General features: G+C 38.7%; 219 protein-coding genes, 3 tRNA genes, 8 pseudogenes and 1 other annotated feature (2 of these 231 cut by a window edge). Of the genes and pseudogenes, 183 read left to right on the plus strand and 47 right to left on the minus strand.

Features of this window, described 5'->3' with window-relative positions; all coding sequences use genetic code 11:
- The 3 genes and pseudogenes from SNAG_RS03670 to SNAG_RS03680 form a co-directional block, all read left to right on the plus strand.
- Positions 1-581, plus strand: the 3' portion of a protein-coding gene (locus SNAG_RS03670) for a LicD family protein (RefSeq protein WP_096406660.1). Its footprint begins 1573 nt before the window's first position; only the last 581 of its 2154 coding nucleotides appear in the window; the start codon falls outside the window, past its left edge; the stop codon is at positions 579-581.
- Positions 582-584: 3 nt separating this feature from the next.
- Complete coding sequence (locus SNAG_RS03675; RefSeq protein ID WP_096406663.1) at positions 585-1301, plus strand: LicD family protein; 717 nt, start codon at positions 585-587, stop codon at positions 1299-1301.
- Positions 1302-1490: 189 nt separating this feature from the next.
- Positions 1491-1811: pseudogene (locus SNAG_RS03680) on the plus strand (MBL fold metallo-hydrolase); the annotation flags it as partial.
- A gap of 49 nt (positions 1812-1860) precedes the next feature.
- Here SNAG_RS03680 and SNAG_RS03685 read toward each other — a convergent pair.
- On the minus strand, positions 1861-3339 hold the full coding sequence (locus SNAG_RS03685; RefSeq protein ID WP_096406665.1) for an oligosaccharide flippase family protein: 1479 nt from the start codon (positions 3337-3339) through the stop codon (positions 1861-1863).
- Between the two features lie 122 nt (positions 3340-3461).
- Here SNAG_RS03685 and mecA point away from each other — a divergent pair, with 122 nt between their 5' ends.
- The 28 genes from mecA (at position 3462) to SNAG_RS03835 (ending at position 31239) form a co-directional block, all read left to right on the plus strand.
- Positions 3462-4202 carry an adaptor protein MecA gene (gene mecA, locus SNAG_RS03690; RefSeq protein WP_096406668.1) on the plus strand — a complete coding sequence of 247 codons (741 nt, stop codon included), beginning with the start codon at positions 3462-3464 and terminating at the stop codon, positions 4200-4202.
- 147 nt (positions 4203-4349) lie between these two features.
- The gene (locus tag SNAG_RS03695; protein WP_096406670.1) at positions 4350-5636 is read left to right on the plus strand and encodes a homoserine dehydrogenase; all 1287 of its coding nucleotides are present in this window, start codon (positions 4350-4352) and stop codon (positions 5634-5636) included.
- Between the two features lies 1 nt (position 5637).
- Complete coding sequence (thrB, locus tag SNAG_RS03700; RefSeq protein WP_096406672.1) at positions 5638-6507, plus strand: homoserine kinase; 870 nt, start codon at positions 5638-5640, stop codon at positions 6505-6507.
- Between the two features lie 303 nt (positions 6508-6810).
- Positions 6811-7749 carry a peptide-methionine (R)-S-oxide reductase MsrB gene (gene msrB, locus SNAG_RS03710; RefSeq protein WP_096406677.1) on the plus strand — a complete coding sequence of 313 codons (939 nt, stop codon included), beginning with the start codon at positions 6811-6813 and terminating at the stop codon, positions 7747-7749.
- 59 nt (positions 7750-7808) lie between these two features.
- Positions 7809-9533 carry an ABC transporter ATP-binding protein gene (locus SNAG_RS03715; protein WP_096406680.1) on the plus strand — a complete coding sequence of 575 codons (1725 nt, stop codon included), beginning with the start codon at positions 7809-7811 and terminating at the stop codon, positions 9531-9533.
- A 1-nt stretch (position 9534) separates the two neighbouring features.
- Positions 9535-11283: an ABC transporter ATP-binding protein gene (locus SNAG_RS03720; RefSeq protein WP_096406684.1), complete on the plus strand. Its 1749-nt coding sequence runs from the start codon at positions 9535-9537 to the stop codon at positions 11281-11283.
- Positions 11284-11389: 106 nt separating this feature from the next.
- Positions 11390-12649: a TRZ/ATZ family protein gene (locus SNAG_RS03725; protein ID WP_096406687.1), complete on the plus strand. Its 1260-nt coding sequence runs from the start codon at positions 11390-11392 to the stop codon at positions 12647-12649.
- A gap of 64 nt (positions 12650-12713) precedes the next feature.
- Positions 12714-12849: a sequence feature (ribosomal protein L10 leader region), on the plus strand.
- Positions 12850-12887: 38 nt separating this feature from the next.
- On the plus strand, positions 12888-13388 hold the full coding sequence (rplJ, locus tag SNAG_RS03735; protein WP_001287274.1) for a 50S ribosomal protein L10: 501 nt from the start codon (positions 12888-12890) through the stop codon (positions 13386-13388).
- Between the two features lie 76 nt (positions 13389-13464).
- Positions 13465-13830: a 50S ribosomal protein L7/L12 gene (gene rplL / locus SNAG_RS03740; RefSeq protein WP_001196967.1), complete on the plus strand. Its 366-nt coding sequence runs from the start codon at positions 13465-13467 to the stop codon at positions 13828-13830.
- Between the two features lie 201 nt (positions 13831-14031).
- Positions 14032-14205 carry a hypothetical protein gene (locus SNAG_RS03745; protein WP_000159606.1) on the plus strand — a complete coding sequence of 58 codons (174 nt, stop codon included), beginning with the start codon at positions 14032-14034 and terminating at the stop codon, positions 14203-14205.
- A complete protein-coding gene (locus SNAG_RS03750; protein WP_096406689.1) occupies positions 14202-14981 on the plus strand; it encodes a replication initiator protein A in 780 nt (259 codons plus the stop codon). The genes SNAG_RS03745 and SNAG_RS03750 overlap by 4 nt, the downstream gene beginning before the upstream one ends.
- 98 nt (positions 14982-15079) lie before the next feature.
- On the plus strand, positions 15080-16438 hold the full coding sequence (gene dcm, locus SNAG_RS03755; protein WP_096406692.1) for a DNA (cytosine-5-)-methyltransferase: 1359 nt from the start codon (positions 15080-15082) through the stop codon (positions 16436-16438).
- A complete protein-coding gene (locus SNAG_RS03760; RefSeq protein WP_003042047.1) occupies positions 16422-16871 on the plus strand; it encodes a hypothetical protein in 450 nt (149 codons plus the stop codon). Before dcm ends, SNAG_RS03760 begins: the two co-directional genes overlap by 17 nt.
- Positions 16864-17244 (plus strand): arsenate reductase family protein, encoded by a 381-nt coding sequence (locus tag SNAG_RS03765; RefSeq protein ID WP_096406695.1) that lies wholly within the window; start codon positions 16864-16866, stop codon positions 17242-17244. Before SNAG_RS03760 ends, SNAG_RS03765 begins: the two co-directional genes overlap by 8 nt.
- Before the next feature lie 12 nt (positions 17245-17256).
- The gene (locus SNAG_RS03770) at positions 17257-17490 is read left to right on the plus strand and encodes a hypothetical protein (RefSeq protein WP_000840776.1); all 234 of its coding nucleotides are present in this window, start codon (positions 17257-17259) and stop codon (positions 17488-17490) included.
- A gap of 2 nt (positions 17491-17492) precedes the next feature.
- On the plus strand, positions 17493-18080 hold the full coding sequence (locus SNAG_RS03775; protein WP_096406697.1) for a CPBP family intramembrane glutamic endopeptidase: 588 nt from the start codon (positions 17493-17495) through the stop codon (positions 18078-18080).
- Between the two features lie 333 nt (positions 18081-18413).
- Positions 18414-18713 (plus strand): hypothetical protein, encoded by a 300-nt coding sequence (locus SNAG_RS03780; RefSeq protein WP_096406700.1) that lies wholly within the window; start codon positions 18414-18416, stop codon positions 18711-18713.
- A complete protein-coding gene (locus SNAG_RS03785; RefSeq protein ID WP_096406703.1) occupies positions 18703-19191 on the plus strand; it encodes a hypothetical protein in 489 nt (162 codons plus the stop codon). Before SNAG_RS03780 ends, SNAG_RS03785 begins: the two co-directional genes overlap by 11 nt.
- The gene (locus tag SNAG_RS03790; RefSeq protein ID WP_096408834.1) at positions 19191-21068 is read left to right on the plus strand and encodes a VirD4-like conjugal transfer protein, CD1115 family; all 1878 of its coding nucleotides are present in this window, start codon (positions 19191-19193) and stop codon (positions 21066-21068) included. The genes SNAG_RS03785 and SNAG_RS03790 overlap by 1 nt, the downstream gene beginning before the upstream one ends.
- A 20-nt stretch (positions 21069-21088) precedes the next feature.
- The gene (locus SNAG_RS03795) at positions 21089-21331 is read left to right on the plus strand and encodes a hypothetical protein (RefSeq protein ID WP_096406705.1); all 243 of its coding nucleotides are present in this window, start codon (positions 21089-21091) and stop codon (positions 21329-21331) included.
- Positions 21332-21347: 16 nt separating this feature from the next.
- Positions 21348-22202, plus strand: a complete 855-nt coding sequence (locus SNAG_RS03800) for a conjugal transfer protein TrbL (protein WP_001054256.1) — start codon at positions 21348-21350, stop codon at positions 22200-22202.
- Between the two features lie 53 nt (positions 22203-22255).
- The gene (locus tag SNAG_RS03805) at positions 22256-22615 is read left to right on the plus strand and encodes a PrgI family protein (RefSeq protein WP_001097589.1); all 360 of its coding nucleotides are present in this window, start codon (positions 22256-22258) and stop codon (positions 22613-22615) included.
- The gene (locus SNAG_RS03810; protein ID WP_172842386.1) at positions 22566-24923 is read left to right on the plus strand and encodes a VirB4-like conjugal transfer ATPase, CD1110 family; all 2358 of its coding nucleotides are present in this window, start codon (positions 22566-22568) and stop codon (positions 24921-24923) included. The genes SNAG_RS03805 and SNAG_RS03810 overlap by 50 nt, the downstream gene beginning before the upstream one ends.
- 11 nt (positions 24924-24934) lie before the next feature.
- Positions 24935-27748 (plus strand): phage tail tip lysozyme, encoded by a 2814-nt coding sequence (locus SNAG_RS03815; RefSeq protein ID WP_096406708.1) that lies wholly within the window; start codon positions 24935-24937, stop codon positions 27746-27748.
- Positions 27749-27912: 164 nt separating this feature from the next.
- Positions 27913-29229: an ISL3 family transposase gene (locus SNAG_RS03820; RefSeq protein WP_001059646.1), complete on the plus strand. Its 1317-nt coding sequence runs from the start codon at positions 27913-27915 to the stop codon at positions 29227-29229.
- 261 nt (positions 29230-29490) lie between these two features.
- Positions 29491-30069 carry a DUF4230 domain-containing protein gene (locus tag SNAG_RS03825; protein WP_000493216.1) on the plus strand — a complete coding sequence of 193 codons (579 nt, stop codon included), beginning with the start codon at positions 29491-29493 and terminating at the stop codon, positions 30067-30069.
- A gap of 166 nt (positions 30070-30235) precedes the next feature.
- On the plus strand, positions 30236-30481 hold the full coding sequence (locus SNAG_RS03830; RefSeq protein WP_004238875.1) for a hypothetical protein: 246 nt from the start codon (positions 30236-30238) through the stop codon (positions 30479-30481).
- Between the two features lie 362 nt (positions 30482-30843).
- Positions 30844-31239: a leucine-rich repeat domain-containing protein gene (locus SNAG_RS03835; protein WP_075230488.1), complete on the plus strand. Its 396-nt coding sequence runs from the start codon at positions 30844-30846 to the stop codon at positions 31237-31239.
- 83 nt (positions 31240-31322) lie between these two features.
- Here the strand turns inward: SNAG_RS03835 and SNAG_RS10020 are convergent, their stop codons facing one another.
- From SNAG_RS10020 to SNAG_RS09815, 3 genes are all read right to left on the minus strand, one after another.
- The gene (locus SNAG_RS10020) at positions 31323-31412 is read right to left on the minus strand and encodes an IS3 family transposase (RefSeq protein ID WP_367400507.1); all 90 of its coding nucleotides are present in this window, start codon (positions 31410-31412) and stop codon (positions 31323-31325) included.
- A gap of 97 nt (positions 31413-31509) precedes the next feature.
- Positions 31510-31887, minus strand: coding sequence for a hypothetical protein (locus SNAG_RS09895; RefSeq protein ID WP_231906653.1), 378 nt, complete (start codon positions 31885-31887; stop codon positions 31510-31512).
- A 139-nt stretch (positions 31888-32026) separates the two neighbouring features.
- Positions 32027-32191 carry a hypothetical protein gene (locus SNAG_RS09815; protein ID WP_172842387.1) on the minus strand — a complete coding sequence of 55 codons (165 nt, stop codon included), beginning with the start codon at positions 32189-32191 and terminating at the stop codon, positions 32027-32029.
- Positions 32192-32651: 460 nt separating this feature from the next.
- On the opposite strand from SNAG_RS09815, the gene SNAG_RS03850 reads away from it, so the two are divergent.
- The 4 genes from SNAG_RS03850 (at position 32652) to SNAG_RS03865 (ending at position 40003) form a co-directional block, all read left to right on the plus strand.
- On the plus strand, positions 32652-33062 hold the full coding sequence (locus SNAG_RS03850) for a thrombospondin type 3 repeat-containing protein (RefSeq protein ID WP_096406713.1): 411 nt from the start codon (positions 32652-32654) through the stop codon (positions 33060-33062).
- A gap of 47 nt (positions 33063-33109) precedes the next feature.
- The gene (locus tag SNAG_RS03855; protein WP_172842388.1) at positions 33110-39334 is read left to right on the plus strand and encodes a DEAD/DEAH box helicase family protein; all 6225 of its coding nucleotides are present in this window, start codon (positions 33110-33112) and stop codon (positions 39332-39334) included.
- 74 nt (positions 39335-39408) lie between these two features.
- A complete protein-coding gene (locus SNAG_RS03860) occupies positions 39409-39693 on the plus strand; it encodes a DUF5962 family protein (RefSeq protein ID WP_007520203.1) in 285 nt (94 codons plus the stop codon).
- A 13-nt stretch (positions 39694-39706) separates the two neighbouring features.
- Complete coding sequence (locus tag SNAG_RS03865; protein ID WP_096406718.1) at positions 39707-40003, plus strand: DUF5966 family protein; 297 nt, start codon at positions 39707-39709, stop codon at positions 40001-40003.
- Between the two features lie 13 nt (positions 40004-40016).
- On the opposite strand, the gene SNAG_RS03870 is transcribed toward SNAG_RS03865, so the two are convergent.
- Positions 40017-40214, minus strand: coding sequence for a hypothetical protein (locus SNAG_RS03870; RefSeq protein ID WP_004249782.1), 198 nt, complete (start codon positions 40212-40214; stop codon positions 40017-40019).
- A gap of 159 nt (positions 40215-40373) precedes the next feature.
- Here SNAG_RS03870 and SNAG_RS03875 point away from each other — a divergent pair, with 159 nt between their 5' ends.
- The 7 genes from SNAG_RS03875 to pezT all read left to right on the plus strand — a co-directional run bounded on the left by SNAG_RS03875 (position 40374) and on the right by pezT (position 44398).
- Complete coding sequence (locus SNAG_RS03875; RefSeq protein WP_037619220.1) at positions 40374-41015, plus strand: hypothetical protein; 642 nt, start codon at positions 40374-40376, stop codon at positions 41013-41015.
- A 9-nt stretch (positions 41016-41024) separates the two neighbouring features.
- The gene (locus SNAG_RS03880) at positions 41025-42110 is read left to right on the plus strand and encodes a toprim domain-containing protein (protein WP_096406720.1); all 1086 of its coding nucleotides are present in this window, start codon (positions 41025-41027) and stop codon (positions 42108-42110) included.
- A gap of 50 nt (positions 42111-42160) precedes the next feature.
- On the plus strand, positions 42161-42394 hold the full coding sequence (locus SNAG_RS03885; protein ID WP_000152419.1) for a DUF5965 family protein: 234 nt from the start codon (positions 42161-42163) through the stop codon (positions 42392-42394).
- On the plus strand, positions 42391-42774 hold the full coding sequence (locus tag SNAG_RS03890; RefSeq protein WP_000159223.1) for a DUF5945 family protein: 384 nt from the start codon (positions 42391-42393) through the stop codon (positions 42772-42774). The genes SNAG_RS03885 and SNAG_RS03890 overlap by 4 nt, the downstream gene beginning before the upstream one ends.
- A 37-nt stretch (positions 42775-42811) precedes the next feature.
- A complete protein-coding gene (locus SNAG_RS03895) occupies positions 42812-43084 on the plus strand; it encodes a hypothetical protein (protein WP_096406723.1) in 273 nt (90 codons plus the stop codon).
- Positions 43085-43151: 67 nt separating this feature from the next.
- Positions 43152-43628 (plus strand): type II toxin-antitoxin system antitoxin PezA, encoded by a 477-nt coding sequence (pezA, locus tag SNAG_RS03900; RefSeq protein WP_096406725.1) that lies wholly within the window; start codon positions 43152-43154, stop codon positions 43626-43628.
- Positions 43628-44398, plus strand: a complete 771-nt coding sequence (pezT, locus tag SNAG_RS03905; protein WP_096406728.1) for a type II toxin-antitoxin system toxin PezT — start codon at positions 43628-43630, stop codon at positions 44396-44398. Before pezA ends, pezT begins: the two co-directional genes overlap by 1 nt.
- 326 nt (positions 44399-44724) lie before the next feature.
- Here pezT and SNAG_RS10025 read toward each other — a convergent pair whose 3' ends face one another.
- Entirely contained in the window at positions 44725-44919 is a 195-nt protein-coding gene (locus SNAG_RS10025; protein WP_096406730.1) for an Rgg family transcriptional regulator, read from the minus strand.
- A gap of 104 nt (positions 44920-45023) precedes the next feature.
- Positions 45024-45866: a helix-turn-helix domain-containing protein gene (locus SNAG_RS03915; protein ID WP_096406733.1), complete on the minus strand. Its 843-nt coding sequence runs from the start codon at positions 45864-45866 to the stop codon at positions 45024-45026.
- Between the two features lie 390 nt (positions 45867-46256).
- Between SNAG_RS03915 and SNAG_RS03920 the strand changes: the two genes are divergently transcribed.
- Positions 46257-47468, plus strand: coding sequence for an MFS transporter (locus SNAG_RS03920; protein ID WP_096406736.1), 1212 nt, complete (start codon positions 46257-46259; stop codon positions 47466-47468).
- On the opposite strand, the pseudogene SNAG_RS09900 reads toward SNAG_RS03920, so the two are convergent.
- Both SNAG_RS09900 and SNAG_RS03930 read right to left on the minus strand, forming a co-directional pair.
- A pseudogene (locus SNAG_RS09900) lies at positions 47465-48091 on the minus strand (winged helix-turn-helix domain-containing protein); the annotation flags it as partial. The gene SNAG_RS03920 and the pseudogene SNAG_RS09900 sit on opposite strands and share 4 nt — an antisense overlap.
- A 247-nt stretch (positions 48092-48338) precedes the next feature.
- Complete coding sequence (locus SNAG_RS03930) at positions 48339-49235, minus strand: tyrosine-type recombinase/integrase (RefSeq protein ID WP_096406741.1); 897 nt, start codon at positions 49233-49235, stop codon at positions 48339-48341.
- A gap of 92 nt (positions 49236-49327) precedes the next feature.
- On the opposite strand from SNAG_RS03930, the gene SNAG_RS03935 reads away from it, so the two are divergent.
- Complete coding sequence (locus SNAG_RS03935) at positions 49328-50050, plus strand: toll/interleukin-1 receptor domain-containing protein (protein WP_157740111.1); 723 nt, start codon at positions 49328-49330, stop codon at positions 50048-50050.
- Between the two features lie 131 nt (positions 50051-50181).
- On the opposite strand, the gene SNAG_RS03940 is transcribed toward SNAG_RS03935, so the two are convergent.
- The gene (locus SNAG_RS03940) at positions 50182-51564 is read right to left on the minus strand and encodes an SIR2 family protein (protein ID WP_157740112.1); all 1383 of its coding nucleotides are present in this window, start codon (positions 51562-51564) and stop codon (positions 50182-50184) included.
- 685 nt (positions 51565-52249) lie between these two features.
- Here SNAG_RS03940 and cbpJ point away from each other — a divergent pair.
- From cbpJ to SNAG_RS04025, 12 genes are all read left to right on the plus strand, one after another.
- Entirely contained in the window at positions 52250-53242 is a 993-nt protein-coding gene (gene cbpJ, locus SNAG_RS03950) for a choline-binding protein CbpJ (RefSeq protein WP_096406748.1), read from the plus strand.
- Positions 53243-54030: 788 nt separating this feature from the next.
- Complete coding sequence (locus SNAG_RS03965; protein ID WP_096406750.1) at positions 54031-55620, plus strand: ATP-dependent nuclease; 1590 nt, start codon at positions 54031-54033, stop codon at positions 55618-55620.
- Positions 55602-56648, plus strand: coding sequence for an RNA helicase (locus tag SNAG_RS03970; RefSeq protein WP_096406753.1), 1047 nt, complete (start codon positions 55602-55604; stop codon positions 56646-56648). The genes SNAG_RS03965 and SNAG_RS03970 overlap by 19 nt, the downstream gene beginning before the upstream one ends.
- Positions 56649-56673: 25 nt before the next feature.
- Positions 56674-58230: a hypothetical protein gene (locus SNAG_RS09905; RefSeq protein WP_231906654.1), complete on the plus strand. Its 1557-nt coding sequence runs from the start codon at positions 56674-56676 to the stop codon at positions 58228-58230.
- Positions 58231-58584: 354 nt separating this feature from the next.
- Positions 58585-58941, plus strand: a complete 357-nt coding sequence (locus tag SNAG_RS03995) for an SAG1252 family conjugative relaxosome accessory protein (protein WP_096406758.1) — start codon at positions 58585-58587, stop codon at positions 58939-58941.
- 4 nt (positions 58942-58945) lie between these two features.
- Positions 58946-59311 carry a MobC family plasmid mobilization relaxosome protein gene (locus SNAG_RS04000; protein WP_048789085.1) on the plus strand — a complete coding sequence of 122 codons (366 nt, stop codon included), beginning with the start codon at positions 58946-58948 and terminating at the stop codon, positions 59309-59311.
- Complete coding sequence (locus SNAG_RS04005) at positions 59298-61121, plus strand: SAG1250 family conjugative relaxase (RefSeq protein ID WP_096406760.1); 1824 nt, start codon at positions 59298-59300, stop codon at positions 61119-61121. Before SNAG_RS04000 ends, SNAG_RS04005 begins: the two co-directional genes overlap by 14 nt.
- Positions 61122-61235: 114 nt before the next feature.
- On the plus strand, positions 61236-62102 hold the full coding sequence (locus SNAG_RS04010) for a helix-turn-helix domain-containing protein (protein WP_096406763.1): 867 nt from the start codon (positions 61236-61238) through the stop codon (positions 62100-62102).
- A 150-nt stretch (positions 62103-62252) separates the two neighbouring features.
- Entirely contained in the window at positions 62253-62402 is a 150-nt protein-coding gene (locus SNAG_RS09755) for a hypothetical protein (RefSeq protein ID WP_157740113.1), read from the plus strand.
- Between the two features lie 782 nt (positions 62403-63184).
- A complete protein-coding gene (locus SNAG_RS04015; protein ID WP_096406765.1) occupies positions 63185-63625 on the plus strand; it encodes a hypothetical protein in 441 nt (146 codons plus the stop codon).
- A gap of 32 nt (positions 63626-63657) precedes the next feature.
- Positions 63658-63996, plus strand: coding sequence for a hypothetical protein (locus tag SNAG_RS04020; RefSeq protein WP_096406768.1), 339 nt, complete (start codon positions 63658-63660; stop codon positions 63994-63996).
- A 267-nt stretch (positions 63997-64263) separates the two neighbouring features.
- Positions 64264-66402, plus strand: coding sequence for an ABC transporter ATP-binding protein (locus SNAG_RS04025; protein ID WP_096406770.1), 2139 nt, complete (start codon positions 64264-64266; stop codon positions 66400-66402).
- A 275-nt stretch (positions 66403-66677) separates the two neighbouring features.
- Here the strand turns inward: SNAG_RS04025 and SNAG_RS04030 are convergent.
- Positions 66678-67402, minus strand: a pseudogene (locus tag SNAG_RS04030) (ISL3 family transposase); the annotation flags it as partial.
- Positions 67403-67404: 2 nt separating this feature from the next.
- On the opposite strand from SNAG_RS04030, the pseudogene SNAG_RS09760 reads away from it, so the two are divergent.
- Positions 67405-67845 (plus strand): annotated as a pseudogene (locus SNAG_RS09760) (helical hairpin domain-containing protein); the annotation flags it as partial.
- Positions 67846-67949: 104 nt separating this feature from the next.
- Here SNAG_RS09760 and SNAG_RS04040 read toward each other — a convergent pair.
- Complete coding sequence (locus SNAG_RS04040) at positions 67950-68813, minus strand: helix-turn-helix domain-containing protein (RefSeq protein ID WP_096406773.1); 864 nt, start codon at positions 68811-68813, stop codon at positions 67950-67952.
- Between the two features lie 195 nt (positions 68814-69008).
- Here SNAG_RS04040 and SNAG_RS09955 point away from each other — a divergent pair, with 195 nt between their 5' ends.
- The 11 genes from SNAG_RS09955 (at position 69009) to SNAG_RS04105 (ending at position 78425) form a co-directional block, all read left to right on the plus strand.
- A complete protein-coding gene (locus SNAG_RS09955) occupies positions 69009-69179 on the plus strand; it encodes a PhrA family quorum-sensing system peptide (RefSeq protein WP_001227862.1) in 171 nt (56 codons plus the stop codon).
- Between the two features lie 164 nt (positions 69180-69343).
- Entirely contained in the window at positions 69344-69637 is a 294-nt protein-coding gene (locus SNAG_RS04050; protein ID WP_096406776.1) for a hypothetical protein, read from the plus strand.
- 6 nt (positions 69638-69643) lie between these two features.
- Complete coding sequence (locus tag SNAG_RS04055) at positions 69644-71845, plus strand: FtsX-like permease family protein (protein WP_096406779.1); 2202 nt, start codon at positions 69644-69646, stop codon at positions 71843-71845.
- A 4-nt stretch (positions 71846-71849) separates the two neighbouring features.
- Entirely contained in the window at positions 71850-72506 is a 657-nt protein-coding gene (locus SNAG_RS04060; protein WP_033685029.1) for an ATP-binding cassette domain-containing protein, read from the plus strand.
- Positions 72507-72574: 68 nt separating this feature from the next.
- Entirely contained in the window at positions 72575-72853 is a 279-nt protein-coding gene (locus SNAG_RS04065; protein ID WP_096406781.1) for a competence protein ComA, read from the plus strand.
- A gap of 542 nt (positions 72854-73395) precedes the next feature.
- On the plus strand, positions 73396-73791 hold the full coding sequence (locus SNAG_RS04075; RefSeq protein WP_096406783.1) for a sigma-70 family RNA polymerase sigma factor: 396 nt from the start codon (positions 73396-73398) through the stop codon (positions 73789-73791).
- 1048 nt (positions 73792-74839) lie between these two features.
- Positions 74840-75061: a helix-turn-helix domain-containing protein gene (locus SNAG_RS04080; RefSeq protein WP_000286248.1), complete on the plus strand. Its 222-nt coding sequence runs from the start codon at positions 74840-74842 to the stop codon at positions 75059-75061.
- A gap of 305 nt (positions 75062-75366) precedes the next feature.
- Complete coding sequence (locus tag SNAG_RS04090) at positions 75367-75636, plus strand: DUF3173 family protein (protein WP_096406786.1); 270 nt, start codon at positions 75367-75369, stop codon at positions 75634-75636.
- On the plus strand, positions 75608-76795 hold the full coding sequence (locus tag SNAG_RS04095; protein WP_096406789.1) for a tyrosine-type recombinase/integrase: 1188 nt from the start codon (positions 75608-75610) through the stop codon (positions 76793-76795). Before SNAG_RS04090 ends, SNAG_RS04095 begins: the two co-directional genes overlap by 29 nt.
- Before the next feature lie 296 nt (positions 76796-77091).
- A complete protein-coding gene (locus tag SNAG_RS04100) occupies positions 77092-77994 on the plus strand; it encodes a DUF2268 domain-containing protein (RefSeq protein WP_096406791.1) in 903 nt (300 codons plus the stop codon).
- Between the two features lie 62 nt (positions 77995-78056).
- The gene (locus tag SNAG_RS04105; RefSeq protein ID WP_096406794.1) at positions 78057-78425 is read left to right on the plus strand and encodes an EXLDI protein; all 369 of its coding nucleotides are present in this window, start codon (positions 78057-78059) and stop codon (positions 78423-78425) included.
- Positions 78426-78526: 101 nt separating this feature from the next.
- On the opposite strand, the gene SNAG_RS04110 is transcribed toward SNAG_RS04105, so the two are convergent.
- On the minus strand, positions 78527-79012 hold the full coding sequence (locus SNAG_RS04110) for a GNAT family N-acetyltransferase (protein WP_096408842.1): 486 nt from the start codon (positions 79010-79012) through the stop codon (positions 78527-78529).
- A 31-nt stretch (positions 79013-79043) separates the two neighbouring features.
- Complete coding sequence (gene gdhA / locus SNAG_RS04115; protein WP_096406796.1) at positions 79044-80390, minus strand: NADP-specific glutamate dehydrogenase; 1347 nt, start codon at positions 80388-80390, stop codon at positions 79044-79046.
- A 206-nt stretch (positions 80391-80596) separates the two neighbouring features.
- Here gdhA and SNAG_RS04120 point away from each other — a divergent pair, with 206 nt between their 5' ends.
- The 7 genes from SNAG_RS04120 to SNAG_RS04150 all read left to right on the plus strand — a co-directional run bounded on the left by SNAG_RS04120 (position 80597) and on the right by SNAG_RS04150 (position 87098).
- Positions 80597-81532, plus strand: coding sequence for a dihydroorotate oxidase (locus SNAG_RS04120; protein ID WP_096406799.1), 936 nt, complete (start codon positions 80597-80599; stop codon positions 81530-81532).
- Positions 81533-81565: 33 nt separating this feature from the next.
- Entirely contained in the window at positions 81566-82603 is a 1038-nt protein-coding gene (holA, locus tag SNAG_RS04125) for a DNA polymerase III subunit delta (protein WP_096406802.1), read from the plus strand.
- A 69-nt stretch (positions 82604-82672) separates the two neighbouring features.
- The gene (gene sodA / locus SNAG_RS04130; RefSeq protein WP_000974733.1) at positions 82673-83278 is read left to right on the plus strand and encodes a superoxide dismutase SodA; all 606 of its coding nucleotides are present in this window, start codon (positions 82673-82675) and stop codon (positions 83276-83278) included.
- Between the two features lie 155 nt (positions 83279-83433).
- Positions 83434-83964, plus strand: coding sequence for a YutD family protein (locus SNAG_RS04135; RefSeq protein WP_096406804.1), 531 nt, complete (start codon positions 83434-83436; stop codon positions 83962-83964).
- A 20-nt stretch (positions 83965-83984) separates the two neighbouring features.
- Positions 83985-85070, plus strand: coding sequence for a 23S rRNA (adenine(2503)-C(2))-methyltransferase RlmN (gene rlmN / locus SNAG_RS04140; protein ID WP_096406807.1), 1086 nt, complete (start codon positions 83985-83987; stop codon positions 85068-85070).
- Between the two features lies 1 nt (position 85071).
- Positions 85072-85560: a VanZ family protein gene (locus SNAG_RS04145; RefSeq protein WP_096406810.1), complete on the plus strand. Its 489-nt coding sequence runs from the start codon at positions 85072-85074 to the stop codon at positions 85558-85560.
- Entirely contained in the window at positions 85557-87098 is a 1542-nt protein-coding gene (locus SNAG_RS04150) for an ABC-F family ATP-binding cassette domain-containing protein (RefSeq protein WP_096406812.1), read from the plus strand. Before SNAG_RS04145 ends, SNAG_RS04150 begins: the two co-directional genes overlap by 4 nt.
- Before the next feature lie 41 nt (positions 87099-87139).
- Here SNAG_RS04150 and SNAG_RS04155 read toward each other — a convergent pair whose 3' ends face one another.
- Entirely contained in the window at positions 87140-87379 is a 240-nt protein-coding gene (locus SNAG_RS04155; protein ID WP_096406815.1) for a zinc-ribbon domain-containing protein, read from the minus strand.
- Between the two features lie 27 nt (positions 87380-87406).
- Positions 87407-87847: pseudogene (locus tag SNAG_RS04160) on the minus strand (peptidylprolyl isomerase); the annotation flags it as partial.
- On the opposite strand from SNAG_RS04160, the pseudogene SNAG_RS10030 reads away from it, so the two are divergent.
- The 3 genes and pseudogenes from SNAG_RS10030 to SNAG_RS04180 form a co-directional block, all read left to right on the plus strand.
- Positions 87840-87995 (plus strand): annotated as a pseudogene (locus tag SNAG_RS10030) (YdbC family protein); the annotation flags it as partial. The pseudogenes SNAG_RS04160 and SNAG_RS10030 overlap by 8 nt on opposite strands.
- Positions 87996-88618: 623 nt before the next feature.
- On the plus strand, positions 88619-89110 hold the full coding sequence (locus SNAG_RS04175) for a G5 domain-containing protein (protein WP_096406820.1): 492 nt from the start codon (positions 88619-88621) through the stop codon (positions 89108-89110).
- Between the two features lie 11 nt (positions 89111-89121).
- A complete protein-coding gene (locus tag SNAG_RS04180) occupies positions 89122-95385 on the plus strand; it encodes a collagen-flanked surface repeat-containing protein (protein WP_096406824.1) in 6264 nt (2087 codons plus the stop codon).
- Between the two features lie 132 nt (positions 95386-95517).
- On the opposite strand, the gene SNAG_RS04185 is transcribed toward SNAG_RS04180, so the two are convergent.
- Positions 95518-96324 carry a peptidylprolyl isomerase gene (locus SNAG_RS04185; protein ID WP_096406826.1) on the minus strand — a complete coding sequence of 269 codons (807 nt, stop codon included), beginning with the start codon at positions 96322-96324 and terminating at the stop codon, positions 95518-95520.
- A 216-nt stretch (positions 96325-96540) separates the two neighbouring features.
- Between SNAG_RS04185 and rpsP the strand changes: the two genes are divergently transcribed.
- The 10 genes and pseudogenes from rpsP to SNAG_RS04235 all read left to right on the plus strand — a co-directional run bounded on the left by rpsP (position 96541) and on the right by SNAG_RS04235 (position 102620).
- A complete protein-coding gene (gene rpsP, locus SNAG_RS04190) occupies positions 96541-96813 on the plus strand; it encodes a 30S ribosomal protein S16 (protein WP_000268760.1) in 273 nt (90 codons plus the stop codon).
- 19 nt (positions 96814-96832) lie between these two features.
- Complete coding sequence (kphA, locus tag SNAG_RS04195) at positions 96833-97072, plus strand: RNA-binding protein KphA (protein WP_000379617.1); 240 nt, start codon at positions 96833-96835, stop codon at positions 97070-97072.
- Between the two features lie 42 nt (positions 97073-97114).
- Complete coding sequence (locus SNAG_RS04200; RefSeq protein WP_096406828.1) at positions 97115-97450, plus strand: MazG nucleotide pyrophosphohydrolase domain-containing protein; 336 nt, start codon at positions 97115-97117, stop codon at positions 97448-97450.
- 73 nt (positions 97451-97523) lie between these two features.
- A pseudogene (locus tag SNAG_RS04205) lies at positions 97524-98087 on the plus strand (putative immunity protein).
- A gap of 128 nt (positions 98088-98215) precedes the next feature.
- Positions 98216-99118 carry a DMT family transporter gene (locus SNAG_RS04210; RefSeq protein WP_096406830.1) on the plus strand — a complete coding sequence of 301 codons (903 nt, stop codon included), beginning with the start codon at positions 98216-98218 and terminating at the stop codon, positions 99116-99118.
- Positions 99119-99267: 149 nt separating this feature from the next.
- Complete coding sequence (locus tag SNAG_RS04215; RefSeq protein ID WP_096406833.1) at positions 99268-100125, plus strand: alpha/beta fold hydrolase; 858 nt, start codon at positions 99268-99270, stop codon at positions 100123-100125.
- A 98-nt stretch (positions 100126-100223) separates the two neighbouring features.
- Positions 100224-101012: an alpha/beta hydrolase gene (locus SNAG_RS04220; protein WP_096406835.1), complete on the plus strand. Its 789-nt coding sequence runs from the start codon at positions 100224-100226 to the stop codon at positions 101010-101012.
- A gap of 30 nt (positions 101013-101042) precedes the next feature.
- Entirely contained in the window at positions 101043-101561 is a 519-nt protein-coding gene (gene rimM, locus SNAG_RS04225) for a ribosome maturation factor RimM (RefSeq protein WP_084942732.1), read from the plus strand.
- A complete protein-coding gene (gene trmD / locus SNAG_RS04230; RefSeq protein ID WP_061588452.1) occupies positions 101551-102270 on the plus strand; it encodes a tRNA (guanosine(37)-N1)-methyltransferase TrmD in 720 nt (239 codons plus the stop codon). The genes rimM and trmD overlap by 11 nt, the downstream gene beginning before the upstream one ends.
- Positions 102271-102281: 11 nt before the next feature.
- Positions 102282-102620, plus strand: a complete 339-nt coding sequence (locus tag SNAG_RS04235) for an ATP cone domain-containing protein (protein WP_001196045.1) — start codon at positions 102282-102284, stop codon at positions 102618-102620.
- Between the two features lie 27 nt (positions 102621-102647).
- Here the strand turns inward: SNAG_RS04235 and SNAG_RS04240 are convergent, their stop codons facing one another.
- Positions 102648-102968: a hypothetical protein gene (locus SNAG_RS04240; protein ID WP_049477659.1), complete on the minus strand. Its 321-nt coding sequence runs from the start codon at positions 102966-102968 to the stop codon at positions 102648-102650.
- Positions 102969-103071: 103 nt separating this feature from the next.
- Between SNAG_RS04240 and SNAG_RS04245 the strand changes: the two genes are divergently transcribed.
- A complete protein-coding gene (locus SNAG_RS04245) occupies positions 103072-103290 on the plus strand; it encodes a YdbC family protein (RefSeq protein WP_000807419.1) in 219 nt (72 codons plus the stop codon).
- Between the two features lie 33 nt (positions 103291-103323).
- Here SNAG_RS04245 and SNAG_RS04250 read toward each other — a convergent pair whose 3' ends face one another.
- The 3 genes from SNAG_RS04250 to gor form a co-directional block, all read right to left on the minus strand.
- A complete protein-coding gene (locus SNAG_RS04250) occupies positions 103324-103881 on the minus strand; it encodes a TetR/AcrR family transcriptional regulator (protein WP_049477658.1) in 558 nt (185 codons plus the stop codon).
- Between the two features lie 391 nt (positions 103882-104272).
- Positions 104273-104809 carry a biotin transporter BioY gene (locus SNAG_RS04255; protein ID WP_049505579.1) on the minus strand — a complete coding sequence of 179 codons (537 nt, stop codon included), beginning with the start codon at positions 104807-104809 and terminating at the stop codon, positions 104273-104275.
- 143 nt (positions 104810-104952) lie between these two features.
- Complete coding sequence (gor, locus tag SNAG_RS04260; protein WP_096406838.1) at positions 104953-106299, minus strand: glutathione-disulfide reductase; 1347 nt, start codon at positions 106297-106299, stop codon at positions 104953-104955.
- A 267-nt stretch (positions 106300-106566) separates the two neighbouring features.
- On the opposite strand from gor, the gene SNAG_RS04265 reads away from it, so the two are divergent.
- From SNAG_RS04265 to metG, 4 genes are all read left to right on the plus strand, one after another.
- Positions 106567-107751, plus strand: a complete 1185-nt coding sequence (locus SNAG_RS04265) for an efflux RND transporter periplasmic adaptor subunit (protein WP_096406841.1) — start codon at positions 106567-106569, stop codon at positions 107749-107751.
- On the plus strand, positions 107735-108436 hold the full coding sequence (locus SNAG_RS04270; protein WP_096406843.1) for an ABC transporter ATP-binding protein: 702 nt from the start codon (positions 107735-107737) through the stop codon (positions 108434-108436). The genes SNAG_RS04265 and SNAG_RS04270 overlap by 17 nt, the downstream gene beginning before the upstream one ends.
- Position 108437: 1 nt before the next feature.
- Positions 108438-109697, plus strand: coding sequence for an ABC transporter permease (locus SNAG_RS04275; RefSeq protein WP_096406846.1), 1260 nt, complete (start codon positions 108438-108440; stop codon positions 109695-109697).
- Between the two features lie 135 nt (positions 109698-109832).
- Positions 109833-111830, plus strand: a complete 1998-nt coding sequence (gene metG / locus SNAG_RS04280) for a methionine--tRNA ligase (RefSeq protein WP_096406848.1) — start codon at positions 109833-109835, stop codon at positions 111828-111830.
- Between the two features lie 16 nt (positions 111831-111846).
- Here metG and SNAG_RS04285 read toward each other — a convergent pair whose 3' ends face one another.
- The 3 genes from SNAG_RS04285 to coaA all read right to left on the minus strand — a co-directional run bounded on the left by SNAG_RS04285 (position 111847) and on the right by coaA (position 113657).
- On the minus strand, positions 111847-112380 hold the full coding sequence (locus tag SNAG_RS04285; RefSeq protein WP_096406851.1) for a DNA topology modulation protein: 534 nt from the start codon (positions 112378-112380) through the stop codon (positions 111847-111849).
- A 52-nt stretch (positions 112381-112432) separates the two neighbouring features.
- Positions 112433-112669, minus strand: coding sequence for a 30S ribosomal protein S20 (rpsT, locus tag SNAG_RS04290; RefSeq protein WP_001274000.1), 237 nt, complete (start codon positions 112667-112669; stop codon positions 112433-112435).
- A 67-nt stretch (positions 112670-112736) separates the two neighbouring features.
- Positions 112737-113657: a type I pantothenate kinase gene (coaA, locus tag SNAG_RS04295; protein ID WP_096406853.1), complete on the minus strand. Its 921-nt coding sequence runs from the start codon at positions 113655-113657 to the stop codon at positions 112737-112739.
- Positions 113658-113890: 233 nt separating this feature from the next.
- Here coaA and SNAG_RS04300 point away from each other — a divergent pair, with 233 nt between their 5' ends.
- The 8 genes from SNAG_RS04300 to SNAG_RS04335 all read left to right on the plus strand — a co-directional run bounded on the left by SNAG_RS04300 (position 113891) and on the right by SNAG_RS04335 (position 121638).
- Positions 113891-114481, plus strand: a complete 591-nt coding sequence (locus SNAG_RS04300) for a class I SAM-dependent methyltransferase (protein WP_096406856.1) — start codon at positions 113891-113893, stop codon at positions 114479-114481.
- A complete protein-coding gene (locus tag SNAG_RS04305; protein WP_096406858.1) occupies positions 114478-115755 on the plus strand; it encodes a pyrimidine-nucleoside phosphorylase in 1278 nt (425 codons plus the stop codon). Before SNAG_RS04300 ends, SNAG_RS04305 begins: the two co-directional genes overlap by 4 nt.
- A 19-nt stretch (positions 115756-115774) precedes the next feature.
- Positions 115775-116437 carry a deoxyribose-phosphate aldolase gene (deoC, locus tag SNAG_RS04310; RefSeq protein ID WP_096406861.1) on the plus strand — a complete coding sequence of 221 codons (663 nt, stop codon included), beginning with the start codon at positions 115775-115777 and terminating at the stop codon, positions 116435-116437.
- A complete protein-coding gene (locus SNAG_RS04315; protein WP_000246106.1) occupies positions 116424-116813 on the plus strand; it encodes a cytidine deaminase in 390 nt (129 codons plus the stop codon). Before deoC ends, SNAG_RS04315 begins: the two co-directional genes overlap by 14 nt.
- A gap of 90 nt (positions 116814-116903) precedes the next feature.
- On the plus strand, positions 116904-117956 hold the full coding sequence (locus SNAG_RS04320) for a BMP family lipoprotein (protein ID WP_096406864.1): 1053 nt from the start codon (positions 116904-116906) through the stop codon (positions 117954-117956).
- A gap of 136 nt (positions 117957-118092) precedes the next feature.
- Positions 118093-119628, plus strand: coding sequence for an ABC transporter ATP-binding protein (locus SNAG_RS04325; protein WP_096406866.1), 1536 nt, complete (start codon positions 118093-118095; stop codon positions 119626-119628).
- The gene (locus SNAG_RS04330; RefSeq protein ID WP_049536349.1) at positions 119621-120679 is read left to right on the plus strand and encodes an ABC transporter permease; all 1059 of its coding nucleotides are present in this window, start codon (positions 119621-119623) and stop codon (positions 120677-120679) included. Before SNAG_RS04325 ends, SNAG_RS04330 begins: the two co-directional genes overlap by 8 nt.
- A 2-nt stretch (positions 120680-120681) precedes the next feature.
- Complete coding sequence (locus SNAG_RS04335) at positions 120682-121638, plus strand: ABC transporter permease (protein WP_096406869.1); 957 nt, start codon at positions 120682-120684, stop codon at positions 121636-121638.
- Positions 121639-121671: 33 nt separating this feature from the next.
- On the opposite strand, the gene plsY is transcribed toward SNAG_RS04335, so the two are convergent.
- Entirely contained in the window at positions 121672-122313 is a 642-nt protein-coding gene (gene plsY, locus SNAG_RS04340) for a glycerol-3-phosphate 1-O-acyltransferase PlsY (RefSeq protein WP_096406872.1), read from the minus strand.
- A gap of 135 nt (positions 122314-122448) precedes the next feature.
- Between plsY and parE the strand changes: the two genes are divergently transcribed.
- Positions 122449-124392, plus strand: coding sequence for a DNA topoisomerase IV subunit B (gene parE / locus SNAG_RS04345; protein WP_096406875.1), 1944 nt, complete (start codon positions 122449-122451; stop codon positions 124390-124392).
- Positions 124393-125020: 628 nt separating this feature from the next.
- Here parE and SNAG_RS10035 read toward each other — a convergent pair.
- On the minus strand, positions 125021-125206 hold the full coding sequence (locus tag SNAG_RS10035; protein WP_157740115.1) for a potassium transporter TrkA: 186 nt from the start codon (positions 125204-125206) through the stop codon (positions 125021-125023).
- 75 nt (positions 125207-125281) lie between these two features.
- Between SNAG_RS10035 and SNAG_RS04360 the strand changes: the two genes are divergently transcribed.
- The 18 genes from SNAG_RS04360 (at position 125282) to SNAG_RS04445 (ending at position 142377) form a co-directional block, all read left to right on the plus strand.
- On the plus strand, positions 125282-125794 hold the full coding sequence (locus SNAG_RS04360; protein WP_096406880.1) for a hypothetical protein: 513 nt from the start codon (positions 125282-125284) through the stop codon (positions 125792-125794).
- Complete coding sequence (locus tag SNAG_RS04365; protein ID WP_096406882.1) at positions 125784-126638, plus strand: aminoglycoside 6-adenylyltransferase; 855 nt, start codon at positions 125784-125786, stop codon at positions 126636-126638. Before SNAG_RS04360 ends, SNAG_RS04365 begins: the two co-directional genes overlap by 11 nt.
- Positions 126639-126843: 205 nt before the next feature.
- Positions 126844-129324, plus strand: coding sequence for a DNA topoisomerase IV subunit A (gene parC, locus SNAG_RS04370; protein ID WP_096406885.1), 2481 nt, complete (start codon positions 126844-126846; stop codon positions 129322-129324).
- Positions 129325-129437: 113 nt separating this feature from the next.
- Positions 129438-130475 (plus strand): branched-chain amino acid aminotransferase, encoded by a 1038-nt coding sequence (locus SNAG_RS04375; RefSeq protein WP_331712108.1) that lies wholly within the window; start codon positions 129438-129440, stop codon positions 130473-130475.
- Positions 130476-130586: 111 nt separating this feature from the next.
- Positions 130587-130817 carry a DUF2969 domain-containing protein gene (locus SNAG_RS04380; RefSeq protein ID WP_000037105.1) on the plus strand — a complete coding sequence of 77 codons (231 nt, stop codon included), beginning with the start codon at positions 130587-130589 and terminating at the stop codon, positions 130815-130817.
- Between the two features lie 49 nt (positions 130818-130866).
- A tRNA-Tyr gene (locus SNAG_RS04385) sits at positions 130867-130947 on the plus strand.
- An 8-nt stretch (positions 130948-130955) separates the two neighbouring features.
- Positions 130956-131027 (plus strand) — tRNA-Gln (locus SNAG_RS04390).
- Positions 131028-131189: 162 nt separating this feature from the next.
- On the plus strand, positions 131190-132392 hold the full coding sequence (gene rpsA / locus SNAG_RS04395; protein WP_001001616.1) for a 30S ribosomal protein S1: 1203 nt from the start codon (positions 131190-131192) through the stop codon (positions 132390-132392).
- Positions 132393-132474: 82 nt separating this feature from the next.
- Positions 132475-132972 (plus strand): GAF domain-containing protein, encoded by a 498-nt coding sequence (locus tag SNAG_RS04400; RefSeq protein ID WP_096406890.1) that lies wholly within the window; start codon positions 132475-132477, stop codon positions 132970-132972.
- Positions 132972-134630 carry a DNA polymerase III subunit gamma/tau gene (gene dnaX, locus SNAG_RS04405; protein WP_096406892.1) on the plus strand — a complete coding sequence of 553 codons (1659 nt, stop codon included), beginning with the start codon at positions 132972-132974 and terminating at the stop codon, positions 134628-134630. The genes SNAG_RS04400 and dnaX overlap by 1 nt, the downstream gene beginning before the upstream one ends.
- Before the next feature lie 27 nt (positions 134631-134657).
- Positions 134658-134852 (plus strand): DUF3272 family protein, encoded by a 195-nt coding sequence (locus tag SNAG_RS04410; protein ID WP_096406895.1) that lies wholly within the window; start codon positions 134658-134660, stop codon positions 134850-134852.
- A gap of 150 nt (positions 134853-135002) precedes the next feature.
- Positions 135003-135773 carry a Fe-S cluster assembly ATPase SufC gene (gene sufC, locus SNAG_RS04415; RefSeq protein WP_000114489.1) on the plus strand — a complete coding sequence of 257 codons (771 nt, stop codon included), beginning with the start codon at positions 135003-135005 and terminating at the stop codon, positions 135771-135773.
- Positions 135774-135800: 27 nt separating this feature from the next.
- Positions 135801-137063, plus strand: coding sequence for a Fe-S cluster assembly protein SufD (gene sufD, locus SNAG_RS04420; protein WP_096406897.1), 1263 nt, complete (start codon positions 135801-135803; stop codon positions 137061-137063).
- A gap of 10 nt (positions 137064-137073) precedes the next feature.
- Positions 137074-138300, plus strand: coding sequence for a cysteine desulfurase (locus tag SNAG_RS04425; protein ID WP_096406899.1), 1227 nt, complete (start codon positions 137074-137076; stop codon positions 138298-138300).
- Complete coding sequence (gene sufU / locus SNAG_RS04430) at positions 138287-138727, plus strand: Fe-S cluster assembly sulfur transfer protein SufU (protein ID WP_096406902.1); 441 nt, start codon at positions 138287-138289, stop codon at positions 138725-138727. The genes SNAG_RS04425 and sufU overlap by 14 nt, the downstream gene beginning before the upstream one ends.
- A gap of 35 nt (positions 138728-138762) precedes the next feature.
- Positions 138763-140175, plus strand: coding sequence for a Fe-S cluster assembly protein SufB (gene sufB / locus SNAG_RS04435; protein WP_096406905.1), 1413 nt, complete (start codon positions 138763-138765; stop codon positions 140173-140175).
- Positions 140176-140193: 18 nt separating this feature from the next.
- Positions 140194-140763: a hypothetical protein gene (locus tag SNAG_RS04440; protein WP_096406907.1), complete on the plus strand. Its 570-nt coding sequence runs from the start codon at positions 140194-140196 to the stop codon at positions 140761-140763.
- 216 nt (positions 140764-140979) lie between these two features.
- Complete coding sequence (locus SNAG_RS04445) at positions 140980-142377, plus strand: APC family permease (protein WP_096406910.1); 1398 nt, start codon at positions 140980-140982, stop codon at positions 142375-142377.
- A gap of 27 nt (positions 142378-142404) precedes the next feature.
- Here SNAG_RS04445 and SNAG_RS04450 read toward each other — a convergent pair whose 3' ends face one another.
- On the minus strand, positions 142405-143253 hold the full coding sequence (locus tag SNAG_RS04450; protein WP_096406913.1) for a YitT family protein: 849 nt from the start codon (positions 143251-143253) through the stop codon (positions 142405-142407).
- 144 nt (positions 143254-143397) lie between these two features.
- Between SNAG_RS04450 and SNAG_RS04455 the strand changes: the two genes are divergently transcribed.
- Both SNAG_RS04455 and SNAG_RS04460 read left to right on the plus strand, forming a co-directional pair.
- Positions 143398-144234: a DegV family protein gene (locus SNAG_RS04455; RefSeq protein ID WP_061406999.1), complete on the plus strand. Its 837-nt coding sequence runs from the start codon at positions 143398-143400 to the stop codon at positions 144232-144234.
- 107 nt (positions 144235-144341) lie between these two features.
- Entirely contained in the window at positions 144342-144617 is a 276-nt protein-coding gene (locus SNAG_RS04460) for an HU family DNA-binding protein (RefSeq protein WP_001284636.1), read from the plus strand.
- A 128-nt stretch (positions 144618-144745) separates the two neighbouring features.
- Here the strand turns inward: SNAG_RS04460 and SNAG_RS04465 are convergent, their stop codons facing one another.
- Positions 144746-145732 (minus strand): L-lactate dehydrogenase, encoded by a 987-nt coding sequence (locus SNAG_RS04465; protein ID WP_000204734.1) that lies wholly within the window; start codon positions 145730-145732, stop codon positions 144746-144748.
- Positions 145733-145925: 193 nt separating this feature from the next.
- On the opposite strand from SNAG_RS04465, the gene gyrA reads away from it, so the two are divergent.
- From gyrA to SNAG_RS04645, 36 genes are all read left to right on the plus strand, one after another.
- Positions 145926-148394 carry a DNA gyrase subunit A gene (gyrA, locus tag SNAG_RS04470; RefSeq protein WP_096406915.1) on the plus strand — a complete coding sequence of 823 codons (2469 nt, stop codon included), beginning with the start codon at positions 145926-145928 and terminating at the stop codon, positions 148392-148394.
- Positions 148394-149140, plus strand: a complete 747-nt coding sequence (locus tag SNAG_RS04475; protein ID WP_096406918.1) for a class A sortase — start codon at positions 148394-148396, stop codon at positions 149138-149140. The genes gyrA and SNAG_RS04475 overlap by 1 nt, the downstream gene beginning before the upstream one ends.
- Before the next feature lie 199 nt (positions 149141-149339).
- Positions 149340-150137, plus strand: coding sequence for a formate/nitrite transporter family protein (locus tag SNAG_RS04480; protein WP_049478154.1), 798 nt, complete (start codon positions 149340-149342; stop codon positions 150135-150137).
- A 147-nt stretch (positions 150138-150284) separates the two neighbouring features.
- On the plus strand, positions 150285-151565 hold the full coding sequence (locus SNAG_RS04485) for an O-acetylhomoserine aminocarboxypropyltransferase/cysteine synthase family protein (RefSeq protein ID WP_096406920.1): 1281 nt from the start codon (positions 150285-150287) through the stop codon (positions 151563-151565).
- Positions 151566-151659: 94 nt separating this feature from the next.
- The gene (locus SNAG_RS04490; RefSeq protein ID WP_096406923.1) at positions 151660-152934 is read left to right on the plus strand and encodes a DUF2130 domain-containing protein; all 1275 of its coding nucleotides are present in this window, start codon (positions 151660-151662) and stop codon (positions 152932-152934) included.
- Positions 152935-152944: 10 nt separating this feature from the next.
- The gene (gene truB / locus SNAG_RS04495; protein ID WP_096406925.1) at positions 152945-153823 is read left to right on the plus strand and encodes a tRNA pseudouridine(55) synthase TruB; all 879 of its coding nucleotides are present in this window, start codon (positions 152945-152947) and stop codon (positions 153821-153823) included.
- Between the two features lie 111 nt (positions 153824-153934).
- A complete protein-coding gene (gene udk / locus SNAG_RS04500; protein WP_001181363.1) occupies positions 153935-154573 on the plus strand; it encodes a uridine kinase in 639 nt (212 codons plus the stop codon).
- A 128-nt stretch (positions 154574-154701) separates the two neighbouring features.
- On the plus strand, positions 154702-156042 hold the full coding sequence (gene xseA / locus SNAG_RS04505; protein ID WP_096406928.1) for an exodeoxyribonuclease VII large subunit: 1341 nt from the start codon (positions 154702-154704) through the stop codon (positions 156040-156042).
- The gene (locus tag SNAG_RS04510; RefSeq protein ID WP_000043227.1) at positions 156020-156232 is read left to right on the plus strand and encodes an exodeoxyribonuclease VII small subunit; all 213 of its coding nucleotides are present in this window, start codon (positions 156020-156022) and stop codon (positions 156230-156232) included. Before xseA ends, SNAG_RS04510 begins: the two co-directional genes overlap by 23 nt.
- Entirely contained in the window at positions 156229-157104 is an 876-nt protein-coding gene (locus SNAG_RS04515) for a polyprenyl synthetase family protein (RefSeq protein WP_000743833.1), read from the plus strand. The genes SNAG_RS04510 and SNAG_RS04515 overlap by 4 nt, the downstream gene beginning before the upstream one ends.
- The gene (locus tag SNAG_RS04520) at positions 157097-157912 is read left to right on the plus strand and encodes a TlyA family RNA methyltransferase (RefSeq protein WP_001041066.1); all 816 of its coding nucleotides are present in this window, start codon (positions 157097-157099) and stop codon (positions 157910-157912) included. Before SNAG_RS04515 ends, SNAG_RS04520 begins: the two co-directional genes overlap by 8 nt.
- The gene (locus SNAG_RS04525) at positions 157905-158336 is read left to right on the plus strand and encodes an arginine repressor (protein WP_001034393.1); all 432 of its coding nucleotides are present in this window, start codon (positions 157905-157907) and stop codon (positions 158334-158336) included. Before SNAG_RS04520 ends, SNAG_RS04525 begins: the two co-directional genes overlap by 8 nt.
- A gap of 6 nt (positions 158337-158342) precedes the next feature.
- A complete protein-coding gene (gene recN, locus SNAG_RS04530; RefSeq protein WP_000923561.1) occupies positions 158343-160010 on the plus strand; it encodes a DNA repair protein RecN in 1668 nt (555 codons plus the stop codon).
- Positions 160011-160739 carry a metallophosphoesterase gene (locus tag SNAG_RS04535; protein WP_096406931.1) on the plus strand — a complete coding sequence of 243 codons (729 nt, stop codon included), beginning with the start codon at positions 160011-160013 and terminating at the stop codon, positions 160737-160739.
- A 78-nt stretch (positions 160740-160817) separates the two neighbouring features.
- Positions 160818-162641 carry a translation elongation factor 4 gene (lepA, locus tag SNAG_RS04540; protein WP_001047195.1) on the plus strand — a complete coding sequence of 608 codons (1824 nt, stop codon included), beginning with the start codon at positions 160818-160820 and terminating at the stop codon, positions 162639-162641.
- Positions 162642-162808: 167 nt separating this feature from the next.
- Positions 162809-163657 carry a DNA-processing protein DprA gene (gene dprA / locus SNAG_RS04545; protein ID WP_096406933.1) on the plus strand — a complete coding sequence of 283 codons (849 nt, stop codon included), beginning with the start codon at positions 162809-162811 and terminating at the stop codon, positions 163655-163657.
- 116 nt (positions 163658-163773) lie between these two features.
- Positions 163774-165861 (plus strand): type I DNA topoisomerase, encoded by a 2088-nt coding sequence (gene topA / locus SNAG_RS04550; RefSeq protein WP_096406936.1) that lies wholly within the window; start codon positions 163774-163776, stop codon positions 165859-165861.
- Positions 165862-165967: 106 nt separating this feature from the next.
- The gene (locus tag SNAG_RS04555; RefSeq protein WP_096406939.1) at positions 165968-166327 is read left to right on the plus strand and encodes a YbaN family protein; all 360 of its coding nucleotides are present in this window, start codon (positions 165968-165970) and stop codon (positions 166325-166327) included.
- 92 nt (positions 166328-166419) lie between these two features.
- Positions 166420-167052 (plus strand): copper homeostasis protein CutC, encoded by a 633-nt coding sequence (locus tag SNAG_RS04560; protein ID WP_096406941.1) that lies wholly within the window; start codon positions 166420-166422, stop codon positions 167050-167052.
- A 43-nt stretch (positions 167053-167095) separates the two neighbouring features.
- Positions 167096-167752, plus strand: coding sequence for an MmcQ/YjbR family DNA-binding protein (locus tag SNAG_RS04565; RefSeq protein ID WP_096406944.1), 657 nt, complete (start codon positions 167096-167098; stop codon positions 167750-167752).
- Between the two features lie 314 nt (positions 167753-168066).
- Positions 168067-169629: a 2-isopropylmalate synthase gene (locus SNAG_RS04570; RefSeq protein WP_096406947.1), complete on the plus strand. Its 1563-nt coding sequence runs from the start codon at positions 168067-168069 to the stop codon at positions 169627-169629.
- A gap of 11 nt (positions 169630-169640) precedes the next feature.
- Positions 169641-170678, plus strand: coding sequence for a 3-isopropylmalate dehydrogenase (leuB, locus tag SNAG_RS04575; RefSeq protein WP_096406949.1), 1038 nt, complete (start codon positions 169641-169643; stop codon positions 170676-170678).
- Positions 170675-170944 carry a DUF1294 domain-containing protein gene (locus tag SNAG_RS04580; RefSeq protein ID WP_096406952.1) on the plus strand — a complete coding sequence of 90 codons (270 nt, stop codon included), beginning with the start codon at positions 170675-170677 and terminating at the stop codon, positions 170942-170944. Before leuB ends, SNAG_RS04580 begins: the two co-directional genes overlap by 4 nt.
- A 3-nt stretch (positions 170945-170947) precedes the next feature.
- Positions 170948-172330 carry a 3-isopropylmalate dehydratase large subunit gene (leuC, locus tag SNAG_RS04585; protein ID WP_096406954.1) on the plus strand — a complete coding sequence of 461 codons (1383 nt, stop codon included), beginning with the start codon at positions 170948-170950 and terminating at the stop codon, positions 172328-172330.
- Between the two features lie 9 nt (positions 172331-172339).
- Positions 172340-172933, plus strand: a complete 594-nt coding sequence (gene leuD, locus SNAG_RS04590; RefSeq protein ID WP_096406957.1) for a 3-isopropylmalate dehydratase small subunit — start codon at positions 172340-172342, stop codon at positions 172931-172933.
- A gap of 29 nt (positions 172934-172962) precedes the next feature.
- On the plus strand, positions 172963-173742 hold the full coding sequence (locus tag SNAG_RS04595; RefSeq protein ID WP_084849756.1) for an L-threonylcarbamoyladenylate synthase: 780 nt from the start codon (positions 172963-172965) through the stop codon (positions 173740-173742).
- A gap of 151 nt (positions 173743-173893) precedes the next feature.
- The gene (locus SNAG_RS04600; RefSeq protein ID WP_172842389.1) at positions 173894-175804 is read left to right on the plus strand and encodes an McrB family protein; all 1911 of its coding nucleotides are present in this window, start codon (positions 173894-173896) and stop codon (positions 175802-175804) included.
- On the plus strand, positions 175791-177107 hold the full coding sequence (locus tag SNAG_RS04605) for an McrC family protein (protein ID WP_096406962.1): 1317 nt from the start codon (positions 175791-175793) through the stop codon (positions 177105-177107). Before SNAG_RS04600 ends, SNAG_RS04605 begins: the two co-directional genes overlap by 14 nt.
- 169 nt (positions 177108-177276) lie before the next feature.
- Positions 177277-178263 carry a GMP reductase gene (locus tag SNAG_RS04610; protein ID WP_096406965.1) on the plus strand — a complete coding sequence of 329 codons (987 nt, stop codon included), beginning with the start codon at positions 177277-177279 and terminating at the stop codon, positions 178261-178263.
- Positions 178264-178329: 66 nt separating this feature from the next.
- Positions 178330-178401 (plus strand) — tRNA-Arg (locus SNAG_RS04615).
- Positions 178402-178574: 173 nt separating this feature from the next.
- Positions 178575-179273, plus strand: a complete 699-nt coding sequence (rnc, locus tag SNAG_RS04620) for a ribonuclease III (RefSeq protein WP_096406967.1) — start codon at positions 178575-178577, stop codon at positions 179271-179273.
- The gene (gene smc / locus SNAG_RS04625; RefSeq protein ID WP_096406970.1) at positions 179264-182803 is read left to right on the plus strand and encodes a chromosome segregation protein SMC; all 3540 of its coding nucleotides are present in this window, start codon (positions 179264-179266) and stop codon (positions 182801-182803) included. The genes rnc and smc overlap by 10 nt, the downstream gene beginning before the upstream one ends.
- 143 nt (positions 182804-182946) lie before the next feature.
- Positions 182947-183897, plus strand: a complete 951-nt coding sequence (locus tag SNAG_RS04630) for a bifunctional riboflavin kinase/FAD synthetase (RefSeq protein WP_096406972.1) — start codon at positions 182947-182949, stop codon at positions 183895-183897.
- Positions 183898-184033: 136 nt separating this feature from the next.
- The gene (locus SNAG_RS04635; protein ID WP_096406975.1) at positions 184034-184807 is read left to right on the plus strand and encodes a nucleotidyltransferase domain-containing protein; all 774 of its coding nucleotides are present in this window, start codon (positions 184034-184036) and stop codon (positions 184805-184807) included.
- A gap of 8 nt (positions 184808-184815) precedes the next feature.
- Positions 184816-185865 (plus strand): hypothetical protein, encoded by a 1050-nt coding sequence (locus tag SNAG_RS04640; protein WP_096406977.1) that lies wholly within the window; start codon positions 184816-184818, stop codon positions 185863-185865.
- 17 nt (positions 185866-185882) lie between these two features.
- On the plus strand, positions 185883-186494 hold the full coding sequence (locus SNAG_RS04645; protein WP_096406980.1) for a tetratricopeptide repeat protein: 612 nt from the start codon (positions 185883-185885) through the stop codon (positions 186492-186494).
- A gap of 20 nt (positions 186495-186514) precedes the next feature.
- Here the strand turns inward: SNAG_RS04645 and SNAG_RS04650 are convergent, their stop codons facing one another.
- Genes SNAG_RS04650 through SNAG_RS09960 form a run of 3 tightly spaced genes read right to left on the minus strand, consistent with a single transcriptional unit; the run spans position 186515 to position 188364 of the window.
- Positions 186515-187330 (minus strand): TIGR03943 family putative permease subunit, encoded by an 816-nt coding sequence (locus tag SNAG_RS04650; protein WP_096406982.1) that lies wholly within the window; start codon positions 187328-187330, stop codon positions 186515-186517.
- Positions 187327-188232 (minus strand): permease, encoded by a 906-nt coding sequence (locus SNAG_RS04655; protein WP_096406985.1) that lies wholly within the window; start codon positions 188230-188232, stop codon positions 187327-187329. The genes SNAG_RS04650 and SNAG_RS04655 overlap by 4 nt, the downstream gene beginning before the upstream one ends.
- Positions 188233-188364, minus strand: a complete 132-nt coding sequence (locus SNAG_RS09960; protein WP_000268696.1) for an SPJ_0845 family protein — start codon at positions 188362-188364, stop codon at positions 188233-188235.
- 1036 nt (positions 188365-189400) lie between these two features.
- Here SNAG_RS09960 and SNAG_RS04670 point away from each other — a divergent pair.
- From SNAG_RS04670 to SNAG_RS04705, 8 genes are all read left to right on the plus strand, one after another.
- A complete protein-coding gene (locus SNAG_RS04670; protein ID WP_000806988.1) occupies positions 189401-191392 on the plus strand; it encodes a DNA methyltransferase in 1992 nt (663 codons plus the stop codon).
- A gap of 3 nt (positions 191393-191395) precedes the next feature.
- Entirely contained in the window at positions 191396-194005 is a 2610-nt protein-coding gene (locus tag SNAG_RS04675; RefSeq protein WP_096406987.1) for a DEAD/DEAH box helicase family protein, read from the plus strand.
- 27 nt (positions 194006-194032) lie between these two features.
- On the plus strand, positions 194033-195514 hold the full coding sequence (locus tag SNAG_RS04680; RefSeq protein WP_000275945.1) for an AAA family ATPase: 1482 nt from the start codon (positions 194033-194035) through the stop codon (positions 195512-195514).
- A gap of 93 nt (positions 195515-195607) precedes the next feature.
- Positions 195608-197737 carry a Tex family protein gene (locus SNAG_RS04685; protein WP_096406989.1) on the plus strand — a complete coding sequence of 710 codons (2130 nt, stop codon included), beginning with the start codon at positions 195608-195610 and terminating at the stop codon, positions 197735-197737.
- A complete protein-coding gene (locus SNAG_RS04690; protein WP_096406992.1) occupies positions 197724-198167 on the plus strand; it encodes a SprT family protein in 444 nt (147 codons plus the stop codon). The genes SNAG_RS04685 and SNAG_RS04690 overlap by 14 nt, the downstream gene beginning before the upstream one ends.
- Before the next feature lie 59 nt (positions 198168-198226).
- A complete protein-coding gene (locus SNAG_RS04695) occupies positions 198227-198499 on the plus strand; it encodes a PspC domain-containing protein (protein ID WP_001060204.1) in 273 nt (90 codons plus the stop codon).
- A 381-nt stretch (positions 198500-198880) separates the two neighbouring features.
- Positions 198881-199639, plus strand: coding sequence for an ABC transporter ATP-binding protein (locus SNAG_RS04700; RefSeq protein WP_000173369.1), 759 nt, complete (start codon positions 198881-198883; stop codon positions 199637-199639).
- Position 199640: 1 nt separating this feature from the next.
- The gene (locus SNAG_RS04705) at positions 199641-201629 is read left to right on the plus strand and encodes an ABC transporter permease (RefSeq protein WP_096406994.1); all 1989 of its coding nucleotides are present in this window, start codon (positions 199641-199643) and stop codon (positions 201627-201629) included.
- A 40-nt stretch (positions 201630-201669) separates the two neighbouring features.
- Here the strand turns inward: SNAG_RS04705 and SNAG_RS04710 are convergent, their stop codons facing one another.
- Complete coding sequence (locus tag SNAG_RS04710; RefSeq protein WP_096406997.1) at positions 201670-202365, minus strand: VIT1/CCC1 transporter family protein; 696 nt, start codon at positions 202363-202365, stop codon at positions 201670-201672.
- Between the two features lie 205 nt (positions 202366-202570).
- Here SNAG_RS04710 and SNAG_RS04715 point away from each other — a divergent pair, with 205 nt between their 5' ends.
- The 3 genes from SNAG_RS04715 to ftsY are packed head-to-tail and all read left to right on the plus strand — an operon-like array spanning position 202571 to position 205470.
- Positions 202571-203362: a Cof-type HAD-IIB family hydrolase gene (locus SNAG_RS04715; RefSeq protein ID WP_096408846.1), complete on the plus strand. Its 792-nt coding sequence runs from the start codon at positions 202571-202573 to the stop codon at positions 203360-203362.
- Positions 203362-204180, plus strand: coding sequence for a Cof-type HAD-IIB family hydrolase (locus tag SNAG_RS04720; RefSeq protein ID WP_096407000.1), 819 nt, complete (start codon positions 203362-203364; stop codon positions 204178-204180). The genes SNAG_RS04715 and SNAG_RS04720 overlap by 1 nt, the downstream gene beginning before the upstream one ends.
- A 3-nt stretch (positions 204181-204183) precedes the next feature.
- A complete protein-coding gene (gene ftsY / locus SNAG_RS04725; RefSeq protein WP_096407002.1) occupies positions 204184-205470 on the plus strand; it encodes a signal recognition particle-docking protein FtsY in 1287 nt (428 codons plus the stop codon).
- Positions 205471-205514: 44 nt separating this feature from the next.
- On the opposite strand, the gene zwf is transcribed toward ftsY, so the two are convergent.
- From zwf to SNAG_RS04740, 3 genes are all read right to left on the minus strand, one after another.
- Positions 205515-207002, minus strand: a complete 1488-nt coding sequence (gene zwf / locus SNAG_RS04730) for a glucose-6-phosphate dehydrogenase (protein ID WP_096407005.1) — start codon at positions 207000-207002, stop codon at positions 205515-205517.
- Positions 207003-207151: 149 nt separating this feature from the next.
- Complete coding sequence (locus SNAG_RS04735; protein WP_096407008.1) at positions 207152-207892, minus strand: amino acid ABC transporter ATP-binding protein; 741 nt, start codon at positions 207890-207892, stop codon at positions 207152-207154.
- The gene (locus SNAG_RS04740; protein WP_096407012.1) at positions 207892-210057 is read right to left on the minus strand and encodes an ABC transporter substrate-binding protein/permease; all 2166 of its coding nucleotides are present in this window, start codon (positions 210055-210057) and stop codon (positions 207892-207894) included. Before SNAG_RS04740 ends, SNAG_RS04735 begins: the two co-directional genes overlap by 1 nt.
- Positions 210058-210237: 180 nt before the next feature.
- Here SNAG_RS04740 and uvrB point away from each other — a divergent pair, with 180 nt between their 5' ends.
- From uvrB to SNAG_RS04785, 8 genes and pseudogenes are all read left to right on the plus strand, one after another.
- Positions 210238-212226 (plus strand): excinuclease ABC subunit UvrB, encoded by a 1989-nt coding sequence (gene uvrB / locus SNAG_RS04745; RefSeq protein ID WP_096407014.1) that lies wholly within the window; start codon positions 210238-210240, stop codon positions 212224-212226.
- A gap of 16 nt (positions 212227-212242) precedes the next feature.
- A complete protein-coding gene (locus SNAG_RS04750) occupies positions 212243-212746 on the plus strand; it encodes a GNAT family N-acetyltransferase (protein WP_096407017.1) in 504 nt (167 codons plus the stop codon).
- An 88-nt stretch (positions 212747-212834) separates the two neighbouring features.
- Positions 212835-213338 carry a hypothetical protein gene (locus tag SNAG_RS04755; RefSeq protein ID WP_096407020.1) on the plus strand — a complete coding sequence of 168 codons (504 nt, stop codon included), beginning with the start codon at positions 212835-212837 and terminating at the stop codon, positions 213336-213338.
- Between the two features lie 496 nt (positions 213339-213834).
- Positions 213835-214392, plus strand: a complete 558-nt coding sequence (locus SNAG_RS04765; protein WP_096407023.1) for a hypothetical protein — start codon at positions 213835-213837, stop codon at positions 214390-214392.
- Positions 214370-214810 carry a hypothetical protein gene (locus SNAG_RS04770; RefSeq protein ID WP_096407025.1) on the plus strand — a complete coding sequence of 147 codons (441 nt, stop codon included), beginning with the start codon at positions 214370-214372 and terminating at the stop codon, positions 214808-214810. Before SNAG_RS04765 ends, SNAG_RS04770 begins: the two co-directional genes overlap by 23 nt.
- Before the next feature lie 23 nt (positions 214811-214833).
- Entirely contained in the window at positions 214834-215301 is a 468-nt protein-coding gene (locus SNAG_RS04775; protein ID WP_096407028.1) for an 8-oxo-dGTP diphosphatase, read from the plus strand.
- Between the two features lie 206 nt (positions 215302-215507).
- Complete coding sequence (locus SNAG_RS04780) at positions 215508-216275, plus strand: class I SAM-dependent methyltransferase (protein ID WP_000342212.1); 768 nt, start codon at positions 215508-215510, stop codon at positions 216273-216275.
- A 123-nt stretch (positions 216276-216398) separates the two neighbouring features.
- Positions 216399-216548: pseudogene (locus tag SNAG_RS04785) on the plus strand (8-oxo-dGTP diphosphatase); the annotation flags it as partial.
- Here the strand turns inward: SNAG_RS04785 and SNAG_RS04790 are convergent.
- Positions 216545-217060: a transcription repressor NadR gene (locus tag SNAG_RS04790; RefSeq protein ID WP_096407030.1), complete on the minus strand. Its 516-nt coding sequence runs from the start codon at positions 217058-217060 to the stop codon at positions 216545-216547. The pseudogene SNAG_RS04785 and the gene SNAG_RS04790 overlap by 4 nt on opposite strands.
- A gap of 11 nt (positions 217061-217071) precedes the next feature.
- Positions 217072-217599 carry an ECF transporter S component gene (locus SNAG_RS04795; RefSeq protein ID WP_096407033.1) on the minus strand — a complete coding sequence of 176 codons (528 nt, stop codon included), beginning with the start codon at positions 217597-217599 and terminating at the stop codon, positions 217072-217074.
- 135 nt (positions 217600-217734) lie between these two features.
- On the opposite strand from SNAG_RS04795, the gene SNAG_RS04800 reads away from it, so the two are divergent.
- On the plus strand, positions 217735-218103 hold the full coding sequence (locus SNAG_RS04800; protein ID WP_096407036.1) for a hypothetical protein: 369 nt from the start codon (positions 217735-217737) through the stop codon (positions 218101-218103).
- A gap of 39 nt (positions 218104-218142) precedes the next feature.
- On the opposite strand, the gene SNAG_RS04805 is transcribed toward SNAG_RS04800, so the two are convergent.
- The 3 genes from SNAG_RS04805 to coaB are packed head-to-tail and all read right to left on the minus strand — an operon-like array spanning position 218143 to position 219942.
- Positions 218143-218706, minus strand: a complete 564-nt coding sequence (locus SNAG_RS04805) for an ECF transporter S component (protein WP_096407038.1) — start codon at positions 218704-218706, stop codon at positions 218143-218145.
- Positions 218690-219241 carry a phosphopantothenoylcysteine decarboxylase gene (gene coaC, locus SNAG_RS04810; RefSeq protein ID WP_096407041.1) on the minus strand — a complete coding sequence of 184 codons (552 nt, stop codon included), beginning with the start codon at positions 219239-219241 and terminating at the stop codon, positions 218690-218692. The genes SNAG_RS04805 and coaC overlap by 17 nt, the downstream gene beginning before the upstream one ends.
- Positions 219242-219252: 11 nt before the next feature.
- The gene (gene coaB, locus SNAG_RS04815) at positions 219253-219942 is read right to left on the minus strand and encodes a phosphopantothenate--cysteine ligase (RefSeq protein ID WP_096407044.1); all 690 of its coding nucleotides are present in this window, start codon (positions 219940-219942) and stop codon (positions 219253-219255) included.
- Between the two features lie 231 nt (positions 219943-220173).
- On the opposite strand from coaB, the gene SNAG_RS04820 reads away from it, so the two are divergent.
- The 3 genes from SNAG_RS04820 to radC all read left to right on the plus strand — a co-directional run bounded on the left by SNAG_RS04820 (position 220174) and on the right by radC (position 225058).
- The gene (locus SNAG_RS04820) at positions 220174-221844 is read left to right on the plus strand and encodes a formate--tetrahydrofolate ligase (RefSeq protein ID WP_096407047.1); all 1671 of its coding nucleotides are present in this window, start codon (positions 220174-220176) and stop codon (positions 221842-221844) included.
- Between the two features lie 202 nt (positions 221845-222046).
- Complete coding sequence (gene pcrA / locus SNAG_RS04825; protein ID WP_096407049.1) at positions 222047-224335, plus strand: DNA helicase PcrA; 2289 nt, start codon at positions 222047-222049, stop codon at positions 224333-224335.
- A 42-nt stretch (positions 224336-224377) separates the two neighbouring features.
- Positions 224378-225058 carry a RadC family protein gene (radC, locus tag SNAG_RS04830; protein WP_096407052.1) on the plus strand — a complete coding sequence of 227 codons (681 nt, stop codon included), beginning with the start codon at positions 224378-224380 and terminating at the stop codon, positions 225056-225058.
- Here radC and SNAG_RS04835 read toward each other — a convergent pair.
- The 7 genes from SNAG_RS04835 to SNAG_RS04865 all read right to left on the minus strand — a co-directional run bounded on the left by SNAG_RS04835 (position 225055) and on the right by SNAG_RS04865 (position 229823).
- Positions 225055-225744 (minus strand): gamma-glutamyl-gamma-aminobutyrate hydrolase family protein, encoded by a 690-nt coding sequence (locus SNAG_RS04835; RefSeq protein ID WP_096407054.1) that lies wholly within the window; start codon positions 225742-225744, stop codon positions 225055-225057. The two genes, radC and SNAG_RS04835, sit on opposite strands and share 4 nt — an antisense overlap.
- A 15-nt stretch (positions 225745-225759) precedes the next feature.
- Positions 225760-226401: a redox-sensing transcriptional repressor Rex gene (locus tag SNAG_RS04840; RefSeq protein WP_000660646.1), complete on the minus strand. Its 642-nt coding sequence runs from the start codon at positions 226399-226401 to the stop codon at positions 225760-225762.
- A gap of 82 nt (positions 226402-226483) precedes the next feature.
- Entirely contained in the window at positions 226484-226699 is a 216-nt protein-coding gene (locus tag SNAG_RS04845; protein WP_096407057.1) for a DUF4649 family protein, read from the minus strand.
- Between the two features lie 6 nt (positions 226700-226705).
- Positions 226706-227053 (minus strand): DUF1831 domain-containing protein, encoded by a 348-nt coding sequence (locus tag SNAG_RS04850; protein WP_096407060.1) that lies wholly within the window; start codon positions 227051-227053, stop codon positions 226706-226708.
- 4 nt (positions 227054-227057) lie between these two features.
- A complete protein-coding gene (locus tag SNAG_RS04855) occupies positions 227058-228173 on the minus strand; it encodes a cysteine desulfurase family protein (RefSeq protein ID WP_096407062.1) in 1116 nt (371 codons plus the stop codon).
- Positions 228174-228182: 9 nt separating this feature from the next.
- Positions 228183-229142, minus strand: coding sequence for a ribose-phosphate diphosphokinase (locus SNAG_RS04860; protein WP_001283848.1), 960 nt, complete (start codon positions 229140-229142; stop codon positions 228183-228185).
- 111 nt (positions 229143-229253) lie between these two features.
- On the minus strand, positions 229254-229823 hold the full coding sequence (locus tag SNAG_RS04865) for a CYTH domain-containing protein (protein ID WP_096407065.1): 570 nt from the start codon (positions 229821-229823) through the stop codon (positions 229254-229256).
- Between the two features lie 129 nt (positions 229824-229952).
- Here SNAG_RS04865 and SNAG_RS04870 point away from each other — a divergent pair, with 129 nt between their 5' ends.
- Together SNAG_RS04870 and SNAG_RS04875 are read left to right on the plus strand one after the other, a co-directional pair.
- Positions 229953-230624 (plus strand): GTP pyrophosphokinase, encoded by a 672-nt coding sequence (locus SNAG_RS04870; protein WP_000151560.1) that lies wholly within the window; start codon positions 229953-229955, stop codon positions 230622-230624.
- On the plus strand, positions 230608-230686 hold the beginning of the coding sequence (locus tag SNAG_RS04875; RefSeq protein WP_096407068.1) for an NAD kinase. The gene runs 740 nt beyond the window's last position; 79 of the gene's 819 nt are visible here — the first part of the coding sequence; its start codon is at positions 230608-230610; the stop codon falls past the right edge of the window. The genes SNAG_RS04870 and SNAG_RS04875 overlap by 17 nt, the downstream gene beginning before the upstream one ends.

The raw sequence follows: 230686 nt of genomic DNA on the forward strand, positions 1-230686 counted from the left end.
ACAATGACCCAGTCTACAAAGTGGTTTCTTGGGAAAATGACGCTCGGTACCCTTACCCATTTTACCGAGTTTATGATGCGCGAACAGTCTATGATAACAACTATATCGAAAATGATATCGATTTAGGAATTTGTGTGGATGTTTTCCCATTTGACTATTATGCTGATGTTAACAAAGACATGGTAAAACTAGATACTTACCGTCGTTTATCAGTCTATACTCTTTATGGCATCCATAATAAGAATGCAAAACTCAAGAATATCGTCCGATATCTACTTGTCCTTGTATTTCGTCTGACTCGTGTCAAAACTTGGAATCGAAAGATGAACATCCTATCTATGCAAGAAAAAGATGGAGACTTCATTGACTACCTCATGGAGAACAAAAGAGTTTCTACCAAGTTTGACAAGTCCTTCTTGGATACAACGATTGACAGTCCATTTGAAGATAGAGTTTACAAAATTCCTGCGGCCTATCAGCAAATCCTTTCTGCCATCTACGGAGATGACTTTATGGAAATTCCGCCTCTAGAAAAACGAGTGAAGCACGATGACTTCCTGGCATACATAAAGGAGGGATAGAAGGTGTTACAATGGTTAAAAAGAAGTTTAGCCAGCCTCTTAGGAGATAAGAAAGATCTGGTTAAAAACCTACCTATTATCAAGAGTTTAAATAAAAAAGCCAATATCGACTTGGATTCAAAGAGAAGCAATTTGCTCAAAGAAAACTTTGAAGATATTCTAAAGGCAATCTATCAATCTGAACTAAAATCCTACGATATCTGGTTAGATTTTGGAACTTTACTTGGATTCTACAGAGAAAATGATTTGATTACGCATGATTTAGATATGGACTTTGGGATTATTATCCCAGACTACGAAGCCTTTTTAAAGGATGAGAAAGTTCTTTTGGAGAAAGGCTTTGTTAGAACTAAAGAGTTCTATTACAATGATAAACTTGTAGAATTATCCTATAGTTACAAGGGCCTCAATGTGGATTTTATTGTCTATGATAAAAAGGAAGGTACCATCTCCTCAGATACTATTTTCTACATGACAAATGCCTTGGGAAATCCTACAAGATATGAAGTCTACCACTATGAATTGCCTTTTACAGCACTAAGTGAATGCAGTTTTAAAGAAATTCTAGTAAAAGTTCCAGAAAATACAAGAGAATACATTAGTTACTTGTATGGGGAGGATTTTGAAATTCCTAACACTCATTACAACTGGAAAGAAAATCCAATTTACAAACAAAGAGATGCTAACTTGGCTAAGGTCCTTTTAGGAAAATCTCTTTAGTAATATAGAAAAGAGGGGATAGTGAAGTTCTTCCTTGTTAACTCTAGTCCCTATTCTAGTGTGACAATCAGGCTTCTCCTTCCCTCTTTTTGTTTTATTATGACGGAAAGAAGCTAGAAAAGTTGCTACCAGGATGAATATCCCATCCTAGCTTCCGCTATCAAAGAAAGAAGTGGTTTATATGAAAAAGAAAGTGGAACCATGTTGGTCGGTCTTCATACGGTGAATGCTCAGACCTACTATTTTGGTCCGAACGGAGCTATGCAAACAGGTTGGAAACAGCTTGATGGCAATTGGTACTATTTCCAAGCTGATGGTTCTTTGTTAAAGAACGCAACAACACCTGATGGCTACAAGGTAAACGAAGAAGGTATCTGGAAACAGGCTGTTGCTGTTGTAAATAGCGAGGCAGTCAAGCCAGAACAGAAACAAGAAGCAAATTCTAATCTTGTTGAACATGAAAAACAAGATTCAAATCTAGAAGCCAATGCTTCTGATAAGCAAGAGTAAAGAAGAAAACACCCTGCTGATAGACATTATCTATCAGTAGGGTGTTCTTTTAATTTCTTTTAAGCTTAGCAAGTACTAAGTCTAGAGCATAGTGGAGTGTTTTATCTTTGGCGATAAAGAGGGTCAAGAGGTAATAAATACCACAAGCTGCAACAGTCGAGAGAACCATGAGAATCATGTTGAAGTTGACTGTATAAGAGTTGACTTGGAAAAGGAATTTAAACACAAAATAAATTGGGATGAAACCAAGGGATACAATAGTATAGCGTGTTAGAGTAGCAAAGATTTCTTTCAAATCAATCAGTTGGTGTTTCTGGATAAAGCGAATTTCCAAGAGAACGACGATAGTCTCCGCAAGAATGGTCGTAGCGATATAGTACTCTGGTGCGAAAATATTATTGAAATACAAGAGGCAGTTGAAGAGGATATTGGCTCCGCCACCAAGGAAGTAAAAGGCAGTCAAGCGATTTTCGTGGTCATTGATAAAGATAATTTGTTTACCAAGGATCAACTCGATGGCCCAGATGATGGTACGAAAGGCAAAGACACTTGTCACAATACCTGCTTCGAGGTATTTTTCAGAAGAGTAGATAACTGCCGCGTAGTTCCCTAATACCATAATCCCAATGCTGGTTGGAACGATGAGGAAGTAAAAGAGGGCAGCCCCTTGATTCAGAAGACTTTTATAAGAGGTGTAATCTTTCTTACCGAGATAGTAGCCGAGACGTGGGATACTCACATTGAGAGCCCCACTTAAGACACTGGCTATCAGCATGACAATACTGGAAGCAATAGTGTAGTAAGAAATGTAGTTTTCATCGGGTCCCTTGGTGATAAACATTCTATCAAGCAAGGTATAGAGCATGTTGGCGTTCGCTAAGAGAAGCATAGTCAAGAGCGGTTTAGATGCTTTGATTAATTCCACAAGACCAATTTTGACAAAGGAAACTTCTCTCTTGATCCAAAGAAAACTGAGCAGGTAGTTGAGGATGGTGGTTGCACTCATGACGATGGCATAAGGAACGATATCATCTGCAGTTTTAACAAAGGTAAAGATAGCAACCAGCATGGCAATCCGAATAATCAATGTCTTGTAGAGGATGAAGGCATAGTTTTCATAAGCCTCGTTCATCCATTCGATATTGAGGAATTGGAAGAGTGCCTGAGCTCCTAGGATATAGTAAAGGACTTTCAGGTTCACAATGCTGGTATCAAAGAAGATAAAGAGGAAGTAGATACCAGTCGTCAGTAGAGAAGTGAAAACCGAAATATAAAACAACTTAGAAAAGACATAGTTGATTTTATTCTTGTCGTCCTTAACCTTACTGATAGCACGAATCCCGTAGTTGTATATTCCAAAGGCTGCTAGTGGAATGACAAAGCTGGCCCAGGTATTGGCGGTATTGAAGTAACCGTAGTTGGATTTGCTGAGAATCCGCGTCAGATAAGGATTGGTTATCAGAGGAAAAACGATATTGAGAATATTGACCAGCAAGCTGGCCAAGGCATTTACTTTTATATTTTTCATTGAACTTTCTTTCTTAAATCTAAAATCATATCTAGTATTATATCACATTCTCGCTTCATTCTTTTGATAAAATCGTAAAAATCTAGTATAATAGATAGACTGAAAGTATGAGGTTACTAGATATGAAGATGAAACAAATTAGTGATACAACACTGAAAATCACGATGACTTTAGATGATTTGATGGATCGGGGGATGGAGATTGCAGACTTTCTCATTCCTCAGGAAAAAACAGAAGAGTTTTTCTATGCTATTTTAGATGAATTAGAGATGCCAGACAATTTCTTGGACAGTGGCATGCTGAGTTTTCGTGTAACACCAAAACCAGATAAGGTCGATGTCTTTGTGACCAAGTCTAAGATTGACCAAAACCTTGATTTTGAAGATTTGGCGGACCTACCTGATATGGAAGAGTTGGCCCAAATGTCGCCAGATGAATTTCTCAAGACGCTAGAAAAGAGTATCGCAGATAAGACCAAGGACGATATTGAGGCCATCCAATCTCTAGAACAGGTCGAAGCAAAGGAAGAAGAGCAAGAGCAGGTAGACAAGGAGACGGAGAGCAAGAAAGAACCTTATATCTACTATATCCTGCGCTTTTCAAGCCTTGGTGACTTAGTTGCTTTTGCAAAGACGGTTAACTATCAGATGGAAACATCTGAACTCTATAAGATGAATGGGCACTACTATTTGACAATCTTAGTCGATGTAGAAAATCATCCTAGTCCATATCCGGCCTGGCTCTTGGCTCGTATGCGTGAATTTGCAGACGATAGTGACATCAGTCGTTCAGTCTTGCAAGAGTATGGGCAAATATTGATTAACCATGATGCAGTTCTCGGTCTGCAAAAGATTCGTTCATAATTTTTAAAATCAATTTTCATTTATCAAGAAAGACGAATCATGGGATTCGTTTTTTCTTTTCTAGATCGAAATAGTGATTTACTATAATAGGAATTTTCACAAAATTCTGTTATAATGGCTATATCAGAAAATTTCTAGGAGACAAACATGACAGTTAAAATTGCTTTACTTGGATTTGGTACCGTTGCAAGTGGCGTACCATTCCTCCTAAAGGAAAATGGAGAAAAAATCGTTCAGTCAGCTCATTCAGAGATTGAAGTAGCCAAGGTATTGGTCAAGGATGAAGATGAAAAGAATCACTTGCTTGCTGCAGGGAATGACTTTAACTTTGTAACCAATGTAGATGATATTTTATCAGACAAAGATGTTACCATTGTAGTGGAATTGATGGGACGTATCGAACCTGCTAAGACCTTTATCACTCGTGCCTTGGAAGCTGGGAAACACGTTGTTACTGCTAACAAGGACCTTTTGGCTGTCCATGGCGCAGAATTGCTAGAAATCGCTAAAGAGCACAATGTAGCACTCTACTACGAAGCGGCAGTAGCTGGTGGGATTCCAATTCTTCGCACTCTAGCAAATTCATTGGCTTCTGATAAAATCACGCGCGTTCTTGGTGTCGTAAACGGAACTTCTAACTTCATGATGACTAAGATGGTGGAAGAAGGCTGGTCTTACGATGACGCTCTGGCCGAAGCTCAAAGACTAGGTTTTGCAGAAAGCGACCCTACAAATGATGTAGATGGGATTGATGCAGCCTATAAGATGGTGATTTTGAGCCAATTTGCCTTTGGGATGAAGGTTGCCTTTGACGATGTAGCCCACAAGGGAATCCGTAACATCACACCAGAAGATGTAGCTGTGGCTCAAGAGCTTGGTTATGTTGTGAAATTGGTTGGTTCTATCGAGGAAACTCCTTCAGGTATTGCGGCAGAAGTGACTCCAACCTTCCTTCCTAAAGCACATCCACTTGCTAGTGTGAATGGTGTAATGAACGCAGTCTTTGTGGAGTCTATCGGCATCGGTGAATCTATGTACTACGGACCAGGTGCTGGTCAAAAACCAACTGCAACAAGTGTTGTAGCGGACATTGTCCGTATCGTTCGTCGCTTGAATGATGGTACCATTGGTAAAGACTTCAACGAATATAGCCGTGACTTGGTCTTGGCAAATCCAGAAGATGTTAAAGCAAACTACTATTTCTCAATCTTGGCACCAGATTCAAAAGGTCAGGTCTTGAAATTGGCTGAAATCTTTAATGATCAAGATATTTCCTTCAAGCAAATCCTCCAAGATGGAAAAGAGGGGGACAAGGCGCGTGTAGTGATTATCACTCATAAGATTAATAAAGCACAACTTGAGAAGGTTTCCGCTGAGTTGGCCAAAGCTTCAGAATTTGACCTCTTGAATACCTTCAAGGTGTTAGGAGAATAGGATGAAGATTATTGTACCTGCAACCAGTGCCAATATCGGGCCAGGTTTTGACTCGGTCGGTGTAGCTGTTACCAAGTATCTTCAAATTGAGATCTGTGAAGAACGGGATGAGTGGTTGATTGAACACCAGATTGGCAAATGGATTCCACATGACGAGCGTAATCTCTTGCTTAAGATTGCTTTGCAAATTGTGCCAGACTTGCAACCGAGACGCTTGAAAATGACCAGTGATGTTCCCTTGGCGCGTGGCTTGGGTTCTTCTAGCTCGGTTATTGTTGCTGGGATTGAACTAGCTAACCAACTGGGCAAACTCAACTTATCTGACCATGACAAATTGCAGTTGGCGACCAAGATTGAAGGGCATCCTGACAATGTAGCTCCAGCTATCTATGGAAATCTCGTTGTTGCGAGCTCTGTTGACGGAGAAGTTTCTGCTATCGTAGCAGACTTCCCAGAATGTGATTTCCTAGCCTACATTCCAAACTATGAATTGCGTACCCGAGATAGCCGTGGTGTCTTGCCTAAGAAATTGTCTTACAAGGAAGCTGTTGCAGCAAGTTCGATTGCCAATGTTGCTGTTGCAGCCTTGTTGGCAGGAGACATGGTGACTGCTGGACAAGCAATCGAGGGAGACCTCTTCCACGAGCGCTATCGTCAGAACTTGGTGAGAGAATTTGCGACGATTAAGCAAGTAGCCAAAGAGAATGGTGCCTATGCAACCTATCTCTCTGGGGCTGGTCCGACGGTTATGGTTCTGGCTTCTCATGACAAGATGCCCAAGATTAAAGCTGAGTTGCAAAAGCAGTCTTTTAAAGGCAAACTTCATGATTTGAAGGTGGATACCCAAGGTGTTCGTGTCCAAGCAAAATAAAGAATAGAAGATAGGATGGGGAAAGTCTCGACTAGGGGGGTTCCTATCCTTTTTTTGAAAAGAAGTTTATACTCAATGAAAATCAAAGAGCAAACTAGGAAGCTAGCCGCAGGCTGCTCAAAACAGTGTTTTGAGGTTGTGGATAGAACTGACGAAGTTAGCTCAAAATACTGTTTTGAGGTTGTGGATAGAACTGACGAAGTTAGCTCAAAATACTGTTTTGAGGTTGCAGATGTAAGCTGACGTGGTTTGAAGAGTTTTTCGAAGAGTATTAGTTAAAAACTTGATAAAGGAGAAAAAAAGATGGCAGAAATTTATCTAGCAGGTGGTTGTTTTTGGGGTTTAGAGGAGTATTTTTCCAGAATTTCTGGAGTGCTAGCGACCAGTGTTGGCTACGCTAATGGGCAAGTCGAAACAACCAATTACCAGCTGCTCAAGGAAACAGACCATGCAGAAACAGTTCAAGTGATTTACGATGAGAAGGCAGTGTCACTCAGAGAGATTTTGCTCTATTTTTTCCGAGTCATCGATCCCTTATCTATCAACCAGCAAGGGAATGACCGTGGTCGTCAATATCGTACTGGGATTTATTATCAGGATGAAGCAGACCTGCCAGCTATCTACACAGTGATGCAGGAGCAGGAGCGTATGCTGGGTCGAAAGATTGCAGTAGAAGTGGAGAAACTTCGCCACTATATTCTGGCGGAAGACTACCACCAAGACTATCTTAAGAAGAATCCTTCCGGTTACTGTCATATCGATGTGACAGATGCTGAGAAGCCATTGATTGACGCCTCAAATTATGAAAAGCCTAGTCAAGAAGTGTTAAGGGAAAGTTTGTCAGCAGAGTCTTATCGTGTTACGCAAGAAGCTGCAACAGAGGCTCCATTTAGCAATGCTTATGACCAAATCTTTGAAGAGGGGATATATGTAGACATCACGACGGGTGAACCGCTTTTTTTCGCTAAGGATAAGTTTGCTTCAGGTTGTGGTTGGCCAAGTTTTAGTCGTCCGATTTCTAAGGAATTGATTCATTACTACAAGGACCTGAGCCATGGAATGGAGCGAATCGAGGTTCGTTCTCGCTCAGGCAATGCTCACTTGGGTCATGTTTTCACAGATGGACCTCAGGAGTTAGGTGGCCTGCGTTACTGTATTAATTCTGCCTCCTTGCGCTTTGTAGCAAAGGATGAGATGGAAAAAGCAGGATATGGCTATCTATTACCTTACTTAAACAAATAAAACTGAGAGGGCGGGGCTTCCCACTTTCTTCATTTCCAGAATAAGAATAGAAGGGATCTATGAAACACTTACTATCTTACTTCAAATCCTATATCAAAGAATCCATTTTAGCTCCCTTGTTCAAGCTACTTGAAGCTGTTTTTGAGCTCTTGGTTCCCATGGTGATTGCTGGGATTGTTGACCAATCCTTGCCCCAGAGAGATCAAGGACACCTCTGGATGCAGATTGGCCTACTCCTTATCTTTGCAGTGATTGGCGTTTTAGTAGCCTTGATTGCTCAATTTTATTCAGCAAAGGCAGCGGTAGGTTTTGCCAAGGAATTGACAAACGACCTCTATCGTCATATTCTTTCTTTACCAAAGGAAAGCAGAGACCGTTTGACAACTTCTAGCTTGGTCACTCGCTTGACCTCGGATACCTACCAGATTCAGACTGGTATTAATCAGTTTCTGCGTCTCTTTTTGAGAGCGCCTATTATCGTTTTTGGGGCAATCTTTATGGCCTATCGCATCTCAGCTGAGCTGACTTTCTGGTTTTTGGTCATGGTTGGTTTTTTGACAATCGTTATTGTTGGGCTCTCTCGTCTGGTCAATCCTCTCTACAGTGGTCTCAGAAAGAAAACGGACCAACTGGTTCAGGAAACGCGCCAGCAATTACAAGGGATGCGGGTGATTCGTGCTTTTGGGCAAGAAAAACGAGAGTTACAGATTTTTCAAACCCTTAACCAAGTTTATGCCAGATTACAAGAAAAAACAGGTTTCTGGTCTAGTTTACTAACACCTCTGACCTATCTGATTGTTAATGGAACTCTGCTTGTCATCATCTGGCAGGGATATATTTCTATACAAGGAGGTTTACTCAGCCAGGGTGCTCTCATTGCCCTTATCAACTATCTCTTACAGATTTTGGTGGAATTGGTCAAACTAGCTATGCTGATCAATTCTCTCAACCAATCCTATATCTCAGCCAAGCGAATCGAGGAAGTTTTTACCGAAGCTCCAGAAGATATCCATTCAGAATTAGATCAAAAGCAAGCTACTAGTAATCAGGTTTTACAAGTCCAAGAATTGACCTTTACCTATCCTGATGCAGCCCAGCCTTCTCTGAAAGGCATTTCCTTTGATATGACTCAAGGACAAATCCTTGGTATCATTGGAGGAACAGGTTCTGGTAAGTCAAGCTTGGTGCAAGTCTTACTTGGACTTTATCCAGCAGATAAGGGAAGCATTGACCTTTATCGAGATGGACGTAGTCCTCTTAATTTGGAGCAGTGGCGGTCTTGGATTGCCTATGTGCCTCAAAAAGTCGAGCTCTTTAAAGGAACTATTCGTTCCAACTTGACGGTGGGTTTCAATCAAGAAGTAACTGACCAAGAGCTCTGGCAGGCCTTGGAGATTGCGCAAGCAAAGGATTTTGTCAGTGATAAGGAAGGACTCTTAGATGCCCTAGTTGAGGCCGGAGGACGAAATTTCTCAGGTGGACAAAAACAAAGGTTGTCTATCGCCCGAGCAGTCTTGCGCCAAGCTCCGTTTCTCATCCTAGATGATGCAACCTCGGCCCTCGACACCATTACCGAGTCCAAGCTCTTGAGATCTATCCGAGAGAACTTACCTAACACGAGCTTAATCTTGATTTCTCAACGAACCTCAACTTTACAGATGGTTGACCAGATTCTCCTCTTGGAAAAAGGCGAGCTCCTAGCTATCGGCAAGCACGAGGACTTGATGAAGTCCAGTCAAGTCTATCGTGAAATCAATGCTTCCCAACATGGAAAGGAGGACTAGAATGAGACGACAATCTGCAAACCAGACGCTCACACGTTTGGCTAAAGACATTGCAAGTCACCCTTTCCTCCTTTTCCTAGCCTTCCTAGGAACTATTGCCCAAGTTGGCTTATCAATTTACCTACCTATTCTGATTGGGCAGGTCATTGACCAGGTCCTAGTGGCTGGTTCTTCACCAGTTTTTTGGCATATTTTCATTCAGATGATATTGGTAGTCATAGGAAATACTCTGGTACAATGGGCCAACCCTCTTCTTTATAATCGTCTAATCTTCTCTTATACCAGAGACTTGCGAGAGCGAATAATCTATAAGCTCCATCGTTTACCGATTGCCTTTGTAGATAGGCAAGGTAGTGGGGAGATGGTTAGTCGTGTAACCACAGACATAGAACAGTTGGCAGCAGGCTTGACCATGATTTTTAATCAATTTTTCATTGGTGTCTTGATGATTTTGGTTAGTATTCTAGCAATGCTCCAAATTCACCTCCTCATGACCCTTTTGGTCTTGCTGTTGACACCCCTATCCATGGTGATTTCACGCTTTATTGCCAAGAAATCTTATCATCTCTTCCAAAAGCAAACGGAGACAAGAGGGATTCAGACCCAGTTGATTGAAGAATCGCTTAGCCAGCAGACTATTATCCAGTCCATTAATGCTCAAGGAGAGTTTATTCAAAGATTGCATGAGGCTAATGATAACTACGCAAACTATTCTCAGTCAGCTATCTTTTATTCTTCAACGGTCAATCCTTCGACTCGATTTGTTAATGCGCTCATTTATGCTCTTCTAGCTGGAGTAGGAGCTTATCGTATCATGATGGGATCCACACTGACCATTGGGCGTTTAGTGACTTTTTTGAACTATGTCCAACAGTACACCAAGCCCTTTAATGATATTTCTTCAGTTCTAGCCGAGTTACAAAGTGCTCTCGCCTGCGCAGAGCGTGTCTATGCAGTCTTAGAAAGTCCTGAGATTGCTGAAACAGGTAAGGAAATCTTGACCAGCGACCAAGTCAAGGGAGCTATTTCCTTTAAACATGTCTCTTTTGGTTACCATCCTGAAAAGATTTTGATTAAGAATTTATCGATTGACATTCCAGCTGGTAGCAAGGTTGCTATTGTTGGTCCTACGGGTGCTGGAAAATCAACCCTCATCAATCTCCTCATGCGTTTTTATCCCATTAAATCGGGAGATATCTTGCTAGATGGTCGTTCCATTTATGACTATACCCGAGCATCATTGAGACAACAAATTGGCATGGTGCTACAGGAAACTTGGCTCAAGCAAGGGACCATTCATGACAATATTGCCTTTGGCAATCCTGAAGCCAGTCGGGAGCAGGTGATTGCTGCTGCCAAAGCAGCCAATGCAGACTTTTTCATCCAACAGTTGCCGCAGGGATACGATACTAAGTTGGAAAATGCAGGAGAATCTCTATCTGTCGGTCAAGCCCAGCTTTTGACCATCGCCCGAGTCTTTCTAGCTATTCCAAAGATTCTTATCTTAGACGAGGCAACTTCCTCCATCGATACTCGGACAGAAGTGCTAGTTCAGGATGCCTTTGCTAAACTCATGAAGGGACGAACAAGTTTTATCATTGCCCACCGCTTGTCTACTATTCAGGATGCGGATCTGATTCTAGTCTTGGTGGATGGTGACATCGTGGAGCATGGAAACCATCAGGATCTCATGGCTAGAAAGGGCAAGTATTACCAAATGCAAAAGGCTGCGACTTTTAACTCAGAGTAAGCCACTCCTATCCATTTTAAAATCTTAATGATACTAAAAGTTGCCTTCGGGTGACTTTTTTGTTACAATAGCTAGAAAAAATCAAGGCCTTAGAAGGAGAAAACCAATGAAAGTCTATCAGCATGTAAATATTGTGACTTGTGACCAAGATTTCCATGTCTATCTGGATGGTATCTTGGCTGTTAAGGATTCTCAAATCATCTATGTCGGTCAAGAGAAGCAAGAGATTTTAGATCAAGCTGAGCAGATTATAGACTATCAAGGGGCTTGGATCATGCCTGGATTGGTCAATTGCCATACCCATTCTGCTATGACAGGCTTGAGAGGAATCCGAGATGACAGCAATCTCCATGAATGGCTTAATGACTATATCTGGCCAGCAGAAGCAGATTTCACTCCCGACATGACTACCAAGGCGGTCAAAGAAGCTCTGACGGAGATGCTCCAGTCAGGAACAACAAGCTTCAACGATATGTATAATCCCAATGGTGTGGATATCCAGCAAATTTATCAGGCAGTCAAGGCTTCCAAGATGCGTTGTTATTTCTCACCGACCCTCTTTTCTTCAGAGACAGAAACAACTGCTGAGACCATAAGCAGAACACGTGCCATCATTGAGGAAATCTTAGGATATGAAAATCCAAATTTCAAGGTTATGGTAGCTCCACATTCTCCGTATAGCTGTAGTAGAGACTTGCTGAAAGCGAGCTTAGATATGGCAAAAGAGCTGGACATTCCTATCCATATCCATGTGGCGGAGACCAAAGAAGAGTTAGAAATTATCCTGAAACGATACGGCAAACGCCCCCTCGCCTTTCTAGACGAACTAGGTTACTTAGATCATCCGTCTGTCTTTGCACATGGGGTCGAGTTAAACGAACGAGAAATTGAACGCTTGGCAACTTCTCATGTGGCTATCGCCCACAACCCTATCAGTAACCTCAAACTAGCCTCAGGCATTGCTCCCATCATCCAACTCCAAAAAGCAGGAGTAGCAGTCGGAATTGCGACTGACTCGGTTGCTTCTAATAACAATCTTGATATGTTTGAGGAAGGACGGACTGCAGCCCTTCTTCAAAAGATGAAAAGTGGAGATGCCAGCCAGTTTCCAATCGAAACAGCTCTCAAAGCTCTGACGATAGAAGGTGCTAAGGTTCTTGGAATGGAAGAACACATAGGCAGTCTGGAAGTTGGCAAGCAAGCAGATTTTCTGGTCATTCAACCACAAGGGAAAATTCATCTCCAACCTCAGGAAAATATGCTCTCTCATCTCGTTTATGCAGTCAAATCCAGTGATGTCGATGATGTTTATATCGCTGGAGAACAGGTGGTTAAGCAAGGCAAAGTTTTGACAGTAGAGATTTAAAAAAATATTTCAAAAAAAGTCTGCAAAAATCTTGCATTCTTTTTTTGTCTATGCTATACTTATATACGGTTTGAAAAAACTGCCTAAGACAGTAGGGGAGCTCGACTCATAAGTATCCTACCGAGGACAAAACGTATCATGTAAAAAGAAGCGTATTGTACTTTCGTGTCTAGGTTTGGGCGCGTTTTTCTTTTGTAAAAATTCCCCAAGCAAAATAATTACGGAGGTGAACACACTAATGAGTGAAGCAATTATTGCTAAAAAAGCGGAACTAGTTGACGTAGTAGCTGAAAAAATGAAAGCTGCTGCATCTATCGTCGTTGTAGACGCTCGTGGTTTGACAGTTGAGCAAGATACAGTTCTTCGTCGTGAGCTTCGTGGAAGCGAAGTTGAGTATAAAGTTATTAAAAACTCAATCTTGCGTCGTGCAGCTGAAAAAGCTGGTCTTGAAGATCTTGCATCAGTATTTGTTGGACCATCTGCTGTAGCATTTTCTAACGAAGATGTTATCGCACCAGCGAAAATCTTGAACGATTTTGCTAAAAACGCTGAAGCACTTGAAATCAAAGGTGGTGCAATCGAAGGCGCTGTCGCATCTAAAGAAGAAATCGTTGCTCTTGCAACTCTTCCAAACCGCGAAGGACTTCTTTCTATGCTCCTTTCTGTACTTCAAGCGCCAGTGCGCAACGTTGCTCTTGCAGTCAAAGCGGTTGCAGACAACAAAGAAGACGCAGCTTAATCTTAAGCTACGCAGCGTAGCATAGCTACGAAAAAAACTATTATAAAATTTTAAAACTTATTTGGAGGAAATAACAATGGCATTGAACATTGAAAACATTATTGCTGAAATTAAAGAAGCTTCAATCCTTGAATTGAACGACCTTGTAAAAGCTATCGAAGAAGAATTTGGTGTAACTGCAGCTGCTCCTGTAGCTGTAGCTGCTGCTGGTGGTGCTGAAGAAGCTGCTAAAGATTCATTTGACGTTGAATTGACAGCTGCAGGCGACAAGAAAGTCGGCGTTATCAAAGTTGTACGTGAAATCACTGGTCTTGGACTTAAAGAAGCTAAAGAACTTGTTGATGGTGCACCAGCTCTTGTTAAAGAAGGTGTTGCAGCAGCAGAAGCTGAAGAAATCAAAGCTAAATTGGAAGAAGCTGGAGCTTCAGTTACTCTTAAATAAGAGGCATATACCAATTAGAATTCGGAATACTATAGTATCAGCCTTTTAGAATCGTGAACACATTTTAGAAACTGATAAATTAATTTAGTTTCCTGCCAAAAACCCTACCAAAAATTAATTTGGCAGGGTTTTTCTTTTTAATAAAAATATTTTGGAGAACAGTTGAATATTGTTCTCCTTTTTTTATTTTCTGGAGGGAAAATGACAAAAGAATTACAATCATCACGCTATATCGTCATTTCATTTTTAGTACGTGAAATGGGAATTGACATTGTTGAAGCCATCTCTCTTATGGCTGAATTAGAAAAAAGTGGCTTGGTTCGCTTGGAATCAAATGGCGATTTAATACTCAAAGAACTTGGAGGAGAGCTATGAAACGAATTACCGCAAATCAATACCAAACTTCAGAACGGTATTATAAATTACCTAAAATTCTTTTTGAGGATGAGAAATATATGGATATGAAACTAGAAGTAAAGGTGGCTTATTCTATTTTAAAAGATCGTTTAGAATTATCTCTCAGTCGTGGTTGGATAGATGAAGAAGGCGCGGTCTATTTAGTATTTTCTAATTCTAAACTGATGAGGCTGTTAGGTTGTTCGAAGTCAAAATTACTGTCCATCAAAAAAACTCTTAAAGAATATGACTTAATTGATGAAGTTCAACAGTCTTCAAGTGAGAAAGGAAGACTAGCTAATAAGATTTATTTAGGGGAATTATCTTCTACCCCAGTAGGTAATTCAAACAGGCCTAGTGTTAAAAAAAGACTAGGGCAGGTTGAAAATCAAACGGCCCCCGTCTCACATTCAGCCCCTAGTGAGACTGAAGTTAGTGAGACTAAATATAGTGAGACTGATTCTTTATTTATTGAGGATGAGGAGGATAGGAATACTCAACCTATCTTGAAAAGAAAAGTAGAAAAGGTCACAAAATATGATCGAGATTATATTTGGGGATTGGTACAAGATCAATTTAGACGAGAGGGTTTTTCTGAAACAGCCAGTGAAATTGCTATGAATGATTTTGAGAGAATCTATCAGTATGCTCTAGATAATGTCCGCTTTGTTAGACGTGCGGAAGTGCTTGCTGAATTTGTGTTTAACGGCTTGTATTCTGTTTGGAATAACCGTGTTAGAAAAGGAGGTGGTTAAATGTCGCCAATCGAGTGGATATTAGTTATGCTCATTTTCATTTCAAGTGGTTTGACTCTTTGGACATTAATAGTCGATCAGAAAGGGGTAATCAAGAAATGAAATTTATTGATTTATTTTCAGGTATCGGTGGTTTTCGACTAGGAATGGAAAGTGTCGGACACGAGTGTATTGGATTTTGTGAGATTGATAAATTTGCTAGAGAATCTTATAAATCCATTTTTCAAACGGAAGGAGAAATAGAATTTCATGACATACGAAATGTTTCAGATGATGAATTTAAAAAACTTAGAGGGAAAGTCGATATCATCTGTGGGGGATTCCCTTGTCAAGCATTTTCAATCGCAGGAAGACGATTGGGATTTGAAGATACTAGAGGAACTTTGTTCTTTGAAATTGCTCGGGCGGCCAAACAAATCCAACCACGTTTTCTTTTTCTTGAAAATGTTAAAGGCCTACTCAATCACGATAAGGGACGGACGTTCACCACAATCCTTACCACACTTGATGAGTTGGGGTTTGATGTTGAGTGGCAGGTGCTTAACAGTAAGGATTTTGGCGTTCCCCAAAACAGAGAGAGGGTGTTTATTATCGGACATTCTAGAAAGAAAGGTACCAGACTCTTATTTCCTTTCAGACGAGAAGGTCAAGCAACTAACTCTGAGATTTTAAAAACATTAGGAAATTTGAATCCATCAAAAAGTGGAATGAGCGGTAAAGTTTATTATTCAGAAGGTCTTGCGCCAACCTTAGTTCGTGGGAAAGGAGAAGGATTTAAGATTGCGATTCCTTGTATGACACCAGACAGATTAGATAAGAGACAAAATGGTAGACGCTTTAAGGAAAATCAAGAGCCGATGTTTACTTTAAATACTCAGGATCGTCATGGCATTGTCGTTGTTGGAGATTTACCCACTAGCTTTAAGGAGACCGGTCGCGTCTATGGAAGTGAGGGCTTATCTCCAACACTGACTACGATGCAAGGAGGAGATAAAATTCCCAAAATACTGATTCCAGAACCAATCCAATTTTTAAAAGTCAGGGAAGCAACTAAAAAAGGATACGCTCAAGCAGAGATTGGAGATTCAATCAATTTGGAAAGACCAAGTTCTCAGTATCGGCGTGGTAGAGTTGGAAAAGGTATAGCGAATACGTTAACAACTAGTGGTCAAATGGGAGTAGTAGTGGGTAGCTATGAAGGAGAAGATAAACAAGTTTATCATGTAGCTGGTGTCTTGATAGATGGACAATTTTACCGTCTGAGGATACGACGAATCACTCCTAAAGAGTGTTTTCGCTTGCAGGGCTTTCCTGATTGGGCTTTTGAAGCTGCGAGAAAAGTCTCTAGTAATAGTCAGCTCTATAAACAAGCTGGTAATAGTGTAACCGTTCCTGTGATTGCCGCGATCGCAAAGAAATTAAAAGAAATAGAGGAAAAAGATGAAAGCATTAAATAAAGAATCAATACTAGATTGTGATGAATTAGAAACAGAATTACATGATGCAGAAATCAAACAGCTGGATGAACAATTATTTCTGATGCCCAATTATCCATGTGAGTTTGAAGTAACATTTTTAGATGATTACCATAAAAAACACAACTACCCACTATTTTACGAGTCCTATCTTCAAAACGTTATGGAATTCCTTGAAAGTCAAGACATAAAGAATGGGGTTGATGCCTTTGTAGATGATCATCAAAATCTTGTTTTTGTTTTATATGGACAAGGCTATCGAGCCGAGGGAGAAGAGGGAATACTTACAACCCAAGTAACTGTAAAAGCTTATGATGAAGACAAGAAATCGATTAACTTCTCAAATTCATTAGATTCCTTAATCGTCTCAGAATATCAAATGGAACCGAATCTTTGGGAGGTCTCCCATGATTGATCTCTATCTAAGTAAAAATAGCCAAAGAAATCAACTTCTTTTGGATTTCTTTCAAAAGTATGGCATCGAGGTGTCTTGTCATTCGATTTCTGAAATGACAAAGGATAAATTAATTGAGATGATGAGCTATTCTTCAGATTGTTTTGAGTTTCTATCTCCCAATTTATTACGATTTAAGAACCGTGACAATCTAAGATTAACGGATTTCATTGAAATGATATTAAAAAATCCTGAACTATGCATCAGGCTTCCTCTTGCGGTTTCAAATAAGAGAGTTTATCCAAATCTGAATTTGGAAGAGGCTAGAGCTCTATTGCCAAGAGATACGAAACAATTGATTTACATGGAACAAACACATTATTTATCAAGTTAAAGGAGAAACAATATGGCTGAACGATTTTGGGAGAACTTGTCCATTATTTTGGCTGAAAGAAATATCAGCTGGATTGAGTTAACCAGAAAAATGTTTGCGGGAGAGTTTCACTATCCAAGTGAATTGAATCGTTTGTATCAAAAGATTCGCCACTATAAGATGGAACAACGAATGCCTCAAAGTCCATGGGTAGAAAGGATTGTGCAGGTATTAGATTTAGATTATGAAGATTTATTTCGGAGGTAACTATGAAAAGAATAATTCCAGTTTATATATTCCAACAAGTAAATGTCTTATTGGTATCCCTATACTTACTGAAATTGCTTTGTATTGGTGAGTTAACCATACTACAGATTCTCTATTGTGCGTCGCTCTTTTCTTTTTTATGGATGTATGGTCAACGAAAACAAGTGGTCAAGGTCAATATGAAAACTAGGATGAAATGGCTTGGTATTGGATTCGTTAGCCTACTGATTATAAGCCTATGTTTTAGTCTGATTCATGCTCAAGGAACCACGAATCAAGCAAACTTAATTGGCCTTCAACATCAGGTTCCTTGGTTTTCATTTTTATTGTTCTTAATCAATGCGAGTATGGTTGAAGAATTTCTGTATCGAGAAATTTTATGGAACTTGGTTAGAAAATTAGATATTCGAGTTGCTTTGACAAGTGTTTTATTTGCCTTAGCACATCATCCAGGAACCATTCTAGCTTGGTGTTTGTATGTATCGCTGGGGATGTTTTTAGGGCTTGTACGCTACAAATCGGACTTATGGGGCAGTATGGGGCTACATTTGGTGTGGAACCTACTAGTTTATAGTTTGCTGCTTTTTTAGACCAAATTAGCTTGTTTTAGGGAAATGAAATGCTAACGTTATGTAACAATGTTAGTCTTTTATTTCAAAATCTTTGTTTAGTAAGAATTTAGCTCTACAGGAAAATAAAAAATGTGATAAAAATTTCAACTACTCTTATCTATAATAAAGCTACCTGTTCTTTGAAAATTGAATCCACTCCGTCTTGATTAGCGTGCCTGTGTAAGTAGGGACTGAGAGTACTTCCCTGTGAAGGGCAACTGGCACAAGACGTGTGTGAGAATTTTCTAACAGACACGGAGTTTATCGTTTCCAGACTTAAACGATGCGACAAACTAGATAAAGGAGTTAATCATGAAGGTAGTAAACTTGTATGATTTGAAACAAATGGGAAATAAAGGTGGTTGTACCATCCAATTGATTCATCACTTTCCTTTTGGTATGGGCTTAGGACATCTCAAAAAAGACTACATTGAATTTAAACGTGTTGGTATCGTTGATGGGAAGGCAGTAGAAGTCACTCTTCGAGAACCTTATTCGAGAGATTTACTGCAGGTTGTCAAGTCGATTAAGCAACATAAGAAATTGATAGCTTATCGCTATAAAGAAGGAAAACTGCTATTTGTGAAGAAGGAGGCCTCAGATGTCCTCTGAACAACAGGAACGAATGGCAGTTCAATATGCAGAGCGTAGTCTTTTATTTACTGTAAGAAGTCTCTTAAAGATTCTAGAATGGTCTAGACGTCAGGCTTTAGCACAGGATTCCGCCTATAAGATAGGGGTGCAGAAATTAGAAGAATTGCTACAATCTCCCTATGCGATTGATACGATTAATCTGAAGAAAGATTTCTTAGACAAACCAATTGATATAGAGAAATTTAAGTCTTTTTTAGAAAAAGAAGAGATTCCTTTAGCCATCGCTTGGCAAGGGGATTCTCTGCATTTCTACACGAAAGACCGTTCGATTCTAGACAATCATTTAGACCATCTGTTAGAAAAGATGGTTAATGATCCAGAGAAATTAGCTGATTTTACCATGGATAAGTCATTAGACGATGCAATTGATGAGGCTAAATCCCAAATTACCTTTAGACAAGAAGGAGCCGTCAAACAGAAAGAGATGGTGAGATGATGTACAGTGGAAAGAAATTCCTACTATTCTCACTGTTAGGGATCTTACTAGGCTATCTTTTTCATCGTTTGACGCTTTTGTATGATTCCTATACTGGAAATAGCTTAGATAAATGGACTTATCTTCTAATGGAAGGTCAAGATGAAATTCTTCAGTCGCCATGGAATGTTTCCTTTACTGGAAAATCAAGTGCTTTTTTTCTACTAGGTTTTGTGATGATGTTGCTGGTTTATCTCTATTTAGAGACTGGTAAAAAACAATACCGAGAAGGGGTAGAATACGGGAGCGCCCGTTTTGGAACTCTAAAAGAAAAGAAGCTCTTTTACGGTAAGGAATTTTCTCATGATACGATCTTAGCACAAGATGTTCGTCTGACATTATTAGATAAAAAACCACCCCAATATGATAGAAATAAGAATATTGCGGTGATTGGAGGTTCAGGAAGTGGGAAGACATTTCGCTTTGTGAAACCTAATCTTATTCAGATGAATAGTTCTAATATTGTCGTGGATCCTAAAGATCATTTGGCCGAGAAAACAGGCAAACTCTTTTTAGAACATGGCTACCAAGTAAAGGTGTTAGATTTAGTCAATATGAAGAACTCAGATGGCTTCAATCCTTTTCGCTATATAGAGACAGAAAATGATTTGAATCGCATGCTGACGGTTTATTTCAATAACACCAAAGGCTCTGGCTCCCGTAGTGATCCATTTTGGGATGAAGCTTCTATGACTTTGGTACGAGCTTTAGCCTCTTACTTGGTCGATTTCTATAACCCACCTAAAACAAGAGAACAGCTCATAGAAGAAAGTCGTTTAAGTCAAAAGGAATATCAAAACTTGTTGAAACGTCAAAAAAAAGAAGTGGAAGAGCGAAAAAAACGAGGGCGTTATCCAAGTTTTGCTGAAATCTCAAAACTCATTAAACACTTATCCAAGGGTGAAAACCAAGAAAAAAGTGTCTTAGAAATTCTATTTGAAAATTATGCTAAAAAGTATGGGACTGAAAATTTTACCATGCGAAATTGGGCAGATTTTCAAAATTATAAGGATAAGACTCTGGATTCTGTTATAGCTGTAACCACTGCTAAATTTGCCCTCTTCAATATTCAAAGTGTCATGGATTTGACCAAAAGAGATACCCTTGATATGAAGACATGGGGCAAGGAAAAATCAATGGTTTACCTAGTTATCCCAGATAACGATAGTACCTTTCGCTTTCTTTCAGCCCTCTTTTTTTCAACCGTATTCCAAACTCTAACAAGACAAGCAGATATTGATTTTAAGGGTCAATTGCCTCTTCATGTGAGAGTTTACTTAGATGAGTTCGCAAATATCGGAGAAATTCCAGATTTTGCTGAACAAACCTCAACAGTCCGTTCTCGGAATATGAGTCTCGTTCCTATTCTTCAAAATATTGCCCAACTTCAAGGGCTCTATAAAGAAAAAGAAGCTTGGAAAACCATTCTTGGGAACTGTGATAGTTTAGTCTACTTAGGTGGTAATGATGAAGATACCTTTAAATTTATGAGTGGATTACTCGGTAAACAAACCATTGATGTTCGAAATACTAGTCGTTCCTTTGGCCAGACAGGTTCAGGATCCCTTTCTCATCAAAAGATTGCTCGTGATTTAATGACACCTGATGAGGTCGGAAACATGAAACGGCATGAATGCTTGGTTCGAATTGCCAATATGCCTGTCTTTAAAAGCAAAAAATACAATTCCACTAAGCATCCAAACTGGAAATACCTAGCCAATCAAGAAAGCGATGAACGGTGGTGGAACTATCAAATCAATCCTTTGAATCAAAGACAAGAAAATCATCTTGAAGGCCTTAGAATTCGTGATTTAACTTTTGAATCTAGTTTAAAATAAAAATAGAAAAGAGGAAATAGATGATTACGCATTTTAAAGGTTTTGTTTATGGAGTAGACGCAAGTGCTATGTTTGCACAAGCTATGTCTTTGTTACAGAAGGGATTGATTGCCGTTGGTGCCTTTCTTGTTATTGTAGGGATTGTAAACCTTGCAACCAACATTAAAGATGGTGGACCAGGTGTTCGAAATGCCATTCTTGAAATTGTCGGTGGTGTTATGGTAGGGGCTGCTGGAGCCTTTGTAACTCAAATTTCAATTTAGGAGGATAAACAATGACATGAATCTTAGTTTAGTCTCACCCTTTGTTTACCTTGCATCTGAAAAAATATCAGCTGAAAATTTATTTGAAGGATTTAATGTGGATTTACAATCTACGGTAGATCTGATTAAATCCCTATCTAGCTACAATCCAACCGTTTGGACTTATATGTCTAGTATTACTAAAAGTGTCATGCAGCCTCTTGGAGTTGCGATTTTATCAGTAGTTCTCATCTTAGAATTTTCAAAGATGGCAAAGAAAATTGCTAACTCAGGAGGAGCGATGACCTTTGAAGCATTAGCGCCGATGTTGATTAGTTATATCATGGTCGCAGTTGTAATTACCAACACTACCGTGATTGTAGAAGCCATCATCGGGATTGCGAGTCACGCCATTGAACAAGTGGCCTCGATTGTGGCTCACGGTGGGGCAAAGTATGATACCATCTCTGGATTAAAAGGTTCAGGCTTTATTGGTCGGATGATTGTAGGCTTTTTCGCCCTCCTCATTTGGCTTGTTCGGATAGTAAGTGCAGCCATGGTTAATCTTTTGGTATCTATTCGATTTATTCAACTCTACCTTATGATCCCATTTGCCCCTCTTACGATTCCAACATTTTTAAGTGATGAATGGAAGTCTATTGGTATTGGCTATTTAAAAAATATTATGGTCTATGCGGTACAAGGGGTTCTTATTTTTCTGATTGTTTCTCTTGTTCCTTTGTTTGAATCTGCTGGGAAAATAGCTGTTTCAAATGGTGCAGGAGTCCTGCAATCTCTTGCGATTATGTTTGGTAGTTTAATACAAGCTATCTTACTGATTATTGCCCTCGTTGGTTCTCAACGTACGGCTCGCTCAATCTTAGGTATGTAATTAGATAAAGGCTAGGAAGTGGTTGCTTCTTAGCCTTTTTAGAAAGGAAAGTCATGAATACACGTGTCTTTAAAGACATCTCAAAATACCAACACAGGGCTTGGTTAGGTTTCACCACAAGACAAATCATCTTTGTTTTACCAGCCTTTATTGTCACAATTATTGTTTTGGGCTTGAATCTCTTTTTCTGGCAATTTGGAGATTGGTTTGTTTACGGTTTTGTGTTTGCTTTTACCATCCCCCTAATGCTTTTTGGAGTCTATAAACCCAATGATTTATATTTTGAACATTATTTGAAATACCGTCTTCATTTTGAACTAACGGTTCCCCTACGCACAATTACAGGAAAGAAAGGACCTGAACATGAAAAGAAAATCAAATACATTAAAGAAACAAAAAACTTCAATGACTAAAAAAAAGGAAAAAGTTAAAGATAAAAAAGAGGAAGTTTTACCTTCTACGGCGAATACTCTTTCCTATCAAGCCCTGTATCAAAATGGTCTGATGCAGGTGAAAGAAGATTATTTCTCACAAAGCTATTTACTTGGTGATGTCAATTACCAGACCGTTGGTTTAGAAGATAAGGGCGCAATCATTGAGAAGTATTCTGATTTGATTAACTCTTTAGATGACCAAACCAACTTCCAATTGACCATCTTTAATAAAAGATTGAATTTAGAAAAGTTTAGACAAAGTGTTTTGTATGAGGAAAAAGAAGATGGATATGATACCTATCGTAAAGAATTGAATCGGATGATGAATCAGAATTTAGACAGTGGGGAAAATAACTTTTCGGCTGTGAAACTGATTAGCTTTGGAAGAAAGGACACTAATCCCAAACAAGCCTATCGTTCCTTGTCTCAAATTGGAGAATATTTCAAGAGTGGTTTCTCAGAAATTGATGCACGATTTGAATCCTTGGCTGGAGAAGAACGGGTGAACTTGTTGGCCGATATGCTTAGAGGAGAACACCATCTTCCTTTTTCTTACCGTGATTTAACGAAATCTGGTCAGACAACTCGTCACTTCATAGCGCCTAATCTCTTAGATTTCAAAAACAAGAATTACCTACAAATCAATGACCGCTTATTGCAGATTGTCTATGTGAGAGACTACGGCATGGAATTAGGGGATCAGTTTATTCGAGACCTCATGCAAGGAGATTTGGAATTGATTGTGAGCCTTCATGCTCAAAGTTCGACTAAGGCGGATGCGATGAAGAAACTACGAACAAAGAAGACCTTGATGGAATCCCAAAAGATTGGGGAACAACAAAAACTAGCTCGTACAGGTATCTATTTGGAAAAAGTAGGCCATGTTTTAGAAAGCAATATCGATGAAGCTGAAGAACTCTTAAAAACCATGACCGAGACAGGAGATAAACTATTTCAAACAGTCTTTTTGATTGGTGTTTTTGGTCAGGATGAAGAAGAACTCAAACAAGCCCTAGATACGATCCAACAAGTGGCCGGCTCAAATGACCTAATGATTGATAAACTTCCATATATGCAAGAAGCAGCCTTTAATAGTTTGCTGCCATTTGGTTGTGATTTTTTAGAGGGAGTATCACGGAGTTTATTAACATCCAATATAGCAGTGAACTCACCTTGGACTTCAGTAGATTTACAAGACCGTAGTGGGAAATATTACGGTATTAATCAAATCTCAAGCAATATTATTACCATTGATCGCAGCCTATTAAATACACCGTCTGGTCTGATTTTAGGAACATCTGGAGCTGGAAAAGGGATGGCAACCAAGCATGAAATTATCACTACCAAAATCAAGGAATCTGGTGAAAATACAGAAATTATCATCGTGGATCCAGAAGCAGAGTACAGTGTTATTGGACGGGCTTTTGGGGGAGAAATGATTGATATTGCGCCGGATTCCCAAACCTATCTCAATGTCCTTGACTTGTCTGAGGAAAATATGGATGAAGATCCTGTAAAGGTAAAATCAGAATTTCTTTTATCTTTTATCGGCAAGTTATTGGATAGAAAAATGGATGGAAGAGAAAAATCGATTATTGACCGAGTCACCAGACTCACTTATCAGTCTTTTAAAGAGCCTTCTTTGGAAGAATGGGTCTTTGTTTTGAGTCAACAACCAGAAGAAGAAGCGCAGAACTTGGCACTTGATATGGAACTTTATGTCGAAGGTTCTCTTGATATTTTTTCTCATAAGACCAATATTCAGACAGGATCTAATTTCTTGATTTATAACGTTAAGAAGTTAGGAGATGAGCTGAAACAAATCGCCCTTATGGTTGTTTTTGATCAGATATGGAATCGTGTCGTTCGGAACCAAAAATTAGGGAAGAAGACCTGGATTTATTTTGATGAAATGCAGCTTCTCTTACTAGATAAATATGCCAGTGATTTCTTCTTTAAATTGTGGAGTCGTGTCAGAAAATATGGAGCCAGTCCGACTGGAATAACTCAAAACGTCGAAACCTTATTGTTAGATCCAAATGGTAGACGGATTATTGCAAATAGTGAATTTATGATTCTCCTCAAGCAAGCAAAAAATGACCGAGAAGAACTGGTTCAACTCTTAGGCTTGTCAAAAGAACTCGAAAAATACCTTGTCAATCCAGAAAAAGGGGCAGGACTGATAAAAGCTGGTTCAGTTGTCGTACCCTTTAAAAATAAGATTCCTCAAGGTACTCAATTGTTTGATATCATGAGTACAGATCCTGATAAAATGGCTTCTAATTAAGGGGAAGGTAAATGAAGGATAAAAGAGAAATCATACGTGCCCGAAAGGCATTTAGAAGAAGTCTAAAAGATGAGAAGAAATTCTTGAAACAAGGAAAGAAGGAGGTGAAGAAACAGAAAAAAGATTCTGCTGTGCTGGATGAAAAAGCATGGAAAAAAGAGATAAAAGAAAAGCTAGAGGAGATGAGAGAAGCTTCAAAGGCTAGAGTAAAACAAGCAAATGAAGACTACAATCACATCCTTCAAAATACTTCTCCATCTCTTTTGAATCGGAAAGAATTAAGAGACAGACGATTGCCTCATGCTAGGAAACGATTGAAAATAGCCAAGAAGCAATTTAGAGAAGCCAAGGTACAAACAAAAGAAGAAAGAAAAGAGAGTCGTAAAGAAAGAAAAACCAATCAAAAATTTCTCTACGGTCAGGAAACAAAAGTAAAATCCAATTTTTTCTTTCAAGGGAAGAGTTTAGAAGAATTAAAAGCTAAGAAAGAAGTCAAGGCCGCAAAAGAAAATCTAAAATCTACTAAACAAGCCTATAAGTCCAAAAAAGTCAGTAGGAAAGCCAAAACTTTTCTTTATGTTCTTGGACGTGAAGAAGGAGAGTTAGCTTCAGAAAATGAAGATTTAGAAGGCTATCGCACGCTTCAAGAGACTATCAGAAAAGGGAAACGCTACAGTCGCCTTTCTTATAATCTCGGAAAAGCTAGTGTTAAAACAGGACAAGCAACAGGTCGTTTTACCAAGAAAAGACTGACCAACACAAAAGAGCGATACCATCATTTTAAGGATGGAAAAGGATGGAAACTAGCGAAAGATAACCCAAGTTCCTTTAAAAATCGGTTTCGAAAATTAAAGAAACAAGGTCTTACAAGCGTTCGAAATATCTATCAAAAACTAAAAGCAGCCTTTTCCTTCTTTACATTTGCGACTGGGAATCCTGTAACCTGGATAGTTGGAGGAATAGTCTTTCTTCTTTTACTTATAATGAGCTTCTTTTTAGGATTTTCATCTTCTAGTTTGATTCAACAAGATGAATTTGAATTAACAAAAGCTTATACCCACCTAACTTGGGAAGATGCAGAACATACTCGCACAAATGACAAAGGAATTACCTATTACACAAAAGTTGATGATGTGATGGGGTATATGAACTTTAAATTCCATGACTATGAGTTACACAAACCAGTTCACTTATTTAGTTCAGAAACTTACAAGGATTATCTATCTACTTTGTGGCATGATTTAAACGATGGGGAAGATTTGAAATCCATGCAAGACCTCTATGAAACTCCTAAGTATAAACTATCGAAAGACGATCAAGAGGAAATGAAGGAACTAAAAGAAGAAGGTGTGTATGCTTCCATGCAGGAATTGGACAATCCATTTGAGGGGAAAAGCAACGAAGATAGTCTAACCATGACTTATCGTTATGGATACTATGATTTAGACGGAAAACCTACCCTTCAGGAGTACATTCTACTAGAAGCAAAGGCTCACCAAACGATTGTCGCACCAATGGATGGAGTTGTATCTCTAGATGGCGACAATGTTATTCTCACTAACGGAAAAGGAGAGAATGAGAGTCGCTTAACCTTATATTCCATTCATAATGGCCGTGCGATTGAGGGGACAAGAGTCCTAACGGGTGATGTTGTTGGTGAAACACCAGACGATACAGGTTTGAAAGTTTCCTATCAAAAATATAAGAACAAGAAAGAAAAATTGGTGTATGTCAATCCGCAATTTTATTTTCCAAAAGTCATTCAACTTCAGACCACTATCTTACCTGCCATTGGTCAGTTTGGTGGAGATGAGTTTGAACGAGCGAAACATATTTATGAGTTTTTGAAATCTCAAGGGGCAAGCCCCCAAGCCATTGCGGCCATTTTAGGAAATTGGTCGGTAGAGTCTTCTATCAATCCTAAACGAGCTGAAGGGGATTATTTATCTCCTCCTGTTGGCGCTACCGATTCCTCATGGGATGATGAAACCTGGTTAGCGATAGGAGGGCCAGCCATTTATAGTGGTACTTATCCTAATATTCTTCATAGAGGTCTAGGTTTAGGTCAATGGACGGATACTGCAGATGGTTCAACACGTCATACAGCCTTATTGAATTATGCACATATCAAAAATAAGAAGTGGTATGATTTAGATCTCCAACTTGATTTTATGCTTCATGGGGATAGTCCTTACTATCAAAGTTGGTTAAAGGATTTCTTTGGAAATACGGGCAGTGCAGCCAATCTAGCCCAACTCTTCCTTACCTATTGGGAGGGAAATTCTGGTGACAAACTACTGGAAAGACAAACCAGAGCAACGGAATGGTATTACCAAATTGAAAAAGGCTTTAGCCAAACAAATGGAGGACAGGCAAAAAGTGACCCGCAATCCCTTGAAGGTGTTCGTGGAGACTTGTATGATTATTCTGTTCCTGGTGGTGGAGATGGTATGGCCTATGCCTATGGACAATGTACATGGGGTGTTGCGGCTCGTATGAACCAGTTAGGCTTAAAATTAAAAGGTAGAAATGGAGAAAAGATTTCAATCATTAATACCATGGGAAATGGTCAAGACTGGGTTTCGACAGCTTCAAGTCTTGGAGGGGAAACAGGTTCCACACCAAAAGCAGGTGCTATTGTTTCGTTTGTAGGAGGTACACATGGCACACCAGCTATCTACGGTCATGTGGCTTTTGTAGAGAAGGTCTATGATGATGGTTCTTTCCTTGTGTCTGAAACTAACTATGGTGGCAACCCTAACTATACCTTTAGAAAAATCTCCCAAGCAGATAGTGCAATAAGTTTTGCCTATACGACGAAATAAAAGAATCATGTCATCAGTTTAGGTGACATGATTCTTATTTTTTAGGTTCTATAATTTTTAGGGTTGATGGAAATTTTCCACCAACCCTATTTTAGTGTATACAAAAAGGCCAACATCCATTATATTAAAAGCGCTGAAACCTAAAACAAAAGGATGATGACCATATGAACAATATACTAGAAGCTACACTACAAATCAAAGATAAAAACATTATTTGGGATAATAAAGTTCAAGAGAAGATATTTAAAAAGAGAAAATCTTTATTTTATGCAGCTACTTATACGCATAAACCAGAATTTTGTACCGTTTGTGGGTGTGTTAGCCGAAATAATAATATCGTTAAAAACGGCACGAAAACATCTCGTATCACTCTCTGTTCTGTTTCAGGCCTAGCGGCCTACTTAAATCTACGCAAGCAGAGATTTCTCTGTAGAGAATGCGGCTCTTCATTTACCGCAGACACTAGTCGAATCGTAGAAAAACACTGTCATATCTCTAAACGCTTAAAAAACGAAATTAAATCAAAAATAAGTGAAACAGTATCTGAAACCTATATCGCAAAAGAAACAAATGTTTCAGTTCATACGGTAAGACGTATCATAGATGATACAACACGTTTACTAAAGATTAAACCATTACACGATTTACCTGAGCATTTGTGTTTTGATGAATTTAAATCCGTCAAATCTTCCGATAGTAATATGAGCTTCATTATTTGTGATAGCACTACACACAAGCTGGTCGATGTTGTACGAGATAGAAAATCTTACAGCTTGAAAAAGTATTTTCATCGTTTTGAGCCTAAGACTAGATTAAAGGTAAAAACTATCTCCATCGACATGTACTTACCGTACATTCAATTAATAAAAGAAATGTTTCCTAACGCTAAAATTATCATTGATCCTTTTCATATCGTACAAGCCTTAAATAGAGAATTAAATCGAACTCGGGTACGTGTCATGAATAAGCATCGCTATAAAGACTCTAAATTATATCGAAAGTTAAAACATTATTGGAAGTTAATTTTAAAGAACTCTAATGAACTTCAGAACTATAAATATAATCGTTATAAGCTTTTTGAAAGCTTCATAACAAGTAAAGGAATCGTAGATTATATCTTAGAAAAAAATCCATCTCTTAAAAATGATTATGAGGTTGTACATTCACTTCGTGAATGTATACAGGATAGAGATTATATAGAATTCAAGGAAACGATTGAAGCAGCTACGCAATTAGACCTATCTCCTGGTTTAAAAAGAGTATTAAAGACTCTTATGACTTACTTGCCATATATTCAAAATACTTGTGAGTATCCAACTAGAACAAATGGCCCTATTGAAGGAATAAACAATAAAATAAAAGTGCTTAAAAGAAATGCCTACGGCTTTAGAAACTATTACCATTTTAGAAATAGGATTATTTTAATAACAAAAATGTTTGGCCCAAAACAAAAAGGAATTAAGCAACAATTAGTTGCTTAATCCCTTCCTAAATTTCTTCATCAACACTATTTGACAAAGAGCCCTTTTTTAGTGCTCAAAATAGCACTCAATTTTAAATGGATTTGGTGTTCAAAAAATATAATCAAATGCAACAAACTAATTTCATTTTTAATAGGCACAATTAATTTTAGAAGATAGTACGAAAAAATATTGACTATTTTCTTTAGAATGTGTAAAATTTAGATAGATTATTTAAAGTGAGGTTTTTTTATCTTGTCTATATTAAAGAAGAAAGTTAATATGTTTAGTGTACTATTGAATGTGGTATTAATAGCTATTATAGCTATTGGAGTGCTATTTTTCTTACCTAAGGAACATAAATCAGAAGTCAAATCGTCAATTAATATCGAAAGTATTGAAAAAGTGAATGAAGTTGTATTTTTGAATGCGGGAATTAATGAAATTATTTCTGAAACAAAAACAACTCAAGTTTTTGGGTTTGATGTGCCGTTCTCTAAAAAAGCAGCATTAGTAATTTTAAATTATAAAGCTAAATTTGGAATTAAAAGTAGTGTAAAGGTTGAACAAATAAGCGAAAAAGAATATAAGGTTATTGTTCCAAAATTGGAAGTAATTGGTGTTGAACTTTCAAAAGATAATCCTTATGATTTATATGATAGTCATGGAGAGTTATTAAGTGGAACTACAGAAGATATTGATACTGGGAAATTGGTCGCTAACCAACTTTCTAGTGATAAACAAGCAGAGTATTTAGATAAATTTAAGAGTGAAATTAAAGAATCTGCAATCAATTATTATAAAACAATATTTTCTTCAATGGATTCTGAAGTAAAAGTAACTATAGAATTTACAGAATAATTTTTGAAATACAAAACCCTGGCCATCTCTGGTCAGGGTTTTGTGTGGTTCTATAATTTTTAGGGTTGATGGAAATTTTCCACCAACCCTATTTTAGTGTATACAAAAAGGCCAACATCCATTATATTAAAAGCGCTGAAACCTAAAACAAAAGAATGATGACCATATGAACAATATACTAGAAGCTACACTACAAATCAAAGATGCACACAATGAAGGTGTTACATTCCATTTCTTAGAGAATATTAAAGAAGTATTGCGTGATGAGAGTGGGAAAGTAACTGGTGTAAAGGTTATTACAATGGAACTTGGTGAATCAGATGAAAGTGGAAGAAGATCAACGCATGAAGTGGCAGGTAGTGAACATATTATTCCATGTGACCTTGTCGTTGCAGCAATTGAACAAAAGTAGACTTTAGTGTTCTAGATGAAAGGTAAAAATTTGACTTTCGGTCAACATCAGAATACAATAGAAATGAACTAATAACAGGGGATGCATATTTAGGTCCTCAATCTATCGCAACCGCAATTAAAGGCGGGTGAGAAGTTGCGACAGAAGTACATGAATCGTTTAAAGAAAACACATAAATAACTTGTGGTGCCTTTCGTTTTTTTACTGGGAAAATTAAGGAACTATAGTTATAAATCCTTAAATATATTAATATATTAACATGCGTATATTTATGGGAAGAAGGTTATGTCATCTATAGTTGTACTTCTGACGATAAGGTTGTTCGTGTACCAAAGGAAATTAAAGGTAAACCTGTTATCGCAATTGGAGAACGTGGTCTTGCGAACTTGAAACATTGTGAGGCAATCGTTTTACCAGATACAGTACGATATATTGGAAAAGGTGCGTTTACGATTGACAATAAGTTAAAGTATGTCCACTTTGGTAAGTCAATAGAAACAGTAGAAGATGATGTTTTCAACTCTGATAGTTCATTAGAATCAGTTGTATTCCCAGAAGGAACAAAGAGTATTGGAACATTAGTATTTTGGGGGACATCATCAATTAAATCTATTACAATTCCAGCAAGTGTAACAGAAATTACAGAATACTTCTATTTTGTGGATAACTGTAACCCAGATGTAGAAATCCATACACCTAAGGGATCAAAGGCAGAAGAAGTAGCTAAAGCAATGCAACTTAAAGTAGTAAATGACTAAAGGGGAATAGTATGAACAAAAAATTACTATCAGGCTTAGGGACTGACCCCAAAAAGTGAGAATTTAATAAAAACACCCTAGGGCTACCGTCTTCGGTATTCAACCGGAGACAGGTAGTCCAATTTTTGTTGGATTCTTTTTTCATTAGGTTCTTCATCAACACTATTTGACAAAGAGCCATTTTTTATAGAGTGACATATTTAATGCCATAGGCTGATAACTTACTTGATGATCGTCTTTAATCAATTGACTGTAAGCAACAAATCCGAACTATTCATATAATTGAATGACTTTAGGATGATTGATACTATCTAAAAATACCATCTGAGTTCCTACAATTGCTCGAAATTCTTCAATTTTTTGAATTACAATTTCAAATAACTCTTGTCCTGATAGTTTATTTAGCTTTGTGTTTTTGCCGAATTGACCGATAAGTAACACAGGGAGATAATCAATATTTTTGGGACTTTTCCCTTTTAGGACGAGTTTCTTTTTTAAGGATTTTTCTAAATCAGAAATATCAACAACTTTGAGAGATAAACTAAAGAATCCTATGATGTTATTTGTTTCAGTTTCTTCAACGATAAAATTACGAGAACGATGTTGTTTTTCAAAATTGGTAGCTTTATCAGATAGATAAGTCAACATCTCTTCATTACCGTTGAAATTAACATTTTCTAAAATGATAGTTTTAAATAGCTCCTGACCTTATTTCTCAGTTTTATCAGGAGCCAGCACTTGAATATTTTCAAGATATTGCTTAAGTAGTGTTACTTGAATTGTCATCTTACAGATACTTTGAAATGAGTTTATTTTTCGTTGGAGCGGTAGCGTCTTGTGATTCAATAGATTTCAAGATTGCTTGTAGCTTTTTAGATGGTTTATGATTAAGAATTTTTAGAGCATCTTCGTTTGTTAGTTTTATATCACGTGTTAAACTGATTATAGCCATTTGTTCTATCTCCTGTTTCTACTTAAATTCATTATAGCTTATTTTGAACAAAAGTTCACTCTAAAGATAGTGTATGTTTTCTATAGTGTATAAATCCAAAATAAGTTTTTCTCTTGCATTTGTAGCTCATATTCGTTAGAATAATTGTATAGATGAGTGGTCGGCTCATGGTCAATCTGATAGTAATCTTGGACATAAGGGCCAGGCGGTGGCGGTCACCAGAACAAAATCCGAAAGCAATCTTGGACGTAAGGGCCAAGCGGTGGCAGACACCAGAATAAACCGACTGACTAGGTGGCTTACAGGTTCTGTAAGTCATCTTTTTACTTTGATAATAATGTTTTATCATTTTAAGGAGAACGCAGTTTTGGCTCGTTCTCTTTTTTGTTGTGATACTTCTTTCAAGGAATATTTGGTAGGATTGGAGTGAAAAAAGATTAACTAGGAAAGAAGGAAGTATATGGAAGTCATTTATCAACGTGATTCGGATCAGGATGGACTGACTGATGCTCAAGAATTTGCGCTAGGAACCAATCCTCTTAGCGCAGATTCTGATGGTGATGGACGTTCAGATTTAGTAGAAATAGAAGAAGGAACTAATCCCTTAGAAAAGGATTTACAAGACATAGATCAAACAAGTATAACTGAACCGTCCTCAGTATTTATGGAAATGAAACAAAAGATTTCAGATATGATGGAGAGTCACTACAAGGAATTTATACAGGCTCTGATTAGTATTGAAACAGGGATTGAAAACGAACAAGACCTTGAAGACTTATATACTTACTACATGAGAACAGATGCTGTTTCTCTTTTGTCTAGTGATTTAGAAACCAGTCCTCAAGAGGTTGAAATGGAGATAGAGTTGTAGGGGAATCATGTGATTCTCCTATTTTCGTATAGATGAAAGGAGCGAGTATGGAAGTAATGCAATTATTGGCTATGTTTCGTGGAACAATTCCAAAAGATAGAGAGAAAATGGACCTATTTCTTCGTTATCAAGCGCAACATTTTGATGAGAAATGGCAGGACTTGGTAGAGAGTTTTTTGGCTGAAGAGGGCAAGATAGAAGAGATACCTCATGTGTATTCGTTTCATCAAGATATTGTTTCTTTCCTAGAGGCTAGTTCTGAAAATAATGACCAAGATTTAGAAAGTTACACAAGAAATTTTGGACAAGCAGGTCTAAGTAAATTATCTCAATTAAGTAATTTTGAGAAAAACTTGGTGCTAGAAGTCGCAACCTATAATCTTTTCACTCGATTTTACATCCAATCTGAAAAAGAGAAGCTAACACCATTAAGTGAGCTTGTATTTCATCAGAATCAGGATGTCAATTTAGTCAATGTCTATCGGGTTGCGAATAATCTATCTGGCCGCATTAGTAGAGATATAGAGGAGTTTCTTCTAATGGTTGATTCCAAAGAACTAAAAAAAGAAGTTCTTGAGATTCATTTTGAAGAAAAAGAAGGAGATGTTCTAGCCTATTTGGGTTCAGAATTGTTGGCTACTTTAGATATCGTTACGGATTTTGTCCATCATGAAGAAAACTACACACAACTCCCACTGACACAAAAGCTGAAGATTATTACTTATTTTGATGAAGTAAAGGCTATAAGAGAAAAGTCTAAGCAAGTAGAGGAAGCAGTCTTATCTTTAGATAATATTGACCAGGTAGAAGAAAATGTGGAAGTTCATTCCCTATCTAAAGTAGATAAAATTGTAGAAGAAGCTTTGAGGGAATATCCGATTGGTTCACAAGTAAGTTATAAAGGACAAGTATTTCAGTTGGTTTCAATTGAAAATGCACAGTTAAATGGCTTAGTTCGCCTAGAGCTATTCAATGATTCCAACCAGTTATTTGAAGAGAATCCTATCTTATACTTGAACAGTTTAGAAGAGATTGAACAAGTATTGTCTCATGTAGAACTTGAAAAAGAAGATTCAGAGATTGAGATGGATTCATCAAGTGAAAGTCAGGAAATAGATTTGTTTTCCTATCTGGAAGAAGAAAAGGAAAAGGATGATGAAACAGAATCAACACCACTTATTTCAAGTATAGAAGAGTTGGATACTCCTGTTCAAGATTTTGTTTTTCCAGATGATTTAGAGAACTTTTATCCTAAGACAAATCGAGAAAAAATTGAAACGAATATCGCCGCAATTGAACTTGTTAAAAGATTAGAAAAAGAGGGACGACAAGCGAATCCAGAAGAACAAGAGCTACTAGCTAAGTATGTCGGCTGGGGTGGTCTTGCCAATGAATTTTTCGATGAACTTAATCCAAAGTATGAAACAGAACGTTTAACTCTCAAGAGCTTAGTAAGTAAATCAGAATACTCGACCATGAAACAAAGTTCTCTCACAGCCTATTATACAGACCCAATGATTATTCGCCAGATTTGGCAAAAATTACTGGATGATGGTTTTGAGGGAGGAAGGATATTAGATCCTTCTATGGGGACTGGGAACTTCTTTGCGGCTATGCCTAGAAGTATACGAGAGAAATCAGAACTCTATGGAGTTGAATTAGACAGTGTGACTGGCGCAATCGCAAAACAACTTCACCCCAATACCCATATTGAAGTGCGAGGATTTGAAGAAGTTCCCTATCAAAATAATAGTTTTGATTTAGTCTTAACGAATGTTCCATTTGGAAATTTTCGCATTGCCGATAAAAACTATGATAAACCTTATATGATTCATGATTACTTTGTCAAACACTCACTTGATTTAGTAAGAGACGGAGGGCAAGTATCGATTATCTCTTCTATTGGCACAATGGATAAGCGGACAGATAATGTCTTACAAGAGATTAAAATCAACACTCATTTTTTAGGGGGAGTTCGGTTGCCGGATACGGCTTTTAAAACGATTGCAGGTACTCGAGTGACCACAGACCTCCTCTTCTTTCAAAAGGATCAAGCAAAGAATCTTCATGAGGAGGAGCTTGTCTTTAGTGGCTCTATTCCCTTTGAGGAGGATAAGCGTGTCTGGATCAATCCTTATTTTGATGGGAAATACAATACACAAGTTTTGGGTGAATATGAGGTACGTAATTTTAATGGAGGAACTCTCAATGTTAAGGGGGTATCAGAAACATTAGCTACTGACATAATGAAAGCATTCGAGAATGTGGAAGCACCTAAACCAATTGACAATTCTTTGAAAGCACCTGTTTTTATCAAAGAAGAAGTGGATAATTCTATCCCAAGTCGTATACGTGAGGACTTAGCGCTCTATTCTTTTGGATATGAGGGAAATCAAATTTATTACCGAGATACGCATGGCATTCGGAAAAGTTCAAAAGTAGACGAAATTAGTTATTATGTAGATGAGAAGGGAGAGTTTAAAGCTTGGGACAGTTCTTTGTCTGAACATAAAATAGATCGATTCGTGCAACTTCATTTGACAGATGAGGAAGCACTAGATGTTTACAAGTCAGAAGAAGCGAGTAAAAGGGGGAAATATAAGGGACTGTTCAAAAAAACTGTCTTTTATGAAAGTCCCTTATCGGATAAGGATATTAGTCGCATTAAGGGCATGGTTGATTTGAGAGAGACCTATCAATCCTTAATTGAAATTCAACGTCATCAAGATTATAGTCGGACAGATTTTCAGGTATTACTTAGTAAACTCAATCGTGACTATGACCGCTTTGTAAGTCAATTTGGATACTTGAATGCCTCCGTTAATCGGAACTTATTTGATAGTGACGATAAGTATTCTTTACTAGCAAGTTTAGAAGATGAATACATTGATTCTAAAGATCAGAAAGTAAAATATAAAAAATCTTTAGCCTTTGAGAAAGCATTGGTTAGGCCAGAGAGAGTGATTGCAAGAGTATCAACGGCTTTAGATGCCTTAAACTCTAGTTTATCGGATGGTAGAGGGGTTGATTTAGAATATATGGTATCAATTTATCCCGAACATAGCCAAGCTGCTATTTTAGATGAGTTAGGTGACCAGATTTTAATGGATCCAGAAAGCTATTTAAGAGGGGAAAGAAAATACCTTTCTAAGAACCAGTTTTTATCAGGAGATATTCTCAACAAGATAGAAGTAGTTCAACTATTAGTGGAGGAAAACAACCAAGAATATGATTGGAACCATGCTTTAGATTTGTTAGAATCTGTTCGCCCTCCAAGGATTCATCTGGCAGATATTGAATTTAAAATAGGGTCACGTTGGATTCCTCAATCCGTTTATGGTAAATTTGCCTTTGAATGTTTCACCAATCGTGAATTTGAATTGTCTTCGCCAGATGTTGAACAAGTCATTGAAGTGAATCCTGTTGATGGGCAGGTTCATTTAAGGACATCATTTGCTTATCGCTATCCAAGTGCCAAAGATAGTAGTCTTGGAGTTAGTGGGTCACGTTATGATACAGGAAGAAAGATTTTTGAGAATTTACTTAATTCGAACCAACCGACGATTACTATGACTATTACGGAAGGAGAAAAGAAAAAGACCATCACAGATTTGGAAAAAACCTCTGTTCTAAGAGCAAAAGAGCAGCATTTACAAGAGCTCTTTCAAGACTTTGTCTCACGGTATCCAGAAGTCCAACAAGTCATTGAAGAAAGTTATAATCGTCTTTATAATCGAACGGTTAGTCGAGAGTATGATGGTAGCCATCTAGTCATTGATGGCTTGGCACAAAACATCAGTCTTCGTCCTCATCAAGAGAATGCCATTCAAAGAATCGTAGAAGAAAAAAGAGCCTTATTAGCTCATGAGGTAGGTTCAGGAAAGACCTTGACCATGCTTGGTGCTGGCTTTAAATTAAAGGAGTTGGGGATGGTTCATAAGCCCTTGTATGTGGTGCCCTCTAGTTTATCTGCTCAATTTGGCCAAGAAATCATGAAATTTTTCCCTACTAAAAAGGTCTTTGTGACTACTAAGAAAGATTTTGTGAAGGCAAGAAGAAAACAATTTGTGTCACGTATTATTACAGGAGATTACGATGCCATTGTCATTGGAGATTCTCAATTTGAAAAAATCCCTGTCAGTAAAGAAAGACAGATGAATTATATTGAGGATAAACTCAATGAACTACGAGAGATTAAAACACATTCTGAAAATAAGTATACCGTTAAAGAAGCAGAACAATCAATAAGTGGCCTAGAGAAACAATTGGAAGAACTGCAACGCTTCAATCGTGATAGTTTTATTGATTTTGAGAACCTAGGGATTGATTTTCTCTTTGTAGATGAAGCACATCACTTTAAAAATATTCGTCCAATTACTGGACTTGGGAATGTAGCAGGAATTACCAATACAACTTCTAAGAAGAATGTGGATATGGAAATGAAGGTTCGACAGATTCAGGAAGAACATGATTTTAAAAATATTGTCTTTGCGACAGGGACACCCGTTTCCAATTCTATTAGTGAGTTATACACTATGATGAACTATATTCAACCAGATATCTTAAAACGCTATCAAGTTGATTATTTTGACTCTTGGGTAGGTGCTTTTGGAGAAATTCAAAACTCTATGGAATTAGCTCCTACAGGGGATAAGTATCAGCCTAAGAAACGATTTAAAAAGTTTGTCAATCTACCTGAATTGATGAAAATCTATAAAGAAACAGCCGACATTCAAACACAAGATATGTTGGATTTACCTGTTCCAGAAGCCCATATTATTCCTATTGAGAGTGAGTTAACTGAAAACCAGAAACTCTATTTAGAAGAATTAGTTATGAGGTCAGATGCGGTCAAATGTGGAACAGTCGATCCGAGTCAGGATAATATGTTAAAGATAACGGGTGAGGCAAGGAAACTAGCTATTGATATGCGTTTATTGGACTCTAGTTATAGTCTAGCAGACAATCATAAACTGCTTCAGGTAGTGGATAATGTTGAAAGAATTTATCGTGAGGGAATGGAAAATAAGGCTACTCAGATGATTTTTTCAGATATTGGAACACCTAAGAAAAAGGATAATGGCTTTGATGTCTATTCTGAAATAAAGGCTTTATTGGTTGATAGAGGAATCCCTAGTAAGGAAATTGCCTTTGTACATGATGCCAATAGTGATGAAAAAAAGAATAGTTTGTCTCGAAAGGTCAATGCAGGAGAGGTGCGGATTCTCCTTGCCTCAACTGAAAAAGGAGGAACAGGTTTAAATGTTCAGAGCAAGATGAAAGCAGTTCATCACCTGGATGTACCGTGGAGACCAAGTGACATTCAGCAACGCAATGGACGTATTATCCGACAGGGAAATGAAAACAAGGAAGTAGATATTTACCACTATATTACCAAAGGTTCGTTTGATAATTATCTATGGGCAACTCAGGAGAACAAACTCCGCTATATTAAGCAGATTATGACATCTAAGGAGCCGATTCGTGCTGCAGAAGACATTGATGAACAGACTATGACAGCTTCTGATTTTAAGGCGCTAGCAACAGGTAATCCTTATCTCAAATATAAGATGGAACTAGAGAATGATCTAACTCTATTAGAGAATCAGAGACGCGCCTTTCAACGCAGCAAGGATCACTATCGTAATACAATCTCTTACTGTGAAGAAAATATGCCCATTCTTGAGAAACGATTAAGTAAGTATGAAGGCGACATTCAACAGTCTGAAATGTCGAAAGACCAGGCATTTTCTATGACGGTAGGTAAGCAAGCTTTTGATCAACGAGCTGAAGCAGGGGAATCCCTACACCGTCTTATCCGTCATAATCAAGCTGACAGTATAGAATTTCGAACCTTAGCAAGCTATCGAGGATTTGACATTAAAATGCTTAGTCTTCCAACAAATCAACCTCTTCCTGAAACCTTCTCTGTTAAGATTGTAGGAGAAAATCAGTATTCTGTCGGTTTGGATTTGTATTCTCCTTTGGGAACGATTCAAAGACTCCAACATACGATTGATCACCTTAAGGAGGACCAAGTGAAAACTCAGAACTTATTGGATGAATTAAAGGATAAATGGACTACTGCTAAAGTAGAAATTGAGAAAAATTTTCCAAAGGAAGAGGATTATCAAACTAAAAAGGCCGAATACGATGTACTCGCGCCATTGATTGAAACAGAAACGGATTTAGATATTATTGATCAGGCCTTAAGACAATTCCACGAAAAAGGAAAAGAAAAGCAGGAACAACTTTCTTTTGAATTAGATTAAAAAATATATATAAATAGCGGACAAGAAAAGAAAAGCGCGGTAAAATAAAGATAGAAAGAAGCGAGGTAACGATTATGATGGAAGATACCTATTATCAATTAGAAGAGGCTTTGGTACAGGGATTTCAAACACCTGAAGAATACCAAGCCTACAAGGAGTTAAAGGAACATTATGAGGAAGTGACAGGGGATTACAGTTTTTCTAAACGAGAACTCACTAGTCAATTGGAAATCTCTCTTCAGAATCATCGAGGTGTGGACTTTGAAGAACATGAAAAAGAGGAGTATTTGGACTTAGTTCAAAAATTAGAAGAGTTTGATTCCTCTTTTGCCACCTATTATCGTCAATTGATTGACTAGAAAGGAGAAAGTCATGAATGATTTACTCCTTTTCCCAGTAATTTTTTTAGCAGTAGGAGGAATTCTCATTCTTTTATGGAGGCTCTTTCTTATTGCCAGTGGACTTTTCCTGATTGGTTTTGTCAGTTTTCTTATTTTCGTAGAAGTCTATGGAATTTATTTGTTCTTTACTGAACCTAGTTTATATTTTGATGATATCAGACAACATGGTTTAACTAGTTTTACGGCTGTGTACCTTTTCATCAATCTGATGTTGGTTATAGGATTCAGTTGGCGCTTCATTAACTCCATAAATAAGAAAAAAATGTGAACTTTTTAGATAGTTAAAAGACTTTATCTGAATCTAAATTCGGATAAGGTTTTTTATTTGCCTTGATTCTTTCATATACTTCATAGCTAAATTGGAGCAATAATTTATGAAAATCATTATCCTCACTATTATTACTTGTATTTATGGCTTGTTTATGTCGTTCAATATGAGAAAGAGCTCTTCTCAAATTTTCTTCTTTTAATTTGTTCATATTTATATTATAAACTGAAGACAGCTAGTTTTGATATTTTTCTCTGAACTGTATGATTTTGAGCCTGAAATGTAGGAATCACCTTTCGTTGTGGTGTGATAAAACTTACAAGTTCTTTTTGTTATTCTTGACCTAGTTTTTATAGAAAGAAGGTCTAAGATGTTAAATAAAGTCAAAACTAAAGCCTTAATTAGTGTTGGAGCAGTAGCCGCAACTAGCTTTATTCTCATGATGGGATATACTGCTGGTCAACATTCTACTGCTAAACAAAGTCGCAAAGAGATTGAATTGGCTGCAGCTAAACTTGTAGAGGATAAACAAGCAGAAGATAAAGCTACCATTTTGTCATCGGATACTGTAAAAGAATTTTTAACACAGTATTATACGAAAGAAAAACTCGGAGAAAATAATACACGTATTCAACCTTATATGACTGAATCAGCTTATTCTCAAGAATTGTCAAGTCAAAATGATGCCATGAACCAAGTGTATAAGGACTATATTTTGGATTATCATTTTGAAAAAGCTGATATCTTTGTCAATCAGACTACGAATCAAGCTATTGCCATGGTCTCTTATAATGTAACCTATGTATCTGATTTAAAGAATGCCAACCAATCAAAGACCAATCAGACAGAAACTAGAACGGTTAAGTTGTCTTATTCGAAAATACCAGGTAAGTTATTGGTCAACCAAGTACAGGTTTGGAAATCTGGGTTAGATGATTTAGATAAGGCCACTCCCAAAACTCTAGAAGAATCATCATCAATACCATCACTGCCAAATACTACGACAAAATGATGATATTGCATGGAAATAGAAGAATGTAAGCAAATTTCAATTCTTGATGTAGCAAGTCGTTTGGGTATCTCCTTTAAACAAGTTTCTAGCAGTGTCTATGAACATCCTGAACACGATTCATTCCGAATTTTTTCGAATACCAATACTTTTAAATGGTTTTCAAGAGATATTCAAGGTGATGTCATTGATTTTGTTCGACTTGTTAAGGGAACTTCCTTTAAAGAAGCTCTAACTTTTCTTTCTGAAGAACCTTTTCAAAAAGAAGCTGTTCAAGAAAATAGAGATAGTCCATTTTATTATCCTTTAAAGAGAATAGAAGATTCTAGCTGTAGTCTGGCTAGATATTATTTAACAGAACGTAGAGGAATCTCAGAAGAAATCGTACAAAAGATGATTCAACAAGGTTTGATAGCACAAGCCAGTTGGAAAACAAATGAAACTGTTGAACCTGTTATTGTTTTTAAAAGTTTTGATCATCGTCACAAACTGCAGGCAGCAAGCTTACAAGGAATTTATAAGAATCACTCTCTTCCTAGAGAAAGGTTAAAAACGATTCTAAAAGGAAGCCATGGATATGTTGGAATATCCTTTGACATTGGTAAACCAAATAGACTGGTCTTTTGTGAATCGTTCATCGACTTGATGAGCTATTACGAACTTCATAAACAAAGTCTAACTAATGTTCGTTTGGTATCTATGGAAGGATTAAAAAGGTCTGTTGTTGCTTATCAAACTTTACGACTAATAGCTGAAGAAAATCAGAAGTTGGAATTTTTAGATACAGTAACACCTTCAAAGTTATTGCATTTGATCAATACAATTCGTGATACCACCACCTATTTCGATAATCATCCTGATTTATTGACACTTGCGGTAGATTGTGATGATGCAGGAAAAGATTTTTCTGATAAGTTATCTCAATCAGGATTTCCTGTTTTACTGGATTTACCTAATAATGAATCTGGGAAAGAAAAAATAGACTGGAACGATATTCTTAGAGAAAAGAAATCAGATTTTCAATTTAAGCTTGAAACTGTAAAAGAGACATTTGGAAATCCACCAGTAAGACAATTATCTCAATGTTTAGAACTGTGATAACAAAATCAAGATGTTTTAGCTAATATTAGAATGAAGGAGGATCGTATATGACCATAATCGAGCGCTTAGAAGAAAAGGTCACTAGGCAAGAAAGCAAGGTAGCAAGAGAGACAGAAAAACTCGCTGCTTACAAAGAACAACTGGAGACAGCGATGTTTGCGACGTTCAAAAGGCGTCAAAGCATCAGTCACATGAGTTTTGAAGAAGCTCTTGACCATGCCTTTGGTAAAGAAAGACAATTCGATGATTCTGAATTTAGAAAGGATGAAATGAGTGAATGACAAAAGATTGGAATTTTAATCAACCATTAGAAAGTAAATCAGAAAATCAAGGGGATTCAGATAAAATTGCGGCCTTATTTGGAAATCATCAAGGAGGTAATGATGTAAATTATGAAGCAGCTTTTCAAAAGCGAAAACAAGCACCTGTGACGGAATCAAATTCTAGTTCTAAACCCAAAGTTACAGAGGTTAGAACAGGAAAAGAGACAGATATCACTACAAGTTATCAGCAACATCTTAAAAGACTTATTGCGGATAACAATAGCGATATTCAAAGTAGTCAAAAGAAAATTGAAGAGCTACATACGTTGATCGACACAAAGAATAAAGATAATAAGAAATTGCAGTCCATTTATGATGCGATTTCCGAATTACACTAAGCAGTCCTGATAGGCTGCTTTTTTTGAGAGGTTATAGATGTTTACAAAACTGTTTAAGAAAAACCAAGACAATAGAGATGTATTTAAGAAGCTAATTCATAGACTATCTGATATGTCTGTCCAAGATCTTGAAAAAATAGACCGACTGTTAGATATCATTTTCACTCCAGATCAAGGATCAGAACAACTAAAAACAGAAGCAACTTACAGAGAAGAAACTTTGGACGACACATTAAAGGAAGCTAAGAATCAACTTCATAAGGAACAATTGGAGAAGAATTTAGAGAGGTTTAGGAAAAATAGTCAATAATGCACCAAAATTGGTGCGTTATGCTTTTTTATGCTATAATTGAATTATAAAAATAAAGGAGTTTGCCATGATTGGAAAGAACATAAAATCCTTACGTAAAACACATGACTTAACACAACCCGAATTTGCCCGGATTGTAGGTATTTCTCGAAATAGTCTGAGTCGTTATGAAAATGGAACGAGTTCAGTCTCTACCGAATTAATAGACATCATTTGTCAGAAGTTTAATGTATCTTATGTCGATATTGTAGGAGAAGACAAAATGCTCAATCCTGTTGAAGATTATGAATTGACTTTAAAAATTGAAATTGTGAAAGAAAGAGGTGCTAATCTATTATCACGACTCTATCGTTATCAAGATAGTCAGGGAATTTGCATTGATGATGAATCTAATCCTTGGATTTTAATGAGTGATGATCTATCTGACTTGATTCATACGAATATCTATTTAGTAGAAACTTTTGATGAAATAGAGAGATATAGCGGCTATTTGGATGGAATTGAACGTATGTTAGAGATATCTGAAAAACGGATGGTAGCCTAGTGGAAATCCAAGATTATACTGATAGTGAATTCAAACATGCTCTAGCACGGAATCTTCGTTCACTGACAAGAGGAAAAAAGTCCAGTAAACAACCTATAGCGATTTTGCTTGGAGGGCAAAGTGGTGCCGGTAAGACTACAATTCATCGTATTAAACAGAAAGAATTTCAAGGAAATATTGTTATCATAGATGGTGATAGTTTTCGTTCTCAGCATCCACACTATTTAGAACTGCAGCAAGAATATGGCAAAGATAGTGTTGAATACACCAAAGATTTTGCAGGTAAAATGGTAGAGTCTTTAGTAACAGAATTGAGTCAATTGGGATACAATCTTTTGATCGAGGGAACTTTACGAACAGTTGATGTTCCAAAGAAAACCACACAACTCTTGAAAAATAAGGGATATGAAGTACAATTAGCCTTGATTGCGACAAAGCCAGAGTTATCCTATCTCAGTACCTTAATCCGATACGAAGAACTGTACGCTATCAATCCAAATCAAGCACGCGCAACTCCAAAAGAACATCATGATTTCATTGTATATCATCTAGTTGATAATACACGACAATTGGAAGAATTGGCTATCTTTGAAAGAATTCAAATTTATCAACGAGATAGAAGTTGTGTATATGATTCAGGAGAAGATATAATTTCAGCAGCAAAAGTGCTACAAGAATACCTCTTCGGAAAATGGAGCAAGGTAGAGGAAGAGATGTTGAAGGTGGGAGAAGAAAGATTGGAAGATTTAACTAATCGAAATGATTGTTAGAACACAAATTTTAAAGTAAAATCTACTGATAACTTTTGTTCATTTTTAAGGTGGTCGAAAAGTCTTTAGAATCAAAAAAGAAAAGGCGCTAGGACTGAGGAAACAGTTTTAACGCTAATCTTAAAAAAGTATAGCACAGGAAGTGATTTTTTGTGCTTTTTTACTGTCTTTTTTCAAATAAATAAAGCTGTTCAAGCCAATTTCTTCATAGGAGTTTAATTTTATTAGCTAAAAGTTATTTAATTTCAGTCATTATATTGATTTTTATCTACACTTAATAACAAACAATTAATAGCGAGTTGAGTAACTAATCTTTTATTTATTTCTTAAGTGATGAATAGATATAATCGCTCGGCCATTTCTTTTATTAATAGGAAAAATAAAGTGTACTTAGTAGTTATAGCATAATTTTTAAGTAGTATGAGTTTATAATAGCTTCCATTTTTGACTTTGAACAGATAATCCGTTAATTGAAGTATTTCATTATCTGTAAGTTGTATGCTGCTATCTAGTGTATCCATTTGTTCTATGCATCCACTCTTAAATAAAATTTTCAAAAGTCTCAAATTTTTAAAGTTTAGTTCTTTTAATGATGAATGTTCAGTAAATATAGTACTCACTTTTATTATTTATCAATAAGTGAGGAAAGATGATCCTCGTACTGTTTTTTTATTGAACTCTCGTTTAGAATATCAAAAATCTGTAATGCATCTCTCATTTTGGATATTCCAGATTGAGCTCCTTGTGCAAATTCGAGGTATCCTTGAGCATATAAGAATACAGTTTGTTCATAATAATTGAGTTCGTTATCTAGTAATCTAGATATTTCTTTGATTAAAAATCTACAATTGTTGTATTTCTTAACATCTATACTTGCAATTAAACAGTTAATAGCAAGTTGGGTTACTAATTTTTTATTTGTTTTATTTAAAGAGGAGTATATATAATTTTTCAACATTTCTTTAGTTAGTAAAAAATAAGAAGAATACTCTATGGTTCGGACACAGTTTCCTAGTAATATTATTTCGTAATAACCCCAATTTTCTATTTTGAAAAGATAATCTGTTAATTTTAATAATTCCTCGTCAGTAGGTTTATGAGAGCTATCAAGAGTATATATAATTGATTTTAACATTGTCCTATCAAAGTCTGTTAAATCGCTATTACAATATAGTGTATTCTTGAGTGATATAACACGATGTAGGGTATAATCTTCACGAATATGTTTTATAAGATTCATAAAGTTTTCACATTTTCCAAAATCGTTATTATGGATTATCAAAAATTCTTCTAATGATATATTAAGTTTATCAAGAATATTTATTAACCTACCACAAGATATCTCAGATTCCCCTCTCTCAAATCTAGAAATTTGTGATTTTGATAAATGTTCATCAGCGACAGAACTAATGCTAATTTGTTTTCCTTTACGAATTTTTCGAAGGGTTTTTCCTAAATTGAATTTCATATATTCCCACTTTCACAACAAAAACTATAATTTCTTTTCTTTATTGTACAATATAGAAAAGAAAAAAGGAGAAATAAGATGCTGAAGATTTCAAAATTTACTAAGTATTTACTAATATCGCTTTTATTTTTGGATATCATAATTATTGTAGGTGGATAGAGTGCTTAGGTGTACACTTAAGTCTTTGGGATTCCCCAAAGACTTACTACTACTAAAAATATAAAATGTACAATTAATTTTTAAGACATCTTAATGAAGTAACACGATGTAGGAGGGGGTGATACCAATGTATTATAGATAAGACGTTGCATGTTAACTATTAATTTAAAGAGTATTTAGTAAAATATTATGATTTTTCTAAACTAAATGAATATTTGAAAAAGGATAGTTGTGAGAACAGAAATAAAAAGTAATAAACTTAGTAAGTCATTTTTAAAGTTTCTAACAGCCCAAGTATTTATTATTCTTGCTGGAATATTGTTAGATATGGTTTTAATTCTCTTTGTATATCAAATGAGTCAATCGCTATTTGATACAAGTATGATTCTAGTTGTTGGATCTATTTCACGAATATTAGGAAGTATTCTACTTTCAAATATTTTTGACAAGATTTCAGCAAAGTGGATTATGCTAGGAGCATTGATAGCCAAAGTTTTTATTATTATACTACTCATATGTTCTTATAGATATATATATATTGTGTTAATATCAAAATTTTTATTGAGTTTATTAGATAGCGCTATTTCTCCTGCGCAAGGTGTATTGCTTGCAGATATAATTAAAGAGGATAGAATTCGTTTAAATGGTATTTTCTATACTGTCATTCAAGTATTTCAAACTGCTACTTGGACATTTGGAATACCTTTTGTTCTATTCCTTAATCCTTTTGCGGCATTTTGTGTGATTATTTTGATGATTACTATATCCTTGTGGCTCTTGAAGAAAATAGATACAAAAGATAGAGTGCAAACGAATTTACTCCCTTATTTTGAGAGATTGAAGCAGGGATGGTATGATTTGTTCCATATTACTGAATTGTGGAATATAACCATTATGGACACATGTGAATCAATTGCTAATGTGATTTGGACGCAAACTTTTCTATTATTTTTCACGACGAGTTTTTTGAACTTATCAGAGGAATGGTGGGGATTTCAAGGAGCTGCTTACTTTGTAGGTTCGATTGTAGGAGGAATTATAAGCATTAGATACTCTAAGTATATTTCTCAGTTTGGGGGAAAAGTTATCTTTTTTTCATCACTTGTGGTTGCTATTTTTACAGGTATATACGCTTTTAATAAAGTAGCTTTCTTGGCTCTTGTTATTAACTTTTTCATTGGAATTCCGTATCAAATTAGAGATTTGGTGCAACAATCATTAATACAAGAGAAGTCCCCTACTTATTCGATAGGACGTGTTTTTTCTCTAAGGCAATTAATATTAACGATTACTTCATCTGGCTCTTTGGCAATATTTAGCTATTTAAGTAGTCGGATTGGTATACAGGCTGTTTACCTGATTGCAACTATTATATACGCTATCGTAACTATTTGGATATTATTAAATAGAAAAATCATTAAATTTAAAATTGAGGAGCAATGAATATGAATGCTAGGTCGGACTCCTTTAGGAGCCCAACAAGAACTCATCTTACTGATTCTCACGAAACCAGCTTCATCTTGATACATCAAACGTACTTTGTTATAAGATCCCTCCTCTTTAAAGCGCTTACTTAAGGTATCGAATGTAGATTTTATTTTTAGACGTCTCAATTGTCTGAGCGTCTGCCTTCTTGGGATGTTCAGGTCGAGGAGTGACTGTTCGCCAACCATGGCGTTTCAGAAGATAATAGAAACCATCACGTGTGGAAATACGACCAATCTCTTTTTGATAGGCTTCAAATAACTGATTGACAGTTACAAATTCCCCAGCTTGAGCATCTTCTATATGGCGTTTTAGAAATGCTTTCTCTTCTTCATAAGTCATATATTCGCGATGGCGACAGCCACGGGTCTCTTGAAGAAGAGCATCCAAACCAAACTCCTTATATTTTTCAAATTCCTCCAAACAGTTGTTTTATTGCAATCTAGCAGATTCATGATTTCCGTATAACTCTTTTCTTTTGAGCGAAAATAAATAATCTGTAGTCGTTTGTGATATTTGGCGTACGATGAATCTCTTAGGAATTGTTCAATTTTTTGTATTTCCTCGTTTGTAAGTTTCATAACTACTATAATATGTTTTTTGATTTTAGGCTAGTATGAGTTTTTCCTCATCTATATTTAAGGATACTTGAAAGTTATATTTTAGAAAAACAATTATGGAGTTCTTAATACGGAATATAGTATAAATGCTGATTCAAAGTGGAGTTTTGTATGCTTTTTGCTTTTGTTGAGTATAAAATCTATTAACTAAAGTCGAACTACAAACATTAATTTAAGATGAAGTAAACTGTAACCTTCGAAATGTCTCTTACTCGATTTCAGAATGAATCACTGACATAGGATTGAAAGAACTAAGTATTTCTTTTTGTTTTGAATGAGATACGTGAGTATAGATTTGTGTGATTGATATAGAACTGTGTCCAAGAATTTGTTGAATATATCGAATATCTATATCATTATCTAGAAGCATTGTTGCAAAGCTATGTCTAAACATATGTGGTGTAATAGTTTTAGATAAGCTATTTTGTTCAACGATTCTCTTTAAAATTAAACGTACACTTTGCTCTGACAATGGTTTAGGCGAATGTTTCCCTGGGAACAAGAAATCATTGGATTCATTTCTTGTTTTATTTATATATGTTTCTAATAAATTGAATGTTTTTTGATCTCCTAAAAATAGGATACGTTCTTTCTTACCTTTTCCTATAATATGGAGTGTCTTATTGGACAGATTAATGTCTTTGAGATGAATGTGGCAAAGTTCAGAAATTCTGATGCCTGTTGAAAGTAAAAGTGAAATAATTAGTAGATTTCTTTCAGCGTGTTGTTTTTGATAGTCAGTTTTAGATACAATTACTTTCCGTTCTAAGTATATAAAAATGCTTTTCAGAATATCATACGGAATTGTTTTAGGCAATACTTTTTCAGTTCTAAATTGAAAGCGCAATTGATTGAAGGGATTCTCTTCAATTATGTTCTGGTATTTTAGATAGTTATAAAACACCTTCATACAAGCAATTTTTCTTCTTAATGTATTCGTTTTCATGTTAGATCGTGTCAACTCTTCGATATAGGATTCGACATTATCATAGTCTGAGTTATAAAATTGTATAAGATCATTCTTATAAGCACGAATCGTGTGTGAACTCAAACGCTTATGAGTTTTGCAATAATCTAAGTAAGTAGAAATAAGTTTATAATCCATAAAAATCTCCTTTATCAATAATCATGCTATTATAAACCTATTTGGGTGCTTTGTATAGTGATAATAAATTGTTATCGGTAGGAGGTTTAAATGTGATTTTTCTATGTTTCAGTATAAAGGATAGAGAGACAATTGCCGAAAAAATATTAAATCATCTATTAAGTTTTGGATTTGAGGTTTGGTATGACAGAAAAGACATTTTTTTAGGTGACAATAGATTCGATGTCAACTTAAAGAATGGAGCAGGTGGCAGTAACATTAAATATGCTGTTATAATTATAAGTGAAAGTTTCCAAAAAGGAGATTACTGCAACAGAGAATTAAATATTCTATGGCAACGTAAATTAAAGAATGAGGTATCTATATTCCCAATATTTTACAATATGCCTATTAATCAAATCCCCAAAAACTTTCAATTTCTTTTAGAATTTGTATGTAAATTTATTTCTAATAGTGATGAAAGCATATTTACTGCATATCACATTGTTTCAAAAATCACAGATGATTTATTGACGAAAACATACGATAAGACATTCCAATATTATGCAAATAATTGTCAAGACAACTATATAACCGAAATAATTATTCTATATTTATCTATGGATAGAAGTAATTACAATTCTAAAATGACAATACTATATTTACTTTATACGTATATTAAATCGACGAAGGATTTCTCTCAAATTCCTAGTTACTATTATTTTGGCTTTGAAAAATTATATTCATTCACAAAGTTAAATATCAATACAGATTTAAGGGAACTACAAATTTTAGAAAATTTATCTCTTTTACTGCTAAATTCATTTTATAAATAAGAGGCTGGGCAAAAAGTCAATTTTCGCAGACAATGAAGTAAATCCTCCCACAATAAAACGCATAGTATCAACGTTTTTCAAGGCTTGATATTATGCGTTTTTCTGGTTTTAAAGACTTTTGGCCCAACCCCTTAGGGTTTTCTATTTATTTCTTTAAGAATCTCAATAACAGTAGAAGTAATGTCTTCTATATCATTACTATTTAGTTTATTCTCATATCGTTCCAAATAATAGGGGAGATTATTTTCCTTTAAAGTAGTAAAAATTTTTTCAGCTGAGAAACCTGTTGATACTAATGGAATCACATTGAGTCCATTATCTTGCGAAACTTGAAATTCTGTAAGCACACCTTCACTATGAGTTCCCTCTTCAGATTGACCATATAAAAATATACTAGTTGAACAATTAGATATCATTTTTTCAATAAGGGATACTCTTTCCTCGTCTTTAGCAGGTTTATGTTTAAATGTGTGATCAATGTATGGCATAATGGTAAGTTTGTTATGAATATATTGTTCGCTCAATCCCATTAATTTTCTTGCAGAATTGGAAATAATATAGGAACCTAATCTCTTACCATCTCCACTATAAATATTATAACCATTATCAAGTAGTTTCTCAACAAGCGCCTTGCAAAGCTTATTAGCATAATTTTCTTCTTCAGTAGAAAAATCTCTAAAAGATCCTGAAATAAAAATATTTTTTTCTTTATAAAGCTGATGTAAATGGTGTAGAAAATCATCAATTTCATTGAAATCATCTACATATATAGTCTTTATATTATAACTGTTTTCAAAATATCTCTTTTCAATTTTCTCAAATTCAGGATGTTCAGTATCTTTAACAGCTACACGATAATGGAAATTATTCAAATGTGGAAGACTTCTTTTTATCTCAGATAAACAATTCAATACTAAGTTATCAGAAAAGCTATAACCTATAAAAATAAACGAATTTAGTATTAGTTCACGTTTTAGCTGTTCAAATAATACTTGTTGCTCAACTAAATACTTATTATAGTCATTTTCTGTAATAACCATGGATTTTGTATCTGTCAAAGATCCATTCATTTTAAAGACTTTGTATTTTTTATTTTCATTTATTTTTACTAAATTTTCACTATTGTAGATAACTGACGGAATCAACTGTGTCTCGTTTTCAATCATAGATTCGATGACGGTATCAAAATTGGTAGTCCAAAATTCAGTTATTGGTAATTGCAGTAATGCTTTAATATGTTTTGAATAATTTGTTGTTGTAACTTTTTTGGAGAAGGCGTTTGAAATATTGGTTTCTAAATAAGATCTACTCATATGGAGTTCGTAAAACTGGGCAAACTTATAAAAATTTGGTTCTTCTTTATCGTTAATTTCAAATTCTGATTCGAATAAATCTTTCCACGATTTACCTGTGAAATCATATGTGGCTCCTGCTCCACAAAATACAGCTATTTGATTTTTTCTTAATTTATCCACAATATTAGCTATTTCACTTTTATAGTCAGTAAAGTTCATTTTTTCTCCTACCGATAACAATTTATTATCACTAGTATACCATAAATTCATTTTTAGCAGCTTGATTTGTATAGTGATTTTTTAGTTAGAGTTAAATAGCAAACTATAGTATTGGCCAACAATGGCTTAAAACACTGTTTTAAAATTATATCTAATACTTTTGAGTTAATTACAAACTTACAACAATGATTATTTGTATATTTTAAAGGAAGTAAGTACAAATTTATTAGAAAATCGAGATTTTCTAAATGATTTATTCTGTTCAGATAGAAGATTTAGAAGCAGATTCTAATTTTGGAGTCGAGTATGAGGGTAATTTAGAAGTTTATTTTTATAAAAAAGTGGTGGCATATATAGTGGTAATTTTGAAAACGAGCTAGATATTTATTTCAATAACGAACTCTATGCAACTGTAATTTTGCAATAATAAAGTGAGTAAAAAATAAAAGGTAATATAAAGATTAAAAAGATATAAACCATTAAGAAGAAAAATAGTGATCAAAATTAATATAGAGTAAAGTAGATTCTGGAATGGTCTATTTTATATATTGAAGAAATTTGAAGTGTATTTTCCTGATAGATACAATAGTATACAAGACCAGTGAGAAGATACCTTAATCTTCTTAGTTAATATATTGAAAAAAATAGAATAGTATGCTATAATCCCATTAGGAGGAGTAGATAAATGAAACTTTTGAAAAAAACTATGCAAGTTGGACTAACAGCATTTTTCTTTGGTTTGCTAGCTACAAATACTGTATTTGCGGATACCACAGGTGGCCAATTTGTTGATAAGGATAATAGAAAATATTATGTAAAAGATGATCATAAAGCAATCTATTGGCATAAAATAGACGGTAAAACTTACTATTTTGGTGATAAAGGAAAAATGGTAGTTGGATGGCAATACTTAGAAATTCCTGGAACAGGTTATCGTGATAATTTATTAGATAACCAACCAGTTAATGAAATCGGCCTTCAACACAAGTGGTACTATTTTGGACAAGATGGGGTACTACAAGAATTTGTTGGCTGGAAAGCATTAGAGATTAAAACAAAAGACAGTGTTGGAAAAGAGTACGGGGAAAAACGTGAAGATTCAGAAGATAAAGAAGAGAAGCGTTATTACACGAACTATTACTTTAATCAGAATCATTCTTTAGAGACAGGTTGGCTTTATGATCAGTCTAACTGGTATTATCTAGCTAAAACAGAAGTTAATGGAGAAAACTATATTGGTGGTGAAAGACGTACAGGTTGGATAAATGATGGTTCAGCTTGGTACTATCTCGATACAACAACTGCTGCGATGCAAACAGGATGGCAATATCTAGGTAATAACTGGTACTATCTCCGTTCATCAGGTGCTATGGCAACTGGTTGGGTGAAAGATGGTTCAACTTGGTATTATCTAGATGCTCAAAATGGTGATATGAAGACCGGTTGGGCTTATGTTTCTAACAGTTGGTACTACCTTCGTTCATCAGGTGCAATGTCTACCGGTTGGGTGAAAGATGGTTCAACTTGGTACTACCTAAATGCAAGTAATGGAGATATGAAGACAGGCTGGTTCCAAGTCAATGGTAAATGGTACTATTCCTATGGTTCAGGTGCTTTAGCTGTTAATACTACAGTAGGTGGTTATTACGTAAACTACAATGGTGAATGGGTTAAGTAATGAAGGCTAATGTTAAACTGTAGTTGCTACTTAACATAGTAAAAGAGAGAGTCAGATTGATTCTCTCTTTTGTAATTCAAAATAATTTTAAGGAAGTTTTTATATGTGTTTGAAAAATTGTATAATCTATGTGATGGATTAAATTTCTACAAATTTTATAGAGTCAAAAAATAACACTATCATCAGATAATGTTATTTTTTTTGTTATCATTATAAAATTGTCTAGCTATTTCTTTAACATAATTTTCATATTTTACTGGAATTTCAGCATTAGAAATATAGTTTTGGTAATTGAAACTATCATCAATTGGATATTCACTATTTACTAGGCTCATAAAATTAAGGATTCTTCTCTTTTCAGTATCAGAATCTTATTTTTTTTTTAAGAGAGCTGAAGATAGGGGATCATAATCTTGTATACTGGTTCAAAATATGTTGTTGGACCATCAAGTGTTCTTGCAAGAGCAGAATGAGTTTTTTGATCTGGAACGGATTTACTACTTTACCACTTGTTGTATGAAGTTCTATTGATTTTTAATAGATTAGATAGCTCAGATTGGGAATAGTGTTTATCTATTCTGTGTTCTTTAAGACGAATACTAAAAAATATAAGCTAAAACTCCTATTGCCTTATTATGCAACAATTATGTCAAAATCTTTTTAAGATGCAAGAATAAAGCAATATTCATCTTATCTGTAATTACAATTTTGAAAAATTAACACCATTTATGTGATATAATATTAATAAATAACTATTCAAACTAATATGCGAGGTTTAGGTAGTCTGTATGATATCAAGAATAATATTACAAAACTTTAAACGTTATCAGAATGTTGATTTTACTTGTAATTCTGAAGTTAATATTTTTGTTGGGGAGAACGGTGCTGGGAAATCAACTCTATTATACGGGATTGGTTTAGTGCTGAGTGGTAGTCACAGTCAAATTGAAAGAAGTAGTTTGTCTAGTATCATTAATCAAGAAGCGATTTTAAAATTTATGGGTACAAGGGATATAAATCAGCTCCCTGAGGTCTTCATTGAGATTTATTTTGATGAATTAAGTACTGAAATTTCCTCTAACTTCAATATTGAAGGGAAACATAACTCTCAAAAAATCAAAGCTTTTGGACTTTCATTAAAAATAATTCCCAATCAAGATTATATAGCTGAAATTACTTCTGTCTTAAATGATAGTAAATGGACAGTCTTTCCATTTGAGTTTTATAGAGTTGAATTTTTGACATTTTCAGGGAAAACCTATTCCTCTTACAACAAACCATATAAGTTTCTACATTCAATGATAAATACAAGTCTTATTGATACACAACAAGAAATTCAAAAACGTATTCATGAGGTATATTTGGATAATATATCAGCTGAGAATAGAGCAAAAGTTAATCATCAATACAGGATAAATTCATTTAATTTTTTAAAGACTTTAAGGAAGGATGAACTGTTGAAGGAGAATGCTTCAGAATTCCAACTTCATTTTGAAGAATCAGAAAATTCATTTAGAAATTCAGTATCAGCTGTAAAAAATGGTGTAGATATAAAAAATTTAGGGCAAGGAGAAAAGGTATTATTAGGTGTTGAAAATGCATACAGTCATCTCAAGGAAACGGTTAAAATACTACTTATTGAGGAACCTGAGAATCATTTGAGCTTCCAAAACCTCCAGAAATTGGTTAGAATGCTAAGTTCAAATACAGGTGTTCAAGTTTTTATTGGGACTCATTCAAATATGATTGCTTCAAGATTGGGTGTAGACAATCTTCTTTTTTTAGATAATGGTCAGATATCTAAACTTAAAGGTTTGAAAAAAGATACTGTAAGATTTTTCAAAAAATCTACTAATCAAAATTTATTGAACTTCTCTCTAGGTAAGAAGATAATTCTTGTTGAGGGGAATGCTGAGTATATTTTAGTAGAGAAGTTTTTCGAAATACTCCACTCCAAAAAGCCTGAAGAATTTAATGTATCAATTATTTCTGTAGATGGATTAAGTTTTGAGAGGTATTTAGAAATTGCAACTAACTTTACTGATAAAAAAGTAGTAGTTATCACGGATAATGATGGTGATTACGAAAGTAAAGTACAGTCAAAATATAGTTCTTATCAACAATTCCAGAATATAAAAGTTTCTTCTGATTTAGATAATGATAATCGAACATTTGAGATATGCATTTATAATTGTAACTCGGATTTATTAGAGTCTTCAGGATTAACCAAATCTAATGATTTATTAGAATACATGCTCAGGGAAAAGGCTGAATTTGCACTGAGATTACTAGAACAAATGGAAACTGATAATATAAGGGGAAAATTTATTATACCCAATTATATTAAAGAGGCGATTGAATGGATAATAAAAGATTGATTCATGCTGTTGCTGGAAGTGGCAAAACAACTAAAATAATTGAAAGTATTGATCCTCAAAAAAGAAATCTTATCCTTACGTATACAGAGACGAACCAGAATACAATCAGAGCAAAGTTGATTGAAAAATTTGGCTATATTCCTGAGTCTACTTTTATTTTTGGTGTTTTTGAGTTTCTTTATAGTTTTTGCTTAGTGCCATATTTAGGGAAACGACCAAAAGGAATAAATTTTGATTATAAAACTCAAGGAAAATTTGATAAGACTGCTATAGATAATACTGGAAGAATTGTTCAGAATCAACTTTCTAAATCTCTATTAAGGGGTTCATTAATCTATAAGAGGAAAGAAATTAGATTTGATAATTCATATTTGGATAGAATTGATAAATTTTTTGATTGTATTTATGTAGATGAGTGTCAGGATTTTGAGTCAGATGATTTTGATTGGCTTTTAAGTTTAAGTAATCTTAATGCAGAAGTATTTTTATTTGGAGATTTTTATCAAAAAACCTTTAGTACTTCAAGGCGAGGTAATAAAGGAAAAGGGATCCATTCGAGTTTTGAGAATTGGTTAAAAGTTATTTCTGATTCAGGATATGAAATTGATTTATCGAGTTTGTCAAAAAGTTATCGTTGTCCCAAAATAGTTTGTGACTTTATTGTTGATAATTTAGCTATTGAAATTTTATCGCAGCGAGAAGAAAAGCTTTCTTCCCAAATTACTCTTATCGATTCACAGAAAAAAATAGAATCAATAATGACAGATGACAATATTATGAAACTTTTTTATCAAAAATCTTATGATTATGAATGCAAGAGTCAGAATTGGGGGGATAGTAAAGGCTCTGAATATGACAATGTTTGTGTAGTATTAAATCCAACATCATACAAATTATTCGCAGCTGATCGCTTGAATGAACTTTCTTCACAAACCAAAAGTAAATTTTATGTTGCGTGTACACGTACGAGGGGAAACCTATATTTTGTAAATCAATCCGATTTAGAAAAATATAGGAAGATGATGTAAGGGAAATATCGGATTAGGAGAAAATATGCGAATAGCTAAAAATTTATTTATAAAAAGACCAATGATGTGGCAGTATGTTCTATCACTTGTTTTGGAGATTCCAATTTTTATTTGGTTTATCAGAAATATTCCACAAGTCTTGTGGGAGTGGCTTGTAATGGTAGGTTATATAATAATTTCTTTTATATACTATATAATAAATCGTGGAGACATGAAATATTATTTTATTTCGATATATGATCAGTTAAATAAGAAATATTCTCCAACATTTTGGAAATATTTTTTAAGTTCGCTACTTACAAGTACTAAGTATATTTTTATGGGAATTGTTTTCCAAACAATGTTACAAAGTTTATTTGGGGAGTTAATTATACCTGGTATAGGAATTTCAGCTTATAGTTTTCCATTATTAGTAGCAATGTGTCTTATTCTATCGAAGATTTTATTCGATATAGCTAGGATGCCCCCTGTGTATCTTTTGATCTATATTACAATTCCTTTGTTTACTTTTTCTTTAGTAGGAATAGAAAAATCTTTGTTAAGTTGGACCTTTATATCTCTCATTTTGATAAGTATCGTTCCTCAATTTATAAGTGAAGATATAAAAAAAATATTATCAAATAATTTTTTAGAAAATTTGTTCGGAACTCAACAAGATATAAACTCCAATTTTGAAAAAGAATTTTTAAATTTAAAATATAAAATTTATATTTTTGTTCCTTTCTTTTATATTGCACTAATCGTATCTGAAAAGGTAATATATACAAATGGTTTTAATTATTTATTCAATTATATATTTGATAGACACGATGATATACAGAATATAAGTTATTTTTCTACACCTAATGTTATAATCACCTTAATAAAAGTGTTTCTTATTTTGTATCTTCTTATTCCTTATTTTGAATATAGTGACTTCATTATCAATAAAATAGCTAAGTTTTTGATAATGAAAATTGAAAGAAAAAGTGCTAATGTTGAATATAATGGTATCTATAATAGAGTAAGCTACACAAAAAAAGAATGGATAATTGATAAGTCAGATTTTTATAGTGGTTACAAGGGTTTATTTTTTAACAATAAAGAAAGGTGCTATTATTTATCTAAAAATGATATATTAATCTCAAACAAAAAGAAAAAGATAAGAATTAAACCTATGACTGAAGAAATTTTTAAAGTAGAAGATAATTATTATGTTAGTTATAAGTCGGATATCTTAAAAAAGCTTTCTAATAAGAAAAAAGTAGATGGTTTTAGACTACTAAATAAGCCTGATCATGCTGTATTACTTTTTCCTATAACGGTAATTATATTTGTTTTATTAGGTGCTTGGTTTTTTAAGCCACATTTTCATAATAGTTTTAGAGGTTATTACAGTAAAATAGACTGTGGTATCGCAATCCAGTCGACCGGACTACAAATTTGTGATGATACAGTTTTTGTAGACGGAGCAATATATAAATTGAATGAAGTTACAATGCAGATATTAGATAACGAAAAAAACGTGGTAGGTACATTTGATAAAAAAGGTATTGTCATAAAAAATAAGACAGGGAAAGATTCTTATTATATAAAATATTAGTTACTAATTTTTAACTACTCTGTAGTGTTTAAGTGGATTGTTATGAGAGCTTTTGCTCTCTTTTTTCATGTGATAACTTCTCCAATTATCCTCTGCTATACTTTTCTAAGCATGTAGAAATCTAGTTAAGATTTTTCAATGGGGGGGTTGGGGGCGAAGCCACCAAGTTATCTTATCGTTGGCTGTCAAAACTGGAAAGTTTTGGTCGGTTGGCGATATGATTTTTGGGATATTGTGGACACAATATCTGAGCTCGCAAAGCCTTACAAGATGATAGATTGTGTCTTTATGAGTTTCCCGTGGTTGACACGGGGGCGGGAATTATCCGACAATAGATAAAAGTGAGGAAGTAGTATGCCAGAACAATACAGAGACATTCGCAAAGAGGTTAATTTGACCACAAATGAATTAGAAATGATTGACATAATGATGAAAAATAAAGGATTTGAACACTTTTCTTCATTTGCCAGAAACAAGTTACTGGAAAACGAGTTAGAAATGACTGCTGAAAAGTGGTTCACTTTCTGGCAATCTCAAAAGCTAGAACAAATCAGTCTTGATGTTTATGAGATTTTAATCTTATCAAGGGCAGAACATCAAGTCACCCAAGAACATGTATCCATTCTCTTAACCTGCGTTCAGGAATTGATTCAAGAAATAGGGAACTCCATTCCTCTTAGTCAAGACTTCCGTAAAAAATACATGAGGTAGGCGCATGGAAAATCGTTACCGAACCAATCTAAAGAAAGTTTTTCTGTCTGATAGCGAATTGGGTCAGTTGAAACATTGTATCGACCAAAGCGGTTGTCAATCTTTTTCAGAATATGCTCGACGAACCCTACTTGATCCTGGTATGAATTTCATCACCATTGATACAACTGGTTATCAAGATTTGGTGTTTGAGTTGAAGAGGATTGGCAACAATATTAACCAGATTGCCCGAAGTGTAAACCAATCTCAGTTAATTTCAAATGATGAATTGCAGAACTTGAAAAAAGGAATCTCCGAATTGATAAGAGAGGTAGAGAAAGAGTTTAGTATTCAAGCTAAAAAGTTGAGGGAGTTTCATGGTCATCACTAAACATTTTGCCGTTCACGGAAAGAGTTATCGCAAAAAAATCATCAAGTATATTCTCAATCCTGAGAAGACCAAGAATCTTGCATTGGTATCGGACTATGGTATGAGGAATTTTCTGGATTTTCCTAGCTATGAGGAGATGGTGCAGATGTATCATGAAAATTTTATCAGTAATGATACGCTTTACGATTTTCGCCACAAAAGGCATGAGGAAAATCAACGACTAATTCATGCTCATCATATCATTCAGTCCTTTTCACCCGAAGATCATCTCACTCTTGAACAAATCAATCAGATTGGCTATGAGACAATGAAGGAGTTAACTGGTGGTAAATTTCGTTTTATCGTTGCGACTCACGTTGATAAAAATCACCTCCATAATCATATCATTGTTAATTCGGTTGATAACAATTCGGACAAAAAACTAAAGTGGAATTATAAAGTGGAACGAACTCTTCGCATGATTTCAGATAGATTTTCTAAAATTGCAGGGGCGAGAATTATCGAGAATCGCTATTCTTACCAGCAGTATAAAGTTTATCGTAAGACTAATCACAAGTATGAACTTAAGCAACGACTCTTTTTTTTGATGGAAAATTCTACCGATTTTGAGGATTTCAAAAAGAACGCCCCATTACTACATGTGGAGATGGATTTCAGTCACAAGCATGCTACCTTTTTTATGACGGACTCAACTATGAGACAAGTGGTGCGTGGTAATAAACTCAATCGCAAGCAAGCTTACACAGAAGAATTTTTCAAGAATTACTTTGCCAAAAGGAAAATGGAAGAGCTTATGGAATTTCTTTTACTCAAAGTTGATAGCTTAGAAGATCTGGTTAAAAAAGCAAAACTATTTGGATTAAATATCAAACCTAAGCAAAAGCATGTTTCTTTTCAATTTGCAGGAGTAGAAGTGAAAGAGACAGAACTAGACCAGAAAAACTTATATGATGTAGAGTTTTTCAAAGATTATTTTGAGAAGAGAAAAGATTTGAAAGCTCCAGAAGTTAAGGATTTAGTTCAAGTTTATCAAGAAGAGAGATTCTCCAAAGAAAAAGAACTCCCAAACAAGGAGAAGTTTTGGGAGTCTTATCAAGAGTTCAGGAGAAACAGAGATGCTGTTCATGAATTTGAGGTAGAGTTGTCACTCAATCAAATCGAAACAGTAGTGGATGATGGTATTTACATCAAGGTCAAGTTTGGTATTCGTCAGGAAGGGCTTATCTTTTTGCCTAACATGGAGCTCGATATGGAGGAGGAAAAGGTGAAGGTTTTTATCAGAGAAACAAGTTCCTACTATGTCTATTACAAAGATGATGCCGAGAAAAATCGGTATATGAAAGGTAGAACGTTGATTCGTCAATTCAGCTCTGAAAATCTAACAATTCCGTTCCATAGGGAAACAACTGTGGAGATGATAAAGGAGAAGATTGAGGAAGTGTATACTTTACTTGAGCTGGATATGGATAAGCACTCTTATATTACAATTAAAGATGATTTAATTCATGAATTAGCAGCTTCAGAATTGAGAATCAATGCTTTGCAAGAACGAGTGACAACCTTAAATCAAGTAGCAGAATATTTACTAGCTTCAGTTGAGAATAAGCAAAAAATGAAATTGAATCTTTCAAAATTGAATATAACTGATAAAATTGGCATTGATGTTGTTGAGAAGGAATTGAATGAGTTAGGTATCCAGATAGAATTAGAGAGTGATAGATATGAAAACATCGTATTTAAAGTGAATAAGTTTATCAATCGTTTGAGTAAGAAAATTTCAAAAGAAGAAGGGATATGTTTTCAAAAATAACCTATCTAGTCATTCTTTATATATAATTTGTATCTTTTGGTATAATAATTTGTATTTAAAATTTAATCATGTTACAATTAACATTGAAATCAAATAGAAAAGGAAGATGCAAATGTGGGTACACTATTAGCAACCAGATTAAAAAATAGACGAAAAGAATTAAAAATGTCTCAGCGAGAACTAGCTGAAGGGATTTGTAAACAGGGGCAAATTAGTCGATTAGAGAGTGGAGAGTTTACCCCTGGAGCGGATTTTCTGCATTCCCTTGCTAAGAAGTTAAAAGTTAGTATGGACTACTTTTTTGATGAGCAAATTGTAGAGGAGATTGATGAGTTATCAGAGTTTAAAAAATTAGCACAAACATTTATCACAAACCGAAATTATGAATCATTGAAATATATATATGAATTGGAGCGTGTAAAAGCTCATCGCTTATCTCTGGCAGATAAAATCTACATGGAATGGGTAAAGTCTCTGATAGATTATTATTTTTATGGTCACAAAGAAGATGCGATTACACGATTAGAGGAGGTAATGTCACAGTTAAGTGTCTCTGATTTGAATTACCTTCAAGTTTCAAATACTCTATTTAATTTTTATTATGATATTGAAAATTTAGAGCGTTTTAATGAAATTCGAGAAAAGTTAGAGTATCAAGTAAACCAACTAAATTTAAACACAATCAAAGAATTAGAGCTATTTATTAAGTTCAACTATAACGTTTGTCGTTACCTATGGTTACAGAAAAATATTGAAGAAGCTATTACGAAAATCACAGCTACTATAAAGCAATGTAAGGAGTACAGGACAACTTATCTATTAGCTGATTTATATTTATTAATGGGAAATGTAAGTAAGAATTTTTCTTCAAAAAGTTCAGTAAAAGAATATTTTGAGACTGCCCATCTCCTCTACAAACTTGGGGAAAACATGTCAATGGCTTTGAAAGTTGAGCATTACCTTGCAGATATAACAGAATAAGGAATACGGTGTTCTAGTGAGCATCGTTTTTTAAATCCAAATAAGATACAAAAAAGTATCAAATAAAAAAAAATAAAAAAATATTATAAAAAACTTGACAATATAAAATCGAAGTGCTAAAATAAGTACAAAAAATGAGAGGAGAGACATATGAAAAATTTGTTTAGGAAAGCGGTTACATCTCTAGTTTTGGGACTTACCCTTGTAGGGATAGGTGTAACTCTAAATAGCCAGTTAGTAGTTCAAAATCAATATGTTGCTTCTGAAGATATTGATCCTGGAGCTGCAAATTTATTTTAAAGTAATAGCCAAGCTGTTATTCGTACAAGATTTGTTCTACCTTTGTTGGTTTTGAATAAGCATATGATGTTGTTAAATAAGAATCTATTACCATAATATTTTATATTTATAATATGAATTAAAAATTTCAAAAATTAGGAGGGTATCTAATGTCTAATGTTGTTAAAATATACAATGATTTATCTGATGTAGGGAACCATGAGAATCATATCAAAAAAATTGGTATTTTCACAAAAAAATGTGGTAAAAGGGAAAAACTTCTGAAGTGTTTCTATGGCTGAAAACCTAACTTAGTTGCAATATCGGACTGATTAAAACTTTCTTCAAGATATGCTTATATCTGTAGGGAATAAATTATGGTAATATGTAAGTGGCTCATAGAATCTCCTCATGTCTGTTTGTGTTGTTTTGTACAGTTTTAACGATTTGTGAATCAATGGTTTTTTGTTGAACTTTTTATTGCAATTTATCGTACAAAATAAAACAAAAACATAAAAAATAGGAACAACGTAAGTGTATACAAATTAAAAATAAGAGAGTATAATAATAAATGAAAATATGATTTTTAAACAGGTCTAACCAAAACAAAAAAGGAAGGAGGAAGATGTTTAAATAAAAGATTATTATACCTTCATTCATTGAGAGTAATAATTTTAGTTTTTAGAAGGGGAAAGAATTTATAGAATTTAGCAAGCTCTCGCTAATGAATGAAATTAGCTAATGTGTTGTAAAGGAAACTATAAACTAGATTCTCCTCAATAAGATTGGAATGTGAGTAAGCTATGGTTAGAAAAAAAACTCTATTAATAATTATTGGGATTATTTTGCTATTTGGGGGTTATTATAGCTGGAAAGTATATCAAGACAGTACAAGAGTAATTATACCACTAGAGTCTTTACAAGTAAAAGTAATAAAAACTGATAAAGATTATTCTATATCTGCTAAAGCGGATCTAGATAATTTTGAACAAATCTCAAATTATCAAGCGATACAAATAGGTAATGATGTCTATTTATATTTTATGAAAACGAAGGCAATTTTTACAAAAACCACAGTAGATACAGATTTATCAAATATCCTGGTAGGTGATACAACGCAAGCCATTAACAACATATATGTCGTTAGTGGCGATGATATTGTCGTTAGATTCAATGATAGTAGGTATAATCACATCGATGTTTTGAAGTATACTGATAAAAAGTTGTTGCTTCGTTTAAATTAAAAAATACATTGCCTAAAAAGAAAGGAAAAAATATGTTAAAGAAATTTAAGTCATTAATATTCCTGTCTCTTACCTCGTTATCCCTTATTTCTGGGACTACTGCATTTGCCGCACATGGCTCATGGTTTTCTAATTTCCAATTTGATGCAAACGGTGTTTCAGAAGTAGGGACCTCTAATTCTTTTAATGAGGTAGGTCACTTTACTTTTAGGGTTGTTCGAGCAAATGGTGATTGGATTGGGTATAGTAATCACACATTAGGACCTGAACAATCGGCGTCTAATAATTACTGGGGGCAACCTGCTTTAGATAGACAGGGGCAGGTTATTATAAACGGTAGATATTGGCATTCACCTTGGTTTGATTCATAAAAACTTGTTGTCTGAATATTAGTGCTTTTTAAGCTAATGTCTAACCCTTCAAAATAGCAAAAATCTATCAGTTGAGTTACATTAGTATTATTCTAAATAACTCAACTTTTATTTTTTGGAAAATATACTATATATCCGGGGCGCTTAGTCATTTAATAAAAGTAAAATTATACTGATATAAATTTGATCTATTTTTAAATTTACTAGTACAACGATTTTACAACAGGTTCTCATATTATTTTTAGATGACACTGGAGAGTAAAAGGTATGTTGAAAATTTCAAATCTTAACAAAAAATACAAAGAAAAAATAGTTTTGGATTCAGTTTCACTTAATGTAGAAGACCCAAATAAAATTTATTCATTAATAGGTGAGAGTGGAACAGGTAAATCAACATTGTTTAATATTCTGTTTGGTTTAGATCAGGAATATGAAGGAGAGTATACTTTATTCAATCAAAACGCAAAAGAATATAGTTTAGATACATGGGCTAGGTTAAGAGAATCAAAGATAGGGTTAGTTTTTCAAGATTATAAACTTTTGGAAGACTTTACTGTTTTTGAAAATTTAAAATTAGCAAGTAATGCATCGGATTCAGATATCGAAAGTATCATGAAAGAATTAGATATTTTTGATTTGAAATCTAATTTTTGCTTTGAGTTAAGCGGAGGGCAGAAGCAGAGAGTAGCTCTTGCACGTGCAGCTATAAAAAACCCAAAGATTTTACTATTAGATGAACCTACAGGAAACTTAGATGGTTTAACTAGCCAATTAGTTTTTAAATATCTACAAAAACTTCGAAATCGTGGAATTCTTATTTTCTATATCACTCATGATAGAGAGTTGGCTAATTTGGCAGATGTTGTATATGAGATAAAAGATAAAACAATTAAAGAAATCAGAAGAATAGAGGAAAATGTAAAGTTATCTGATAATTTAAACGAAAATAATCGGGAAATTCCCTTTAACTTTACTATAGATTATGTAAAATTAAAGGGAATTCGAAATATTAAGAGGCAATTACTTTTGATAGTTCCTATGACTTTAATAATATCTATTTTTATACTAGGCTTTACTGCGTATCGTTCAGCTTCTTTACTTAGTTTTGAGCGTTTTTTTACAGGAATAAGTGAAAGAGTCATATTGGTATCTACTCAGCAACTCAATACCGATACAATAAAAGATTATAACGAAAATAATATACAAAGCCCTTATGATGGTAAGAGGATAGGCTTTTCAGAGAAAGATAAAAAACAAGTTGAATCTATTGATGGAATTGAGAAGGTAATTTTATTTAATTATGGTGTAAAATCTAACTATAACAATGCTTATAATAGTTTAAATTTAAGTTTTTCTGAAAAAGATTTTTCTAGTAAAATAGGAAAGTTTAACTATGGCTGGAATAAAATTTCTTCACTTTCATTCTATCTCCAAAAACTCAATGTTCCTAAATACTTTATTCCAGATTATAATTCGGAGAATATAATCCTGTTATCAGGTGACTATCCAAAGGATGATAGTAACGAAGTTTTAGTCCCAGATACTTTTGTTTTGCAACATTTCAATACTGAAGACTATCAAAAAGTTCTTGGGAAAGAGAGTGAGCTGGAAACAACGAATATATACACTAATGAAAAAAAGAATGATAAAGTAATAATTAGTGGTGTTTATCAAACATATTATCAAAATAGTTTGAAATCAGATTATCCAATCTACTCTTCTTATTTTGAAGAATCTAATCTTGAATATTTTTTAAGTCAACAATCATATGAGCATCACAAATATATATTATCGTTGACTCCTGAAACTTCAAAGGCTAGTAAAGAAATTATAGATAGTTATGATAATTATGTAAATGCTGTAGGGACAAGTAAAGATGGAATGTTAATAAAAATAACTGGCGATGTAGAGACTATTTCTAAAAATCTGCAAAAACTATTTCCTAAGTATAGATTAGCTTCCAGATATGATATGAGGTCGGGAACTTTTAGTGATATTTATGGTGGCTTAGTGAGAATATTGTTAGTTGGTTCGATTGTAATTTCACTGGTCATAGGAGCAGTAATTGCATTTTTAAATAAAGGGTATATAGTCAATAGATCAAAAGAGCTAGCTATTTTATATAGCTTGGGGTATAAGAAAAAGTATATTTTTTCAATAATATTTTTTGACAATATATTTATTTTTCTTTTATCTTTCTTTAGTGCGATGCTAATAACTACAGTATTAAATTTAGTTTATTTCAGTAAGACGGTGTACTTCTCTTATTTTTCATCATTATTATCATTATCAAATGTGGGATATATTTTTATGCTTGTTGTGTTGATGATGTTAGTATCAGATGTATGGGGATTGAGTACTGTTAAACAAAGGCAACTCCGAAAATTTTTGAACAATCAATTTTAACGATGTTAATCAAGAGTTTATTATACCAAGGTTTGCGAACACTCTTTAGTCTTAGTTAGAATGACTCATCATCAGCTTTTCTTGGGAAGGCAGAGAAGAAAATGGGCTCAACACCCGACTAACTTGGTTGCATAGTTTCTCAATGAAGCCAGCGGTTCACAGTTTCCCAATCTTGAAGTACGTGAATTAACAAAACTAGTCTTTCGATTTGTACTGACCCCCAAAAGTTGGACATTTTATTGGCTTTTTGTCAACTGTAGTGGGTTGAAGAAAAGCTAAGATCGAGAAAGGACGAATTTCGTCCTTTCTTTTTTGATGTTGAGAACGATGAAAATCCGTTTTTTGAAGTTTTCAAAGTTCCGAAAACCAAAAGCATTTCGTTTGATAAGTTTGATGAGATTATTAGTCGCTTCTAATTTTGCGTTAGAATAGGGTAACTGAAGGGCGTTGACGATTTTCTCTTTGTCCTTGAGGAAGGTTTTAAGACCGCCTGAAAAAGAGGATGAAGCAGCTTTAGATTGTCCTCAATGAGTCCGAAAAATTTCTCGGGATCCTTATTCTGAAAGTGAAAAAGCAAGATCTGATAGAGATTATAGTGGTGTTTCAAGTCTTCTGAATAGCTCAAAAGCTTGTCTAGAATTTTTCTATTCGTTAAGTGCATACGAAAAGCAGGGCGATAAAATCTCTTATGGCTGAGTTTACAACTATCCTGTTGAATGAGCTTCCAGTAGCGCTTGATAGCTTTGTATTCATGGGATTTTCTATCGAATTGATTCATGATTTGAACACGGACACAACTCATAGCACGGCTGAGATGTTGGATAATATGGAAACGATCCAGAACGATTTTAGCACATGGAAAAAGCTGTTTAGCTAAGGCATAGTAGGGACTAAACATATCCATCGTAATGACCTTCACCTGGTAACGAACGGCTCTATCGTATCGCAGAAAGTGATTCCGGATAACAGCTTGTGTTCTTCCCTCAAGAACAGTGATGATAACGTAGGCGGCCAACCATTGCCAACCTCAAAGAGAAAATCGCAGAGGTGAATCTTCTTATCGAATTAGACCTTAACAATCAGTCTTACTAGGAAATCAAAGATGAGTTAATCAAGGAAATCGCCCAGCTGAATTTGACCATTACAGATTTGCAGGATAAGGTTGCTCATCTAAACAAGATAGCAGAGGTCTTAATCAATCTCAACAACTCAGACCCAGAAAATAGAAGACTGGCAAAATATGACTATGCCAAGATGAACCTGACTTTAGCTATCAAACTGGAGCAGGTGGAGAAAGAAATCGAAGAAAATCAAAGATTTATGACTAAATTGATAGATGATTATGAATATAAGGTTAGGAGATTAGAGAATTTTATCAATATACTTGATAACACAAGAAATCAAAATGTTACTAAATTAGAACGGGAAACAAAATCAGTATAGTTATTTGAGATACCATGGAAAAATTATAAGGCTGATAGTATTAATTTCACTATCAGCCTTACAGGTTATTTAACGTTTCAGAAAAACTATAATGTCAAGATTAACTAAACAGTATCTAATTCTTTCAAATAATTTTCTATCTTCATCAACATTAAAGGATTGTTATAAATCTTACATAACTCTTTTGCTTCTATATAATAATTTTTGACTTCTTCTTTATCTAGAAATTTGGCTCCAGCATTTCCTACAAGAATAAGTAGAGGAGCCAGTTGGTAACTTGTCTGTCTTTGTTTACAGAGTTCAATCGTCTCAAGAGCTTCTTGGATGGCTTCGTTATATTTTTCCTTTGACACTAGGTAGTGAGCGTAGTTGTAACGAACTCTGATGTAGCCAAATAAAAACTCTTGATGCTCAAAATTTTTTGTCTGATATAACTCCATTAAATGAGAGTAGTTTGCCTCATATTCTTGTTCACGACCCACTAAGGAATAGAAATTAGATAGAGTATTCAATACCTTTAAATAAATCAGAGTATTTGAGGAGACTTTTAATAATATATTTTCCAATGAAGAAATAGCCTCACACTTACTGTGATATTGATAGAAGTCAATAATAGCTTTAATCCATTCAAGGTAAGTTCGGTCTTCTAGTGTTAGAAAAGTACTTCGTTCAATCTCTATTCTATAGATATATTCCAAATCGTCATAATTTCTGTCATCTAATAGTCGAGCAGATAATTGCTTGAAATTAGAGAGGTTAGATTTAATTTCAATTTGTTCATTAAAAAAATAATCTAATGGTACTTCAAGTCGTTGTGAGAGTTTGAACAAAAGGTCTGCGGAGGGAATGAAATGCCCTCTCTCAATTTTACTAATCTGGCTTTGTTCACAAATTCCTTCTGCAAGAGTTTGTTGGGAGAGTCTCAACTCTTTTCTTTTCAATCTGAATTTCTCTGCGAGTGTATTCATTAAAGATAATAAACCTTCCTATTTGTTTGCTTAATTTCATTATAAAATTTTTAGTTCAAAATAGCAAGTTAAAGGAATGAATAATTCTTTATGGTAATAAAAAAAAAAAAAAGTTCAAAATGCAATAAAAATGATTGACTAAATAATATATATGTGTTAGAATAAAAACAAGGAAACAGAAAGGGGTTTCATTGCGTGAGAAAAAAACGTGGAATTAAAAAATTAGTTACATTTGCATTACTAGGTGTTTTTATGTTTAGTAATACAATTCCTTACCAACAGTTTATTCAGAAGAATAAACAATTGGAGATTCGAGTGCAATCACAAAAGAAGTCCAATGGTCTTGATGTTGGGAAGGCTGATTAGTTGATTAAATGATGAAAATACTATTAACTATATAGTATTTCTGTTTTATCTAATTTTTAATTAGAAAGAAGGGATTCCAATGTACTAGGGTGTGATTTGTTGATACTTCTAAATGCAGTCATTGTTATAGTTAGATTTTAAGTGAAAGAAATGAGGGCTTTACGATGAAGAAAAGCATAAAAAAAATAATTACAACATCTTTACTTGCACTGACTTTAGCTGGTGCAGGTGGTTCGATTGTTTCAGCCGCAACAGTTTGGTATAAAGGTACTGCAGTTTATTGGAATTATGGTCGCACTGCTGGTCTTTGGAGCTATTCAAATGTTCAGTCTGGTGTTTACGAACACTCAGCATCTGCTAACGGGGCATTCTCAGGCTGGCGATCCCCTGGAGTAGAAGCACGTGCTTCTAGATTCATCGGAACTGGTACAGCTCAATGTTACTGGAATTGTAGGTAAGTACCTATGACATACAAAAACATGTTATTAGGTAAAATGAAATACTTAATCCTGTTTTTGATTGCCATCCAGAGTATCTTACTTGCTCTGGTGGCAATTTTTTTAGCAGGTTTACAGTATCAACAGTCATGGCAGAGTTATAATCATCATTCCGGGACCGTAACAGTTTATCTTCAGAAGTTAACAGAAGAGCAATCACAAGATGTATTTAATTATTTTTTAGAACAGAGTGACTTGTCCATATGGACAAAACGTTCTGAAAGTAGTGATACAGGAGAAGGTCCAAATAGGATTTATATAGACATCCTTGGTAGCTCTGCTGGTTTTTCAGATTTTGAAAGTACGGGTAAAATAGTTGTCTCACAACAACAATTTGCAAATTTATTATCTCATAGTGATAATAGTATGACTATTGGACTTGACAAAGGCTCAAATAATATGCTTTACGAGCTTCCAGATTTATTATTTAGCACACCTGTAGTCATTGAACGATTAGATTATACTTTCCAAAACACTAATACGATTAATGGGATATACCATATTAATGGTCTCCACGATGCTGTCTCAAGAGATAACTTTTTGCTACATCTTTCAAAGGTGTCAGGTATTTCTGTTGAGGATTTGACAAAAGAAAGTTTTGGAAGTAGTACTGATCAGGGAATTTGGGGAATAATACTTGCTATCAGCATCTTAGTAAATGCCTTCATTTTACTGATCCTATTCTTAATCTGTGTTCTTCAATCCTTTAAACATTTCGGAACATTGATTCTTTTAGGATGGGATAGAAAAGAATTATGGTCTGCTTTTTTCAAAAATTCTCTACTATTTTCAATCTACACTATTCCAATTATCTCTTTATGTAGTTGGTTGTTGTCAGGCTGGTCTAGTTTTGGTTTATCATCGTTTACTCTAGTTTTTGCTGGAGTCAGCCTCTCAGTCTTGTTGCTACTATTTATATTCATTATTCCAACGATTATTGTTTATTCGGTTTCTCCATTAGCCGCAATTCATAAACGATTACCAATGAAGCCTTTAATGGTAACCTGCTTGTTATTCTATACCTTGGTAGCTGGTTTGTTAATCGCAGTCAGTTACTCTTTAGATGCTCCAATGAATCAGTTTATTGATAATATGAAAGTATCTAGGGAGTGGAAGAATGTTGAAGATATGTACGTTATATCCAGCTTTGTTGAGGGAGATGATGTAGGTACATATGCAGGAACTACAAATTCCCTTGAGCGTAGTATGTATAACTTTTACCAGCGTATATCTAAGCTTCCAGGTGTCTATATTGCCCAAGGACAATTTCTTAATCAGGAGTCCCTTGATGCAGTCTATGGGACATACCAGCATGTCCCTAAAAAACCATTTTGGTATTTGAAATTCTCCTATAATTACCTGCAAGACCTAGGTATTCCCCTAAGTGATGAAGAGTTGCTAGAGATGAGGAATGGTACTCGACTTTATCTTCTACCTAACACGCTCAATACAGAAGAACTTGAGGTGATGAAGGCGTATTTACAGGAAAGTGTCACTGTAAAACCGGGAGATTTACAAACTAATTTCACAGAAAATCAGAAATTTATGTTCAAGGTTTATCAACCGTCTCGACCAATATTTACTTGGTCAGATTCTATTTCTTATGGTACAACTAGTGAGAATCCAGTTATTTTTGTCTCAACACCAGAGAATTTATATTTCATGGAGTCGGCAAACTTAGTTGTCAGTGGCTATAATGGTCTTTTGAAGATTCGTGATAGGGAAACGATGGAACAGGTAGTGTCCGTTTTAGAAACAGAATTTCCAGATTTAACGGATAATCGGTTGAGTTTTACAACTGTCAAGAACTTTATCAATGGTCTTCAAAAAGATCTGAGTTATACATTTTATCTTTTTGGCACGATCATAGCGATTATCATAATTACGATGATGGCTATTTTCTGGAGTTTTGTCTTAATGTACCGCTTGTTATTTGAGGAAAAATTGTATGTTCAATACTTTATGGGATTCTCACCATGGAAAAGATATATTGGTGTGCTTTCTCTCATTATTAGTTTTTCTGTGGTGGAATTAATCGTTTCTATCTTAGTGGGTTCTAAGTTGGGAATAGTCATGACACTAGCTACATTTGCTTTTCAGATAATGCTTCTTTACTTCAGCTTGTTCCGTAAAGAAGGAGAGAGTATCATACAATTATTTAAGGAGTAATCTCATGTCTAGAATTTCAGTACAAAATGTATCAAAACAATTTGGTTCAAGAGAAATTTTCAAAGACTTAAGCTTTGATATTGAGGAAAATGAATTTGTAGCTTTAGTAGGACCTTCTGGTTCTGGAAAATCGACTATCCTCAATATGATTGGACTATTGGATACTGTTGACAGTGGTAAAATCCTAATTAACGGAAAAGTTTTGCCTAAGGTAAATTCGCAATCAGCAGTTCATTACCGAAGGAATGTCATCAACTATCTTTTTCAATCCAATGCACTCATTTCTACATCTAGTGTGAAAGATAACCTGATGCTTGCCATGACTTTTTCGAATTTCTCTAGACAGGAGAAGGAGCAGAGAATCAAGGAAACGCTAGAATTTGTTGGTCTACAAAATCGGTTAAATAGTAAAATCAATGAATTATCGGGAGGTGAACAGCAGAGAATTGCGATTGTGAGAGCTATTTTAAAGCCCGGAGATATTGTCCTAGCAGATGAACCAACCGGATCGTTAGATCCTGAAATGTCTCAAAAAGCATTCGATTTGATTCGAACTTTGAGAGATCAATTTGGTAAAACAATTTTGGTTGTTACGCATAACATGGAGCAAGCACGGCAATGTGATAGGATCATTTCACTGGAGTCGGTTCTTGTAAATTAACTCAACCATTATTAGCACTTGATACGGTTACTTTTGATTATGGAATATCGAAGGTGGAGAGTTCAAACATGAAAAAATTTACATATGATATTATAAAACAGCCAAGTTTTTCTAATCGTTTGGAGTTAAAAACACATGTACTGGTTGAAAATCATATTGATGATGTCATTTGTCTGCATATCATTGCTAGTAATAAATTATTAGATATGGTTATTTTGAACCCATTTCAAAAGAAAACTATCTTTATTCCATGTTATTTTGAGGAAGATATTGTGAAAGTCAAAGATGATTATGAAGTTGAGTGGGATTTGTTAGGATTTCAAAAATTTAGAGCATTTTTGGTTTAGTAATATGTGTTGTAGGCTCAAAATATATGGTAAAAAGTAGCTTTGAAAATGAATTACCTCCAAAGATTTAGTTAAATAATGATTTAACACAAAAAGAAATTATTGAAGTTCTGGAAAGATGTTGTTTCAGTAGAAAAATAAGTCTTGAAAAACTGGATTTGAAGAATTATTTTGATTATATTGTTTCGGATGACAATTGCTATTGAAGATTCGTACTCAGGGATCAATTAGTGCTGGTATTGCTACTATTGGATATTACGATAACCGATTGCCTTTATTTAATGCTAAGGCAAATTGTAAGGCAAGAAGTATTGAACGTAATTCAATCACAACATGAGTTTTAAAATGTCTAGACGCACTTAGAAAAATAAAAAAAGTGATAGAGCAATTTTGCTCTATCACTTTTTTTATTTTTCTAAAAACAGCGGTAAAAATACATGATTTTTCACTCTTAATAGTGAAGTCTAAAAATTGAGAGAGTTTTATGAAAAATCGTTCACCGCCATTTCCTACCTTATCAAATCTATATAAGGAGGAATAAAATGGTGTATTTTATCTATGTGAATGGGTTAAAAGTCCCTGTTTCCAGAGAGGTTTACCGTGAGTATTGGAAGTTGACAAATAGGGAAAATTATCTTAATCGATTAGAAGTTCAACATCATGTTAGACCGTTTTCGGATTATACTGATTGTCAACTAACTGGTGTTAAGGCTGATGAGAAAATGGATATTCAAAAGATTATTGAGACTAAGGAAATCTTGCAACTATTGTGTGAAGCTCTGCTTACGCTTAATGATGATGAATTTAAACTTGTCAAGGATTTGTTTTTTGAGGACAAAACATTGAATGAAATTTCTCAGTCCTCGAAAGTCTCAATCACAACTGTCGCAAGACGAAGAGATAAAATTTTAAGTTATCTCAAAAAAATGTTGCAATGAAGCGGTAAAAATTGTCAAATTTTCACTCTATATAGTGAGGGAAAAATAATAGTTTTCTCCAATGACCCTTGACAACTGAATAGACCAAGGTGGGACGTTAATCATTTGTGGAGCAATTTAGCCAGACACGCTGTGATATGAGCGGGAACTGTCAGCTATAAAATAGAGTGGTACTCTATCTGCCATGACACAAGTGAGGATAATGATACTTCTAACCGTTTAGGCTGCCATCGTAAAAAGATAGCGGGTGAAACTCCCATGAGTAGTGATATCACCAATCATTCCCACTGAGATCAACTTAGAGTAACTTGTTATTAGGAGGGAATGTTTCGGAATAATCAGTAGTAAAATATAGTGTGCAACTTTTAATGCTTAATTTTTTATACTCCTGAAATATGCTGACTAATAGTCACATAATCAAAATGTTGGAATTTATAAGTGTGAATAAAAGTTTTCATACTATGCCCCCTTGTTTTTTCTTTTTTCACTTATGTGAAATCTGTCAGAAAGTCAGGCTAAATCTTATTTAGTTTCAAGTAATAGCTACCTTCTATAGAATGATAATGAAAATTCTAGATTGGATTTGCATAATACTGTTATCAGTAGATCTTCTATCATTGATTTGTTTCACCGGTATTACAGAATCTCGATTAGTTTTACAAGTAAAAATAGAATGTTTTCTATCCTAACGACGAGCAGTATAAGCAGTTTTTCCTTTGTTTAAATAAAACTAAAATTTAGTATTGTTCAGCTTCAGAGAAGTGCTTGTATGATTGATTTGTGAACATTTTTCTATAATTTTGCAATATTTTTGAGACTATAATATATTAGATAAACATGTCTTTTGTGTTTCACTTTATTTTACAATAAGACTAATTTTTGAAAGTCAGTAATTTTAAATAGTTGATAAAATCTTTGCTCTCAGACGGTTAATAGATATGCTTATGAGAAGTGTTTAATAAATTAATTTTAGTTCAAAATGTCCAGTTTGGACACTTTGAAAGATTTCTTAGTTTTATATATTATACTTTTCTCAGGAGAAAGCTAGATGTACAGACGTTTGAGAGATTTGAGGGAAGATCACGATTTGACCCAAAAACAAATAGCTAAAATACTTTCATTTACAAACTCAGCTTATGCTAAAATTGAACGGGGTGAGCATGCCTTGACTGCAGATGTATTGGTAACTCTCTCAAACTTTTACGATGTCAGTACAGACTATCTATTGGGATTGACAGATTTTCCTGATAAAATTCGCTTTAGAAAATAATCTCCTCAATTTCATAGAGTGTGAAAATGAGGAGATTTTTTATTTGTTCTTTGACAATTGAATAGTCCAAAATGGTACTTTCCTCATTTGTGGAGCAGATTTGAATGGCTCGCCATGATAAGAGCGATTTTAAAACCATCAATAAAATAGAGCGATACTTTATATGCCATGATACAAATGATATACAATGATACTTCTGACCGTTCAGGCTGCCACCGTAAAAGAGCAGCAAGTGAAATTCTTATGATGACTTCATCAGTCATGCCATGGAGGTGAAAAAATCTAAGAAAGGAAGTAGTAAAATCATGGAAACAGTAAACTATAAAGATTTAGTTGCGATTGGTTTTCCAGAGCACACATCGAGGAATATTATTAGACAAGCAAAAAAAATTGCTGTAAAAAAGTTTGAAGAAGCTAGAAAAAATGATAAGAATGCGGTACAATTAGGATGTTCACCTTTCGATAATAAAAGGTTAGGCATTGCTCCTAAAAATATTGTAGAAAATTTAATTGGTATTTCTTTTTCAGATATAGAAGGTGAGAAAGATGGTTATATCAAAGACAAAGAAATATAAAGGTGTATACAAAGATTCAAAAGGAAAAATTTACTTTCAAATTGAATTAGGAGTTGATCCAATAACTGGGAAAAGAATCCAAAAGAAAGGAAGGAAAAATCAACAGGGACTACCGTTTAATTCTTTTAAGGAAGCATATGAAGAGATACTTCGTTTAAAACATGAATTTGTGAACTCTACTATTAATAATAGTTTTCTAACTTTTAGAGAGTTTATGGAAGAGATATATTTAAAATATTATCAACAAAAAGTTCAATTTGTAACTTATCAGACTGCTTTACCACATCATCAGTTATTTATTAAGCAATTTGGTAGTAAAAAATTATCAGATATTAGTACTATTGACTGTGAAAGATTTCGCTTAGCTATTATAGACAAGTATTCTAGTAACTATGCTAAAAATATGTGGTCTAGATTTAAAGCATGTCTGGGCTATGCAGAAAGATTGGGTTATATTGATAGAGTTCCTTTTAAAGGATTAGATAATCCTAGAGGAAAGCACCCTGATACAAAATTTTGGACATTTGATGAATTTAAGAAGGTAATAAACTCTTTTGATATTAGTGAGTATGAGGGACTCCATAATTACATGACGATCTGGTTATATTTTATGACTGGTTTAAGAGTTAGTGAGGGTATTGCTCTTAAATGGGAAGATATTGATTTTGAACGTAAATGGATCCATGTTCATTCGACGATTGAGAAAGATAAAAACGGTGTATGGTATGCTAAACAACAAACAAAGACAGTAGCAGGGAATCGTAAAATTGATTTAGATGATTTTACAATTACAATACTTAAAAGATGGCGAGAAGTTCAAATCAAGAATGATGATAAAGATTATGTAATATCACGTTTTGGTGAGCCCTTGTGTAAGTCTACAATCTCTAGGATAATAAAAAGGCATGCTAGGGTTACTGGTGTACCAGAAATTACAGGGAAAGGATTAAGACATAGTCATGCATCCTATCTTATAAATGTATTGCATAAGGATACCTTATATGTTTCATATCGATTAGGACATGCTGATAAATCAACAACGTTGAATACATATAGTCACTGGTATTATTCAGGTGATTCAACAATTTCAGAAGAGATTACAAACAGTTTAGATAATCTTGGATTATCAATTTACCTACCAAATTCCTGCCAAAGTTGAAACTTGAGGAATTAACCCACTAATACTGGGAGAAAATAAGATTAGCAAATTGTTACTCTTAAATAATAGAGCAACTACATTAGTAGCTTAAAAAACTTATAAAACTGCTATTCCTAAGAATAGCAGTTTTTTCTTTTTAGAATGGTAAATCTACCTCTAAATTATAGTCTGATACGAAAGTTCTAGGGTGCTTTTTTCTAACAGTTACTAGAATCTTGATAGAAATTCGATTTTCTTCTTGACTCTGACCTCAGGTAAGGGATTATACTAATAGTAGATAAGAAAGGGGATTTATTATGCAAATCAATATGATTCGTTCAGATAAAGTTTACCAAGAGATGCTCGAGCTTCCTTTGGAAAAGAGAGAGGGCTGTTTTCGAGCTAAAATATTAGCACCTTTTGCTACGAAATACCAAACTCAACATATTCCTCTGAAAGCCAAGTATCCCGGAGGATTTGATGCTTTGTTCCTACTTGGTTTTATGAATCAGCTACCCGGAACTCTGTCAGAGAAGGATAGACCAGCTATCGACGCTCTGAGCTCTGATCAACTCTGGCAAGACTGCCAGAATACCATCAAGAGGAGTATTGGTCTTTTTGAGCAGGCTGGCTATGACTTAGAGGTTGAGGATTACCATTTTACTATTTTATTGGGCAACCCTGAAAAGCCCATGTTACAGCTCAATAAGGGTTATAGTGGAGATGGTGGAATTCCAGGCTACCTCATGCTTAGTCTGCTACCAAATGACTATACTTTGCCACGTGTGCAGGCAGCTCTGGCCCACGAGTGCAACCATAACGTTCGTTTCCAATTTATCAAATGGAACCAGCAGACGACATTAGCAGACTGGGTAGTTAGTGAGGGGTTGGCAGAGTCTTTTGCTGCTGAGCTCTATGGTAAAGATCTCATTGGGCCTTGGGTCACTTCAACTAGTTCCGAGCAGCTAGAAGAGATTAAGCATGTTATCTCAAGTCAGCTTCAGCTAACAGGAATGGCGGAAATGGCTCCTTATCTTTACGGTGATGAAATAGCTGAGATTCAAGGTCAACTACCAGTTGGAATGCCTTATGCTGCGGGCTATGCTTATGGCTATCATCTGATACAAGCTTATCTGAAAAAGACTGGCAAGAGCATTATTGAGGCTACTGTGACATCAACGGAAGAGATTCTAGAGGCGACGAAAGACTTTTGGAAATGACACTTTTGCTTGCAAATCTGCCAGAGTTTGATATAATGTAGGTAATTTTTGGAGGTAACTATATGCACTATAAAAGAGTTGAATTAAAAGTCACAAATCAGGGTATCCATGAGCGCAAGATTTTTCAAGGTGTTAAGATTTTCAGTCGTAGTAAGTTGTCCAAAGATCAGAAAAGCATTCTAACACAGAAGCTTTACCTGACTCCGAAGCAGAATATCGTTTACTATCAGCGAACAGATGTCAACTATGACCAGAACTGGCATCATCATAAGGACTATTATGAATTAGCTTATGGTCAGATGGATAGAGAGACGGTTTTTAAGGTTTGCCAAGATTTTGACGAACTAAGCCCTTTTCTGGAAAATGAGCTGCTGGAGAAGCTAAAAGAAAAGCAAATAGCAGGCAAATTTTTTGAAAAATTAGATATATAAAAATCCGGCTGCTTTGATAAGCAGTCGGATTTCTTCTAGTTTGATAGTGCTTAAACAATACCTTTACTATCATGGCATTGGCTACATTAGTATACTGCCATCTATTCATCTGATGAGAGGGATTTTATCATCCAGATATTCATAGCTGGGTGGCCGGCGGCGTTAGAAAGTGGTTCTTGCAGTGATGTGAAACCATAGTGTTGATAGATGGCTACAGCAGTAGCCAGTTCAGTAGAAGTTTCTAGATAAAGCTGTTCATAACCAGCTAGACGGGCCTCATGGAATATCCGCTTTATCAACCTACTGGAATAACCTTTGCCACGGCTATTTTTAGTGACATACAGTTTTTGTAATTCAGCAATCTTATCAGACACAGGTGCAAAGCCACCACAGCCAACCAGCTGACCTTCATCTTCCAGAATAAAGTAAGCTGCTCTCTCTTGCTGTTGATAATAGTCGGACAAATGATCTAGATGAGAATCAAAGTAGACAGTTCCAGGTTTGTCAAGCCCGAATTCTTCAAGACTAGCTCGAATGAGCTGCGCTACAGCTGGATTATCTCTTACTTCCATTGGCCGTAAGTTCATCATTTGTCCTCCGATAGGATGTATCGACTAATTAAACAATACCTTGTGCAATCATAGCGTTTGTTACGTTTTCGAAGGCAGCGATATTTGCTCCTGCAAGGTAGTCAGTACCAAGTCCGTATGTTTCAGCAGTTGTTTTAGCTGTATTGAAGATGTTTGTCATGATGTCTTTGAGGCGTCCATCAACTTCTTCACGGGTCCATGAAAGGCGAAGGCTGTTTTGGCTCATTTCAAGCGCTGATACAGCTACACCACCAGCGTTGGCAGCTTTGGCAGGTCCGTAAAGGATTCCGTTTTCTTTGTAGACTTTAATCGCATCAAGGTCACTAGGCATGTTAGCACCTTCAGATACACAGATAACGCCTTGAGCAACCAAACGTTTAGCTGCTTCACCGTTGATTTCGTTTTGAGTCGCACATGGAAGAGCGATGTCGTAGTTACCAGCGTAAGTCCATACAGAACCTTCATGGTAAGTAGCAGTTGCTTTCTCAGCTGCATACTCAGTCAAACGAGCACGGCGTTTTTCTTTAACATCAACCAAAAGATCGAAGTCAATACCATTTTCGTCGATGACATAACCATTTGAGTCAGATACAGAGATAACAGTTGCACCAAGTTCAGTCGCTTTTTGAAGAGCATATTGAGCTACGTTACCAGAACCTGAAATTACCACTTTCTTACCAGCAAAACTGTTACCATTAGCTTTGAGCATTTCTTCAGTGTAGTAAACCAATCCATAACCAGTTGCTTCTGGACGAATCAAGCTACCACCAAATCCAAGAGGTTTACCAGTCAAGACACCCGCATCAAATTGGTTAAGACGTTTGTATTGCCCGTAAAGGTAACCAATTTCGCGTCCACCAACACCGATATCACCAGCAGGTACGTCAAGTGATGGTCCGATGTATTTTTGCAATTCAGTCATGAAGCTTTGGCAGAAGCGCATCACTTCAGCATCAGTCTTCCCTTTAGGATCGAAGTCTGATCCACCTTTACCTCCACCGATTGGAAGTCCAGTCAAAACGTTTTTAAAGATTTGTTCGAAGCCGAGGAATTTCAAAATCCCTTGGTTTACAGTTGGGTGGAAACGAAGTCCGCCTTTATATGGTCCAACAGCTGAGTTGAATTGAACACGGTAACCACGGTTGACTTGGATTTTTCCATCACGGTCAATCCAAGGAACTCGGAAAGAAATTACGCGCTCAGGCTCAGTGATACGTGCCAAGATGTTTTCTTCGATATACTCGGGATGTTTTTCAAATACAGGTTCCAAAGTGCTGAAGAATTCTTCAACCGCCTGGAGAAATTCAGCCTCATGCCCGTTACGAGCTTTCACAGTTGCAAACACGCTTTGGATATAGTCTTTAGCAGATGTCATATCGTTCTCCTTTATTCTTGTCCTATTTTATTACGTGAGACATTATAGCAGAATTTTTTTTCAGTGTAAAGAAAAAAACGGAAATTTTCTAAAAATTCTCTCAATTTACAAAACCGAACGTTTTATATTGAAATTAGTTTCTCAAAGAGAAAATCTGAAAGTATGGTATAATATTAGAAATAAAAGGAATCTGGAGGATTAGAATCATGGTATCAACAAAAACTCAAATTGCTGGTTTTGAGTTTGACAATTGCTTGATGAATGCGGCGGGTGTTGCTTGTATGACGATAGAAGAGCTTGAAGGGGTTAAAAACTCAGCAGCAGGTACTTTTGTCACGAAGACAGCGACCTTGGACTTTCGTCAGGGCAATCCTGAACCTCGTTATCAAGATGTTCCACTTGGTTCCATCAACTCTATGGGCTTGCCAAATAATGGTTTAGACTATTATCTGGACTATCTTTTGGACCTGCAGGAAAAAGAACCAAACCGTACTTTCTTCCTTTCCCTAGTCGGTATGTCTCCAGAGGAAACGCATACCATCTTGAAAAAAGTCCAAGAGAGTGAGTTTAAAGGATTGACTGAGCTCAATCTCTCTTGTCCAAATGTTCCAGGGAAGCCTCAGATTGCTTATGATTTCGAGACAACAGACCGTATCTTGTCTGAAGTATTTGCCTACTTTACCAAACCTCTTGGAATCAAGCTCCCACCTTATTTTGATATTGTGCACTTTGACCAAGCAGCAGCTATTTTCAACAAGTATCCACTCAAGTTTGTCAACTGTGTCAACTCTATCGGAAATGGCCTTTATATTGAAGAAGAGTCGGTCGTGATTCGTCCTAAAAATGGTTTCGGTGGAATTGGTGGAGAATATATCAAACCAACCGCTCTTGCTAATGTGCACGCCTTCTACCAACGTCTCAATCCTCAAATCCAAATCATCGGAACAGGTGGCGTTCTGAACGGTCGTGATGCCTTTGAACACATCCTCTGTGGAGCCAGTATGGTACAGGTGGGAACCACCCTTCACAAGGAAGGCGTTGGTGCTTTTGAGCGCATTACCAATGAACTAAAAGCAATCATGATGGAAAAAGGGTACGAAAACCTAGAAGATTTCCGCGGGAAATTGCGCTATATTGATTAAATGAAATAGAAAAACAAGAAGAAAGGAGAGAAGATGCTAGCCATAGAAGAAAGTCAAAATTTGTCTTTATCAAACTTATCTAGCCTGACCTTATTTACAGGTTCGGACCAAGGTCAGTTTGAAGTTATGAAAGATCAGGTGCTGAGACAGATTGGCTATGATCCAGCCGACCTCAATTTTGCCTACTTTGACATGAAAGAAGTAGCCTATAAGGATTTAGAGCTGGAGCTGGTCAGTCTCCCTTTCTTTGCAGATGAGAAAATCGTGATATTAGACCATTTTGTCGATATTACAACAGCCAAGAAACGGTTTTTAACAGATGATGAACTCAAGTCATTTGAGGAATACCTTGACAATCCTTCACCGACAACCAAGTTATTAATTTTTGCAGAAGGAAAACTGGATAGCAAGAGACGATTGGTCAAACTGCTCAAGCGTGATGCCAAGGTTTTTGATGCAGTAGAAGCCAAAGAACAAGAATTGCGCCAGTATTTCCAAAAATGGAGCCAGACACACGGTCTGCAGTTTGTGGGGCAATCTTTTGAAAATCTACTTATCAAATCTGGTTTTCAGTTTAGCGAAATCCAGAAAAACCTCCTTTTTTTACAGTCTTATAAATCTGACGGGGTGATTGAGGAGAAGGACATTGTCGAAGCTATTCCAAAGACCCTGCAGGACAATATTTTTGATTTGACTCAGTTTATATTAGCTAAGAAGATTGATCAGGCCCGTGACTTAGTTAGAGACTTGACCCTGCAAGGGGAAGACGAAATCAAACTCATAGCTGTCATGTTAGGACAATTTCGGACTTTTACTCAAGTGAAAATCTTATCAGAGGCTGGTCAAACTGAATCGCAGATTGTAAGCAGTCTGGGTACTTATTTGGGACGCAATCCTAATCCTTATCAAATCAAGTTCGCATTAAGAGATTCGAGAGGGATTTCCTTGGCTTTTCTCAAGCGAGCGATTTCTTATTTGATTGAAACAGACTACCAGATTAAGACAGGTGTCTATGAAAAAAGTTACTTGTTTGAAAAGGCACTCTTGCGGATTGCGACAGAGGCAAATTGAGCAAAAAACTTGAAAAAAGAGGATGATTGCGTTATCATTTTCTTATAGAAAGAAAAAGAGGTATTACAGATGGCTATTATCTTACCAGATCTTCCATACGCTTACGATGCATTGGAACCATATATTGATGCTGAAACAATGCACTTGCACCATGACAAGCACCATCAAACTTATGTCAACAATGCCAATGCTGCTCTTGAAAAACACCCTGAAATCGGTGAAGACCTTGAAGCTTTGCTTGCTGATGTAGAATCTATCCCAGCTGATATCCGCCAAGCACTTATCAACAATGGTGGTGGACACTTGAACCACGCTCTTTTCTGGGAATTGATGACTCCTGAGAAAACTGCTCCATCAGCAGAACTTGCAGCAGCAATTGATGCAACATTTGGTTCATTTGAAGAGTTCCAAGCAGCCTTTACAGCAGCAGCTACAACTCGATTTGGTTCTGGCTGGGCATGGTTGGTTGTCAACAAAGAAGGGAAGCTTGAAGTGACTTCAACAGCAAACCAAGACACCCCAATCTCAGAAGGCAAAAAACCAATCTTGGGCTTGGATGTTTGGGAACATGCTTACTACGTGAAATACCGCAACGTGCGTCCTGACTACATCAAAGCTTTCTTCTCAGTGATTAACTGGAACAAAGTAGACGAGCTTTACGCAGCAGCTAAATAATAAAATATGGAGGGAAGAATTGTTCTTCTCTTTTTAAGGTTATAAAGCAGAAGTCTGACAGAATCGTCAGACTTTTTTCATTTTCAGGATATTCGTGCCAACTTGTAGAAAATATGGTAAAATAGAGTGTTAAGTAATCGTGGAAAAGGAAGACTATGCGTAAAGAAATTGCACCTGAATTATACAATTATAACAAGTTTCCTGGCCCAGAATTTCAGGTAAATGGGGATAAGGTTGAGACTGAAGGGATTGCTTTTACCTTGGTTGAAAATATCAAGGAGGCTTTCGATGTGACCGTCTTTAATCAGCGCTTTTCAGAAGTGTTGACCAAATTTGATTATGTCGTGGGGGACTGGAGCAATGAACAGCTTCGCCTTCGCGGTTTTTACAAAGACGAACGTACTGAGGAAAAAATTGAAAAAATCAGTCGCTTACAAGATTATCTTTTGGAGTACTGTAGTTATGGTTGTGCTTATTTTGTCTTAGAAAATCAAGCACCTAAGCGTGCGTCATTTGACAAGAAAATGCGTAAAAAGGAAGAGGAAAACCTTCCTAGAAGAGGAAAGAAACCTTCGCAAAACAAGAGAAAGCCAAATGCGGATAAGAGAAATAGACGTCGTCATAAGGACCAAAAGTCTCAGAAAGAGGACAAGGGACAGCGCCATTTTGTCATTCGTCAGAAATAGATAGAGAATAAGGAGAAGAGATGAAACCGTCTATTTATAGTTTAACACGTCAAGCCATGCAAGAATGGGTATTAGAACAAGGAGAAAAGAAATTCCGAGCAGATCAGATCTGGGAATGGCTCTACCGTAAACGTGTCCAGTCATTTGAAGAAATGACCAACCTTTCCAAGGGTTTGATTGCCAAGCTCAATGAGCAGTTTGTCGTAAATCCTTTGAAACAACGAATTGTACAAGAGTCAGCTGACGGTACTGTTAAGTATCTTTTTGAGTTGCCAGATGGCATGTTGATTGAGACTGTGTTGATGCGTCAACACTACGGTTTGTCAGTCTGTGTGACCACTCAGGTCGGTTGTAATATCGGTTGTACCTTCTGTGCATCAGGTTTGATTAAGAAGCAACGTGACCTTAATAACGGTGAAATCGTAGCGCAGATCATGCTGGTTCAGAAATACTTTGATGAGCGTGGTCAGGACGAGCGTGTCAGTCATATCGTAGTCATGGGAATTGGAGAACCATTTGATAACTACAACAATGTGTTGAATTTCGTCCGTACCATCAATGATGACAAGGGGATGGCAATCGGTGCTCGTCACATCACGGTTTCAACCTCAGGTTTGGCCCATAAAATTCGTGACTTTGCTAATGAAGGCGTACAGGTTAATCTCGCTGTTTCCCTTCACGCACCAAACAATGATCTTCGTTCAAGCATCATGAAAATTAACCGTGCCTTTCCGATTGAAAAACTCTTTGCTGCTATTGAGTACTATATCGAAACAACCAATCGCCGTGTGACCTTTGAGTATATCATGCTCAATGAAGTCAACGACGGTGTTGAACAAGCCTTGGAGCTGGCGGAATTGCTCAAGAACATCAAGAAATTGTCTTATGTAAACTTGATTCCCTATAACCCAGTTAGTGAACATGACCAATATAGCCGTAGTCCTAAAGAGCGCGTAATGGCCTTCTACGATACCCTCAAGAAAAAAGGTGTCAACTGTGTTGTTCGTCAGGAACATGGTACAGATATTGATGCAGCTTGTGGACAATTGCGCTCCAATACAATGAAACGTGACCGCCAGAAGGCAGTTGCAGCGGTAAATCCATAAAATGACTAAAAAAAGAGAATTAATCTTAAGGTTGGGAGTGGCTATTTACAGTCTTTGCATTGTCTGTTTTTGTTTTACCCCCCAGCCTCAACTTCCTACAGGAGTGGAAACTCCAGGTATTCAAACTTTTGGACGCCTGGTTTTTCTTTTAACTCCCTTAAACTCCCTTTGGAATCTGGGTGAAGTGACTAGTTTGGGACAAGTCCTTTGGATCTTTTTGCAGAACATTTTAAATGTCTTCTTGCTCTTCCCGCTGGTATTTCAACTGCTCTACCTCTATCCAAACTTGCGGCAAACTAAAAAAATCATCCTTCTCAGTTTTTTACTGAGTCTAGGAATTGAGTGTACGCAACTAGTCTTAGACTTTTTCTTTGATTTTAATCGGGTCTTTGAGATTGATGATTTGTGGACCAATACCTTGGGTGGCTATCTAGCTTGGGTTCTCTACAGAAAATTAAATGTAACTAAACTTACAAAGGAATTAAAATGAGTATTTTAGAAGTTAAAAATTTAAGTCACGGTTTTGGTGACCGTGCAATTTTTGAAGATGTCTCCTTCCGTCTCCTCAAGGGAGAACACATCGGTCTTGTCGGTGCCAACGGTGAAGGAAAATCAACCTTTATGAGTATCGTGACTGGTAAGATGTTACCAGATGAAGGAAAGGTGGAGTGGTCTAAGTATGTGACTGCTGGCTATCTAGACCAGCACGCTGTGCTAAAAGAAGGTCAAACTGTGCGCGATGTTTTGCGGACAGCCTTTGATGAGCTTTTTAAAGCAGAAGTTCGTATCAATGAACTCTATATGGAGATGGCAGAAGAGGGCGCAGATATCGATGCGCTGATGGAAGAAGTTGGCGAACTCCAAGACCGTTTGGAGAGTCGTGATTTTTATACTTTAGATGCCAAGATTGATGAAGTGGCGCGTGCCCTCGGTGTCATGGACTATGGTATGGATACAGACGTAACAGCCTTGTCAGGTGGACAAAGAACCAAGGTGCTTTTGGCTAAACTCCTCCTTGAAAAACCAGATATTTTGTTGCTTGACGAGCCAACCAACTACTTGGATGCTGAGCATATTGACTGGCTCAAGCGTTATCTCCAAAACTATGAGAATGCCTTTGTCTTGATTTCTCACGATATTCCTTTCCTGAATGATGTTATCAATATCGTATATCACGTTGAAAATCAACAGCTAACGCGCTACTCTGGAGATTACTACCAATTCCAAGAAGTTTATGCTATGAAGAAATCTCAACTGGAGGCAGCCTACGAACGCCAACAGAAAGAAATTGCAGACCTCAAGGATTTCGTGGCTCGAAACAAAGCCCGTGTTGCAACACGAAACATGGCCATGTCTCGTCAGAAGAAATTGGATAAGATGGATATTATCGAGTTGCAAAGTGAGAAGCCAAAACCATCCTTTGATTTCAAACCAGCTCGTACACCTGGGCGCTTTATCTTCCAAGCCAAGGACTTGCAGATTGGTTATGACCGTCCACTTACCAAGCCATTAAACCTCACCTTTGAACGCAATCAAAAGGTTGCCATTATTGGGGCAAATGGTATCGGGAAAACAACCCTCTTGAAGTCTCTCTTGGGCATTATCCCCCCCATTGCTGGAGAAGTTGAACGCGGTGATTACCTAGAACTTGGTTATTTTGAGCAAGAAGTAGAAGGTGGCAATCGCCAGACTCCTCTAGAAGCGGTCTGGAACGCCTTTCCAGCACTCAATCAAGCAGAAGTTCGTGCGGCACTTGCTCGTTGTGGTTTGACGACCAAGCACATTGAAAGTCAGATTCAGGTCTTGTCAGGTGGGGAACAGGCCAAGGTGCGTTTCTGTCTCTTGATGAACCGTGAAAACAACGTTTTAGTATTGGACGAGCCGACCAACCACTTGGATGTAGATGCCAAGGATGAACTCAAACGGGCGCTTAAAGAATACAAAGGAAGCATTCTTATGGTTTGCCACGAACCAGACTTTTATGAAGGCTGGATGGACCAAATATGGGACTTTAACAAGCTAACTTAAAGGCGCTAAAAAGCCAAGTCGAAATGACTTGGCTTTTTTGACTAGTAATTTAAAAAGCTTTCAACTTCAGATTTCTCAATTTCTTTACCGTAGTGGCAAATCGGACAAGAAACGAAATAACTTTTACCATAAGGGAAAAGTGGAATCCAGTAGAGGGTGAACTTGCGTCCAGTTTCTACAATCTCCCAAGTGTCAACATTGTTACAGTGACCACATTCGATCGCAGTTTGCGTATGTCCCAATTCTTTCTGATAACCTTTAGAACCCCAAAATAAAATCATATCATCGTCTCCTTATCTGTTGATGGCTTATTTTTTGCTGAAGTCGTAGTCCTTGACCACTTCGATACTGTCAATGGTGATAGCAGTAGTTGGTTTATCTTTTTCATCTTTTTCAGCCTTAGCAATCTTGTCGACAACATCCATGCCATCGATGACTTGACCAAAAACAGGGTGTTTGCCATCTAGGCTAGGATTTCCACCCTCTTTATAGGCTTCGATGATTTTCTTTGGATACTTGCTGGTAGGGAGTTTAGCAGAAATATCTGTTGAGTTTTGGTTGATGAAGAACTGGCTACCGTTGGTGTTTGGTTGACCTGTGTTAGCCATAGCAAGGGCTCCTCGGATATTGTATAGGTAAGGAGAGATTTCATTTTTGAAACCAGTTCCCTTGTCCTTCGTTTTGTCCTTATCATGCCAGATGGATTGGCCACCTGTACCATCTCCCTTAGGATCTCCAGTTTGGACCAAAGAAATCTATCGTGTCAGCTTTAATGGTGCACCGGCGAAGTTTGACATTCGTAGCGGGAGTCCTGACCACACCAAGATGGGGAAAGGATTTACCCTCTTAAATGAAGAATTTCAAATCATGGTGGATGCTTTTAAGGGAGATAAGTAAACAATAAGGAGTGGGATTATCCCACTTCTTTTTTTCATCAAAATTGAAACTATAATTACACCGAAAAAGCTAATTTGAAATAATTTAGTATAGAATTTCCACAATATTTTACAAAGGAGTTTTAAGAAAATGTGTGTTAAAATCAAAATAATTAGATAAATTTTGTTTTTAAAAATCAATTGCTTGATAAATCAAAGAAAAACGAATATAATAATATAAATTAGTTTAGTAAAATTAGTTAAGTAATGCACAAAGTTTTAAATCTGTTTTTAGAAGATTAAGATTAAAGTGTAATATTTATATAGATAAAATTAACCTTTAGGAGGAGTTTTATATGGGAGGACTTAAGAAATCCCTGTTTTTGGGTTATTCTCAGTCGTCTGTTTATGAGGTAGTGAATGAACTCAAGTCTCAAGTAAATGAGTTGGAAATCCGTAATTCACAGTTGCTTAAACCATTGAGGAACTTAAAGATAAAGAACTGTTTGTTTCGGAGGCTATTGTTGAGGCTAAACGTTTATCTATTGATATAATTTCAGAAGCTGAGGTTCAGTCTGAACAGTTAGTTAATGAGATGAAAACTCGCATCGAGCAATCAGTAGAAGAGCTCAAGCAGTTAAAGATTTGACTGCTGCAATTACTGCAGTCGAGTCAACAAAATCTAAGCTTATAGAGAAACCAAAACCGATTGTTGTTGAAAAAGATGAGACCAAGGTAGAAGTTAAAGCATATAATACTATTCATCGCGATAATGCAGACCTTGACAAAGGAACTGAAAAGATTGTTCAAGAAGGTAAAGATGGTAGTATCACTACGGTTGAACACATTGTCTTAGTTAATGGTGTGGAAACTGAACGCAAAGTTGTTTCAACTAATAAAATTGATGCAGTTAATCAAATTATTGAAGTAGGAACAAAAGAAGTAGTCACTCCAGTTAAACCGGTAGATCCAGTTAAACCAGCTGATAAAACTATTAATAATTTGGAAGTTTCTGAAAAAGTACAATTACCAAAGACTGGTACTGAATCAAATATTTGCTCAGCCCTAGGGATTTCACTTATGGCTGTTACAGTTCTTGGTTTATTCTTAAGAGAAAAAAAATATAGTAAGAAATAAAAGGGATAATTATGAAATTTGACAAACGAAAACGATTTGCTATTCGTAAAATTAGTGTAGGAGTAGCTTCGGTGCTTGTTGGGCTGTTTTTCGTCGGTTCGATGGTTAATGCACCTCAAGTAAATGCAAGTGAATTAAAAAGTGAAGAGGGGGTAGAGGTCAATAAGGGAGTTGAAGAAAGATCTACTAAGGAAGTAACCTCTGAGGAAATTAGTGTTCCAGAACCATATCGTGCCCCTGCGACTTTTGTAGCACCAACTACAGAAAATGATTCGACTGTAGTTTCAACCACTGAGTCAACTACGGAAGTAACTGTAAAAGAAACGGAAAAAACAACTGTTGCGATAGCTCCATCAACTGCACCATTAGCAGAAAAAAAGGCAGAACTTAAAGTTGATGAAAAAGAAGTTCCAGAAACTGAAGCTAAACCAGAGGTAGACGCTATTCTTCAACCTCTTAAAGAACAGTTGAACAATAGCATTCTTGAAGCAAAAGCTGTTAATCAAGAAGCTGAAAAACAAGAAGCTAAACTAGACGATAGTGAATCTAAAAAAGTTCTTTCAGATGCACTTCAAGCTTCAAAAGCAGAGTTGGTAGTAGCTCAACAACTTTCTGAAAAGGCTCAATTAACTAAAGCTGATTTAGAACTTAGCATTGGACGCCTTCAATCTGCCATCGAGTCCGTCTACACAGAAATGAAACGATCAGGTCACTCAGGTTTCGTATCATATATGCTTGCTGATAATGCGAGTACTCCGTCAGATGGTAAGACACCGTATATGACCATCGAGAACTATAGTGGTTTCCATACTCTCATACATAACGGTACAACTGTTGAAGTTAGATATAAGATGGGTCTTACTCGTATTACTTCTGATGAGGTTGAACTATCACAAGGTGCAAAAGATCTAGGCCTTACTTATGATCCAGTTGGAGAATATGTCTACGGGACTCTTAATCTTAATGGTGGAATCCCAAGCGGAACCTATGACATTGGTTTGGTTTCTAAAACCAATCCTAATGTGAAGGCAACTCTTCCTTTAACAATAACTAAACCACACTCATATGCCTTGTCTACTCTCTCTAACGACCGATTTGACTTATCTGCATCAAAAGCTAATGATTATTATGACCAAGCAACAGGCGATATGGGGGAAAATAATACTCGTGTTAATAAGTATACGATTCCAACAACACCATTTGGATATTACCTGACGCCTGGTTATAGTGATAATACACCTGTTACAGTAGCAGATGCTAAGCCTGATACACCAAAGTACAATACTGAGCTTGGGCTCTATGTTGCGGACGATTCTAGAGTAACTGCTTTCCCATCAACACCAGTTTTATTGGAGCGTATCGAACGTTTGGATACAACGCCAGAAGTAGAATATGAATTGGCAGTTACCGGAGATCCGTATGGTAAGTTTTATAGTGATGAAAATTGGATGGTTCATGACCCAAATCGCACGCCGTATCGACTACGCTTTACCAAACTCCCTGCTCAACAGGGTACATTTACGATTAAGTTTAAAACTATCGATAAACTGGGACAAGAACGTATCTTTAATGTAGAGTTAACTACAGAAGAACGTTCAAAAGCTACAACTGATGATGCCAACGGATTTTATCTTACAAATGCGGATGTCAAATTTACTCCAAATACTAAAACTGCAGTCTTAAATAAAGAGGGAATCGTATCAGTTCCTCGTTCAGATAAAGAACAAACTATTGGTAAGATTGAACTAAACAAGGTCAACGCTAAAGTTAAACCTGTTCGTTTCCCTGATGGTACTGAGTATGACGAAGCCACTCAAACCATTAAGAAAAAGGCCGGTGTTAAGCTAGCACCTGGTAAGTATAACTTTGAAGTACGTGCCATTGATGGTCACTTTGGAGATAATGCGCCAAACCGTGTCTTCCAGTTTGAGGTAACAGATGTTATCAGCCCAATTGACCACCAAGTCTGGAAAGAGGGAGAAAAGTTCCCAAGCATTCCAGTAACTCTTGAAGGTGGATCGACAATCGCGAATATTCGTGTAACGACTAATAGCGGAGACACCTACGCTACAGTAAGCTCTGATAATATCACTAAAACACTAGAAGGTTACGGGGTTCTTCAAACTACTGAAAACAAAACTGCACGTGTAGAAGTTGACTACTATAATGCCGATGGTGGTATCTCAACTACCTTTACAACCTTCACTTTTGAAGTTAAGCCACGTGATGGAATTGGAGTTGACCTTGATGTAACCAACCATGAACAAACCATCAAAGAAGGTGAAAAGTTCAAGGATATGGTCATCACTCACACTGATGGAGCAACTTTAAAAGTTGATACAGCAGCTCTTCCTAAGGGCACTCGCTATAATAAAGCAACAAAAACGATTGCTGGTAAAGGTTTAGTCGAAGGGACATACCGCATCAAAGTTATAGCAGAAAAAGATGGTCAAGCTGTACAAAAATATGTTACTTTAACAGTATTGCCTGGTCCATTGCATGCTGAAAACTATACTCGTGAAGTTACAGTCGGCGATGAAATCGATCCAATTGAAATTGCGATTCCAAATAGAGCAGAATTTTCTGGAGATATTCGTGGTGAACTTGGTCTTAACTATGATTATAATACAAAAATTCTTTCTGGAACTACAAATTCAGTTGGTACTAAAACATATACCTATAAATTAAAACGTGGTTTAGAAGAAGCTACTGGTACAATCACTATCACAGTTAAACCAAGACCAATTACGGTAAATAGTGGTGAACAAACGGTTGAAGTCGGAACTCCTATCACTAACTTTGTAATTCAACCGAGTGAACGTGCGGATATTGGATATATTCGCTATGGTACATTTGAAGCAGGAATCCAAAATCTACCTAGTGGTCTGACTTACGATCCTGATACAAAGACAATTTCTGGTACTCCAACTTCAGTGGGTGAGTTTACTGTTAACTATATAGCATACTATAAAGGCTTGGAAAATGATACTGCCCAAGGTACCTTTAAGCTTACTGTTACGAAGAAACCTATCCAAGTAACTGGTGGCGAGACTGAAGTTCAAGTATTGACTAAGATGACTCCTGTGAAGGTTGAGGCTTCAGAAGGAGCAACTATTTCAGTTGACCTTAATGACTATAGCAAACCTTCTAATCCTTTAACTGGCAAATATCCAAGTATTTTACCAGAAGGGGTCACTTATGATGAGTCAACTCATACCTTCTCGGGTACTCCTAAGAAACTTGGTATCTATCGTATCCCTGTTAAAGCTCGGTACGAAAATTTTTATGGTAATGACCAAGCTGATGGAGAGGTAGTTATTAAAGTTACCGAATCACCTGTTGCTATCGAGATTTCTAACAAAGAGCAAACTGTAACAGTTGGTGATGCTATTACTCCTGCAGTAGTAACTCACAATAATCTTTCAACTGTCACTATGAAGACACCATACGGCTTAGTAGAAGAATCTGAGATTAACGCTATTATCGCAGAATATGGTTTGACATATGATCCTGCTACTAAGACATTTACTGGCAAACCTACAAAAGCTGGTACTTTCACAATTCGTATGCAGGCTACTAACGCTGCTGAAGTGGGAGGAGCTTCAGCTATCGATACATTTACTCTTACAGTAAATCCTAAAGCTGAGAAAGGTCTTGATCTTAAAGTTTCTGGTGGTCGTCAACTTGTTCAACTAGGTAAAGCGATCACTGATATCACTTTAACTCACACTCCTGGTTCTGAGCTTACACTTGATGAAACAAGTCTTCCTGCTGGTGTGACATTCGACGCTGCTACTAAGACAATCTCTGGTACTCCAACGGCAGTAGGTAGTTACACAGCTAAAGCTACAGCAACCCTTGATGGCAAATCTGTATCTAAAGATGTCATCATCGATGTTGTGGATATCAAAGATGGTAAAGACGGAAAAGATGGAAAATCACCAGTCGTAACTGTTAAAGATAACGAAGACGGTACTCACACAGTTAAAGTTGTGAATCCAGATGGAACAACAACCGAGACAGTTATCAAGAATGGTAAAGATGGTAAGACACCAACTGTAACCGTTAAAGATAACCAAGACGGTACTCACACAGTTAAAGTTGTGAACCCAAATGGAACAACAACCGAGACAGTTATCAAGAATGGTAAAGATGGTAAGACACCAACTGTAACCGTTAAAGATAACCAAGATGGTACTCATACAGTTAAAGTTGTAAACCCAGATGGTGAAACAACAGAAACAATCATCAAAGACGGTAAGAACCCATCAGTCACAACAAAACGTGGTGAAGACTCAGAAGGTAACACAGGTACATGGGTAATCACACATGATCCTGCTGGAACTGAAACAGGTCGTACATTCGTTAAAGATGGTAAAGATGGTAAAGACGGTAAAGACGGTAAATCACCAGTCGTAACTGTTAAAGATAACGAAGACGGTACCCACACAGTTAAAGTTGTGAACCCAGATGGAACAACAACCGAGACAGTTATCAAGAATAGTAAAGATGGTAAGACACCAACTGTAACCGTTAAAGATAACCAAGATGGTACTCATACAGTTAAAGTTGTAAACCCAGATGGTGAAACAACAGAAACAATCATCAAAGACGGTAAGAACCCATCAGTCACAACAAAACGTGGTGAAGACTCAGAAGGTAACACAGGTACATGGGTAATCACACATGATCCTGCTGGAACTGAAACAGGTCGTACATTCGTTAAAGATGGTAAAGATGGTAAAGACGGTAAATCACCAGTCGTAACTGTTAAAGATAACGAAGACGGTACCCACACAGTTAAAGTTGTGAACCCAGATGGAACAACAACCGAGACAGTTATCAAGAATGGTAAAGATGGTAAGACACCAACTGTAACCGTTAAAGATAACCAAGATGGTACTCATACAGTTAAAGTTGTAAACCCAGGTGGCGAAACAACAGAAACAATCATCAAAGACGGTAAGAACCCATCAGTAACAACAGAACGTGGTGAAGACTCAGAAGGTAACACAGGTACATGGGTAATCACACATAATCCTGCTGGAACTGAAACAGGTCGTACATTCGTTAAAGATGGTAAAGATGGTAAAGACGGAAAATCACCAGTCGTAACTGTTAAAGATAACCAAGATGGTACTCACACAGTTAAAGTTGTAAACCCAGATGGAACAACAACCGAGACAGTTATCAAGAATGGTAAAGATGGTAAGACACCAACTGTAACCGTTAAAGATAACCAAGATGGTACTCACACAGTTAAAGTTGTAAACCCAGATGGAGAAACAACAGAAACAATCATCAAAGACGGTAAGAACCCATCAGTAACAACAGAACGTGGTGAAGACTCAGAAGGTAACACAGGTACATGGGTAATCACACATAATCCTGCTGGAACTGAAACAGGTCGTACATTCGTTAAAGATGGTAAAGACGGAAAAGACGGTAAGACACCAACTATTACTATCGAGTCTGGTAAAGACGAAGAAGGTCGTTCAGGTGTTTGGGTAATCGTACGTGATTCTGAAGGAAACATCACTAGCCGTAACTTTATCCGTGATGGTAAAGATGGTAAGACACCAAAAGTTCGTACTGAATCAGGTAAAGATAAAGAAGGAAATACTGGTGTTTGGGTAATCACCGAAGATGGCGATGGTAAGGAAACTAGCCGTACCTTTGTTCGTGATGGTAAAGATGGTAAAACACCAAGTATTACTACTGAACCTGGTAAGAACAAGGAAGGTCAATCAGGATACTGGATTATTATCAAGGATGGTGAAGGTAAAGAAACAAACCGTATCTTTATCCGTGATTGTGGATGTCCTAAGAAAGAGGATCCAAAACCGAAACCACAACCAGATCCGAAACCACAACCTCAACCGGATCCGAAGCCACAACCACAACCAGATCCGAAACCACAACCACAACCGGATCCAAAACCACAACCACAACCGGATCCGAAACCACAACCACAACCGGATCCGAAACCACAACCACAATCAGATCCAAAACCACAACCACAGCCAGATCCGAAACCACAACTACAATCAGATCCAAAACCACAACCACAGCCAGATCCGAAACCACAACCACAACTTCCACCTCAACCAATCGAAGACAAAGTTATCCCAATCAACAAGTTTAGAAATGGTGAGCCTCAAAAAGAATTACCAAACACTGGTACAGAGGAACTTCCATTCTTATCACTTGCTGCATTTATTGGACTAGCATCGGCTGGATTTGCATTGTCTCAAAAGAAAAGAGAGGAAGACTAATCATACTGTCTTTGTTAACAAAAGTCAGATCAATTTGAATAGTTTAAAAGAGAGAACAAAAATTCTCTCTTTTGTGTTGTTATATAGGGGAAAAATACATTTTAAAAAGGCTCTTTGTCAACTGTTGATGGCTTATTCTTTGCTGAAATCGTAGTCTTTCACCACTTTGATACTATCAATGGTGATAGCAGACGTTGGTTTGTCTTTCTCATCTTTTTCAGCCTTGGCAATCTTGTCAACAATATCCATGCCATCGATGACTTGACCAAAGACAGGGTGTTTGCCGTCTAGACTTGGATTTCCGCCCTCTTTATAGGCTTCGATGATTTTTTTTGGATACTTGCTGGTAGGGAGTTTAGCAGAAATATCTGTCGAGTTTTGGTTGATGAAGAATTGGCTACCGTTGGTATTTGGTTGACCAGTATTAGCCATAGCAAGTGCTCCTCGGATATTGTATAGGTAAGGAGAGATTTCATTTTTAAAACCAGTTCCAGTATCCTTGGTATTATCCTTACCATGCCAGATAGATTGGCCTCCCGTACCATTTCCTTTTGGATCTCCACCTTGAATCATAAAGCCATCTATTACACGATGGAAGGTAACGCCATTGTAGTAACCTTCTTTAGCGTGAGTTAGGAAATTTTCAACTGCTAGAGGAGCTAATTTTGGAAAGAGTTTGATACGAATATCACCTTGACTTGTGTGAAGGATAGCTTCAGCCTCATCTTCAGCTACTTCCTTAGAAAGTTGAGGGAAGTTAGCATTTTCATTTGTTAAGGCGTCTTTCAAATCTTTGGCAGCCTGAGCAGCTGCTTTTGAGCTTTCTTCTGCTGAGATACTAGAGTCGACATACTCATCGCCACGGAGACCACGTTGGATACTAGTACATCCAGCAAGGGCTACAGTTGATAGTAAAAGAAGGGTTGCTAGTTTTTTCATTGTTTTCCTCTCAAAAATTCATTTCTACCATTGTACCCTAAAAGGGAGGTGATTTCAAATGTTAATGATTTTACTAAAAATTTCTAGTAGTTAAAAAATCAAAACTCTGTCAAGTTTTTTTCTTGACAGATGTCAAAAATCTGCTATAATAGAACATGTGCTAAATAGCTCAGCTATTTCACCGAAATAAAAAAATAAGAAAAGAGACATTAAAAAATGGCAGTTAAAATCCGTTTGACTCGTATGGGTTCTAAGAAAAAACCTTTCTACCGTATCAACGTAGCAGACTCACGTTCACCACGTGACGGACGTTTCATCGAAACAGTTGGTACTTACAACCCACTTGTTGCTGAAAACCAAGTAACTTTGAAAGAAGACCGCGTTCTTGCATGGTTGGCTGATGGAGCTCAACCTTCAGATACAGTTCGCAACATCCTTTCAAAAGAAGGCGTATTGAAAAAATTCCACGATTCTAAATTCTCAAAATAAGTTTAAAGTAGGTTGACAGATGGATACGATTGAAAATCTCATTATTGCGATTGTGAAACCTTTGATTTCACAACCTGATGCCTTAACTATCAAGATTGAAGACACACCAGAGTTTTTGGAGTATCACTTGGATCTTGACCAAAGCGATGTCGGTCGTGTTATCGGTCGTAAGGGTCGCACTATCTCAGCGATAAGAACGATTGTCTACTCTGTCCCAACTGAAGACAAAAAAGTAAGAATCGTTATCGATGAAAAATAAAAAAGCGGGACAGATGTCTCGCTTTTTTGTGAGGAGGAGAAGATGAAGGATTTAACCTTTAGACAATTACAAGCTTACTTACTCGAACATTACCAGCAATCTCGAACTGAGGAAGGCCTCTTTATCAAGCTAGTGGAGGAAGTCGGAGAAGTAGCCGAGGTCTTGAATGGGCGCTCTGGTAGAAAAGAGGGTGTCCAGGACTCAAATGAGGAACTAGCCAAAGAACTGGCAGATATTATTCACTACACTGTCGCAATTGCGGCCATCAACGATATTGACCTAACCAAAACCATCTTTGACAAAGATAAGAAGGCTGCCATTAAGTACCAACATGAACGAGATTTGGAAGGATTTTTGGAAAACCTCCAAGAGAACTAGGAGTAATCTCTTTTCACTAATATGAAAGGTGTCTCCTAGCTTACGCTAGCTAGTAAGAAAGAATGAGAAAGCAATGAAACCAGAGGATTATGCATGGAATGAGTTTGAACGAACTGCCTATAAGACTAAAATGAATCACCTACCCAGTCCTTACAAAGTTGCCATTTGGGACGACTCTGAGAAAAGATTGGAACTAGAACAAATACTGGATAGACTTCCTCAGAAAGAACTAGCTCGATGGGCATTAGAGAACTCGCGAGATTTCTTATCTTTAATTGATATCGGTGATGAAGGTGAGAAAAATAAAATAATTCGGCAAGCTTATGAGGCTTTTGATGCACGATTGAGAAATGAGTTCTCACCTCATGAGTTGAGAAAAGCAGGTTTCGCAGCAAATCTCCTCTCTAAAAATGCCCAAAATCAAATCGCTAAGTACGCTGCCAGAGTCTTTGTACAAGCTATTTCAACAGCCCATATGAGAGGACACGGCATCGTTTCCGCGGATTATGCTATCAAAGTAAGGAATCTCTAAGAGGCAGACAAGTTAGAACTTGTGAGAAAAGAACGAGAAAAGCAGATCAGACTGGCTGACTCCTTTATAGGCAATGAAAAAGAATTTATCATCTTGAAAGAGTGATAGTGGGAATAAAATACTAATCCTAGAAATAGCATCTAGGATTTTACTATGCTAAAATGGAAAGACAGTCTCAAAATTTCTAGTTGATTTATCTTGAGAATAGCTACTTTTAAAGGGAGTAACAATCTATGAACGAGAAAACAAAAGCTTACCTAGCAGCCTTATCCTTTTCAGCAATCATTGGATTTTCTTTTTTATTTACAAAGATTGCTTTAGGCTATGCCAGTCCTCTCACCAACTTAGCGCATCGCTATACAATCGCTGCTCTGGTATTGGTCATCCTTCATCAAACCAAACTTATCAAAGTGAGTTTAAGTAGAAAAGATATTCTTTCTATTCTTCCTATGAGTCTTTTCTATCCACTTCTCTTTTTTATTTTTCAATCCTTTGCTTTACAGTATATATCGTCTTCTGAAGCGGGAATTTTACAAGCGCTTGTCCCGATTTTTACTCTCCTTTTGGCATCGGTCTTTCTCAAGGAAAAGACAAGTTTGCTGCAAAAGTTCTTTTTAATTTTATCCGTAGCAGGAGTAGTTTTCATCTTCCTTAGTAAAGGAGCAAACTTTAGCACTGAAACTGCTAGCTTGGGCTTTCTCTTGATGTTGGGATCTGTTCTCGCCAATGCGATAAACAATATCCTCAGCAAGTCCAAAGGAGGTCGCTATCGGGCTATGGATATGACAGCTGTTGTGATATTTGTTGGCTTCGTCACCTTTAATACGTTGAGTCTGACCTCTCACTATCTAGAGGGGAATATATTAGCTTACTTTGCGCCGTTTGGACAGCTGCCCTATCTGCTTTCCATCCTCTATTTGGGAATTTTAGCCTCTATCGTGACTGGTAGTCTTTCTATCTATGCTATCGTTCGCCTCGGCGCATCAACCGTCAGTGTCTTTGGCAATCTTGGAACAGTTTTGACCATTCTAGCCGGAGCTCTTATCCTCCACGAACCGATTTATAGATACCATGTGATAGGAGCAACTTTGATTATTGCTGGAATTTTAGGCATGAATCTGATGAGAAGAAAGTAAAGATTGCTTAGCAGTCTTTCTCTTTATCTAAATAATGCAGAAAATTCAAAATTTTTAATGAAATTAAGTTTAAAAAACGATGATTTTAATATAGCATGTTAAAATAGATAAAAAGAATACTACTAGGATAAAGAGGAGAGAGTGTAAAAATGAAGCAAAATGATATAGCTGAAGCTATTGCTTTTTATAACAGAAAACCCGAGATGTTGAAACGTCACCTTATAGCAGTCGTAGATTGTGATTTGGTTGTTTATCATCGTCCTGGAAACGCAAGTAAAGGGCATATTATTTTTTATCATGGAGCTTGTGGCCGTAGTCAGATGTGGGCCCACCAGTATGATGCTTTTGATGGATTTGACCTTTACTTTGTCAATGTTAGAGGGCAGGGTGAATCACCTATGAAAGTTGGCCTACCCGACTTGGAAGGCGCTGTTCAAGATATAGATGCCATTTTGTCCTATTTCCAGTTGGATAAGGTGATATTGGTTGGTCATTCTTGGGGAGGAAATCCACTTCAAGAGTATACCTATCGCCATCCAGAAAGAGTCCTAGCCTTGGTCATGGTAGATAGTTGGGGACAGCATCGATACCTATCAGAGAAAGAAAGAGGTCGAATCAAATATAGTTCTCTTATGTACAAAACGATTCCTTGGAAGGTGATTGCTGATAAAAACTCAAAAATGTGTACCGATAACCCTATCACAAGAGAATTGGTCAAGACTGCCATTATAGAAACAGGGCGAGATGTTTTCTTGAACCTTGGAATCACAGGTTTCTTGGCAGTCCATGAGATAGAAGGATATAAAGGAAATTCTCCCATGCTATTAGTAAGAGGAGAAAACGATTTTCCCAAACACCTAAAAATAATCTATGATGGTATCATTGCTCTAAATCCCAATGCGCGTCAAGTAACGATTTCAGACAGCAAACACCAACCGATGAATGACCACCCTAAAGAGTTTAATCAGATAGTTGGTGATTTTTTTGAAGAAGTAGTAGCCTTGTAAGATAGAACCTATCCAACTTGTGAAAATCCCTGGAACGTGATAGAATAAAGGATAAGGGTTTTTAATAAATCATTGTTATAGAATGAGTGGATTTCTTTATGAAGCGGTTTGAAGTAACTACAAAAATTGGCAGTCTCTCTGTTACTTATAAAAAGAAAAAGAAAGTGCTTGTTTGTCTAAATGGCGCAGGTTTGCTACCAAGTTATGAAAATTTTTCACTTATACTTGAAAAACTTCCTTCCACAATTGGTTATTTGACAATTGATTTTCCAAACACAGGTAGGAGTCCGATTCATGACCAATCTGGAAAAAATCTGGACAATTTTGTAGACGCGGTTTATGAAGTACTTGAAAAATTGGCGATTTCTGAATATATACTTTGTGTACATAGTTTGAGTGGAATTTTGGCTTGCAAATTGATGAGCAAATCAATTAAGTGTCAGGCTTTAGTAGCAATTGAACCAACAACTAAAAAAGTAATGTTTTCTGATTTTTCAGAAAATCCTTATCCAGAAATGGAAGAGCAGATGAGACTGATTGAAGAGTGTGGCCCCGAAGTCTATTTTAAGAACATAACTCAAGCAGCATTTAGCTCTGAAACTAATGAAGAAATCTGGGATTTAGTGCAAGAAAAAGATTCAGAGTTGGAAAGACAAGTTCCAGAATTTCATATATATTGTGAGATTACTGAGAAAGATTTTGAGAATGTATCTATAGAAGCTCATATTCCCGTTTTTATTTTTTGTCAGGCTTATAGAGAAAAAGAGTACAGAGAATCAGAGTATTGGACTTCCAATACTAAGCTCATTTTAGGAGGGAATCACCATTATTTACAATGGTCAGAATCAGAAAAAATTGCAGCCATCATTCGAGAATTGTCAGAATAAGATGGAAAGAAGGAGAGTACAGGAGACAAGATGAACTACTTTAATGTTGGGAAAATCGTTAATACGCAGGGTCTACAGGGTGAGATGCGAGTCTTGTCTGTGACAGATTTTGCCGAAGAACGATTTAAAAAGGGAGCAGAGCTTGCTTTATTTGATGAAAAAGATCAGTTTGTCCAAACAGTGACCATCGCAAGTCACCGCAAGCATAAGAACTTTGACATTATCAAATTCAAAGACATGTACCATATCAATGCGATTGAAAAGTACAAGGGCTATAGTCTCAAGGTCGCTGAGGAAGATTTGAACGATTTAGATGATGGTGAATTCTACTATCACGAGATTATCGGTTTGGAAGTTTACGAGGGAGACAACTTGATAGGAACTATCAAGGAAATTCTACAACCAGGAGCCAATGATGTCTGGGTGGTCAAGCGAAAAGGTAAGCGAGATTTGCTTTTACCTTACATTCCTCCAGTAGTTCTCAATGTTGATATTCCAAACAAACGGGTTGATGTGGACATCTTAGAAGGGTTAGATGATGAAGATTGATATTTTAACCCTCTTTCCTGAGATGTTTTCTCCGCTGGAACACTCGATTGTTGGGAAGGCTCGAGAAAAAGGGCTCTTGGATATCCAGTATCATAATTTTAGAGAATACGCTGAAAAGGCCCGTCACGTCGACGATGAACCATATGGAGGCGGTCAGGGGATGTTGCTCCGAGCCCAACCTATTTTCGATGCCTTTGATGCAATTAAAAAGAAAAATCCCCGCGTCATTCTTCTTGATCCTGCAGGTAAAAAGTTCGATCAAGCTTACGCTGAGGATTTGGCTCAAGAAGAGGAACTGATCTTTATCTGTGGTCACTACGAAGGGTATGACGAGCGCATCAAGACCTTGGTAACCGATGAAATTTCCCTAGGAGATTATGTCTTGACTGGTGGTGAATTGGCAGCCATGACCATGATTGATGCGACCGTGCGCTTGATACCAGAAGTGATTGGTAAGGAGTCTAGCCACCAGGATGATAGCTTTTCTTCAGGTCTTCTCGAATATCCTCAGTATACACGCCCTTATGACTATAGAGGCATGGTCGTGCCAGATGTGCTCATGAGTGGGCACCATGAAAAGATTCGCCAGTGGCGGCTCTATGAGAGTCTAAAGAAAACCTACGAGCGCAGACCTGACCTGCTAGAAAACTATCAACTGACAGCCGAAGAAGAAAAGATGCTGGCTGAAATCAAAGAAAACAAAGAATAAAGGAGAACCTTATGCAAGTAATCAAACGTAATGGAGAAATTGCTGAATTTGATCCAGATAAAATTTACCAAGCTGTCCTAAAAGCAGCTCAAACAGTTTATGTTTTGACTGATGACTTACGTCAAAACCTAGCGCAAGTTACTAAAAAAGTCGTTTTGGACTTGGAAGAAGCAAAAGTAGAACGTGCCACTATCAGCATGATCCAGTCAATGGTTGAGCACCGCTTACTTGGAGCTGGCTACATTACCATTGCAGAACACTATATATCTTATCGCTTGCAACGTGATTTGGAGAGAAGTGGCTATGGTGATCATATCGCAGTTCATCTTCATTTTGAACAAATCCGTTAAGAAAAAGAGTGGGATGCAAAGAACATCTCACTCTTTCTTAAATAGACTTTTCTGAGCTTTTTGTACAGTTGAGGGAACGAAACGAAGTCGCTTAATGTCACTGATACGAATGATTCGGGTCACGTTTTTTGAAAAATTTTTGACGATAATTTGTTGGCGATTAGCATCGTGTTTGACAATATCACCCGTAAAACTTGTCTCAGCAAGTATGACATGAACAGCCGTCTTTTTCTGGATGGCTTGTTCAATCATAGCAGTGAGGGAGTTATCCTGGATTTGCGGATGATCATCATTCCCATTGAGAAAACCATGTAGTTTATCTAGAACTAGTTTGAATGTCTGTCTCATAGAATCCTCCCTTCTTATATATCCACATTATATAAAATTTTCTTAAAAACCACAAGATTTTTACGAATAGACTATAGAAAGCATATCACATAAAGGAGTTAAAATGGCAGAATTTACATTTGAGATCGAAGAACACTTGCTCACCTTGTCTGAAAATGACAAAGGATGGACAAAAGAACTAAATCGCGTTAGCTTTAATGGAGCACCAGCAAAGTTTGATATTCGTTCTTGGAGTCCTGACCATACTAAAATGGGCAAAGGAATCACGCTTTCCAATGAAGAATTTCAGGTAATGGTCGATGCCTTTAAAGGGGGACAATAAAAAGAATCTTGAGTGCAACTCAAGATTCTTTTTTTAGGACACAATATAGTCACAGAGAGAAGTCTTAGACAATTGAATGAAAGTCTCTCTATACTCTTCAGGTGGAATTGGATTATCTTTACGAATCCAGACTTCAATGAAAGAGATTGCCATGGTCGTAATGATATAAGCGATGTCCTCTTTATTAAAATTATATTTCAGTTGGTAATTGACATTCTTTAGTACCCACTCTGAGTATATTCCACGCAGAAATTCCTTCCAACATGGGTCGACTTGTGTGGTATACAAGGTGTTAATAACTTCTCTTTTTTCGTATATGAGAGGAAGTATATGGTCTGCTAAAAAGCTGATAGGATCTCCATCATTGCTAGGGCAGTACTTATTAAAGACGTTAAAAATGTGCTGATTGGTCTCTTCGTGAATGTATTCGATAATATCTTCAAAGTTGTTAAAATGCTTTTGATAAATCGCTTGTCGTGAAATACCAGCTTCAGCTGCGATTTCAGTCATGGTAAAAGAAGAGCGCAGAGGGTTCTTCTTAGCAAGTGTGATGAGTGAATTAATAATTAAGTCACGAGTATTCTTTGGCATGATTTCACCTTTCTATTTATAATTATTTACAGTTGTTTTTGAATGAAGAAAAATCAGAATGTTCAAGTTAATATAAACAATCAATGAAATTAAATTTTCTGAATCTTTTAGGTAGCTCTATTGTATCACAAATAATTTATAAAATATAGCTCAATCAGTGAAAATGCGTTTTCTGAAAAGTATACAATTGCTAAGCATTCAAAATCAATGGAAGCTTATTCGGTTTGAATCAATTAGAATACTTTTCTACTTTGCATATCGTGAATAGCTGTAATTTGAAGAATAAAACGATTAATATTCATACCGGTATAAGAATAGTCAAGTAGCTAAATAGTGTACAGTTGATTCTTAGAAAGGAAATAGTCCAGAACAATGGTTCTGGACTATTTTTTTATCTTGAAAAATATGGAAGACTTTTCAATCGTTCGAGTAGGGGACGACTAATGAAACTAATGGCAATAATCTTACCAAGATCAGGGAGGATAAAGGGAAGGACACCGACAGCTAGTGCCTTATCGAATGGCATCCCGGCAAGGAAGTGGAGGCTGAGAATACCTCCTACAAAGACGAGGGAGTCACCCAAGAGGTTGGCTAGGAAAATGCGAATGTAGCCACTATTTTGATGGATGAGATAAGATGTAAGTCCAGCATAGACAAGGTCGAACCAAAGATAGCCTGCACTTGGGCCGACTAAAACGTGAAATCCAGCTCCTCCCCCTGCAAAAACAGGTAAACCAATGGCACCCAGCAAGAGATAGAGAGCTACAGATAGAACAGCTTCTCTGGGTCTAAAAACAGTAGCAATCAGACCGATCGCAAAGTTTTGCAGAGTGAAGGGGACAGGACCGATAGGGAGACTGATTTGTGCCAATACGGCGATGAGAGCAGCACCGATAGCAGGGATAGCATAGATATGAGCTTTTTTCAAAACTGTTAACCTCTTTTCAAAATTATAGTAACTATTATACTAATTCAGAAGAAAAAGTCAACCTATTTTTTATAACAAGGTAACAATTTTGTATCAGCCGATTTTGCAAGTAAAAAGAGACCACATGTGGTCTCTTTCGGCAATTAGCGCATGGTCACAAATTCTTCTGAGGCAGTTGGGTGGATAGCTACTGTAGCATCAAAGTCCGCCTTGGTTGCTCCCATCTTAATGGCAACAGCGAATCCTTGAATCATCTCATCCACTCCGTAACCAAGTCCGTGAAGTCCAACAACTTTTTCATCAGCACCTGCGGTGATGAGTTTGAAGCGAGACTCTTGACGATGGTTTGTAACGGCTGAGTACATAGATGCAAAGCTTGACTTGTAGACTTTGATGTTATCTTGGCCGTATTCTTTGATAGCTTGATCCTCAGTTAAACCAACGGTTCCGATTGCTGGGTGGGAGAAGACAACAGTAGGGATAGTCGTGTAGTCCATCTTAGCATTTGTTTTCCCGTTGAAGATGCGTTCAGATAGGGTGCGTCCTGCCTTGATGGCTACTGGGGTCAGTTCCTTCTCACCAGTAACGTCTCCAAGGGCGTAGATGCCATCTACAACTGTATTTTGATACTCATCCACTTGGATAAATCCACGTTGGTTGAGTGTGACGCCAGCCTTTTCTAACTCCAGACCGTCTACATTTGGACGGCGACCGGTAGCCCAGATAACTTGGCTTGCAGTGTGACTAGAACCGTCTTCAAAATGAATGGTAATACCTTGCTCCGTTTCTTCGAGCTTGACGGGTACCTTATGTGTGTGCAAAGGTAGCCCTGTTTTTTCCATTTCATTGACAAGTCCTTCAACGATGTAGCTGTCAAAACCACGCAAGGGACGATCGCGACGGACAAACAAATCCGTTTTTACTCCTAGCGCGTGGAGAACACCTGCTAATTCAACGGCGATATAACCAGCTCCAAGAATCGCAACGGATTCAGGAAGTTGCTCCCAAGCAAAGACATCGTCTGAGCTACCACCAAGTTCAGCTCCAGGGATAGTTGGAATGCTTGGACGAGCGCCAGTCGCAATCACGATATGTTTGGCACGAATCAATTCACCATTAACGCTGACCGTATGAGCATCAACGAAATGAGCACGACCTTCAATCAAATCAACACCGTTGCGCTTGAAACTTCCATCATAAGATGAGCGAGCACGGTCGATGTAGGCTTCACGGTTTTGACGAAGTTTTGCGAAATCAAATTGAACATCTGAACTTGTAAAACCGTAGTCAGGGCCGTAGTGGTGGAAGCTTTCAGCGATTTGCGCTCCATACCACATGATTTTCTTAGGAACACAGCCAACATTGACGCAGGTTCCACCTAATTTTTTTTCCTCGATAACAGCTGCTTTAGCACCGTGTTCACCAGCTCGGTTCATAGTGGCAATGCCGCCGCTTCCTCCACCGATGGCGATGATATCATATTCTCTCATAGAAAACTCCTTAAAGCTTTGATAGTCATATTCTATCGTTTTTATTTTTTGAATGCAAAAATCTGCTACGATAAAAAAAATTATAAAAACGCTTGCCAAATTCAAAAAGATATTGTATTATATATCTAGCACAATAATCCAATAAACGAATACCGAACGAAATAATGATCCTGAATTGTCATTGTTTCTATCTGAACTGTCATTGTTTGGGTTTGGTATTTCTGATATAATGGTTTTTGTAAGGCAAAAGAATAAAGGAGCTTAAAAATGAAAAGAAATAAGAAGGCAAAAAAATGGCAATTATACACAGCGATTGGTGTTGCCAGTGCTATTGTTATCGGTGCTGCGGGGATTTTGATTTTTAGACAACCTTCCCAGTCAGCAGTCAAGGAGGAAACCTCTCATATCGTTACTGCTAAGGAAGGTTCTGTTGCTTCATCGGTTCTCTTGTCAGGTACGGTTACAGCAAAAAATGAACAATACGTTTATTTTGATGCTAGTAAGGGAGATTTAGATGAAATTCTCGTTTCGGTTGGAGACAAGGTCGAAGAAGGGCAAGCTTTGGTCAAATACAGCAGTGCCGATGCCCAAGCTGCCTATGATGCAGCCAGTCGAGCAGTTGCAAAGGCCGACCGTCATATCAATGAGTTGAACAAGGCTCGTGAAAATGCAAACTCTGCACCAGTTTCACCACAAGTTCCAACTGAAGCTGGACTTCCAGAGCAAGCGCCTGCCGAAACTTCTTCCGTATCCTCTATTGATTCTCAAATCAGTGATGCCAAAGATAACCGTGCAGATGCTGTGGCTCAGCTCAACAAGGCTCAAGCTCAGCTAGATGCTGCAACTGTCCTCAGTACACTAGAAGGGACTGTAGTTGAAGTCAATCGTAATGTTTCCAAATCGCCAACAGGTAATAGCCAAGTGGTAGTACATGTCGTAAGTAATGAAAACTTACAGGTCAAAGGGGAACTGTCTGAATACAACCTTGCTAATCTTTCTGTTGGGCAAGAAGTTACCTTTACTTCGAAGGTTTATCAAGATAAGAGCTGGACAGGTAAAATCAGCTATATTTCTGATTATCCTAAAAACAACGGAGAAGCAGCAAATGGAGCTCTTGGAGGGAATACTGGATCTAAGTACCCTTATACTGTTGATGTGACTAGCGATATCGGTGAGTTGAAACAAGGCTTCTCAGTCAGTGTTGAAGTCAAAAACAAAAGTAAAGCCATCCTTGTTCCTTTGACAAGTGTTGTTACCGAAAATGACAAAAACTATGTCTGGCTCGTTGACGACCAGAAAAAAGCGAAGAAGGTAGAAGTTACTTTGGGGAATGCGGACGCAGACAACCAAGAAATTACTTCAGGTTTGACAGACGGTGCCAAGGTCATCAGTAATCCAACATCTTCCTTGGAAGAAGGAAAAGAGGTGAAGGCTGATGAAGAAATTAATTAGTCTAAAAAATATCTGCAGGAGTTATCGAAATGGTGACCAAGAACTGCAGGTCCTAAAAAATATTAACTTAGAAGTTCAAGAAGGTGAGTTTGTCGCCATTATGGGACCGTCCGGTTCTGGTAAATCTACTTTGATGAATACCATTGGAATGCTGGATACACCAACCAGTGGAGAGTACTATCTTGAAGGTCAAGAAGTTGCAGGTCTTGGAGAGAAACAACTGGCCAAGGTCCGCAACCAGCAAATCGGCTTTGTCTTTCAGCAGTTCTTTCTCTTGTCCAAACTCAATGCGCTTCAAAATGTCGAATTGCCCTTGATTTACGCTGGTGTTTCGGCTTCAAAACGACGGAAATTGGCTGAGGAATTTCTGGAAAAGGTTGAGCTAACGGAGCGCAGTCATCATTTGCCTTCCGAGTTATCAGGTGGTCAAAAGCAACGTGTAGCGATTGCTCGTGCCTTGGTAAACAATCCATCTATCATCCTAGCTGACGAACCGACAGGAGCCTTGGATACCAAGACAGGAAATCAAATCATGCAACTGTTGCTGGAGTTAAACAAGGAAGGGAAAACCATTATCATGGTCACGCATGAACCTGAGATTGCTGCCTATGCCAAACGCCAGATTGTCATTCGCGATGGTGTTATCTCATCAGACAGCGCCCCAGTAGAAAAGGAGGAAAACTAAGATGCAGAATCTGAAATTTGCCTTTTCATCTATCATGGCTCATAAGATGCGTTCCTTCCTCACCATGATCGGGATTATCATCGGAGTTTCGTCTGTCGTCGTCATCATGGCTCTGGGAGATTCCATGTCTCGTCAGGTCAATAAAAACATGACCAAATCACAAAAGGATATTCATGTCTTTTTCTCTCCTATCAAGAGCAAGGATGGCTCCTTTACTCAGCGCCAGTCAGCTTTGACGGTCAGTGGGAAAGAAGAGGATGTTCATGTTGAACCACCAAAACCACTCGAATCTTGGGTCAAGGAGGCTGCCAAACTCAAAGGAGTAGACAGTTACTATGTCACTAACTCGACTAACGTCACCCTGTCTTATAAGGATAAGAAGGTTGAACGGGCGACTTTGACTGGTGGAAATAGCACCTACATGAACGCAGTTGAAAATGAGATCGTTGCTGGTAGAAGTCTAAGACCGCAAGACTACAAGGAATTTGCCAGTGTGATTTTGTTGGATGAAGAACTAGCCAAGAGTTTGTTTGATAGTCCAGAAGCTGCGGTTAATCAAGTCATCTCTGTCAATGAATTTAGTTACCGTGTGATTGGCGTTTATACAAGTAATGAAGCTAAAACTGCTAAAGCTTTTGGGATTGGTGGTCTTCCAATTACGACCAATATCTCTCTCGCAGCTAATTTTAATACTGATGAAATCTCGAACATCGTCTTTCGTGTCAATGATACTAGTCTAACGCAGACCTTGGGTCCAGAGTTGGCTCGAAAACTGACTGAGATTGCAGGTCTTCAACAAGGGGAGTACCAAGTTGCGGATGCAACTGCCGCCTTCCAAGAGGTACAACAACTATTTGGATTTATGACCACTGTTATCAGTGCCATTGCAGGGATTTCACTCTTTGTTGGTGGTACAGGTGTTATGAATATCATGCTGGTTTCGGTGACAGAACGCACGCGTGAGATTGGTCTGCGGAAGGCTCTCGGAGCTACACGAGCTAATATCTTAGTTCAGTTTTTGATTGAGTCCATGATCTTGACCTTGCTAGGTGGTATCATTGGCCTAGTTAGTGCAGCAGGCTTGACAATGTTAGCGGGTATCCTATTGCAAAATATGATTGCAGGTATCGAAGTTGGGGTGTCCCTCCCAATTGCTCTCTTTAGCTTGGCTGTGTCAGCTAGCGTTGGTATGATCTTCGGAGTCCTGCCAGCCAATAAAGCCTCTAAGCTTGATCCAATCGAAGCCCTTCGTTATGAATAAGATATAGAGCAGAAAAAACAAGATGGACATTTGTTTGTCTTGTTTTTGTATGGATTTTCCTATCGGAAATCACTAAAAATATGATATAATGAAGTGTTAGAAAAACAGGTTTCATTAGCCTGGAAAGGAAAAATTATGTCTGAAAAGAATTTTTATATTACAACACCGATTTACTATCCATCTGGTAAACTTCATATCGGTTCTGCCTACACAACTATCGCATGTGATGTCCTAGCACGTTACAAACGCCTGATGGGCTACGATGTCTTTTATCTAACAGGTCTTGACGAGCATGGTCAAAAAATCCAGCAAAAAGCAGAAGAAGCTGGTATTACACCACAAGCTTATGTTGATGGGATGGCAGTTGGCGTCAAAGAACTCTGGCAATTACTAGATATCTCATACGATAAATTCATCCGTACGACGGATGACTACCATGAAAAAGTAGTGGCGCAAGTTTTTGAACGCTTGCTTGCTCAAGATGACATCTACCTAGGTGAATATTCTGGTTGGTATTCAGTCTCAGATGAGGAATTCTTTACAGAAAGCCAGCTTGCAGAAGTTTTCCGTGATGAAGCTGGAAATGTAACGGGTGGTATTGCCCCATCAGGTCATGAGGTTGAATGGGTTTCTGAAGAGTCTTACTTCCTTCGCCTCAGCAAATACCAAGACCGTTTGGTAGATTTTTTCAAATCTCATCCTGACTTCATCACTCCAGATGGCCGTCTCAATGAAATGCTACGTAACTTCATCGAGCCAGGTTTGGAAGATTTGGCAGTGTCTCGTACAACCTTTACATGGGGAGTACCAGTCCCATCAAATCCAAAACACGTTGTCTACGTTTGGATCGATGCCCTTCTTAACTATGCGACAGCTCTTGGTTACGGTCAAGATGAGCATGGTAACTTTGACAAGTTCTGGAACGGAACAGTCTTCCAAATGGTCGGAAAAGACATCCTTCGTTTCCACTCCATCTACTGGCCAATCCTTCTTATGATGTTGGATGTTAAATTACCTGACCGCTTGATTGCCCATGGTTGGTTTGTCATGAAAGACGGTAAGATGTCTAAGTCTAAAGGGAATGTCGTTTATCCTGAAATGTTAGTAGAGCGCTATGGACTGGATCCACTTCGTTACTACCTCATGCGTAGCCTTCCAGTTGGTTCAGATGGAACCTTCACTCCCGAGGACTATGTAGGCCGTATCAACTATGAATTGGCAAATGACTTAGGAAACCTCCTTAACCGTACGGTTTCCATGATCAACAAGTATTTCAATGGACAAATCCCTGCCTATGTAGAGGGTGTAACAGAGTTTGATAATGCTCTTGCTCAAGTAGCAGAGCAATCTATCTCTGACTACCATACACACATGGAAGCAGTTGACTACCCACGTGCACTTGAAGCAGTCTGGACCCTAATCTCACGTACTAATAAATACATCGATGAGACAGCTCCATGGGTACTGGCTAAGGACGAAGCGCACCGTGACCAATTGGCAAGTGTGATGAGCCACTTGGCGGCTAGCCTTCGTGTCGTCGCTCACTTGATTGAGCCATTTATGATGGAAACCAGTCGTGCAGTCTTGACACAACTTGGTCTAGCAGAAGTTTCTAGCCTTGAAAACTTGAGCCTGGCTGATTTCCCTGCAGATGTAACAGTAGTTGCTAAAGGAACACCAATCTTCCCACGTCTCGATATGGAAGAAGAAATCGCCTATATCAAGGAACAAATGGAAGGCAACAAGCCAGCCGTCGAAAAAGAATGGAATCCAGATGAAGTCGAACTCAAACTAAACAAGGAAGAAATCAAGTTTGAAGACTTCGATAAGGTTGAAATTCGTGTCGCAGAAGTCAAAGAAGTTTCTAAAGTAGAAGGTTCTGATAAGTTGCTTCAATTCCGCTTGGATGCTGGTGATGGTGAAGACCGTCAAATCCTCTCAGGAATTGCCAAATACTATCCGAACGAACAAGAATTGGTAGGCAAGAAGGTACAAATCGTTGCCAACCTCAAACCACGCAAGATGATGAAAAAATATGTCAGCCAAGGGATGATTCTCTCAGCTGAACATGATGGTAAATTAACCCTTCTCACAGTTGATCCAGCTGTACCAAACGGAAGTGTGATTGGCTAATAGCAAAAAACCAACGTTAGACACGTTGGTTTTTCTTGTTGTTTGCGAGATTTTCTAAGAAGTGGTCCATTTCCTTTTGCGACCGGAGGACAATTACTTTCTCTGGATAGGTTTCTTGAACCCGTTGATAGCGTTCTTTAGCATTTTTTGTCCGCCCATCCCAGAGAATCCATCGGATAAATTCCAAGTCAAAGCGTTCAGGGCAACCTGCAGCCATGCTTTTTCGAACTTGACCTCTGTATTTGAGATAACGCTTAAAGGCCCTCAGTAAACAAGTCCAGGGTGAAAAATTGAGGAAGATGATTTGGTCAGCTTTTAACATTCTTTCCTCGTAATAGCACCAAGAGTAGTTGCCATCGATGACCCAGTCTGAGTGATTAGTGAGGAAGTTTTTCATCTCGGCTTTCATCCAATCACGATCACTGTCTTGCCAGCCTGGTTGAAATTGGAGGGTGTCCATATGCAGTTTGGGAATTGAGTAGAACTGGGATAACTTTTGTGCCAGAGTTGATTTCCCAGCTCCAGAATAGCCGATGATTGCGATTTTCATTTTCTACCTTTTCGTAATGGAGGACAAAAAAACAGCCTCTGTGGACTGTTTCTTATTTAGCAAGTTTAGCTGAAAGACGAGCTTTATCGCGGCTTGCTTTGTTTTTATGAATCAAACCTTTAGTTTCTGCTTTGTCGATAGCTGAGCTAGCAGCACGGAAAAGTTCTTCAGAAGGGTTTGCTTCGAAAGCTTTGATAGCAGTACGCATAGCTGATTTTTGAGCTGAGTTTTTTTCGTTTTGTTTAACGTTCAATTCAGCGCGTTTGATAGCTGATTTAATGTTTGCCAATGTTCTTACCTCCATATTTACTAACTATACTATTATATCTGAAAACTTATGTTTTGACAAGGGGAAATTATTTTTTTAGGTAAATTTCATCGATTTCATGGTTTTTAGTCTTGTGGAGAATAACCTCGGCACGATTCCTTGTTGGTTCAATATAGTTTTGTAGATTTGTAAGGTTGATATCACTCCATACTTGGTGGGCAAAAGACTCTACTTCCCCTATTGGCATTTGCGTAAAGCGGTGGTAGTAGCTGTCTGGATCGTTTTGGGCAAAGCTGAGAAGTTTCAAAAAGCGGTCTAAATACCAGCTTTCAATGTCCTCGACAGCGGCGTCTACGTAGATGGAAAAATCAAAGAAGTCGGTGATGTAAAGACGCTCATTTTGAGGATTCTGAAAGACATTGATTCCTTCAACAATCACAAAATCTGCAGCCTTAACACATTGTTTCTCACCAGGAACAATATCATAAACCTCATGAGAATAGACAGGAATATCAACGTCTTGGCCATTTTTTAGGCGGTCAAGAAAATTCAGTAAGGCCTCCATGTTATAACTCTCTGGAAAACCTTTGCGATTTAAGATCCCTTGGTCAATTAACGTTTGATTGGGATAGAGAAAACCATCAGTCGTCACTAACTCCACAGTGGCGTCAGTCACTGTACGAGACAGAAGGATTTGAAGAAGTCGGCTAGTTGTTGATTTGCCAACGGCAACACTTCCTGAAACTCCGATGATGAAGGGCTGAGATTTACTCTCTCTTTGGAGAAAAATTCCCTTAGAGAAGGCTAAATCCTCTTTGGTGCGTTTGTAAATTTGGATGAGATGAGCTAATGGTAAATAAATATCTGTCACATCTTGTAGGCTGATTTGGTCGTTAAAACTCTTGATTGAGTCTAGTTCTTCTTCCGTCAAGGGAGGAGTTGACTTGCGGTGCAAGGACTGCCAGGTTTCACGGCTGATTTTTTCAAAATGTAAAAATTCGTTGGTCATATTCTTTCCTCGTTCGATATCTTAGTATATCATATTTTTCATCTAAAAAGAGAATGAAATTCGATATCTCTCATTCTGATTTTTGAAAGTTGCTATAAGTTGCTCTAAAAGGTAAAAATAGAGGAAATAATACTGAAATTCTTTAATTATTATTATAACAGATTTAGTTTGTTTGTTGAATTTTAGCTTTGTAAACGATTTTATATTTCCTTAAATTATGGTAAAATAGTTTTATGAGTAAAATGTATTATGCAGAAAATCCTGATGCAGCTCACGATATTCATGACTTGAGAGTAGAGTTGCTGGGACATAAAATGACCTTTTTAACGGACGCAGGTGTCTTTAGTAAAAAGATGATTGACTTTGGTAGTCAGCTTTTACTAAAGTGCCTCGAGGTTGAAAAAGGCGAGCGAGTGCTAGATGTCGGCTGTGGATATGGTCCCCTTGGCATTACTTTGGTCAAGGCTTATGGAGTTCAAGCAACCATGGTTGATATCAATAATCGTGCTCTGGACTTAGCGCGAAAAAATGCTGAGAGAAACCAAGTTTCAGCAACTATTTTCCAATCCAACATCTATGAGCAAGTTGAAGGGAAATTTGACCATGTCATCTCCAATCCTCCGATTCGTGCGGGCAAGCAAGTTGTTCATGAGATTATCGAAAAGAGCATGGATTTTCTGGAAGACGATGGCGACTTAACAATCGTTATTCAGAAAAAACAGGGTGCACATAGTGCCAAAAGCAAGATGGAAGACGTTTTTGGAAATTGTGAAATCATAAAGAAGGACAAGGGGTATTATATCCTTAGGAGTGTGAAATCATGAGAGCAGTTGATTTAATCCAAAAGAAACGAGATGGTCAAGAACTGTCTTCAAGTGAAATTAAGTGGCTAGTAGAAGGCTATGTGGCTGGAACAGTCCCAGACTATCAAATGTCTGCCTTTGCTATGGCGGTTTATTTCAAAGGAATGACCACACGTGAGATTTCTGACCTGACGATGAACATGGTAATGACGGGGCAAGAGTTTGATTTGTCAGCCATAGAGGGCATCAAAGTAGATAAGCACTCAACAGGTGGTGTTGGTGATAAGGTGACCTTGATTTTAGCTCCTTTAGTAGCCAGTTTTGGTGTTCCAGTAGCCAAGATGAGTGGTCGTGGACTAGGACACACTGGTGGAACCTTAGATAAGTTAGAAGCAATCAAGGGCTACCAAGTGGAACGTAGTCAAGAGGATTTCATCAAACAGGTTCAAGATATTGGTGTATCTGTCATTGGTCAGTCTGACCAGCTGGTTAAAGCAGACAAACTTCTCTATGCTCTTCGTGATGTGACAGCGACAGTCGACACTATTCCTTTGATTGCTAGCTCTGTCATGAGTAAGAAAATCGCTGCTGGGGCAGATGCCATTTTGCTAGATGTGACCGTCGGTGAGGGTGCCTTTATGAAGACTGTTGAGGAGGCGCGCGAATTGGCTCAAACCATGGTTGATCTTGGAAAGGCTGTTGGAAGAAAGACAGTAGCAGTTATTACCGATATGAGTCAACCCTTGGGTCGAGCTATTGGTAATCGTCTCGAAATTCTAGAAGCAATCGAAATTCTTCAAGGAAAAGGTCGAGAAGATATCAGTCACTTTATCTGTGAACTAGCTCAGATCATGCTTAGTTTAGCAGATGTTGAGAAAACGATCGAGGAAATCCGTCGACACCTGGAAAATGGACAAGCCCTTGCCAAATTTGAAGAAATGGTGGCGGCTCAAGGCGGTGATCTAGAAGATCTCTACCGCCCAGTAAATGTTGCCCATGTAGTGGATATCCCAGCTCAAGAGTCAGGTGTCATTTCAGCCCTTCCAGCTATGGATTTTGGCCTATATGCCATGAGATTAGGAGCTGGTCGCGCAGTCAAGACTGATGCTTTAGACTATGAAACTGGAATCGTTTTTGAAAAGAAAGTTGGTGACTCAGTTCAAAAAGGAGAAATTGTTGCAAAAGTTTATACAAATGGAAAAATTTCTTCTGAACTAGTTACAGAATTTCAAAAATATGTTAAAATAAATGATGGAGTGCAAAGTTTACGAGAAATTATAGAAATTATCTCATAAAACTAAGGAGAATCCGAATATGAAATTAAATAAATACATTGATCATACGCTTTTAAAACAAGATGCAAGTCAAGAACAAATTGATCGTTTGCTATCTGAAGCGCGTGAGTATGATTTCGCCAGTGTCTGTGTTAACCCGACTTGGGTTGCTTATTCAAAGGCGGGGCTTGAAGGTTCAGATGTAAAGGTTTGTACAGTAGTTGGTTTTCCTTTGGGAGCAACAACTTCAGCTGTCAAAGCTTTTGAAACAAAAGAAGCTGTTCAAAACGGTGCAGATGAGATTGATATGGTTATCAATGTCGGTGCCCTCAAATCAGGAAATCGTGATTTAGTTGAATCAGACATTCGTGCTGTCGTAGAAGCAAGTGGCGACAAGCTAGTGAAGGTTATTATTGAAGCTTGCTTATTGACTGACGAAGAAAAGGTTATGGCCTGTCAATTATCCCAGAAAGCAGGAGCTGACTTTGTCAAAACATCAACTGGATTTTCAACTGCTGGTGCCACTATTGAGGATGTTCGGTTGATGCGTAAAACAGTCGGGCCAGATATGGGTGTTAAGGCGGCTGGTGGAGCTCGTTCATATGCGGATGCCGTTGCTTTTGTGGAAGCAGGTGCTACCCGTATTGGAACATCCGCTGGTGTAGCAATCTTAAAAGGAGAATTGGCTGATGGCGACTACTGAGTTAATTGAACTAGCAATTGAAACCAGCAAGAATGCCTATGTTCCCTATTCTCACTTTCCAATCGGAGCTGTCTTAGTTGCCAAGGACGGTAGCATTTATACGGGTGTCAATATCGAGAATGCTAGTTATCCCTTGACTAACTGTGGGGAGCGTACAGCTATCTTTAAAGCAGTCTCTGAGGGACAACGGGAGTTTTCAGAATTGATTGTCTACGGTCAGACTGAGAAACCTATCTCACCATGTGGAGCTTGTCGCCAAGTCATGGTTGAGTTTTTTGAACAAGATCTAAAGGTGACGCTTGTCGCCAAAGATAAAACGACGGTCGAGATGACGGTCGGGGAGTTACTTCCATACTCATTTACAGACTTGAACTAGTCTGTGCTGCTCACTGAGTGGCAAGGGTCCTTGTGACCAAACAATCCATACTTGCAACATCGTTGCGTATCTTATTTAGGAGGTTCAGTAATGAACAAGAAACAATGGCTAGGCCTTGGTCTAGTTGCAGTAGCAGCATTTGGACTTGCTGCATGTGGTAATCGCTCTTCTCGTAACGCAGATTCATCTTCAACTGTGAAGACAAAAGCTGCAATCGTAACGGACACTGGTGGTGTTGATGATAAATCATTCAACCAATCAGCTTGGGAAGGTCTTCAAGCTTGGGGTAAAGAGCACAACCTTTCTAAAGATAAAGGTTACACTTACTTCCAATCAACAAGTGAAGCAGACTATGCTAACAACTTGCAACAAGCAGCTGGAAGCTACAACTTGATCTTCGGTGTTGGTTTTGCCCTTCACAATGCAGTTGAAGAAGCAGCAAAAGAGCACACAGACTTGAACTATGTTTTGATCGATGACGTAATCAAAGATCAAAAGAACGTTGCAAGTGTTACTTTCGCGGATAACGAAGCAGCTTACCTTGCAGGTGTTGCAGCTGCTAAAACAACTAAGACAAAACAAATCGGTTTTGTAGGTGGTATGGAATCTGAAGTTATCTCACGTTTTGAAGCTGGTTTCAAAGCAGGTGTTGCATCAGTTGACTCATCTATCAAAGTACAAGTAGACTACGCTGGTTCATTCGGTGACGCTGCTAAAGGTAAAACAATCGCTGCTGCACAATACGCTGCAGGTGCTGACGTTGTATACCAAGTAGCAGGTGGTACTGGAGCAGGTGTCTTCTCTGAAGCGAAATCACTCAACGAAAGCCGTCCAGAAAATGAAAAAGTTTGGGTTATCGGTGTTGACCGTGACCAAGTGGAAGAAGGTAAATACACTTCTAAAGACGGTAAAGAATCTAACTTTGTCCTTGCTTCTACTTTGAAACAAGTTGGTACAACTGTAAAAGATATTGCTAACAAAACTGAAAAAGGTGAATTCCCTGGTGGACAAGTGATCGTCTACTCATTGAAAGATAAAGGGGTTGACTTGGCAATAACAAACCTTTCAGAAGAAGGTAAAAAAGCTGTTGAAGATGCAAAAGCTAAAATTCTTGACGGAAGCATTAAAGTTCCTGAAAAATAATGGATAAAAGTCATTTCTTAGGAAGCGGCCATCGGTCGCTTCTTTAAGAATTGAGACAATTTTTGTCTCAATAGAGCTTGTTAATGTGATTAGCAGGTTTTATTGAAATAAAATAAACCTCTGAAAGGAAGAGCATATGGCACACGAAAATGTCATTGAGATGCGGGATATTACCAAGGTGTTTGGTGAATTTGTAGCAAACGACAAAATCAACTTGCAACTGCGAAAAGGTGAAATCCATGCACTTTTAGGAGAAAATGGAGCGGGTAAATCCACTCTAATGAATATGCTGGCGGGACTTCTTGAGCCAACTAGTGGTGAGATTGAGGTGAATGGTCAGGTTGTAAAACTAGACTCGCCATCTAAAGCTGCTAGTTTGGGAATCGGAATGGTTCACCAACACTTTATGTTGGTTGAAGCTTTTACAGTAGCTGAAAATATCATTTTAGGGAGTGAAATCACTAAGAATGGTGTGCTAGATATAGCTGGTGCTACTAAAGAAATCAAGGCTCTTTCTGAACGTTATGGTTTGGCAGTGGATCCTGCTGCTAAGGTGGCGGATATTTCCGTTGGTGCCCAACAACGTGTAGAAATCTTGAAAACACTCTATCGTGGTGCTGATATCCTTATCTTTGACGAACCTACAGCGGTATTAACTCCTTCGGAGATTGATGAGTTGATGGCCATTATGAAAAACCTTGTTAAAGAAGGTAAATCCATCATCTTGATTACCCACAAGTTGGATGAAATCCGTGCAGTCTCTGATCGTGTTACGGTTATCCGTCGAGGAAAATCTATTGAGACTGTTGAAATTGCAGGAGCGACCAATGCAGATTTGGCTGAAATGATGGTTGGACGTTCCGTATCCTTTAAGACAGCCAAACAAGCAGCCCAGCCGAAAGATGTGGTCTTGTCTATCAAAGACCTAGTTGTCAATGAAAACCGTGGCGTACCAGCTGTGAAGAACCTTTCTTTGGATGTTCGTGCTGGTGAAATTGTTGGTATTGCGGGTATTGACGGAAATGGTCAGTCAGAACTGATTCAAGCTATCACAGGTCTTCGGAAAGTTGAGTCTGGTAGCATTGATTTGAAAGGCAAGTCAGTTGTCGGTATGCATCCTCGACAAATTACTGAGATGAGTGTGGGGCACGTTCCAGAAGACCGTCATCGTGATGGTTTGATTTTGGATATGATGATTTCGGAAAACATTGCTCTTCAAACCTATTACAAAGAACCGCTCAGTAAAAATGGTATCTTGAACTATGCCAATATTACTTCTCATGCTAAGAAATTGATGGAAGAATTTGACGTTCGTGCTGCTAGTGAGTTTGTTCCAGCAGCAGCTCTCTCAGGGGGAAATCAACAAAAGGCCATTATCGCCCGTGAGATTACCCGTGACCCAGATCTCCTCATTGTTAGCCAACCAACACGTGGTTTGGACGTTGGTGCCATTGAGTACATTCACAAACGCTTGATTGAAGCCCGTGATAATGGTAAGGCAGTCCTTGTTGTCAGCTTTGAATTGGATGAGATTTTGAATGTCTCTGACCGCATCGCTGTTATCCACGATGGGAAGATTCAAGGTGTTGTGACACCAGAAACAACCAATAAACAAGAACTTGGTGTCTTGATGGCTGGCGGAAGCTTGGGAAAGGAGAAGAGTGATGTCTAAAAAATTACAACAAATTTCGGTTCCCTTGATTTCTGTATTCTTAGGAATCCTGCTTGGAGCTATTGTCATGTGGATTTTCGGCTACGATGCTATTTGGGGTTATGAGGAATTATTCTACACAGCCTTTGGTAGTCTTCGTGGAGTAGGTGAAATTTTCCGTGCCATGGGGCCTCTAGTCTTGATTGGTCTTGGTTTTGCGGTTGCCAGTCGTGCAGGTTTCTTTAACGTCGGTTTGCCAGGTCAAGCTCTTGCAGGTTGGATCCTCAGTGGTTGGTTTGCTTTGTCAAATCCTGATATGCCGCGTCTCATCTTGATTCCATTAACAGTGATTATCGCTTTGATTGCAGGTGGAATTGTTGGTGCGATTCCAGGTATCCTCAGAGCCTATCTGGGTACGTCAGAAGTTATCGTGACTATCATGATGAACTACATTGTACTGTATGTGGGAAATGCCTTTATTCATGCCTTCCCTAAAGATATCATGCAAAGTACAGACTCAACGATTCGTGTCAGTGCAAATGCAACCTACCAGACGCAATGGTTGTCTGAGTTGACTGGAAATTCACGTATGAATATCGGGATTTTCTTTGCAATAATTGCTGTAGGAGTCATCTGGTTCTTGCTCAAGAAAACAACTCTCGGTTTTGAAATTCGTGCAGTTGGTCTTAACCCAAATGCTTCTGAATACGCAGGTATCTCTGCAAAACGTACAATCATTCTTTCGATGATTATCTCAGGAGCATTGGCAGGTTTAGGTGGAGCAGTCGAAGGTCTAGGAACTTTCCAAAACGTATATGTCCAAGGTTCTTCATTGGCTATCGGGTTTAATGGTATGGCAGTTAGTCTACTAGCTTCAAATTCACCAATTGGAATTCTATTTGCAGCCTTTCTATTTGGTGTTCTTCAAGTTGGCGCACCTGGTATGAATGCGGCGCAAGTGCCCTCAGAGCTCGTTAGTATCGTAACAGCATCAATTATCTTCTTTGTCAGCGTTCACTACCTAATCGAGCGCTTTGTCAAACCAAAAAAACAAGTAAAAGGAGGTAAGTAAGTATGTCTATTACAACAATGCTAACCCTCTTGGTATCATCCATGTTGATTTATTCAGCACCGCTTGTATTTACAAGTATCGGAGGCGTTTTCTCTGAACGTGCTGGTGTTGTCAATGTTGGTCTTGAAGGAATTATGGTTATGGGTGCTTTTTCTGGAGTAGTCTTTAACCTTGAATTTGCAGAACAACTTGGAGCAGTAACTCCATGGATCTCCTTATTAGTTGGGGGACTTGTTGGAGCAATCTTCTCCATCATTCACGCAGCAGCGACTGTTCACTTCCGTGCGGACCATGTTGTCAGTGGTACGGTATTGAACTTGATGGCGCCCGCTTTAGCAGTCTTTTTGGTCAAGGTTCTTTATAACAAAGGACAAACGGATAATCTAACCCAGACTTTTGGACGTTTTGATTTTCCAATTCTAGCTAATATCCCAATCATTGGAGATATCTTCTTCAAGTCAACAAGTTTACTTGGTTACCTTGCGATTGCCTTCTCATTCTTAGCATGGTTTATCCTTTTCAAAACACGCTTTGGTCTTCGACTTCGCTCGGTTGGTGAACACCCTCAAGCAGCGGACACCTTGGGAATCAACGTTTACAAGATGCGATATCTTGGAGTTATCATTTCAGGATTCCTTGGTGGAATTGGGGGAGCGATTTATGCTCAATCAATTTCTGTCAACTTCTCAGTGACAACTATTGTCGGTCCTGGATTTATCGCTCTTGCTGCGATGATCTTTGGTAAATGGAATCCAATCGGTGCTATGCTTTCAAGTCTCTTCTTTGGACTCTCTCAAAGTTTGGCCGTTATTGGATCTCAACTTCCTTTCTTGCAAGGAGTTCCTACGGTATACCTTCAAATCGCGCCTTATGTTTTGACAATTCTTGTCTTGGCAGCCTTCTTCGGAAAAGCAGTTGCTCCTAAGGCAGATGGGATCAACTACATCAAATCAAAATAAGCATACAAAAAAACGTCAGTTTAAACTGGCGTTTTATTTGTTAGGATTTTGATGGGTTAGGTTCAATCCCCAAGGGACAAGATTTTCAGTTTTGTTTTTGATGCGTGTGATATTATCCTTGTGACGAATGATAATCAAGCTAGCAAGAGCTAAGATAATTACGATAAAAAGAAGGTCATAGCTACTTAAGATAAACCCCAATAGTGGGAAAATCAGAACTCCAATTACAGCAGCAATAGAAGCAACAACGCTAGATAGTGAAATCATACTACCTAGATAGAGGGTTCCAAAGAATACGATTGCTAGATAGAGACAAAAAACAGGCGCAAATCCGAAAATAACTCCAGCGCTTGTTGCGACAGCCTTGCCCCCTTTAAACCCTGCAAAGATAGGAAAGGTATGTCCTATTACGGCCAAAAGTCCAAAGACAAGAGGTGATACACCTTGTTGGTGGAAAAGAATAGGAAGTAGAGTGGCCAAGGTTCCTTTAAAGAAGTCAATCACAAAGGTTGCCATACCTGCCTTCTTACCTAAAATACGGAAAGTATTGGTCGTTCCAGTATTTCCAGAACCATGTTCACGCAGATTTGTTTGAAAAAAGATTTGTCCAATCCATAGACCAGACGGAATCGAACCTAGCAAATAAGCTAGAATTAATAATACAAATGTCATCATAGACCTATTATACCATGAAATGGTATAGAAAGTCAGAGAATATCCTGTGAAATTGTGACAGCTGAATGGGAAAAATTTTGCAAAATCCTTAGAAAACCTGTAAAATAGTAAAGATGAACAAATAGGAGGTTCCTTGTGTCAAAAAAGGAAATCAATATTAATAACTACAATGATGACGCCATTCAGGTGCTAGAAGGGTTGGATGCAGTCCGTAAACGTCCGGGGATGTATATCGGATCGACTGACGGTGCTGGTCTCCATCACCTAGTCTGGGAAATTGTGGACAATGCAGTCGATGAAGCCTTGTCTGGATTTGGTGATCGCATTGATGTGACCATCAATAAGGACGGGAGTTTGACCGTTCAAGACCATGGTCGAGGAATGCCGACTGGGATGCATGCCATGGGAATTCCAACCGTTGAGGTTATCTTTACCATTCTCCACGCCGGAGGGAAATTCGGTCAAGGGGGTTATAAGACATCTGGTGGTCTCCACGGAGTGGGATCTTCAGTCGTTAATGCCCTATCAAGTTGGCTGGAAGTTGAAATCACCCGTGATGGAACGGTTTATAAACAACGATTTGAAAATGGTGGTAAACCCGTCACAACCTTGAAGAAAATTGGTACAGCACCCAAGTCTAAGACAGGTACCAAAGTCACTTTCATGCCTGACGCGACGATTTTCTCTACGACTGACTTCAAATACAATACCATTTCAGAACGACTCAATGAGTCAGCCTTTCTCTTGAAAAATGTGACCTTGTCTTTGACAGATAAGCGAACAGATGAAGCAATCGAATTCCATTATGAGAACGGGGTACAGGACTTTGTTTCTTATCTCAATGAAGACAAGGAAACCTTGACGCCAGTCCTATACTTTGAAGGCGAAGACAATGGTTTCCAAGTGGAAGTTGCCCTCCAGTATAATGATGGATTTTCAGATAACATTCTATCCTTTGTCAATAACGTACGTACTAAAGATGGTGGAACGCACGAGACAGGACTCAAGTCTGCTATCACTAAGGTCATGAATGACTATGCGCGTAAGACAGGTCTCCTCAAGGAAAAAGATAAAAACCTTGAAGGTTCAGACTATCGTGAGGGACTAGCGGCCGTTCTTTCTATCCTAGTTCCTGAAGAACACCTCCAGTTTGAAGGACAGACCAAGGACAAACTTGGAAGTCCACTAGCTCGCCCGATTGTGGATAGCATTGTTGCAGAAAAATTAACTTTCTTCCTCATGGAAAATGGAGAACTAGCTTCCAATCTTATCCGTAAGGCTATCAAGGCTCGTGACGCTCGTGAAGCAGCACGTAAGGCGCGTGATGAGAGTCGAAATGGTAAGAAAAATAAAAAAGATAAGGGCTTATTGTCTGGTAAATTAACACCAGCTCAGTCTAAAAACCCTGCCAAGAATGAACTCTATCTGGTCGAGGGGGACTCTGCCGGTGGTTCTGCCAAGCAAGGTCGTGACCGTAAGTTTCAGGCTATTTTGCCTCTTCGTGGTAAGGTTATCAATACAGCCAAGGCCAAGATGGCAGATATCCTCAAAAATGAAGAAATCAATACCATGATTTATACCATCGGAGCGGGTGTAGGGGCAGATTTCTCCCTTGAAGATGCCAACTATGACAAGATCATTATCATGACCGATGCCGATACCGATGGTGCCCATATCCAGACCTTGCTCTTAACGTTTTTCTACCGTTACATGCGTCCCCTAGTTGAGGCAGGCCATGTCTATATCGCCCTTCCGCCTCTTTACAAGATGTCCAAAGGGAAAGGTAAAAAAGAAGAAGTGGCCTACGCTTGGACGGATGGTGAGTTAGAAGAACTCCGCAAGCAGTTCGGCAAAGGCGCTACCCTCCAACGCTACAAAGGTCTAGGAGAGATGAATGCGGACCAGCTCTGGGAAACAACCATGAATCCAGAGACTCGAACTCTCATTCGTGTCACAATTGAAGACTTAGCACGCGCCGAACGCCGCGTCAATGTCCTCATGGGAGACAAGGTCGAACCACGTCGTAAATGGATTGAAGATAATGTTAAGTTTACGCTGGAAGAAGCGACAGTGTTTTAAGGAGTATGAATAATGGATAGTTCCGGACATTCGATTTTTGGTAGTTACTTGGGTTTGATTTTCTTAGTTTCTTTACCCTCGGCTATTCTTGCATTCTACATTAACAGTCGAAAAAAAAGTTTCCAGGGATTATATGCACCGATTGTATTTACTTTATTTATGATCTTGATGCTTTTATTCAATATGGATTCCTCAGAATCCAGTGCTTTGGTGGCGTCTGCTATCATGCTTTTTATTGGTTTTCCTTTGATAGCAGGAGCCTTAGTATACACACTGATTCGATTGTGTTACGTCTATCCGGAGAAACGGTGGAAGGCTTTTTTGATTTTCCTATCCTATGTTTTAGGTCCTCTATCTGTGGGTATTCTGGGATGGTATGTGGTAAATTTAGTTCAGATCCATCTGTTGACATTCTTGGTAATGATTTTGATGATTCTAGTTTCCTATCTTCCTCCTCTCTATCTCCATTACACCAAACGAAATCAGTAAGACACAGAATACTTTTTGGTTGGGTATAGTGATTAATTGCTTAGATTATGTCAGAGATGGCCAATGGTTTACGATTTATAATGAAAAATAATTTCAAACTGCTCTAAGCGATGAAGGAGTGAAATATGAGAACAGAATCCTAAATGCTTGGACTGATTTTAAAAACAGCTGAAACTTTAAAAGTTGATGCTGGCAAGAACTCAAGTATCTCCTCCTCAATAATCTGACGGATGACCTCACTCAGGCCAGTTTCTTTAAGGGTGTGGATGTTCATGTTATTACGAAGGGTATAACCTTTACCAGACAGGGGAGTTATGAAGTTCAAGTAAAGGTGACGATCATCTTTTGTATGTAAATAATCGCTAAAACTATTGGAGGTGCGGTATTGATTACGTTATTAATGTTGCCTTTTTTCCTTGTTCTCCTAGCCATTTTTGGAATTATATATGATTTAACGACCAGTAAAGGTAGAAAAGAGTGTGCTCGCACAGTATCCTTGTTTATATTGAACATCCTCACTATTGGTATCTGTCTATTAGATCTACCAATGGAAAGTAAACCATACTCAGGAATAGGGTTTATCTTATTTTATGCACTTGTGTTCACCCCTTTGATGATTGTTTTTTCACTATATACTCTCTATAGAATTGGAAAACATTATAGGTATTTTAAGAGTAAGTTTGCTATAACACTCCTATTCAATGCTATTTTACTTTTCCTTCTTTCATTAGTAAATACTTTTGTATTATGGAGAAGCTTTCAAATATATCATAGAAACGATATGAATTTGTTTTATTTTATTTTAATCGTTTTGGGGATTTGTTCAACTATCCAATTGATAGTAGGCGAACTTGAGATGAAAAGAATACGAGGCATCCAAAAACAAGAGGAGCAAGACGGCAATGAAAAGTAATTCTATAAAAGATATGTGCAGACAACATAGAAGTGAAGCGCAAATGCTGAGATTAATTTTACAGGTAGCCGAAAATATACAAGTCGAGGCTGTCGCTATGTCTGGTTCACGGACAAATCCAAAAGCACCAAAAGATGAATTTCAGGATTACGACGTGGTTTATGTTGTGGATGACTTAGACACTCTAACAAGCAATCTTGCTTGGTTGGACCAGTTTGGCGCTCGTATCATTGAGCAGCATAATATCCTAGGAAACCGTCGTCTCTATCTCATGCTCTTTGAAGATGGCAACCGTATTGATTTGACTCTATGTCCTAAAGAGTATATCAAGGAGTGGGTAGAAAGCGAAGCGGATTTCACGGTGCTAGAGGACACTAAGGGCTTGTTTGCGCCATATTCTCCAAATCCTCAGCGTTACTGGACAAGTCCAGCTAGTCAGATAGATTTTGAAAAAGCCTGCAATGAATTTTGGTGGGTTTCTGCCTATGTGGTCAAAGGAATCTGTCGCAAGCAACTACTCTACGCTACTGACCATCTCTATGGGATTTGTCACCAAGAACTCCTGAAGGTCTTAGCCTGGCAGGTAGCAAGTGATAAGGGGACTGTCGATATTGGCAAGAACTACAAGTATCTCTTTAACTATTTACCTACTGAGAAAGAAAAGGAATTCTCAAATCTGCTTGATTTCTCCAGTTTAGACAAAATCACTCAGCCTTTATTTGCTACAATGAAACATTTCCACCAAGAAGCTCAATACCTTGCTAACAAGATGGGTCTTGACTATGATAAGGAAGTGGCAGAGAGGATGATTGAGTATGCTGAGGAGAGACTTTCAAATCACTAACTAAAAAAAATATATAATTTAAAAGATTAAACTACAGAAAGGATCGTTTGGTTATATATAGTAACTGAACACGAGACTAATTTCTGTAAATTATCCCTTATTCTATAAAAACCTACTCTACATTCTTTGAAAGGAGTTGAACATGCCCTAAATACTGTGTGAAAAAGATAAATTTCCTTTGTATTTTACGGGCTCTGTATCCTATATGAGTAACATTCAAAATATGTCCCTTGAGGACATCATGGGAGAGCGATTTGGTCGCTACTCCAAGTACATCATTCAAGACCGGGCTTTGCCAGACATTCGGGATGGGTTGAAGCCGGTTCAGCGTCGTATTCTTTATTCTATGAATAAGGATGGCAATACATTTGACAAGAGCTACCGTAAGTCTGCCAAGTCTGTCGGGAACATCATGGGGAATTTCCACCCACACGGTGACTCTTCTATCTATGATGCTATGGTCCGTATGTCTCAGGATTGGAAAAATCGTGAGATTCTAGTTGAAATGCACGGTAATAACGGTTCTATGGATGGGGATCCGCCTGCGGCTATGCGTTATACCGAGGCGCGTTTATCTGAGATTGCCGGTTATCTTCTTCAGGACATTGAGAAGAAGACAGTTCCCTTTGCTTGGAACTTTGACGATACCGAGAAAGAACCGACGGTATTGCCAGCAGCTTTTCCAAACCTCTTGGTCAATGGTTCGACTGGGATTTCGGCTGGTTATGCCACAGATATTCCACCACATAATTTGGCCGAAGTTATCGATGCGACAGTCTACATGATTGACCACCCAACAGCCAAGGTGGACAAGCTCATGGAATTCTTGCCTGGACCAGATTTCCCGACAGGAGGGATTATTCAGGGTCGTGATGAAATCAAGAAGGCCTATGAAACTGGGAAAGGGCGCGTGGTCGTTCGATCTAAGACGGAGATTGAAAAGCTAAAAGGTGGTAAGGAACAAATCGTTATCACTGAAATTCCTTATGAAATCAATAAGGCCAATCTGGTCAAGAAAATCGATGATGTTCGTGTTAATAACAAGGTGGCAGGGATCGCTGAGGTTCGTGATGAGTCTGACCGTGATGGTCTTCGTATTGCTATTGAACTCAAGAAAGATGCTAATACAGAGCTGGTTCTCAACTATCTATTCAAATATACTGACCTGCAAATCAATTACAACTTTAACATGGTGGCGATTGACAATTTCACACCTCGTCAGGTCGGGATTGTTCCAATCCTGTCTAGCTATATCGCCCACCGTCGCGAAGTCATCTTGGCGCGTTCCCGCTTTGACAAGGAAAAGGCTGAAAAACGTCTCCATATCGTTGAAGGTTTGATTCGCGTGATTTCGATTTTGGACGAAGTCATCGCCCTTATCCGTGCTTCTGAGAACAAGGCTGATGCTAAGGAGAACCTCAAGGTTAGCTATGATTTTACAGAAGAGCAGGCTGAGGCCATCGTTACCTTGCAACTGTACCGTTTGACCAACACCGATGTGGTTGTCTTGCAGGAGGAAGAAGCAGAACTTCGTGAGAAGATTGCCATGCTTGCGGCAATTATCGGTGATGAACGGACTATGTACAATCTCATGAAGAAAGAACTTCGTGAGGTCAAGAAGAAATTTGCGACTCCACGTTTAAGTTCTTTAGAAGACACTGCGAAAGTCATCGAGATTGATACAGCTAGTCTTATCGCCGAGGAAGATACTTATGTCAGCGTGACCAAGGCTGGTTACATCAAGCGTACTAGCCCACGTTCCTTTGCAGCTTCTACGCTGGAAGAAATTGGCAAGCGTGATGATGATCGTTTGATCTTTGTACAGTCTGCCAAGACAACGCAACACCTCTTGATGTTTACAACTCTTGGAAATGTCATCTATCGACCAATCCACGAGTTGGCAGATATTCGCTGGAAGGATATCGGAGAGCATCTGAGCCAGACCATTACAAACTTCGAAACTAACGAAGAAATCCTTTATGCTGAAGTCGTGGATCAGTTTGAGGATGCGACAACCTACTTTGCTGCAACTCGTCTTGGTCAAATCAAACGCGTAGAACGCAAAGAATTCTCTCCATGGAGAACCTACAAGTCGAAGTCTGTCAAGTATGCTAAGCTCAAAGACGAGACAGATCAGATTGTAGCAGTAGCTCCGATTAAACTAGATGATGTACTCTTGATTAGCCAAAACGGTTATGCCCTTCGTTTCAATATCGAAGAGGTTCCTGTTGTCGGTGCCAAGGCTGCAGGTGTTAAGGCTATGAACCTGAAAGAAGATGATGTCCTCCAATCCGCCTTTATCTGTAACACCTCATCCTTCTTCCTCTTGACCCAACGTGGTAGTTTAAAACGTGTTTCTATTGACGAAATTCCAGCAACCAGCCGTGCCAAACGAGGACTACAAGTCTTGCGTGAGTTAAAAAACAAACCGCATCGTGTCTTCTTAGCAGGAGCAGTTGCAGAGCAAGGTTTCGTTGGTGATCTCTTTAGTACAGAAGTGGAAGAGAACGACCAAACACTGCTTGTCCAATCTAACAAGGGAACAATCTATGAGAGTCGATTGCAAGATTTGAACCTATCAGAACGTACTAGCAATGGAAGCTTTATCTCAGACACCATTTCAGATGAAGAAGTTTTCGATGCTTACCTGAAAGAAGTCTTGAAAGAGGAAAAAGCAAATCTGTAAAGAAACAGTCCAAGTGACTGATTTCTTTTTGTTGAGAAAATTTTCAGAAAATTACAAATAATACTTGAAATTTTAGTAGAAAAGTGTAGAATAGAACACATAGTTTGAATAGTATAAAGGAGAAACACATGACAGTTGCAATTGATTGGGAAAATCTTGGCTTTGCTTATATGAAATTACCTTATCGTTATATCGCTCATTACAAAAATGGACATTGGGATCAAGGGGGATTAACAGAGGACTCGACTCTCCATATTTCTGAATCTTCTCCAAGTCTCCACTATGGACAGCAAGCATTTGAAGGTCTGAAAGCCTATCGTACCAAGGATGACAGTGTTCAACTGTTCCGTCCTGACGAAAATGCCAAGCGTCTGCAACGTACTTGTGACCGTCTTTTGATGCCACAAGTTCCGACAGAAATGTTTGTAGAAGCTTGTAAAGCAGTTGTGCGTGCAAATGAGGAATACGTACCACCATATGGAACAGGTGGAACCCTTTATCTTCGTCCACTTTTGATTGGTGTTGGGGATATTATTGGGGTTAAACCAGCAGAAGAGTATATTTTCACCATCTTTGCTATGCCGGTTGGTAACTATTTTAAAGGTGGTTTAGTCCCAACCAACTTCTTGATTCAGGATGAATACGACCGGGCAGCTCCAAATGGTACGGGTGCGGCCAAGGTAGGTGGAAACTATGCTGCTAGTCTCCTCCCAGGTAAAATGGCCAAGTCACGCCAATTTTCAGATGTTATCTACTTAGACCCATCTACACATACAAAGATTGAAGAAGTCGGATCAGCCAACTTCTTTGGAATTACAGCGAACAACGAATTTGTTACGCCATTAAGCCCATCTATCTTACCATCTATTACCAAGTACTCTTTGCTTTACTTGGCTGAACACCGCTTGGGCTTGACACCGATTGAAGGCGATGTCCCGATTGACAATTTGGATCGTTTTGTAGAGGCAGGTGCTTGTGGAACAGCAGCAGTTATCTCTCCAATTGGGGGCATCCAACATGATGATGAATTCCATGTTTTCTATAGTGAAACAGAAGTAGGTCCTGTAACACGTAAACTCTATGATGAATTGACCGGTATCCAATTCGGTGATGTGGAAGCACCAGAGGGATGGATTGTCAAAGTGGACTAAATGACATGAAATAAAGAAGAACTCCATACAGTTGTAAGGGCTGAAATGGAGTTTTTTCTTGCTAGTTTGCGCATTTTCTTGTACAATAGAAAAAGTGAAAAGAGGTAAAGTATGAGTAAAAAAGATAAGAAAATTGAAATTCAATTAACAGATGCAAAAGTGACCGTTGGAAAAGACAGTTATGAAGGTTACGTTTTGACGATTGGGAAAAAGGTTATTGGTGAAATTGCCGAATTAGATAACCAATTTGCCATCATAAAGAATGGAAATGTCGATAGTTTTTATAAAAAACTTGAAAAAGCTGTGGAAATTTTGATTGAAAACTATAATTTGACAAAATAATACTTGTTTTATTGAAAATTTCATGATATAATAGTTCTCGTTAAACATTGGAGAGATAGCGAAGAGGCTAAACGCGGCGGACTGTAAATCCGCTCCTTCGGGTTCGGGGGTTCGAATCCCTCTCTCTCCATTTATCAATGGGGTATAGCCAAGCGGTAAGGCAAGGGACTTTGACTCCCTCATGCGTTGGTTCGAATCCAGCTACCCCAGTTCTTAGGTAATAAATTCAAGATAAAAAGAAAATATCTTAGGGTATTTTATTTTTATAATTGAAAGACGTGAACGATATGAACATGTCCTTGCGGGTGCTTAGGAAAAAAATTATAAGTATGTCAAGTTTAGAAAAAACTTGATTGTTGGAGGATTTTTTAGATGAACGAATTTGAAGATTTGCTAAATAGCGTTAGCCAAGTTGAGCCTGGTGATGTTGTTAGTGCTGAAGTATTGACAGTTGATGCGACTCAAGCTAACGTTGCAATCTCTGGGACTGGTGTTGAAGGTGTCTTGACTCTTCGCGAATTGACAAACGATCGCGATGCAGATATCAATGACTTTGTTAAAGTAGGAGAAGTATTGGATGTTCTTGTACTTCGTCAAGTAGTTGGTAAAGATACTGATACAGTTACATACCTTGTATCTAAAAAACGCCTTGAAGCTCGCAAAGCATGGGACAAACTTGTAGGACGCGAAGAAGAAGTTGTTACTGTTAAAGGAACTCGTGCCGTTAAAGGTGGACTTTCAGTAGAATTTGAAGGCGTACGTGGATTTATCCCAGCTTCAATGTTGGACACTCGTTTCGTACGTAACACTGAGCGTTTCGTAGGTCAAGAATTTGATGCTAAAATCAAAGAAGTTGACGCTAAAGAAAACCGCTTCATCCTTTCACGTCGTGAAGTTGTTGAAGCAGCTACTGCAGCAGCTCGTGCTGAAGTATTCGGTAAATTGGCTGTTGGTGATGTAGTAACTGGTAAAGTTGCTCGTATCACAAGCTTCGGTGCTTTCATCGACCTTGGTGGTGTTGATGGATTGGTTCACTTGACTGAATTGTCACACGAACGTAACGTTTCACCTAAATCAGTTGTAACTGTTGGTGAAGAAATCGAAGTGAAGATCCTTGATCTTAACGAAGAAGAAGGACGCGTTTCACTTTCACTTAAAGCAACAACACCTGGACCATGGGATGGCGTTGAGCAAAAATTGGCTAAAGGTGATGTAGTAGAAGGAACAGTTAAACGTTTGACTGACTTCGGTGCATTTGTTGAAGTATTGCCAGGTATCGATGGACTTGTTCACGTATCACAAATTTCACACAAACGTATCGAAAATCCAAAAGAAGCTCTTACTGTTGGTCAAGAAGTTACTGTTAAAGTCCTTGATGTTAACGCTGACGCAGAACGTGTATCACTTTCTATCAAAGCTCTTGAAGAACGTCCAGCTCAAGAAGAAGGACAAAAAGAAGAGAAACGCGCTGCTCGTCCACGTCGTCCAAAACGTCAAGAAAAACGTGATTTCGAACTTCCAGAAACACAAACAGGATTCTCAATGGCTGACTTGTTCGGTGATATCGAACTTTAATCAAATTGATAATCGCAAAATCCTTTGTTTAAAACAAGGGATTTTTCTTTTGTCTCTTTCTCATTTTTGATATAATAGTTCTATGTTAGATTCAGAAAAACAATCACAATATCAATTGTTAAATGAGGAACTCTCTTACTTACTAGAAGGTGAGACCAATGTTCTTGCCAATCTTTCAAATGCTAGTGCCCTCCTAAAATCTCGCTTCCCCAATACTGTATTTTCAGGTTTTTATCTGTTTGATGGTAGCGAGTTGATTTTAGGGCCTTTTCAGGGTGGTGTTTCTTGTATTCGCATTCCGCTTGGAAAAGGCGTGTGTGGAGAAGCTGCTGAGTTTCAAGAGACTGTTTTAGTTGGCGATGTGACCACCTATCCAAACTACATTTCTTGTGATAGTATGGCCAAGAGTGAAATCGTGGTTCCCATGCTCAAGAATGGTCAATTGCTGGGTGTCTTAGACCTGGATTCTTCACTTATTGATGATTACAATGCCATTGACCGTGATTACTTGGAACAATTTGTCGCTATTTTGCTTGAGAAGACAGAATGGGACTTTACGATGTTTGAGGAGAAAGCCTAATGTATCAAGCACTTTATCGAAAATATAGAAGCCAAACTTTTTCACAATTAGTCGGACAAGAGGTTGTGGCAAAAACTCTAAGACAAGCTGTTGAGCAGGAAAAAATTAGTCACGCTTATCTTTTCTCAGGTCCTCGTGGAACTGGTAAAACCAGTGTAGCCAAGATTTTTGCCAAGGCAATGAACTGTCCGAACCAAGTGGACGGGGAACCATGCAATAACTGCTATATTTGTCAGGCTGTGACAGAAGGTAGCTTAGAAGATGTTATCGAAATGGATGCGGCTTCGAATAACGGAGTTGATGAAATCCGAGAAATTCGTGATAAATCCACCTATGCTCCTAGTTTGGCTCGTTATAAGGTCTACATTATTGACGAGGTTCATATGCTGTCTACGGGAGCCTTCAATGCGCTTTTGAAGACTCTTGAGGAGCCAACTCAGAATGTTGTCTTTATCTTAGCGACCACCGAATTGCATAAGATTCCAGCAACTATTTTATCGCGTGTTCAACGTTTTGAGTTTAAATCGATTCGAACGCAAGATATTAAGGACCATATCCAAACTATTTTGTCAAAAGAGAATATCAGTTCTGAACCAGAGGCTGTGGAAATCATTGCTAGACGGGCTGAAGGTGGAATGCGGGATGCCTTGTCTATTCTGGATCAAGCCTTGAGTTTGACGCAAGGGAATGCTTTAACGACGGCTATTTCTGAGGAGATTACAGGCACTATTAGTCTATCAGCTCTAGATGACTATGTGGCCGCCTTGGCCCAACAGGATGTCTCAAAAGCGCTCGATTCTTTGAATCTATTGTTTGAAAATGGCAAGAGCATGACACGTTTTGTGACGGATCTCTTGCAGTATTTGCGTGATCTACTGGTTGTTCAGACAGGTGGCGAAAATACTCATCATAGTCCAGTTTTTATGGACAATCTAGCTCTGTCTCAGGAAAGTCTCTTTGAAATGATTCGTCTAGCGACAGTGAGTTTAGCAGATATGAAGGCCAGTTTGCAACCTAAGATTTATGCTGAAATGATGACCATTCGTTTAGCGGAAATTAAGCCTGAATCTGCGGTTTCGGGAGCTGTTGAAAGTGAAATTTCTGCACTGAGACAGGAAGTCGCCCGTCTCAAACAAGAGCTTGCTAATGTAGGAACAGCTCCTAAACAAGTTGCCCCAGTCCCTAGTCGTCCAGCCACTTCCAAGACAGTCTATCGAGTGGATCGCAACAAAGTTCAGTCTATTCTGCAAGAAGCTGTTGAAAATCCTGATTTGGCACGACAAAACTTGATTCGCCTCCAGAATGCGTGGGGAGAAGTGATTGAAAGTTTAGCTGGACCAGATAAGGCTCTTCTCGTAGGTTCTCAACCAGTTGCGGCCAATGAACACCATGCTATTTTAGCCTTTGAGTCTAATTTTAATGCTGGTCAAACCATGAAACGGGATAACCTCAATACTATGTTTGGCAATATTCTCAGTCAGGCAGCTGGATTTTCACCTGAGATTCTGGCTATTTCTCTAGAGGAATGGAAAGAGGTTCGAGCAGCATTTTCAGCTAAAAACAAGTCTCCTCAAGCTGACCAAGAGGTGGAAGAAGAGAGTCTGATTCCAGAAGGATTTGAATTTCTTGCTGATAAAGTCATGGTTGAAGAAGACTAAAAGTGGATTTCATGATACAATAATCTTATGAATAGACAACAATTTATCATAATAGCGTTATTCACGGCAGCTGAGACTTATTTTTTCAATGAATCCTTGATGACTGGTCGATACGTTATGGCAGCTTTTTGGGCGATTTTACTCTTTCGAAACTTTAGGTTAAGTTATGTGATAGGAAAAATTGTAGACGCTATTGATCAGCACCTAAACCGCAAGGATTAGCCCCCAGCTTCTAAACAAAATCAAAGCCTTTTAGGCTTTTTTTTGTTATACTAGTAGAGTATATTTATTGACCTTTTGTCCTATTTTTTAGGGATTGTAAGCAATTTCCTAAAGTATTGAGCAAAATGTTTGAAAAAGAAAGGAACTATCATGTCAGTATTAGAGATCAAAGATCTTCACGTTGAGATTGAAGGAAAAGAAATTTTGAAAGGAGTCAATCTGACTCTGAAAACAGGAGAAATCGCAGCTATCATGGGACCGAATGGGACTGGTAAATCAACTCTTTCTGCAGCTATCATGGGAAACCCTAACTATGAAGTCACAAAAGGTGAGGTCTTGTTTGATGGTGTAAATATCCTTGAGTTGGAAGTGGATGAGCGTGCGCGTATGGGACTTTTCCTTGCTATGCAATATCCATCAGAAATTCCTGGAATTACAAATGCTGAATTTCTTCGTGCAGCTATGAATGCTGGTAAAGAAGATGACGAAAAAATTTCAGTTCGTGAGTTCATCACTAAACTAGACGAGAAAATGGAATTGCTCAACATGAAAGAAGAAATGGCAGAGCGTTACCTAAACGAAGGCTTCTCTGGTGGTGAGAAAAAACGCAATGAAATTCTTCAACTCTTGATGTTGGAACCAACTTTTGCCCTTTTGGATGAGATTGACTCAGGTCTTGATATTGATGCCCTTAAAGTTGTATCGAAAGGTGTGAATGCTATGCGTGGTGAAGGCTTTGGTGCCATGATCATCACTCACTACCAACGTCTCTTGAACTACATCACACCAGACGTGGTACACGTGATGATGGAAGGTCGTGTTGTTCTTTCTGGTGGCCCAGAATTGGCTGCCCGTTTGGAACGTGAAGGATACGCAAAACTAGCTGAAGAACTTGGCTATGACTACAAGGAAGAATTGTAATTCCCTCGTATCTTTTAGGAGAAGTAAATGACTAAAGAAACTATTAAACTTTTTTCAGAAATGCACGCTGAACCAAGCTGGTTGTCCGAACTCCGTCAAAAAGCTTTTGATAAGATTGAGAGTTTGGAATTACCAGTTATCGAGCGTGTGAAATTTCACCGTTGGAATCTGGGAGATGGAACCATTACAGAAAGTGATCCATCAGCAAATGTTCCAGACTTCACAGCTCTAGATAATCACTTGAAGTTGGTTCAAGTTGGAACTCAAACAGTTTTTGAACAAATTCCAGTTGAGTTGGCTGAACAAGGAGTAGTCTTTACAGACTTCCACTCAGCTTTAGAAGAAATTCCAGAACTCGTAGAAGAATTCTTCATGTCATCTGTTAAGTATGACGATGACAAGTTGGCAGCCTACCACACAGCTTACTTTAACAGTGGTGCGGTTCTCTACATTCCCGATAATGTTGAGATTGCAGAGCCAATCGAAGGGATTTTCTACCAAGACAGTGATAGCGATGTGCCATTTAACAAGCATATCCTCATCATCGCTGGTAAGAACAGTAAGATTAGTTATCTTGAACGTTTAGAGTCACGCGGTGGAGGCAGTGCAAAAGCAACTGCCAATATCACAGTTGAAGTGATTGCTCGTTCTGGTGCGCAAGTCAAGTTTGCAGCGATTGACCGTCTAGGTGAAAATGTTACGGCCTACATTAGCCGTCGTGGTAAATTGGGCAACGATGCAAGCATTGACTGGGCGATTGGTGTCATGAACGAAGGAAATGTCGTTGCAGACTTTGATAGCGACTTGATTGGAAATGGTAGCCATGCTGACCTTAAGGTTGTAGCCCTATCAAGTGGTCGTCAGGTGCAAGGGATTGATACTCGAGTGACAAACTATGGTTGCAACTCAATCGGAAATATTCTTCAACATGGGGTTATTCTTGAAAAAGCAACCTTGACCTTCAATGGTATTGGCCACATTATCAAGGGTGCTAAGGGAGCAGATGCCCAACAAGAGAGTCGTGTTCTCATGCTTTCAGACCAAGCACGTTCAGATGCCAACCCAATTCTTTTGATTGATGAAAATGATGTTACTGCAGGCCACGCGGCTTCTATCGGTCAGGTGGATCCTGAAGACATGTACTACCTCATGAGCCGTGGCTTGGACAAGGCAACTGCAGAACGTTTGGTTGTTCGTGGTTTCCTAGGTTCTGTAATCGTGGAGATTCCAGTCAAGGAAGTTCGTGATGAAATGATAGCAACTATCGAAGAAAAATTGTCAAAACGCTAAGGGGAAGCCTATGTTAGATGTAGAAGCGATTCGCAAGGATTTTCTAATTTTAGACCAGATTGTTAACGATGAACCTCTGGTCTATCTGGACAATGCTGCGACGACACAAAAACCACTAGCAGTTCTTGAAACAATCAACCGCTACTATAAGCAGGACAATGCCAATGTTCACCGTGGGGTTCATACTTTGGCAGAGCGTGCGACAGCATCTTATGAAGATGCTCGTGAAACCATTCGTCAGTTTATCAATGCTGGTTCTACAAAGGAAGTACTCTTTACTAGAGGAACGACGACCAGTCTTAACTGGGTAGCGCGTTATGCTGAGGAAATCCTGACTGAGGGAGACCAGGTTTTGATTTCTGTCATGGAACATCATTCCAACATCATTCCATGGCAGGAAGCCTGCCGTAAGGCTGGAGCAGAGCTTATCTATGTCTATCTCAAGGATGGAGCTCTGGATATGGATGACTTGAGGGCTAAATTGACTGACAAGGTCAAGTTTGTTTCTCTAGCTCATGCTTCAAATGTCCTAGGAGTGGTCAATCCGATCAAAGAAATCACACAAATGGCTCACCAAGTTGGAGCTATTATGGTGGTGGATGGTGCTCAATCTACGCCTCATATGAAGATTGATGTTCAGGACTTGGATGTGGACTTCTTTGCCTTTTCAGGTCATAAGATGGCTGGTCCAACTGGTATTGGTGTCCTTTACGGTAAAGAAAAGTATCTGGAGCAAATGTCACCAGTTGAATTTGGCGGTGAGATGATTGATTTTGTCTATGAGCAATCTGCTAGTTGGAAGGAATTGCCTTGGAAATTCGAGGCTGGTACTCCTAATATGGCAGGGGCAATTGGACTAGCTGCTGCAGTGGATTATCTAGAAAAGATTGGTATGGATGCCATTGAATCTCATGAACAGGAATTAATCGCATACGTCTATCCAAAACTGCAGGCGATTGAAGGACTGACCATTTATGGTTCACAGGACTTGTCTCAACGTTCAAGTGTCATTGCCTTTAACCTAGGCGACCTTCATCCTCACGACCTTGCGACTGCTTTGGATTATGAAGGAGTGGCTGTTCGAGCGGGTCACCACTGTGCCCAACCCTTGCTCCAGTATTTGGATGTTCCAGCAACAGCTCGTGCAAGTTTTTATATCTACAATACCAAAGCAGATTGTGACAAGCTAGTCGATGCCTTACAAAAGACAAAGGAGTTTTTCAATGGCACTTTCTAAACTAGATAGCCTTTATATGGCAGTGGTAGCGGACCATTCGAAAAATCCACATCACCAAGGGAAGTTGGAAGATGCTGAGCAAATCAGTCTCAACAATCCAACCTGCGGGGATGTTATCAACCTCTCTGTCAAGTTTAACGAGGAAGATCGCTTGGAAGATATCGCTTTTCTAAACTCTGGTTGTACCATTTCAACTGCTTCTGCTAGTATGATGACGGATGCAGTTTTAGGTAAAACAAAGCAAGAAATTTTAGAATTAGCAACTATTTTTTCAGAAATGGTTCAAGGGCAAAAAGATGAGCGTCAAGACCAACTTGGAGACGCGGCTTTCTTATCAGGTGTTGCCAAATTCCCTCAAAGAATAAAGTGTGCAACCCTAGCTTGGAATGCTCTCAAAAAAACAATTGAAAATCAAGAAGATAAATAAGAAACATAGAAATATATAATGAAAGAAAGGATATTATGGCTGAAGAAAGAGTAGAACCAAAACCAATTGACCTTGGTGAATATAAATTTGGTTTCCATGATGATGTAGAGCCTGTCCTATCGACAGGAAAAGGACTCAACGAAGGTGTTATTCGTGAATTATCTGCTGCCAAGGGTGAGCCTGAGTGGATGTTAGAATTTCGATTGAAATCTTACGAAACCTTTAAGAAAATGCCCATGCAAACTTGGGGAGCAGACTTGTCAGAGATTGACTTTGATGATTTGATCTACTACCAAAAACCATCTGACAAACCAGCCCGTTCTTGGGATGACGTTCCTGAAAAAATCAAAGAAACCTTTGAACGGATCGGGATTCCTGAAGCTGAGCGTGCCTATCTAGCTGGAGCTTCTGCCCAGTATGAGTCAGAAGTAGTTTACCATAACATGAAGAAAGAATTTGAGAAGTTAGGTATCATCTTTACAGATACAGATTCTGCCCTCAAGGAATACCCAGACTTGTTTAAGCAATACTTTGCGAAGTTAGTACCGCCGACAGATAACAAGTTAGCAGCCCTTAACTCAGCAGTATGGTCTGGTGGAACCTTTATCTACGTACCGAAAGGGGTCAAGGTAGACATTCCGCTTCAAACTTACTTCCGTATCAACAACGAAAATACTGGTCAGTTTGAACGTACCTTGATTATTGTCGATGAGGGAGCAAGTGTCCACTACGTAGAAGGATGTACTGCGCCAACATATTCAAGCAACAGCTTGCATGCGGCTATCGTAGAAATCTTTGCTTTGGATGGAGCTTACATGCGCTACACAACTATCCAAAACTGGTCTGATAACGTCTATAACTTAGTTACAAAACGTGCTAAGGCACAAAAAGATGCTACTGTTGAGTGGATTGATGGGAACTTGGGTGCCAAAACGACTATGAAATATCCATCTGTTTACCTTGATGGAGAAGGAGCGCGTGGGACCATGCTTTCGATTGCCTTTGCCAATGCAGGGCAACACCAAGATACTGGTGCTAAGATGATCCACAATGCTCCACATACGAGCTCGTCTATTGTCTCTAAATCAATCGCTAAAGGTGGAGGAAAGGTTGACTACCGTGGACAAGTGACTTTCAACAAGAACTCTAAGAAATCTGTTTCTCACATCGAGTGTGATACCATTATCATGGATGACTTGTCAGCATCAGATACCATTCCATTTAATGAAATCCACAACTCGCAAGTTGCTCTGGAGCACGAAGCCAAGGTATCTAAGATTTCAGAAGAACAACTCTACTACCTCATGAGCCGTGGTTTGTCAGAATCTGAGGCAACCGAGATGATTGTCATGGGATTTGTCGAACCTTTCACAAAAGAACTTCCAATGGAATACGCTGTTGAGCTTAACCGCTTGATTAGCTATGAAATGGAAGGGTCAGTTGGATAAAAGAAAACGGAGAAGCAAATGGGATTCTTAAAAAAATTATTTGGTAATGTTGAAAAAGCGAATAAAGGTGAAATTCCTGTCGAGGAAATTGTTCCACCATTTACAAATGATTTAGCTGAAGAAGCAGATGATTATTGGAGAGAAATGGAAGAGCTTCTTTTGATAAACGCTGTCAAGGCTGTTGGTGGTCCCGATGCCGTAGAGCGTGCTTTTGTTCTTACAAATTTTAAGAAAAATCAAGAAACCTTTGAACTCTTTTATCAGGTAGATGGTCAATTACTTTCTTGGCGAGAGATGGACGCAAGTGTTGTTGATAAAATCAGCAATCAACTCCTTCCGCAAGCGGCAGAAGTAGCGCGTGCAGTAAATGAAAATTATGAAGAGGCAAATGTACCGGTAATCGACTACGCTATGCTTCAGTTTGAAACTGCAACCATGGCTTGGTTTGGACGGAAGCTTACAACAGCTTCACCAGAAGCACAACTGACTTTTGAAGAATTGGTATCTGGTTGGCGCGCTATTTTAGAACAAGAAGTTCCAAACCGTCCTTTAGATAGTGACCGTCCCTTCCCTTACTTTGAAGTTTAGAATTCCCAAATCCCCAAAGAACTTCCAATGGAATACGCCGTTGAGCTAAACCGCTTGATTAGCTATGAAATGGAAGGGTCAGTTGGGTAAGAATATGCAGAATCTGAACAGGAAGTCTTCCTGTTCAGAATTTTTTTCAAAAATGAACCTAATAAATATTCACAAAAATACTTTTATGTGGTAAAATAAAACAATTACATTTAGTGGAGATGAAGTATGAATATTTTTAGAACCAAGGATGTTAGTCTGGGACGAACGGAAATGCGTCGCCATTTGAAATTATGGGATTTGATTTTACTAGGAATTGGTGCCATGGTAGGGACAGGGATTTTCACCATTACAGGAACAGCAGCTGCTACATTAGCTGGTCCTTCACTAGTTGTTTCCATTGTAATTTCTGCTTTATGCGTTTCTTTATCAGCTCTCTTTTTTGCGGAATTTGCCTCTCGTGTGCCTGCAACAGGAGGTGCTTATAGTTACCTCTATGCAATCTTAGGAGAATTGCCAGCCTGGATTGCCGGTTGGTTGACCATCATGGAATTCATGACGGCCATATCGGGTGTAGCGTCTGGCTGGGCAGCTTACTTTAAGGGCTTACTCAGTAATTATGGTATCTCCATGCCCCAAGCCTTAAATGGCACTTTTAACCCCGAACAAGGCACCTATATCGATCTTTTACCTATTTTGGTGCTTGCTTTGGTAACAGGTGTAGTATTATTGAATTCCAAGGCAGCCTTGCGCTTTAATTCGCTTTTAGTGGTCTTGAAATTCTCTGCTCTAGCTTTGTTTATCCTAGTTGGGATTTGGCATATCAAACCTGAAAATTGGTCAAATTTTGCACCTTTTGGCTTTGGTCAGCTTTATGGCGGAAGTACTGGAATAATGGCAGGAGCTTCTTTGATGTTCTTTGGTTTTCTCGGTTTTGAATCGATTTCGATGGCAGTTGATGAAATTCAAAGTCCGCAAAAGAATGTTCCTCGAGGAATTGTCCTTTCTCTGTCAATCGTCACTATTCTCTATGCTTTGGTAACCTTAGTATTGACAGGGATTGTTCACTACAGTAAGCTCAATGTGGACGATGCAGTAGCATTTTCATTACGGAGTATTGGTATCGGCTGGGTGGCAAATTATGTTTCGCTTGTAGCCATTCTAACCTTGATTACTGTGTGTATTTCCATGACCTACGCCCTTTCTCGAATGATTTATAGCTTAGCACGTGATGGACTTTTGCCTCAAAGCTTCAAACAACTAAGCAAAAACAGCCGAGTTCCAAAGAATGCAACCATCTTAACAGGGATTGCTTCAGCCATTGCTGCGGGCATTTTCCCCTTGGCAAGCATTGCCGCCTTTCTAAATATCTGTACACTAGCCTATCTCATCTTACTTGCTTATGGCATTATCAAACTCAGAAAAGATAAGGGTATGCCAAAAGAAGGAGAGTTCAAAACTCCTTTAGTGCCGCTTTTGCCAATCCTTTCCATTCTTATCTGTCTTTCCTTTATGCTTCAGTATACCAAGGAAACATGGATTGCCTTTGGACTTGCTTTGTTGGTTGGACTAGTGATTTACTTTACTTATGGTTATCGTCATTCTACACTTTCTAAACAAAAATAAAAGCTGGAATTTCCCAGCTTTTTTGTTTTATTCTTTTATGTAGGTAAATCCTTCCCCAAGAATCTCATGAGCTTCAGTGATGGTAATAAAGGCTTGAGGATCTATATGGTGAATCATATCCTTCATTTTAACGATTTCGTTTCGACCGACGATACAATAAATGATTTTCAAATCTTTCTTACTGTAGTAGCCTTGACCAGAGATATAGGTCACGCCACGTCCTAGTTCTTCATTGATTTTATCAGCCAATTGCTCAGGATACTGAGTGATAATCATAAATCCTTTACCAGCATAGCCCCCTTCACCGATCAAGTCAATAACACGAGCGATGATAAAGTCAAACAAGAGAGTATAGGTAACAAGACGAAGATCTTGGAAGATAATTAAAATTAACATTAGGATAAAAAAGTCAATCCCAAAGAGCAATTTACCAATTGAGATATTGGTGTATTTATTGAGGATACGGGCAACAATATCTGAACCACCAGTAGTCCCACCAGCATTAAAAATAACTCCTAAACCGACTCCCAGTAAAACACCAGAAACTAGCGAAACGATAATGAGATCCCCTTGTAGGTCAAACTGTAAAGGAATTTTTTCAAAGACAGCAAGCCAGACAGAAAGGGAGATAGTCCCCAAGAGACTGGTGTAGAGAGTTTTAGGACCAAATATTTTCCAGGCAAGGATAAATAAAGGAATATTGATCAAGAGGTTCATCAGTGAGACTGGAATTTTAAAGAGGTAGAAGGTAATGAGTGTAATACCTGTCGCACCACCCTCAAATAGATGATAGGGAACTACAAAGTAGGTGAGACCAAAGGCATAAATAGCTGCCCCTAGTATGATAGTGATAATAGGCTGAACTTTTCGAATCATGATTCTCCCTCGCTTTTTCTATAGATAGATTATACCAAAATTTCAAGCGTTTTAATTGGATCTCTTATGATTTTTTAACAAAATTTTGATATAATAAAAGTGATAAATCCCTATCTTATTGAAAAGAATAGAAAGATTGAAATTATGACACAAGTAAAAATTGTAACAGATTCTTCTGTTACCATCGAACCAGAAGTAGTAAAAGAGTTAAATATTACGGTTGTGCCGCTATCCGTTATGATCGATAGTGTGCTTTATTCGGACGCAGATTTGAAAGAAGGGGAGTTTCTTCATCTTATGCAACAAAGTAAGAATCTGCCGAAAACTAGTCAGCCTCCAGTAGGAGTGTTTGCTGAGGTTTTTGAAGAACTAGGTAAAGACGGTAGTCAGATTCTCGCGATTCACATGTCCCATGCCTTGTCAGGAACTGTTGAAGCTGCTCGTCAAGGAGCGAGTCTCTCAACTGCTGATGTGACGGTTATTGATAGTTCTTTTACAGACCAAGCTATGAAGTTTCAAGTAGTTGAAGCAGCTAAACTTGCCCAAGAAGGGAAAGATTTAGAAACCATCCTAGCTCATGTAGAAGACGTTAAGAATCATACGGAACTCTATATCGGTGTTTCAACATTAGAAAATCTAGTTAAGGGCGGACGTATTGGACGTGTGACGGGATTATTAAGCTCTCTTTTGAACATCCGAGTTGTGATGCAGATGAAGAATCATGAACTCCAGCCTATCGTTAAGGGACGAGGTGCTAAGACATTCAAAAAATGGCTTGATGAATTGACTGAGACGCTCTCGCATCAATCAGTGGCTGAGATTGGAATTTCATATGCAGGTACAAATGAATGGGCAAATGAGATGAAGAACTTGTTGCAAACTTATGTAGAAAAACCAATCTCTGTATTGGAAACAGGGTCTATTATTCAAACACATACGGGAGAAAATGCCTGGGCTATTCTAATTCGTTACAATTCCTAAAAAAATAGAGAAAAATCGTTAGAAATAGTGTTTTTGACTTGACCTATAGCCAATTTTAGGATATGATTATATTTGTTAATTAGAAATTATTTGGAGGATTTATTAACATGGCAAACAAACAAGATTTGATCGCTAAAGTAGCAGAAGCTACAGAATTGACTAAGAAAGATTCAGCAGCAGCAGTTGACGCTGTATTCGCAGCAGTAACTGAATACCTTGCAGCTGGTGAAAAAGTTCAATTGATCGGTTTTGGTAACTTTGAAGTTCGTGAGCGTGCTGCACGTAAAGGTCGCAACCCACAAACTGGTAAAGAAATCAAGATCGCAGCTTCTAAAGTTCCAGCATTCAAAGCTGGTAAAGCTCTTAAAGACGCTGTTAAATAATGATACTTTAATAAGCCTATTGTATCAAGCCTTCTAGCTTGGTCGATAGGCTTTTTTTGTTGCTTTGGGGTATTATTGGGGCAAAAAGAAAAAAGAAAAAGGTTCCCATGATGAGAACCTTCTTTTCATTAGTTTTTAGAAGCTGCTTGGAATTCAGGGTTTTTCCATGCTTCATTAATAATTGCTTGCAATTCTTTTGCAGATGCTTGCATTTTTTGTGTTTCAGCGTCGTTCAATGGGATGTTAACTGGACGAACGATACCGTGTGCACCAACGATAGCTGGTTGACCGATAAAGACGTTCTCAACACCGTATTGTCCTTCTTGGAATACTGAAAGTGGAAGTACTGCATTTTCGTCATCAAGGATAGCGCGAGTGATACGAGCAAGGGCAACTGCGATACCGTAGTATGTAGCACCTTTCTTGTTGATGATTGAGTAGGCAGCATCACGAACTGAGATGAAAAGTTCAACAAGGTCAGCTTCGTTCAAGTCACGGTTAGCTTGCAACCAGTGTTCCAATTTAACACCGGCAACGTTAGCGTGAGACCAAACAGCGAATTCTGAGTCACCGTGTTCACCCATGATGTAGGCATGGACTGAACGAGCGTCAACACCGATTGTTTCAGCAAGTGCTTGACGGAAACGAGCTGAGTCAAGAGAAGTACCAGAACCGATAACGCGTTCTTTAGGGAATCCAGAGAATTTCCAAGTTGAGTAAGTCAAAACGTCAACTGGGTTAGCTGCTACAAGGAAGATACCATCGAAACCAGAAGCAACAACTTGCTCAACGATTGATTTGTTGATTGCAAGGTTTTTACCTACAAGGTCAAGACGAGTTTCACCTGGTTTTTGAGGAGCACCAGCAGTGATAACTACAAGGTCAGCGTCAGCACAGTCTTCGTATTTTGCAGCGTAGATTTTTTTAGGTGAAGTGAAGGCAAGGGCATGGCTAAGGTCTTCTGCGTCACCAACCGCTTTTTCAAACAATTGAGGAATTTCAATGATTCCAAGCTCTTGTGCAATTCCTTGGGTAACAAGCGCGAAAGCATAAGATGAACCTACGGCACCGTCACCGACAAGGATCACTTTTTTGTGTTGTTTAGTAGAAGTCATTTTCTAAACATCTCCTTCAATTTTTTTAGGGAATTCCCCAGATATTTTCATTCTATCACTTTTAAAAAGCTTTGTCACGGAAATGCCCTCTTGTTCTCGATGTAAACGTTTTAGTGATTTCCAAAGACTGAAATGATCTACACTTTATGGTATAATATATCTAGTTACTAATTGTGAAATGAGGCATTTATTAATGCAGGATAAAAACTTAGTGAATGTTAATCTGACAAAGGAGATGAAGACCAGCTTTATCGACTACGCCATGAGTGTTATCGTAGCGCGTGCTCTTCCTGATGTTCGAGATGGCTTAAAACCAGTTCACCGTCGTATTCTTTACGGAATGAATGAACTAGGTGTTACTCCAGACAAACCCCATAAAAAATCAGCCCGTATTACAGGGGATGTCATGGGTAAATACCACCCTCACGGAGACTCGTCTATTTATGAGGCTATGGTTCGTATGGCCCAGTGGTGGAGCTATCGTTACATGCTCGTTGATGGACATGGAAACTTTGGTTCTATGGACGGGGACGGTGCTGCCGCACAGCGTTATACTGAGGCACGTATGAGCAAGATTGCTCTGGAAATGCTTCGTGATATCAATAAAAACACAGTTGATTTCGTAGACAACTACGACGCCAATGAGCGTGAACCCTTGGTCTTGCCAGCTCGTTTTCCAAACCTTTTGGTCAATGGGGCAACTGGGATTGCCGTAGGGATGGCTACCAACATTCCTCCTCACAACCTAGGTGAAACCATCGATGCCGTTAAGCTAGTCATGGACAATCCAGATGTGACTACTAAGGACTTGATGGAAGTCTTGCCTGGTCCAGATTTTCCAACTGGTGCCCTTGTTATGGGGAAATCAGGTATTCATAAGGCCTACGAAACTGGTAAAGGCTCCATTGTTCTTCGTTCTCGTACTGAAATCGAAGAAACTAAAACTGGCCGTGAACGAATTGTTGTAACGGAATTTCCATACATGGTCAACAAAACCAAGGTCCATGAACATATTGTTCGTTTGGTTCAGGAAAAACGGATTGAGGGTATTACAGCAGTACGAGATGAATCCAACCGCGAAGGGGTTCGTTTCGTGATCGAAGTGAAACGCGACGCGTCTGCCAACGTTATCCTTAACAATCTTTTCAAGATGACCCAGATGCAAACCAATTTTGGTTTCAACATGTTGGCGATTCAAAATGGTGTACCAAAGATTTTGTCCCTTCGTCAAATTTTGGATGCTTATATCGAACATCAAAAAGAAGTGGTTGTTCGTCGTACACGTTTTGACAAGGAAAAAGCAGAAGCGCGTGCGCACATCTTAGAAGGTCTTTTAATCGCGCTAGACCATATTGATGAAGTGATTCGTATCATTCGTGCCAGTGAAACAGATGCCGAAGCACAAGCTGAGTTGATGAGCAAGTTTAAGCTTTCAGAGCGTCAAAGTCAGGCAATCCTTGATATGCGTCTTCGTCGTTTGACAGGATTGGAACGTGATAAGATTCAGTCTGAATATGATGAATTGATCGCCTTAATTGCAGATTTGGCAGATATTCTTGCCAAACCAGAACGTGTGGCGCAAATCATCAAAGACGAGTTGGATGAAGTCAAACGCAAGTTTGGTGACAAACGTCGTACTGAGTTGATGGTCGGAGAAGTCTTGACACTTGAGGACGAAGACCTGATTGAGGAGACGGATGTCTTGATTACCCTTTCTAATAAGGGCTACATCAAACGTCTGGACCAAGGTGAGTTCACTGCCCAAAAACGTGGTGGCCGTGGGGTCCAAGGTACTGGCGTTAAGGATGATGACTTTGTGCGTGAGTTGGTTTCAACCAGCACCCATGATCATCTGCTCTTCTTCACTAATAAAGGACGTGTCTACCGCCTTAAAGGTTATGAAATCCCAGAATATGGTCGTACAGCCAAGGGCTTGCCAGTTGTCAATCTTTTGAAGTTGGACGAAGGCGAAAGCATTCAGACCATCATCAATGTTGATTCTGAGCGTAGTGATGATGCTTATCTCTTCTTCACAACTCGTCACGGTGTCGTGAAGAGAACCAGTGTCAAAGAATTTGCAAATATTCGTCAAAATGGACTTAAGGCCTTGAATCTCAAGGATGAGGATGAGTTAATCAATGTCTTGCTGACAGAAGAAGATACCGATATCATCATTGGTACCAAGTTTGGTTATGCTGTTCGTTTTAATCAATCAGCTGTTCGTGGCATGAGCCGTATCGCGACAGGTGTCCGAGGAGTCAATCTTCGTGAAGGAGATACAGTAGTTGGCGCAAGTGTTATTACTGACCAGAATGAGGTCCTTATCATCACTGAAAAAGGTTATGGTAAGCGTACCCTTGCTACTGAATATCCAACTAAAGGCCGTGGTGGTAAAGGAATGAAGACTGCCAATGTTGCTGAGAAGAATGGTCCTCTTGCAGGCCTCCTCACTGTTAAAGGTGATGAAGACCTAATGATTATCACGGATACAGGAGTCATGATTCGAACAAACGTTGCCAATATTTCACAAACAGGACGCTCAACTATGGGAGTTAAGGTGATGCGTCTAGATCAGGATGCTAAGATTGTGACCTTTACAACGGTTGCTGCAGCAGAAAAAGAAGAAGTTGGGACTGAAATTGAAACAGAAGGTGAAGCATAATGTCTCGTAAAAAAACGAAAAATAAGAATAATAAGAGAAGAAATCTATTTATCAATATTCTAGCCGGTTTCTTGATTCTTCTTTCCCTAGCCTTGATTTTTAATTCAAAGATTCGTGATCTCTTTTTGGTCTGGAATACCAATAAATATCAAGTCAATCAGGTTACTAAAGAAAATATAGATGAAAATCTAAAAACCGAAGGAAATTTTGATTTTGACTCTGTTAAGTCTATTTCATCTGAAGCTGTATTGGCTTCACAATGGGATGCCCAAAAGCTTCCAGTTATCGGTGGGATTGCTATTCCTGAAGTAGAAATCAACCTGCCTATTTTCAAAGGTTTGGATAATGTAAACTTGTTCTATGGAGCAGGGACCATGAAACCAGACCAAAAAATGGGAGAAGGCAACTATTCTCTAGCCAGTCACCATATCTTTACTGCTGAAAATGCGAGCCAGATGCTCTTCTCACCTTTGGTCAATGCCAAAGCAGGTATGAAGATTTATCTGACGGATAAGGACAAGGTTTATACCTACGAAATTACTGAAGTTAAACGTGTCACACCAGACCGTGTAGATGAAATCGAAGATCGTGACGGTGTAAAGGAGATTACTTTGGTTACTTGTGTTGATTATGATGAAACCGAGCGTATAATCGTCAAAGGTATCTTTAAAGAATCAAAAGCTTATTCTGAGACTTCTGAGGATATTTTGAAGGCCTTTAATAAACCATATAAACAACGTTATTAAGAATGAATGAACCAGTGAAGTGCTATTTCACTGGTTTTTTATATGAACAAATAGAATCAAAATAGTTCTTATGAAAAAGGATAGGAAGGCTTAGGATAAAGATTTTTAAGATAAATATTTTAGAATTTTACAGAAAACGCTTTCTAGAAAAAAAGAATTATGTTATAATTATCACAAATAAAAGTTTTAGGAGTTTTCTATGGTCTCATCAGAATTTATCTCAAAGATTGAATTTGCTTGTAAGAAGAAAGAAAGTCTTTATAGCCAAAGTAAGTTTAAATATGCGATTCGTTCCATGTTTGCAGGTGCTTTTCTAACATTTAGTACGGCTGCGGGCGCAGTTGGAGCTGATTTGATTAATAAGATCGCACCAGGTAGTGGTCGTTTCCTTTTCCCATTCGTTTTTGCTTGGGGATTAGCCTACATTGTTTTCTTGAATGCTGAGTTAGTCACTTCAAACATGATGTTCCTAACCGCGGGCAGTTTTTTGAAGAAAATTTCATGGAGAAAAACGGCTGAGATTCTACTTTACTGTACCTTCTTCAACCTTATTGGTGCTCTTATAGCAGGTTGGGGCTTTGCCCACTCAGCAGCCTATGCAAATCTAACACATGATAGCTTCATTTCAGGAGTTGTAGAGATGAAGTTAGGCCGTTCTAATGAGCTTGTCTTGCTTGAAGGTATTTTAGCCAATATCTTTGTAAACATTGCCATTCTTTCATTCGTTTTGGTGAAAGACGGCGGGGCCAAACTATGGCTTGTCTTATCAGCAATTTACATGTTTGTATTCTTAACAAACGAGCACATTGCTGCGAACTTTGCTTCTTTTGCGATTGTTAAGTTCAGTGTAGCAGCAGATTCCATTGCTAACTTTGACATACCTAATATTCTTCGTCACTGGGGTGTAACCTTTGTTGGAAACTTTATCGGAGGAGGCCTCTTGATGGGTCTTCCATATGCCTTCCTCAATAAAAATGAAGATACTTACGTAGATTAAGAAAATGAGCACGATTGATTCGTGCTTTTTTCGTTTTTAAAATAGAGTAATAGCTATTTCTTATATCAAAATATAGAAAACGAATATTTGTAAACTATAACTTAAGGTGCTACAATATCCTTAATCAAACTATTTGGAGGTCGTTTTATGACTCGTGATTTTAAATTTGAAACCTTACAACTACATGCTGGTCAAGTTGTGGATCCAGCAACTAAGTCTCGTGCAGTGCCGATTTATCAGACAACATCCTTTGTTTTTGATGATACGCAGGAAGGTGCCGATTTGTTTGCCTTGAGAAAACCAGGTAATATCTATACTCGTATTACAAATCCTACAACGGCTGCTTTTGAAGAAAGAATTGCAGCTCTCGAAGGTGGTGTCGGAGCTCTTGCAACAGCATCAGGTATGGCTGCAGTGACTTATACGATTTTGGCGCTTGCCCATGCTGGTGACCATGTTGTAGCGGCATCAACTATTTACGGTGGAACCTTCAATCTATTGAAAGAAACCCTTCCTCGTTATGGGATCACAACTACCTTTGTCGATGTGGATAATTTGGAGGAAGTTGAAGCAGCTATCGGTGACAATACAAAACTTGTCTTGATTGAAACCTTAGGGAATCCCTTAATTAACATTCCTGACTTGGAAAAATTGGCTGAGATTGCGCATAAACATCAGATTCCACTTGTTTCTGACAATACCTTTGCTACACCTTATTTGATTAACGTCTTCTCTCACGGCGTAGATATTGCTATTCATTCTGCGACTAAGTTTATCGGTGGTCATGGTACGACTATTGGTGGTGTTATCGTGGACAGTGGTCGTTTTGACTGGGAAGCTTCAAGGAAATTTCCGCAGTTTGTAGAGGAGGATCCTAGCTACCATAACTTGAGCTATACTCGCGATGTTGGGGCAGCAGCCTTTATTATCGCTGTTCGTGTTCAATTGCTTCGTGATACAGGTGCTGCCTTGTCACCATTTAATGCCTTTCTCTTGCTCCAAGGGCTTGAAACTCTCTCTCTTCGTGTCGAACGCCATGTGCAAAATGCAGAGAAAATTGTTGATTTCCTTGTTAACCATCCTAAGGTAGAAAAAGTAAACTATCCAAAACTAGCTGACAGTCCTTATCATGCCTTGGCTGAGAAATATTTGCCAAAAGGTGTTGGTTCAATCTTTACCTTCCATGTTAAAGGCGGAGAGGCAGAAGCTCGCAAGGTAATTGATAATTTGGAAATCTTCTCTGACCTTGCAAACGTGGCAGATGCCAAATCCCTTGTGGTCCATCCTGCGACAACCACTCACGGTCAGTTGTCAGAAAAAGATCTAGAAGCAGCAGGAGTCACACCAAACCAAATCCGCTTGTCGATCGGTCTTGAAAATGTAGAGGATTTGATTGAAGATTTGCGTTTGGCCTTGGAAAAAATTTAAAGTAACAGATATAAACAGTGGGTTTCGACTCGCTGTTTTTGATTTTCCCTTAGGCATGATATAATGGTTACAGAAGTCTAGAAAGAGGAAAGTTATGAACGAAATCAAATGCCCCAACTGTGGGGAAGTCTTTACAGTAAATGAGAGCCAGTATGCTGAACTTTTATCTCAAGTGAGAACAGCTGAGTTTGATAAGGAATTACACGATCGCATGAAGCAAGAGCTTGCCCTAGCTGAGCAGAAGTCTATGAATGAGCAACAGTCTAAACTTGCTCAAAAAGACCAAGAAATTGCGCAATTACAGAGTCAAATCCAAAACTTTGATACAGAGAAAGAACTGGCTAAAAAAGAGGTTGAACAAACAAGTCATGAGGCTTTATTGGCAAAGGATAAGGAAGTACAGACCTTGGAAAACCAATTGGCTACCTTGCGTTTAGAACATGAAAATCAACTGCAAAAGACCCTTTCTGACTTAGAAAAAGAACGGGATCAAATTAAAAATCAGCTCCTATTGCAAGAAAAGGAAAATGAGTTATCTTTGGCTTCTGTTAAGCAAAATTACGAAGCCCAGCTCAAGGCGGCCAGTGAACAAGTCGAATTTTACAAGAATTTCAAAGCCCAACAATCTACAAAAGCTATCGGGGAAAGTCTAGAACACTATGCGGAGAGTGAGTTTAACAAGGTTCGCAGTTTTGCCTTTCCAAATGCCTACTTTGAGAAGGATAACAAGGTTTCTGCGCGTGGGTCTAAAGGCGACTTTATCTTCCGTGAATGTGATGAAAATGGGGTGGAAATCATTTCCATCATGTTTGAGATGAAAAATGAAGCGGACGGAACAGAGAAGAAACACAAGAATGCAGATTTTTACAAGGAATTGGACAAGGACCGTCGGGAGAAGAACTGTGAGTATGCTGTTTTGGTAACCATGTTAGAAGCAGATAACGATTACTTTAACACGGGTATCGTGGATGTCAGTCATGAGTATGAAAAGATGTATGTGGTCCGTCCTCAGTTCTTTATCCAGTTGATCGGTCTTTTGCGAAATGCTGCGCTCAATTCCCTAAAATACAAGCAGGAGTTAGCGCTTGTTCGTGAGCAGAATATCGATATCACCCATTTTGAAGAAGACTTGGATGCCTTTAAACAGGCTTTTGCTAAAAACTACAACTCTGCTTCAACCAACTTTGGTAAAGCTATTGATGAAATCGACAAGGCTATCAAACGCATGGAAGAGGTCAAGAAATTCCTAACCACATCCGAAAACCAACTCCGCTTAGCTAACAACAAGCTTGAAGATGTTTCAGTCAAAAAATTGACCCGCAAAAATCCAACAATGAAAGCGAAATTTGAAGCATTGAAGGGGGAATAGAAAGCAACACATGAACGGTATTATCAACTTAAAAAAAGAAGCGGGCATGACCTCGCATGATGCGGTTTTTAAACTGCGTAAGATTTTGGGAACTAAGAAAATTGGTCATGGTGGGACCTTGGATCCGGATGTGGTGGGTGTTTTGCCTATTGCGGTGGGCAAGGCAACCCGTATGGTCGAGTTCATGCAGGATGAGGGCAAGGTCTATGAGGGGGAGATTACTCTGGGCTATTCAACGACGACAGAGGATGCCAGTGGGGAAGTGGTTGCTGAGACCCCTGTTTTGTCGCCCTTGGATGAAAAGCTTGTCGATGAAGCGATCGCTAGTCTGACTGGGGCTATCACCCAGATTCCTCCCATGTACTCAGCTGTCAAGGTAAATGGGCGTAAGCTCTATGAATATGCGCGTGCTGGTCAGGAGGTGGAGCGTCCAGAACGTCAGGTAACTATTTATAGCTTTGAGCGGACCAGTCCGATCTCTTATGAAAACAATCTTGCACGCTTTACTTTTCGCGTAAAATGCAGTAAGGGAACTTATATCCGTACCTTATCGGTTGACTTAGGAGAGAAGCTGGGCTATGCAGCCCATATGTCCCATTTGATACGGATGAGTGCTGCAGGTTTGAAGCTAGAAGATGCTCTTACCTTGGACGAAATTGCTGCAAAAGTGGAGGCTGGGCAACTGGATTTTCTTTATCCCTTAGAGATTGGAACAGGGGATCTTGTCAAAGTTTTTCTAAGTCCAGAAGAGGCTACAGAAGTGCGCTTTGGTCGTTTTATTGAGCTAGACCAAACGGACCAAGAATTAGCTGCCTTTGAGGGAGACAAATTGCTAGCTATTCTAGAAAAACGGGGCAATCTCTACAAGCCAAGAAAGGTTCTTGGCTAGTCTAACTGGAGTGTGGGGATGGATTTGTTTCCCCTAGACTATCCAAATCAGACTATAAATTTGGCTAAAAATATGATAGAATAGACGACGGATAAAAAAACGGAGGATAGCATGCAAAATAGACCAATCATTATCGGAGTGACAGGTGGTTCTGGTGGTGGTAAGACTAGTGTTTCAAAAGCCATTTTATCTCATTTTCTTGATGAGAAGATTGCCATGATTGAGCATGATTCATACTACAAGGACCAATCTCATTTGACCTTTGAAGAGCGTGTCAAAACCAACTACGACCATCCTTTTGCCTTTGATACAGACTTGATGATCGAGCAAATTAAGGAGTTGTTGGCAGGGCGTCCGGTGGACATTCCGACTTATGACTATACTGAACATACACGGAGCAACAAAACCTATCGTCAAGAGCCTCAAGATGTCTTTATCGTTGAGGGAATTTTGGTCTTGGAGGACAAGCGTCTGCGCGATTTGATGGACATCAAGATTTTTGTGGATACAGATGATGATGTGCGCATTATTCGTCGGATTAAGCGGGACATGGAAGAGCGTGGCCGTAGTTTGGATAGTGTGATTGACCAATATCTGGGTGTGGTGAAACCCATGTATCACCAGTTCATCGAGCCAACCAAGCGTTATGCGGATATCATTATTCCTGAAGGTGCCAGCAATACAGTCGCTATTGACCTTTTGACAACCAAGATTTCTAAGATTTTGGAAGAAGCTCGTAATAGCAAATAATCAGATGAGGAGGCCTAGCCTCCTTTTTCTATTTTTCCTTTCGTTTCGGTATGCAAAAGGAGATTTTTAATCATATTTTTGGTATAATAATACCCATGGAAAAGCAAGAAAATGAATAGTAGGTGGAGATGGAAAAGTATTTATCAGTAACAACTTTGACCAAGTATCTGAAAATGAAATTCGATAAAGACCCTTACTTGGAACGGGTCTATTTAACTGGCCAAGTTTCCAACTTTCGTAAACGACCTACTCACCAATATTTCTCTCTAAAAGATGACCATGCGGTTATTCAAGCGACCATCTGGTCAGGGATCTATCAGAAATTAGGCTTCGACTTGGAAGAAGGGATGAAGATCAATGTAATTGGGCGTGTGCAGGTCTATGAACCGAGCGGTAGCTACTCTATCATCATTGAAAAAGCTGAGCCTGATGGGGTTGGGGCGCTTGCGATTCAGTTTGAACAACTCAAGAAGAAACTGACAGAAGAAGGTTTATTTCAAGAACGCTTCAAGCAACCTATTCCCCAGTTTGCTAAGCGAATCGGTGTGGTAACCAGTCGCAGTGGAGCTGTTATTCGAGATATTATCACGACCGTCAGCAGACGTTTTCCTGGTGTCGATCTCCTTCTCTATCCGACCAAGGTACAAGGTGATGGAGCTGCGGAAGAAATTGCTCGAAATATTGCGCGTGCCAATCAACGTGAGGACCTAGATGTTCTCATCATTGGTCGTGGTGGTGGTTCCATCGAGGATCTCTGGGCCTTTAACCAAGAGATTGTGGTACGGGCTATTTTTGAATCCCGTTTGCCCATCATCTCTAGTGTTGGTCATGAGACAGATGTGACCTTGGCAGACTTTGTGGCTGATCGTCGTGCTGCGACGCCAACAGCTGCAGCTGAACTGGCAACACCTGTAACAAAGTTGGATCTCTTGACCCATTTGCAAAATCAAGAAAAACGGATGACAACAGCGGTTCAGAATGTCCTGTCAAGGAAAAAAGAGGTTTTGAAAAAATGCAGTCAGTCAGTCATCTTTAGACAGCCAGAGCGCTTGTATGATGGTTATTTGCAACGGTTGGATCAGCTGCAACTGCGATTAAAACAAAGTTTGCGAACACGGATTTCTGATAGCAAACATTTAGTCCAAGTAAAGACGCACCAACTGGTGCAATTATCACCTGTTACCAAAATTCAACGCTATCAGGATCGGCTTGCTCAGTTGGACAAGCTCCTTCGTAGCCAAATGGCTTTGGTTTATGATGCCAAGGTTGCTGAGGTTAAGCGACTTTCGGAAGCCTTGCTGATGTTGGATACGAGCCGAATTGTGGCGCGTGGTTATGCTATTGTAAAAAAAGAAGAGACAGTTGTGGATTCGGTTGAGAAGTTGAAGAAAAAAGACCAAGTGACGCTTTTGATGCGAGACGGTCAAGTAGAATTAGAGGTTAAAGATGTCAAAACAAAAGAAATTTGAGGAAAATCTAGCAGAATTGGAGACCATCGTCCAAAGTTTGGAAAATGGTGAAATTGCTCTGGAAGATGCGATTGCTGCCTTTCAAAAGGGCATGGTCTTGTCAAAAGAACTCCAAGAGACCTTGGACAAGGCTGAAAAGACCTTGGTCAAGGTCATGCAAGAAGACGGAACAGAAAGTGATTTTGAATGAAGAAGCAAGAAAAATTAGCTCTTGTGGAGTCGGCTTTGGAAGACTTTTATGGAGATCAGCAGTTTGCTTCTAGTTTACGAGAGTCTGTTCTCTACTCCATTCATGCTGGCGGCAAGCGTATTCGTCCTTTTCTCTTGTTAGAAGTTCTGGAATCCCTGCAAGTAGTTATCCAACCAGCACATGCTCAAGTGGCAGCGGCCTTGGAAATGATTCACACAGGAAGCTTGATTCATGATGACCTTCCTGCCATGGATGATGACGATTACCGTCGGGGGCGCTTGACAAATCACAAGAAATTTGGCGAAGCGATGGCCATTTTGGCTGGAGATGCCTTGTTCCTAGATCCCTATGCCTTGATAGCGCAGGCAGATTTGCCAAGTCAGATCAAGGTGGATTTGATTGCCAACTTATCCCTTGCTTCAGGAAGTCTGGGAATGGTGGCAGGGCAGGTTTTAGATATGGAAGGCGAACACCAACATTTGTCTTTGGAAGAACTTCAGACCATTCATGCCAATAAAACAGGTAAGTTACTAGCCTATCCCTTCCAAGCAGCTGCTATCATAACTGAATTAGCGCCTGAAATCCAAGCAAAATTGAAAACTGTGGGTGAATTGATTGGACTGGCTTTTCAAGTCAGAGATGATGTGCTGGATGTGTCAGCTAGTTTTGAGGAAATCGGCAAGACTCCACAAAAGGATTTGCAGGCTGAAAAATCAACCTATCCAGCCTTGTTGGGCTTGGAGGAGGCCATTACCTTTTGTAACCAAACCCTTGATCAAGCCAAGGTAAAATTAGATGAAATTTCCCAGCAAGTCAGCTTTGAAACAGAACCGATTGTGAAAGTAGTAGAAAGTTTGAGAATCAATGGCTAAGGAAAGAGTGGATGTACTAGCTTATAAACAGGGTTTGTTTGAGACACGAGAACAAGCCAAGCGGGGTGTTATGGCAGGGCTTGTTGTGGCTGTTCTTAATGGAGAGCGTTTTGACAAGCCAGGAGAGAAAATCCCAGATGATACTGAGTTAAAACTCAAAGGTGAAAAACTCAAGTATGTCAGCCGGGGTGGCTTGAAACTGGAAAAGGCCTTGCAGGTCTTTGATTTGTCAGTGGATGGGGCGACCACGATTGATATTGGGGCTTCTACTGGTGGCTTTACCGATGTCATGTTGCAAAATGGTGCTGAGCTTGTCTACGCGGTGGATGTTGGGACCAATCAGTTAGCCTGGAAATTGCGCCAAGATTCTCGGGTTGTCAGCATGGAGCAGTTTAATTTTCGTTATGCTGAAAAGACTGATTTCGAAAAGGAGCCGAGCTTTGCCAGTATTGATGTGAGTTTCATTTCCCTCAGTCTGATTTTGCCTGCCTTGCACCGTGTCTTGGTTGATCAAGGTCAGGTGGTAGCTCTGGTTAAGCCCCAATTTGAAGCAGGTCGTGAGCAAATCGGGAAAAATGGAATCATTCGCGATGCCAAGGTTCATCAAACTGTCCTTGAATCTGTCACTGCTATGGCGGTTGAGCAAGGCTTTTCTGTGCTTGGATTAGACTATTCACCAATCCAAGGAGGACATGGAAACATCGAATTTCTGGCATATTTGAAAAAGGAAGAGGGAGCAAGCAATCAAGTTGCCCCCGAAATAGAAAAAGTTGTAGAGAGAGCACATAGAGAATTTAAAGATGAATAAAAAAGAGAGACTTGAAAAAATTAGAAGATTTGTAACAGATTACCAAATCGGAACACAGGAAGAAATCGTTGAGCATTTAAAGGAAGCAGGTATCTCTGCCACTCAAGCAACTGTATCGAGAGATATCAAAGAGCTTGGTATTGTTAAAATTCCTTTGAAAAACAACACTTATATCTATGAGTTGCCAAAATCAATTGTGAAGAGTTTGCAGTTGGCTGAGAATAACATCGAAGGTTCTCAAGTAATGGGTAACATGCTTAACCTCAATGTCATTCCTGGGAACACAGTATTTGTGAAAGGTCAGCTGGTTGCAGCATTTTCTGATAAGATTTTTAGCTGCATTGCGGATGACAATTCAATCTTGATTGTGGCAAAAACAGAGGAAGCAGCTAAGGAAATATCTGAACAAGTTAAAAAATGGTAGGTCGATATGTTACTTGAAATTTCGATTAAAAATTTTGCCATTATAGAGGCGATTTCGCTAAATTTTGAAAAAGGCATGACAGTCTTAACTGGTGAAACAGGTGCCGGTAAATCAATCATTATCGATGCCATGAACATGATGTTAGGAGCTAGAGCGGCTACGGATGTCATTCGTCATGGTGCTCCCAAGGCTGAGATTGAAGGGCTTTTCTCTGTTGAGAATAGTCATTCTTTACAAGAACTCTTTGACGAGCAAGGATTGGAATTGGGGGATGAGATTATCATCCGTCGTGAAATTCTTCAAAATGGGCGAAGTGTAAGTCGCGTCAATGGACAGATGGTCAATCTTTCTGTCCTGCGTGCAATCGGCCAGCATCTTGTCGATATCCATGGGCAACATGACCAAGAAGAGTTAATGCGTCCACAACTTCATATCCAAATGTTGGATGAATTTGGTGATGCAGCATTTTTTGAGTTGAAACAAGCCTATCAGACAAGCTTTGACGCCTATCGCAAAATGCGTAAACAAGTTCTTGAAGTCAAGAAAAATCAGCAGGAACACAAGTCTCGCATTGAGATGTTGGAATTTCAAATGGCAGAGATTGAGGCGGTAAATTTGCAAGCGGGTGAAGATGTTAGTCTCAACAAAGAACGAGATAAACTCCTCAACCACAAAAATATAGCAGATACCTTGACAAATGCCTACACTATGTTGGACAATGAGGAGTTCTCCAGCCTAGCAAATGTCCGTTCCGCTATGAATGACATGGAAAGTATCGAAGAATACGACCCTGAATACCGTGAAATTTCAAGTTCTCTATCAGAGACCTACTATGTTTTAGAAGATATTACAAAGCGTTTGGAAGATATCATCGAAGATCTAGATTTTGATGGCAATCGACTCATGCAGGTTGAAAATCGCTTAGATTTGCTCAACACGATCACACGTAAGTATGGTGGGACAGTTGATGAGGTCTTGCTTTACTTTGCCAAGATTACGGATGAGTACAATCTCTTGACAGGGAATAACCTTTCTTCCGAAGATATGGAAGCAGAGCTTAAAAAATTGGAAGTCAATCTTGTTGCGTTAGCAAATCAGCTAGCTTCAGCCCGCCATGACTTGGCCCAGCAGCTAGAAGCAGAGATTAAACAAGAACTGCAAGATCTTTATATGGAGAAGGCTCAATTTCAAGTTCGCTTTAGCAAGGGCAAATTCAGCCGTGAAGGAAATGAAGCAGTTGAGTTTTACATTTCTACTAACCCAGGTGAGGACTTTAAACCCTTGGTCAAGGTGGCATCAGGTGGGGAATTGTCTCGTCTCATGCTAGCCATCAAGTCTGCTTTTTCTCGTAAGGAAGGTAAGACCAGTATTGTCTTTGATGAGGTGGATACGGGAGTTTCAGGTCGTGTTGCTCAAGCTATTGCTCAGAAGATTCACAAGATTGGCCAACATGGTCAGGTTTTAGCTATTTCTCACCTACCACAAGTAATTGCCATTGCGGATTATCAATTCTTTATTGAAAAGATTAGTGATGAGCACTCAACGGTGTCGACGGTTCGCCTCTTGACTTTAGAAGAGCGAGTAGAGGAAGTTGCTAAGATGTTAGCAGGAGAGAATGTAACAGAAGCAGCCCTTACCCAAGCGAGAGAATTATTGCAAACGAGGGAGAAATAAATGACAGACTATTATGTGATTGGAGATGTCCATGGAAAAGCAGGTATGCTGGAAGACCTTCTCAAAACATGGGATGGTCGCACCCAGTTGCTTTTTCTAGGGGATTTGATTGACCGAGGTGAAGATAGTCGCCGTGTTCTAGAAATGGTCAAGGACCTGGTGGACAATCAAGGGGCTATCTGTCTATCAGGAAACCATGAGTATATGTTTTTGACTTGGTTGGACAATCCTGAAGAAAGCTATGACCACTATCGTCGAAATGGTGGTGATACAACTATTAACTCAATTTTAGGTCGTCCCTTGGATGCCCCAGTTGACGGGGTGGAGGATGCCAAGCGTGTTGCCACCGAAGCAGCAGACTTGGTCGGATTTATTCGTCAAATGCCTTTTGTCGTTGAGACAGACAAGTATATCTTTGTGCATGCTGGTATTGATTTGACCTTGGATGATTGGCATGAAACGACTGATTACAAGAAAGTCTGGCTCAGAAAACCATTCCACGAAGCGGCCAATCATACTGGGAAAACCATTGTCTTTGGGCATACACCAGTCTATGGTCTACTAGATCAGAAACCAGGTACGGCTGACCTTTGGGTGACAGAAGATGGTAAGGTTGGGATGGATGGAGGAGCTGTTTACGGAGGTGTCCTTCATGGAATCGTCTTTACAGACCAAGGAATGACAGAACACCACTTTATCGAAAATGATGGCTTTGTTGCCGAAGATTAGTACTCCTTACAGGGTATGGTCTTGTCAAAATATTAAAAACAATTTATAATAAATAGATACCCTGAAAGGAAGAGAATCATGAATTTAGAAGAATTGAAAAAACGACAGGAGAAAATCCGGAACTTTTCTATTATCGCCCATATTGACCACGGGAAGTCTACTTTGGCAGACCGTATTTTGGAAAAGACGGAGACGGTTTCTAGTCGTGAAATGCAAGCCCAGCTTCTGGATAGTATGGATCTTGAGCGTGAACGTGGGATTACCATCAAACTTAATGCCATCGAGCTCAATTATACTGCTAAAGATGGGGAGACCTATATCTTCCACTTGATTGACACGCCTGGACATGTGGACTTTACCTATGAAGTGTCGCGTTCTCTAGCTGCCTGTGAAGGGGCGATTTTGGTGGTCGATGCAGCCCAAGGGATTGAGGCGCAGACCCTTGCCAATGTTTATCTAGCCTTGGATAATGATTTGGAAATTCTTCCTGTTATTAACAAGATTGACCTACCAGCGGCCGATCCTGAGCGAGTTCGTACAGAGATTGAGGATGTCATCGGACTAGATGCCAGCGAAGCAGTTTTAGCTTCTGCCAAAGCTGGTATTGGTATTGAAGAAATTCTCGAGCAAATCGTAGAGAAAGTTCCCGCACCAACTGGTGATGTTTCAGCTCCACTCAAAGCCTTGATTTTCGACTCAGTTTATGATGCTTATCGTGGGGTTATCCTCCAAGTTCGTGTCATGGACGGAGTTGTTAAACCTGGCGATAAGATTCAGCTCATGAGCAATGGAAAGACCTTTGATGTGACGGAGGTCGGAATTTTCACTCCGAAAGCAGTAGGACGTGATTTCCTAGCCACAGGTGACGTTGGTTATATTGCGGCTTCTATCAAGACGGTTCAAGATACTCGTGTCGGTGATACAGTGACCCTAGCAAGCAATCCTGCCACAGAGCCACTTGATGGTTACAAGCAGATGAACCCTATGGTCTTTGCGGGTCTTTACCCAATTGAGTCAAACAAGTACAATGACCTTCGTGAAGCACTTGAGAAACTGCAGCTCAACGATGCTAGCTTGCAGTTTGAACCAGAAACATCTCAGGCCCTTGGATTTGGTTTCCGTTGTGGATTCCTTGGACTCCTCCATATGGATGTTATCCAAGAGCGTTTAGAGCGCGAGTTTAACATCGACCTCATTATGACAGCTCCTTCTGTTATTTACAAGGTTAACCAAACTGACGGTGAGTCTATGGATGTCTCTAACCCATCAGAATTCCCAGACCCAACTAAGATTGCGACCATTGAAGAACCTTATGTCAAGGCGCAAATCATGGTTCCACAGGAGTTTGTCGGAGCAGTTATGGAATTGGCTCAACGTAAACGTGGGGACTTTGTAACCATGGATTATATTGATGACAATCGTGTTAATGTCATCTATCAAATTCCACTTGCTGAAATTGTCTTTGACTTTTTTGATAAGCTCAAGTCTTCGACGCGTGGTTATGCAAGCTTTGACTACGAATTGTCAGAGTACCGTCCATCGAAGTTGGTCAAAATGGATATCCTTCTCAATGGAGATAAGGTGGATGCTCTTAGCTTTATCGTCCACAAGGACTTTGCCTACGAACGTGGGAAACTCATCGTTGATAAGCTCAAGAAAATCATCCCTCGTCAACAGTTTGAGGTGCCAATTCAGGCAGCTATTGGACACAAGATTGTGGCTCGTACGGATATCAAGGCCCTTCGTAAAAACGTACTTGCCAAGTGTTATGGTGGTGACGTTTCGCGCAAACGCAAACTTCTTGAAAAACAAAAAGCTGGTAAGAAACGTATGAAAGCTATAGGCTCAGTAGAAGTTCCACAAGAAGCTTTCCTTAGCGTCTTAAGCATGGACGAAGAATAGAAATAGAAAACTAAACTCTTGAAGATTTTTCAAGGGTTTTTTCTATTTTTGATAAACGTAAGCTATCAAATGCGAAAGCTGAATAAATGTAAAAATCAGATTATCATGTCTTCTTTTTATGATTTTTACGAATAGATAGATGAGTAGCAAAAGAAATGGAGTTGTATATGAAAATTACAAACTATGAGATTTACAAATTAAGAAAAGCAGGCTTGACCAATCAACAGATTTTAACTGTTCTTGAATATGACGAGACTGTAGAGCAGGAACTTTTGTTAGGAGATATTGCTGAAATCTCTGGTTGCCGCAATCCTGCTGTCTTTATGGAACGCTATTTCCAGATAGATGATGTGCAGTTGGAGAAGGAGTTTCAAAAATTCCCATCTTTCTCGATTCTAGACGAGTGTTATCCTTGGGATCTGAGTGAGATTTATGACCCTCCAGCTCTTTTGTTTTACAAAGGGAATCTGGATTTATTGAAATTTCCCAAGGTTGCTCTTGTAGGGAGTCGTTCTTGTTCCAGCCAAGGTGCTAAGTCGGTCCAGAAAATTATCCAAGGTTTAGAAAACGAGTTAATCGTGGTTAGTGGCTTGGCCAAAGGAATCGATACCGCTGCCCATATGGCTGCGCTCCAGAATGGAGGGAGAACGATTGCTGTAATCGGAACAGGATTGGATGTTTTTTATCCACGTGCTAACAAACGCTTGCAGGAGTACATTGGAAATCATCATCTAGTGCTAAGTGAGTACGGTCCAGGTGAAGAACCCTTGAAATTCCATTTTCCAGCCCGTAATCGTATCATTGCAGGATTGTGTCGTGGAGTTATTGTGGCAGAGGCAAGGATGCGTTCAGGAAGTCTCATTACCTGTGAACGTGCCATGGAGGAAGGACGCGATGTTTTTGCTATTCCAGGGGACATTCTTGATGGCCATTCAGATGGTTGCCACCACTTGATCCAAGAGGGAGCAAAACTGGTCACAAGTGGTCAAGATGTGTTGGCTGAGTTTGAATTTTAAGGAGAAATTGATCATCCAAATAAACTTTTCTACTATATATAGGAGTTAAGTCTTGACAGCTATAGAAAAATGGTTTACACTTTATAAAGTTTATTACTTTGAAAAGGTGTGATAGTGTGGCTACGGCAACAAAGAAGAAAAAATCAACAGTTAAAAAAAATCTAGTCATCGTAGAGTCTCCTGCTAAGGCGAAAACGATTGAAAAATATCTAGGCAGAAATTATAAGGTTTTAGCAAGTGTCGGGCATATCCGTGATTTGAAAAAATCCAGTATGTCTGTCGACATTGAAAACAACTATGAACCGCAGTATATCAATATCCGTGGAAAAGGTCCTCTCATTAATGACTTGAAAAAAGAAGCTAAAAAGGCCAATAAAGTCTTTCTGGCAAGTGACCCGGACCGTGAAGGAGAAGCGATTTCCTGGCATTTGGCTCATATTCTCGATTTGGATGAGAATGATGCCAATCGTGTGGTCTTTAATGAAATCACCAAGGACGCAGTGAAAAATGCTTTTAAAGAACCTCGCAAGATTGATATGGACTTGGTCGATGCCCAACAAGCTCGTCGTGTCTTGGACCGCTTGGTAGGCTATTCGATTTCGCCAATTTTGTGGAAAAAGGTCAAGAAGGGCTTATCAGCAGGGCGCGTGCAGTCTGTTGCCCTTAAGCTTATCATTGACCGTGAAAATGAAATCAATGCCTTCCAACCGGAAGAATACTGGACAATTGATGGTGTCTTTAAGAAGGGAACCAAGCAATTTCAAGCTTCTTTCTATGGTATGAATGGCAAAAAGATGAAATTGACCACCAACGAAGAAGTCAAAGAAGTCTTATCCCATTTGACTAGTAAAGATTTCACAGTAGACCAGGTAGATAAGAAAGAACGCAAACGCAATGCGCCCCTACCTTATACGACCTCAACCATGCAAATGGATGCTGCCAACAAAATCAATTTCCGTACTCGTAAGACCATGATGGTTGCCCAACAGCTTTATGAAGGGATTAATATCGGTACAGGTGTGCAAGGTCTGATTACCTATATGCGTACAGACTCGACTCGTATCAGTCCAGTAGCTCAGAACGAAGCTGCAAGCTACATTAACGACCGTTTTGGTAGCAAGTATTCCAAGAATGGTAGCAAGGTCAAGAATGCCTCAGGTGCTCAGGATGCCCACGAAGCCATTCGTCCATCTAGTGTCTTTAACACACCTGAAAGCATCGCAAAATACTTGGACAAAGACCAGCTTAAGCTCTATACCCTTATCTGGAACCGTTTTGTAGCTAGCCAGATGACGGGAGCTATCTTTGATACCATGGCTGTCAAGCTCTCTCAAAATGGAGTCCGGTTCGCAGCAAATGGTAGCCAAGTTAAGTTTGATGGTTATCTTGCTATCTACAATGACTCTGATAAAAACAAGATGTTGCCAGATATGGCTGTTGGAGATGTGGTCAAGCAGGTCAATAGCAAGCCAGAACAACATTTCACCCAACCGCCTGCTCGCTATTCGGAAGCGACTCTTATCAAGACCTTGGAAGAAAATGGTGTTGGTCGTCCTTCAACTTATGCTCCGACCATTGAAACCATCCAGAAACGCTATTATGTTCGTCTGGCAGCCAAACGCTTTGAACCAACAGAATTAGGAGAAATTGTTAACAAGCTCATCGTTGAATATTTCCCAGACATCGTAAATGTGACCTTTACAGCTGAAATGGAAGGAAAACTGGATGATGTCGAAGTTGGAAAAGAACAGTGGCAACGTGTTATTGACGAATTTTACAAACCATTCTCCAAAGATGTAGCCAAGGCTGAAGCTGAAATGGAAAAAATTCAGATCAAGGATGAGCCAGCTGGATTTGACTGTGAAGTCTGTGGAAGTCCAATGGTGATTAAGCTAGGCCGTTTTGGTAAATTCTATGCTTGTAGCAATTTCCCAGAATGCCGTCACACACAAGCGATTGTTAAGGAGATTGGTGTCGAGTGTCCAAGCTGTCATCAAGGACAAATCATTGAACGCAAAACCAAGCGCAATCGAATCTTCTATGGTTGCAATCGCTACCCAGAATGTGAATTTACTTCTTGGGATAAACCAGTTGGACGTGATTGTCCAAAATGTGGTCACTTCCTTATGGAGAAGAAAGTCCGTGGTGGTGGCAAGCAGGTTGTGTGTAGTAATGGCGACTACGAAGAAGAGAAAATTAAATAAAACGAAGTGTCCTGAAAATAAATTTCAGGCTCTTTTTACTTGAAGCTTGACAAATTTCCTCACTTTGTGGGAAACTAGTAGAAGATTATTTCAATTAGGAGAAGACATGCGTATTATTTACCTCAGTATTGGTTTTATTTTTTTGGCTCTAGCTCTTGTAGGTGTTGTCCTGCCGCTCTTGCCAACAACGCCCTTCCTTTTGCTATCAATTGCTTGCTTTTCCAAGTCTTCAAAGAGATTTGAAGACTGGCTTTATCACACCAAGCTCTATCAGACTTATGTAGCTGACTTTCGCGAGACCAAGTCAATAGCGCGAGAACGAAAGAAAAAAATCATCGTATCTATCTATATCTTGATGGGGATTTCTATCTATTTTGCCCCTCTTTTGCCAGTCAAAATCGGTCTGGGAGCCTTGACTATCTTTATCACCTACTATCTCTTTAAAGTCATTCCTGACAAAGAATAGATAAAAATAGTAGTTATTTGCCTTGATAAAAATGAAAGCATATTTAAATAATATGATATAATAAATTAAAAGTAATCTTCAAGGAGAATCAAATGATTTACGAATTTTGTGCTGAAAATGTGACCTTGCTTGAAAAAGCGATGCAGGCTGGGGCTCGTCGAATCGAACTTTGTGATAATTTAGCAGTTGGCGGGACAACACCAAGCTATGGAGTAACCAAGGCAGCTGTTGAATTGGCAGCTAACTACGATACGACCATCATGACCATGATTCGTCCACGTGGTGGCGATTTTGTTTATCATGAATTGGAAATTGCCATCATGCTCGAAGACATTCGTTTAACTGCTCAAGCAGGTAGCCAAGGGGTTGTCTTTGGTGCTCTAACTGCTGATAAGAAGTTGGATAAGGCTAATCTTGAAAAATTAATCGCCGCATCAAAAGGAATGGAAATTGTCTTCCACATGGCCTTTGATGAATTGGGCGATGAAGACCAGTTGGAAGCCATTGACTGGCTCAGCCAAGCTGGTGTCACTCGTATTTTGACTCGTGCTGGCGTATCTGGTGACTCGTTAGAAAAACGTTTTGCCCACTATCACAGAATTTTGGAACATGCAAAAGGTAAAATTGAAATCTTACCAGGCGGAGGGATTGACTTGGACAACCGTCAAACCTTTATCGACCAACTGGGCGTGACGCAACTTCACGGTACTAAGGTTGTCTTTTAAAAAATAGAAAGGAACTGCTAGCTTTGGGTAGCAGTTTTCACTTATGTTTGATATTTTTAAATCCTATCAGTTTAATCAAGAAAAAGCCAATGCTTATGATTTTATAGAAAATGAGGGAGTCTGGAGCGACACTTTCCAGATTTTGGATGGAGACTTTGTCATGACTGTGTCCATCACAACGGATAATGTGAGCTTTCAAGTTTTTGATCAGGAGACTGGTGACCTTTATCCTCAAGTTCATATGGAAAGCATGAGAGGGACTTTTGTTGGAAGTGTCCGTCAAGCCTGTCTGGAGATTCTCTATCAGATTCGGAAGGCTTGTTTTGATGTGCAGGATTTTATCTGCCCTCAGACTAAGCGCATCATTGCTCAAGTTCAAGAAAAGTATGGTGATCAGTTGGAATATCTATGGGAAAAATCGCCTGATACAGCTGTATTACGTCATGAAGATAGTCAAAAGTGGTATGCTGTTTTAATGAGAATTCCTTGGGATAGGCTAGATAAGGCAAGAGAAGGGCAAGTGGAAGCCGTCAACCTCAAACATGACTGCGTTGCTGACTTACTCTCACAAAAGGGCATTTATCCTGCCTTTCATATGAACAAACGTTACTGGATTAGTCTTGCTCTTGATGATAGTTTATCGGATAACGAAGTTCTAGATTTGCTAGAAATCAGTTGGAATTTGACATTGAAAAAGTAAGGAAATTCCCTTGTGTTTTCAAATACTTTCAATTAGCAAAATATTCTTTACTGAAGAAATTTTCAGAAAATATTGGATTTTTTCTTGACAAGAGATTTTTCCTATGATAAAATACTTAACAAGACATCAAACGAAGGAGAAAGTCAAACATGAAAACAGCTAAGTTTAATCAATTTGCTTTGTTGTTGAGGTACTCGGGCTAGTGCAGAAGCATTAGTCCTGTTTGGCTTACCAAGCGGGAGTAAATCAACATCTCGCTTGGGTTTCCGAGCGAGATGTTTTTTCTATACTGAAATTTTGAAGGGGGAATTCTCATGCGTAGAGTTGAGTTTTTAGATACCAGTCTCCGTGATGGTGAGCAGACACCAGGCGTTAACTTTTCAATCAAGGAAAAGGTCGCCATTGCAAGACAGCTGGAGAAATGGGGGATTTCGGCTATCGAAGCTGGTTTTCCAGCGGCGAGTCCAGATTCATTTACAGCAGTTCAGGAGATTGCCAAGGTCTTGAAGAAAACATCGGTGACAGGTTTGGCCCGTTCGGTCAAGTCTGATATAGATGCTTGTTATGAGGCGCTAAAGGATGCCAAGTATCCTCAGGTTCACGTCTTTATCGCGACCAGTCCGATTCACCGTAAGTATAAGCTCAATAAGAGCAAGGAAGAGATTTTGGAAGCAATCAGTGAACATGTTTCTTATGCTCGTTCTAAGTTTGAAATTGTCGAATTTTCTCCAGAGGATGCGACCAGAACAGAATTGGATTTCCTCTTGCAAGTTGTTCAGACAGCTGTGGATGCAGGTGCGACCTACATCAATATCCCTGACACGGTTGGATTTACGACGCCAGAGGAATATGGTGCCATCTTCAAATACTTAATTGAGAATGTCAAGACCGATCGTCAGATTATCTATTCTCCTCACTGTCATGATGATCTCGGAATGGCAGTAGCTAATAGTCTTGCTGCTGTTAAGAATGGAGCAGGACGAGTCGAAGGAACCATCAATGGTATCGGGGAGCGAGCTGGCAATGCTGCTTTGGAAGAAATTGCAGTGGCGCTTAATATTCGCCAAGATTACTACCAAGCAGAAACCAGTATTGTCCTAAACGAAACCATCAATACGTCAGAAATGGTTTCTCGCTTCTCAGGTATTCCAGTTCCTAAAAACAAGGCGGTTGTTGGAGGAAATGCCTTCTCTCATGAATCGGGTATTCACCAAGATGGAGTCCTTAAAAATCCTCTTACCTATGAAATTATTACACCTGAATTGGTTGGTGTCAAGAGTAACAGTCTTCCGCTTGGAAAATTGTCCGGTCGCCACGCTTTTGTAGAAAAACTAAGAGATTTGGCTCTAGACTTTACTGAAGAAGATATCAAACCACTCTTTGCTAAGTTCAAGGCACTAGCGGACAAAAAGCAAGAAATCACAGATGCAGATATTCGTGCTCTGGTAGCTGGAATCATGGTTGAAAACCCAGAAGGCTTTCACTTTGATGATTTACAACTTCAAACCCATGCGGATAAAGACATTGAAGCAATTGTCAGCCTTGCTAATATGGATGGTGAGAAGGTTGAGTTTAATGCGACCGGACAAGGTTCTGTAGAGGCAATCTTCAACGCTATCGATAAGTTCTTCAATCAATCCGTTCGCTTGGTGTCTTACACAATTGATGCGGTGACAGATGGGATCGATGCCCAGGCTCGTGTCTTGGTCACTGTTGAAAACAGAGATACAGAAACCATCTTTAACGCGGCAGGTCTTGACTTCGATGTATTGAAGGCTTCGGCGATTGCTTATATCAATGCCAATACCTTTGTTCAAAAGGAGAATGCTGGTGAGATGGGGCACAGCGTTTCCTACCGAGACATGCCTAGTGTGTAAAGGAGAAGGCTATGGCAAAGAAAATAGTAGCTTTAGCAGGGGATGGAATCGGTCCAGAAATTATGGAAGCTGGTTTAGCGGTTCTGGAAGCTTTAGCCGAAAAAACCAACTTTGACTATGAGATAGATAGACGCCCCTTTGGAGGTGCAGGTATTGATGCTGAGGGGCATCCCTTACCTGATGAGACTCTCAAGGCATGTAGAGAAGCAGATGCTATTCTCCTAGCGGCTATTGGTAGTCCCCAGTATGATGGGGCAGCGGTTCGGCCTGAACAAGGCTTGCTTACTCTTCGTAAGGAACTCAATCTCTATGCTAATATTCGCCCCGTAAAAATATTTGAAAGTCTCAAACATTTGTCACCTCTCAAACCTGAACGAATTGCTGGTGTGGACTTTGTCGTGGTGCGTGAGTTGACAGGAGGTATTTACTTCGGTGACCATATCCTTGAAGAGCGCAAAGCGCGTGATATCAACGACTACAGTTATGAGGAAGTGGAGCGGATTATTCGCAAGGCCTTTGAAATTGCAAAAAATCGAAGAAAAATCCTTACCAGCATCGACAAGCAAAATGTTCTAGCGACATCAAAACTCTGGCGCAGAGTGGCTGAGGAGGTTGCCAAGGATTTCCCAGATGTGACCTTGGAACACCAGTTGGTGGACTCAGCTGCCATGCTTATGATTACCAATCCTGCTAAATTTGATGTCATCGTGACAGAAAATCTTTTTGGAGATATTCTATCAGATGAATCAAGCGTTCTATCTGGCACACTTGGTGTCATGCCATCTGCTAGTCACTCTGAAAATGGCCCAAGTCTCTATGAGCCCATTCACGGTTCGGCACCTGATATTGCTGGTCAGGGAATTGCCAATCCTATTTCCATGATTTTATCAGTAGCCATGATGTTGAGAGATAGTTTTGGATGTTTTGAGGATGCAGAGCGTATCGAGCATGCTGTAGAAGCCAGTTTGGCAGCAGGAATTTTAACGAGAGATATAGGAGGAAAGGCTTCTACCAAGGAAATGACGGAAGCCATCATTGAAAGACTATGAAGATAAACGAAGGAATTACCGTTACTCTTTTGATTTGGAATCTTTTGATATTTATAATCTATGGCATTGACAAATCCAAGGCAAGAAGAGGTGCTTGGCGCGTCCCAGAGAAAATTCTCTTGACGATAGCACTTGTCTGTGGTGGATTTGGTGCCTGGTTAGCAGGAATGATCTTTCATCACAAGACTCGAAAATGGTATTTTAAAACGGTTTGGTTCCTTGGCATGGTAACCACACTAGTAGCCCTATATTTCATTTGGAGGTAATGGATGGCAGGAAAATCGATTTTTGATAAATTATGGGAACGTCATGTCATCACAGGAGAAGAGGGGCAGCCCCAACTCATGTATGTGGACCAGCACTATATTCATGAAGTGACTAGTCCCCAAGCTTTTCAAGGATTACGAGATGCAGGACGCAGATTGAGACGACCAGACTTGACATTTGGAACTTTTGACCACAATGTACCAACTGTCAATATCTACGATATTCGAGATGTGATTTCTAAGGCTCAAATTGATAAGCTTGCTGAAAATGTTGAGGAGTTTGGGATTGAACATGCTGCCCACGGTTCTGAAAAGCAGGGAATCGTTCACATGGTAGGTCCAGAAACAGGACGGACGCAACCAGGAAAATTCATCGTCTGTGGCGATAGCCATACAGCTACCCACGGAGCTTTCGGAGCTATCGCCTTTGGGATTGGGACTAGTGAGGTTGAGCATGTCTTCGCTACCCAGACCCTCTGGCAGGTCAAACCCAAGAAAATGCTGGTAGAATTCACTGGTGTTCCTCAAAAAGGAGTTTATTCCAAGGATTACATTCTCGCCTTGATTGCCAAGTACGGCGTTGCTTGTGGTGTAGGCTATGTGGTGGAATATCGTGGGCAAGCGATTGATGCTCTGACCATGGAAGAGCGAATGACCATCTGCAATATGTCCATCGAGTTTGGCTCTAAAATGGGCATTATGAATCCAGATCAGACCACTTTTGACTATCTCAAGGGACGAGAATGTGTTCCAGAGGATTTCGAGGAGGCGGTGGCTGATTGGAAAACCCTTGTCAGCGATGAGGATGCTGTCTATGATAAGGTTATCCAGATGGATGTCTCAGACTTGGCTCCCATGGTGACCTGGGGAACCAATCCTGCTATGGGTGTTGACTTTGACAGTAGCTTCCCAGAAATTAAGGATATGAATGATGAGCGAGCGTACAATTACATGGACTTGGAGCCTGGTCAAAAGCCAGCAGATATTGAACTAGGTTATATCTTTATCGGATCTTGTACCAATGCTCGTCTCAGTGACTTGCAACTGGCTGCGCGATTTGTCAAAGGGAAGAAAATTGCTCCCAATCTAACAGCAATTGTAGTTCCAGGCTCTCGTCCTGTGAAACGAGCCGCTGAGAAGTTGGGCTTGGATAAGGTCTTCTTAGATGCTGGCTTTGAGTGGAGAGACCCAGGTTGCTCCATGTGCCTGGGGATGAATCCTGACAAGGTCCCTGATGGTGTACACTGTGCCTCAACCAGTAACCGCAATTTTGAAGATAGACAGGGATTTGGTGCTAAGACCCATCTCTGCAGTCCAGCCATGGCAGCTGCAGCGGCTATCGCAGGGCGCTTCGTAGATGTTCGGAAAATGCCAGAGGCCCAGTAAGGAGAGGATATGGAGAAATTTACAGTTTATACGGGAACGACCGTTCCTCTCATGAATGATAACATTGATACTGACCAAATCCTTCCCAAGCAGTTTCTCAAGTTAATTGATAAGAAAGGCTTTGGTAAGTATCTCATGTATGCTTGGCGTTATCTGGACGATAACTACACTGAGGATCCAGACTTTGTCTTTAACCGACCTGAATATCGAAAAGCCAGTATCCTCATCTCAGGGGATAACTTTGGGGCAGGTTCTTCGAGAGAACACGCAGCTTGGGCTCTAGCCGACTATGGTTTTAAGGTTGTGATTGCAGGATCTTTCGGAGACATTCATTACAATAATGAACTCAATAATGGCATGTTGCCCATTGTCCAGCCCAGAGATGTTCGAGAGAAACTAGCCCAACTCAAACCGACTGACCAGGTAACTGTGGACTTGGAACAACAGAAAATCATCTCACCAGTTGGAGAATTCACTTTTGAAATTGATAGCGAATGGAAACACAAACTCTTAAATGGTTTGGATGATATCGGTATTACTTTGCAGTATGAAGATTTGATTGCTGCTTATGAAAAACAACGCCCAGCCTATTGGCAGGAATAGAATAAAAATAGAAAAGGAACTATAGAACTATGACAAAACACATTCAATGGAACGGAACACTTTCTCAAGAAGGCTATGACATTTTAAAAGGTGAGGGCGGATGTATCGTTTGCCCCACAAAAGTTGGTTACATTATCATGACGAGCGATAAGGCAGGTCTTGAACGCAAATTTGAAGCTAAAGAGCGTAACCGTAACAAACCAGGTGTTGTGCTTTGTGGTAGCATGGACGAGCTACGCGCTTTAGCACAACTCAACCCAGAAATTGAAGCCTTCTACCAAAAACATTGGGACGAAGACATTCTCCTTGGTTGTATCCTTCCTTGGAAACCAGAAGCTTTTGAAAAACTCAAAGCATACGGTGATGGCCGTGAAGAACTCATGACTGACGTTCGTGGTACTAGCTGTTTTGTCATCAAGTTTGGTAAAGCTGGTGAACAGTTGGCTGCAAAACTTTGGGAAGAAGGCAAGATGGTCTATGCCTCATCAGCTAACCCATCTGGTAAAGGAAACCGTGGTAAGGTGGAAGGTATCGGTCAACGTATCGAAGGAGCAGTGGACCTTGTCATCGAAGCAGACGACTATGTGGCATCTATCCAACCTGACAAAACGATTGAAACTCGCTACGAGCAAGGTGTGATGGTATCTATGGTTGATAAAGATGGTAAGCTCATCCCAGAACAAGGAGGAGACCGTTCAATCTCACCAGCACCAGTCGTGATCCGTAAAGGACTTGACATTGATAAAATCATGATGCATTTGTCAGATACCTTTAACTCATGGGACTACCGTCAGGGTGAGTATTACTAAGATAAAAAAGAGTCTAGTGTTAAGAGGGAATAAAACCCTCTACTCTAGGCTTTTTCTTTAGAAATTCTTTTCATTTCCCATAGGATATGATATTCTATATATGAAATATATAGTTTTTTATTCGAACATTATTATAAAAGGAGTAAGATTGATGGATAAAAGAAAGGTTAGCTTGGAAGATTTTTATGCTTGGTATCAAGAAAATAAAATAAGATTAAGAGAAGATGCATTTAAATATAGTGTTCACAATGAAAAATTACGTGAAGAATTTCTTAAAGAATGGCCACTTGATAGAATTTTAACCATGTCTATCGATGAATACGTCATTGGGAAAGGTGCTAAAAGTAATTCTTTTTGCTATGCTCTTGAGATAGGAAAGTACCAATCATTATTTATGGGGATTGGTGGAGGAGGTTCTTCAAAATTTGGTATTTATTGGAATGAGGATACCAAAAGCTATAAGAATCAAGCAAATAAAATCATTCCAGAATCAGAACTAGAAGACCGATTTAACAAATTAAAATCGGATTTGTATGAGATCATCCAAGCTGGTAGAATGTTGGATTTCAATAATCCTATCTTTGACATGAAACAGTCAAAGAATGAATTTATTAGGCGTTCTGCAGTGGTAACAAAACTACTTTGTATTTATTCTGAGAATCCTTCTTTTTTAGGAGTAAATATGAATAGTCAAAATGAATTTTGGAATAGGTTGATTCCCCAAAGCAATCAAGGAGGGCCCTATCGTCAGAATCATGAGATTTGTAAACTGTTTTCTAAAACATATCCTGAACTAGAATCTTCAATGTTGGGTAGTATTTTATTTGAATATTCAAAAGATTTTATAGACAGTGATAATAAGCAAGGAGAGAAAGAAATGTCTGAACAAAATAATATTCATCATCCCTTGAGTAATATCTTGTTACAATCCAAAAACCTCATCCTCCGTGGTGCTCCTGGCACAGGAAAAACTTATCTTGCTAAAGAAATTGCGGCAGAGCTAACGGGTGGTAATGAAGATCAAATCGGCTTTGTACAGTTTCACCCATCTTATGATTATACGGATTTTGTAGAGGGTTTGAGACCGGTATCAAATGGCGATGGAGCTATTGAGTTTAGGCTACAGGATGGTATTTTTAAAGATTTTTGTCAGAAAGCAAAAGAAGCCCAATTGATTGGAGGACAAGATAATTTTGATGAAGCTTGGGATTCTTACTTAGAATATATAAATGTTGCTGAAGAAAAAGAATATATAACAAAAACATCTTACTTATCTGTCAATAGTAGACAAAATTTGTCAGTAAATTATGATAGTGGTGTTCCAGGATGGTCACTACCTCGCAAATATGTTTACGAGTTGTATAAAGATAAAAATTATAATAAGCAAGAATACTACAAAAGTGGTGGAAGAACTGTCCTAGAAATATTGAGAAAGAGATTTGGTCTGAAAGAATACCTTTCTCCAACAGAGGTTGACACAGACAAGAAATTCGTTTTCATCATCGATGAGATCAATCGTGGGGAGATTTCTAAAATTTTTGGCGAACTCTTTTTCTCTATCGACCCTGGTTATCGTGGTGAAAAGGGAAGTGTTTCTACCCAATATGCCAATCTACACGAAACTGATGAAAAGTTTTATATCCCTGAAAATGTCTACATCATCGGAACTATGAATGATATTGATCGTTCAGTGGATACCTTTGATTTTGCTATGCGTCGTCGTTTTCGTTTTGTTGAAGTTACTGCTGAAAGTCAAGTTGCTATGTTGGATAAAGAACTGGGTATTCATGCTGAAGAAGCTAAAACTCGACTAAGGAACTTGAATGTTGCTATCGAAAATGTTCAGGAGCTAAACAGTCATTATCATATCGGACCAAGTTATTTCCGTAATTTAAAAGAATTGGATTATGATTATGAATTACTCTGGTCTGATTATCTCAAACCACTTTTGGAAGATTACTTGCGTGGTTCTTATGAAGAAGACGAAATACTGAATACTTTGAAAAAAGCATATGATTTGACAAATCAGCAAGATATTGGTGATGACGATGCAGTTAACTGACAATCAACAGGCCTTAAACAAAGAAGAGTTTATCACAGAATATCCTAAAATTAGTCAAGTTCTTTTAGATAGAACTCTAGATAATCTTTCTCAAGAAGATAGTATCTTTATATTTCCAAACGACCTGAAAAATTCTCCTGATTTGGATAAGGACCAAAAGATTTTGGAAACAGTCAATCAGAAAATTAAAACAGGGAATGTGATTGGATTTCTGGGGTGTGGTCAGGAGAGATTAACCATTTCTTCTCGCTTTTCGAGTAAAAGTGATGACTATTTTTTGCATTATCTATTGCAGAAAGTTCTAAATATCAATCTCACTAGTTTGGATGTTGGTTTATCGCGCGAGGAAAGACTCTATCAGCTTTTAATCTACCTCTTTCCAAAGTATCTGCAAGTCGCTCTCCGAAAAGGTCTTTATAAGGAATACCAAAGATTTTCTCATAACGATAGTCATGTAAAGGGAGTGATTGATGTAAGAAATCATCTCAAGAAAAACCTTCCTTTTATGGGAAATGTTGCCTACACAACGAGAGAATTCACCTATGATAATCCCCTCATGCAGTTGATCCGTCACACTATTGAATACATTAAAAACCAGAAAGGCATTGGTCAAGGAGTATTTGATAATCTCTTAACTAGTCGTGAAAATGTATCTGAAATCGTGCGTGTAACGCCCTCTTATAAACTAGCTAATCGTGCCAAGATTATCAGAATGAATAAAATCAAACCTATTCGACACGCCTATTTCAGAGAGTATAGAAAGTTACAGGAGCTTTGCCTGATGATCCTAAATAGAGAGAAGCATGGGTTAGGATATCAAGAGCAAAAAATCCATGGTATTCTTTTTGATGTTGCTTGGCTTTGGGAAGAATATGTTCATACCTTGTTGCCAAAAGATTTCATCCATCCACGAAATAAGGATAAGACGGACGGAATTTCAGTATTTTCTAATCGTGAAAGAAAAGTATTTCCAGATTTTTATCATAAAGAGTTAAAAATAGTTTTAGATGCTAAATATAAAGAACTGGAGTTCACTGAAAAAGGAATCAACCGTGAGGACTTATTCCAGCTGATTTCCTATTCTTATATTTTAAAAGCTGAGAAAGCTGGTCTTGTTTTTCCGAGCAAGGACAAGGTTATTGATATTGAAATAGGAAAGCTAGCAGGTTATGGAGCTTTGTTGAAGAAGTGGTCTATTCGAATACCTCAGAATGCCTCATCCTATAGTGCATTTTGTGAAATGATGGAAAATTCAGAAGAAAATTTTAAAGCGCTTATTGATGAAGAAGTGGGGAGAAACTAATCTCCTCATTTTTTATCTTAAAATCATAAAAAACGAACATTATTGTTTTATAATTGAAATTATTTGACAAAAACTGTACTTTGGTTTATAATGAATCAAGGAAACGTCGCAAAAGGCGTAGGGATGCGCAAGCATAGGTAGGTCATTACAAGAGAAGCGAGACATCGATATGTTAAATGAATTTCCAATTTTTGATTACGAAGATATTCAGTTGATCCCTAATAAATGTGTCATTAAAAGCCGTGCAGAAGCGGATACAAGTGTCACACTTGGAAATCACACTTTCAAACTACCTGTTGTACCAGCCAACATGCAGACGATTTTGGATGAGAATGTCGCAGAGCAACTGGCTAAAGGCGGATACTTCTACATTATGCACCGTTTTGATGAGGCGGGACGCATTCCTTTTATCAAACGCATGCACGTTCAAGGGCTCATTGCTTCCATTTCTGTTGGTGTCAAGGATTACGAGTATGACTTTGTTAGCCAGCTCAAAGCTGATGCTCCGGAATATATCACGATTGATATTGCTCATGGTCATGCAGATAGTGTGATTTCAATGATTCAGCACATCAAGAAAGAATTGCCAGATACTTTTGTCATTGCTGGAAATGTGGGAACACCAGAAGCTGTACGTGAATTGGAAAATGCAGGTGCGGATGCTACCAAGGTTGGAATTGGTCCTGGTAAGGTTTGTATCACCAAGGTTAAGACTGGTTTTGGTACAGGTGGTTGGCAGTTGGCAGCACTACGCTGGTGTGCTAAGGCAGCTCGTAAACCAATCATCGCTGATGGTGGGATTCGTACTCATGGCGATATTGCCAAGTCTATCCGTTTCGGTGCTAGCATGGTTATGATTGGTTCTCTTTTTGCAGGACATATCGAAAGCCCAGGAAAGACGATTGAAGTCGACGGCGAACAGTTCAAAGAATACTATGGTTCAGCTTCACAATACCAAAAAGGAGCTTATAAAAACGTGGAGGGAAAACGCATCTTACTTCCTGCAAAAGGGTATTTGCAAGATACCCTTACCGAGATGGAGCAGGATCTGCAGAGTGCCATTTCCTACGCAGGTGGACGCAAGGTTGCCGACCTTAAACATGTTGATTATGTGATCGTGAAAAACTCTATCTGGAACGGAGATGCGTCCCACTAATGGACGCATACTCCACCCCAAAAAACTTGTTATTAGAGCAAATTTCTGTTATAATAAGACAAGTTTCCACCCTTAGTGTAATGGATATCACGTAAGATTCCGGTTCTTGAGATGGGGGTTCGATTCCCTCAGGGTGGATGTAAACAGCCTAAAAAAGCCTTATTTAAAGGCTTTTTTCTTTATACTGCCCCTAAAATTGAAAATTGTCTTCTAAAAAATGCTCAATTCCCCTCCAGTCCCGTTTTAAAGTGACTCAGGGTGCTTTTTTTGATATAATAAGAGGGACTGTTATCAGTTAGAAAGAGGTTGGTATGAAAGAATTACAAACTGTACTGAAAGACCGTTTTGCAATCGAATTTGCAGATAAAAAGCTACTAGAAACTGCCTTTACTCATACGAGTTATGCTAATGAGCATCGCCTCTTAAAAATTTCACACAATGAGCGCTTGGAATTTTTAGGAGACGCTGTTCTGCAATTATTGATTTCAGAATATCTGTATAAAAAATATCCTAAGAAACCAGAGGGCGATTTGTCCAAGCTCCGTGCTATGATTGTCCGTGAGGAGAGTTTGGCTGGTTTTGCGCGTGATTGCCAGTTTGATCAGTTTATCAAGCTAGGAAAAGGGGAAGAAAAGTCTGGTGGGCGCAATCGTGACACCATTCTTGGCGATGCCTTTGAAGCCTTTCTGGGAGCATTGCTTTTAGACAAGGATGTTGCTAGAGTAAAAGAGTTCATCTATCAAGTCATGATCCCCAAGGTTGAAGCAGGTGACTTTGAAATGATTAAGGATTATAAGACACACCTGCAAGAGCTACTCCAGGTCAATGGCGATGTGGATATTCGTTACCAGGTGACCTCTGAAACGGGACCTGCTCATGATAAGATTTTTGATGTAGAAGTCCTGGTTGAAGGCAAGAGTATTGGAAAAGGCCAAGGGCGTTCTAAAAAATTAGCTGAGCAAGAGGCCGCAAAAAATGCAGTTGAGAAAGGGCTGGATTCATGTATTTAAAGGAGATTGAGATTCAGGGATTCAAGTCCTTTGCTGACAAGACTAAGGTAGTCTTTGACCAAGGTGTGACAGCTGTCGTTGGGCCCAATGGATCTGGAAAGTCAAATATCACAGAAAGTCTGCGATGGGCCTTGGGGGAGTCCAGTGTCAAGAGCCTTCGTGGTGGCAAGATGCCCGATGTCATTTTTGCTGGGACTGAAAGTCGGAAACCATTGAACTATGCTTCTGTTGTCGTAACCTTGGATAATGAAGATGGTTTTATCAAGGATGCGGGGCAGGAAATCAAGGTAGAGCGCCATATCTATCGTAGTGGTGATAGCGAGTATCGGATTGATGGTAAGAAAGTCCGTCTGCGTGATGTACATGACCTCTTCTTGGATACCGGTTTGGGACGGGATTCCTTCTCTATTATTTCCCAAGGGAAGGTTGAGGAGATTTTTAATTCCAAGCCTGAAGAACGCCGTGCCATTTTTGAAGAAGCTGCTGGAGTTTTAAAGTACAAAACTCGAAGAAAAGAAACAGAGAGCAAACTGCAACAAACTCAGGACAACCTAGACCGCTTAGAGGATATTATCTATGAGTTGGACAATCAAATCAAGCCCCTTGCAAAACAAGCCGAGAATGCTCGTAAGTTTCTAGACTTGGATGGTCAACGCAAGGCTATTTACTTGGATGTTTTGGTCGCTCAGATTAAGGAAAACAAGGCTGAACTAGAGCTGACGGAAGAAGAACTAACTCAGGTTCAGGAACTTTTGACTAGTTATTATCAAAAGCGTGAAGAGTTAGAAGAAGAAAATCAAGGTCTTAAAAAGAAACGCCAAGATCTCCAAGCTCAAATGTCCAAAGACCAAGGAAGTTTGATGGATCTGACGAATCTGATAAGTGATTTAGAACAAAAATTAGCCCTATCAAAACTGGAGTCCGAGCAAGTAGCCCTCAATCAACAAGAAGCACAAGCCCGTTTGGCGACTTTGGAAGACAAGAGAAAGGCGCTAAGTAAGGAAAAGGTTGAAAAAGAAGCGAACCTGGAACAGTTAGAGGAAAGTCTAGCTGAAAACAACAAGGAACTCAATCGTTTAGAAGCGGAGTTGTTGGCATTTTCAGATGATCCTGACCAAATGATCGAGCTCCTGCGTGAACGTTTTGTTGCGCTTTTACAAGAAGAAGCGGATGTCTCAAACCAACTGACCCGCATCGAGAATGAGTTGGAAAACAGCCGTCAGCTGTCTCAAAAACAAGCAGATCAACTTGAGAAATTGAAAGAACAGCTTGCTACAGCTAAAGAGAAGGCTAGTCAGCAAAAAGACGAGCTTGAAACCGCCAAGGAGCAGGTTCAGAAATTATTGGCAGACTACCAAGCCAGTGCCAAGGAACAAGAGGAACAGAAAGTTTCTTACCAAGCCCAGCAGAGCCAACTCTTTGACCGTCTGGATAGTCTCAAAAATAAGCAGGCTAGAGCCCAAAGTTTGGAAAACATCCTTAGGAATCATAGTAACTTTTACGCAGGTGTTAAGAGTGTTCTCCAAGAAAAAGACCGCCTAGGTGGGATTATTGGTGCAGTTAGTGAACATTTGACCTTTGATGTGCGTTATCAAACTGCGTTGGAGATTGCACTTGGAGCTAGCAGTCAGCACATCATCGTAGAAGATGAGAACGCGGCGACTAAGGCTATTGATTTCCTCAAGCGCAACAGAGCCGGTCGTGCAACCTTCCTTCCATTGACAACGATCAAGGCTCGTACGATTTCTAGTCAGAATCAGGATGCTATCGCATCAAGTCCAGGCTTCCTTGGTATGGCTGATGACTTGGTGTCGTTTGACAAGAGACTAGAAGCCATTTTCAAGAACTTGCTAGCTACGACAGCGATTTTTGATACTGTAGAACATGCGAGTGCCGCAGCTCGTCAAGTTCGCTATCAGGTTCGCATGGTGACGCTTGATGGTACCGAATTGCGCACAGGTGGTTCCTACGCGGGGGGTGCCAATCGTCAAAATAACAGTATCTTCATCAAGCCAGAGCTGGAGCAATTACAAAAAGAAATTGCTAAAGAAGAAGCTGACTTGCGGTCAGAAGAAGCGAGTTTGAAGACCTTGCAAGATGAGATGGCGGTATTGGCAGAAAGATTAGAAGCTATCAAATCTCAGGGTGAGCAAGCTCGTATCCATGAGCAAGGCTTGTACCTCTCCTATCAACAAACCAATCAGCAAGTGGAAGAGTTAGAGACTCTTTGGAAACTTCAAGAAGAGGAATTAAATCGCCTATCTGAAGGAGATTGGCAAGCAGACAAGGAAAAATGCCAAGAGCGCCTTGCCAGCATTGCCAGTGAAAAGCAAAATCTGGAAGCTGAGATTGAAGAGATTAAGTCTAACAAAAATGCTATTCAAGAACGCTATCAAAACTTGCAGGAACAGATTTCTCAAGCGCGCTTGCTTAAGTCCGAACTGCAAGGACAAAAGCGGTACGAAGTGACTGATATAGAACGCTTAGGTAAGGAACTAGATAGCCTCAATCTCGAACAAAAGGAAATTCAGCGCCTTCTCCAAGAAAAGGTTGATAATCTTGAGAAGGTTGATACGGATTTGCTAAGCCAGCAGGTGGAAGAGGCCAAAACTCAGAAAGCCAATCTTCAACAAGGTCTGATTCGCAAGCAGTTTGAGTTGGATGATATCGAGGGTCAACTGGATGATATTGCCAGCCATTTGAATCAGGCTCGCCAGCAGAATGAGGAGTGGATTCGCAAGCAAACACGTGCTGAAGCTAAGAAAGAAAAGGTCAGCGAACGCTTGCGCTATCTACAAGCTCAATTAACAGACCAGTACCAGATCAGCTACACAGAGGCACTAGAAAAGGCTCATGTACTGGAAGACCTAACTCTGGCAGAGCAAGAGGTTAAGGATTTGGAGAAGTCTATTCGCTCACTGGGTCCTGTCAACTTGGACGCTATAGACCAGTATGAAGAAGTTCACAACCGTCTGGATTTCCTCAATAGCCAACGGGATGATATTTTGTCTGCGAAAAACCTGCTCCTTGAGACCATCACAGAGATGAATGATGAGGTTAAGGAACGCTTCAAATCAACCTTTGAGGCGATTCGTGAGTCCTTTAAAGTGACCTTTAGACAGATGTTTGGCGGTGGTCAGGCAGACTTGATATTGACTGAGGGTGACCTTTTAACAGCTGGTGTGGAGATTTCTGTCCAACCACCAGGTAAGAAAATTCAGTCACTCAACCTCATGAGTGGTGGTGAAAAAGCCCTATCGGCCTTGGCCTTATTGTTCTCTATCATTCGAGTCAAAACTATTCCTTTTGTTATCTTGGATGAGGTAGAGGCGGCACTAGACGAAGCCAATGTTAAACGTTTTGGGGATTACCTCAATCGCTTTGACAAGGATAGTCAGTTTATCGTTGTGACCCACCGTAAGGGAACAATGGCGGCAGCAGACTCTATCTATGGGGTTACCATGCAAGAATCAGGTGTTTCTAAGATTGTTTCGGTTAAGTTAAAAGACTTGGAAGAAACAGTAGACTAGTTACCAAATGATAGCATCTCTTAGGAGGTGCTATTTTTTAAAACTCATAGCTTGAATTGTCTATCAAGGTCAGTTCAGGCGCAAAAAACGACATTTGGGATTTCCTCTTAGCGAAAATACTTGCTCTATGATATAATAGTTTCATGATTACAACAGTACCTATTAAGAACGAAAAAGACATTGCAGTACCGGGGAAAACAGTCCTTGTCCTAGGTTATTTTGATGGCATCCACAAGGGGCATCAGAAACTTTTTGAAGTGGCCAGTAAGGCTTCGATGAAGGATTATTTGCCAGTTGTCGTGATGACCTTTACGGAGTCGCCAAAACTTGCCTTACAACCTTATCAACCTGAGCTCATGCTTCACATCGTCAATCACGAGGAACGGGAGCACAAGATGAAGTGGCACGGAGTAGAGGCTCTTTTCTTACTGGATTTTAGTAGCAAATTTGCTAGTTTAACGGGTCAAGAATTCTTTGATACTTATGTTAGAGCTTTAAAACCAGCCATTATCGTAGCGGGATTTGATTACACGTTTGGCTCAGATAAGAAAACCGCAGATGACCTGAAGGATTATTTTGATGGAGAGATTATCATTGTTCCTCCGGTCGAGGACGAAAAGGGCAAGATTAGTTCCACACGGATTCGTCAAGCTATTCTTGATGGAGATGTCAAGGAAGTCAACCATCTACTAGGCACACCTCTCCCAACCCGTGGCATGGTCGTTCATGGAAATGCCCGTGGGCGTACTATCGGTTATCCAACAGCCAATCTGGTCCTCAGAGATCGAACTTATATGCCGGCAGATGGTGTCTATGTAGTCGATGTCGAAGTGCAACGTCAGAGATATCGTGGAATGGCAAGTGTTGGAAAAAATGTTACCTTTGATGGAGAAGAGCCACGTTTTGAAGTCAACATTTTTGACTTTTCAGATGATATTTATGGTGAGACAGTCATGGTCTACTGGCTGGACCGTGTCCGTGATATGGTCAAATTTGACTCCATCGACGAGCTCGTAGACCAACTCCAGAAAGACGAAGAAATTGCTCGGAACTGGAAGGATGGAGATTCTGTCATTCAAGGGTCTCAGGTATAGAAAACGTCTGAAAAAGCTACTAGAAGGATTAGTTCTTTTCTAGTAGTTTTGAAAGTGTGATATAATACACTTTCAGTCCTCTTAGTTACCTATTTTAGCAACTATTTATGTTCAAAATTATAGACGAGGCTTTATTATGCAAACGCAAGAAGAAATGAATGTTCTGGTACCGGAAAAATTAGCAGAAATTGAGCGTGATCATGGTATCAGAGTTTTATGGGCTATTGAATCTGGTAGTCGTGCTTGGGGATTTGAGTCTCCTGATAGTGACTTTGATGTGCGATTTATCTACAAACACAAGCAGGATTTTTATCTCCGTTTGAATGAACAGCGTGATGTTATCGAGCTACCAATTGACGATACTTGGGATGTGAGTGGCTGGGATTTAGACAAGACTTTAAAACTCCTTTACAAGTCTAACCCTACACTATTTGAATGGTTACAGTCTCCAATTATTTATCAACAAACGGATTTTATTGATCGCATACGTCCACTTGCCAACCAGTATTTTTCTGAGAAAAAAATGCTGTATCATTACTTGAATACTGCTAGAACTCAAATGAATAAGTATCTTTCAGGAGACAAGGTCAAACCTAAAAAGTATTTCTATGCGCTGCGTCCTATTTTGGCCTGTCGTTGGATTGAAAAATACCATTCTGTTCCTCCAATTTTATTTGACGATTTGGTCAAAGAATTGCTTCCTGATGAGATGAAAGAGCATGTATCAAGATTGCTTGATATCAAGGTAAAGGGACCTGAGGGTATGGAAATTGATCCGATTATGCCGATCCAATACTACATCATCAAAAATATCAAAGAGTTGGATGCATACGTTCAAAGTGTTAGTGAGGAAAAGAAAGACTGGAGAGCTCTAAATCAATTTTTCCTTGAAGAATTAGAGCACGACTGAGGTTTTTTATGGGTAAATGGACATGTAAATGTGGGCAAGCTATGAATGATTACCGAGCGCCCGATCCAAATGCTTATTCAGTTTATTCAGATGAGTTGTTTGAAGAAATCATAAATAAAGCTGACGACCATAATAAAATTTCTTATGATGATATTTCTGAAGCGTCATTTTATATGTGGAAGTGCCCTGAGTGTGGTAGTTTCATGGTTTTTGGCGAAGAGGGGGATGGAGATCACTTTACTTTTTATGAGCGCCAAGAAGTAGAAAAGGTAGAGCCTCTCTTTGATCCAGATCAAGAGTTAAATCTTGTTGTGGTTGAGTTTCAGGAGGGAGGGAATGGTTATACTTATATTTGTGATGACCCAAATATCCATATAGGACACGCTGTTATTGTCCCAGTAGGGAAGGAAAATACTGAAAAAACTGCTTTAGTTGTACAGAAGTATCATGCCCTACCAAAGGATATCACTTTTCCTGTTGAAAAGTTAAAACGTGTCATTCGTAGGTATTCACATTTCGACCAACTCACTTCGAAAAACGTTTTTAGAAATATAATAAAGCTGGGAAGAATTCTTGATGCTTGCTCCAAAAATGTTAAACCTGCTAATCAGCAATATTATAGTATCAAAACTCCCTTAGGCTATTTCTGGTTAGAATTAAATGGAGTTCCAATTCCAATGAAAATTACGCAGGTTCAAGTCAAAGATACAAAGTACCAAGTAGATGGTGCCCTTTATATTAAGCCTTCAGAGATTAACTGTAGAAGATTCTATGAATTGGAGTTATGTGCAGATTTTGATATTGATGCCTCGAGATGGATCGATGTTCTCTCTGATGAAAATGTTTGGGGCAATAGCTGGGAACTAAATGGTCTTCAATTTGGAATTACTGCAGGGGAGTCTCCAGAATTTGAAGACGAAGTTGTAGCGAGAAAGTATAGTCGTGTCCCACTTTATTATGACTGGCACCCTGAATTTGAAGATTATTATGGCTTCAGTTTAGCTTGGAAAAAATACGAGTCTGATAGCGATTTGTCAATTTTTTTCTATACAACGTAAGAAGCAGGAGGATATGTATGAATCAAGCATGGGATTTATTGTTTGAGGGTAAGATTAATGAGGCTAAAAAATTAGTTGAAGCTGATTTTTTATTGGAAACTTGCACAGATTTTAGTTTGTTAAATTTGATGGGGTATATTTATCTTGAAGAGCAAAAATACAACGAGTGCTTAAGTATCTATCAGCGTTACATTGACTTAGCACGAACTAAAAGCGACCCAGAAAATGAACATATAGGCTATCATCAGTTAGCCATGGTTTATCGTGAAATGAATGAATTTCAAACAGCCCTTTTCTATATCGAAAGAGAGCAAAAAGTCATTGAAGAAGCTTTTACAGAGGATACCCTCAAATCTTCTGTTAACAATTATGAGCAAGGTTATTTACGATTAAAGTTAGGAAAAGTAGCAGAAGCATTCATGTATATGGAACAGTCCTTAAAACAAGCTTTGCAAACAGATGATTTGATTGCCCAAGCTTGTGCCTATAGAGGTTTAGGAGAGATTGGTTCGATACAAAATCCTGAAGAATCACATGAAAATTTTTTACAAGCTATCGTTCTTTTTGAAAAGGCAGGCGATCAGATTGGTGCTCAAGAGGTTAGAAAATTGCTAAATAATAAAAAGTAGCCTTGTCAGGCTACTTTTTATTAAAACACGCGATATACATAAGGATTTTCTGGTTTGTCTACTTTTGTGAAACTCTCAACTTCCAGTGTTGGGAGTTTTTGTTTGAGTTCTTTATGGTATTGGAGGGTCAGGGTTCCTTTGGCAGTGATCCAGGTATTGTCAGGATACTGGCGTGAGTTTCCCTTGGTCAAGAGTCCATATACTCCAGAGTCGGCTATACAGTGGATGATTCCAAAGCGAAAGAGGAACTGGCTATCTGGATGGCTAGGATCGTTATAGACAAAGCCTGTAAACTCTATTTTCTTTCCTTCAAACTCTTGTGGATAGTCATAGAGAACTTCCATGACCTCCATATAGTTTTCGTCTGTAACCTGAATGGTCGGCTGGGCGAGGTATTTATCAGCTGTAGCCCTCATTTCCTTTTCATAAGCAGATTTGGAAAAATAGGTACTGGTATCGGGTTTGAGGTATTGACTGGATGTTCCTTCGCTTGCCTGAATGGCTGTGTTGATTCCCTCGGCAAGTGGGAAATGATAACCTTTGGCAGATACAGTTCTCGAGTCCAAACTTACTGTCGGAAAGGCAACCCCAATCAACAGAGGTAGTGACAGTAAAAGGATACTGATTCGTCTAGCTCGACGACTTTCCAAATGGCTGTGAGAATTGATTTTCTTGATCCAGATGTAGAATTGGACCAGAGCCAACAGAAGAGAAAGGAGCATGGAAATATAGACTAGATAGGAATAGTGGAGGTTGATGTAGTGACTGAGCTTGCCAGATAGCTGCAGATAAAGGGTCAGAGCAAAATAACCTAGTAGAATGATAAATCGGATCATAGCATCACCCCCAACACGTAAGAATAAAGCAAGACAAGCACGGTCACGATGCCCATGAATTGCCAGATGAAGCGCGCTTTTAGATAGTGTTTCATCATGAGGAGATTTTTGATATCAAGCATGGGGCCAATGACCAGAAAAGCAAGGACTGGCGCTAGGCCGAAGCTCGAGAGGAGAGAAGCACCGATAAAGGCGTCCGCCTCGCTACAAAGAGAGAGGAGAAAGGCTAGAAACATGAGCAAGAGAATCGCAAGGACTGGACTTGCGCTGATAGAGGTCAAGATCCGAGTCGGGACATAGACCTGCACGATAGCCGCAAAGAGACAGCCAAAGACCAAGTAACGCCCCATATCGAAAAACTCATCAATAGCTTGTATGAAGACCTGAAATACTTTTCTAGCGGGACCCAAGTGTGAAAAGTCATGTTCATGGCAAGCGATAGAATTCTCTTTTTGAATGGGTCCTTTCCAGAAAAATCCGAGGAAAATTCCAAGCACCAAAGCAATCACAATGGCTCCAAGCGCTCGCAAAAAGGCAAGTTTTATTGAATTGCCAAAGGCAGAATATGTTGCGAAAAGAACGATAGGATTGATAATGGGAGCAGTCACCAGAAAGGGAACGGCCGTGTAGCTGGGTACTTTCTTTTCCAAAAAACGATTAATAATTGGAACGATTCCACATTCGCAAGAAGGAAAGAGAAAGCCAATGAAGGTACCAAAAAAGATCCTCCCCCAACGATTGCGAGGAAGAAACTCATAAACTTTATCAGGTGTGATATAGACCTCAATCAACCCCGAAATGAGACTCCCAATCAAGACAAAAGGAAGGGCTTCAATCATGATGGAGAGAAAAATAGCCCCCGCTTGTAATACACTAGGAGGAAGAGATTGGAAAACAGTCATCTATTTTTTCTTCTCAACTTTTTCTTTTTTGTCTTTGTCATCTGGAAAAGTGACTTGTGTTAAGTCAGGAAGTTTGGCGAATTCTTCAAACATCTTGTCCAAGTCATCCGTTTTTGTAAATTTAACAGCCATGGGCCTACCTCTTTTCTACATTCTACCTCTATTATACTATTATTTTCTTGAAAAGGGATTATTTTGATAATCAAAGAGGTAAAAAAGGGTAGGACGAAACAAGGGCTGTCCCTTATGGTATAATATCCATACCTCTGATACTTTCTTTGAGTAGTTAGCCAAACTTTTTGTTCAGTAATATACCTATTTGCTGATTAATTTCTATTGTGGTGTTAATTTCATAAACTTCAGTGTGTTTGATGAACTACTCAAAACTTATTACCGCAAAATCAATAACGCCGTTTTTAGCGGTTAGATTGTTAATAAACACTGGTAAGTTGATTGCTGGTAGGCATCCTATAAATTCGGTGCAGATCCATTTTGGTATCAATGCCCAAAAGTTTTGTTGGTTGATTTTATTGCCAAGTTTGACTAATTCTGTTTAACGTTATAGTCGTTCATAATTTCTTTATTAATTAATTTATTAATACTCGAGAAGGATTACTCTGTTTGTTAAGGAAATCAAGCTTTTTTTATGTAAGATTTACAGTCTGGAAATAAATCTCCAAATTCGAATTGAAAGAGTATCTTGAGGAGAAAAATCCGATATATGGGCAGACAATGGTGTTTTAGAGTGTGGATTATTGGGGAAAGTATATTACAGGCTAAAAGGTTGATTGCTATCTTCAAAGATTTTACTTCATCTGAATACTCAAGCAGACAAGTGCATCTTAGGAATTTTATCGTTACTTGAATCATGAAACATCTGAAATTTTTTTCATCAACTTGCTTCCATTCTAACTTAAAATTATTAAAAAGAGATAGCTTGATTCTTTCTCTAGTTTTTTGAAGAAATTGGAAGTTCGTAAGCAACAAGAAGATTGTGAGAACTGACTCAAAATATGCTATAATAGAATCAGAAAAATTTGAAAAACCCGAAGGGTACCCTTCCTTTATTATATTCATAATAAAGGAAGGGTACCCTTCCTTTATTATATTCATAATAAAGGAATCCTATCAGTCCTTCGCTAAATTATAACTGAAAGGTAAACTTTATATGAAACAAGAACTGGAACACCTTCTGGCACAAAATGACACCTTTATGGTGGAAGGTGTGATCAATAAGAATAAATTAGCAGTGCTTGCAAGACAATATAATCCTGAACTTCTTAATATCTTGATGAGTGATGAAAAAATCTCTAATCACTTCTTTTCTAAGCTGGAGACAGGTATTCTCGTCTTTAAGAAGGATGTCTTTTTACAGTTTCTCAACAACAAGGAGTTCTTACCAGATAGCTTTACCGCGTATAAAACTAAAATTGGGTTAGCGACAGGTGAGAAGTACCTGTCTGAAAACAATGATGTTGTATTGAATTTTCCATACAAAGATTGCATACTTGAGGGTGGACAGACTAAGGATGATGCTAAACGTCAAGAGATTTTCTTTAACGAAACGCTTGCACCAACGGAAATTAATCGTTTACTGGATGATAAGGTTTTGACCAACTTTAAACGCTATGACGAAACTGGCGAGCATAACGTGGAAGAGATAAAAGATACTGATAATCTTATCATTAAAGGGAATAATCTTATCGCTTTGCATAGTTTGAAAAAACGCTTTGCTGGAAAAGTTAAGTTGATTTATATTGATGTTCCTTACAATACAGGGAATGATAGTTTCAGATATAATGATAGTTTTAATCATTCATCGTGGTTAACTTTTATGAAAAATAGATTAATAATTTCAAAAAAGCTACTGTCAATAGATGGCTTAATATTTGTACAATGCGATGATAATGAACAAGCATACTTAAAAGTTATGATGGATGAGATTTTTGGTAGTGAAAATTTTATAAATTGTATTGCTGTAAAAATGAGTGAAGCAAGTGGTGTAAAAATGAATCACGCTAAATCTAGAATGCCTAAACTAAAAGAATATATTTTATTGTACAAAAAAGAAGGTTTTAGAGAATTCAATGAAATAGATAAGTATCGAGTAGATACTTGGGATAATGAAAATAATATATTTTTGGAGAATTTTTCTATTACTGATAGGCAAAGATTAATAGATATTGAAACTCAGGATGAAAATAGTGATGAAGAAGTGTTTGAAGCTAACGAAATACTTAGAGATGTTATAAAAGTGTCTTTATCTGATAAGATAAAGGAGATGAACTTTAAAGACGAGGATGATAAAAACAATTGGTTGTTTGAAAACAGTTATAGAATCGTCAAAACTGCAGGCTCTTCTGGTTATGCTAAGATTGTTAAGTCTTTAGAAAGTATACCAGACCAACAATTGGCTTCAGCACTGTCTAAGAAAAAAACAATTTTTTATTATATTACAGAATTTAACCGAGAAACGAAGCAACCACGGCTACAAGTTATTTTTGCAGATTCGAATATTTTCAAAAATCCATGCGATTTTTGGCAAGATATAAAAACAACAGGAGCGATAGCAAACGAAGGAGGAGTTCAATTACCTAATGGCAAAAAGCCTGAAAAACTTCTTCAGCGAATAATAAAAATGTCAACAAAGGAATCAGATGTAGTTCTCGACTATCATTTGGGGAGTGGAACAACAGCTGCAGTTGCTCACAAGATGAACCGTCAGTATATTGGTATTGAGCAGATGGATTATATTGAAGAACTAGTTGTTAATCGTCTCAAAAATGTAATTAATGGTGAGCAAACGGGAATCTCAAAAGATGTCAATTGGACTGGTGGTGGAAGTTTTGTCTATGCTGAATTGAAAAACGATGCTCAAGACTTCAAAAATGCCATTATCCAAGCGATAACGACAGAAGAATTATTAGAACTGTTTGAGCTTGCGAAAAAATCTTCCTTCTTATCTTATCGCATTGACCCTAAAAAACTGAAAGCAAATGAATTCGAAAAGCTTTCCTTAGCAGAACAAAAGCAAATTATGTTTGAGATTATTGATAATAACAATCTTTACGTGAATTACTCGGATATTGACGATATTGATTACGGGATTTCCGCTCAAGATAAAAAGCTCAATCATGCTTTCTACGGAAAGGAACAGTAAGCTATGACTTTCATTTACGAAACTTATGATACGGTCAGTCGGTCAGGCTTCAAAAACTTTCGAGTAGATTTGCCAGATTACATTACTAAAAACCTGAAACACTCTTTGCGTCTTTATCAAGAGGAAGCGATTGGACGCTATTTATACTATAAATCAGATGAAAATCGTGCGATTCCAGAGCAAGTCCTCTACAATATGGCGACTGGTTCTGGGAAGACGCTTTTGATGGCGGCGGTTATCTTGGAAAAGTACCAGCAAGGCGAGCGAAACTTCATCTTCTTTGTCAATAACGACAATATTCTTACCAAAACCAAGGATAATTTCTTGGTGAGCTCTTCTGGTAAGTACCTTTTTGCGGACAAGATTGTCATGGACGGGCAAATCGTGACAGTTCGTGAAGTGATGGATTTTTCAGATAGTCGTGAAGATAGTATCAATATCGTTTTCACCACCATCCAAAAACTCCACCAAGACCTGAATTCGCCACGAGAAAATCGTCTGTCTTATGAGCAGTTCAAGGATATTTCTGTTGTCATGTTGGCGGATGAAGCCCATCACTTGAATGCTGGATTGGATACAAACGAGAAAAAAGACAACACTAGCTGGACGTCTACCATTGAAGCTATCCAGAACACCGCTAAAAAATCCAGTATTTTTGAGTTTACGGCAACGATTGACCTAACAAATCCAACCTTAGCTCAAAAGTACGAAAAATCCTTACTTTTCAAATATGATTTGAAGGAATTTCGACTGGATAAATATTCAAAAGATGTTCTCTTTCATCTGGTGGATGGCGAAATCAATAATCGTATGTTGCAGGCTATTATCATCAGCCAATATCGCAAGAAAATAGCGCTAAAAAATGGCATCAATCTGAAACCTTTGGTTATGTTCAAATCGCAGAAGATTGCTGAGAGCCAAGAAAACTTAGATGCTTTTTTAAGCTTGCTCGAAAATCTTACTCCAGCAGATATTCAAGCGCAACGTGAGCTTGTTTCAGAAATGGATGAAAAATCCAGTATCTTAAAAAAAGTGTTTGCTTACTTCGAGACAGTTGGCATTTCTGATGCTGACTTGATTGCAGAGCTTCAGGAAGATTTTCGAAAAGAACGTCTGCTATTAGTGGACGGGAAAAACAAGAACAAAGACAGACTCACTCTCCTCAATACCTTGGAACAACCAACAAATGAAATCCGTGCGATCTTTGCCGTGGATATGCTTAATGAAGGCTGGGACGTTCTCAATCTTTTCGATATCGTCCGTCTTTATGACACCCGTGATGGTAAGACTACAAAAAACGGATTTGTCGCTGGGAAAACCACCAATACCGAGAAGCAGTTGATTGGCCGTGGTGCTCGTTATTATCCTTTTGTGATTGGAGATAATTTTGATGAAAAATACACTCGAAAGTTTGATGAGAATGAAAACAACGAACTTCGAGTGATTGAACAACTTCATTATCATTCTGCGAACAACCCTCGCTATATTTCAGAACTCAAGCAAGTCTTGCGCGAATCTGGGATTTATGATGACCAAAATCTGGAAGAACGTGAGCTCAAACTTAAGGAGTCTTTCAAGAAAACTCGAACCTACACAGATGGCGTCGTTTGGATGAATAAACGCCTCTCTTATGAGCAGCTACTTGAACAACGTCAAGGAAGTCTATTTGATACGAATTTCATCCCCAAATCTTTCGAAGTCAAACTCCCAACCCACGGTGTGCGAGATATTGAGGCATTTGATGAAGGAAATTATGTTTCGGAATCATTAGAGGCGATTACCTTCAAATTCGGCAAAGTTATCAGCAACAATATTGTCAGAACGGCTATCAATCGCAATAAAAAGTTCTCGTTCGATAATCTACAGAGAGCCTTTGTAGGATTGTCAAATGTTGTTGGATTTATCAATATGCTTTCAGATATTGATATGCGAGTGGAGTCTCAGTACAAACTAGTGGAGGATTTAACTCCAGACGATAAACTATACATCACGGAAAAACTTCTCCATCACATTGAAAAAGATTTAATTGCGACCGAAGAGCGATACTTTGGTTCTGAAAAATTTGAACAGTATAAGATCAAAGACTTGTTCGCAGATACTATCCTGCGTAAATACACCATTCAATCTGGTAGCGATAAAGAAATGGGACTATCGCAAAAAGATCCGAATAATAGAATTTATGTCAATTTAGATGCGCTAGATTGGTATGCTTATGATGACAATTATGGAACGAATGAAGAAAAATACTTAATTAAGGCTCTCCAAGATGTCATGGCAGACCTAGAAGAAAAATGGACGGATATTTACTTGCTTCGAAATGAAAAAGCCGTGCGGATTTATAGCTTCGATAAAGGGCGAGCCTTTGAGCCAGACTTTCTGATGTTTGCGAACGACAAGAAGACTGGTAATGCTTCATGGCAGATTTTCATCGAGCCAAAGGGAGCTCAATTAATTGCGACAGATAGCTGGAAAGAAGATTTCTTGCTACAAATCTCTGAGCTAGATGAGGCGAGAACGCTAGTTGATGATGATCGTTATCGTATTGTAGGTTTGCCGTTCTTCAATGAGATGATAAGTAAGGACGAGGTCAAGGAACAACTACGGACACTTTAATACATATCTTGAGTAGGAGATAAGAAAATGTATATTTCTAAAATTAAACTAGTAAACTTTAAGAGTTTTAAAGGAGAGCATGTTATTGAATTCTCGGAAGGTGTAAATTTTTTCGTAGGAAACAATAACTGTGGTAAGACGACAATTTTTAAAGCAATTGAATTCATTCAGAGTGGAAAAAACAAGTTAGATTTTATAACTCAGGGTCATGAGACTGAAAATATATCTGTCGAACTTGAATTCAAAGGTGCAGATCTCAGTGAAATAGTTAATGATGAAAATCTAAATCTTAATAAATACAGTGACTATGTAATCGACAACGAAGATGGTACGTATAGTCTTAGGGTTTTAAGGTCGTCTCAGGAATGTGAAGTAACGCAAGGCAAAAAAACAGTTTCTTTAGATATCTCAAAAGTAAGGATTTATAATCCAAATTCAACCGAGGAAGATGATATAAAGAGGTTTGAAAACCCCACAGGTATTGATAAAACGATTACTGCGTTATTTGATGCTCAGTTTGTATATTCGGATATAAGGAATGAAGATTATCAAGATTTTGGTAAGACCAAAATAATAGGTAAAATAATTAATGACATAACAAAAGATTTTCAAAAAGGCGATACCTGGAGAGAATTTCAAGATGCTCATAACAAAACTTTTGGAGATGAAGGGTTGGGTAGAATTCTTGAAGGAATTGCGACTAAAATTTCCTCCGTGTTGAGAGAGCAGTATGGAGATGGTGAGGTACAATTTAATTTTGGATTGCCTGAAATTGATAATTTCTTTAAGACGGGTAGTCTTCTTCTTTCGGATAATGGTATTTCAACTTCTGTTTCAGAAAAAGGTACTGGAATGCAACGGGCATTAGCTTTAAGCTTAATTCAAGTTTATGCTGGTGTGCTTGATAATGAAGAGGAAACATTATCTAAGCCAATTATGTTTTTTATTGATGAGCCTGAGACATTTTTACATCCTAAAGCTCAAGATAAACTTATCGATTCACTCAATAAAATTTCTGAAAAGTATCAAGTTTTTATTACGACTCATTCTCCTTACCTGTTAAAAAAGTTTGATTGTAGAACTCAGCAAATCAATATTTTTTCCAAGAATGGCGACGGGGTAAATTTTGTATCGGATAAGCGGGAATTAAATTTATTCGGAACCACCTCACCGACAATAGGAGAAATAAACTACATTGCTTTTGGAGTAAACAGCGTGGAATTTCACAATGAACTATATGGATTTATCCAAGCAAAAGCTATTGATGAGGATGAAAAAAATTACTCCGAGAAAGGATTCGAAAAATGGCTTGTAGGTAAAGGTGTAGCTCAAGATAAAGACTATCATCGTTTATTAAAAAACGGGGATACTCAACAAGAGCAAAAAACTCTTCCAACCTTAATTCGCAACATCATACATCATCCAGAAAATCAAAATAACAGCTATACTACAGAAGAGCTGGAAGAATCAACAGAATTACTTTTGAATATTTTACGTGATTTAGTGTAAAATACACAGGATGTCTTGATATAGATGTCCTTTTTTGGTTTATGGAAATATTATCATTTTGGACTGCTGTTTGCTCTGTGGTATAATAGATTCATGGATAAAAAATATGAAAAAATCTCCCAAGATTTGGGAGTAACCTTAAAGCAAATCGATACCATTCTAAGTTTGACGGCTGAGGGGGCGACAATTCCCTTCATCGCGCGTTATCGCAAGGACATGACTGGTAGTCTGGATGAGGTGGCGATTAAGGCCATTATCGACTTGGATAAAAGTCTGACAAATCTCAACGACCGTAAAGAAGCTGTCTTAGCTAAGATTCAAGAACAAGGCAAACTAACCAAGGAATTGGAAGCAGCTATTTTGGCAGCTGAAAAATTAGCAGACGTAGAAGAACTCTATCTTCCTTATAAGGAAAAACGTCGGACCAAGGCAACCATTGCCCGTGAAGCTGGACTCTTTCCTCTTGCTCGCTTGATTTTGCAAAACGTAGATGGCTTAGAGAAAGAAGCTGAGAAGTTTGTCTGTGAAGGATTTGCGACTGGTCAAGAAGCCTTGGCTGGTGCGGTTGATATCTTGGTCGAAGCCTTATCGGAAGATGTGACTTTGCGTTCACTGACCTATCAGGAAGTGTTGAGACACTCTAAAATCACTTCACAAGTCAAGGATGAAAATCTTGATGAAAAGCAAGTTTTCCAGATTTATTATGATTTTTCAGAGACAGTTGGTAATATGCAGGGCTATCGAACCTTAGCCCTCAATCGTGGGGAAAAATTAGGCATCTTGAAAGTCGGCTTTGAACATGCGACGGATCGTATTCTAGCTTCCTTCGCTGCCCGGTTCAAGGTGAAAAATGCCTATATAGATGAAGTTGTTCAACAGTCAGTTAAGAAAAAGGTCTTGCCTGCTATCGAGCGCCGTATTCGGACAGAATTAACCGAGAAGGCAGAAGAAGGAGCAATTCAACTCTTTTCGGATAATCTGCGCAATCTCCTCTTGGTTGCTCCACTGAAAGGGCGCGTGGTTCTAGGCTTTGACCCTGCCTTTCGTACAGGTGCCAAGCTGGCTGTCGTCGATGCGACGGGGAAAATGCTGACGACCCAAGTCATCTATCCTGTTAAACCAGCTTCAGCTCGTCAAATCGAAGAAGCCAAGCGAGACTTGACCGACCTGATTGGCCAGTATGGCGTAGAAATTATTGCCATTGGAAATGGGACGGCCAGTCGTGAAAGTGAAGCCTTTGTAGCGGAAGTTCTGAAAGATTTTCCTGAGGTCAGCTATGTCATCGTCAATGAAAGTGGCGCTTCCGTATACTCTGCCAGTGAACTTGCTCGTCAGGAGTTTCCAGAATTAACCGTTGAAAAACGCTCGGCTATTTCTATCGCCCGTCGTTTGCAAGATCCGCTTGCCGAATTGGTCAAAATTGATCCCAAGTCAATCGGTGTCGGGCAATACCAGCACGATGTCAGTCAGAAGAAACTGTCTGAAAGTCTGGACTTTGTCGTGGATACCGTAGTTAACCAGGTCGGTGTCAATGTCAATACAGCCAGCCCAGCACTTCTTTCCCACGTAGCTGGACTCAATAAAACTATCTCTGAAAATATCGTCAAATACCGTGAAGAAGAAGGAAAAATCACTTCACGCTCTCAAATTAAGAAAGTTCCTCGTCTCGGTGCCAAAGCCTTTGAGCAAGCTGCTGGTTTCCTCCGTATTCCTGAAAGTAGCAATATCCTTGATAATACAGGAGTTCATCCAGAGAACTATGCTGCCGTCAAAGAGCTTTTCAAACGCTTGGATATCAAAGACTTGAATGAAGAGGCACAAAGTAAGCTTAAGTCCCTTTCAGTTAAGGAGATGGCACAGGAACTGAATCTCGGCCCAGAAACCCTTAAAGATATCATTGCCGACCTTCTTAAACCAGGTCGAGATTTCCGGGACTCCTTTGATGCACCTGTGCTTCGCCAAGATGTCTTGGATATCAAGGATTTAAAAGTCGGCCAGAAGCTGGAAGGTGTGGTGCGTAATGTCGTTGATTTCGGTGCATTCGTTGATATTGGGATTCACGAAGACGGCCTCATTCATATTTCCCACATGAGTCGCAAATTTATCAAACATCCTAGTCAAGTGGTGTCTGTTGGAGATTTGGTAACGGTTTGGGTTAAGAAAATCGATACCGAGCGTGAAAAAGTTAATCTGTCGCTCTTAGCTCCAGATGAAACTGACTAAGTACGTTCAGTCTGTTTCCCTCGAAGACTTTGGTATACCTTTTATACACCAAGCCCGGTGGAATTCTCGTCTGCGAACGACAGGTGGGCGATTTTTCCCTAAGGATGGGCATTTGGATTTTAATCCCAAGGTCTATAATGAACTTGGTTTGGAGGTTTTTCGGAAAATCGTGCGCCATGAACTCTGTCACTATCACCTTTATTTTCAGAAAAAGGGTTATCGACATAAGGACCGAGATTTCAAGGAACTTTTGAAAGAAGTGGATGGACTACGCTTTGTCCCCCCTTTGAAAGACCAAAACACCTACCTAGTCTATCAGTGTCAATCCTGTCAGCAAACTTATCAGCGCAAGCGTAGGATTGATACCAAACGCTATCGTTGTGGCGTCTGCCGTGGTAAACTCGTCATCTTAAATCGGCCTAAGGACTGATGTTTGTGAACCTGTTTCATGCTATACTACTTGTAAGAATACCGAAAGAGGAACAAATCATGAATAATAAATTTTATAAAATGAAACGAAATAGTATGGTATCGGGAGTTTTAGCTGGTCTATCAGACAAGTGGAATTTTGATGTGACTCTAGTCCGCTTTCTCTTTGCTATTTTTACCATATCAAATTTTGGGATTGGCGTGATTATCTACATCATCCTAGCCTCTATCCTGCCAACTAAGGAAGAAATCGAAGCAGAAATGTATGGAACAGGACCACGCAAACGCAAGGAAGCCGAAGCCATTGATGACAATGATGGACGGTTTTGGTGAGTTGGATTTTGAAATAGTTTACAGACACTTTCCTTATTTCTCAAAGAAGTCAGAAAAAGAAGTGAACCCTTAACCCTTGCATCCGCAAGGGTTTTCTTCTTGCCTTTCTTTTATGGTAAAATATTGATAGCGAAATTGCTTGATATTCTTCAATCTTACAAAAATGTAAGATTAAAGTCTCTTTTGTAAGGTTAGGTTATGGCAGGCTACCTTTTTTTGCGATAAACTAGACTCATAAAGAACAAAGGAGCAAAACCATGAAAAGAATTTTACAAAAGAAAACAAGAAAACCAAGTCAAAAAGATATCGAGCGTGTTCAACTAGGATGCGCTATGATGCAAGCACAGTTTCAATTGATGGGATATTAAGAAGGGGAAAATCATGACACTTTTAGATGTAAAACACGTTCAAAAAATCTACAAAACACGTTTCCAAGGCAACCAAGTTGAGGCCCTCAAGGATATTCACTTTACCGTAGAGAAGGGTGACTACGTTGCCATCATGGGTGAGTCTGGTTCTGGGAAATCAACCCTGCTCAACATCCTAGCTATGCTGGATAAACCAACTCGAGGTCAGGTTTACTTAAACGGAACAGACACAGCCACTATTAAAAATTCACAGGCTTCGAGTTTCCGTCGTGAGAAGTTGGGATTTGTCTTTCAGGACTTTAACTTGCTAGATACCCTGTCTGTTAAGGACAATATCTTGCTTCCGCTAGTGTTATCTCGAAAACCCATCACAGAGATGATGAAGAAATTGGTAGTGACAGCTGAAAATTTGGGCATCAACCAATTGCAAGAGAAGTACCCTTACGAGATCTCAGGTGGTCAAAAGCAGCGGGTAGCAGTAGCACGCGCCATCATCACTGAACCTGAAATTCTCCTTGCGGATGAGCCAACAGGGGCACTTGACTCCAAGTCATCTGCAGCTCTTCTAGATGTTTTTGATGAAATCAATGAGCGAGGGCAAACCATTCTCATGGTAACCCACTCAACGGCAGCAGCCAGCAGGGCCAAGCGAGTTCTCTTTATCAAGGACGGCATTCTTTACAACCAAATCTACCGTGGAGACAAGACAGAGCGTCAAATGTTCCAAGAAATCTCTGATACTTTGACTGTTATGGCAAGCGAGGTGAATTAGTATGTTCCGATTAACCAATAAGTTAGCGGTATCTAATTTGATTAAAAACCGCAAACTCTACTATCCCTTTGCCCTTGCTGTTCTCTTAGCAGTGACCATCACCTATCTCTTTTACTCACTGTCACTTAATCCTAACATTGGCAAGATCCGAGGGGGAGAAACTATCTCTATGACCCTTGCTCTCGGAATGGTGGTTGTTACCATCGCTTCTGGAATTATTGTCCTTTATGCCAATAGTTTTGTCATGAAGAACCGCTCCAAGGAGCTGGGTGTATATGGTATGCTGGGTCTTGAAAAGCGCCATTTAATCAGTATGGTTTTTAAGGAGCTTCTTATTTTTGGTTCCTTAACCTTGACAGCTGGTCTCGGCCTAGGAGCTCTCTTTGATAAGCTAATCTTTGCCCTTCTTCTGAAGTTGATGAAGATGAAAGTGGAGCTCGTTTCGACTTTCCAACCAATTGTCTTTATCCTAGTTCTCATCGTCTTTGGAGCTATCTTCCTAGGTCTGATTTTTATCAATGCCTTTCGCATCGCACGCATGAATGCCCTTCAACTCTCTCGTGAAAAGGCCAGTGGTGAGAAAAAAGGACGTTTCTTAGGTCTTCAAACTATACTAGGTTTGATTAGTATGGGAGCGGGTTACTACCTAGCAGTAACAGTTGAAAATCCACTTTCTGCTGTTCTTATTTTCTTCGTAGCAGTCTTGTTGGTAATCTTTGGCACTTACCTCTTGTTTAATGCAGGGATTACAGTATTTCTGCAAATCTTGAAGAAAAACAAGCGTTACTATTACCAACCCAACAACATGATTTCCGTATCCAATCTCATTTTCCGTATGAAGAAAAATGCGGTTGGTCTGGCAACGATTGCTATTCTCTCAACCATGGTCTTGGTGACTATGTCTGCTGCAACGAGTATCTTTAAGGCATCAGAAAACTTCAAGAAGGTCATGAATCCACATGATTTTGGGATTACAGGACAGAATGTTGGAAAAGAAGACATCGAAAAACTCTTGAACCAGTATGCTAGTGATAAAGGATTGACTGTCACAAAGAAAGAAGTCCTTACATACAGTAACTTTGGTGTAGCAAATCAAGAAGGTACGAAATTGACAATCTTTGAGAAAGGTCAAAATCGTGTTCAACCGAAAACTATTTTTATGGTCTTTGACCAAAAAGACTACGAGAATATGACAGGACAGAAACTTGCACTTTCGGGTAAGGAAGTTGGATTGTTTGCTCAAAACAAGCAACTTCAAGGTCAAAAAGAACTGACTCTGAATGACCAGACTTACACAATTAAAGAAGAAATCAAAAAAGATTTTATTCTTGAACATGTCCCAAATCAGTACAATATTCTAACTTCGGACTATAACTATCTGGTTGTTCCTGACTTACAAGCCTTTCTTGACCAGCATCCTAACTCTTCCATCTTTAATCAATACTATGGTGGTATGAATGTAACGGCTAGTGAGGACGAGCAGCTTAAAATTGCAGATGAATATTCAAAATTCGTCAACAACTTTAATAGAGAATTAAACAAAGAAGGAAGCTATGTTTACGGAAGCAATCTGGCTGATAGTAGTGCGCAGATGAGTGCTCTCTTTGGTGGAGTCTTCTTCATCGGTATCTTCCTCTCTATCATCTTTATGGTGGGAACGGTTCTCGTCATCTACTACAAACAAATCTCTGAAGGATATGAAGACCGTGAACGCTTTATCATTTTGCAAAAAGTCGGTCTCGATCAAAAGCAAATCAAGCAAACTATCAACAAACAGGTCCTAACTGTTTTCTTCCTCCCATTGCTCTTTGCCTTCCTACACCTTGCCTTTGCCTATCATATGCTTAGCCTCATCCTAAAAGTCATTGGGGTGCTAGATGCGACCATGATGTTGACTGTCACTTTATCCATCTGTGCTATCTTCCTCATCGTCTATGTCTTAATCTTTATGATTACCTCAAGAAGCTATCGCAAGATTGTGCAAATGTAAAAAAAAGATACCTCGATATTCATCGAGGTATTTCTTTATCTTAAATGCTGAAGAGTTGTCCAAACAGGTAAGTCACTCCCATGGTGAGAAGTCCGATACAGAGGTTACGGATCATAGCAGTTTTCGTAGGTGCCTTGCCTAGTTTAGCACTGGTATAGCCAGTGACGAGAAGGGAAAGGGCAACGATAAAAACAGTAGCAGGAATGCGATAATCACTTGGAAAGACAGTGATCGAAAGCATGGGAGGAAGACTTCCCAGTACAAAGGCGATAAAGCTAGAGATTGCAGCATGCCAAGGATTGGTAAATTCTTCGTACTCGATACCGTATTTTTCCTCAACCAAGGCTTTGAGTGGATTCTTTAAAAAGGCCTTGTTGGTCAAGAGTTGGGCTGACGTTTCACACTCACCATTTTGAAGGTAAGCAGCATAGAGGGATTGTTTTGCAGATTCGATGTCCTTATCCAAGAGCAACTGTTCTCTAGCGACAGCGGCTTCTTCCGTGTCTTTCTGAGTCGATACAGAGACATATTCGCCACCTGCCATAGAAAAAGCACCAGCGAGGATAGCGGCCAATCCTGATAGAAAGATAATCCAGATATTGCTTGTCGCACTGGCAACACCGATAACGACTCCAGCGATGGAAATAATCCCATCATTGGCTCCCAGAACACCTGCGCGTAGGATATTGAGTCGGCCTGCAAAGTTTGCATCAATTTCATGTTTTATTTCTGTCATAGTCATCTCCTTTCTTTTCATTATAGAGAAAAGAGTAGGGGAAAACAATCTTTTTAAACTATCTGAAAAAAGTTCTACGATTCTAATTTTTAGGCCTTTTGAAGTTTCTCCGAAAAAGTAGTGCTATCCTACTGTACTGGACCTTTTTAAACTTATCTATGGTATAATAGAAGATAGATTTATCAATTGGAGTATGAAGGATTTTATGATTAAACTTGTAGCAACCGATATGGATGGAACCTTTCTAGACGGAGAGGGTCGGTTTGATATGGAACGCCTCAAAAACTTGCTTGTTTCCTACAAGGAGAGGGGAATTTATTTTGCTGTGGCCTCGGGTCGTGGCATCTTATCCCTTAAAAAGCTATTTGCTGATGTGCGTGATGAAGTGATTTTTATAGCTGAAAATGGGAGCTATGTTGAGTTTCATGGGGAGGATATGTATGAGGCTACTATGCCTCGGGATTTTTACTTGAGCACTTTTGAAGCTTTAAAGAAATCACCTTATTTTAACGAAAGAAAAATGCTTCTGACAGGGAAAAAAGCTTGTTATGTATTGGAAACAGTGGATGAGACTTATCTAAAGTTAAGTAGTCACTACAATGAAAACATTCAAAAAGTAGCACGTTTGGAAGATATCACGGATGAGATTTTTAAATTCACTACTAACTTTACTGAAGAAACGATAGAAGCTGGAGAGGCCTGGGTCAACGAAAATGTTCCTGGTGTGAAAGCCATGACAACAGGTTTTGAATCCATCGATATTGTCTTGGACTATGTTGATAAGGGTGTGGCTATTGTTGAGCTGGCAAAAAAACTTGGTCTCACCATGGATCAGGTTATGGCGTTTGGCGATAATCTCAATGACCTTCACATGATGCAGGTTGTTGGACATCCAATCGCTCCTGAAAATGCGAGACCAGAGATTTTAGAATTAGCAGAAGCAGTGATTGGCCACCATAAGGACCAATCAGTGATGACTTATATGGAGGGCTTGTAATGGCAGATATTAAATTGATTGCACTCGATTTAGATGGAACCTTGCTGACAACGGATAAAAAGCTGACAGATCGTACCAAGGAGGTCCTCAAAGCTGCGCGTGATCGTGGCATCAAGGTCGTTCTGACAACAGGTCGTCCTTTGAAGGCTATGGATTTCTTTCTCCATGAGCTAGGGACTGACGGTCAAGAGGATGAGTACACCATCACCTTTAATGGTGGTCTGGTACAGAAAAATACTGGAGAGATTCTCGATAAAACCGTCTTTTCAATCGACGATGTGGCACGTTTGTACGAGGAAACTGAAAAACTCGGACTTCCGTTAGATGCTATTTCAGAAGGAACAGTCTATCAAATCCAGTCGGACCAAGAAAGTCTCTATGCTAAGTTCAACCCAGCCTTGACTTTCGTACCTGTCGCTTTTGAAGATCTATCTAGTCAGATGACATATAATAAATGTGTGACCGCCTTTGCCCAAGAACCTTTGGATGCAGCGATTCAACAGATTTCTCCAGAATTGTTTGACCAATACGAAATCTTCAAATCGCGTGAACTCTTATTGGAATGGTCGCCAAAAAAAGTCCACAAGGCAACAGGTTTAGCGAAATTAATTAAACACTTAGGAATCGACCAAAGCCAAGTCATGGCTTGTGGGGACGAGGCCAATGACCTTTCTATGATTGAGTGGGCAGGTCTGGGAGTTGCCATGCAAAATGCAGTTCCAGCGGTTAAGGAAGTTGCCAATGTGATTACCCCCATGACCAACGACGAGGAAGCCGTTGCCTGGGCTATCGAAGAATACGTGCTAAAGGAGAACTAGAATATGGGATTATTTGACCGTCTATTCGGAAAAAAAGAAGAGCCGAAAATTGAAGATGTTGTAAAAGAAGCTCTGGAAAATCTTGATTTGTCAGAAGAAGTTGAAGAAAACCAAACGGCAGTCGAAGAGACAGCGACGGACAAAGTGGAAGAAACACCTGCTCAAGAAGAAACCCCACAGATCTCGACAGAAGAAGTTATTGAACCAGAAGCAGTCGAGGAAACTGCTCAGGAAGAGCTTGAGCTAGAATCTGATGAACTGGAACGATTCCAAGAGTCAGAAAAAATTCTAGAAGAAGAGAACCAAGAAACTGTAGAAGAGCCTGCATCTGAAGTAGTAGAAGACGAACTTCCTCAGGTTGAAGAAACCGTTCAGGAAAAATATGACCGCAGTCTCAAGAAAACGCGTACGGGATTCGGTGCTCGTTTGAATGCCTTCTTTGCCAACTTCCGTTCAGTCGATGAAGAATTCTTCGAGGAATTGGAAGAACTGCTCATCATGAGTGACGTCGGTGTGCAAGTCGCTTCCAACTTAACAGAAGAACTACGCTATGAAGCTAAACTCGAAAACGCTAAGAAGCCAGACGCACTTCGTCGTGTCATTATCGAGAAATTGGTTGAACTCTATGAGAAGGATGGCAACTACGATGAAAGTATCCACTTCCAAGATGGTTTGACAGTCATGCTCTTTGTCGGAGTCAATGGTGTTGGGAAAACAACTTCTATCGGGAAATTGGCTCATCGCTACAAACAAGCTGGAAAAAAAGTCATGTTGGTTGCGGCAGATACCTTCCGTGCGGGTGCTGTGGCCCAGCTAGCAGAATGGGGTCGACGTGTGGCTGTTCCTGTTGTGACGGGACCTGAAAAGGCTGATCCAGCAAGTGTGGTATTTGATGGGATGGAACGTGCTGTAGCAGAAGGGATTGATATTCTCATGATTGATACAGCAGGTCGTCTGCAAAACAAGGACAACCTCATGGCTGAGTTGGAAAAGATTGGTCGTATTATCAAACGTGTCGTACCAGACGCGCCACATGAAACCTTCCTGGCACTCGATGCTTCAACTGGACAAAATGCCTTGGTGCAAGCTAAAGAATTTTCTAAAATCACTCCTGTTACCGGTATTGTATTGACTAAGATTGATGGAACTGCCCGAGGTGGTGTTGTTCTGGCTATCCGCGAAGAACTCAATATCCCTGTAAAATTGATTGGTTTCGGTGAAAAAATCGATGATATCGGTGAATTCAACTCCGAAAACTTTATGAAAGGTCTCTTAGAGGGCTTGATTTAATACAAAATAAATATCCTGCAAGTCAATCTTGCAGGATATTTTTGTTATTCTAAACGACCTTCTTCACGATAGGCGATATCTGGTTGCCAGGTCCATTTGGCTCCATACTTCTCAAGTAAGTCAAAGCTAGCTTGTGGTCCCATGCTTCCAGCTTTATAGTCATGAAGTGGGGCACTATTTTCAGCCCAGAGCTTTTCGATACGGTCAATCAATTTCCACGAAGCACTTACCTCATCCCAGTGGCTAAAATTGGTTGAGTTGTTATTCAAGACATCGTAGATTAATTTCTCGTATGGGTCTGGTGAGGCTCCAGTAGCAGTAGCATCTGTACGGTAATCCAGAGAGCTTGGTGCCAGGTTAAATTCTTCACCGACTTGCTTCCCATTGAGGCTGAGAGAGAATCCTTCAGTTGGTTGGATATAGATGGTCAAGATATTTGGCGCTAACGGTTCTCCAAAGATAGAGTCCATTTGCTTAAAGACGATATTGACATGAGTCCCTTTTTCAGTCAGACGTTTCCCTGTACGGAAGAAGAAGGGAACACCACGGAAACGATCGCTGTCTACAAAGAAGGCGCCAGATGCGAAAGTTTCTGTTGTAGATTCAGGATCGACGTTTGGCTCGCTACGATAGGAAATGTATTTCATGCCATCGATTTTACCAGAGCGATATTGACCACGGATAAACTGTTCCTTCAATTCTTCCTCAGTTGGATGATAGAGGTTTTTAAAGACCTTTATCTTTTCAGCACGAATCTCATCCTTTGTAAAGCTAGCTGGTTTGTCCATGGCTAGAAGAGAGAGGAGTTGAAGAGTATGATTTTGCACCATATCACGAAGGGCACCAGATTGATCATAGTAGCCACCGCGTTCTTCTACACCCAAGCGTTCCGCAAAGGTAATCTGAACATTATCGATGTGTTCGCGATTCCAAACATTCTCAAAGATCATGTTGGCAAAACGAACAGCAAAGATACTCTGAATCATCTCTTTACCTAGGTAATGGTCAATACGGTAGATTTGCTCCTCATCAAAGGCTGCAAGGAGATCTTCATTGAGTTTGCTAGCTGTTTCGTAGTCTGTACCAAATGGTTTCTCAACGATCAAGCGCTCAAAACCTTTGCCATCAACAATGTTTTCAGATTTGAGGTGCTTGGCAATAGTTCCAAAGAACTGAGGTGCCATAGACAAGAAGAAGAGCTTATTGTGTTCAGCTTGGTATTTTTCGTTAAGCTCAGCTTGTAATTGGCGCAAAGCAATGTAATGTTCCGTATCGTTCACATCATGGCTTTGATAGTAGAAGTGGCTAGCAAATTCTTGGGCTTGCTCGGTACTATCTGCCAAATCAAGGATGGATTCGACAACTACAGATTCAAAATATTCCTTACTCCAAGGTCTACGAGCTGTTCCGATAACAGCAAAATGCTCAGAGAGATTGCCTGATTTATAGAGTCTGAAAAGGGAAGGGTAGAGTTTGCGTTTAGCTAAATCTCCACTCGCACCGAAAATTGTAACAATAACCTTTGATGACATCTAGCTACCTAATTTCTATATTTTTTCCTAGTTGGACTAGGGATGAGATTTCCTCATTATCATAGTTTTTATTTTATCATAATTTTCAAAAAAAACAAAAAATCCAATACGCAATTAAAAAACTGTAAGGAGAACCTTACAGTTTTGTTTTATACATTTAAGACCTTGTCTAAAAATTCTTTTAGACGAGGGTGTTGCGGATTATCAAAGATTTGATCTGGTGTCCCATCTTCCAGGAATTCACCATCAGCCGTAAAGATAACACGGTTGGCTACCTGACGAGCAAATCCCATCTCATGGGTTACGATAATCATGGTCATGCCTTGCTCTGCTAATTCCTTCATAACGTTTAGTACATCTCCGACCATCTCAGGATCAAGAGCGGAAGTTGGCTCATCAAAGAGCATGATATCAGGATTCATGGCAAGTCCACGAGCGATAGCTACACGCTGTTTCTGACCACCTGATAGGCTATCTGGGTTAGCATTAGCTTTGTCTGCAAGACCGACTTTCTCCAGCAACTCCATCCCCAATTTTTCAGCTTCTTCTTTTATCATTCGTTTGTGTTCAATAGGTGCAAAAGTGATATTTTCTAGGACGGACATGTGAGGAAAGAGGTTGAAATGTTGGAAGACCATTCCCACGTTTTCACGAACATGGTCGACATTGGTTGACTTTTCAGTCAAATCATAACCATTCACAGTGATGTGACCACTCGTTACCTCCTCGAGAAGGTTAAGGCTACGGAGGAAAGTGGATTTACCAGAACCAGAAGGACCGATGATACAGACAACATCTCCTTCATAGAATTTAGTCGTAATGCCTTTTAAAACTTCGTTTTTTCCATAATACTTATGCAAATCATTTACATCAATTTTTAGTTTTGCCATTAACGAATCCTCTTTTCTAAGCGTTTCGCTAGTCTAGTCAAAAGCGTGATAATTACAAGATAGAAGATAGCAAGGATTGCATACATCTTGAAACTTTGGTAGTTACGGGCGATGATGATCTTACCAGTTTGGAAAAGTTCCACCAAACCGATAGCAGATACGATGGTTGTATCTTTAAGAGCGATAACGAATTGGTTGACAAAGTTTGGCAACATCAATTTAGTCGCTTGTGGCAAGATAATCTTACGCATGGTTTTTCCATAAGAGATACCAAGACTGCGGCTGGCCTCCATTTGTCCAACTGGAACAGCTTGAATCCCGCCTCGAACAATTTCAGCGATATAAGCTGCCGCATTAAGTGAGAGGGCGATAGTACCAGCTACAAAGTCATTGATTGGACTTTGTTGGCCTGTAATGGACTCGATGAAGTTTGGAATTCCCCAGAAGATGAAGGCTGCAAGAATCATCAATGGAATTCCTCGAATAACATCAACGAAAATCTCAGAGATTAGACGAAGAGATTTGTATGGACTAACGCTAAACATACCGAAGATAATCCCGATGACAATGGCAATTGCAAATGAAATAAGCGCTAGAGCAAGAGTGATTCCAAGTCCACTAAGAAGTTGTTTGTAGTTGTTTTGAAGCAAGCCCCAGATAGTAGTTTCGTCAACCGTACTTGTAGAGTTAGTTGAAGTTTCGCTAGCTAGATACTTGTCAAGAATCTTTTGGAATTCTCCGTTAGCTTTGAGGTTCGCAAGTCCATTATTGAACATCTGGATCAATTCAGGGTTTGTTCCTTTTTTAACCGCAAAGGCGGTTTCACCGATTGGAGTTCCAGCGATTGGTGTTTTCAATTTTTGACCTTGGCTGATAGAATATTTGAGAACAGGCTCGTCATCCATCACGGCATCGATAGATCCAGTGTTCAGACTGTCATACATAGATGCGCCATCTGCAAAGGTTTTAATCTTATAACCGTATTTGCTTTGGTTCTCAGTAAGGAAGGTTTGAGAGGCAGTTCCGTTTTTAACACCGACAGTTTTATCCTTGAGGTCTTCATAAGAAGCAATTGTGCTTGATTCTTTCACACCGAGAATCGTATTTGCTGTGTAGTATGATTCTGAGAAGTCAAAGGTTTCCTTACGGGCATCTGTTACAGACATACCAGCAATGATACCATCTGCTTGTCCTGCTTGAACAGCACTGATTGCTGCGTCAAATCCTGGGTTGGTAATTTCAATTTCAAAACCTTGATCTTTGGCAATGGCCTTGATGAGGTCCATATCAATACCAGTGTATTGATTGCTTGAATTTTGAAAGACGAATGGGGCGAAAGATGAGTCGCTGGCAATAATGTACTTGCTCTTCACTGGAGTAGCTTTTTGTCCAGCAGCAGTAGTTGTCGTTGGGGTTGCCGTAGTTGTAGAAGCTGTCCATTTTTGGATGATTTGCTCCAAGCTACCATCCTTCTTCATTTGTGCTAGAGCTTCGTTAAACTCGGTAACCAAGTGTTCATACTTGCTACCTTTCTTGACACCAAAGGCAAAGCTTCCAACAGCCTCACCATCCATATTGATGCTGAGATCTTGTCCTTGGTTAATCGCATACTCAATAACAGGTTTGTCATCCATGATGGCATTTACAGCACCAGCACTTAGACTGTTATTCATCAAATCACCTGTATCAAAGGTTTTAATAGAGAAACCGTATTTATCTTTGATACTTTCGAGGAAACGTTGAGCGGCAGTTCCGTTCTTAACTCCAACTGTTTTGCCGCTAAGATCCTCATATTTGGTGATTTTATTTGCCTTTGTGGTAGCAATGACAACTTTTGTATCATAATAAGTATCAGACATGGTAAAGACATTTTCACGTTCTTTTGTTTTTGTCATACCTGCCATAATAGCATCTGCTTGACCTGACTGCACCGCATTTACAGCTGCATCAAAGCCAGGATAAGACATTTGGATGTTCCATCCTTTGATTTCTGCGACTTTATTGATAATATCAACATCAATCCCTTTATAGGTTTGATCTGAATCTTTAAACTCAAAAGGTGCGTAAGCTGTATCAGACACAATCTTAACAGTATCAGCTTTTGCCATACCTAGTGAGAAAATGGGAAATAAAATGAGCAAACATGCTAGTATTTTTTTCTTCATTTTTAGTCTCCTTTTCCGAATATTTTCCCATTATATCAGAAAATGAATGAAAAGGCAAATTTTATGGATTTTATGTGAGAAAATGTAACATAGAACCCTCGCTCTTACCAACCTAGAGAAGAGTCTGAAAAGTAAATTTATGGTAAAATAGAAGGATAGAAAAATGCAGATGAGGCACTTATGATTAATAGAATTACAGATAATACATTTAAACTAGTATCAAAATACGAACCTTCAGGAGATCAACCCCAAGCGATTGAGCAGTTGGTTGACAATATCGAAGGTGGAGAGAAGGCCCAAATTTTGATGGGGGCGACGGGTACAGGGAAGACCTATACCATGAGTCAGGTCATTTCCAAAGTCAATAAACCAACTTTGGTCATTGCCCATAACAAAACCCTAGCTGGTCAGCTCTATGGGGAGTTTAAGGAATTTTTCCCTGAAAATGCTGTTGAGTACTTCGTATCCTACTATGATTATTACCAACCCGAGGCCTATGTTCCTTCGAGTGATACCTATATTGAGAAGGATAGCTCAGTCAATGACGAGATTGACAAGCTCCGTCACTCAGCGACTTCAGCCCTTCTGGAGCGCAATGATGTCATCGTCGTAGCTTCAGTCTCTTGTATCTATGGTTTGGGTTCGCCAAAGGAATATTCTGATAGTGTTGTTAGTCTTCGTCCAGGTCTGGAGATTTCTCGTGATAAACTCTTGAATGACTTGGTGGATATTCAGTTTGAACGCAATGATATTGATTTCCAACGGGGAAGATTTCGTGTGCGTGGGGATGTAGTGGAGATTTTCCCAGCTTCCCGAGATGAACACGCTTTTCGAGTAGAGTTTTTCGGGGATGAGATTGACCGTATCCGTGAAGTTGAGGCTTTGACAGGTCAGGTATTGGGAGAAGTCGATCATTTGGCGATTTTCCCTGCTACTCACTTCGTAACCAATGACGACCACATGGAGGTTGCGATTGCCAAGATTCAGGCGGAGTTGGAGGAGCAGTTAGCTGTCTTTGAGAAGGAAGGCAAACTGCTAGAAGCCCAGCGTTTGAAACAGAGGACAGAGTATGATATTGAGATGCTACGTGAGATGGGCTATACCAATGGTGTCGAAAACTACTCTCGTCATATGGATGGTCGAAGCGAGGGAGAGCCTCCTTATACGCTTCTCGACTTTTTCCCAGATGATTTCTTGATCATGATTGATGAAAGTCACATGACCATGGGGCAGATCAAGGGTATGTACAATGGAGACCGTTCGCGTAAGGAAATGTTAGTAAATTATGGCTTTCGTTTACCGTCAGCCTTGGACAATCGTCCTCTCCGTCGTGAAGAGTTTGAAAGCCATGTGCACCAGATTGTTTACGTTTCAGCAACACCAGGCGACTATGAAAATGAACAGACCGAGACAGTGATTGAGCAAATCATTCGTCCGACAGGGCTTCTAGACCCAGAGGTGGAAGTTCGTCCGACTATGGGACAGATTGATGACCTCCTAGGTGAAATCAATGCTCGTGTTGAGAAGAATGAACGGACCTTTATCACAACCTTGACCAAGAAGATGGCAGAAGACTTGACCGACTACTTCAAAGAAATGGGCATCAAGGTCAAGTATATGCACTCGGATATCAAGACCTTGGAACGGACAGAGATTATCCGCGACCTACGCTTGGGTGTTTTTGATGTCTTGGTCGGAATCAATTTGCTCCGTGAAGGGATTGACGTACCCGAAGTAAGTTTGGTTGCTATTCTAGATGCTGACAAGGAAGGTTTCCTTCGTAACGAACGTGGCCTCATCCAGACCATTGGACGTGCTGCCCGTAACAGCGAAGGACATGTCATCATGTATGCGGACACGATGACTCAGTCTATGCAACGTGCTATCGATGAAACGGCCCGTCGTCGGAAAATCCAGATGGCTTATAATGAAGAACATGGTATCGTTCCACAAACCATCAAGAAAGAAATCCGTGATCTTATTGCCGTGACTAAAGCTGTTGCCAAGGAAGAGGATAAGGAAGTCGATATCAATAGCCTCAACAAACAAGAACGCAAGGAACTCGTCAAAAAACTGGAAAAACAAATGCAAGAAGCCGTCGAAGTGCTTGACTTTGAACTGGCAGCTCAGATACGCGATATGATGTTGGAAGTCAAGGCGTTGGGGTAGTGAAGGAGAAAAATAAATGGATCTTACTATCAAGCAGATGGAAACCCCTGAAGAGATAGAAGGTAAGTCCCTCGTTCATTGGCAGACGTGGAGAGAGGCTTATGACGACCTTTTACCTGCAGGATTTCAGGAGACAATGACATTAGAAAGATGTCGATTCTTTAGTCAAAAATATCTAGAAAATACATTGATTGCGATGGATGGCATGAAGGTAGTTGGTTTTATCAGTTATGGAAACTTTCGTGATGTGGCTATTCAAGCTGGCGAAATTATTGCCTTATATGTTTTAAAAGACTATTATGGAAAAGGTATTGCTCAGAAGTTAATGAAGGAAGCTCTGACGACTCTTGAACAGTTCTCTGAAATATTCTTATGGGTATTAAAAGAGAATAAGCGAGCCATTGCTTTTTATCAAAAAATGGGTTTTACTCTTGATGGTCAAGAAAAAATACTTGAACTTGGAAAACCGATCACTCAAATTAGAATGGTATATAAGAAATCATCAGAATTTGAGAGTTAAATGCAAGGACAGTTGTGATTTGTTTTCAGATTGCAAAATCAACAAATGATTACGTTTTAAAATATATTTTAAATAGAGAGAAGTTATTATGAAAGTAAAAGAGGCGAATTATAAGAAATCATCAGGGTTAGATTCTGTTCGTTTTTGGTTACAAGGGCATCGATTTGTCAAATTTATGCTTGATATTTTCTTTTATATCATCTTGTTCCTAGTGATAGAATTCACAACATCACAGAACAAAAGCATTCCAGCTGATTTTCGGTACAGAGAACTCTTATTTCCTTTGCAATTGAATCTTTTTATCTTGGGTAATAGGCTTTATGCTCTCTTTTTGTCAGTGAAAACAAAAAAAGAAAAGACCCTTAAAAAATTCTGTGAACCCTTTATTTATATCAATGTCCTTAGCTTCATTTTTCAACTGATTGGCGTCAGAAAAAGAGGAAGAGTCGTTCTCTCACCTTTGTTTTCACTGGAGTCTTCCTATATCTGGTTCCCTATTGTCGTCTACCTTCTGGTCTTGATGTTAACGTTGGCAATCTTCTTTCTCTCTAAAGCTTCAAAAAAAGGGGTAGATGAAAATGAAGATGAGTAGACAAATGAAGTACAAGACAAAAGAAAAGTCTTCTTGGACTAAGATGATTTATCTTTGGATGGAAAGGCACCGAAGGATTGGTCAACTCCTGGATACGAGTGTGTTATTCGCATCTTTGTTTGTATCATTTCTTGCTGCCTCTTTCATTGGTTCTCCATTCCCAAACTTAAACTATCTTTCTCCCTTAAGCTTTAATCTTTTCCTTCTGCTCTTATCAACCTATTTCCTTGTCTTTCGTTTTAGTAGTGATAAACTTCAGAAATGGCGTTACTTTTCATGGGGATTTATTGGGTTCAATGGTCTTCTTTTTCCCTTTCATCTCTTGGTAGGTCTGAATTGGCTAGGACGTCGTAAGTCAACGAATTTCCCCCCCTATAATTTCTATGGATCCAGCCTATGTCTGGGCTCCTATTGTAAGTTATCTCTTTTTCTTTTTCTTGGGGCTGGGTATTCTGCTTTTGATTATACAGATAGAAAAGAGAAGAAGGAGGCGTAAATGGAACGAAAGATTAAGAAACCAAAGAAGATCAAACAAAAGAACAGAAAAATGAGAAAAATCCATAAAAAGTATTCTTTGATAGCTCACGTCCAATTGTGGATGGGAAGGCATCCAAAGCTTGCTTCTTTTATGGATGGTGGCATAATATTATTTTCTATTTTTGGTATCATGTATGTGTTGTTCGGGACGTCACTTATCCCGAAACCATATCAGGAAATGTCTTATGTTTTGCCAATTATTATGAATTTTGTCTTTTTGGTGCACACACTCTATCAAGGTATTTTTAGAGATGGTTTTAGTGAAAAGACTTCAGTACAAGAATTTTTAGAACCTTTTCTATACATAAATGGACCTATTTTTCTTCTCCACTTAATTGTTGGAGTGAAAGGGAGAAATGTTAAAAAAATTCCTTCCCTATTATCTGTTGATTATCGCTACATCTGGCTTCCAATTGCTACCTATCTAATCTTTTTCTTCATTCCAGCGATAGTGATAGTGATTTTGAAATATAAGGACAAAAAGAGGAAAAATCATGACAAAAGAAAATCGAATTAAGTTATTTTCATTTAAAACACTCTATTTGGCTTTGTTGACCTTTGTGGTTCTTCATTTGGTGTTGTTGGTTTTTGGACTATCTTTTACGCCGATTTTGTGGAATAGTTGGTTTTTCATTTTTTGTTTAACCTTCTTAATCCATCCCTGGAGAATCTTTTATAGAATAAGAGATTTTCAATGGTACCACCTTATTTTTCAAATATTTAGTGGATTGGTGGCACTTTATCTTTGGTTTGGAGCATTTTTTGCTTTGTCTATTATGTCGGATTCAGTCATCCCTATCAATATAGACTATCACATACAAGATAAAGAAATCATCATTGTTAGAGGTTTTTTGGCCCGTACTACTTATGAACATCACGAGTTGATTAATCCATTCATCATGAAATCTGATATCAAGTTCGAAAAAGGCATATAACAACTTAGAAAGCGAGCAAATCTATGTCCCGTGCGCAAGCAACCATTTTAACCAACATCTGTCTAATCGAAGATCTAGAAAATAAGCGAGTAGTCATGCAATATCGCTCTCCTGAAAACAATCGCTGGTCTGGCTATGCCTTTCCAGGAGGACATGTTGAGAATGGCGAGGCCTTTGCCGAGTCTGTCATTCGTGAGATTTATGAAGAAACAGGTCTAACGATTCAGAATCCCCAACTGGTCGGTATTAAAAATTGGCCCTTAGATACAGGTGGGCGCTACATCGTCGTTTGCTATAAGGCGACAGAGTTTACTGGAACTCTCCAATCCTCAGAAGAAGGAGAAGTTTCTTGGGTAGAAAAAAACCAGATTCCTAACTTGGATCTGGCCTATGATATGCTGCCTTTGATGGAAATGATGGAAGCACCTGACAAGTCTGAGTTCTTCTATCGCCACCGTACAGAGGACGGCTGGGAGAAAGAAACTTTTTAGTTCTATGATTAGTTGATAGGTGTTATTCTTTAAAGGAAGGTACTGAAATATAGGCTAAGTATGGCGAAGTAAGCCAACTGATTATTTCTAAAATTCTTATTATTCTTTTCTATCTATATTTTGAACAATCTCCACCTTCCATTCTGAAATCGGAGATTGTTTTATTTTATGCTATAATCTTAAGATGTGAAAGGAAGTACCAGAAAATGGATGATAAAGTAATTGAACAATATGCAAAACAAGATAATCTTGATATTAGAGTAAACATACATAAGAAGTATTCAAAAAATAAATTAGGATTTAACAATTGGATATTTTCCAACTACCAAATCACTAATGAAGTAAAGGTTCTAGAATTGGGATGTGGTACAGGAGAACTGTGGAAAAGTAACAGTGATTCTATAGATAAAATGAAGCAGTTGGTTATTACAGATTTTTCTAAAGATATGGTAAAAACAACGAAGTCAGTGATTGGAAATAGAGACAATGTCGACTATGAAATAATGGATATTCAAAAGATTTCTTTTGAGAATGAAACATTTGATATTGTTATTGCAAATATGCTTCTACATCATGTAAATGATATTCCTAAAGCGCTCTCTGAGGTGAATAGAGTCTTAAAAACAGGCGGAATTTTTTACTGTGCTACATTTGGTGAAAATGGAGTTGTAGATTATTTGGCAGGCTTATTTAAAGATGAGGTTAATCAAGATTTGGAAAATAAAACTTTTACTTTACAAAATGGCGAAAGTTACCTAAGTAGGTACTTTAACTCTGTCGATATATTGCTCTATGATGATGAGTTACAGGTAACTAGTATAGATGACCTAGTTAAATACATCCAATCCTTTAAAGGAATTTCAGAAATAGGTTCGTTAGAAGAAGAAATAATACGTAAAAGATTGGAAAGTGAGTTTAATAATGGTATGTTGATCATTCCTAAAGAATATGGTATGTTTATCGCTCGAAAGTAAAATTAAGGGAACGAAATTGTAAAAAATTATTGAGAAGATTTTCAATGTAAAATTAAAGGGATAGTGTTTAGAGCATGTTACAGCTAATTCTCCATATATAAACCTCAAATTTTTAGATTTGAAGAAGTATCTTGGGTGCAAAAAGACCAGATTCCAAACTTGGAACTGGCCTATGATATGCTGCCTTTGATGGAAATGATGGAAGCACCTGACAAGTCAGAGTTCTTCTATCGCCACCGTACAGAGGACGGATGGGAGAAAGAAACCTTCTAGTCTTTTACTAAATAACCAAGTTTATCCAAGGCCTCCTCGATATAGTGGAGGTCTTGTTGTGTTTCGGCTTCAACAAGGTGGTAATGGGTGCCATCTGTCAATTCAGAAAGTGGTCTAAAGTCAGAGTTCTCGACTTGCTCTAAAAAATGTTGGACATCTCTACGACAAGTGAGTTTGAGTAGGGTTTCAATTTCTCCATAAACTGGATGGTCGATCAAAGTATTCTGAACACGGCCACCATTATCTACAATAGCTAGAAGTTCTTGACCGATTTCTTCCATCTCATGTTTGACCTTGAATAGTTTGTGAACGTAAGGACTGGTATTATTTTCTTTATAGATATAGCCACGATTGGTAGATAGGATAGGAGCTCCATCTGCTCGGAGAATAGCGATATCCTGTACAATGACTTGGCGCGTAACATGAAAGTGTTCAGCCAAGGTTTGGCCATTGAGGGCTTTTGGTGCCTCTTTTAACAGTTTGAGAAGAGCTTGTTTGCGATCCTTTGTCATAGTTTTTCCTTTTAGCGACGTTTTCGAAGCACTTTAAATACAGCTAGTGCTAAGGTATAGTCTACCATACTATGGACAATTGTGCCAAAACCAACTAGGACAAAGAGAACATAAAACATATTTTCAACATTTGTCCCTGAAGTAGCATAGAAGATGATACAAGCTATTACTTCAGCTATAGCATGAACAACACCCAAAACAAAGTTAAAAATCCAAGATGTCTTCGGTTTATCCAAGGTTTCAGGGAATTTCTTTAAGTACAAAGCCCCCAAAGTACCAAAAACGATGTGAGAGAAGGCGCGCAGGACGATAACCATGGGATAGCCTGCCATCAGGAAGCCAAGACTAGAAGCAATAATCACAAAAGCAGCCATCAAAGGCGAAAGAAACATGGCGATAAAGATGGGGATATGACTTCCCAAGGTGTAAGAAGCTGGTGGGATAACGATTTTAAAAGGCATAATGATTGGAATCAAAATCGCTATTGCAGTGAGTAGGGCAGTCATGGTCATAAACTGCGTTTTTTTTCGTATATCCATAAGAACCTCCATTTATCTGTATATACATAAGTATAGTACAATAAATAGTCAGCCAAGTCAAGGTTCAATATTGATTTTTAAGACATATTTGGTTAAAATGTGGTAAAGAATAATAGGAACTGAGGAGAAATTGTGATGATACTTTTTGTTTACCTAATCGTGGTAATCGTGATGATGTCAAAGCAGAAAAAAGAAGGGAAAGTAGTCTCAGGTTGGACTCGCTTCCTAGTTTATAGTTTATTGGTCCTTTCGTTAATCTCTCTATTAGCAGGTGTTTTGGCTCTTTCACTTGTCTTTAATCCCTTAGTAGGATTTTACTATATGGAAGTTATAGGAATCATGTTAGAAATTGTTCATTTTGTCAATATGATGATTACTTTGGGTTTGATTTTATTGTCGGTAAGTATATACTTGGATAGTCAGAGAAACCAAGAACCAACTCCTCTTTCGCATCATGTAGTGAGACTCGGTGTTCACATTCTTTTGATTATTCTCATGCATTAAATATGAAAACTCCACTTTCATTACGAAAGTGGAGTTGTTTTATTTTTTCAAGGTTTGTAAACGTGGGACAATTGCTACTGTTAGAACTGCAGAGATGACAAGCTCAGCAATTGAGTTGGTTGAAATAACAGTTGCAAGGAGTTTTTGGATATTTCCATCGAAGACATTTCCAAAAAGGAAGAAGATTCCCCCAAGTACAAAGACTGTATTTGTAAGTGAACCAAGAGCTCCGGCAATGATGAGACCCGTTCTGTTTTTCAATAGTTTATAAACTAGATAAGGTGTCAGACCAATCAAAACGCGAGGGACAATAGCGATAATCGCAGAATAGATGTTTCCGTTCGGTACGAATGGAGAGAAGAGGTAGCTGGTTGGAAGGATTGTAATCGTGTTAACCGTCAAGCTGAGTAGCCCCATCAAGAAACCGAGTGTAACACCAACTCGTGGGCCGTAAATAATACTTGCAATAATAACAGGAATATGCACGATAGTTGGTTTAATTGGGAATGGGAATAGATTAAATAAGAGTGAGCTCAGAAAGTGAATGACCAACATGGTCGCAAAAAAGATAGCAATCGGGGCAATATTAGAGCGTTTTTTCATTGAGTGTTTCCTTTATTCTTTCTAAAATAATATCCAGGTCTGCCAAAGCTCCCCTTCCGTAGTCTCCACAAGCAAGTAAGGATTCTTTTGGAGAGATAAGCTTGTAACCATATGTTTCTAAAGTTTTAAGGTTTGTCTGAGTTGCCGGATGGTCATACATCTTTGTATTCATGGCTGGAGCTAAGAGTTTAGGGATGTGACTCGGTAGGGCAAGAGCCGTACTGGTCACCATATTATCCGCAAAACCGTGCGCAAGTTTGGCAATGGTATTAGCAGTAGCAGGGACAACGATAAAAAGGTCTGTTTCTTTTCCTCTTTCGATATGATTGACTTGATCAGGATAGGGTTCCTGCATGACATCAAGGTGAACTGGATTTTGTGAGAGTACCTGTAGTGTCAAAGGCTGGATAAACTCTCTTGCCGCTTCGGTCATTAAGACAGTGACATCATGGCCTTGTTTTTTCAAAGAACTGACTAAATCAGCTGCTTTATAGGAGGCAATGGAACCTGTCACTGCGATTAGAATGTTTGCCATGGCTTTCCTTTCTATGAATCGTAAGCATGAATTTTCTCAAGGAGAAGTTCTGCTATTTCTTCTTTGGTTTGAACGGTTTGAAGACGATCTTTCTCAACAAAGATTGCCCGATGCTGATATGCTGAGATTTGAGTCAGGTCATTTGCGATGATTATGTTAGCCTGGTTCTTGACAAGACTCTGTCTTGCAACTTCAATAAGATGATCTTCAGTAACATCAACCAACAGTTTGAAACCAATCAAATGAATAGAAGGATTCCACTCTTTGACTAGAGAGATGATTTTGGGTGTTTTTTTCAAAAATAAAACCTGCACCTCATCAGTTGAAGAAATCTTAGCTTCTTTATTTTTCTTATCTAATAATTCTTCCAGATTAGAACTCGTCTTAACTTCATCTAGTCCAGTCATATAAACAGGAGTGTAGTCAGAAACTGCCATCGAATGAATCAAGACCTGATAATCTTGAACACACTCTTTCATTTCTAAAAGAAGATCATTCGTATTTTTGATTTCTAGAATGGTTAGATGGGGATGAGGTTCTGGCTTAAGAGCACTAGGAGTCGTAATCAGACAAACCTCATGACCAGTAGCAAGTAGGGTTTCGGTGATGATTTTCCCCAAGCGACCAGTCGAGTGATTCGTGATAGAGCGGACGCTATCGATTGCTTCACTTGTACCGCCTGACGTAACTAAAATTTTCATAGGACTATTGTACCAAAAAATAAAATAGAATCAAAAGAAAGCGTTTGTTTTTTTATCTAATTTTCCTGCAAGATTATAGTTTTTGGCTATAAAAACTTATAAAAAGTAGAAAAGATGACTAAAATTGGACTTAAAACTTGATGTTTATAAACTTTACTAAGCTTTTTGTATGTGAAAAAACTTTTTTTGTGTTATAATGAGTTATCATATTAGAGGTTAGAGGAGTTTGCTATGAAAACAGATATTGAAATCGCACAGAGTATTGAGTTGAAGCCAATCGTGGATGTTGTGGAGAAACTTGGGATTTCTTACGATGATTTGGAGTTGTATGGAAAGTACAAGGCTAAGCTCAGCTTTGATAAAATTCGAGCAGTTGAGAGCAATCCAGTTGGGAAATTGATCTTGGTTACTGCCATCAACCCAACACCTGCTGGTGAAGGGAAGTCAACCATTACCATCGGTCTTGCAGATGCCTTAAACAAAATCGGCAAGAAAACCATGATTGCCATTCGCGAACCGTCACTTGGTCCAGTAATGGGGATTAAGGGTGGTGCCGCTGGTGGTGGTTATGCGCAAGTTCTTCCAATGGAAGACATCAACCTCCACTTTACTGGGGATATGCATGCCATTACAACTGCTAACAATGCCCTTTCTGCATTGATTGACAACCACTTGCACCAAGGAAATGAGCTGGGAATTGACCAACGTCGTATTATTTGGAAGCGTGTTGTAGACTTAAACGACCGTGCTCTTCGCCATGTGACTGTTGGTCTTGGCGGTCCTCTAAATGGTATTCCACGTGAGGATGGTTTTGATATTACAGTTGCTTCTGAAATCATGGCGATTTTGTGCTTGGCGACGGACATCGAGGACTTGAAACGCCGTTTGGCGAATATCGTTATCGGATATCGTTACGACCGTACTCCTGTTTCTGTAGGTGATTTGAAGGTTGAAGGTGCCTTGGCTTTGATCTTGAAAGATGCCATTAAACCGAACTTGGTTCAGACAATTTATGGTACACCTGCCTTTGTACATGGTGGTCCATTTGCCAACATTGCTCATGGATGTAACTCTGTTTTGGCAACAAGCACTGCCCTTCGCTTGGCTGATTATACTGTTACTGAAGCTGGTTTTGGTGCAGACCTTGGCGCTGAGAAATTCCTTGATATCAAGACACCAAACTTGCCAACTTCTCCAGATGCGGTAGTCATTGTTGCAACCCTCCGTGCTCTTAAGATGAATGGTGGTGTGGCTAAAGATGCTTTGACAGAGGAAAATGTTGAGGCGGTTCGTGCAGGTTTTGCCAACTTGAAACGCCACGTTGAGAACATCCGTAAATTTGGAGTGCCTGCAGTTGTTGCGATTAACGAATTTGTTTCTGATACTGAAGCTGAAATCGCAGCCTTGAAAGAACTCTGTGCTTCTATTGATGTGCCAGTTGAACTAGCAAGTGTCTGGGCTGATGGCGCAGAAGGAGGAGTAGCGCTTGCTGAAACGGTTGTTAAGACTATCGTTGAAAACCCAGCTAACTATAAACGTTTGTATGACAATGACCTTTCTGTTCAAGAAAAGATTGAAAAGATTGTTACTGAAATCTACCGTGGTAGCAAAGTGAACTTTGAGAAGAAAGCTCAAACGCAAATTGCCCAAATCGTTCAAAATGGTTGGAATAAATTGCCAATCTGTATGGCTAAAACTCAGTACAGTTTCTCTGATAATCCAAATGCACTTGGAGCCCCAGAAAACTTTGAAATTACCATTCGTGAATTGGTACCAAAATTAGGTGCAGGCTTCATCGTTGCCTTAACTGGTGATGTCATGACCATGCCAGGACTTCCAAAACGACCAGCAGCTCTCAACATGGATGTTGAAAGTGACGGAACCGTTCTAGGATTGTTCTAAGATTTAGATGATATTAAAAGAGTTTGGAAATGCTATCCAAGCTCTTTTTCCTGTCAAAGAATAACCTCAATTTCATTTGAAAAATACATGTTTTGTAAGCACTGATGAAAATTTGGCTTATCAAAGTGTTCTCTGTAAAGTTTCTATTTTACCTGATTTCTGATATAATAGAAACATTGACTTCAAGAGTAAGGAAGAGAAGATGAACGCATTATTGAATGGAATGAATGACCGTCAGGCTGAGGCGGTGCAAACGACAGAAGGCCCCTTGTTAATCATGGCGGGGGCTGGCTCTGGAAAGACTCGTGTTTTGACCCACCGTATTGCTTATTTGATTGATGAAAAAATGGTCAATCCTTGGAATATCTTGGCCATTACCTTTACCAACAAGGCTGCGCGTGAGATGAAAGAGCGTGCTTATGGTCTTAATCCAGCTACTCAAGACTGTCTAATTGCGACTTTTCACTCCATGTGTGTTCGTATTCTGCGTCGTGATGCAGATCATATCGGCTACAATCGTAATTTCACTATTGTAGATCCTGGTGAACAGCGAACCCTCATGAAACGAATCCTCAAGCAATTAAACTTGGACCCTAAAAAATGGAATGAACGAACTATTTTGGGGACTATTTCCAATGCTAAGAATGACTTGATTGATGATGTGGCTTATGCTGCCCAAGCTGGAGATATGTACACGCAAATCGTGGCCCAGTGTTACACAGCCTATCAGAAAGAGCTTCGTCAGTCTGAGTCCCTTGACTTTGATGATTTAATCATGTTGACCCTGCGTCTTTTTGATCAAAATCCTGATGTCTTGACCTACTACCAGCAGAAGTTCCAATACATTCACGTGGATGAGTACCAAGATACCAACCATGCCCAGTACCAATTAGTCAAACTCTTGGCATCTCGCTTTAAAAATATCTGTGTAGTTGGAGATGCTGACCAGTCCATCTACGGTTGGCGTGGTGCGGATATGCAAAATATCTTAGATTTTGAGAAAGACTATCCCAAAGCCAAGGTTGTCTTGTTAGAAGAAAACTATCGCTCAACCAAAACCATTCTCCAAGCCGCCAATGATGTCATTAAAAATAATAAAAATCGTTGTCCTAAGAATCTCTGGACTCAGAATGCTGATGGGGAGCAGATTATTTACTATCGTGCAAATGACGAACAAGATGAGGCTGTTTTTGTAGCCAAAACCATTGATGAACTTGGTCGTAGCCAAAACTTTCTTCACAAAGACTTTGCAGTTCTTTATCGGACTAATGCGCAATCTCGTACTATTGAGGAGGCCCTCCTCAAGTCTAATATCCCTTATACTATGGTTGGTGGGACCAAGTTCTACAGTCGTAAGGAAATCCGTGACATTATCGCTTATCTTAACCTCATTGCCAATCTGAGTGACAATATCAGTTTTGAGCGCATTATCAACGAGCCGAAACGTGGAATTGGGCCAGGTACTGTTGAGAAAATTCGCGACTTTGCTAATATGCAAGATATGTCTATGCTGGATGCTTCAGCAAATATCATGTTATCTGGTATCAAGGGTAAGGCAGCCCAGTCTATCTGGGAGTTTGCCAATATGATTTTGGATTTGCGAGAGCAACTGGATCAATTAAGCATAACAGAGTTGGTTGAAGCAGTTCTTGAAAAAACAGGTTATGTCGAGATTCTTAATACCCAAGCAACCTTAGAAAGCAAGGCTCGGGTTGAGAATATCGAAGAGTTCCTATCTGTTACAAAGAATTTTGACGACAATCCTGATAGTCAAGAAGAAACAGGTTTGGATAAACTCAGTCGTTTCTTGAATGACTTAGCCTTGATTGCGGATACGGACTCTGGTAGTCAGGAAACATCGGAAGTGACCTTGATGACCTTGCATGCTGCTAAGGGGCTTGAGTTTCCAGTCGTCTTTATCATCGGGATGGAGGAAAATGTCTTTCCTCTTAGTCGAGCAGCTGAGGATCCTGATGAGCTGGAAGAAGAGCGCCGTTTGGCCTATGTCGGTATTACGCGTGCTGAAAAAATCCTCTATCTAACCAATGCCAACTCTCGATTACTGTTTGGGAAGACCAACTATAACCGTCCAACACGTTTCATCAATGAAATCAGTTCGGACTTACTTGAATATCAAGGCTTGGCTCGACCAGCTAACACCAGTTTCAAGGCTTCTTATAGCAGTGGTGGGATTGCTTTCGGTCAAGGTATGAGCTTAGCTCAGGCGCTTCAAGAACGGAAACGCAAGGCTGCACCAAGCTCTATCCAGTCAAGTAGTCTCCCGTTTGGACAATATACAGCTGGAAATAAAACTGATACGAGCGATACCAACTGGTCTATTGGTGACATTGCCCTTCACAAGAAATGGGGAGAAGGCACTGTTCTGGAGGTCTCAGGTAGTGGCGATACGCAGGAACTGAAAATCAATTTCCCAGAAGTGGGGCTGAAAAAACTCCTAGCCAGTGTTGCTCCAATTGAGAAAAAAATCTAATTTTCCATCCTTCTCACGAATAATAAAGTGAGGAGGATTTTTATGTACAGCATTTCATTCCAAGAAGATTCACTTTTGCCTAGAGAAAGACTGGTTAAAGAAGGAGTAGAGGCACTGAGCAATCAAGAATTGCTAGCTATACTACTCAGAACCGGAACGCGTAAGGCTAATGTTTTTGAAATTGCCCAAAAAGTGTTGAATAGTCTCAACAGTCTAACTGATTTGAAAAAAATGACCCTGCAGGAATTGCAGAGTCTGTCTGGTATTGGACGCATTAAAGCTATTGAACTACAAGCAGTGATTGAACTGGGGAATCGCATTCACAAGCATGAAACCCTTGAGATGGAAAGTATTCTCAGCAGTCAAAAGCTAGCTAAAAAAATGCAACAGGAACTTGGCGAAAAAAAACAAGAGCACCTAGTGGCGCTCTATCTCAATACTCAAAATCAAATCATTCATCAGCAGACTATCTTTATCGGATCGGCGACACGTAGCATTGCTGAACCGAGGGAAATCCTTCACTATGCCATCAAGCATATGGCGACTTCTGTTATTTTAGTCCACAATCATCCTTCAGGTGCAGTAGCACCTAGCCGAAATGATGATCATGTAACCAAGTTAGTCAAGGAAGCCTGTGAACTAATGGGACTGGTGTTTCTGGATCATCTGATTGTCTCTCACTCTGATTACTTTAGTTACCGTGAAAAGACTGATCTGATTTAAAGTTCATTAACAACATAGTCAAATAGTGTTTTATCCTTGGGGCGATTTTCAAATAGAAATTCTGGATGCCATTGGACGCCGAGAAATGGGATGTCATCTGTTGTTACGACTGCCTCGATAATCCTATCCTTGGGATCATAGGCCACAACCTTTAAATTTGGAGCCAAATTCTTGATACTCTGATGGTGGAAGGAGTTAATATGAGAGATTTCTCCGTAAATTTCTCTGAGAACAGTATCTGGTTCGGTAAGAAGTCGCTGGGTAGTGTATTCGGCTGAACAATCCTGCCAGTGGTCTTCGATATCTTGATGAAGTGTGCCTCCCATGGCAACATTAAAAAGCTGGGTACCACGACAAACAGAAAAAATCGGTTTTTTCTGCTGGATAGCTTCTTTGATAAGAGCTAGTTCAAAGATATCCCTTTGTAAATGGTAGTCATCGCTGTCAATTATTTTTGTCTCACCATAGAATTTTGGATCGACATTTTGCCCACCAGTTAGGATGAGTTTATCAATCATACTGATATAGTAATGTGCCATTTCTTGGTCACCAATCGGAAGGATAATGGGAATTCCGCCAGCGTCCTTGACTCCTTCAACAAAGCCTTTTGCTGCATAGCTCATCATGATGTCATCATCTGGATGAGCTTTTTCATTTCCTGTAATCCCAATAACTGGTTTATTCATAAATGCTTTCGCTTTCTAATCCTCTTTTCGCATAAAATAGAGGAGAGTTTGGAGTTCACTTGTCAAATCAACGTACTGAACGACCACATCTTTTGGAAGGTGCAGGTGGACAGGAGAAAAACTGAGAATACCTTTTACACCAGCATCAACCAAGAGGTTGGCTACTTCTTGAGATTTGACACTTGGAACAGTTAGGATAGCAGTTTTAACGTCTGCGTCCTTAATCTTTTCCTTGATTTGAGATATACCATAGATGGGAATCCCATCAGCAGTCTCAGTACCAACTTCAGGATGGTCATCCAGGTCAAAGGCCATGATAATCTTCATTTTGTTGCGCTCGTGGAAGCGGTAGTGGAGAAGGGCATGCCCCATATTACCAATCCCAACCAACATAACATTGGTGATGGAGTTATCATTTAGGAGGTCAGCAAAAAACGTCATGAGTTTTTTAACATCATAACCAAATCCACGTCTTCCTAGTTCACCAAAGTAGGAAAAATCACGACGGACGGTCGCCGAATCGATACCGATAGCCTCTGCAATTTGTTTAGAGTTGGCACGTTCGATTTTTTCTGCATGAAATCTCTTGAAAATTCGATAGTAAAGTGAGAGTCTTTTTGCTGTTGCTTTTGGAATAGCAGACTGTTTTTCTTTCACAAAATCACAACCTTTCTATTCTTCTATTTTATAGAATCATTGTGAAAAAATCAACAAAAATAAGAAAAAACTAAGAAAATTCTTAGTTTTTATCTAAAAAATGAACTTGTGATAGAAATCGATAGAGATCTCCGACTAAACCTTGGTAGATTACTTTATCATGAAAGGTTAAAGAGGTTACCAGAAATGTATCTGGTAGCGTTACGCATCCTGATAGGGATAACATGAGCTCATCGTAGTCAGTGTATTCAAGTATGCGCTCAATTTGGTAACTATCTAGGTAGGTGAGACGATACATGAGGCCTTATCTTTCCTCTTTAGTGAAAATCCCACGTTCTACAAGACTATCCATGAGGAAGTAGAATTTTTCTTGGTGGATATGGTGATCATCTGATTTAAAGATATCTACCAATCGAAGACCGGACTTATCAGTAATATTGAGTTTAACACCTGTAAGGTCTTTATTGATGATGATTTTTAGTTTGAAACCTTCACCACTATTAGGTACTTTCTCAAGTAGACGAGTCAGTTCGTAGTTTCCTACTTTTGTTTCAAAGAAAGTATTGTCTTTCAGTGTGAACTTTTTAACAGTTGGACTAAGTGTATAGTTGTAGCGACAGTTTTGTAGTTTAATGGTTTTTTCGAATGCCATTAGTTTAATCTCCAATAATATTTTTTAAGGTTTGTGCGAGTTGTTTCAGTTCTTCCTCAGTATTGAGAGGAGAGAGACTGATACGGACAGATTCTTTTAAACGAGGCGAATCGGGTCCATAGAAAGCTTCGAGTACATGACTGGTTTGCACAATACCAGCAGTACAAGCGGAACCAGTAGAAATTGAAATTCCCTCAAGGTCTAACCGAAGTAAAAGCAAATCATTTTTCTGACCAGGAAAACCGATATTTAAAACATAAGGCAGTTGGTTGCGACTTTCATTGAGATAGTAGTCTAAATCGGCAATCTCTTCTAGAAAAACCGTTTTAAGGGAACTTAGTTTTTGGTAATGTTCAACTTGATAATCCAGATCTTCTTTGAGAGCAGCAACCATACCTACAATGGCTGCAAGGTTTTCTGTTCCAGCCCGTTTTTTTTGCTCTTGGTCCCCACCGTGAAGGTAGGAATCAAAGTCCATAGATGAAGCGTAGAGGAAACCAACTCCTTTTGGACCATGGAACTTGTGAGCAGAAGCGCTAAGGAAATCAATTCCTAATTCTTCGGGATGAATAGGAATCTTCCCGATGGCTTGTACAGCATCTACATGATAAGCAGCAGGATGGTCTTTTAAAATATGTCCAATATCAACAATAGGCAAGAGACTCCCTGTTTCATTATTAGCATACATAGTTGAAACGAGGATGGTATCGTCACGTAAAGCTTCTTGAATCTGTTGGGCAGTGATTTCTTGATTTTCTGGTTGGATGATGGTCGCTTCAAAGCCAAAATGTTGAACCAGATAATCAATGGTCTCAAGGACAGAATGGTGTTCAATAGCTGTAGTGATAATATGTTTGCCACGTTCCTGATGACGGAGACAATAGCCAATGATAGCTGTATTGTTACTTTCTGTACCACCAGACGTGAAAAAGATATGTTGAGGTTTGGTTCCAAGTAAGTGAGCCAAGTCCTGACGAGCTTCACGGAGCAGTTTACCAGCATAACGACCATGACTGTGAATACTTGAAGGATTACCATGGGTTTCTTGCATAACCTTGGTCATTTCTGCGATAGCTACAGCTGACATAGGTGTAGTTGCAGCATTGTCCAAATAAATCAAAGAATCACCTTATTTCTTTTTGTTGTAGGCAAAGAGTGGGCTAACTGGTTTTCTTTCATGAATACGGATGATAGCATCACCGAGCAATTCGCTAGCAGTAATGTAACATACATTTTTAGGAGTTCTTTCTTTTGTTGCTACAGAGTCCGTTACAAGGATTTCTTTAATGTTAGTTGCGTCTAGAAGTTCAGCAGCACCTTCTACAAAGAGGCCGTGACTAGAGACCGCATAGATTTCAGTTGCCCCTTCGCGTTCAACGATTTTTGCTGCTTCAGAGAAAGTACGACCAGTATTTAGGATATCGTCAATCAGGATGGCTTTCTTACCTTCAACATCCCCAATGATATAGCCCTCACTTCGTTCTGAGTCATCTTGAGCATAGTCAATGATAGCGATTGGAGCATCCAAGTATTCAGCTAAGCTACGAGCGCGTTTAACACCAGAGTTTTTTGGACTAACCACAACGACATCAGAACCAAGAAGACCTTTGTCACAGTAGTGTTTAGCAAATAGAGGAATTGTATAAAGATTGTCCACAGGAATGTCGAAGAAACCTTGTACCTGTACAGCATGGAGATCGAGAGTTAGAACACGATCAACCCCAGCTTTTACCAACATATTTGAAACCAATTTAGCTGTCAGTGGTTCACGGGAAGAAGCGATGCGATCCTGACGCGCATAGCCAAAGTAAGGAAGTACGACGTTGATACTATGAGCACTGGCGCGAACACAGGCATCAACCATAATCAATAATTCCATCAAGTGGTTGCTAACTGGGTAGCTTGTTGATTGAATGATATAGACGTCATACCCCCGAACACTCTCTTCGATATTGACTTGGATTTCACCATCAGAAAATTGACGTGAAGATAATTTTCCAAGAGGGACACCAACAGTATCAGCAATCTTTTGAGCGATTTCTGGGTTAGAGTTTAGGGTGAAAAGTTTCATGTTGTTTCTATCTGACATTATAGACCGTCCTCTGTAAACTTTGTGAATCTTCTTTGGAAAAGTTTCTTTTTCTTAATGAAGATTCTATTATTTTTATCTTTTCTATTTTACCAAAAAAAGGAGATTATTTCAGCTTTTTTTCATGTTTTTAATGAATCGAATTAATTTTGATGGAGCCTTCTGGTAAGTTATGTGATTTTCATCTAAAAATTGCTGAAAATCGACTTTTCCTTGTTCAAAATTAGTGACTTCAATTTCCAGTTCGTAGTCGGTTTGACCAAAGTAATGGCTTTGATCTAAGGCCATCAAACCGATATCGGTTTCCATTTCGTAACGAATCGTTTCAAGACAACCCAGAATAAGCCAGTCATGGCTTTCAATACCAATCTCAGTAAGTTTCTCCAGAACCATCCCTTGAGGTAGAATCTGTTTTTCTAAATAATATTCAGCTTCTGGAAGAGTCATTTTTTGATTGTATTCCATATTTCCAATAGTTTGAGGAACTTTCAAGGTTAATTCAGCGAAATCTGAAAGGGCGCGAATGCGCATGGCAACCTTTTTTTCGCGCAACTGGAAATCTGGCGTGTCAATATAGTAGTTTTTTTGGTGAATAGGAGATATGTGGGCAAACTGTTTTTTTAAATGATTGTAGTCATCTTTTTTCAGTAGTGTTTTCAGTTCAATTTCTAATTGTTTCATTTTTCTAACCTTTTCTTTATCTTTGAAAGCGGATTTATGGTATAATGTACAATGTATTTATTGTATAAGATTGTAGTGAAAAAATCAAAAATTTTTAACAGCACAATCTCATACTAAAAGGGAGAAAATATGACCATAGAATGGGAAGAATTTTTAGATCCTTACATTCAAGCTGTCGGCGAATTGAAGATTAAACTTCGTGGGATTCGCAAACAGTACCGTAAGCAAAACAAGCATTCTCCGATTGAGTTTGTAACTGGTCGGGTAAAACCGATTGAAAGTATCAAAGAAAAAATGGCTCGTCGAGGAATTACTTATGCAACTCTGGAAAATGACTTGCAAGATATCGCAGGGCTACGTGTCATGGTTCAGTTTGTTGATGACGTGGAAGAAGTTGTTGCAATTCTACGTAAACGTCACGATATGAGAGTCGTTCAGGAACGAGATTATATCAACCATCGTAAGGCGTCGGGTTATCGTTCTTATCATGTTGTTGTCGAATATACTGTAGATACGATAAATGGGGCTAAGACCATTCTCGCCGAGATTCAAATTCGGACCTTGGCTATGAACTTTTGGGCTACCATTGAGCATTCTCTCAATTATAAGTACCAGGGGGACTTTCCAGAGGAAATAAAAGAAAGATTGGAAATCACTGCCAAAATTGCTCATCAACTAGATGAAGAAATGGGCAAGATTCGAGATGACATTCAGGAAGCTCAGGCACTCTTTGATCCTTTGAGTAGAAAACTAAACGACGGTGTAGGAAATAGTGACGATACAGATGAAGAATACAGGTAAGCGAGTTGACCTCATAGCTAATAGAAAGCCGCAGAGTCAGAAAGTTTTACATAAACTGAGGG

Source organism: Streptococcus sp. NPS 308 (assembly GCF_002355895.1).
Taxonomy (GTDB): Bacteria; Bacillota; Bacilli; order Lactobacillales; family Streptococcaceae; genus Streptococcus.

Coding starts and splice junctions, on each gene's coding strand:
- SNAG_RS03685 (WP_096406665.1), bottom strand. CDS start 3,339: ATGAAAAATATAAAAGTAAATGCCTTGGCCAGCTTGCTGGTCAATATT.
- mecA (WP_096406668.1), top strand. CDS start 3,462: ATGAAGATGAAACAAATTAGTGATACAACACTGAAAATCACGATGACT.
- SNAG_RS03695 (WP_096406670.1), top strand. CDS start 4,350: ATGACAGTTAAAATTGCTTTACTTGGATTTGGTACCGTTGCAAGTGGC.
- thrB (WP_096406672.1), top strand. CDS start 5,638: ATGAAGATTATTGTACCTGCAACCAGTGCCAATATCGGGCCAGGTTTT.
- msrB (WP_096406677.1), top strand. CDS start 6,811: ATGGCAGAAATTTATCTAGCAGGTGGTTGTTTTTGGGGTTTAGAGGAG.
- SNAG_RS03715 (WP_096406680.1), top strand. CDS start 7,809: ATGAAACACTTACTATCTTACTTCAAATCCTATATCAAAGAATCCATT.
- SNAG_RS03720 (WP_096406684.1), top strand. CDS start 9,535: ATGAGACGACAATCTGCAAACCAGACGCTCACACGTTTGGCTAAAGAC.
- SNAG_RS03725 (WP_096406687.1), top strand. CDS start 11,390: ATGAAAGTCTATCAGCATGTAAATATTGTGACTTGTGACCAAGATTTC.
- rplJ (WP_001287274.1), top strand. CDS start 12,888: ATGAGTGAAGCAATTATTGCTAAAAAAGCGGAACTAGTTGACGTAGTA.
- rplL (WP_001196967.1), top strand. CDS start 13,465: ATGGCATTGAACATTGAAAACATTATTGCTGAAATTAAAGAAGCTTCA.
- SNAG_RS03745 (WP_000159606.1), top strand. CDS start 14,032: ATGACAAAAGAATTACAATCATCACGCTATATCGTCATTTCATTTTTA.
- SNAG_RS03750 (WP_096406689.1), top strand. CDS start 14,202: ATGAAACGAATTACCGCAAATCAATACCAAACTTCAGAACGGTATTAT.
- dcm (WP_096406692.1), top strand. CDS start 15,080: ATGAAATTTATTGATTTATTTTCAGGTATCGGTGGTTTTCGACTAGGA.
- SNAG_RS03760 (WP_003042047.1), top strand. CDS start 16,422: ATGAAAGCATTAAATAAAGAATCAATACTAGATTGTGATGAATTAGAA.
- SNAG_RS03765 (WP_096406695.1), top strand. CDS start 16,864: ATGATTGATCTCTATCTAAGTAAAAATAGCCAAAGAAATCAACTTCTT.
- SNAG_RS03770 (WP_000840776.1), top strand. CDS start 17,257: ATGGCTGAACGATTTTGGGAGAACTTGTCCATTATTTTGGCTGAAAGA.
- SNAG_RS03775 (WP_096406697.1), top strand. CDS start 17,493: ATGAAAAGAATAATTCCAGTTTATATATTCCAACAAGTAAATGTCTTA.
- SNAG_RS03780 (WP_096406700.1), top strand. CDS start 18,414: ATGAAGGTAGTAAACTTGTATGATTTGAAACAAATGGGAAATAAAGGT.
- SNAG_RS03785 (WP_096406703.1), top strand. CDS start 18,703: ATGTCCTCTGAACAACAGGAACGAATGGCAGTTCAATATGCAGAGCGT.
- SNAG_RS03790 (WP_096408834.1), top strand. CDS start 19,191: ATGTACAGTGGAAAGAAATTCCTACTATTCTCACTGTTAGGGATCTTA.
- SNAG_RS03795 (WP_096406705.1), top strand. CDS start 21,089: ATGATTACGCATTTTAAAGGTTTTGTTTATGGAGTAGACGCAAGTGCT.
- SNAG_RS03800 (WP_001054256.1), top strand. CDS start 21,348: ATGAATCTTAGTTTAGTCTCACCCTTTGTTTACCTTGCATCTGAAAAA.
- SNAG_RS03805 (WP_001097589.1), top strand. CDS start 22,256: ATGAATACACGTGTCTTTAAAGACATCTCAAAATACCAACACAGGGCT.
- SNAG_RS03810 (WP_172842386.1), top strand. CDS start 22,566: ATGAAAAGAAAATCAAATACATTAAAGAAACAAAAAACTTCAATGACT.
- SNAG_RS03815 (WP_096406708.1), top strand. CDS start 24,935: ATGAAGGATAAAAGAGAAATCATACGTGCCCGAAAGGCATTTAGAAGA.
- SNAG_RS03820 (WP_001059646.1), top strand. CDS start 27,913: ATGAACAATATACTAGAAGCTACACTACAAATCAAAGATAAAAACATT.
- SNAG_RS03825 (WP_000493216.1), top strand. CDS start 29,491: ATGTTTAGTGTACTATTGAATGTGGTATTAATAGCTATTATAGCTATT.
- SNAG_RS03830 (WP_004238875.1), top strand. CDS start 30,236: ATGAACAATATACTAGAAGCTACACTACAAATCAAAGATGCACACAAT.
- SNAG_RS09895 (WP_231906653.1), bottom strand. CDS start 31,887: ATGTTGACTTATCTATCTGATAAAGCTACCAATTTTGAAAAACAACAT.
- SNAG_RS09815 (WP_172842387.1), bottom strand. CDS start 32,191: ATGGCTATAATCAGTTTAACACGTGATATAAAACTAACAAACGAAGAT.
- SNAG_RS03850 (WP_096406713.1), top strand. CDS start 32,652: ATGGAAGTCATTTATCAACGTGATTCGGATCAGGATGGACTGACTGAT.
- SNAG_RS03855 (WP_172842388.1), top strand. CDS start 33,110: ATGGAAGTAATGCAATTATTGGCTATGTTTCGTGGAACAATTCCAAAA.
- SNAG_RS03860 (WP_007520203.1), top strand. CDS start 39,409: ATGATGGAAGATACCTATTATCAATTAGAAGAGGCTTTGGTACAGGGA.
- SNAG_RS03865 (WP_096406718.1), top strand. CDS start 39,707: ATGAATGATTTACTCCTTTTCCCAGTAATTTTTTTAGCAGTAGGAGGA.
- SNAG_RS03870 (WP_004249782.1), bottom strand. CDS start 40,214: ATGAACAAATTAAAAGAAGAAAATTTGAGAAGAGCTCTTTCTCATATT.
- SNAG_RS03875 (WP_037619220.1), top strand. CDS start 40,374: ATGTTAAATAAAGTCAAAACTAAAGCCTTAATTAGTGTTGGAGCAGTA.
- SNAG_RS03880 (WP_096406720.1), top strand. CDS start 41,025: ATGGAAATAGAAGAATGTAAGCAAATTTCAATTCTTGATGTAGCAAGT.
- SNAG_RS03885 (WP_000152419.1), top strand. CDS start 42,161: ATGACCATAATCGAGCGCTTAGAAGAAAAGGTCACTAGGCAAGAAAGC.
- SNAG_RS03890 (WP_000159223.1), top strand. CDS start 42,391: ATGACAAAAGATTGGAATTTTAATCAACCATTAGAAAGTAAATCAGAA.
- SNAG_RS03895 (WP_096406723.1), top strand. CDS start 42,812: ATGTTTACAAAACTGTTTAAGAAAAACCAAGACAATAGAGATGTATTT.
- pezA (WP_096406725.1), top strand. CDS start 43,152: ATGATTGGAAAGAACATAAAATCCTTACGTAAAACACATGACTTAACA.
- SNAG_RS10025 (WP_096406730.1), bottom strand. CDS start 44,919: ATGGATACACTAGATAGCAGCATACAACTTACAGATAATGAAATACTT.
- SNAG_RS03915 (WP_096406733.1), bottom strand. CDS start 45,866: ATGAAATTCAATTTAGGAAAAACCCTTCGAAAAATTCGTAAAGGAAAA.
- SNAG_RS03930 (WP_096406741.1), bottom strand. CDS start 49,235: ATGGATTATAAACTTATTTCTACTTACTTAGATTATTGCAAAACTCAT.
- SNAG_RS03940 (WP_157740112.1), bottom strand. CDS start 51,564: ATGAACTTTACTGACTATAAAAGTGAAATAGCTAATATTGTGGATAAA.
- cbpJ (WP_096406748.1), top strand. CDS start 52,250: ATGAAACTTTTGAAAAAAACTATGCAAGTTGGACTAACAGCATTTTTC.
- SNAG_RS03965 (WP_096406750.1), top strand. CDS start 54,031: ATGATATCAAGAATAATATTACAAAACTTTAAACGTTATCAGAATGTT.
- SNAG_RS03970 (WP_096406753.1), top strand. CDS start 55,602: ATGGATAATAAAAGATTGATTCATGCTGTTGCTGGAAGTGGCAAAACA.
- SNAG_RS09905 (WP_231906654.1), top strand. CDS start 56,674: ATGCGAATAGCTAAAAATTTATTTATAAAAAGACCAATGATGTGGCAG.
- SNAG_RS03995 (WP_096406758.1), top strand. CDS start 58,585: ATGCCAGAACAATACAGAGACATTCGCAAAGAGGTTAATTTGACCACA.
- SNAG_RS04000 (WP_048789085.1), top strand. CDS start 58,946: ATGGAAAATCGTTACCGAACCAATCTAAAGAAAGTTTTTCTGTCTGAT.
- SNAG_RS04005 (WP_096406760.1), top strand. CDS start 59,298: ATGGTCATCACTAAACATTTTGCCGTTCACGGAAAGAGTTATCGCAAA.
- SNAG_RS09755 (WP_157740113.1), top strand. CDS start 62,253: ATGAAAAATTTGTTTAGGAAAGCGGTTACATCTCTAGTTTTGGGACTT.
- SNAG_RS04015 (WP_096406765.1), top strand. CDS start 63,185: ATGGTTAGAAAAAAAACTCTATTAATAATTATTGGGATTATTTTGCTA.
- SNAG_RS04020 (WP_096406768.1), top strand. CDS start 63,658: ATGTTAAAGAAATTTAAGTCATTAATATTCCTGTCTCTTACCTCGTTA.
- SNAG_RS04025 (WP_096406770.1), top strand. CDS start 64,264: ATGTTGAAAATTTCAAATCTTAACAAAAAATACAAAGAAAAAATAGTT.
- SNAG_RS04040 (WP_096406773.1), bottom strand. CDS start 68,813: ATGAATACACTCGCAGAGAAATTCAGATTGAAAAGAAAAGAGTTGAGA.
- SNAG_RS04050 (WP_096406776.1), top strand. CDS start 69,344: ATGAAGAAAAGCATAAAAAAAATAATTACAACATCTTTACTTGCACTG.
- SNAG_RS04055 (WP_096406779.1), top strand. CDS start 69,644: ATGACATACAAAAACATGTTATTAGGTAAAATGAAATACTTAATCCTG.
- SNAG_RS04060 (WP_033685029.1), top strand. CDS start 71,850: ATGTCTAGAATTTCAGTACAAAATGTATCAAAACAATTTGGTTCAAGA.
- SNAG_RS04065 (WP_096406781.1), top strand. CDS start 72,575: ATGAAAAAATTTACATATGATATTATAAAACAGCCAAGTTTTTCTAAT.
- SNAG_RS04075 (WP_096406783.1), top strand. CDS start 73,396: ATGGTGTATTTTATCTATGTGAATGGGTTAAAAGTCCCTGTTTCCAGA.
- SNAG_RS04080 (WP_000286248.1), top strand. CDS start 74,840: ATGTACAGACGTTTGAGAGATTTGAGGGAAGATCACGATTTGACCCAA.
- SNAG_RS04090 (WP_096406786.1), top strand. CDS start 75,367: ATGGAAACAGTAAACTATAAAGATTTAGTTGCGATTGGTTTTCCAGAG.
- SNAG_RS04095 (WP_096406789.1), top strand. CDS start 75,608: ATGGTTATATCAAAGACAAAGAAATATAAAGGTGTATACAAAGATTCA.
- SNAG_RS04100 (WP_096406791.1), top strand. CDS start 77,092: ATGCAAATCAATATGATTCGTTCAGATAAAGTTTACCAAGAGATGCTC.
- SNAG_RS04105 (WP_096406794.1), top strand. CDS start 78,057: ATGCACTATAAAAGAGTTGAATTAAAAGTCACAAATCAGGGTATCCAT.
- SNAG_RS04110 (WP_096408842.1), bottom strand. CDS start 79,012: ATGAACTTACGGCCAATGGAAGTAAGAGATAATCCAGCTGTAGCGCAG.
- gdhA (WP_096406796.1), bottom strand. CDS start 80,390: ATGACATCTGCTAAAGACTATATCCAAAGCGTGTTTGCAACTGTGAAA.
- SNAG_RS04120 (WP_096406799.1), top strand. CDS start 80,597: ATGGTATCAACAAAAACTCAAATTGCTGGTTTTGAGTTTGACAATTGC.
- holA (WP_096406802.1), top strand. CDS start 81,566: ATGCTAGCCATAGAAGAAAGTCAAAATTTGTCTTTATCAAACTTATCT.
- sodA (WP_000974733.1), top strand. CDS start 82,673: ATGGCTATTATCTTACCAGATCTTCCATACGCTTACGATGCATTGGAA.
- SNAG_RS04135 (WP_096406804.1), top strand. CDS start 83,434: ATGCGTAAAGAAATTGCACCTGAATTATACAATTATAACAAGTTTCCT.
- rlmN (WP_096406807.1), top strand. CDS start 83,985: ATGAAACCGTCTATTTATAGTTTAACACGTCAAGCCATGCAAGAATGG.
- SNAG_RS04145 (WP_096406810.1), top strand. CDS start 85,072: ATGACTAAAAAAAGAGAATTAATCTTAAGGTTGGGAGTGGCTATTTAC.
- SNAG_RS04150 (WP_096406812.1), top strand. CDS start 85,557: ATGAGTATTTTAGAAGTTAAAAATTTAAGTCACGGTTTTGGTGACCGT.
- SNAG_RS04155 (WP_096406815.1), bottom strand. CDS start 87,379: ATGATTTTATTTTGGGGTTCTAAAGGTTATCAGAAAGAATTGGGACAT.
- SNAG_RS04180 (WP_096406824.1), top strand. CDS start 89,122: ATGAAATTTGACAAACGAAAACGATTTGCTATTCGTAAAATTAGTGTA.
- SNAG_RS04185 (WP_096406826.1), bottom strand. CDS start 96,324: ATGAAAAAACTAGCAACCCTTCTTTTACTATCAACTGTAGCCCTTGCT.
- rpsP (WP_000268760.1), top strand. CDS start 96,541: ATGGCAGTTAAAATCCGTTTGACTCGTATGGGTTCTAAGAAAAAACCT.
- kphA (WP_000379617.1), top strand. CDS start 96,833: ATGGATACGATTGAAAATCTCATTATTGCGATTGTGAAACCTTTGATT.
- SNAG_RS04200 (WP_096406828.1), top strand. CDS start 97,115: ATGAAGGATTTAACCTTTAGACAATTACAAGCTTACTTACTCGAACAT.
- SNAG_RS04210 (WP_096406830.1), top strand. CDS start 98,216: ATGAACGAGAAAACAAAAGCTTACCTAGCAGCCTTATCCTTTTCAGCA.
- SNAG_RS04215 (WP_096406833.1), top strand. CDS start 99,268: ATGAAGCAAAATGATATAGCTGAAGCTATTGCTTTTTATAACAGAAAA.
- SNAG_RS04220 (WP_096406835.1), top strand. CDS start 100,224: ATGAAGCGGTTTGAAGTAACTACAAAAATTGGCAGTCTCTCTGTTACT.
- rimM (WP_084942732.1), top strand. CDS start 101,043: ATGAACTACTTTAATGTTGGGAAAATCGTTAATACGCAGGGTCTACAG.
- trmD (WP_061588452.1), top strand. CDS start 101,551: ATGAAGATTGATATTTTAACCCTCTTTCCTGAGATGTTTTCTCCGCTG.
- SNAG_RS04235 (WP_001196045.1), top strand. CDS start 102,282: ATGCAAGTAATCAAACGTAATGGAGAAATTGCTGAATTTGATCCAGAT.
- SNAG_RS04240 (WP_049477659.1), bottom strand. CDS start 102,968: ATGAGACAGACATTCAAACTAGTTCTAGATAAACTACATGGTTTTCTC.
- SNAG_RS04245 (WP_000807419.1), top strand. CDS start 103,072: ATGGCAGAATTTACATTTGAGATCGAAGAACACTTGCTCACCTTGTCT.
- SNAG_RS04250 (WP_049477658.1), bottom strand. CDS start 103,881: ATGCCAAAGAATACTCGTGACTTAATTATTAATTCACTCATCACACTT.
- gor (WP_096406838.1), bottom strand. CDS start 106,299: ATGAGAGAATATGATATCATCGCCATCGGTGGAGGAAGCGGCGGCATT.
- SNAG_RS04265 (WP_096406841.1), top strand. CDS start 106,567: ATGAAAAGAAATAAGAAGGCAAAAAAATGGCAATTATACACAGCGATT.
- SNAG_RS04270 (WP_096406843.1), top strand. CDS start 107,735: ATGAAGAAATTAATTAGTCTAAAAAATATCTGCAGGAGTTATCGAAAT.
- SNAG_RS04275 (WP_096406846.1), top strand. CDS start 108,438: ATGCAGAATCTGAAATTTGCCTTTTCATCTATCATGGCTCATAAGATG.
- metG (WP_096406848.1), top strand. CDS start 109,833: ATGTCTGAAAAGAATTTTTATATTACAACACCGATTTACTATCCATCT.
- SNAG_RS04285 (WP_096406851.1), bottom strand. CDS start 112,380: ATGAAAATCGCAATCATCGGCTATTCTGGAGCTGGGAAATCAACTCTG.
- coaA (WP_096406853.1), bottom strand. CDS start 113,657: ATGACCAACGAATTTTTACATTTTGAAAAAATCAGCCGTGAAACCTGG.
- SNAG_RS04300 (WP_096406856.1), top strand. CDS start 113,891: ATGAGTAAAATGTATTATGCAGAAAATCCTGATGCAGCTCACGATATT.
- SNAG_RS04305 (WP_096406858.1), top strand. CDS start 114,478: ATGAGAGCAGTTGATTTAATCCAAAAGAAACGAGATGGTCAAGAACTG.
- deoC (WP_096406861.1), top strand. CDS start 115,775: ATGAAATTAAATAAATACATTGATCATACGCTTTTAAAACAAGATGCA.
- SNAG_RS04315 (WP_000246106.1), top strand. CDS start 116,424: ATGGCGACTACTGAGTTAATTGAACTAGCAATTGAAACCAGCAAGAAT.
- SNAG_RS04320 (WP_096406864.1), top strand. CDS start 116,904: ATGAACAAGAAACAATGGCTAGGCCTTGGTCTAGTTGCAGTAGCAGCA.
- SNAG_RS04325 (WP_096406866.1), top strand. CDS start 118,093: ATGGCACACGAAAATGTCATTGAGATGCGGGATATTACCAAGGTGTTT.
- SNAG_RS04330 (WP_049536349.1), top strand. CDS start 119,621: ATGTCTAAAAAATTACAACAAATTTCGGTTCCCTTGATTTCTGTATTC.
- SNAG_RS04335 (WP_096406869.1), top strand. CDS start 120,682: ATGTCTATTACAACAATGCTAACCCTCTTGGTATCATCCATGTTGATT.
- plsY (WP_096406872.1), bottom strand. CDS start 122,313: ATGATGACATTTGTATTATTAATTCTAGCTTATTTGCTAGGTTCGATT.
- SNAG_RS04360 (WP_096406880.1), top strand. CDS start 125,282: ATGTTGCCTTTTTTCCTTGTTCTCCTAGCCATTTTTGGAATTATATAT.
- SNAG_RS04365 (WP_096406882.1), top strand. CDS start 125,784: ATGAAAAGTAATTCTATAAAAGATATGTGCAGACAACATAGAAGTGAA.
- parC (WP_096406885.1), top strand. CDS start 126,844: ATGAGTAACATTCAAAATATGTCCCTTGAGGACATCATGGGAGAGCGA.
- SNAG_RS04380 (WP_000037105.1), top strand. CDS start 130,587: ATGAGTAAAAAAGATAAGAAAATTGAAATTCAATTAACAGATGCAAAA.
- rpsA (WP_001001616.1), top strand. CDS start 131,190: ATGAACGAATTTGAAGATTTGCTAAATAGCGTTAGCCAAGTTGAGCCT.
- SNAG_RS04400 (WP_096406890.1), top strand. CDS start 132,475: ATGTTAGATTCAGAAAAACAATCACAATATCAATTGTTAAATGAGGAA.
- dnaX (WP_096406892.1), top strand. CDS start 132,972: ATGTATCAAGCACTTTATCGAAAATATAGAAGCCAAACTTTTTCACAA.
- SNAG_RS04410 (WP_096406895.1), top strand. CDS start 134,658: ATGAATAGACAACAATTTATCATAATAGCGTTATTCACGGCAGCTGAG.
- sufC (WP_000114489.1), top strand. CDS start 135,003: ATGTCAGTATTAGAGATCAAAGATCTTCACGTTGAGATTGAAGGAAAA.
- sufD (WP_096406897.1), top strand. CDS start 135,801: ATGACTAAAGAAACTATTAAACTTTTTTCAGAAATGCACGCTGAACCA.
- SNAG_RS04425 (WP_096406899.1), top strand. CDS start 137,074: ATGTTAGATGTAGAAGCGATTCGCAAGGATTTTCTAATTTTAGACCAG.
- sufU (WP_096406902.1), top strand. CDS start 138,287: ATGGCACTTTCTAAACTAGATAGCCTTTATATGGCAGTGGTAGCGGAC.
- sufB (WP_096406905.1), top strand. CDS start 138,763: ATGGCTGAAGAAAGAGTAGAACCAAAACCAATTGACCTTGGTGAATAT.
- SNAG_RS04440 (WP_096406907.1), top strand. CDS start 140,194: ATGGGATTCTTAAAAAAATTATTTGGTAATGTTGAAAAAGCGAATAAA.
- SNAG_RS04445 (WP_096406910.1), top strand. CDS start 140,980: ATGAATATTTTTAGAACCAAGGATGTTAGTCTGGGACGAACGGAAATG.
- SNAG_RS04450 (WP_096406913.1), bottom strand. CDS start 143,253: ATGATTCGAAAAGTTCAGCCTATTATCACTATCATACTAGGGGCAGCT.
- SNAG_RS04455 (WP_061406999.1), top strand. CDS start 143,398: ATGACACAAGTAAAAATTGTAACAGATTCTTCTGTTACCATCGAACCA.
- SNAG_RS04460 (WP_001284636.1), top strand. CDS start 144,342: ATGGCAAACAAACAAGATTTGATCGCTAAAGTAGCAGAAGCTACAGAA.
- SNAG_RS04465 (WP_000204734.1), bottom strand. CDS start 145,732: ATGACTTCTACTAAACAACACAAAAAAGTGATCCTTGTCGGTGACGGT.
- gyrA (WP_096406915.1), top strand. CDS start 145,926: ATGCAGGATAAAAACTTAGTGAATGTTAATCTGACAAAGGAGATGAAG.
- SNAG_RS04475 (WP_096406918.1), top strand. CDS start 148,394: ATGTCTCGTAAAAAAACGAAAAATAAGAATAATAAGAGAAGAAATCTA.
- SNAG_RS04480 (WP_049478154.1), top strand. CDS start 149,340: ATGGTCTCATCAGAATTTATCTCAAAGATTGAATTTGCTTGTAAGAAG.
- SNAG_RS04485 (WP_096406920.1), top strand. CDS start 150,285: ATGACTCGTGATTTTAAATTTGAAACCTTACAACTACATGCTGGTCAA.
- SNAG_RS04490 (WP_096406923.1), top strand. CDS start 151,660: ATGAACGAAATCAAATGCCCCAACTGTGGGGAAGTCTTTACAGTAAAT.
- truB (WP_096406925.1), top strand. CDS start 152,945: ATGAACGGTATTATCAACTTAAAAAAAGAAGCGGGCATGACCTCGCAT.
- udk (WP_001181363.1), top strand. CDS start 153,935: ATGCAAAATAGACCAATCATTATCGGAGTGACAGGTGGTTCTGGTGGT.
- xseA (WP_096406928.1), top strand. CDS start 154,702: ATGGAAAAGTATTTATCAGTAACAACTTTGACCAAGTATCTGAAAATG.
- SNAG_RS04510 (WP_000043227.1), top strand. CDS start 156,020: ATGTCAAAACAAAAGAAATTTGAGGAAAATCTAGCAGAATTGGAGACC.
- SNAG_RS04515 (WP_000743833.1), top strand. CDS start 156,229: ATGAAGAAGCAAGAAAAATTAGCTCTTGTGGAGTCGGCTTTGGAAGAC.
- SNAG_RS04520 (WP_001041066.1), top strand. CDS start 157,097: ATGGCTAAGGAAAGAGTGGATGTACTAGCTTATAAACAGGGTTTGTTT.
- SNAG_RS04525 (WP_001034393.1), top strand. CDS start 157,905: ATGAATAAAAAAGAGAGACTTGAAAAAATTAGAAGATTTGTAACAGAT.
- recN (WP_000923561.1), top strand. CDS start 158,343: ATGTTACTTGAAATTTCGATTAAAAATTTTGCCATTATAGAGGCGATT.
- SNAG_RS04535 (WP_096406931.1), top strand. CDS start 160,011: ATGACAGACTATTATGTGATTGGAGATGTCCATGGAAAAGCAGGTATG.
- lepA (WP_001047195.1), top strand. CDS start 160,818: ATGAATTTAGAAGAATTGAAAAAACGACAGGAGAAAATCCGGAACTTT.
- dprA (WP_096406933.1), top strand. CDS start 162,809: ATGAAAATTACAAACTATGAGATTTACAAATTAAGAAAAGCAGGCTTG.
- SNAG_RS04555 (WP_096406939.1), top strand. CDS start 165,968: ATGCGTATTATTTACCTCAGTATTGGTTTTATTTTTTTGGCTCTAGCT.
- SNAG_RS04560 (WP_096406941.1), top strand. CDS start 166,420: ATGATTTACGAATTTTGTGCTGAAAATGTGACCTTGCTTGAAAAAGCG.
- SNAG_RS04565 (WP_096406944.1), top strand. CDS start 167,096: ATGTTTGATATTTTTAAATCCTATCAGTTTAATCAAGAAAAAGCCAAT.
- SNAG_RS04570 (WP_096406947.1), top strand. CDS start 168,067: ATGCGTAGAGTTGAGTTTTTAGATACCAGTCTCCGTGATGGTGAGCAG.
- leuB (WP_096406949.1), top strand. CDS start 169,641: ATGGCAAAGAAAATAGTAGCTTTAGCAGGGGATGGAATCGGTCCAGAA.
- SNAG_RS04580 (WP_096406952.1), top strand. CDS start 170,675: ATGAAGATAAACGAAGGAATTACCGTTACTCTTTTGATTTGGAATCTT.
- leuC (WP_096406954.1), top strand. CDS start 170,948: ATGGCAGGAAAATCGATTTTTGATAAATTATGGGAACGTCATGTCATC.
- leuD (WP_096406957.1), top strand. CDS start 172,340: ATGGAGAAATTTACAGTTTATACGGGAACGACCGTTCCTCTCATGAAT.
- SNAG_RS04595 (WP_084849756.1), top strand. CDS start 172,963: ATGACAAAACACATTCAATGGAACGGAACACTTTCTCAAGAAGGCTAT.
- SNAG_RS04600 (WP_172842389.1), top strand. CDS start 173,894: ATGGATAAAAGAAAGGTTAGCTTGGAAGATTTTTATGCTTGGTATCAA.
- SNAG_RS04605 (WP_096406962.1), top strand. CDS start 175,791: ATGCAGTTAACTGACAATCAACAGGCCTTAAACAAAGAAGAGTTTATC.
- SNAG_RS04610 (WP_096406965.1), top strand. CDS start 177,277: ATGTTAAATGAATTTCCAATTTTTGATTACGAAGATATTCAGTTGATC.
- rnc (WP_096406967.1), top strand. CDS start 178,575: ATGAAAGAATTACAAACTGTACTGAAAGACCGTTTTGCAATCGAATTT.
- smc (WP_096406970.1), top strand. CDS start 179,264: ATGTATTTAAAGGAGATTGAGATTCAGGGATTCAAGTCCTTTGCTGAC.
- SNAG_RS04630 (WP_096406972.1), top strand. CDS start 182,947: ATGATTACAACAGTACCTATTAAGAACGAAAAAGACATTGCAGTACCG.
- SNAG_RS04635 (WP_096406975.1), top strand. CDS start 184,034: ATGCAAACGCAAGAAGAAATGAATGTTCTGGTACCGGAAAAATTAGCA.
- SNAG_RS04640 (WP_096406977.1), top strand. CDS start 184,816: ATGGGTAAATGGACATGTAAATGTGGGCAAGCTATGAATGATTACCGA.
- SNAG_RS04645 (WP_096406980.1), top strand. CDS start 185,883: ATGAATCAAGCATGGGATTTATTGTTTGAGGGTAAGATTAATGAGGCT.
- SNAG_RS04650 (WP_096406982.1), bottom strand. CDS start 187,330: ATGATCCGATTTATCATTCTACTAGGTTATTTTGCTCTGACCCTTTAT.
- SNAG_RS04655 (WP_096406985.1), bottom strand. CDS start 188,232: ATGACTGTTTTCCAATCTCTTCCTCCTAGTGTATTACAAGCGGGGGCT.
- SNAG_RS09960 (WP_000268696.1), bottom strand. CDS start 188,364: ATGGCTGTTAAATTTACAAAAACGGATGACTTGGACAAGATGTTTGAA.
- SNAG_RS04670 (WP_000806988.1), top strand. CDS start 189,401: ATGAAACAAGAACTGGAACACCTTCTGGCACAAAATGACACCTTTATG.
- SNAG_RS04675 (WP_096406987.1), top strand. CDS start 191,396: ATGACTTTCATTTACGAAACTTATGATACGGTCAGTCGGTCAGGCTTC.
- SNAG_RS04680 (WP_000275945.1), top strand. CDS start 194,033: ATGTATATTTCTAAAATTAAACTAGTAAACTTTAAGAGTTTTAAAGGA.
- SNAG_RS04685 (WP_096406989.1), top strand. CDS start 195,608: ATGGATAAAAAATATGAAAAAATCTCCCAAGATTTGGGAGTAACCTTA.
- SNAG_RS04690 (WP_096406992.1), top strand. CDS start 197,724: ATGAAACTGACTAAGTACGTTCAGTCTGTTTCCCTCGAAGACTTTGGT.
- SNAG_RS04695 (WP_001060204.1), top strand. CDS start 198,227: ATGAATAATAAATTTTATAAAATGAAACGAAATAGTATGGTATCGGGA.
- SNAG_RS04700 (WP_000173369.1), top strand. CDS start 198,881: ATGACACTTTTAGATGTAAAACACGTTCAAAAAATCTACAAAACACGT.
- SNAG_RS04705 (WP_096406994.1), top strand. CDS start 199,641: ATGTTCCGATTAACCAATAAGTTAGCGGTATCTAATTTGATTAAAAAC.
- SNAG_RS04710 (WP_096406997.1), bottom strand. CDS start 202,365: ATGACAGAAATAAAACATGAAATTGATGCAAACTTTGCAGGCCGACTC.
- SNAG_RS04715 (WP_096408846.1), top strand. CDS start 202,571: ATGATTAAACTTGTAGCAACCGATATGGATGGAACCTTTCTAGACGGA.
- SNAG_RS04720 (WP_096407000.1), top strand. CDS start 203,362: ATGGCAGATATTAAATTGATTGCACTCGATTTAGATGGAACCTTGCTG.
- ftsY (WP_096407002.1), top strand. CDS start 204,184: ATGGGATTATTTGACCGTCTATTCGGAAAAAAAGAAGAGCCGAAAATT.
- zwf (WP_096407005.1), bottom strand. CDS start 207,002: ATGTCATCAAAGGTTATTGTTACAATTTTCGGTGCGAGTGGAGATTTA.
- SNAG_RS04735 (WP_096407008.1), bottom strand. CDS start 207,892: ATGGCAAAACTAAAAATTGATGTAAATGATTTGCATAAGTATTATGGA.
- SNAG_RS04740 (WP_096407012.1), bottom strand. CDS start 210,057: ATGAAGAAAAAAATACTAGCATGTTTGCTCATTTTATTTCCCATTTTC.
- uvrB (WP_096407014.1), top strand. CDS start 210,238: ATGATTAATAGAATTACAGATAATACATTTAAACTAGTATCAAAATAC.
- SNAG_RS04750 (WP_096407017.1), top strand. CDS start 212,243: ATGGATCTTACTATCAAGCAGATGGAAACCCCTGAAGAGATAGAAGGT.
- SNAG_RS04755 (WP_096407020.1), top strand. CDS start 212,835: ATGAAAGTAAAAGAGGCGAATTATAAGAAATCATCAGGGTTAGATTCT.
- SNAG_RS04765 (WP_096407023.1), top strand. CDS start 213,835: ATGGAACGAAAGATTAAGAAACCAAAGAAGATCAAACAAAAGAACAGA.
- SNAG_RS04770 (WP_096407025.1), top strand. CDS start 214,370: ATGACAAAAGAAAATCGAATTAAGTTATTTTCATTTAAAACACTCTAT.
- SNAG_RS04775 (WP_096407028.1), top strand. CDS start 214,834: ATGTCCCGTGCGCAAGCAACCATTTTAACCAACATCTGTCTAATCGAA.
- SNAG_RS04780 (WP_000342212.1), top strand. CDS start 215,508: ATGGATGATAAAGTAATTGAACAATATGCAAAACAAGATAATCTTGAT.
- SNAG_RS04790 (WP_096407030.1), bottom strand. CDS start 217,060: ATGACAAAGGATCGCAAACAAGCTCTTCTCAAACTGTTAAAAGAGGCA.
- SNAG_RS04795 (WP_096407033.1), bottom strand. CDS start 217,599: ATGGATATACGAAAAAAAACGCAGTTTATGACCATGACTGCCCTACTC.
- SNAG_RS04800 (WP_096407036.1), top strand. CDS start 217,735: ATGATACTTTTTGTTTACCTAATCGTGGTAATCGTGATGATGTCAAAG.
- SNAG_RS04805 (WP_096407038.1), bottom strand. CDS start 218,706: ATGAAAAAACGCTCTAATATTGCCCCGATTGCTATCTTTTTTGCGACC.
- coaC (WP_096407041.1), bottom strand. CDS start 219,241: ATGGCAAACATTCTAATCGCAGTGACAGGTTCCATTGCCTCCTATAAA.
- coaB (WP_096407044.1), bottom strand. CDS start 219,942: ATGAAAATTTTAGTTACGTCAGGCGGTACAAGTGAAGCAATCGATAGC.
- SNAG_RS04820 (WP_096407047.1), top strand. CDS start 220,174: ATGAAAACAGATATTGAAATCGCACAGAGTATTGAGTTGAAGCCAATC.
- pcrA (WP_096407049.1), top strand. CDS start 222,047: ATGAACGCATTATTGAATGGAATGAATGACCGTCAGGCTGAGGCGGTG.
- radC (WP_096407052.1), top strand. CDS start 224,378: ATGTACAGCATTTCATTCCAAGAAGATTCACTTTTGCCTAGAGAAAGA.
- SNAG_RS04835 (WP_096407054.1), bottom strand. CDS start 225,744: ATGAATAAACCAGTTATTGGGATTACAGGAAATGAAAAAGCTCATCCA.
- SNAG_RS04845 (WP_096407057.1), bottom strand. CDS start 226,699: ATGTATCGTCTCACCTACCTAGATAGTTACCAAATTGAGCGCATACTT.
- SNAG_RS04850 (WP_096407060.1), bottom strand. CDS start 227,053: ATGGCATTCGAAAAAACCATTAAACTACAAAACTGTCGCTACAACTAT.
- SNAG_RS04860 (WP_001283848.1), bottom strand. CDS start 229,142: ATGTCAGATAGAAACAACATGAAACTTTTCACCCTAAACTCTAACCCA.
- SNAG_RS04865 (WP_096407065.1), bottom strand. CDS start 229,823: ATGAAACAATTAGAAATTGAACTGAAAACACTACTGAAAAAAGATGAC.
- SNAG_RS04870 (WP_000151560.1), top strand. CDS start 229,953: ATGACCATAGAATGGGAAGAATTTTTAGATCCTTACATTCAAGCTGTC.